This is a genomic window from Stenotrophomonas sp. yr243, assembly GCF_900184195.1.
Taxonomy (GTDB): domain Bacteria; phylum Pseudomonadota; class Gammaproteobacteria; order Xanthomonadales; family Xanthomonadaceae; genus Stenotrophomonas; species Stenotrophomonas lactitubi.
Genome location: NZ_FXWT01000003.1, coordinates 242,032 through 468,606 on the forward strand (window position 1 = coordinate 242,032; position 226,575 = coordinate 468,606).

208 protein-coding genes, 1 tRNA gene and 6 pseudogenes (1 of these 215 only partly in view) are annotated in these 226,575 nt (G+C 65.0%); 120 read left to right on the plus strand and 95 right to left on the minus strand.

All coding sequences use genetic code 11. The features are described from left to right. The 6 genes in view from QOL57_RS13865 to QOL57_RS13890 are tightly spaced (at most 4 nt apart) and all read left to right on the plus strand, a layout consistent with a single transcriptional unit that may run on beyond the window. Positions 1-419 carry the final stretch of a glucoamylase family protein gene (locus tag QOL57_RS13865; RefSeq protein ID WP_089236188.1) on the plus strand. 1,186 nt of this gene lie to the left of the window's left edge, so the window shows 419 of its 1,605 coding nt (coding positions 1,187-1,605); its start codon lies off the left edge, out of view; the stop codon is at positions 417-419. Positions 420-423: 4 nt separating this feature from the next. Beyond that, positions 424-1,764: a sugar ABC transporter substrate-binding protein gene (locus tag QOL57_RS13870; protein WP_089236187.1), complete on the plus strand. Its 1,341-nt coding sequence runs from the start codon at positions 424-426 to the stop codon at positions 1,762-1,764. Next, on the plus strand, positions 1,761-2,642 hold the full coding sequence (locus tag QOL57_RS13875; protein WP_089236186.1) for a sugar ABC transporter permease: 882 nt from the start codon (positions 1,761-1,763) through the stop codon (positions 2,640-2,642). Before QOL57_RS13870 ends, QOL57_RS13875 begins: the two co-directional genes overlap by 4 nt. After that, entirely contained in the window at positions 2,639-3,475 is an 837-nt protein-coding gene (locus tag QOL57_RS13880; RefSeq protein ID WP_089236185.1) for a carbohydrate ABC transporter permease, read from the plus strand. Before QOL57_RS13875 ends, QOL57_RS13880 begins: the two co-directional genes overlap by 4 nt. Beyond that, positions 3,472-6,639 (plus strand): discoidin domain-containing protein, encoded by a 3,168-nt coding sequence (locus tag QOL57_RS13885; RefSeq protein WP_089236184.1) that lies wholly within the window; start codon positions 3,472-3,474, stop codon positions 6,637-6,639. Before QOL57_RS13880 ends, QOL57_RS13885 begins: the two co-directional genes overlap by 4 nt. 2 nt (positions 6,640-6,641) lie before the next feature. Continuing rightward, positions 6,642-7,523: an endonuclease/exonuclease/phosphatase family protein gene (locus QOL57_RS13890; protein ID WP_089236183.1), complete on the plus strand. Its 882-nt coding sequence runs from the start codon at positions 6,642-6,644 to the stop codon at positions 7,521-7,523. A gap of 117 nt (positions 7,524-7,640) precedes the next feature. Here QOL57_RS13890 and QOL57_RS13895 read toward each other — a convergent pair whose 3' ends face one another. Further along, positions 7,641-10,922, minus strand: a complete 3,282-nt coding sequence (locus QOL57_RS13895) for an Rne/Rng family ribonuclease (RefSeq protein WP_089236182.1) — start codon at positions 10,920-10,922, stop codon at positions 7,641-7,643. A 406-nt stretch (positions 10,923-11,328) separates the two neighbouring features. Between QOL57_RS13895 and QOL57_RS13900 the strand changes: the two genes are divergently transcribed. Continuing rightward, complete coding sequence (locus tag QOL57_RS13900) at positions 11,329-12,303, plus strand: RluA family pseudouridine synthase (RefSeq protein WP_089236181.1); 975 nt, start codon at positions 11,329-11,331, stop codon at positions 12,301-12,303. A 505-nt stretch (positions 12,304-12,808) separates the two neighbouring features. On the opposite strand, the gene zupT is transcribed toward QOL57_RS13900, so the two are convergent. The 3 genes from zupT to QOL57_RS13915 form a co-directional block, all read right to left on the minus strand. Then, entirely contained in the window at positions 12,809-13,618 is an 810-nt protein-coding gene (gene zupT / locus QOL57_RS13905) for a zinc transporter ZupT (RefSeq protein ID WP_025876721.1), read from the minus strand. A 97-nt stretch (positions 13,619-13,715) separates the two neighbouring features. Beyond that, on the minus strand, positions 13,716-14,132 hold the full coding sequence (locus QOL57_RS13910) for an energy transducer TonB (protein WP_089236180.1): 417 nt from the start codon (positions 14,130-14,132) through the stop codon (positions 13,716-13,718). Continuing rightward, positions 14,129-14,479 (minus strand): 4a-hydroxytetrahydrobiopterin dehydratase, encoded by a 351-nt coding sequence (locus QOL57_RS13915; RefSeq protein WP_089236179.1) that lies wholly within the window; start codon positions 14,477-14,479, stop codon positions 14,129-14,131. The genes QOL57_RS13910 and QOL57_RS13915 overlap by 4 nt, the downstream gene beginning before the upstream one ends. Positions 14,480-14,569: 90 nt before the next feature. On the opposite strand from QOL57_RS13915, the gene QOL57_RS13920 reads away from it, so the two are divergent. Together QOL57_RS13920 and QOL57_RS13925 are read left to right on the plus strand one after the other, a co-directional pair. Next, a complete protein-coding gene (locus QOL57_RS13920) occupies positions 14,570-15,169 on the plus strand; it encodes an NfuA family Fe-S biogenesis protein (protein WP_089236178.1) in 600 nt (199 codons plus the stop codon). 10 nt (positions 15,170-15,179) lie between these two features. Further along, complete coding sequence (locus QOL57_RS13925) at positions 15,180-16,934, plus strand: hypothetical protein (protein ID WP_089236177.1); 1,755 nt, start codon at positions 15,180-15,182, stop codon at positions 16,932-16,934. Between the two features lie 123 nt (positions 16,935-17,057). Here QOL57_RS13925 and QOL57_RS13930 read toward each other — a convergent pair whose 3' ends face one another. Further along, positions 17,058-17,471 carry a barstar family protein gene (locus QOL57_RS13930; RefSeq protein WP_089236176.1) on the minus strand — a complete coding sequence of 138 codons (414 nt, stop codon included), beginning with the start codon at positions 17,469-17,471 and terminating at the stop codon, positions 17,058-17,060. Further along, the gene (locus QOL57_RS13935) at positions 17,468-17,923 is read right to left on the minus strand and encodes a ribonuclease domain-containing protein (protein ID WP_089236175.1); all 456 of its coding nucleotides are present in this window, start codon (positions 17,921-17,923) and stop codon (positions 17,468-17,470) included. The genes QOL57_RS13930 and QOL57_RS13935 overlap by 4 nt, the downstream gene beginning before the upstream one ends. 223 nt (positions 17,924-18,146) lie before the next feature. Here QOL57_RS13935 and QOL57_RS13940 point away from each other — a divergent pair, with 223 nt between their 5' ends. Then, positions 18,147-18,758 carry a superoxide dismutase gene (locus QOL57_RS13940; RefSeq protein WP_089236174.1) on the plus strand — a complete coding sequence of 204 codons (612 nt, stop codon included), beginning with the start codon at positions 18,147-18,149 and terminating at the stop codon, positions 18,756-18,758. A 171-nt stretch (positions 18,759-18,929) separates the two neighbouring features. Here the strand turns inward: QOL57_RS13940 and QOL57_RS13945 are convergent, their stop codons facing one another. After that, on the minus strand, positions 18,930-19,766 hold the full coding sequence (locus tag QOL57_RS13945; RefSeq protein ID WP_089236173.1) for an endonuclease/exonuclease/phosphatase family protein: 837 nt from the start codon (positions 19,764-19,766) through the stop codon (positions 18,930-18,932). Between the two features lie 162 nt (positions 19,767-19,928). Here QOL57_RS13945 and QOL57_RS13950 point away from each other — a divergent pair, with 162 nt between their 5' ends. Next, positions 19,929-21,494: an oligopeptide:H+ symporter gene (locus tag QOL57_RS13950; RefSeq protein WP_089236172.1), complete on the plus strand. Its 1,566-nt coding sequence runs from the start codon at positions 19,929-19,931 to the stop codon at positions 21,492-21,494. A 7-nt stretch (positions 21,495-21,501) separates the two neighbouring features. Continuing rightward, positions 21,502-22,128 (plus strand): rhomboid family intramembrane serine protease, encoded by a 627-nt coding sequence (locus QOL57_RS13955; protein WP_025876742.1) that lies wholly within the window; start codon positions 21,502-21,504, stop codon positions 22,126-22,128. A gap of 58 nt (positions 22,129-22,186) precedes the next feature. Here the strand turns inward: QOL57_RS13955 and QOL57_RS13960 are convergent, their stop codons facing one another. Further along, entirely contained in the window at positions 22,187-22,348 is a 162-nt protein-coding gene (locus tag QOL57_RS13960) for a hypothetical protein (protein ID WP_165780990.1), read from the minus strand. Positions 22,349-22,556: 208 nt separating this feature from the next. Between QOL57_RS13960 and QOL57_RS13965 the strand changes: the two genes are divergently transcribed. From QOL57_RS13965 to cfa, 3 genes are read left to right on the plus strand one after another with little or no spacing between them, the layout of a single operon-like run. Further along, positions 22,557-22,859, plus strand: a complete 303-nt coding sequence (locus QOL57_RS13965) for a GNAT family N-acetyltransferase (RefSeq protein ID WP_089236171.1) — start codon at positions 22,557-22,559, stop codon at positions 22,857-22,859. A 36-nt stretch (positions 22,860-22,895) separates the two neighbouring features. Then, positions 22,896-23,777 carry a DUF3298 and DUF4163 domain-containing protein gene (locus QOL57_RS13970; RefSeq protein ID WP_089238006.1) on the plus strand — a complete coding sequence of 294 codons (882 nt, stop codon included), beginning with the start codon at positions 22,896-22,898 and terminating at the stop codon, positions 23,775-23,777. A 19-nt stretch (positions 23,778-23,796) separates the two neighbouring features. Further along, a complete protein-coding gene (gene cfa / locus QOL57_RS13975; protein ID WP_089236170.1) occupies positions 23,797-24,915 on the plus strand; it encodes a cyclopropane fatty acyl phospholipid synthase in 1,119 nt (372 codons plus the stop codon). A 139-nt stretch (positions 24,916-25,054) separates the two neighbouring features. Here cfa and QOL57_RS13980 read toward each other — a convergent pair whose 3' ends face one another. Further along, on the minus strand, positions 25,055-27,220 hold the full coding sequence (locus tag QOL57_RS13980) for a M3 family metallopeptidase (RefSeq protein WP_089236169.1): 2,166 nt from the start codon (positions 27,218-27,220) through the stop codon (positions 25,055-25,057). 160 nt (positions 27,221-27,380) lie between these two features. Here QOL57_RS13980 and QOL57_RS13985 point away from each other — a divergent pair, with 160 nt between their 5' ends. Then, complete coding sequence (locus QOL57_RS13985; protein ID WP_089236168.1) at positions 27,381-27,860, plus strand: glutathione peroxidase; 480 nt, start codon at positions 27,381-27,383, stop codon at positions 27,858-27,860. A 111-nt stretch (positions 27,861-27,971) separates the two neighbouring features. Here QOL57_RS13985 and QOL57_RS13990 read toward each other — a convergent pair whose 3' ends face one another. Both QOL57_RS13990 and QOL57_RS13995 read right to left on the minus strand, forming a co-directional pair. Continuing rightward, complete coding sequence (locus QOL57_RS13990) at positions 27,972-28,751, minus strand: ferredoxin--NADP reductase (RefSeq protein WP_089236167.1); 780 nt, start codon at positions 28,749-28,751, stop codon at positions 27,972-27,974. A gap of 79 nt (positions 28,752-28,830) precedes the next feature. Beyond that, positions 28,831-30,687 carry an ABC transporter ATP-binding protein gene (locus tag QOL57_RS13995; RefSeq protein WP_089236166.1) on the minus strand — a complete coding sequence of 619 codons (1,857 nt, stop codon included), beginning with the start codon at positions 30,685-30,687 and terminating at the stop codon, positions 28,831-28,833. A 175-nt stretch (positions 30,688-30,862) separates the two neighbouring features. On the opposite strand from QOL57_RS13995, the gene QOL57_RS14000 reads away from it, so the two are divergent. Then, positions 30,863-32,704, plus strand: a complete 1,842-nt coding sequence (locus QOL57_RS14000; RefSeq protein ID WP_089236165.1) for a sulfatase-like hydrolase/transferase — start codon at positions 30,863-30,865, stop codon at positions 32,702-32,704. Between the two features lie 58 nt (positions 32,705-32,762). Here QOL57_RS14000 and QOL57_RS14005 read toward each other — a convergent pair whose 3' ends face one another. Together QOL57_RS14005 and QOL57_RS14010 are read right to left on the minus strand one after the other, a co-directional pair. Beyond that, positions 32,763-33,212 (minus strand): carboxymuconolactone decarboxylase family protein, encoded by a 450-nt coding sequence (locus QOL57_RS14005; RefSeq protein WP_089238004.1) that lies wholly within the window; start codon positions 33,210-33,212, stop codon positions 32,763-32,765. A 33-nt stretch (positions 33,213-33,245) separates the two neighbouring features. Then, positions 33,246-34,145 (minus strand): RNA polymerase sigma-70 factor, encoded by a 900-nt coding sequence (locus tag QOL57_RS14010; RefSeq protein WP_089236164.1) that lies wholly within the window; start codon positions 34,143-34,145, stop codon positions 33,246-33,248. Positions 34,146-34,293: 148 nt separating this feature from the next. On the opposite strand from QOL57_RS14010, the gene QOL57_RS14015 reads away from it, so the two are divergent. The 4 genes from QOL57_RS14015 (at position 34,294) to QOL57_RS14030 (ending at position 37,385) form a co-directional block, all read left to right on the plus strand. After that, the gene (locus tag QOL57_RS14015) at positions 34,294-35,811 is read left to right on the plus strand and encodes a fumarate hydratase (protein ID WP_089236163.1); all 1,518 of its coding nucleotides are present in this window, start codon (positions 34,294-34,296) and stop codon (positions 35,809-35,811) included. A gap of 109 nt (positions 35,812-35,920) precedes the next feature. Further along, positions 35,921-36,337: a hypothetical protein gene (locus tag QOL57_RS14020; protein WP_141134211.1), complete on the plus strand. Its 417-nt coding sequence runs from the start codon at positions 35,921-35,923 to the stop codon at positions 36,335-36,337. Positions 36,338-36,351: 14 nt separating this feature from the next. Further along, on the plus strand, positions 36,352-36,696 hold the full coding sequence (locus tag QOL57_RS14025) for a hypothetical protein (RefSeq protein ID WP_089236162.1): 345 nt from the start codon (positions 36,352-36,354) through the stop codon (positions 36,694-36,696). Between the two features lie 53 nt (positions 36,697-36,749). Next, positions 36,750-37,385, plus strand: coding sequence for a glutathione S-transferase family protein (locus QOL57_RS14030; RefSeq protein WP_089236161.1), 636 nt, complete (start codon positions 36,750-36,752; stop codon positions 37,383-37,385). Positions 37,386-37,479: 94 nt separating this feature from the next. Here the strand turns inward: QOL57_RS14030 and arsC are convergent, their stop codons facing one another. From arsC to QOL57_RS14045, 3 genes are all read right to left on the minus strand, one after another. After that, entirely contained in the window at positions 37,480-37,821 is a 342-nt protein-coding gene (gene arsC / locus QOL57_RS14035; protein WP_089236160.1) for an arsenate reductase (glutaredoxin), read from the minus strand. Continuing rightward, the gene (locus QOL57_RS14040; protein ID WP_089236159.1) at positions 37,821-38,975 is read right to left on the minus strand and encodes a phospholipase A; all 1,155 of its coding nucleotides are present in this window, start codon (positions 38,973-38,975) and stop codon (positions 37,821-37,823) included. The genes arsC and QOL57_RS14040 overlap by 1 nt, the downstream gene beginning before the upstream one ends. Positions 38,976-39,097: 122 nt before the next feature. Continuing rightward, entirely contained in the window at positions 39,098-39,583 is a 486-nt protein-coding gene (locus tag QOL57_RS14045; protein ID WP_089236158.1) for a DUF456 domain-containing protein, read from the minus strand. Positions 39,584-39,820: 237 nt separating this feature from the next. Between QOL57_RS14045 and QOL57_RS14050 the strand changes: the two genes are divergently transcribed. Continuing rightward, positions 39,821-40,030, plus strand: coding sequence for a cold-shock protein (locus tag QOL57_RS14050; RefSeq protein WP_025876765.1), 210 nt, complete (start codon positions 39,821-39,823; stop codon positions 40,028-40,030). Positions 40,031-40,117: 87 nt separating this feature from the next. Here the strand turns inward: QOL57_RS14050 and QOL57_RS14055 are convergent, their stop codons facing one another. Further along, positions 40,118-40,615: a glycine zipper 2TM domain-containing protein gene (locus QOL57_RS14055; protein WP_025876767.1), complete on the minus strand. Its 498-nt coding sequence runs from the start codon at positions 40,613-40,615 to the stop codon at positions 40,118-40,120. 130 nt (positions 40,616-40,745) lie between these two features. Continuing rightward, entirely contained in the window at positions 40,746-41,180 is a 435-nt protein-coding gene (locus tag QOL57_RS14060; RefSeq protein ID WP_089236157.1) for a cytochrome c, read from the minus strand. 79 nt (positions 41,181-41,259) lie between these two features. Here QOL57_RS14060 and QOL57_RS14065 point away from each other — a divergent pair, with 79 nt between their 5' ends. Next, a complete protein-coding gene (locus tag QOL57_RS14065) occupies positions 41,260-42,087 on the plus strand; it encodes a tRNA threonylcarbamoyladenosine dehydratase (protein WP_089236156.1) in 828 nt (275 codons plus the stop codon). 79 nt (positions 42,088-42,166) lie between these two features. Here QOL57_RS14065 and QOL57_RS14070 read toward each other — a convergent pair whose 3' ends face one another. Together QOL57_RS14070 and QOL57_RS14075 are read right to left on the minus strand one after the other, a co-directional pair. After that, positions 42,167-42,940, minus strand: a complete 774-nt coding sequence (locus QOL57_RS14070; protein ID WP_089236155.1) for a TatD family hydrolase — start codon at positions 42,938-42,940, stop codon at positions 42,167-42,169. Further along, positions 42,937-43,152: a DUF6116 family protein gene (locus QOL57_RS14075; RefSeq protein ID WP_089236154.1), complete on the minus strand. Its 216-nt coding sequence runs from the start codon at positions 43,150-43,152 to the stop codon at positions 42,937-42,939. The genes QOL57_RS14070 and QOL57_RS14075 overlap by 4 nt, the downstream gene beginning before the upstream one ends. Positions 43,153-43,316: 164 nt before the next feature. Here QOL57_RS14075 and QOL57_RS14080 point away from each other — a divergent pair, with 164 nt between their 5' ends. From QOL57_RS14080 to QOL57_RS14130, 11 genes are all read left to right on the plus strand, one after another. Then, the gene (locus tag QOL57_RS14080) at positions 43,317-44,156 is read left to right on the plus strand and encodes a glycine zipper 2TM domain-containing protein (RefSeq protein WP_283401535.1); all 840 of its coding nucleotides are present in this window, start codon (positions 43,317-43,319) and stop codon (positions 44,154-44,156) included. Positions 44,157-44,258: 102 nt separating this feature from the next. Further along, the gene (locus QOL57_RS14085) at positions 44,259-44,807 is read left to right on the plus strand and encodes a GNAT family N-acetyltransferase (protein WP_089236152.1); all 549 of its coding nucleotides are present in this window, start codon (positions 44,259-44,261) and stop codon (positions 44,805-44,807) included. Between the two features lie 163 nt (positions 44,808-44,970). Continuing rightward, positions 44,971-45,630 carry a glutathione S-transferase family protein gene (locus QOL57_RS14090; RefSeq protein ID WP_089236151.1) on the plus strand — a complete coding sequence of 220 codons (660 nt, stop codon included), beginning with the start codon at positions 44,971-44,973 and terminating at the stop codon, positions 45,628-45,630. Between the two features lie 89 nt (positions 45,631-45,719). After that, the gene (locus QOL57_RS14095) at positions 45,720-47,999 is read left to right on the plus strand and encodes a thiamine pyrophosphate-dependent enzyme (RefSeq protein ID WP_089236150.1); all 2,280 of its coding nucleotides are present in this window, start codon (positions 45,720-45,722) and stop codon (positions 47,997-47,999) included. A gap of 3 nt (positions 48,000-48,002) precedes the next feature. After that, positions 48,003-49,946 (plus strand): asparagine synthase (glutamine-hydrolyzing), encoded by a 1,944-nt coding sequence (asnB, locus tag QOL57_RS14100; RefSeq protein ID WP_089236149.1) that lies wholly within the window; start codon positions 48,003-48,005, stop codon positions 49,944-49,946. Between the two features lie 66 nt (positions 49,947-50,012). Next, positions 50,013-50,573 carry an NAD(P)H-dependent oxidoreductase gene (locus QOL57_RS14105; RefSeq protein WP_089236148.1) on the plus strand — a complete coding sequence of 187 codons (561 nt, stop codon included), beginning with the start codon at positions 50,013-50,015 and terminating at the stop codon, positions 50,571-50,573. A 335-nt stretch (positions 50,574-50,908) separates the two neighbouring features. Further along, entirely contained in the window at positions 50,909-52,345 is a 1,437-nt protein-coding gene (locus QOL57_RS14110) for a replicative DNA helicase (protein WP_089236147.1), read from the plus strand. Positions 52,346-52,546: 201 nt separating this feature from the next. Further along, positions 52,547-54,790, plus strand: a complete 2,244-nt coding sequence (locus tag QOL57_RS14115) for a TonB-dependent receptor (protein WP_089236146.1) — start codon at positions 52,547-52,549, stop codon at positions 54,788-54,790. Then, on the plus strand, positions 54,790-56,379 hold the full coding sequence (locus QOL57_RS14120; protein ID WP_089236145.1) for an alkaline phosphatase D family protein: 1,590 nt from the start codon (positions 54,790-54,792) through the stop codon (positions 56,377-56,379). Before QOL57_RS14115 ends, QOL57_RS14120 begins: the two co-directional genes overlap by 1 nt. 211 nt (positions 56,380-56,590) lie before the next feature. Further along, a complete protein-coding gene (locus QOL57_RS14125; RefSeq protein ID WP_089236144.1) occupies positions 56,591-56,809 on the plus strand; it encodes a hypothetical protein in 219 nt (72 codons plus the stop codon). Further along, entirely contained in the window at positions 56,806-57,066 is a 261-nt protein-coding gene (locus QOL57_RS14130) for a hypothetical protein (protein ID WP_089236143.1), read from the plus strand. Before QOL57_RS14125 ends, QOL57_RS14130 begins: the two co-directional genes overlap by 4 nt. A 38-nt stretch (positions 57,067-57,104) precedes the next feature. On the opposite strand, the gene QOL57_RS14135 is transcribed toward QOL57_RS14130, so the two are convergent. From QOL57_RS14135 to purB, 7 genes are all read right to left on the minus strand, one after another. Beyond that, entirely contained in the window at positions 57,105-57,341 is a 237-nt protein-coding gene (locus tag QOL57_RS14135; protein ID WP_089236142.1) for a hypothetical protein, read from the minus strand. A gap of 277 nt (positions 57,342-57,618) precedes the next feature. Then, complete coding sequence (gene lpdA, locus QOL57_RS14140) at positions 57,619-59,055, minus strand: dihydrolipoyl dehydrogenase (RefSeq protein ID WP_089236141.1); 1,437 nt, start codon at positions 59,053-59,055, stop codon at positions 57,619-57,621. 63 nt (positions 59,056-59,118) lie between these two features. Beyond that, positions 59,119-60,318, minus strand: coding sequence for a dihydrolipoyllysine-residue succinyltransferase (sucB, locus tag QOL57_RS14145; RefSeq protein ID WP_089236140.1), 1,200 nt, complete (start codon positions 60,316-60,318; stop codon positions 59,119-59,121). A 39-nt stretch (positions 60,319-60,357) separates the two neighbouring features. Next, entirely contained in the window at positions 60,358-63,189 is a 2,832-nt protein-coding gene (locus QOL57_RS14150; RefSeq protein ID WP_089236139.1) for a 2-oxoglutarate dehydrogenase E1 component, read from the minus strand. Between the two features lie 186 nt (positions 63,190-63,375). Next, a complete protein-coding gene (locus tag QOL57_RS14155) occupies positions 63,376-64,278 on the minus strand; it encodes a GNAT family N-acetyltransferase (protein WP_089236138.1) in 903 nt (300 codons plus the stop codon). A gap of 3 nt (positions 64,279-64,281) precedes the next feature. Beyond that, positions 64,282-65,679, minus strand: a complete 1,398-nt coding sequence (locus QOL57_RS14160) for a cupin domain-containing protein (RefSeq protein ID WP_089236137.1) — start codon at positions 65,677-65,679, stop codon at positions 64,282-64,284. Between the two features lie 736 nt (positions 65,680-66,415). Then, positions 66,416-67,783, minus strand: a complete 1,368-nt coding sequence (gene purB / locus QOL57_RS14165; protein WP_089236136.1) for an adenylosuccinate lyase — start codon at positions 67,781-67,783, stop codon at positions 66,416-66,418. Between the two features lie 294 nt (positions 67,784-68,077). On the opposite strand from purB, the gene QOL57_RS14170 reads away from it, so the two are divergent. Continuing rightward, positions 68,078-69,517, plus strand: coding sequence for a class II fumarate hydratase (locus tag QOL57_RS14170; RefSeq protein WP_089236135.1), 1,440 nt, complete (start codon positions 68,078-68,080; stop codon positions 69,515-69,517). A gap of 82 nt (positions 69,518-69,599) precedes the next feature. Here QOL57_RS14170 and QOL57_RS14175 read toward each other — a convergent pair whose 3' ends face one another. From QOL57_RS14175 to QOL57_RS14200, 6 genes are all read right to left on the minus strand, one after another. After that, positions 69,600-70,025 (minus strand): hypothetical protein, encoded by a 426-nt coding sequence (locus tag QOL57_RS14175; protein WP_089236134.1) that lies wholly within the window; start codon positions 70,023-70,025, stop codon positions 69,600-69,602. Positions 70,026-70,131: 106 nt separating this feature from the next. After that, positions 70,132-70,734 carry a DUF2884 family protein gene (locus QOL57_RS14180; protein ID WP_089236133.1) on the minus strand — a complete coding sequence of 201 codons (603 nt, stop codon included), beginning with the start codon at positions 70,732-70,734 and terminating at the stop codon, positions 70,132-70,134. Positions 70,735-70,764: 30 nt separating this feature from the next. Continuing rightward, the gene (locus tag QOL57_RS14185) at positions 70,765-71,649 is read right to left on the minus strand and encodes a DUF2807 domain-containing protein (protein ID WP_089236132.1); all 885 of its coding nucleotides are present in this window, start codon (positions 71,647-71,649) and stop codon (positions 70,765-70,767) included. 23 nt (positions 71,650-71,672) lie between these two features. Further along, positions 71,673-72,698 (minus strand): ABC-2 transporter permease, encoded by a 1,026-nt coding sequence (locus tag QOL57_RS14190; RefSeq protein WP_089236131.1) that lies wholly within the window; start codon positions 72,696-72,698, stop codon positions 71,673-71,675. After that, positions 72,695-73,585: an ABC transporter ATP-binding protein gene (locus tag QOL57_RS14195; protein ID WP_089236130.1), complete on the minus strand. Its 891-nt coding sequence runs from the start codon at positions 73,583-73,585 to the stop codon at positions 72,695-72,697. The genes QOL57_RS14190 and QOL57_RS14195 overlap by 4 nt, the downstream gene beginning before the upstream one ends. Further along, on the minus strand, positions 73,585-73,944 hold the full coding sequence (locus QOL57_RS14200) for a GntR family transcriptional regulator (protein ID WP_012511573.1): 360 nt from the start codon (positions 73,942-73,944) through the stop codon (positions 73,585-73,587). Before QOL57_RS14200 ends, QOL57_RS14195 begins: the two co-directional genes overlap by 1 nt. A gap of 624 nt (positions 73,945-74,568) precedes the next feature. On the opposite strand from QOL57_RS14200, the gene QOL57_RS14205 reads away from it, so the two are divergent. The 5 genes from QOL57_RS14205 to QOL57_RS14225 all read left to right on the plus strand — a co-directional run bounded on the left by QOL57_RS14205 (position 74,569) and on the right by QOL57_RS14225 (position 78,529). Continuing rightward, on the plus strand, positions 74,569-75,156 hold the full coding sequence (locus QOL57_RS14205) for a glutathione peroxidase (protein WP_089236128.1): 588 nt from the start codon (positions 74,569-74,571) through the stop codon (positions 75,154-75,156). Between the two features lie 96 nt (positions 75,157-75,252). Further along, positions 75,253-76,230 (plus strand): FKBP-type peptidyl-prolyl cis-trans isomerase, encoded by a 978-nt coding sequence (locus QOL57_RS14210; RefSeq protein ID WP_089236127.1) that lies wholly within the window; start codon positions 75,253-75,255, stop codon positions 76,228-76,230. A 23-nt stretch (positions 76,231-76,253) separates the two neighbouring features. After that, entirely contained in the window at positions 76,254-77,603 is a 1,350-nt protein-coding gene (locus tag QOL57_RS14215) for a UDP-glucose/GDP-mannose dehydrogenase family protein (protein ID WP_089236126.1), read from the plus strand. Continuing rightward, positions 77,596-77,835 (plus strand): SlyX family protein, encoded by a 240-nt coding sequence (locus tag QOL57_RS14220; RefSeq protein ID WP_025876828.1) that lies wholly within the window; start codon positions 77,596-77,598, stop codon positions 77,833-77,835. The genes QOL57_RS14215 and QOL57_RS14220 overlap by 8 nt, the downstream gene beginning before the upstream one ends. A 10-nt stretch (positions 77,836-77,845) precedes the next feature. Continuing rightward, positions 77,846-78,529 (plus strand): DUF2058 family protein, encoded by a 684-nt coding sequence (locus tag QOL57_RS14225; protein WP_089236125.1) that lies wholly within the window; start codon positions 77,846-77,848, stop codon positions 78,527-78,529. Positions 78,530-78,622: 93 nt separating this feature from the next. On the opposite strand, the gene QOL57_RS14230 is transcribed toward QOL57_RS14225, so the two are convergent. The 4 genes from QOL57_RS14230 to QOL57_RS14245 form a co-directional block, all read right to left on the minus strand. After that, positions 78,623-79,600 (minus strand): alpha/beta hydrolase, encoded by a 978-nt coding sequence (locus QOL57_RS14230; protein WP_089236124.1) that lies wholly within the window; start codon positions 79,598-79,600, stop codon positions 78,623-78,625. Positions 79,601-79,832: 232 nt separating this feature from the next. Continuing rightward, positions 79,833-82,517 carry a methionine synthase gene (gene metH, locus QOL57_RS14235; RefSeq protein WP_089236123.1) on the minus strand — a complete coding sequence of 895 codons (2,685 nt, stop codon included), beginning with the start codon at positions 82,515-82,517 and terminating at the stop codon, positions 79,833-79,835. 57 nt (positions 82,518-82,574) lie between these two features. Further along, on the minus strand, positions 82,575-83,669 hold the full coding sequence (locus QOL57_RS14240) for a homocysteine S-methyltransferase family protein (protein WP_089236122.1): 1,095 nt from the start codon (positions 83,667-83,669) through the stop codon (positions 82,575-82,577). A 7-nt stretch (positions 83,670-83,676) separates the two neighbouring features. Next, positions 83,677-84,606 (minus strand): metalloregulator ArsR/SmtB family transcription factor, encoded by a 930-nt coding sequence (locus tag QOL57_RS14245; protein WP_089236121.1) that lies wholly within the window; start codon positions 84,604-84,606, stop codon positions 83,677-83,679. A 163-nt stretch (positions 84,607-84,769) separates the two neighbouring features. Between QOL57_RS14245 and QOL57_RS14250 the strand changes: the two genes are divergently transcribed. Both QOL57_RS14250 and QOL57_RS14255 read left to right on the plus strand, forming a co-directional pair. After that, positions 84,770-85,918 (plus strand): acyl-CoA dehydrogenase family protein, encoded by a 1,149-nt coding sequence (locus QOL57_RS14250; protein WP_089236120.1) that lies wholly within the window; start codon positions 84,770-84,772, stop codon positions 85,916-85,918. 153 nt (positions 85,919-86,071) lie between these two features. Beyond that, complete coding sequence (locus QOL57_RS14255; RefSeq protein WP_089236119.1) at positions 86,072-86,359, plus strand: hypothetical protein; 288 nt, start codon at positions 86,072-86,074, stop codon at positions 86,357-86,359. 154 nt (positions 86,360-86,513) lie between these two features. Here QOL57_RS14255 and QOL57_RS14260 read toward each other — a convergent pair whose 3' ends face one another. The 3 genes from QOL57_RS14260 to QOL57_RS14270 are packed head-to-tail and all read right to left on the minus strand — an operon-like array spanning position 86,514 to position 91,614. Continuing rightward, the gene (locus tag QOL57_RS14260) at positions 86,514-89,687 is read right to left on the minus strand and encodes a multidrug efflux RND transporter permease subunit (protein WP_089236118.1); all 3,174 of its coding nucleotides are present in this window, start codon (positions 89,685-89,687) and stop codon (positions 86,514-86,516) included. Positions 89,688-89,701: 14 nt separating this feature from the next. Further along, positions 89,702-90,958 carry an efflux RND transporter periplasmic adaptor subunit gene (locus QOL57_RS14265; protein ID WP_089236117.1) on the minus strand — a complete coding sequence of 419 codons (1,257 nt, stop codon included), beginning with the start codon at positions 90,956-90,958 and terminating at the stop codon, positions 89,702-89,704. Beyond that, on the minus strand, positions 90,958-91,614 hold the full coding sequence (locus QOL57_RS14270) for a TetR/AcrR family transcriptional regulator (RefSeq protein WP_025876846.1): 657 nt from the start codon (positions 91,612-91,614) through the stop codon (positions 90,958-90,960). The genes QOL57_RS14265 and QOL57_RS14270 overlap by 1 nt, the downstream gene beginning before the upstream one ends. Positions 91,615-91,864: 250 nt before the next feature. Here QOL57_RS14270 and QOL57_RS14275 point away from each other — a divergent pair, with 250 nt between their 5' ends. The 3 genes from QOL57_RS14275 (at position 91,865) to QOL57_RS14285 (ending at position 98,901) form a co-directional block, all read left to right on the plus strand. Further along, the gene (locus QOL57_RS14275; RefSeq protein WP_089236116.1) at positions 91,865-96,841 is read left to right on the plus strand and encodes an NAD-glutamate dehydrogenase domain-containing protein; all 4,977 of its coding nucleotides are present in this window, start codon (positions 91,865-91,867) and stop codon (positions 96,839-96,841) included. Between the two features lie 295 nt (positions 96,842-97,136). Then, positions 97,137-97,910, plus strand: coding sequence for an NAD kinase (locus QOL57_RS14280; RefSeq protein ID WP_089236114.1), 774 nt, complete (start codon positions 97,137-97,139; stop codon positions 97,908-97,910). A 46-nt stretch (positions 97,911-97,956) separates the two neighbouring features. Beyond that, positions 97,957-98,901, plus strand: coding sequence for a 5'-nucleotidase (locus tag QOL57_RS14285; RefSeq protein ID WP_033831508.1), 945 nt, complete (start codon positions 97,957-97,959; stop codon positions 98,899-98,901). A 152-nt stretch (positions 98,902-99,053) separates the two neighbouring features. Here QOL57_RS14285 and QOL57_RS14290 read toward each other — a convergent pair whose 3' ends face one another. The 11 genes from QOL57_RS14290 to asnS form a co-directional block, all read right to left on the minus strand. After that, positions 99,054-99,605, minus strand: coding sequence for a DUF2939 domain-containing protein (locus tag QOL57_RS14290; protein ID WP_089236113.1), 552 nt, complete (start codon positions 99,603-99,605; stop codon positions 99,054-99,056). 73 nt (positions 99,606-99,678) lie between these two features. After that, positions 99,679-100,365, minus strand: coding sequence for a DUF2461 domain-containing protein (locus tag QOL57_RS14295; protein ID WP_089236112.1), 687 nt, complete (start codon positions 100,363-100,365; stop codon positions 99,679-99,681). After that, positions 100,362-101,801, minus strand: coding sequence for an exodeoxyribonuclease I (sbcB, locus tag QOL57_RS14300; RefSeq protein WP_089236111.1), 1,440 nt, complete (start codon positions 101,799-101,801; stop codon positions 100,362-100,364). The genes QOL57_RS14295 and sbcB overlap by 4 nt, the downstream gene beginning before the upstream one ends. Beyond that, on the minus strand, positions 101,801-103,168 hold the full coding sequence (locus QOL57_RS14305) for an NAD(P)/FAD-dependent oxidoreductase (RefSeq protein ID WP_089236110.1): 1,368 nt from the start codon (positions 103,166-103,168) through the stop codon (positions 101,801-101,803). The genes sbcB and QOL57_RS14305 overlap by 1 nt, the downstream gene beginning before the upstream one ends. A gap of 30 nt (positions 103,169-103,198) precedes the next feature. Beyond that, positions 103,199-104,473, minus strand: a complete 1,275-nt coding sequence (gene kynU / locus QOL57_RS14310; protein WP_089236109.1) for a kynureninase — start codon at positions 104,471-104,473, stop codon at positions 103,199-103,201. Between the two features lie 166 nt (positions 104,474-104,639). After that, entirely contained in the window at positions 104,640-105,161 is a 522-nt protein-coding gene (locus QOL57_RS14315; RefSeq protein ID WP_089236108.1) for a 3-hydroxyanthranilate 3,4-dioxygenase, read from the minus strand. A 24-nt stretch (positions 105,162-105,185) separates the two neighbouring features. After that, positions 105,186-105,848 (minus strand): carbonate dehydratase, encoded by a 663-nt coding sequence (gene can, locus QOL57_RS14320; RefSeq protein WP_089236107.1) that lies wholly within the window; start codon positions 105,846-105,848, stop codon positions 105,186-105,188. Between the two features lie 73 nt (positions 105,849-105,921). Then, on the minus strand, positions 105,922-106,560 hold the full coding sequence (locus tag QOL57_RS14325) for an FMN-binding negative transcriptional regulator (RefSeq protein WP_089236106.1): 639 nt from the start codon (positions 106,558-106,560) through the stop codon (positions 105,922-105,924). 9 nt (positions 106,561-106,569) lie between these two features. Beyond that, positions 106,570-106,884, minus strand: coding sequence for a hypothetical protein (locus QOL57_RS14330; RefSeq protein WP_089236105.1), 315 nt, complete (start codon positions 106,882-106,884; stop codon positions 106,570-106,572). 7 nt (positions 106,885-106,891) lie between these two features. Continuing rightward, positions 106,892-107,191 (minus strand): hypothetical protein, encoded by a 300-nt coding sequence (locus tag QOL57_RS14335; RefSeq protein ID WP_006376524.1) that lies wholly within the window; start codon positions 107,189-107,191, stop codon positions 106,892-106,894. 33 nt (positions 107,192-107,224) lie between these two features. Further along, positions 107,225-108,619, minus strand: coding sequence for an asparagine--tRNA ligase (gene asnS / locus QOL57_RS14340; RefSeq protein WP_089236104.1), 1,395 nt, complete (start codon positions 108,617-108,619; stop codon positions 107,225-107,227). Between the two features lie 130 nt (positions 108,620-108,749). On the opposite strand from asnS, the gene QOL57_RS14345 reads away from it, so the two are divergent. Beyond that, on the plus strand, positions 108,750-109,088 hold the full coding sequence (locus QOL57_RS14345) for an iron-sulfur cluster assembly accessory protein (RefSeq protein ID WP_033831500.1): 339 nt from the start codon (positions 108,750-108,752) through the stop codon (positions 109,086-109,088). Positions 109,089-109,165: 77 nt separating this feature from the next. Here the strand turns inward: QOL57_RS14345 and QOL57_RS14350 are convergent, their stop codons facing one another. Then, on the minus strand, positions 109,166-109,399 hold the full coding sequence (locus QOL57_RS14350; RefSeq protein ID WP_089236103.1) for a hypothetical protein: 234 nt from the start codon (positions 109,397-109,399) through the stop codon (positions 109,166-109,168). A gap of 29 nt (positions 109,400-109,428) precedes the next feature. Here QOL57_RS14350 and QOL57_RS14355 point away from each other — a divergent pair, with 29 nt between their 5' ends. The 6 genes from QOL57_RS14355 (at position 109,429) to zipA (ending at position 116,099) form a co-directional block, all read left to right on the plus strand. Then, positions 109,429-109,974, plus strand: coding sequence for a CbrC family protein (locus tag QOL57_RS14355; RefSeq protein ID WP_089236102.1), 546 nt, complete (start codon positions 109,429-109,431; stop codon positions 109,972-109,974). A 212-nt stretch (positions 109,975-110,186) separates the two neighbouring features. After that, positions 110,187-110,624: a 30S ribosomal protein S6 gene (gene rpsF / locus QOL57_RS14360; RefSeq protein WP_025876882.1), complete on the plus strand. Its 438-nt coding sequence runs from the start codon at positions 110,187-110,189 to the stop codon at positions 110,622-110,624. 11 nt (positions 110,625-110,635) lie between these two features. Continuing rightward, the gene (rpsR, locus tag QOL57_RS14365) at positions 110,636-110,866 is read left to right on the plus strand and encodes a 30S ribosomal protein S18 (RefSeq protein WP_002804494.1); all 231 of its coding nucleotides are present in this window, start codon (positions 110,636-110,638) and stop codon (positions 110,864-110,866) included. Positions 110,867-110,971: 105 nt separating this feature from the next. Further along, positions 110,972-111,424, plus strand: coding sequence for a 50S ribosomal protein L9 (gene rplI, locus QOL57_RS14370; protein ID WP_089236101.1), 453 nt, complete (start codon positions 110,972-110,974; stop codon positions 111,422-111,424). Between the two features lie 387 nt (positions 111,425-111,811). Further along, positions 111,812-115,315, plus strand: a complete 3,504-nt coding sequence (gene smc, locus QOL57_RS14375; protein WP_089236100.1) for a chromosome segregation protein SMC — start codon at positions 111,812-111,814, stop codon at positions 115,313-115,315. Positions 115,316-115,361: 46 nt separating this feature from the next. After that, positions 115,362-116,099: a cell division protein ZipA gene (gene zipA / locus QOL57_RS14380; RefSeq protein WP_089236099.1), complete on the plus strand. Its 738-nt coding sequence runs from the start codon at positions 115,362-115,364 to the stop codon at positions 116,097-116,099. A gap of 143 nt (positions 116,100-116,242) precedes the next feature. Here zipA and QOL57_RS14385 read toward each other — a convergent pair whose 3' ends face one another. Then, a complete protein-coding gene (locus QOL57_RS14385) occupies positions 116,243-117,367 on the minus strand; it encodes a pyridoxal phosphate-dependent aminotransferase (protein ID WP_089236098.1) in 1,125 nt (374 codons plus the stop codon). A gap of 182 nt (positions 117,368-117,549) precedes the next feature. Between QOL57_RS14385 and ligA the strand changes: the two genes are divergently transcribed. From ligA to QOL57_RS14425, 8 genes are all read left to right on the plus strand, one after another. Next, positions 117,550-120,021: an NAD-dependent DNA ligase LigA gene (gene ligA, locus QOL57_RS14390; RefSeq protein WP_176429846.1), complete on the plus strand. Its 2,472-nt coding sequence runs from the start codon at positions 117,550-117,552 to the stop codon at positions 120,019-120,021. A gap of 51 nt (positions 120,022-120,072) precedes the next feature. Further along, positions 120,073-120,558 (plus strand): GNAT family N-acetyltransferase, encoded by a 486-nt coding sequence (locus QOL57_RS14395; RefSeq protein ID WP_025876917.1) that lies wholly within the window; start codon positions 120,073-120,075, stop codon positions 120,556-120,558. After that, a complete protein-coding gene (epmA, locus tag QOL57_RS14400) occupies positions 120,555-121,511 on the plus strand; it encodes an EF-P lysine aminoacylase EpmA (RefSeq protein WP_089236096.1) in 957 nt (318 codons plus the stop codon). The genes QOL57_RS14395 and epmA overlap by 4 nt, the downstream gene beginning before the upstream one ends. Before the next feature lie 151 nt (positions 121,512-121,662). Further along, positions 121,663-122,394, plus strand: coding sequence for a DUF3011 domain-containing protein (locus QOL57_RS14405; RefSeq protein ID WP_089236095.1), 732 nt, complete (start codon positions 121,663-121,665; stop codon positions 122,392-122,394). A gap of 47 nt (positions 122,395-122,441) precedes the next feature. Continuing rightward, positions 122,442-123,506 carry an S-methyl-5-thioribose-1-phosphate isomerase gene (mtnA, locus tag QOL57_RS14410; protein WP_089238002.1) on the plus strand — a complete coding sequence of 355 codons (1,065 nt, stop codon included), beginning with the start codon at positions 122,442-122,444 and terminating at the stop codon, positions 123,504-123,506. A 233-nt stretch (positions 123,507-123,739) separates the two neighbouring features. Further along, a complete protein-coding gene (gene gyrA, locus QOL57_RS14415) occupies positions 123,740-126,454 on the plus strand; it encodes a DNA gyrase subunit A (protein WP_089236094.1) in 2,715 nt (904 codons plus the stop codon). A gap of 130 nt (positions 126,455-126,584) precedes the next feature. After that, positions 126,585-129,116, plus strand: coding sequence for a membrane-bound PQQ-dependent dehydrogenase, glucose/quinate/shikimate family (locus tag QOL57_RS14420; RefSeq protein ID WP_089236093.1), 2,532 nt, complete (start codon positions 126,585-126,587; stop codon positions 129,114-129,116). 87 nt (positions 129,117-129,203) lie between these two features. Continuing rightward, positions 129,204-130,634 carry a serine hydrolase domain-containing protein gene (locus QOL57_RS14425; protein WP_089236092.1) on the plus strand — a complete coding sequence of 477 codons (1,431 nt, stop codon included), beginning with the start codon at positions 129,204-129,206 and terminating at the stop codon, positions 130,632-130,634. A gap of 74 nt (positions 130,635-130,708) precedes the next feature. Here QOL57_RS14425 and QOL57_RS14430 read toward each other — a convergent pair whose 3' ends face one another. Beyond that, positions 130,709-131,698 (minus strand): zinc-dependent alcohol dehydrogenase family protein, encoded by a 990-nt coding sequence (locus tag QOL57_RS14430; protein WP_089236091.1) that lies wholly within the window; start codon positions 131,696-131,698, stop codon positions 130,709-130,711. Between the two features lie 122 nt (positions 131,699-131,820). Here QOL57_RS14430 and QOL57_RS14435 point away from each other — a divergent pair, with 122 nt between their 5' ends. The 3 genes from QOL57_RS14435 to QOL57_RS14445 all read left to right on the plus strand — a co-directional run bounded on the left by QOL57_RS14435 (position 131,821) and on the right by QOL57_RS14445 (position 133,707). Continuing rightward, a complete protein-coding gene (locus QOL57_RS14435; RefSeq protein WP_089236090.1) occupies positions 131,821-132,729 on the plus strand; it encodes a LysR family transcriptional regulator in 909 nt (302 codons plus the stop codon). 91 nt (positions 132,730-132,820) lie between these two features. Continuing rightward, positions 132,821-133,276 carry a DUF4952 domain-containing protein gene (locus QOL57_RS14440; protein ID WP_283401536.1) on the plus strand — a complete coding sequence of 152 codons (456 nt, stop codon included), beginning with the start codon at positions 132,821-132,823 and terminating at the stop codon, positions 133,274-133,276. Positions 133,277-133,323: 47 nt separating this feature from the next. After that, positions 133,324-133,707: an energy transducer TonB gene (locus QOL57_RS14445; RefSeq protein ID WP_141134210.1), complete on the plus strand. Its 384-nt coding sequence runs from the start codon at positions 133,324-133,326 to the stop codon at positions 133,705-133,707. 4 nt (positions 133,708-133,711) lie between these two features. Here the strand turns inward: QOL57_RS14445 and QOL57_RS14450 are convergent, their stop codons facing one another. From QOL57_RS14450 to QOL57_RS14465, 4 genes are all read right to left on the minus strand, one after another. Next, positions 133,712-134,104 carry a DUF3037 domain-containing protein gene (locus QOL57_RS14450; protein ID WP_089236087.1) on the minus strand — a complete coding sequence of 131 codons (393 nt, stop codon included), beginning with the start codon at positions 134,102-134,104 and terminating at the stop codon, positions 133,712-133,714. Beyond that, entirely contained in the window at positions 134,082-134,858 is a 777-nt protein-coding gene (locus QOL57_RS14455) for a HipA family kinase (RefSeq protein ID WP_089236086.1), read from the minus strand. The genes QOL57_RS14450 and QOL57_RS14455 overlap by 23 nt, the downstream gene beginning before the upstream one ends. 64 nt (positions 134,859-134,922) lie before the next feature. Further along, positions 134,923-136,353, minus strand: coding sequence for an XVIPCD domain-containing protein (locus tag QOL57_RS14460; RefSeq protein ID WP_089236085.1), 1,431 nt, complete (start codon positions 136,351-136,353; stop codon positions 134,923-134,925). A 13-nt stretch (positions 136,354-136,366) separates the two neighbouring features. Further along, positions 136,367-136,873 carry a hypothetical protein gene (locus QOL57_RS14465; RefSeq protein ID WP_244900635.1) on the minus strand — a complete coding sequence of 169 codons (507 nt, stop codon included), beginning with the start codon at positions 136,871-136,873 and terminating at the stop codon, positions 136,367-136,369. A 732-nt stretch (positions 136,874-137,605) separates the two neighbouring features. Between QOL57_RS14465 and QOL57_RS14470 the strand changes: the two genes are divergently transcribed. The 3 genes from QOL57_RS14470 to QOL57_RS14480 all read left to right on the plus strand — a co-directional run bounded on the left by QOL57_RS14470 (position 137,606) and on the right by QOL57_RS14480 (position 141,039). Continuing rightward, entirely contained in the window at positions 137,606-137,941 is a 336-nt protein-coding gene (locus QOL57_RS14470; protein WP_089236083.1) for a hypothetical protein, read from the plus strand. Positions 137,942-138,097: 156 nt separating this feature from the next. Next, positions 138,098-140,560: a prolyl oligopeptidase family serine peptidase gene (locus tag QOL57_RS14475; protein WP_089236082.1), complete on the plus strand. Its 2,463-nt coding sequence runs from the start codon at positions 138,098-138,100 to the stop codon at positions 140,558-140,560. 155 nt (positions 140,561-140,715) lie between these two features. After that, entirely contained in the window at positions 140,716-141,039 is a 324-nt protein-coding gene (locus QOL57_RS14480; RefSeq protein WP_089236081.1) for a hypothetical protein, read from the plus strand. A 13-nt stretch (positions 141,040-141,052) separates the two neighbouring features. Here the strand turns inward: QOL57_RS14480 and QOL57_RS14485 are convergent, their stop codons facing one another. Beyond that, positions 141,053-142,036: a hypothetical protein gene (locus QOL57_RS14485; protein WP_089236080.1), complete on the minus strand. Its 984-nt coding sequence runs from the start codon at positions 142,034-142,036 to the stop codon at positions 141,053-141,055. A 140-nt stretch (positions 142,037-142,176) separates the two neighbouring features. Here QOL57_RS14485 and QOL57_RS14490 point away from each other — a divergent pair, with 140 nt between their 5' ends. Both QOL57_RS14490 and QOL57_RS14495 read left to right on the plus strand, forming a co-directional pair. Continuing rightward, positions 142,177-143,145 (plus strand): DUF2268 domain-containing putative Zn-dependent protease, encoded by a 969-nt coding sequence (locus QOL57_RS14490; RefSeq protein WP_089236079.1) that lies wholly within the window; start codon positions 142,177-142,179, stop codon positions 143,143-143,145. Between the two features lie 94 nt (positions 143,146-143,239). Further along, positions 143,240-143,986, plus strand: coding sequence for an SGNH/GDSL hydrolase family protein (locus tag QOL57_RS14495; RefSeq protein ID WP_244900631.1), 747 nt, complete (start codon positions 143,240-143,242; stop codon positions 143,984-143,986). A gap of 73 nt (positions 143,987-144,059) precedes the next feature. Here the strand turns inward: QOL57_RS14495 and QOL57_RS14500 are convergent, their stop codons facing one another. Beyond that, positions 144,060-144,920, minus strand: coding sequence for a LysR family transcriptional regulator (locus QOL57_RS14500; RefSeq protein ID WP_089236077.1), 861 nt, complete (start codon positions 144,918-144,920; stop codon positions 144,060-144,062). A gap of 144 nt (positions 144,921-145,064) precedes the next feature. On the opposite strand from QOL57_RS14500, the gene QOL57_RS14505 reads away from it, so the two are divergent. Next, positions 145,065-146,192, plus strand: coding sequence for an agmatine deiminase family protein (locus tag QOL57_RS14505; RefSeq protein WP_089236076.1), 1,128 nt, complete (start codon positions 145,065-145,067; stop codon positions 146,190-146,192). Positions 146,193-146,198: 6 nt separating this feature from the next. Here QOL57_RS14505 and QOL57_RS14510 read toward each other — a convergent pair whose 3' ends face one another. Next, positions 146,199-146,744 carry a thioesterase family protein gene (locus QOL57_RS14510; protein ID WP_089236075.1) on the minus strand — a complete coding sequence of 182 codons (546 nt, stop codon included), beginning with the start codon at positions 146,742-146,744 and terminating at the stop codon, positions 146,199-146,201. 69 nt (positions 146,745-146,813) lie between these two features. On the opposite strand from QOL57_RS14510, the gene QOL57_RS14515 reads away from it, so the two are divergent. The 4 genes from QOL57_RS14515 (at position 146,814) to QOL57_RS14530 (ending at position 149,267) form a co-directional block, all read left to right on the plus strand. Beyond that, entirely contained in the window at positions 146,814-147,392 is a 579-nt protein-coding gene (locus QOL57_RS14515) for a TetR/AcrR family transcriptional regulator (protein ID WP_089236074.1), read from the plus strand. Between the two features lie 187 nt (positions 147,393-147,579). After that, a complete protein-coding gene (locus QOL57_RS14520; protein ID WP_089236073.1) occupies positions 147,580-147,957 on the plus strand; it encodes a VOC family protein in 378 nt (125 codons plus the stop codon). Then, on the plus strand, positions 147,954-148,703 hold the full coding sequence (locus QOL57_RS14525; protein WP_089236072.1) for a hypothetical protein: 750 nt from the start codon (positions 147,954-147,956) through the stop codon (positions 148,701-148,703). Before QOL57_RS14520 ends, QOL57_RS14525 begins: the two co-directional genes overlap by 4 nt. A 48-nt stretch (positions 148,704-148,751) precedes the next feature. Further along, on the plus strand, positions 148,752-149,267 hold the full coding sequence (locus tag QOL57_RS14530) for a hypothetical protein (protein ID WP_089236071.1): 516 nt from the start codon (positions 148,752-148,754) through the stop codon (positions 149,265-149,267). A gap of 41 nt (positions 149,268-149,308) precedes the next feature. Here the strand turns inward: QOL57_RS14530 and QOL57_RS14535 are convergent, their stop codons facing one another. The 6 genes from QOL57_RS14535 to hutI all read right to left on the minus strand — a co-directional run bounded on the left by QOL57_RS14535 (position 149,309) and on the right by hutI (position 158,432). Then, a complete protein-coding gene (locus QOL57_RS14535; protein ID WP_089236070.1) occupies positions 149,309-151,417 on the minus strand; it encodes a TonB-dependent receptor in 2,109 nt (702 codons plus the stop codon). A 150-nt stretch (positions 151,418-151,567) separates the two neighbouring features. After that, positions 151,568-153,004, minus strand: a complete 1,437-nt coding sequence (locus QOL57_RS14540; RefSeq protein WP_089236069.1) for a serine hydrolase domain-containing protein — start codon at positions 153,002-153,004, stop codon at positions 151,568-151,570. Positions 153,005-153,155: 151 nt separating this feature from the next. Beyond that, the gene (gene hutU, locus QOL57_RS14545; protein ID WP_089236068.1) at positions 153,156-154,823 is read right to left on the minus strand and encodes a urocanate hydratase; all 1,668 of its coding nucleotides are present in this window, start codon (positions 154,821-154,823) and stop codon (positions 153,156-153,158) included. After that, a complete protein-coding gene (gene hutG, locus QOL57_RS14550) occupies positions 154,820-155,674 on the minus strand; it encodes an N-formylglutamate deformylase (RefSeq protein ID WP_089236067.1) in 855 nt (284 codons plus the stop codon). The genes hutU and hutG overlap by 4 nt, the downstream gene beginning before the upstream one ends. Further along, positions 155,671-157,212, minus strand: a complete 1,542-nt coding sequence (gene hutH, locus QOL57_RS14555) for a histidine ammonia-lyase (protein ID WP_089236066.1) — start codon at positions 157,210-157,212, stop codon at positions 155,671-155,673. The genes hutG and hutH overlap by 4 nt, the downstream gene beginning before the upstream one ends. Then, positions 157,209-158,432, minus strand: coding sequence for an imidazolonepropionase (gene hutI, locus QOL57_RS14560; protein WP_089238000.1), 1,224 nt, complete (start codon positions 158,430-158,432; stop codon positions 157,209-157,211). Before hutI ends, hutH begins: the two co-directional genes overlap by 4 nt. A gap of 67 nt (positions 158,433-158,499) precedes the next feature. Between hutI and QOL57_RS14565 the strand changes: the two genes are divergently transcribed. From QOL57_RS14565 to QOL57_RS14580, 4 genes are all read left to right on the plus strand, one after another. Next, a complete protein-coding gene (locus tag QOL57_RS14565) occupies positions 158,500-159,870 on the plus strand; it encodes a formimidoylglutamate deiminase (protein ID WP_089236065.1) in 1,371 nt (456 codons plus the stop codon). A gap of 28 nt (positions 159,871-159,898) precedes the next feature. Further along, the gene (gene hutC / locus QOL57_RS14570) at positions 159,899-160,627 is read left to right on the plus strand and encodes a histidine utilization repressor (RefSeq protein ID WP_089236064.1); all 729 of its coding nucleotides are present in this window, start codon (positions 159,899-159,901) and stop codon (positions 160,625-160,627) included. An 86-nt stretch (positions 160,628-160,713) separates the two neighbouring features. After that, positions 160,714-160,896, plus strand: a complete 183-nt coding sequence (locus QOL57_RS14575) for a type II toxin-antitoxin system HicA family toxin (protein ID WP_089236063.1) — start codon at positions 160,714-160,716, stop codon at positions 160,894-160,896. Positions 160,897-160,905: 9 nt separating this feature from the next. Continuing rightward, a complete protein-coding gene (locus QOL57_RS14580) occupies positions 160,906-161,298 on the plus strand; it encodes a type II toxin-antitoxin system HicB family antitoxin (protein WP_089236062.1) in 393 nt (130 codons plus the stop codon). 46 nt (positions 161,299-161,344) lie between these two features. Here QOL57_RS14580 and QOL57_RS14585 read toward each other — a convergent pair whose 3' ends face one another. From QOL57_RS14585 to QOL57_RS14595, 3 genes are all read right to left on the minus strand, one after another. Continuing rightward, positions 161,345-162,367, minus strand: coding sequence for a restriction endonuclease (locus QOL57_RS14585; protein ID WP_089236061.1), 1,023 nt, complete (start codon positions 162,365-162,367; stop codon positions 161,345-161,347). 237 nt (positions 162,368-162,604) lie between these two features. Next, complete coding sequence (locus tag QOL57_RS14590; protein ID WP_089236060.1) at positions 162,605-163,096, minus strand: phasin family protein; 492 nt, start codon at positions 163,094-163,096, stop codon at positions 162,605-162,607. A gap of 81 nt (positions 163,097-163,177) precedes the next feature. Beyond that, on the minus strand, positions 163,178-163,453 hold the full coding sequence (locus QOL57_RS14595; protein ID WP_025876985.1) for a polyhydroxyalkanoic acid system family protein: 276 nt from the start codon (positions 163,451-163,453) through the stop codon (positions 163,178-163,180). Positions 163,454-163,577: 124 nt separating this feature from the next. Between QOL57_RS14595 and QOL57_RS14600 the strand changes: the two genes are divergently transcribed. The 4 genes from QOL57_RS14600 to aroA all read left to right on the plus strand — a co-directional run bounded on the left by QOL57_RS14600 (position 163,578) and on the right by aroA (position 168,350). After that, entirely contained in the window at positions 163,578-164,387 is an 810-nt protein-coding gene (locus QOL57_RS14600; RefSeq protein WP_089236059.1) for an FHA domain-containing protein, read from the plus strand. 253 nt (positions 164,388-164,640) lie between these two features. Next, positions 164,641-165,726, plus strand: coding sequence for a 3-phosphoserine/phosphohydroxythreonine transaminase (serC, locus tag QOL57_RS14605; protein WP_089236058.1), 1,086 nt, complete (start codon positions 164,641-164,643; stop codon positions 165,724-165,726). A 51-nt stretch (positions 165,727-165,777) separates the two neighbouring features. After that, positions 165,778-166,968, plus strand: a complete 1,191-nt coding sequence (gene pheA, locus QOL57_RS14610) for a prephenate dehydratase (RefSeq protein ID WP_025878757.1) — start codon at positions 165,778-165,780, stop codon at positions 166,966-166,968. A 74-nt stretch (positions 166,969-167,042) separates the two neighbouring features. Beyond that, a complete protein-coding gene (gene aroA / locus QOL57_RS14615; protein WP_089236057.1) occupies positions 167,043-168,350 on the plus strand; it encodes a 3-phosphoshikimate 1-carboxyvinyltransferase in 1,308 nt (435 codons plus the stop codon). Positions 168,351-168,482: 132 nt separating this feature from the next. On the opposite strand, the gene QOL57_RS14620 is transcribed toward aroA, so the two are convergent. Together QOL57_RS14620 and QOL57_RS14625 are read right to left on the minus strand one after the other, a co-directional pair. Further along, entirely contained in the window at positions 168,483-169,049 is a 567-nt protein-coding gene (locus QOL57_RS14620; RefSeq protein ID WP_089236056.1) for an energy transducer TonB, read from the minus strand. 118 nt (positions 169,050-169,167) lie between these two features. Next, on the minus strand, positions 169,168-169,812 hold the full coding sequence (locus QOL57_RS14625) for an energy transducer TonB (protein WP_089236055.1): 645 nt from the start codon (positions 169,810-169,812) through the stop codon (positions 169,168-169,170). Between the two features lie 113 nt (positions 169,813-169,925). Here QOL57_RS14625 and serS point away from each other — a divergent pair, with 113 nt between their 5' ends. Further along, a complete protein-coding gene (gene serS, locus QOL57_RS14630; protein ID WP_025878753.1) occupies positions 169,926-171,206 on the plus strand; it encodes a serine--tRNA ligase in 1,281 nt (426 codons plus the stop codon). A gap of 158 nt (positions 171,207-171,364) precedes the next feature. Here the strand turns inward: serS and QOL57_RS14635 are convergent, their stop codons facing one another. Then, positions 171,365-171,715 (minus strand): SH3 domain-containing protein, encoded by a 351-nt coding sequence (locus QOL57_RS14635; RefSeq protein ID WP_089236054.1) that lies wholly within the window; start codon positions 171,713-171,715, stop codon positions 171,365-171,367. Between the two features lie 134 nt (positions 171,716-171,849). Further along, positions 171,850-172,437, minus strand: coding sequence for an NAD(P)H-dependent oxidoreductase (locus tag QOL57_RS14640; RefSeq protein WP_089236053.1), 588 nt, complete (start codon positions 172,435-172,437; stop codon positions 171,850-171,852). A 122-nt stretch (positions 172,438-172,559) separates the two neighbouring features. Here QOL57_RS14640 and QOL57_RS14645 point away from each other — a divergent pair, with 122 nt between their 5' ends. Together QOL57_RS14645 and QOL57_RS14650 are read left to right on the plus strand one after the other, a co-directional pair. After that, positions 172,560-173,552, plus strand: a complete 993-nt coding sequence (locus tag QOL57_RS14645; protein ID WP_025878750.1) for a LysR family transcriptional regulator — start codon at positions 172,560-172,562, stop codon at positions 173,550-173,552. A gap of 85 nt (positions 173,553-173,637) precedes the next feature. Beyond that, a tRNA-Ser gene (locus tag QOL57_RS14650) sits at positions 173,638-173,727 on the plus strand. A gap of 59 nt (positions 173,728-173,786) precedes the next feature. Here the strand turns inward: QOL57_RS14650 and QOL57_RS14655 are convergent. From QOL57_RS14655 to QOL57_RS14670, 4 genes are all read right to left on the minus strand, one after another. Then, complete coding sequence (locus tag QOL57_RS14655; protein ID WP_141134209.1) at positions 173,787-174,257, minus strand: hypothetical protein; 471 nt, start codon at positions 174,255-174,257, stop codon at positions 173,787-173,789. Between the two features lie 220 nt (positions 174,258-174,477). Continuing rightward, entirely contained in the window at positions 174,478-175,953 is a 1,476-nt protein-coding gene (locus QOL57_RS14660; protein ID WP_089236051.1) for an XVIPCD domain-containing protein, read from the minus strand. Further along, a complete protein-coding gene (locus QOL57_RS14665) occupies positions 175,950-176,588 on the minus strand; it encodes a hypothetical protein (protein ID WP_080277620.1) in 639 nt (212 codons plus the stop codon). Before QOL57_RS14665 ends, QOL57_RS14660 begins: the two co-directional genes overlap by 4 nt. Before the next feature lie 651 nt (positions 176,589-177,239). After that, entirely contained in the window at positions 177,240-177,689 is a 450-nt protein-coding gene (locus tag QOL57_RS14670; RefSeq protein WP_100309804.1) for a hypothetical protein, read from the minus strand. Positions 177,690-178,329: 640 nt separating this feature from the next. On the opposite strand from QOL57_RS14670, the gene QOL57_RS14675 reads away from it, so the two are divergent. From QOL57_RS14675 to QOL57_RS14695, 5 genes are all read left to right on the plus strand, one after another. Next, positions 178,330-178,737, plus strand: a complete 408-nt coding sequence (locus QOL57_RS14675) for a hypothetical protein (protein WP_089236049.1) — start codon at positions 178,330-178,332, stop codon at positions 178,735-178,737. Between the two features lie 109 nt (positions 178,738-178,846). Next, positions 178,847-179,272, plus strand: a complete 426-nt coding sequence (locus QOL57_RS14680) for a hypothetical protein (protein ID WP_089236048.1) — start codon at positions 178,847-178,849, stop codon at positions 179,270-179,272. 78 nt (positions 179,273-179,350) lie between these two features. Further along, positions 179,351-179,935 carry a hypothetical protein gene (locus tag QOL57_RS14685; protein ID WP_089236047.1) on the plus strand — a complete coding sequence of 195 codons (585 nt, stop codon included), beginning with the start codon at positions 179,351-179,353 and terminating at the stop codon, positions 179,933-179,935. A 135-nt stretch (positions 179,936-180,070) separates the two neighbouring features. Beyond that, on the plus strand, positions 180,071-180,934 hold the full coding sequence (locus tag QOL57_RS14690; RefSeq protein ID WP_089236046.1) for a hypothetical protein: 864 nt from the start codon (positions 180,071-180,073) through the stop codon (positions 180,932-180,934). A gap of 19 nt (positions 180,935-180,953) precedes the next feature. Next, a complete protein-coding gene (locus tag QOL57_RS14695) occupies positions 180,954-182,279 on the plus strand; it encodes an XVIPCD domain-containing protein (protein WP_089236045.1) in 1,326 nt (441 codons plus the stop codon). A 47-nt stretch (positions 182,280-182,326) separates the two neighbouring features. Here QOL57_RS14695 and QOL57_RS14700 read toward each other — a convergent pair whose 3' ends face one another. The 8 genes from QOL57_RS14700 to QOL57_RS14735 all read right to left on the minus strand — a co-directional run bounded on the left by QOL57_RS14700 (position 182,327) and on the right by QOL57_RS14735 (position 189,294). Next, a complete protein-coding gene (locus QOL57_RS14700; protein ID WP_089236044.1) occupies positions 182,327-182,704 on the minus strand; it encodes an EF-hand domain-containing protein in 378 nt (125 codons plus the stop codon). A gap of 33 nt (positions 182,705-182,737) precedes the next feature. Then, entirely contained in the window at positions 182,738-183,148 is a 411-nt protein-coding gene (locus QOL57_RS14705) for a hypothetical protein (RefSeq protein ID WP_089236043.1), read from the minus strand. A gap of 90 nt (positions 183,149-183,238) precedes the next feature. Further along, on the minus strand, positions 183,239-185,203 hold the full coding sequence (locus QOL57_RS14710; RefSeq protein WP_089236042.1) for a MacB family efflux pump subunit: 1,965 nt from the start codon (positions 185,201-185,203) through the stop codon (positions 183,239-183,241). Next, positions 185,200-186,390, minus strand: a complete 1,191-nt coding sequence (locus QOL57_RS14715; protein WP_089236041.1) for an efflux RND transporter periplasmic adaptor subunit — start codon at positions 186,388-186,390, stop codon at positions 185,200-185,202. The genes QOL57_RS14710 and QOL57_RS14715 overlap by 4 nt, the downstream gene beginning before the upstream one ends. A gap of 136 nt (positions 186,391-186,526) precedes the next feature. Continuing rightward, positions 186,527-186,949 (minus strand): hypothetical protein, encoded by a 423-nt coding sequence (locus tag QOL57_RS14720; RefSeq protein WP_089237999.1) that lies wholly within the window; start codon positions 186,947-186,949, stop codon positions 186,527-186,529. Positions 186,950-187,022: 73 nt separating this feature from the next. Continuing rightward, entirely contained in the window at positions 187,023-187,199 is a 177-nt protein-coding gene (locus QOL57_RS14725) for a hypothetical protein (protein ID WP_157803065.1), read from the minus strand. Positions 187,200-187,270: 71 nt separating this feature from the next. After that, positions 187,271-188,620, minus strand: coding sequence for a HAMP domain-containing sensor histidine kinase (locus QOL57_RS14730; RefSeq protein WP_089236040.1), 1,350 nt, complete (start codon positions 188,618-188,620; stop codon positions 187,271-187,273). Then, a complete protein-coding gene (locus tag QOL57_RS14735) occupies positions 188,620-189,294 on the minus strand; it encodes a response regulator transcription factor (protein ID WP_033831437.1) in 675 nt (224 codons plus the stop codon). The genes QOL57_RS14730 and QOL57_RS14735 overlap by 1 nt, the downstream gene beginning before the upstream one ends. A gap of 210 nt (positions 189,295-189,504) precedes the next feature. Here QOL57_RS14735 and QOL57_RS14740 point away from each other — a divergent pair, with 210 nt between their 5' ends. Beyond that, the gene (locus QOL57_RS14740) at positions 189,505-189,786 is read left to right on the plus strand and encodes a hypothetical protein (protein ID WP_033831436.1); all 282 of its coding nucleotides are present in this window, start codon (positions 189,505-189,507) and stop codon (positions 189,784-189,786) included. A 57-nt stretch (positions 189,787-189,843) separates the two neighbouring features. Here QOL57_RS14740 and QOL57_RS14745 read toward each other — a convergent pair whose 3' ends face one another. Together QOL57_RS14745 and QOL57_RS14750 are read right to left on the minus strand one after the other, a co-directional pair. After that, positions 189,844-191,937 carry a TonB-dependent receptor gene (locus tag QOL57_RS14745; protein ID WP_342351551.1) on the minus strand — a complete coding sequence of 698 codons (2,094 nt, stop codon included), beginning with the start codon at positions 191,935-191,937 and terminating at the stop codon, positions 189,844-189,846. A gap of 121 nt (positions 191,938-192,058) precedes the next feature. Continuing rightward, a complete protein-coding gene (locus tag QOL57_RS14750; protein WP_089236038.1) occupies positions 192,059-192,703 on the minus strand; it encodes a TetR/AcrR family transcriptional regulator in 645 nt (214 codons plus the stop codon). 84 nt (positions 192,704-192,787) lie between these two features. Between QOL57_RS14750 and QOL57_RS14755 the strand changes: the two genes are divergently transcribed. After that, positions 192,788-194,323 carry an FAD-dependent monooxygenase gene (locus QOL57_RS14755; protein WP_089236037.1) on the plus strand — a complete coding sequence of 512 codons (1,536 nt, stop codon included), beginning with the start codon at positions 192,788-192,790 and terminating at the stop codon, positions 194,321-194,323. A gap of 38 nt (positions 194,324-194,361) precedes the next feature. Here the strand turns inward: QOL57_RS14755 and QOL57_RS14760 are convergent, their stop codons facing one another. The 5 genes from QOL57_RS14760 to QOL57_RS14780 form a co-directional block, all read right to left on the minus strand. Beyond that, positions 194,362-194,610: a hypothetical protein gene (locus QOL57_RS14760; protein WP_089236036.1), complete on the minus strand. Its 249-nt coding sequence runs from the start codon at positions 194,608-194,610 to the stop codon at positions 194,362-194,364. A 128-nt stretch (positions 194,611-194,738) separates the two neighbouring features. Beyond that, the gene (locus QOL57_RS14765; RefSeq protein WP_089236035.1) at positions 194,739-195,008 is read right to left on the minus strand and encodes a hypothetical protein; all 270 of its coding nucleotides are present in this window, start codon (positions 195,006-195,008) and stop codon (positions 194,739-194,741) included. A 112-nt stretch (positions 195,009-195,120) separates the two neighbouring features. Next, positions 195,121-195,594, minus strand: a complete 474-nt coding sequence (locus tag QOL57_RS14770) for a hypothetical protein (protein WP_089236034.1) — start codon at positions 195,592-195,594, stop codon at positions 195,121-195,123. Positions 195,595-195,741: 147 nt separating this feature from the next. Continuing rightward, positions 195,742-196,953, minus strand: coding sequence for an MFS transporter (locus QOL57_RS14775; RefSeq protein WP_089236033.1), 1,212 nt, complete (start codon positions 196,951-196,953; stop codon positions 195,742-195,744). Positions 196,954-197,063: 110 nt separating this feature from the next. Beyond that, the gene (locus tag QOL57_RS14780) at positions 197,064-197,483 is read right to left on the minus strand and encodes a phosphohydrolase (RefSeq protein WP_089236032.1); all 420 of its coding nucleotides are present in this window, start codon (positions 197,481-197,483) and stop codon (positions 197,064-197,066) included. Positions 197,484-197,605: 122 nt separating this feature from the next. Between QOL57_RS14780 and QOL57_RS14785 the strand changes: the two genes are divergently transcribed. From QOL57_RS14785 to QOL57_RS14920, 29 genes and pseudogenes are all read left to right on the plus strand, one after another. Beyond that, a complete protein-coding gene (locus QOL57_RS14785) occupies positions 197,606-197,863 on the plus strand; it encodes a hypothetical protein (protein WP_089236031.1) in 258 nt (85 codons plus the stop codon). Between the two features lie 37 nt (positions 197,864-197,900). Further along, positions 197,901-199,580 carry a type IV secretory system conjugative DNA transfer family protein gene (locus QOL57_RS14790; protein ID WP_089236030.1) on the plus strand — a complete coding sequence of 560 codons (1,680 nt, stop codon included), beginning with the start codon at positions 197,901-197,903 and terminating at the stop codon, positions 199,578-199,580. A gap of 416 nt (positions 199,581-199,996) precedes the next feature. Next, positions 199,997-200,443 (plus strand): hypothetical protein, encoded by a 447-nt coding sequence (locus QOL57_RS14795; RefSeq protein WP_089236029.1) that lies wholly within the window; start codon positions 199,997-199,999, stop codon positions 200,441-200,443. An 89-nt stretch (positions 200,444-200,532) separates the two neighbouring features. After that, complete coding sequence (locus QOL57_RS14800) at positions 200,533-201,579, plus strand: type IV secretion system protein (protein ID WP_089236028.1); 1,047 nt, start codon at positions 200,533-200,535, stop codon at positions 201,577-201,579. Continuing rightward, positions 201,576-202,355 carry a TrbG/VirB9 family P-type conjugative transfer protein gene (locus QOL57_RS14805; RefSeq protein ID WP_089236027.1) on the plus strand — a complete coding sequence of 260 codons (780 nt, stop codon included), beginning with the start codon at positions 201,576-201,578 and terminating at the stop codon, positions 202,353-202,355. The genes QOL57_RS14800 and QOL57_RS14805 overlap by 4 nt, the downstream gene beginning before the upstream one ends. Further along, positions 202,352-203,626 (plus strand): TrbI/VirB10 family protein, encoded by a 1,275-nt coding sequence (locus QOL57_RS14810; RefSeq protein WP_089236026.1) that lies wholly within the window; start codon positions 202,352-202,354, stop codon positions 203,624-203,626. The genes QOL57_RS14805 and QOL57_RS14810 overlap by 4 nt, the downstream gene beginning before the upstream one ends. Positions 203,627-203,638: 12 nt before the next feature. Then, a complete protein-coding gene (gene virB11 / locus QOL57_RS14815) occupies positions 203,639-204,682 on the plus strand; it encodes a P-type DNA transfer ATPase VirB11 (RefSeq protein ID WP_089236025.1) in 1,044 nt (347 codons plus the stop codon). 3 nt (positions 204,683-204,685) lie between these two features. Then, positions 204,686-205,162, plus strand: a pseudogene (locus tag QOL57_RS21445) (lytic transglycosylase domain-containing protein); the annotation flags it as partial. Positions 205,163-205,739: 577 nt separating this feature from the next. Next, complete coding sequence (locus QOL57_RS14825; RefSeq protein WP_089236023.1) at positions 205,740-206,165, plus strand: TrbC/VirB2 family protein; 426 nt, start codon at positions 205,740-205,742, stop codon at positions 206,163-206,165. Beyond that, positions 206,158-206,466 (plus strand): VirB3 family type IV secretion system protein, encoded by a 309-nt coding sequence (locus QOL57_RS14830; RefSeq protein ID WP_089236022.1) that lies wholly within the window; start codon positions 206,158-206,160, stop codon positions 206,464-206,466. The genes QOL57_RS14825 and QOL57_RS14830 overlap by 8 nt, the downstream gene beginning before the upstream one ends. A gap of 84 nt (positions 206,467-206,550) precedes the next feature. Next, positions 206,551-208,992 (plus strand): VirB4 family type IV secretion/conjugal transfer ATPase, encoded by a 2,442-nt coding sequence (locus QOL57_RS14835; RefSeq protein ID WP_089236021.1) that lies wholly within the window; start codon positions 206,551-206,553, stop codon positions 208,990-208,992. Between the two features lie 22 nt (positions 208,993-209,014). Continuing rightward, positions 209,015-209,845 carry a hypothetical protein gene (locus QOL57_RS14840; protein ID WP_141134208.1) on the plus strand — a complete coding sequence of 277 codons (831 nt, stop codon included), beginning with the start codon at positions 209,015-209,017 and terminating at the stop codon, positions 209,843-209,845. A 75-nt stretch (positions 209,846-209,920) separates the two neighbouring features. Then, positions 209,921-210,646 (plus strand): type IV secretion system protein, encoded by a 726-nt coding sequence (locus QOL57_RS21450; RefSeq protein ID WP_343238820.1) that lies wholly within the window; start codon positions 209,921-209,923, stop codon positions 210,644-210,646. After that, complete coding sequence (locus QOL57_RS21455; RefSeq protein WP_343238821.1) at positions 210,643-211,074, plus strand: conjugal transfer protein TrbL; 432 nt, start codon at positions 210,643-210,645, stop codon at positions 211,072-211,074. Before QOL57_RS21450 ends, QOL57_RS21455 begins: the two co-directional genes overlap by 4 nt. A 106-nt stretch (positions 211,075-211,180) precedes the next feature. Further along, positions 211,181-211,639 (plus strand): DUF4189 domain-containing protein, encoded by a 459-nt coding sequence (locus QOL57_RS14850; RefSeq protein WP_089242063.1) that lies wholly within the window; start codon positions 211,181-211,183, stop codon positions 211,637-211,639. Positions 211,640-211,928: 289 nt separating this feature from the next. Further along, positions 211,929-212,383: pseudogene (locus QOL57_RS14855) on the plus strand (type VI secretion protein); the annotation flags it as partial. A gap of 913 nt (positions 212,384-213,296) precedes the next feature. After that, positions 213,297-214,045 (plus strand): annotated as a pseudogene (locus tag QOL57_RS14860) (type IV secretion system protein); the annotation flags it as partial. Between the two features lie 175 nt (positions 214,046-214,220). Then, positions 214,221-214,607: a DUF4189 domain-containing protein gene (locus QOL57_RS14865; protein ID WP_157803079.1), complete on the plus strand. Its 387-nt coding sequence runs from the start codon at positions 214,221-214,223 to the stop codon at positions 214,605-214,607. Between the two features lie 355 nt (positions 214,608-214,962). Continuing rightward, entirely contained in the window at positions 214,963-215,433 is a 471-nt protein-coding gene (locus tag QOL57_RS14870; protein WP_244900875.1) for a DUF4189 domain-containing protein, read from the plus strand. A 360-nt stretch (positions 215,434-215,793) separates the two neighbouring features. After that, positions 215,794-216,402: pseudogene (locus QOL57_RS14875) on the plus strand (type IV secretion system protein); the annotation flags it as partial. Between the two features lie 224 nt (positions 216,403-216,626). After that, positions 216,627-217,103 (plus strand): DUF4189 domain-containing protein, encoded by a 477-nt coding sequence (locus QOL57_RS14880; protein WP_089236018.1) that lies wholly within the window; start codon positions 216,627-216,629, stop codon positions 217,101-217,103. 159 nt (positions 217,104-217,262) lie between these two features. Beyond that, a pseudogene (locus QOL57_RS14885) lies at positions 217,263-217,879 on the plus strand (type IV secretion system protein); the annotation flags it as partial. A 764-nt stretch (positions 217,880-218,643) separates the two neighbouring features. After that, positions 218,644-219,174, plus strand: coding sequence for a DUF4189 domain-containing protein (locus QOL57_RS14890; protein WP_089237997.1), 531 nt, complete (start codon positions 218,644-218,646; stop codon positions 219,172-219,174). A gap of 6 nt (positions 219,175-219,180) precedes the next feature. After that, positions 219,181-219,522 (plus strand): annotated as a pseudogene (locus QOL57_RS14895) (type VI secretion protein); the annotation flags it as partial. 182 nt (positions 219,523-219,704) lie between these two features. After that, entirely contained in the window at positions 219,705-220,235 is a 531-nt protein-coding gene (locus tag QOL57_RS14900) for a DUF4189 domain-containing protein (protein ID WP_089237995.1), read from the plus strand. 192 nt (positions 220,236-220,427) lie between these two features. Next, positions 220,428-220,895 carry a type IV secretion system protein gene (locus QOL57_RS21460; RefSeq protein WP_342351539.1) on the plus strand — a complete coding sequence of 156 codons (468 nt, stop codon included), beginning with the start codon at positions 220,428-220,430 and terminating at the stop codon, positions 220,893-220,895. Between the two features lie 439 nt (positions 220,896-221,334). Beyond that, positions 221,335-221,871 (plus strand): hypothetical protein, encoded by a 537-nt coding sequence (locus QOL57_RS14910; protein WP_089236016.1) that lies wholly within the window; start codon positions 221,335-221,337, stop codon positions 221,869-221,871. Between the two features lie 57 nt (positions 221,872-221,928). Continuing rightward, positions 221,929-222,945 carry an XVIPCD domain-containing protein gene (locus tag QOL57_RS14915; protein WP_089236015.1) on the plus strand — a complete coding sequence of 339 codons (1,017 nt, stop codon included), beginning with the start codon at positions 221,929-221,931 and terminating at the stop codon, positions 222,943-222,945. 566 nt (positions 222,946-223,511) lie between these two features. Beyond that, complete coding sequence (locus QOL57_RS14920; RefSeq protein ID WP_244900628.1) at positions 223,512-224,453, plus strand: hypothetical protein; 942 nt, start codon at positions 223,512-223,514, stop codon at positions 224,451-224,453. A 62-nt stretch (positions 224,454-224,515) separates the two neighbouring features. Here QOL57_RS14920 and QOL57_RS14925 read toward each other — a convergent pair whose 3' ends face one another. Together QOL57_RS14925 and QOL57_RS14930 are read right to left on the minus strand one after the other, a co-directional pair. Further along, on the minus strand, positions 224,516-225,835 hold the full coding sequence (locus QOL57_RS14925; RefSeq protein WP_089236014.1) for an XVIPCD domain-containing protein: 1,320 nt from the start codon (positions 225,833-225,835) through the stop codon (positions 224,516-224,518). Continuing rightward, positions 225,832-226,485, minus strand: coding sequence for a hypothetical protein (locus QOL57_RS14930; protein WP_089236013.1), 654 nt, complete (start codon positions 226,483-226,485; stop codon positions 225,832-225,834). The genes QOL57_RS14925 and QOL57_RS14930 overlap by 4 nt, the downstream gene beginning before the upstream one ends. Positions 226,486-226,575: the final 90 nt, after the last annotated feature.

The window sequence follows — 226,575 nt, forward strand, 5'->3', positions numbered from 1 at the left end:
TGGAGATGCACAAGCGCTACGGCGACTACATCTACTCCAGCTATGGCTTCCTGGATTCGTTCAATCCCAGTTTCAACTACGACATCCCGATCAAGACCGGGCGCGTGGTGCCTGATCGCGGCTGGGTCGCCAGCGACTACATCGCCATCGACCAGGGCCCGATCCTGACCATGATCGCCAACTACCGCAATGACTTCGTCTGGGATGTGATGAAGAAGAACCCGTACATCCGCAAGGGCCTGGAACGGGCGGGCTTCAGTGGTGGCTGGCTGGCGCCGGAAGGCTCCTTCCAGCCGCTGGAGCTGCAGAAGGATGAGAAGGCCGCGGCGGCACGTGCGGTCGGTATCGCTGAATCACGTGCGGCCGCCGCGCAGGAACAGAAAAACAATGCCAACCGCAACACCGGCCAGGGGAAGTAACAAGGTGCACGACTGGAAACACCGCCTGCGACGCTGGGCATTGCCTGCACTGGCCGCGCTGGTCATGGCTGGCTGTGCCCGCCCCGAGCAGGGCACCACCACCGTGCGCTTCTGGGCGATGGGGCGCGAGGCCGAAGTGGTCAGCGAGCTGATCCACGAATTCGAAGCGGAGAACCCCGGCATCAAGGTCGATGTGCAGAACATCCCGTGGACGGCCGCGCACGAGAAGCTGCTGACCGCGTTCGCCGCCGATGGCCTGCCCGACGTATGCCAGCTCGGCAACACCTGGGTGCCCGAATTCGCCGAACTCAACGCGCTGACGCCGTTGCAGCCGTTCGTGCAGCGCTCGACCGTGGTCGATCCGAAGGACTATTTCCAGGGCATCTGGGATACCAACGTGATCCACGACGAGCTGGTCGGCGTGCCGTGGTACGTCGATACCCGCCTGATCTACTACCGCAAGGATCTGTTGGCCAAGGCCGGCTTCGACCACCCGCCGCGCACCTGGGCGGAATGGAACGAGCAGATGGCCGCGATCAAGCGCATGCAGGGCCCGAACCGCTATGCGGTGCTGATGCCGATCAACGAGTTCGAGCAGCAGCTGTCGCTGGCGCTGCAGCAGCAGGACCCGCTGCTGCGTGACGACGACACCCGCGGCAATTTCTCCAGCCCCGGTTTCCGCCGCACGCTCGGTTTCTACGCCAACATGTTCGAGCAGGGCTGGGCGCCGAAGATGTCCGAGACCCAGATCTCCAACGTCTGGGATGAATTCTTCCGCGGCTTCAACGTGTTCTACATCTCTGGCCCCTGGAACATCCGCGAGTTCAAGAAGCTGCAGCCGAAGGAGCTGGAAGGGCAGTGGGGCACCGCCGCGCTGCCGGGTCCGGATGGTCCGGGCGCGGGCATCGCCGGCGGTACCAGCCTGGTGATCTTCCGCAAGTCGCAGCAGAAGGAAGCCTCCTGGAAGCTGATCGAATTCCTGTCGCGGCCGGCAATCCAGGCGCGCTTCCACGCGATCATCGGCGACCTGCCGCCGCGTCGCAGCACGTGGGACGCGCCGTCGCTGGCCAACGATCCGCTTGCCGCCGCGTTCCGCGACCAGCTGGAGCGGGTCAAGCCGACCCCGAAGGTGCTCGAATGGGAGCGCATCGTGCAGGAAATGCGCATCGTCACCGAACAGGTGGTGCGTGGTGGCCTGCCGCAGGACAAGGCCGTGGCCGAACTGGACCAGCGCGTGGACAAGGTGCTGGCCAAGCGTCGCTGGATGCATGAACAACAACGCCTGCAGCGCAGCGCACCCCCCTCGGGTTCGACCAGTGCAGTCGCGGCCGGGAGCCCGCAATGAAACGTTCTTCCCTTGCCGGCTGGATCTTCGCCGGCCCCTCGCTGATCGTGCTCGGTGTGTTCTTCGGCCTGCCGGTAGCCTCGGCGCTGGCGCTGAGCGTGACCGACTTCGACCTGTACGCGCTGGCCGACAGCAGCAACCTGCGCTTCGTGGGTCTCGGCAACTACATCGATCTGCTGCAGACACCGATGTTCTGGAAGTCGCTGTGGAACACCACGTATTTCGTGGTGATCGGCGTGCCGTTGTCGATCGGCGTATCGCTGGGCGCGGCGATGCTGCTCAATGCCCCGGCGGCACGCTTCAAGGCGCTGTTCCGCACGGCGCTGTTCGCCCCGGTGGTGACCACGCTGGTGGCAGTGGCGGTGATCTGGCGCTATCTGTTCCACACCAGCTACGGTCTGGTGAACTACGGTCTGGGCCACCTGGGCATCAGCCCGATCGACTGGCTGGGCGACCCCAACTGGGCCATGCCGACCATCATGCTGTTCGCGGTGTGGAAGAACTTCGGCTACAACATGGTGATCTTCCTGGCCGGCCTGCAGGCGATCCCGCATGACCTGTACGAGGCCGCGCGCATCGATGGCGCCTCGCGCTGGAAGCAGTTCCTGCACATCACCCTGCCGATGCTCGGCCCGGTGCTGCTGGTGGTCGGCGTGATCACCGTGTCCGGTTACTTCCAGCTGTTCGCCGAACCTTATGTGATGACCCGCGGCGACCCACTGCAGAGCACCGTCAGCGTGCTGTATTTCATGTTCGAGGAAGGCTTCAAGTGGTGGAACCTGGGACGCGCCTCGGCTGTGGCGTTCCTGCTGTTCCTGATCATCCTGGCGGTGACCACCGTGATGCTGCGCTTTGGCCGCAAGAGGCAGTTGGTATGAGTCGTGAAATCGGCCAGTCACGCTGGCACCCGTGGATGATCAACGGCGCGCTGCTGGTGCTGGCCCTGGTCAGCCTGGCACCGTTGCTGTGGATGCTCTCGGTCTCGTTCATGCCGCAGGGTGAGGCGACTCATTTCCCGCCGCCGCTGCTGCCGTCCAGCATCACCACGCACAACTACACGGAGCTGTTCGCGCGCACCGGCATGGGCGGCAACTTCGCCAACAGCCTGCTGGTGTCGTTGGCGATCACCCTCGGTTCGCTGCTGCTCAACACGATGGCCGGCTACGCCTTCGCCAAGCTCAACTTCGTTGGTCGTGAGCGCCTGTTCCAGGTGCTGATGGCGGCGCTGGTGATCCCGGCACAGGTGGCGATGCTGCCGCTGTTCCTGCTGATGAAGCAGCTGGGCCTGGTCAACAGTTTCGGCGGCGTGATCGTACCGGCGCTGGCCAGCGTGTTCGGCATCTTCCTGGTGCGCCAGTACGCCCGCTCGATTCCTGATGAGCTGCTGGAAGCGGCACGCATCGACGGGGCAGGGGAGCTGCGGATCTTCTTCCAGATCGTGCTGCCGATGCTGAAGCCGGTGCTGGTGACGCTGGCGATCTTCACCTTCATGGGCGCATGGAACGATTTCATGTGGCCCCTGATCGTGTTGACCGACCAGGAGCACTACACTTTGCCGGTGGCCCTGGCCACCCTCTCGCGCGAACACATCATGGACGTGGAAATGATGATGGCCGGCGCAGTGGTCACCGTGGTTCCGGTGCTGGCGCTGTTCCTGGTGCTGCAGCGGTACTACATCCAAGGATTGTTGCTGGGGAGCGTGAAGGGATGAAGCGTGCGATCGCCGTTGGACTGGGCCTGTTGTGGTCTTCCCTGGCGATCGCCGCACCACCGGCGCTGCCCGCGCCGAAGGTGCTGGATGATTTCGACGACATCAGCGCATGGAAGCTGGTGTTGTCCGACCAGGTCAGCGGCTCGCTGCGGCCGGTCAGTGGCGCCGGCGGTGGCCGCGCGCTGTGCCTGGATTACGACTTCCATGAGGTCTCCGGCTACGTCGGCATCCGTCGCCCGCTGACCATCGAATACCCGGCCAATTACCGTTTCGGTTTCCAGCTGCGCGGTGATTCGCCCGCCAACGACCTGCAGTTCAAGCTGATCGACGCCAGCGGTGACAACGTGTGGTGGGTCAACCGCCCCGGCTACGCTTTCCCCAAGGCGTGGACGCCGGTGGAGTACCGCCGCCGGCAGATCGACAAGGCCTGGGGGCCATCGCCAGAGAAGGACATGGCGCGCAGCGCGTCGATGGAATTCACGATCTACAGCAAGGTCGGCGGCCGCGGCACCGTGTGCTTCGACAAGCTGACCCTGCAGGGCCTGCCCGCGCAGGACGATTCCGCGCTGCGGCCCTCGGTGATCGCCGATACCGCAACCGCGCTGCAGGACCGGATGATCGACGGCAAGTCCGATACCTTCTGGATCAGTGGCGGGGTCAAGCAGCAGACCATCAGCCTGGACCTGCACAAGAGCCGCGAGATCGGCGGCGCGGTGATCGACTGGCTGCCGAGCCTGGAATCGAACCGCTACACCGTGCGCACCTCCGAGGACGGTCGTGACTGGCGTACCGTGCGCGAAGTGACCGCCGGTGCCGGCGGCCGTGACTGGCTGGCACTGCCCGACACCGATGCACGCTACGTCCGTTTCGACCTGCAGGGCGGACCGAACTGGCGCTACGGCATCCGTGACATCACCCTGAAGCCGCTGGCGTTCGCCGCGACTCCCAATGCCTTCCTGTCCTCGGTGGCGGCCGACCTGCCGCGTGGCACATTGCCGCGCGCCTACGTCGGCGAGCAGCCGTACTGGACCCTGTTGGGCCTGGACGGTGGCCAGGAACAGGCATTGATCAGTGAGGACGGCGCACTGGAGCCGGCCAAGGGCAGCTTCAGCATCGAGCCGTTCATCCGCCTCGACGGCAAGCTGCTGGATTGGGCCGACGTTGCCATCACCCAGTCGCTGCAGGGTCGCTACCTGCCGATCGCCACGGTCGACTGGGTGCACGAGAAAGCCGGCCTGTCGGTGACCAGCTTCGTGCAGGGCACGCCCGAACGCGCCCAGCTGATCGGGCGCTACCGGTTGAGCAATCCGGACAAGGTCGCGCACGAATACACCCTGGCACTGGCGATCCGCCCGTGGCAGGTCAATCCGCCCACCCAGTTCCTCAACACGGTGGGCGGCTTCAGCCGCATCGACAGCGTGGACGTGGGCGAGCAGCTGGTGCGCATCAATGGCGAACCGCGGCTGTATCCCCTGCAGGTGCCGGATGCGCGCTTTGCCAGCAGTTTCGACGGCAAGCTGGATGCGATGCACCTGGCCAGCGGCAAGCTGCCCGCCACCACCGCCGTGAAGGATCCGACCGGCATGGCGTCCGGCGCACTGCTGTACACGATCAAGCTCGAACCCGGGCAGAGCCGCGAGGTGGCGATCGTGCTGCCGCAGACCGGCAGCTGGGCGCCGCAGGCGCTGGACGTGGCCAAGGCACAGCAGCAGGTTGCGGCAATGTGGCGCGACAAGCTGGGTGCTGTGACCCTGCAGGTGCCGGCTGCCGGCCAACCGCTGGTGGAAACCCTGCGCACCGCGGTGGCGCACATGCTGATCTCGCGGGTCGGCCCGCGCCTGCAGCCGGGTACGCGCTCGTACGCACGCAGCTGGATCCGCGACGGCGCGATGATCTCCGAAGGCCTGCTGCGGATGGGCCGCAGCGATGCCGTGCGCGACTACGTGACCTGGTATGCGCCTTACCAGTTTGAAAACGGCAAGGTGCCGTGCTGCGTCGATGCGCGTGGCAGCGATCCGGTGCCGGAGAACGACAGCCACGGTGAGCTGATCTACAACATCGCCGAATACGGCCGTTACACCGGCGACACCGCCTTCCTCGAGCAGATGTGGCCGCACGTGCTGGGCGCCTACAGCTACATGGAGCAACTGCGCGGCAGCGAGCGCACCGAAGAGAACCGCGCACGCAATCCGGCCTTCTACGGGATGATGCCGGCCTCGATCAGCCACGAGGGCTACTCGGCCAAGCCGATGCATTCGTACTGGGACAACTTCTGGGCGCTGCGTGGATACAAGGACGCCGCGCAACTGGCGGCGCAGCTGGGTAAGGTCGAAGCGATGCAGATCAGCGAATCGCGCGATCAGTTCCGTGATGACCTGCAGGCCTCGCTGCTGGCGGCCATGCAGCAGCATCGCATCGACTATCTGCCGGGCTCGGCCGAGCTGGGTGATTTCGATGCCACGTCCACCACGATCGCGCTGGCACCGGGTGGCGAGCAGGGGCGGTTACCGCAGGAGGCGCTGGACGCGACCTTCCAGCGCTACTGGAACGAATTCGTCGCGCGCCGCGATGGCAAGCGCGAATGGAAGGACTACACGCCGTACGAATGGCGCAACGTCGCGGCGTTCGTGCGCCTGGGCTGGCGCGATCGCGCCTGGCAGGCCACCGAGTTCTTCTTCAAGGATCGCGCGCCGCAGGCCTGGAACCAGTGGGCCGAGGTGGTCTCGCGTACGCCGCGCAAGCCGTTCTTTGTGGGTGACCTGCCGCATGCCTGGGTGGCCTCGGACTTCGTCCGTTCGGCGCTGGACATGTTCGGCTACAACCGCGATGCAGATGAAGCACTGGTACTCGCTGCGGGCATCCCGGTGTCGTGGCTGCAGGGCGAGGGCATCGCCGTGCAGGGCCTGCGCACGCCGCAGGGGCAGCTCAACTATCGCCTGCAGCGCAGCGACAAGCTGCTGGTGCTGGAGGTGCAGCCCGGCCTGGTGCCGCCGGCCGGTGGCGTGGTGCTGCCATGGCCGTATGCCGGCGAGCCGGGCCAGGCGACGGTCAACGGCGAGGCGGTGGAATGGATCAACAACGAGCTGCATGTGCACCAGTTGCCGGCACGGGTCGAGATCGACGTGCCCAGCGCAGTGCGCCGCGCCGAACGCAAAGGGCAGTAACCATGCGTCAACCGATCGGGATCGGCCGCCGTCTCGGCGTGCTGGGGCTGGCGATCGCGCTGGCCCTGCCGGGGCTGGCCGCAGCCGCTGCGCCGGTCGCCGCGGCGAACGCGGCGGCCGTCAGCGAACCCGGCATGAGCATGGTGACGTTCAACCTGCACCATGACCGCGAGGACTGGCCCAGCCGCCGTCGCACGATCGTGGCTGAGCTCAAGCGCCTGCAGCCCGATGCCATCGCGCTGCAGGAGGTGATCCAGAAGCGCAACGTGCGCAACCAGGCGCAGTGGCTGGCCAGCCAGCTCGGTTACCGCTACGTATTCGTGTCCACCGATCCGGTGGGAGCGCCCAAGCGCTACGGCAATGCGCTGCTGACCCGGCGCCCGATCCTGGCCCGTGGCGAGCACCTGCTGCTGCCGCTGGATGACTACCGCACCGTGGCCCATCTGCGCATCGACGTGGACGGCAAGCCGGTCAATGTCTATGCCACCCACCTCAACGAGCGCAGTGACGACGCCGGCCAGCGCATCCGCCGCAGCCAGGTCGAAGATCTGCTGCGTTTCATTGCCGGCAGTTCTGCGGGTGCACCGGTGGTGATTGCCGGCGACTTCAATGCACTGGTTGATGCCGGCGATCTGAGCGAGCTGCGCAGCCACTACGGCGACAGCTACGGCAGCGTGCACGTCAACACCGACCTGGCCGGTGTCAGTACGCTCAACCGTCACTACTACCAGGCGCCGTCGCGGATCGACCACATCTTCTTCCAGCAGGACGAGATGGTCGCGCGCGAAGCGAAGATCCTGTTCGACCAGCCGGATGATGGCGGTCGTTGGGCGTCGGATCACTACGGGGTGTGGACCCGGCTGCAGTTCGCGCCGAAGCCCTGATATCGCGGCATGGCGCGCTGACGCGTCCGGCGTTCGCTAGGGCATTTGATACGTCACAAACAGAAACGGCGGGGATCATCGATCCCCGCCGTTTCGTTGTTGCCGATCAACGATCGATCAGGCGGCAGGCGGCGTGCGCTTGCCGGCGTCCTCGTCTTCTTCCGAAGCCTGCGCGTCGGCGGCCTGTGCGGCAGCGTCGGCATGGCCATCGGCGATCGGGTCGACCGCCGCCGGTACGACCGGGTCGGCGACCGGTGCAGCGGTTTCAACCGGTGCGGCTTCGACAGCCACTGGGGTTGCCGGCTGCTCGACGACCGGGGTGACTTCAACCTCGGCCTTCGGTTCGACTACCGGGGCAGCTTCAACCACCGGCGCAACGTCAGCCACCACCGGCTTCGGCTCGGCCACCGGTGCGGCTTCGACCACCGCAGCCGGTTCAGTGACCGCAGCAGCTTCGGCCACCAGGGTCGGTTCAGCGACCGGGGCTGCTTCGACCACGGCAGCGGTCTCGACCACAGGCGGCTTCGCCTCGATCACCGGAGCCGCTTCAGGTGCGGGCTGCACGGGCGTCGCCGCGTCGATGGCATCCAGCATGCTGGTCTGCACCGGCGACGGGGTCGGTTCGACCTTGGCGACGGCTTCCAGCGGAGCCAGGGTCTGCACCACCGCGACGACCGGAGCGGCTGCCTCGACCACGGCGCTGCTTACCGCAGCGACCGGAGCAACCGCGGCGGCTACCGCAACCGGTGCACGCGCCGGCTTGCCGGCATCAGTGGCGGCCGGCTCGACTTCGTCATCGAAATCGAATTCCGGCTGCGAACGCGACGGCTGCACGGCGGCAACCGGGGTGTTCACCGAAGTCTGTGCAGTCTGCTCGACGGAATCGCCGTCGTTGTCGTCGCCCTCGGCATCATCGCCGTCGTCCAGGTCATCACCCAGCACGTCACCGCCTGCGGCGTTCTCGGCACCACCACGACGACGACGACGACCACCGCGACGACCACGGCGACGGCGCGTTGCGCCTTCGCCGGTCTGATCGCCGGCTGCATCGGCTGCAGCCTCTTCGGTAGCGCCGGTCGCAACCACGACCTCGGCGTCGGTCGCGGCGGCGGTGGTATCCACGGCCGCGACAGGGTCGACCACGTTTTCAGTGGCAACGGCGGGTACCAGTACCTTCTCTTCCTGCACCGCGACCGTGGCCGCAACCGAGGTCGTGGTGGCCACGGCAGCAGCTGCGGTCACCACATCAGCCGGGGCTTCGGCAGCGGCACGCTGCGGCTTCTCGGCCGGCTTGTCACCGTCCTGCGGACGCGGCTGCTTCGGCTGCTTCAGCTTCGGCTGCTGCTGGCTTTGGCCCTGGCCCTGTTCGTTGCGCGGCTTGTTCTGCTGGGGCTGCTGCTGGGCATCCTTCGGCTTGCCCTGCTGCTGCGGCTGCTGCTGGCCATTGCCATTGCCATTGGCCTGGTTGCCGCCGTTGCGGCCATCCTTGCGCTGCTCACCGCGGTCCTTGCGGTTGCCGCCGTCCTTCTGCTGCTGCGCATTGCCATTGCCGCCGTTGCCACGGCTGTCCTCGCGACGGTCCTTGCGGTCCTTGTTGCGATCCTTGTTGCGGTCACGGCGGCCGCCATCCTGCTGCTGGCGCGCGGCCGGTGCCGGTGCAGGCGCGGGAGCGGGCTCGCCGCCAAAGATGCGCTTCAGCCAACCAACCACACCACCGCTGGCGGCGGCAGCTGGAGCCACTGCGGCCACCGGCGCGGGAGCCGGCGCTGCGGTCGGTTCCACTTCGTCCCGCACCGGGGCGGGGGAGTTGTGCTTGACCTGGGTCACCATCGGCGGCGGGATGTTCAGCTGGCCCTTGGTCAGCGCGTGTACCGGCAGCTTGCGCGGGGTACCGCGCTGGTAGCTTGGCTTGCCGCTTTCCTCGCCCAGTTCGTTGTCGCGCAGGCGGGTGACGGTGTAATGCGGGGTGTGCAGCTGCTCGTCGGCAACGATCACGATCGGCGCCTCGTGGCGCTTCTCGATTTCGCCCAGCGCGCCGCGCTTTTCGTTCAGCAGGTAATTGGCGATCTCCACCGGGGCCTGTACCAGCACCTGCCCGGTGTTCTCCTTCATCGCATGCTCTTCAGCGACGCGGATGATCGACAGCGACAGCGACTCGACGCTGCGCATGCGGCCATGGCCGTCGCAACGCGGGCAGACGATCTGGCTGGATTCGCCCAGGCTCGGTCGCAGGCGCTGGCGGCTCATTTCCAGCAGGCCGAAGCGCGAGATGCGACCGACCTGCACGCGTGCACGGTCGTACTTGAGCGCATTCGCCAGACGGTTCTCGACTTCGCGCTGGTGCTTGTTGGACGCCATGTCGATGAAGTCGATCACCACCAGGCCGCCGAGGTCGCGCAGGCGCAGCTGGCGGGCCACTTCTTCGGCCGCTTCCAGGTTGGTCTGGAACGCGGTGTCCTCGATGTCGCTGCCCTTGGTGGCGCGCGAGGAGTTGACGTCGACGGCCGTCAGCGCTTCGGTCTGGTCGACCACGATCGAGCCGCCCGACGGCAGGCGCACGTTGCGCTCGTAGGCGCCTTCGATCTGCGATTCGATCTGGAAGCGGTTGAACAGCGGGATGTCGTCCTTGTAATGCTTGAGCTTGCGCAGGGTCTGCGGCATCACCTGCTGCATGAACTCCTTGGCGTGCTCGTACATCTCCTCGGTGTCCACCAGGATCTCGCCGATGTCGGCGCGCAGGTAGTCACGCAGGGCGCGCACGATCAAGCGCGATTCCTGGTAGATCAGGAATGGGGCCGGCTTGCTCAGGGCGGCTTCGGCGATGGCGCGCCAGACGTTCAGCAGGTAATCCAGATCCCACTGCAGCTCTTCCGCATCGCGGCCGACGCCGGCGGTACGGATGATGACGCCCATTTCGTCGGGGATGTTCAGCTTGTCCAGGGCGTCCTTCAGGGCGGCCCGGTCTTCACCCTCGATGCGACGGGAGACACCGCCGGCGCTGGGCGAATTCGGCATCAGCACCATGTAGCGGCCGGCCAGGGAGATGAACGTGGTCAGGGCAGCGCCCTTGTTGCCACGTTCTTCCTTGTCCACCTGGACGACGATTTCCTGGCCTTCCCTCAGCAGCTCGCGGATGCCGGCCTTGTTGTGGTCGACACCGGCCTGGAAGTAATCGCGGGAGATTTCCTTCAGCGGCAGGAAGCCGTGGCGGCCGCCACCGTATTCAACGAAGGCCGCTTCCAGCGAGGGCTCGATGCGGAAGATCCGGCCCTTGTAGATGTTGGACTTCTTCTGTTCCTTGGACGGCTGCTCGATGTCGATGTCATACAACGACTGGCCATCCACGATGGCAACACGCAGCTCTTCAGCCTGCGTGGCGTTGATCAGCATTCGCTTCATTGTTGCGTTCCTCGCAAGCGGCTACCGCGCGGAACGCCATGGAGTTTCGCCTCTGGACACGGCTCGCCGCCCATTCGCGCAAGCGCGGGGAGGGCGGCTTGGGTTTCCAGCGCTACGACACCACGGCAGGCCGCGGGAGCGCTTCAATTTTCTGGTTTTGGGTGTTGCAGGGCCGGAGGCAGCTGTCAGCCAGGCTGGAGCGCCGCACGGGACATGTTCAGCGCGACTGCGTGTCAGGCAATCGGCGATGGCCGGGAACGCCGGTGAGCCGCTAACATGGCCGCCCCGCGGGCGGTGGTCGCGCACTGTGCCGGATTCGTCGGAAGCGGGGCTTCTGGCCCTGAGTAACTTCCAACGAAATCAATCCCTTATCTCGCCCCCCGAGTGTAACAGAATAAACAGGCTGATGACTGCACAAGACCCTACCAAGCCGGCCGGCGACAAGCCTTCCGTGCGCATGATCACCGTTCCGGCCGACCGTGCCGGCCAGCGCCTGGACAATTTCCTGCTCGGCCAGCTCAAGGGTGCCCCGCGCAGCCTTGTCTACAAGCTGGTCCGCAGCGGCCAGGTACGCGTCAATGGCGGCCGCGCCAAGGCAGAGCGCAAGCTGGAGGCCGGCGACGAAGTGCGGATACCGCCCGTTCGTCTCACCGCAGAAGGAGACAAGGCGGGTCCACCCGAGGCGTTCATGCGTCGGCTGGAACAGGCCATCGTTTTCGAAGACGCCCGCCTGCTGGCGCTGAACAAGCCGACCGGCGTCGCCAGCCACGGCGGCAGCGGCATCAGCTTCGGCGCCATCGAGACCCTGCGTGCCCTGCGCCCCGGGCAGACCCTGGAGCTGGTCCACCGGCTGGACCGTGACACCTCGGGCCTGCTGATCGTGGCCAAGAAGCGTTCGGCGCTGAGCGAGCTGCAGGCGCTGCTGCGTGAAGACCACGGCTCCGGCATCCGCAAGCGCTATCTGACCCTGCTTGCCGGGCGCATGCCGGACGGTGTGATGACGGTCGATGCGCCGTTGCACGTGGGCCTGCGCCAGGGCGGCGAGCGCCATGTGCAGGTCAATGCGATCGGCAAGGAATCCATCAGCCATTTCCGGGTGCTGGAGCGCAAGGGTGGCCATTCCTACTGCGAGGTGCGCATCGAAACCGGCCGCACCCACCAGATCCGCGTGCATGCCCAGCATCTGGGGCATCCGGTGGCCGGAGACGACAAATACGGCGATCCTGCAGTCAACAAGCGGCTTCGTGAGCAGATCGGGCTGAAGCGCCTGTTCCTGCATGCCGCGTCGCTGGAGTTCGCGCTGGACGACGGCAAGAGCCCGTATGTGCTGAGCGCGCCGCTGGCGGATGAGCTGGTCGAGGCGCTGGACAGGCTGAAGTAGCCCCTGCGGGGCTGGCCGGCCAACGGGCGCAGCCCCCTCGTGGCTGGCGTCCAAAGCGGGATTCCGGTTTTGGTCGGTCCGGATGGGTTGGCGGGGGACGCCGTGAACCCATCCCTGGGGGCTTGGCCGCGGCATCCATGCCGCGGACACCCCCGCCAACCCATCCGGACCGACCTTCGACAGATCGCGTGCGCGTCAGCCACGGAACATCAAAAGAAGAAAAGCAGACCCGGGCCGCGTGGCGGCCCGGGTAGAGTCGAGCGAGGCTCGACTCACGCGCGCAGCGCGGGCTTCGCTTTTAATTCTTTCATTGCGCGGCTGGCACGCACGTAGCCTGTCCGAGGCCGGGCGAGGTGGGTTTGCGGGGGTGTAAGCGCCATGGATGGCGCGCCCAAGCCCCCATGGATGGGTTTACGGCGTCCCCCGCAAACCGACCTCGCCCGGCCCAACCGCAGAATCCCGCTCTGCCAGCCGCGAGGGGCTCAGCCCGTTGGCCGGAAACCCTTTACCACTTGAACAGCACCAGGCTGATCGCCAGCGTGCCCATGCCCGCCACCAGCCCGTAGACGGTCTCATGCCCTTTGGCGTAGCGCTTCGCCGCCGGCAGCAGCTCGTCCAGCGCCAGGAACACCATCACCCCCGCGATCAGGCCGAACACCCAGCCGAATGTGGCGTGGGACAGGGAGCCGGACAGCAGTACATAGCCGATCGCTGCGCCGACCGGTTCGGCCAGGCCTGACAGCAGGCTGGCGGCGAACGCGTAGAACTTGTTCTGCGTGGCGAAGTACACCGGCACTGCAATGGCGATGCCCTCGGGAATGTTGTGGATGGCGATGGCGAAGGCCAGCGGCATGCCCACCGACGGGCTCTCCAGCGTCGCGAAGAAGGTGGCCAGCCCCTCCGGGAAGTTGTGCGCGGTGATCGCCACCGAGGTCAGCAGGGCGACCCGTTTCAGGTATTCGCGGCTGTTCTCGCGGAAGGCCGGGTCCTGCTTGTCCAGGCTGTCATGCGGGTTGGGAATGAAGTGGTCGATCAACACGATCACCACTACACCCAGCAGGAAGGCGAGGGTGCCGTAGGTGAAGCCGGTGCGCTCACCATAGGCCAGCGCGAACGAGGCGATGGATTTGTTGAGGATCTCCGACAGCGAGACATACACCATCGCGCCGCCGGCAAAGGCCAGGCCGAAGGCCAGCAGGCGCGGGTTGGGGCGGCGCGAGAACAGCACCAGCAGGCTGCCGATGGCGGTGGCAAGGCCCGCAGCGAGGGTGACCGCCAGGGCGATCCAGATGTTTTCGGGGGGGATCTGCAGCATGTTCCGACGCGTTCCTTGTCATCAAGCAATCGCCCCGGCACGGGCCGGGGCGGCAAAGGCGAGGCGGGCGTCGGCTGGCCTCGTCACCGGCAGGCGATCAGCCGCCGCGGCGCAGGTTTTCTTCGACGGCGAAGCACTGGTCCGGCTTCGGCTGCGGCGGGTTGAAGCTGACCGGCACCTGGATCGTGGCCGGCACGGCCTCGCCATTGCGGGTGGCGGCCTTGAACTGCCAGCCCTGCACGGCAGTCTTGGCCAGATCGTCCAGCTGCGGGTTGCCCGCGCCGGTCAGCAGGGTGACCTCGCTGGGCTTGCCGTCGGTGCCGATCACCACCTTGAAGGTGCTGGTGCCGCCCACGCCGGTGCAGGCCAGTTCAAGCGGGTATTGCGGCGGCGGGGTCTTCACCGCAGCCACTTCGGTGGGGGCCGCAGCCGGCGCTGCCGGCGGCTCGGAGGTGCCGCAGCCGGCCAGGGTGGTCGCGGCAAGCAGGGACAGGCTCAGCAATCGCACGTTCATTTCAGTTGCTCCGTCAGGGCCGAAGTCTTCGCTGCGCAGATGAAGTCGTTCTCGCTCAGGCCGCCCACGTCGTGGGTGGAGTAGCGGACGACGGCACGGTCGTAGTGGACGCCGAGGTCCGGGTGATGGTCCTCGCCGTGGGCGATCCAGGCCAGCGCGTTCACGAAGGCCATGGTGGCGTAGTAATCCTTGAAGCGGAACGTGCGCACCAGCGCCTGGCCGGCCTCGGCCAGCTCCCAACCGGGAACCTGCGGCAACAGTTCGGCCAGGCGGGCCTCGCCCAGCTTGTGGTCGCTGCCTTTGCGCGGCACGCAATGGGCCTGCGCCAGCGGAATCAGGTCGGCCATGGGTTCCTCCACCTCGTGTTGACTGAACAATGCGCCGGCCGGTGTATAAAACGAATGAGCGGCTGACGCTTACTTGGCTAGAATAGCCTGATGATCCAGATCTCCGACACTGCCCAGACCCATTTCCGCAAGCTGATCGAACGCGAGGGCGTGCCCGGCATGGGCGTGCGCTTGAGTGCGGTCGAACCCGGAACCCCGCGTGCCGACGCCCGGCTGGAGTTCGCCGAGCCGACCGACCTGCTCGGCGACGAGTGGGCGGTGGACTGTGATGGCTTCACGCTCTATGTCGACGCCACCAGCGTTGGCTGGCTCGACGGCGCGGAGATCGACATCGTGCCCGGTACGGCCGGCACCCAGCAGCTGACGATCAAAGCGCCGCGGATCAAGGGCGAAGCGCCCGGCGATGCCGCCTCGCTGGTCGAACGCGTGCATTGGGTGGTGGAAAACGAAGTCAATCCGCAGCTCGCCTCGCATGGCGGCAAGGTGGCCGTGCAGGAAGTCTCGGCCGAAGGCGTGGTGCTGCTGCGCTTCGGCGGTGGCTGCCAGGGTTGCGGCATGGCCGACGTCACCCTCAAGCAGGGCATCGAGAAGACCCTGATGGGCCGTGTGCCCGGAGTGACCGCCGTGCGTGACGCCACCGATCACGACAGCGGCCACGCCCCGTATATTCCGCGCGGCAACGCCGCCTGATCGCCAACGCGTGCCTCTGCCCAGAGCCGAGCAACTCATCGACCTGCTGCTGGCGCGCCAGCAGCGACCGCCCATCCTCGAGAAGAACACCGGCCTGCCGTACGGCTGGGCGATCTGGCTGCGGACGCTGACGCCGCTGCCACGTCCGTTGCACGCGCGCGAAGTGATCGCGGTGCTGCTGCCGCGACCGCTGCCAGGCCCCCCGGGGCAATTGCCGGCGCTGGGACCATGGGCGTCCCTGCGCCGCCTGTTCTGGCAGGACTGGAATCCGGCGCCTCGCGACCAGCGCTGGATGCGCTGGACCTCGGCGCTGCTCAGCGCGCTGCTGCATCTGTTGTTCTTCCTGTTGCTGCTGTGGGTAGCGGTGATCCGCACGTCTTCGCCGGACGAGCAGGGCAGCGAGGGTGAGCGCGTGCAGATTGAGTTCGTCGGCCGTGCTGCACAGGAAGGCGGCGGTGACCAGGCCGGAGCCGAGGCGGCTGCCGCTGCAGCCGCCGGTGCCGTAGCCGCAGGCCAGGACGCGGGGGGCGCAACTGCACCGCGCCCGCAACCGGCGTCGCCTGCGGCGTCTGCCGCTGCCGCTGCCACGTCTCCGACCGCAAGCGTGCCGCCGCCGGCCGAGGTCGAGCCGGCGCCGGTGGCCGCACCACCGCCCTCACCGGTGCAGGCCACCGAAGTGGCGCAGGCCACCAGCGATTTCGTGGTACCGCCGATGGCGCCGCCGCGAACCGAAGTCAGCATCGTTCCGCGAGACACCGTCCCGACCGTGCGCGAGCGCAGCGTGCAGCCGGTGCAGGCTGCGCCGACACCAACGCCAGTGCGCACGCCCGAGGTGGCAGTGCAGACGCCGCGCGTGCGCGATGTACAGGTGCAGGAACGCGAAATTGCCACCGTCGAAGCGCCGGTCGCCTCGCAGCCGATGCGCGCCACCGACATCCAGGTGCGCGTGCCGCAGCGTGAGGTGCAGGTGCGCGAACGCGAAGTGCAGGCCATGATCGATCCGCAGGTGCGCATGGCCGCCGTCGCAGGGCGCGAGCCTACCGTGCGTGCGCCTGCCGGGCGCGAGGTGCAGGTGCGCGAACGCGAGGTTGCAGCCGCCCCGCTACCGGCAGCGTCGACCTCGGCCGGCAGTGCGCCGACGTCTACGCCAGCGCCCGCAGGCAGCGCGGTCCAGAACAGCGCCAGTGTGGCGCGTCCTGCGGCGACCAGCACCACCGCCGCACAGGCGGGTGCGCGCCCGGCGCCGACCCCGGGCAACTGGGCGACACCTGCGCGGGGTGACGACTGGGGTGCCTCCAGCCGCAATCGCGAAGGCGCCAATCAGGGCGCCGCGCAGGCCAGCACCGGCAAGGGCGATGGTCTGTTCAATGCTGACGGCAGCGTGCGCGTGACCGGCCAGGACGGGGCCGGCAAGGCCGAGCGTGGCGCACCTGGTGGAGCCAACGACGGCTGGAGCAAGGAACGCATCGCCGAGTCCGGCAAATGGCTGAAGCGGCCGCCCTACGACTACACGCCCACCTCGTTCGATAAGTACTGGGTGCCGCAGGAATCGCTGCTTGCCGAATGGGTGCGAAAAGGCGTCAAGGCGATGGAGATTCCGTTGCCGGGCACCAGCACGAAGATTTCCTGCGTGATCTCGATCCTGCAGGCCGGTGGCGGCTGTGGCCTCACCGATCCGAACATGCAGGACCAGCCCGCCGTGGCGCGTCCGCCGCCGGATATTCCGTTCAAGAAAGAGCTGCAGGAAGATAACGGCAGCCGGTAGGGTGCCGCATCCACGCATGGCGTGGATCTACTGTGCATCCAGCTGCGCCGGGTAGATCCACGCCATGCGTGGATGATCCATGCGCTTACACGTGCATGCCGACCAAGGTTGGCCTCTACCCGGTCACGCGCTCTGCGACAGGAATACCCAGAACGGGACGTCGCGGCCCACCCAGTCACGGCTGGCTTCATCAAGGATGTCCAGCAGCGTGTCGAATTCCTTGCCTGCACCGGTGCGCAGGGCATCGACATCGGCCAGGAACAGCGCGTACCCGTTGGCCGGTAGCCATTGCAGGTCGCGCAGGTTGTCGGCCAGTGCATCCCAGTTGCCACCGAAGCCGGCAGGGAAATCAAGCTGGGCGGCCAGCCGCGCCAGCAGGGTGCGCTTGTCGCTCACGCCATCCAGGTCGATCCGGATCACCTTCAGGTCGGCATCGCGCATCGCTGCCGACAGTGCGCTGATATCCGAGGTGTCGATCGCGTAGACGCCGGCATTGTTGATGTCATGCAGGCCGAGGCCGAAATCATCGTGGCTCATGGACGTTCTCCGGAGGCCGGGACGGTGAAGCTGCGGAACGATTCGTAGTGGTCATCGGTGTAGTACCAGGCATCGGGCGGGTTGCCACCGGTGACGATGCGCCGCGCGCCGCGGTTGCCTGCGCCGGGCGTGTCGACGGTGTACTCGCGGTAGTAACCACGCGGACGCTGTGGCAGTTGTTGTTCGCGGTTGCCGAAGGTGCTGCCGTCCTGGCGATGCGGGAACGGGCCGCCGCGCTGGATCAGCGCGATGGTCTGGCGGGCTTCGGCCGGCAGGAAGGCGGGCAGGGCGCTGTCGCTGCCACTGCTGCGCACCGCTGGCGCACTGGCGGCTGGCGTGCTCTGCAGGTCAGGCGCGAACTGTGGCGGCGGCGGCCGCTGCAGGAAATGATTGACGACCAGGCCGAGCAGCAGCAGGGCGATGGCGGTGATCAACAGCCGGGGGTTGCGCATGGGCAGGAGCGGGCGAGGGTGGTACGCCCACTGTAGCGCCTGCGCGCTGCACCCTGCATGAGGGCACGCGCTGCGTCACTGCTGCGTAACAATTGCCGGCATGCTCACCTGCAGGACGCAATTTCCTTTACATCCCCCTTGGTAATCTTGCGGTCTGTCCCCATCATTCACCGCGCACCGCCCGACGATGCCGTCGGGTGCCCTCGCTATCAGGAGATGCATCATGGCCTACACCCTGCCCAAGCTGCCCTACGCCTACGACGCGCTGGAACCGCATATCGATGCGGCGACGATGGAAATCCATCACACCAAGCATCACCAGACCTACATCAACAACGTCAACGCTGCGCTGGAAGGCACCGAGTACGCCGACCTGCCGGTCGAAGAGCTGGTGAAGAAGCTGAAGTCGCTGCCGGAGAACCTGCAGGGCCCGGTGCGCAACAATGGTGGTGGCCACGCCAACCACTCGCTGTTCTGGACCGTGATGGCCCCGAACGCTGGCGGCAATCCGGTCGGTGATGTGGCCAAGGCGATCGACAAGGACCTGGGCGGTTTCGACAAGTTCAAGGATGCCTTCACCAAGGCCGCGCTGACCCGTTTCGGCAGCGGCTGGGCGTGGCTGAGCGTGACCCCGGACAAGAAGGTCGTGGTCGAAAGCAGCGGCAACCAGGACAGCCCGTTGATGGAAGGCAACACCCCGATCCTCGGTCTGGACGTGTGGGAACACGCGTACTACCTGAAGTATCAGAACCGCCGTCCGGAATACATCGGCGCGTTCTTCAACGTCATCGACTGGAACGAAGTCGAGCGTCGTTACCAGGAAGCGATCGCCTGATCGCAGTGCCTGCATGAACGCAGAAAGGCCGGGGGAGACCCCGGCCTTTTTGTTTGCCCGGCCTTGGGGTGGGGGTCGGCTTTTCGGTAGGTGCCGACCTTGGTCGGCACGGGAGTATGCGCGCGCGCGGCGGGGGTGAGCCGACCAAGGTCGGCACCTACCAGGAGCGGGCTATTCGGTGGTGGCGGGCACGTCCTGCAGCCGCAGCGTTGCCATCACGCCCAGGCGCAGGCCGGGCAGGTCGCCATCGGCGGGCAGCAGGATCGCCTGTTGGCGGATGCCGCCGAAGTGCTTGACCTGGAACAGGACATCCAACCCATGGCCACTGGCACCCCCGCCGCTGGCCGCCGGTGCACCAGGATTGCGCCGGGCCGGCTGGAAGCCGGGCGTGCTGCGCACCAGCTCGACGGTGCTGGCGGAGAAATCTCCGGCGATCAGGCTCGGCATGCCCTCGGCCGTGGCGCCGATCCAGGTCATCAGGTCGCTGGTCTGATGTTGCCGGGCATTGGCATCGTCGGGATCCGGGCGCAGGCGCGCGATGTAGACGTTGACGTCGTTGTCGCCCAGCCGCAGGCGCATCATGCCGGCGGCGCTGAAGGTGCCCGGCGGATGCAGCAGGGTGACCCCGTCCTCGCTGACCGGCAGCCGGCTGAGCATCGCGTTGCCGTGCCGGACCGGCTGGCTGGGCGGGTCGGCCGTGACGAAATCGCAGCTGTAGCGCAACCGGCTGGCCAACCAGCAGGCCGGGTTGCGCCCTTGCTGCTGCAGTACCTGCTGCACCGAAATCACATCCGGCTGCAGATCGGTCAGCAGCTGCAGCACCTGTTCGCGGCGCTGCTTCCATTGGCCTTCGTCACGGCTGGGCAGTTCCAGCGCGGCGACAGTCAATTGCCGCACCTCTGTGGCAAGGCCTGTGGCCGGCGGCGCCTGTGGCCGGGCCAGCGCAGGCACGGCCAGCATGAGGGCAAGGCAGCTGGGCAGAATGCGGGCAAAGGGCAGGGGGCGCATAACGATAAGTTTACGCTTTTGCCGTGCAGGTTCCGTGACTTCCGGCAGGGCCGCACAGGCCTGCCATGCTTTGGCGCGGCTGTCATGCAGCCCTGCAGCGTGCTTCGCACGCACAGGTTCCGGTACTCTTGCGCCTTTCGTTTTGCAGGAATGCCTTACAGGATGAGCCACGACGCAATCGCCCCCATCGCCGGCCAGGGAAAGATGCCGCGCCAGATCCCGTACATCATCGGCAATGAGGCCTGCGAGCGGTTCAGTTTCTACGGGATGCGCAACATCCTGGTGCAGTTCCTGATCACCTCGCTGCTTCTGCAGGAAATCACTGCGGAAGGCCGTGCCGGTGAAGCCAAGGACATCATGCACAGCTTCATGATCGGCGTGTATTTCTTCCCGCTGCTCGGTGGCTGGCTGGCCGACAAGTTCTTCGGCAAGTACCACACCATCCTGTGGTTCAGCCTGGTCTACTGCATGGGCCACCTGTGCCTTGCGTTGTTCGAGGGCAGCCGTGAGGGCTTCTTCCTCGGCCTGGGCCTGATCGCGCTGGGTGCCGGTGGCATCAAGCCGCTGGTGGCCTCGTTCATGGGCGACCAGTTCGACCAGAGCAACAAGCACCTGGCCAAGATCGTCTTCGACGCGTTCTACTGGATCATCAACTTCGGCTCGTTGTTCGCCTCGCTGCTGATCCCGCTGGTGCTGAAGAACTGGGGCCCGCAGTGGGCCTTCGGCATTCCGGGCATCCTGATGTTCATTGCCACCTTCGTGTTCTGGCTGGGCCGCAAGCGCTATGTGCTGGTGCCGCTGCCGCCGAAGGACCCGCATTCGTTCGCCAATGTGGTACGCACCGCGCTGACCGCGCGCGTCGCCGGCCAGGGCCGTCCGGGCCTGGTGATCGCCGTGGTCGGGCTGGTGCTGGCCGTGGCCTCGTTCGGTCTGGTCGGCTCGCTCGGCATCGTGATCTGCCTGTGCCTGGCGCTGGTGTCGATCCTGGCAGGCATCGGTGGTGGCACCTGGCTGCAGCTGGACCGTGCGCGCGGCCAGCACCCGGCCGAAGCCGTTGAAGGCGTGCGCTCGGTGCTGCGGGTGCTGGTGATCTTCGCGCTGACCACCCCGTTCTTCTCGCTGTTCGACCAGAAGGCCTCGACCTGGGTGCTGCAGGGCCAGCAGATGCAGATGCCGAGCTGGTTCACCGCCTCGCAGATGCAGGCGCTGAATCCGCTGCTGGTGATGATCCTGATTCCGTTCAACAACCTGGTGCTGTACCCGGCCCTGCGCCGTTTCGGATTCGAGCCGACCGCGCTGCGCCGGATGACCGCCGGCATCGCCTTCAGCGGCCTGGCCTGGATCGTGGTCGGTGGCATCCAGGTGGTGATGGACGGTGGCAACGCGATGTCGATCTTCTGGCAGATGCTGCCGTATGCGCTGCTGACCTTCGGTGAAGTGCTGGTCTCGGCCACCGGTCTGGAGTTCGCCTACAGCCAGGCACCGCAGGCCATGAAGGGCGTGGTGATGAGCTTCTGGAACCTGACCACCACCATCGGCAACCTGTGGGTGCTGCTGTCCAATGCGGCCGTGCGCAATGACACGGTCACCCACAATATCGCCAGTACGGGCCTGAGTGAGGCGGCATTCCTGATGTTCTTCTTCGCCGGTTTTGCTTTCGTCGCGGCGTTGGCCTTCGGTTGGTATGCGAAACGCTATCGTATGGTCGACAACTACCGCACCGCCTGAGCCTGACATGACCCCCGTCAATCTGCTGTTGATCGCCATCACCGCCATCCTGTCGTGGATGGCGTTCAACAACCGCAAGCTGGCCGACCGCCTGATCCTGTGGCCGCCGGCGGTGGATCGCCACCGCCAGTACGACCGCCTGATCACCTACGGCTTCATCCACGCCGACTGGTCGCACCTGATCTTCAACATGATCACCCTGTTCTTCTTCGGGGGATTCATCGAGAGCGTGATGGTGCAGCTGACCGGCAGCTACCTGGTCTATCCGGCGTTCTACGTCGGTGCGCTGCTGGTCTCGATCCTGCCCAGCTACCTGAAGAACCAGAAGAACCCGAACTACCTCAGCCTCGGTGCGTCCGGGGCGGTGTCGGCGGTGCTGTTCGCCTTCATCCTGATCAAGCCGTGGTCGATCATCCTGGTGTTCTTCATCCCGGCGCCGGCGATCGTGTATGCCGCGTTCTACGTCGGCTACAGCATCTGGATGGACAAGCGCGGTGGCGATCGCATCAACCACAGCGCGCACCTGGCCGGCGCGGCGTTCGGCGTGATCTTCATGCTGGCCATGCAGCCGAGCATCTTCAGTCACTTCCTGCGCGAGCTGTCCAACCCGACCTTCCGCCTCGGCGGCGGCTGAGGGTGGCTGGGGTCGGATCCACTGGATCCGACCCCAGGGGCTGCGGCCCCGCTCCGGGTCAGGCCCGGGTTTCCTGACCGTAGGTATCGAGCAGGCGGGAGAACACTTCCTCGCCGATGCTCTGGAACGCCTGGTCTTCGGTCTGTCCCTCCACGGCCAGTTGCAGCAGGCCCTCCAGCAGGGCGTGATCGGTATCGGAATGGGAATCGCTGGGGTGCATCGCGGGCCTCCACGGCAGATCGCTTGGTCGACTGTCGCAAGGGGCATGCCAGCCTGGCGCACCCCTGCAGAGGGGTTAGCGGCCGGCCGGGCTGCAGCTTGAGGGCAATAACTGACGCAGCAGGCACAGACTTGTCCCTGTTCAGGCTTCACGCGATCATGGCGCCCGTCTGCGCACCATCCACGCAGTCGCCGCAGGAGACAGTCCCATGGCTTCGGTCACGCCCCCCGGTCTGGCTTACGAGGTCGAACACGATCAGGTCAACCACCGGTTCACCGCCCGCGTGCGCGGGCAGGTGGCACTGCTGGACTACCAGATCAAACGCAGGCGGATGGTCATCACCCATACCGAAGTGCCCGAGCCGATCGCTGGCCGTGGCATTGCCGGTGAGCTGACCCGGGTCGCACTGCGTTTCGCCCGGGAGCAGAAGTACAAGGTGGTGCCGGCATGTGCCTATGCCGAGGCCTTCCTGCAGCGGCACGAGGAGTATCACGATCTGCTTGTCGGCTGAATCCAGCGGGCCACGCTTCAGCCAGGGCAGGCGATGATGTATGAACATGAACAGGGGATCCCGATGAAGATTGGAAACAACCGGCCACTGCACGCCAGCGTGCTGGCCGGCGCTATGGGCGTGCTGTTGCTGGCCGGTTGCCAGCGCGAGAACGAGGCGGCACCGGCCACCGACGCCGCGCCTGCCGCCGAAGCCACTGGCACCGCCGAGACACCCGCAGCGGAAGCGCCGTTGGATCTGCGCGATGTGATCGAGAACAACGAACGTGAAGTGGTGGGCATCAGCTACCCGGCGGGCATCGATCGCTATCCGGGGCTGGCGCGCGCGCTGCAGGCCTATGCCACCTCCGCCCGCAGCGATCTGCAGCAGGCGCTGGACGGGCTGGGCAACGACAAGCCGACCATGCCTTATGAGCTGTCGCTGAGCTTCGAGAAGCTGCTGGAGACGCCGCAGCTGGTGGTGGTCAGTGCCGACGGCAGCCGCTACACCGGTGGCGCCCACGGCGAACCGCTGGTTGCGCGTTTCGTGTGGCTGCCGGCGCAGCAGCAGATGCTGAGCGCCGACAAGCTGGTGACCGATGCCAAGGGCTGGAAGGCGATCAGCGATTTCGTCGCCGACCAGCTGCGCGAGCGCGTGGCCACCCGCCTCAGCGGCGAGGACATGGACCCGTCGCAGCTGCAGGAATCGCTGCGCAATGCCTCGCGGATGATCGCCGACGGCACCGGTGCGCAGGCCGACAATTTCAGCCAGTTCCAGCCGCTGACCGACGACAAGGGTCAGATCACCGCGCTGCGCTTTGTGTTCCCGCCCTACCAGGTGGGTCCATACTCGGATGGCACCCAGACCGCCGATGTACCGGCCTCGGTGTTGCTGCCGCACGTGGCCAAGGACTACGTGGAGCTGTTCGCGCGCGGGTAACCGCAGACGAGGAGGTGACGTGGATACAGGGTTGCAGGAGCGGGTCACCGGCCTGCTCCACGAAGCCGGGGTCCAGATCGATGGAACCCGGCCGCAGGATATCCAGGTGCATGACCCGCGATTCTTCGCGCGGGTCATGGCGCACGGCTCGCTCGGCCTGGGCGAGAGCTACATGGACGGCTGGTGGGATGCCAACGTCCTCGATGAATTCCTGTTCCAGCTGATGCAGGCGCACCTGGACGAGCGGGTGCACGGCTGGCGCGAGGTGGCCGACGCCCTGAAGGCGCGCCTGTTCAACCTGCAGGCCGGGCAGCGCAGCTATGAAGTCGGTCGCCGCCACTACGACCTCGGCAATGACCTGTACCAGGCCATGCTCGGCCAGCGTCTGGTCTACAGCTGTGGCTATTGGCGCAACGCCAACGATCTGGATGCGGCGCAGGAAGCCAAGCTCGATCTGGTTTGCCGCAAGCTCGGGCTGCGCCCCGGGCAACGCGTGCTGGATATCGGCTGCGGTTGGGGCGAGGCGCTGAAGTTCGCCGCCGAGCGCTACGGTGTCAGTGGTGTCGGCGTCACCATTTCGCAGGAGCAGGCCGACTACGCGCGTGAGTTGTGCGCTGGCCTGCCGATCGACATCCGGCTGCAGGACTATCGTGAGCTGGACGAGCCGTTCGATGCGATCTTCTCGATCGGCATGTTCGAGCACGTCGGCGACAAGAACTACCGCAGTTTCTTCGACGTGGCGCGGCGCTGCCTGTCGCCGCGCGGGCTGCTGCTGTTGCACACCATTGGCAGCAACATCTCGCGCCATCGCACTGACCCGTGGATCGCGCGCTACATCTTCCCCAACTCGATGCTGCCGTCGGCGGCGCAGATCAGCCGCGCGTTTGAAGGGCGTTTCGTTCTGGAGGACTGGCACAACTTCGGTACCGACTATGACCTGACGCTGCAGGCGTGGCGACGCAATGTGGAAGCGGCGTGGCCGACACTGGATGCGCGACGCTATGACGAGAGGTTCCGTCGCCTGTGGAGGTTCTACCTGGCCGGATCGATGGCGACGTTCCGCAGCCGGCATGCGCAGCTGTGGCAGCTGGTGCTGTCGCCGCAAGGCATACCCGGGGGATATGTGGCGCCGCGGTGATCTGCAAGAGCATCAACGCAAGGCGTGGATCTACTGGGATCACGCAACCCTGCGGTAGATCCACGCCATGCGTGGATGATGCATAAAAAAACCGCCCGGTCTCCCGGGCGGTTTTCATTTCACGCTACGGTGCCGGCGATCAGTTGCCGGTGCCGGTCAGGCCGCGCTTCTCAAGCAGCGGTTCGATCTGCGGCTCGTGGCCGGCGAAATCGCGGAACAGCTGCATCGCGTCCACGCTGCCACCCTTGGACAGCAGAGTCGCGCGGAAGTGGTCGCCGTTCTTGCGGCTCAGGCCACCGTTGTCGCGGAACCACTTCTGGGTGTTGGCGTCCAGCACTTCCGACCAGATGTAGGCGTAATAGCCGGCCGAGTAGCCGCCCATGATGTGACTGAAGTACGGGGTCTTGTAGCGCGGCGGAACCGGCGCGTAGTAGATGCCGTCCTTCTCCAGCGCGGCGCGCTCGAAGGCCATCACGTCCTTGGCGGCCGGCACCTGGTCCGGGCCGATCTGGTGCCAGCGCTGGTCGAGCATGGCGGCACCCAGGTACTCGGTGGTGGCAAAGCCCTGGTTGAACTTGGCCGCGGCCAGCACCTTGTCCAGCAGCGCCTGCGGCATCGCCGAACCGTTCTGGTAGTGCTTGGCGTAGTTCTTCAGGATGGCCGGGTTGTCGGCCCACATCTCGTTGACCTGCGAGGGGAACTCGACGAAGTCGCGCGGCACCGCGGTGCCCGAGAAGTACGGATACTTCACGTTCGAGAACATGCCGTGCAGGGCGTGGCCGAACTCGTGGAAGGTGGTGCTCACTTCATCCCAGGTCAGCAGGGTCGGCTGGCCGGCCGGCGGCTTGGGAATGTTGAGGTGGTTGGCCACCACCGGCTTGAAGCCGGTCAGCTTGGACTGCGAGACGTACGAGTTCATCCATGCACCACCGCGCTTGGAGGCGCGTGCGTACGGGTCGAAGATGAAGATCGCCAGCTGGCTGCCGTCGGCATCGAACACGTCGTAGACGGTGACGTCATCGTGGTACACCGGCAGGTCGGTGCGCTGCTTGAAGCTCAGGCCGAATTCCTGGCCGGCGGCGTAGAACACGCCGTTTTCCAGCACGTTCTTCATCTCGAAGTACGGCTTCAGCTGCGACTCGTCGAAGTTGTACTTCGCCTGGCGCACCTTCTCGCTGTAGAACGCCCAGTCCCACGGTTCCAGCTTGAAGGTCGGCTTGCCGGCGGCCTTCTGTTCCTGGTCGATCATCGCCTGCAGGTCGGCGGCTTCGCGCTTGGCGTTGGCCACTGCGGCCGGGGCCAGCTTGCCCAGCATCGCATTGACCGCTTCGGGGGTCTTGGCGGTCTGGTTGGTCAGGTTGTAGGCGGCGAAGTTGGCAAAGCCCATCAGCTCGGCCTTGTCGGCGCGCAGCTGCATGATGCGCGCGACCAGCGCGGTGTTGTCGAACTCACCGCCGCGGCTGCCGCGGGTGGTGGACGCTTCGTAGATCTTCTGGCGCAGGGCGCGGTTGGCCAGGTTGGTCAGCGGCGGCTGGCCGGTGGTGTTGAGCAGGGTGATCACGTACTTGCCGTCCAGGCCACGGGCCTTGGCGGCTTCGGCGGCGGCGGCGATCTGTTCCTTGGACAGGCCGTCCAGTTCCTTGACGTCGTTGACGGTGATCGCCGAAGCGTTCACTTCCGACTGCACGTTCTGGCTGAATTTGGTGCCCAGGTTGGCCAGCTCGGCGTTCATTTCCTTCAGCTTGGTCTTGTCGGCCTCGGACAGCTTGGCGCCGGCGCGCACGTAGTTGTCGTAGTACTTCTCGACCAGGCGCACGCCTTCAGCGTCCAGGCCCAGCGTGGTGCGGCTGTCATACAGCGCCTGGATGCGCGCGAACAGCTTGCCGTTCAGCGCGATCGCATCGCTGTGCGCGGCGAACTTGGCCGAATAGTCGGCCTGCAGCTTCTTGCGGGTGTCGTTGGTATCGGCGCCGACCAGGCTGAAGAACACGGTGGTCGCGCGGTCCAGGGTGTCACCGCTCTTTTCCAGGGCGATGATGGTGTTGTCGAAGGTCGGCTTGGCCTTGGTGTTGGCGATTGCCTCCACTTCCTTCAGCTGCTGTGCCATGCCGGCGTCGAAGGCCGGGGCGAAGTCGCTGTCCTTGATCTTGTCGAACTGCGGGAAGTGCAGCGGCAGCGGGCTGTCGGCGAAGAACGGATTGGCCTGCTGGGCGTTGGCAGCGGCCGGGGTGGCGGCGCTGGCGGAATAGGCGGGCAGGGCAAGGCCGAGGGTCATGGCCACGGCAAGGGCAAGGCGGGTGGTCAAGGTCGATACTCCGGTAAGGCAAACAAGGGCCCGAGGGTAACCCGGCCCGGCGCGCCCGCACTTGTGTCAAAAGGCATGTTGGCAACGCCATCGCGCAGTAGCGCCCCCCATGGCTGGCTGCCCGGGTACCATGGAGAACACCGCCCCCAGGCCAGTTGCCATGACCACCGCCTACGATTTCAGCTTCCGCGACCTCGACGGCCAGCCGCAGGCGCTGGCGCAGTACCAGGGCCGTCCGCTGCTGCTGGTCAACGTGGCCAGCCGCTGTGGCTTCACCCCGCAGTACACCGGGCTGGAACAGCTGTGGCAGGACTATCGTGATCGCGGCCTGGTGGTGATCGGCTTTCCCTGCAACCAGTTCGGCGCGCAGGAGCCGGGCGATGCCGCGCAGATCCGCCAGTTCTGTTCGATTGATTACCCGGTCAGCTTCCCGCTGTCGCAGAAGATCGAGGTCAATGGCGAGGGGGCCGACCCGCTGTGGGCGTGGCTGTCGCACGAGAAGCGCGGGCTGCTGGGCATCGCCCGCATCAAGTGGAACTTCAGCAAGTTCCTGGTTGATCGCAAAGGGCAGGTGGTGGATCGCTATGCGCCGACCACCGCGCCGGAGCAACTGCGCGGCGGCATCGAAGCGCTGCTGTAGCCGCTCTCTGTAGAGCCGAGCCCACGCTCGGCTTGCGCGCGCAGCGTGCGTGCCTGCCATGGTCGGCACGCAGAGCAGCCGAGCGTGGGCTCGGCTCTACCACAGCCCGGCTTATTTCTCGACGAACGCGCGCTCGAACACGTAGTGGCCGGGCGTACCGATTCGCGGCGAGGTCTGGAAGCCGCGGCTGTCCAGCACGGTGCGCAGGTCGGCCAGCATCTGCGGGCTGCCGCAGATCATCGCGCGGTCGTTTTCCGGGCTCAGCTCGGGAAGGCCGAGCGTGCGCTGCATCTCGCCGCTTTCCATCAGCGAGGTCAGGCGGCCCTGGTTCGCGAACGGTTCGCGGGTCACCGCCGGGTAGTACAGCAGCTTGTCACCGACCATTTCGCCCAGGAACTCATGCTCGCGCAGTTCCTTCTCGAAGTAATCGCGATAGGCCAGGTCCTTTTCGTAGCGCACACCGTGGCACAGGATCACCTTGTCGAAGCGCTCGTAGGTCTCCGGGTCCTTGATCACCGACAGCCACGGCGCCAGGCCGGTGCCGGTGCCCAGCAGGTACAAGTGCTTGCCCGGGTGCAGGTCGCTGATCAGCAGGGTGCCGGTGGGCTTCTTGCCGACCAGGACCTTGTCGCCCGGCTTGATGTGCTGCAGGCGCGAGGTCAGCGGGCCGTCCTGCACCTTGATGCTGAAGAATTCCAGCTGTTCTTCCCAGTTTGCGCTGGCGATGGAGTACGCACGCAGCAGCGGCCGCGCGTCGGTCTCCAGGCCGATCATCACGAACTGGCCGTTCTCGAAGCGGAAACCGCTGTCACGGGTAAGGGTGAAGCTGAAGTAGGCGTCGGTCCAGTGGCGGACCTCAAGCACCGTTTCGGCGCCGAAAGCGGAGGACATGGGCGTATCTATCGGAAGTCGTCGGGACAATTCTATCTCAAATGAGACAGGTTCTCATTAGGCGGAACGAGAGGCGTTCTCAGCGGTAACCTGCCGCCTGCAGTTCGAACAGTTCGGCATAGCGGCCGCCCTGTGCCATCAGCTCCTGGTGGGTGCCGCTGGCCTCGATCCGGCCATTGGCCAGTACCAGAATGCGGTCGGCCATGCGCACGGATGAGAAGCGGTGGGAAATCAGCACTGCAGTGCGATTATCCGCCAACTCCCTGAACCGCTGGAACACCTCGAACTCGGCGCGGGCATCCAGCGCCGCGGTGGGCTCATCCAGGATCATCACCTGTGCATCGCGCATCCACGCGCGGGCGATGGCGATCTTCTGCCACTGGCCACCCGACAGGTCCACGCCCTGCTTGAAGCGGCGGCCGATCTGCTGGTCGTAGCCGCCGGGCAGGGCTGCGATGACTTCCTCGGCCATGCCGCGGCGGGCGGCGTCGGTGATCCGCGCGCGGTCGTCCATCGCTTCCACCTGGCCGACACCGATGTTCTCGCCGGCACTGAGGTTGTAACGCACGAAGTCCTGGAAGATCACGCCGAGGTTGGCGCGCAGGTCGTCCAGGTCGTAGTCGCGCAGGTCGCGGCCATCCAGCAGGATGCGGCCTTCGTCGGGTTCGTACAGGCGTGCCAGCAGCTTGACAAGGGTGGTCTTGCCCGCTCCGTTCTCACCGACCAGTGCCAGCACTTCGCCCGCGCGCAGCTGGAAATCGAGGTGACGCACGGCCCATTGCTCGGCATCGGGATAGCGAAAGCCCACGTCTTCGAACACGAAGCCTTCGCAGATCGGCTGCGGCACGCGCACCGCGTCCTTGCGCGAGTGGATTTCCGGTTCGATCTGGAAGAACGAATACAGGTCGTCCAGATACAACGCCTGGCTGGCCACCTGCGAGAAGCCGATCAGCAGGCCTTCCAGCAACTGGCGCAGGCGCAGGAAGCTGCCGGCGAGGAAGGTCAGATCACCGATCGAAAAATCGCCGCGCACCGTGCGCCAGGCAATATAGGCATACGCGGTGTAGTAGCCCAGCGTACCCAGCGCGGCCAGCAGCGTGCCCCAGAACGCACGCCGCCGGGCGAGCGCGCGGTTGGCCAGGAACAGTGCCGCCGACAAGCTGCGGTAGCGGTCGACCAGGAACCGGTGAAGGTTGAAGATCTTTACTTCCTTGGCCGTTTCCACGCTGGCGCCGAGCTGGCGGAGGTAGTCCAGCTGGCGGCGTTCCGGCGTCCACAGGAAGTTGAGGCTGTAACCGGCCGCATTGAAGTGCGATTCGCCGATGAAGGCCGGCACCAGCGCCAGCGCCAGCAGCAGGATCAGCCACGGCGCATAGACCAGCAGGCCAACCGCCAGGCTGGCGACGGTGATCGCATCCTGCACCTGGCCGAACAGCTGACTCATCAGGTTCATCCGGCCCATGGTCTGGCGCCGTGCACGGTCCAGCTTGTCCTGCAGGTCCGGGTCCTCGAAGTCCTCCAGGTCGAGGGTGGCCGCGTGTTCCATCAGGCGCACGCTGGTGACGTTGGCGAACAGTTCCGACAGCAGGGCATCGGCGTAGCTGACCAGACGGCCGAGCAGGTCCGAGGCGATCGCCAGGCCCAGTTCCAGCGCCAGCAGGCCGAGCAGCGGATTGAGCAGCCCACTGGACAGGGCCTCTCCCAGCGGTGGGAAGCCGGCATCGTGCTGGCTGAGGTGCAGCGCGGTATCGATGATCAGCTTGCCGACGTACAGCATCGCCACCGGCAGCAGCGCACGGATCAGGCGCAGGCCAAGGCTGGCGATGGTCAGGGCGCGGCTGGTCTGCCACACCTGGCGCAGGAACGGCGGCAGGTTGCGCATCGCCTTGAAGCGTTGGCGCAGGCTGGGTTTCTTGGCGGCGGCAGCGGCAGGCATGGCACCATTGTGCGCTGTGGGGGCGTGAACGTCGCGATGCAGGGCATGCAGCGCTGAATGCAAGCGCAACAGGGGATGCGGACGCTGGGGGTGCCGCGTGAATTTGCAAGTTTTCCTATTAATCGCGTGAAGCGTGGCTTCTAGGGTCGAGAGCTCGTTCTTCGATCCTCACGCCATGCAGAACCGTACCGTGTTTGCGCCCCCGTCCGCCCGTGGATGGGTGCCGTTGTACGTCGTAGTGCTTACCGTGGCCACTTTGCCGCCCACTCTGTGCAATCTGCAGTGGCCGGCAACGTGGGATGGCCGCGTTTTCGTGTCACTTATGGCGATCTCGCACCTTGGGCTGGCGGCGCTGATGTGCTGTCTTCCGGGCTGGGCATGCCTGCAGCGGCGCACCCTGCGCCCAGTGGCGGTGCCACTCACGATGGCGTTGTCCAGCGCTTGGCTGTTGCTGGTATTGGTTGATTCGCGTGTGTACCAGCTGTTCGGGTTCCACTTGAACGGGTTGGTGCTGGTGCTGCTGGTGCAGGGTGGATTGTTGCAACAGCTCGGTCTGCCGGTGTCTGCCTGGCTTGCCATGGCAGTGGCCGTGACGGCCATCGTGGTGTCCCAGTGGGGAGCGGTGCGCCTGCTGCAATCATCATGGGTCCGGCGCTGGGCATTACGCCCACGCTGGTTGCTGGGAATCTTGCCCATGCTCATTGTCAGTCAGGGCATGGCGATCTGGTACGACGCCAACCAGGGGGGGGCTGTGCTGGCTGCGGTGCAGGGGGTGCCATGGGTGCACACCGCCACCGCGCGCCGGACGATGACGCAATGGGGGCTGGCCGGCCCGGCTTCGGCCGACGACCGCCTGCAGGCAGGTGCCGCAACCGCCTCGGCGCTGAACTACCCGCGCAAAACTTTGCACTGCCAGGCGCCGGCAGCGCCGAATGTAATGCTGCTGGTGGTCGACTCGCTACGCTTTGACATGTTTTCGCCGCAACAGATGCCCCACCTGTCGAGGTTTGCCGAGCAGGCCTGGCGTGCCGACCGGCACTACAGCACCGGAAACAACACCATGCATGGCATGTTCGGTCTGTTCTACGGCCTGCCAGCGCTTCACACCGATACGATGATTCACCATCGTCGCGGGCCCGTGCTGCTGGAGCAGCTTGCCCGCGCCAACTACCAGTTCCATCTGTATGGCGGTGCGTCGCTGCAGGGCGCGCGGCTGGATCGTGCGGTGTTCGTGCAGACGGATGCGCCGCTGCGCACGGCTCCGGACAATGCCCCGCAGGACCGCCGCGATCGACACGTCATCGAACAGCTGCGCGATGACCTGCGGGCGCACGATCCATCCCGCCCCTTCTTTGCCTTTGCGCTGCTGGACAGTGCTCACACGCCTTATGCCGTGCCGGACGCCGCTGAACGGCGATTCCTGCCGCAAGCGCGATCGGGCGACCATCTCAGGGTCGGGCGGCGCACCGACCCCGGCCCTCTGTTCAACCGTTACCGCAATGCCGTGCTGAAAGCCGACGCTTTGCTGGGCGATGTACTGCTGACACTGGAACACACCGGTCTGGCGGACAACACGGTCGTCATCATCACCAGCGACCATGGTGAATCGTTCCACGATCTCGGCCAGAACGACTGGGGGCACAACAGCAATTTCAGTGATTACCAGACTCGGGTTCCGCTACTGATCCGCTGGCCCGGCCGGGCGCCGATGGTCGAACCTGCTGTGACCAGTCACATGGATCTGGCACCAACGCTGATGCGGCATCTGCTGGGTTGCCCGGCGCCCTTCAGCGACTATTCGGCCGGCCTGGATCTTTTCGGGCCGCTGCCCGGGCAGCGGCCGTTGCTGGTGGAATCATGGACGTCGCGCAGCGTGCGGCTTGGATCGATGGCGATACTGCTGCGCCCTTATGGCATCGAAGTGCGTGATGGCCAGTATCGACCTGTGCACGACGCTTCCCCCCTGCGCGGCGAGGTGAATGCCGCGATCATCGGCCAGATGCAGTTGCTGCAGTAGAGGTCAGCGCGGCCGGATCAAGGCCCTTCGCAGCGGAAGGGCCGGTTTGGGCCGGGAATCAGGGCAGCGGCGGCAACAGCCCAGCCCCCAGCCGGTTCCAGGCATTGATCACTGCAATGCCCATGCTCAGGTCGCTGATGCCTTTCTCATCAAAGTGCGGTGGCAGCGCATCGAACGCCGCCTGCGACGGTGCGCCATCGGTCAACCGGGTCAGCGCCTCGGCCCAGCCCAGCGCCGCGCGCTCGCGGTCGTCGAAGAAGCGGCTTTCGTGCCAGGCGGGCAGCGTATCCAGCTTGCGCGGATCGATGCCGCCCTTGCGCAGCGCCGTGCCGTGCATGTCCATGCAGTAGCCGCAGCCATTGAGCTGCGACACGCGCAGGAACACCAGTTCCATCAACGTCGGATTGATCGAACTGTCATGCACCGCCTTGCTGGTGGCCAGCAGGCCCTTGAAGGCTTCGGCGGCCAAGCGGGTGTAGGGGACGCGGGGAGAGGCGTGGTTGGACATCTTCAGCTCCACGGCGACCACGATGGCCGCCTTTCAGTACAAGGACGCCGCAGCATCGCTGCGCGTGACAACCGCAGGCAGTTTTTCCGGATTGAGCACGCTGTAGAGATTGGCGATACGGCCATCGACCACCTCGATGGTGGTGATCGAGTGCAGGTGGTCGCCTTCGAAGCGCAGGATCGCCGGCTCGCCGTTGACGTAGCCGAGCTGTGCCGGATGCGCTGCGCCGCGACGGGCGATGGCCCAGAACAGGCGGCCGATGCGCTCAGCGCCCAGCAGCGGACGTACCGCCGCGGTGACCACGCCACCGCCATCCGAGACCAGCAGCGCATTGGCATGCAGCAGCGCCTGGATGGCCTCGCTGTCACCCCGCTGGGAGGCGTCCATGAAGCGTGCCAGCAGTTGCCGGTGCTGGCTGGCGTCGGCGTTGAATCGCGGCCGCCCCGCCTGCAGGCGTTGTCGGGCGCGATGCACCAGCTGCCGGCAGTTGGCCTCGCTGTGGTCGATCAGCTCGGCAATCTCGCGGTAGTCGTGGTCGAAGGCTTCCTTCAGCAGGAAGGCGGCGCGCTCCTCCGGGCCCAGCTGTTCGAGCAGGGTCAGGAAGGCGACCGATACGTCGTCGGCCAGCGCGTGCAGCTGGGCCGGGCCGGGCGCTGGATCTGGTTCGAGGGTGATCGCCAGCGGTTCAGCCAGCCACGGGCCGACGTAGTGCGCGCGCTCACGCTTGGCCGCGCGCAGCCGGTCCAGGCCCAGACGGGTGGTGGTGGTCACCAGCCAGGCCTCCGGGTCGGCGATGGCAGCGGTATCGGCGCCGGACCAGCGCAGCCAGGCATCCTGCACCACGTCTTCGGCGTCGGTGCGGCTGCCCAGCAGGCGGTAAGCCAGTGCCATCAGGCGCGGGCGGTGGGTATGGAAGGCGGTTTCGGCGTTCATGTTGGCAAGGACGCCGCAGCGGGCGTGGGCGTGACAGAGGGCAGGGCTCAGATCTTGCCGGCCTGCGGCCAGCACTGCCACCCCGCAGCCGAGGGAGGGGGTAAAATGGGCGGATTACCCCCGCCAGCCTTCAGCAAGCGAGCAATCCGTGACATCGATCAAGCAGGAAGACCTCATCCAGTCCGTCGCCGACGCGCTGCAGTACATCTCGTACTACCACCCGGTCGACTACATCAAGAACCTCGCCGCCGCCTACGAGCGCGAGGAGTCGCCGGCAGCGAAGGAGGCGATCGCGCAGATCCTGATCAACTCGCGGATGTGCGCCGAAGGCCACCGGCCGATCTGCCAGGATACCGGCATCGTCACCGTGTTCCTGGAAATCGGCATGGACGTGCGCTGGGATGACGCCACCATGGGTGTGGAGGACATGGCCAACGAGGGCATCCGTCGCGCCTACCTGTACCCGGATAACAAGCTGCGCGCCTCGGTGCTGGCCGATCCAGCCGGCAAGCGCATCAACACCAAGGACAACACCCCGGGCGTGGTCAACGTCAAGGTGGTGCCGGGCAACACCGTGGAAGTGATCGTCGCTGCCAAGGGCGGTGGTTCGGAAGCCAAGACCAAGTTCGCCATGCTCAACCCGTCCGACTCGATCGTCGACTGGGTGCTGAAGACCGTGCCGACCATGGGCGCAGGCTGGTGCCCGCCGGGCATGCTCGGCATCGGCATCGGTGGCACCGCCGAGAAGGCGATGCTGCTGGCCAAGGAAGCGCTGATGGAGCCGATCGACATCACCGAGCTGCAGGCCCGCGGTGCGTCCAACCGCATTGAAGAGCTGCGCCTGGAGCTGTACGAGAAGGTCAACGCGCTGGGCATCGGCGCACAGGGCCTCGGTGGCCTGACCACGGTGCTCGACATCAAGATCAACGACTACCCGACCCACGCGGCCAACCTGCCGGTGGCGATGATTCCGAACTGCGCTGCCACCCGCCACGCGCACTTCACCCTGGACGGCAGCGGCCCGGTGATGCTGGACCCGCCGTCGCTGGAGGACTGGCCGAAGCTGACCTATGACGCCTCCAAGGGCACCCGCGTGGACCTGGACACAATCACGCCGGAAGACGTGGCCAACTGGAAGCCGGGCCAGACCCTGCTGCTCAACGGCAAGCTGCTGACCGGTCGCGACGCCGCGCACAAGCGCATGGTCGACATGCTCAACAAGGGCGAGCAGCTGCCGGTCGATCTCAAGGGTCGCTTCATCTATTACGTCGGTCCGGTCGATCCGGTGCGCGACGAAGTGGTGGGCCCGGCCGGTCCGACCACCGCCACCCGCATGGACAAGTTCACCGAACAGGTGCTGAGCGAAACCGGCCTGCTGGGCATGGTCGGCAAGGCCGAGCGCGGCCCGGCCGCGATCGAAGCGATCAAGAAGCACAAGTCGGCCTACCTGATGGCCGTCGGTGGTTCTGCCTACCTGGTGTCCAAGGCGATCAAGGCGGCCAAGGTCGTCGGCTTCGCCGACCTGGGCATGGAAGCGATCTACGAGTTCACCGTGGAAGACATGCCGGTGACCGTGGCCGTCGATTCCACCGGCGAGTCGGTGCACAAGACCGGCCCGCGCGAATGGCAGGCCCGCATCGGCAAGATTCCTGTCGTGGTGGAGTGATCGGCGCGGCGTCGTCCATGCCTGTCCGATTGCAGAACGGCGCCCTGGTGGCGCCGTTCTTCGTTTAACGCATGCGCACGCGCTGCTTTGCTAGGGTGTGCGCGTTGCCATGGAAGGGAAGCTGCTTGTGCGTCAAGGAACAAGTACAGTTTTTGTTGTAGTTGCCATCCTGTTGCTGGCGGGCTGCGCGCCGCAGTACTACGTGGAGCAACCCACCAGTGAGGCCGGCCGCGTGTGTGCGGCGGGGTGTGCACAGCGGCATCTGCAATGTGCGGGTCAGGCGCGTTCGACGGCCGAAACGGCGCAGCAGAGCTGTCAGGCGGGCAAAGCGCGCGTGATCGACAAGTGCAGCGATATCGCTGACGAGAAGATGCGGCATCGTTGCGAGGGTGCACGTGGCGCCGGCACATACTGCGCCGTTGCAGCCGATACGCGCGCCTGTGATGCGACCCGGGCCCAGTGTGTGCTCGATTGCGGCGGCTCAGTGAGCGAAACCCGTTCTTCCGGCAGTCTTCCGGTCTATTGAACAAGGAGTGTCCCGTGAACCTGTTACGCAGCCTTCCCTTGGTCACTCTGCTGGTGCTTGCCGGATGCAGTACTTCGTCTTCGTCGTATGACGGTGGGGGCGGCTTCAGCGCCGGTGCGCAGTGCCAGATGCAGTGCCAGGCCAGCTATCGCAGCTGCATGGCCGAAGACCAGGGCATCGGCAGCCGCCAGTCCAGCTGCGAGCAGCAGGTGGCACCGACACCGGACAAACGCTGCAAGGACATCGAGCATCCGGAACTGCGCCGCTCCTGCGAATTGAAAGCGCACGACTGCACGCTGCGGGCGCCGATGATGGGCTGCGGCGAGCGTCGTGATACCTGCATGAGCAGCTGCGGCTGACCACGCCGGCGACAGCGCGCATAATCAGCCGTTCCCCGCACAGGACCGGTCATATGCGCACCACCTTGTATGGCTCCACCAGCACCGCCTCACTGGTGGTGCACTGGCTGCTGATCGAGCTGGGCATCGAGCACGAACTGGTGCTGCTCGATTTCGACACGCGCGAGCACAAGTCGGCCGACTACCTGGCCCTGAATCCGGCCGGCAAGGTGCCGACCCTGCTGATCGACGGCCAGGTGCTGACCGAGGCGGCCGCGATCGCGCTGTATCTGGCAGACCGTCATCCGCAGGCGGGGTTGTTGCCTGCCGTCGGCACGCCGGCACGCGGAGATGCCTATCGCTGGATGTTCTGGTGCGCCAACACCGTGCAGCCGGCGTACCGCGCCTGGTTCTACGCGCACGAAGCGGCGGGTGGCGAGTGCATGGAGGCCGTGCGTGCGATGGCGCGGCAGCAGCTGGAAGCGGCGTGGCAGCACGTTGCCACGCACCTGCAGGACGGCGGCCCCTACCTGCTCGGCGATGCGCCGAGCGTGGTCGATTTCATGCTGGTGATGTTGATGCGCTGGTCACGCAACATGCCCACGCCCAGCGACCACTGGCCGGTGTTGAAGGCGTATGCGGACCGCCTGAAGGTGCGCCCGGCGTTCGCCGAGGTCTATCGCCGCGAAGGCATCACCGACTGGCGGTAAATCGTTCTGTAGAGCCGAGCCATGCTCGGCTGCATTCACGGGTAGCACGCGAACCGCAGCCGAGCATGGCTCGGCTCTACCAACGCGGTGCGGGTTACAGGATCTCCAGCACCGTTTCCGGGGGGCGGCACAGGCGGGTGCCCTTGGCGGTGCGTACCACCGGGCGGTTGATCAGCCGTGGGTGGGTGGCCATGGCAGCCAGCAGGGCGTCGTCGTCGCTTCCCTGCAGGCCCAGTGCGGCGAACTCGGGCTCCTTGCTGCGCACCAGTCCGGTCGCTGCCAGGCCGGATTCCGCCAGCACCTGGCGCAGCGTGGCCACGTCGGGCGGGCTGCCCAGATACTCGATCACCACCGGTTCGAAACCGGCGTCGCGGATCAGCTTGAGCGCCCCGCGAGAGTTGCTGCACGCGGGGTTGTGCCAGATGGTCACATCCATCAGAACCATTCCAGCAGGGACACGCCCACGCCGACATAGGTTGCCTTGTGGTTGTAGTCGATCAGGCTTTCGCCGTAGCCGTCGAAGATCTGCACATGGCCGCGCAGCAGGTTGCTGATCGGGAAGCCGTAGTCCAGCTGCAGGGCGCCGTGCGAGCGGTCACCGGTGCGCAACGAGTGGCGCGCCATCAACGAGACCTCGTGACCCTTGCGGTTCCAGGTCAGGGTCGCGTCGCCGCGGCCCATGTAGTCCTCGATGTCCGGGTTGTTGTCGTCGCTGCGGGTCTCGGGAATGCGGTACCAGGGACGCAGCACCAGTGCCCAGTTCTCGCGGTCCAGGCCGACGTTGAGGATGACCCGGTTCCAGCTGCGCGACAGCGGATCGGCACGGCCGTTGGACTGGTGGTTGAGGCTGATGCCGGTCATCCGCCCACGCCAGCCACCGATCGAGTAGCCGTTGCGGAACACCATCATCACTTCCGGCTCGTAGTTGGTCTCGCGGAACGGGCGCGAGTCCTCGCCGTTGTAGGCCTGCCAGCGCGAACTCTGGGTGTAGCCGGCCCAGATGTCGCCGTTGTCGCCGAACAGGTTCTCGGCGATCTTGGTCTTGAAGCTGATCTGGAATTTCAGCTCGGCACTGTCCAGCACCTGCGGGGTGGTCACGCTGTTGGCCGGGTTCGGCGAGTGCGGCATGGTGTTGCGATCGCTGGTCCAGAAGGCCGGCAGCAGGTACACGGGCTTGTACGCACGCAGCTGGAACGGGCCCAGCTTGGAGTCCTCGGCCAGTTCCCAGCGGCTGTCCAGCAGCGAACCACGGCCGGCATTGGCAAGTGCGCTGTCCGGCGCTTCGGAACGGAACAGATCGCTGACACGTTCGCGCAGTTTTTCTTCACCTTGGCTTACCCGCGTGGTGTCGCGCTGCTCGCGGCGTGCCTGTGCTGCGGCTTCGGCGGCGGCATCAGCTTCGGCGGTGGCCTGCGGCGTGCGCCCGAACTGGCGGTCGTAGCAGGCCAGACGTGCCGCATCGGTAGTGATGGCTGCGCAGGCGGCCGGCGAGGCCTCGGCGCTGGGCGCGAATTCCTGCGCTGCCAGTGGCGCGCTGGCCAGGGCCAACGCCAGCGGTGCAAGGCGGGGGAACAACGGAGAGAGGGTCATTGCAGCAGGCCCTTCGGAATGAATGCGGAAAGAGGGACAGTGTGGCGGCTGCATCCGGTAACGGCCAGCCCCACGGGTTTATGCCCGGCGTGTACGTGCGCGCTGCGTGAAGGCCGCATGCCTCACAGGAACCAGGCGAAGGCGAACAGGCCCAGCATCGCGATCACCAGCGCCAGCTTCAGTGCCAGACCCAGCAGGATGCCAAGCCACGTGGCCAGCCCGACCTTGGTCGAGCGGCCGAGCTCGCGGGTATGCCAGTACTCGCCCAGCAGGGCGCCGAGCAAGGGCCCGGCGAACAAGCCGATCGGCATGAAGAACAGGCCGACGATGCTGCCGATGAAGGTGCCCCAGAGCGCCTTGCGGCTGGCACCCACGCGCTTGGCGCCAACCACGGTTGCCAGCACGTCGACCATCAGCGACAGCGCGGTCAGTGCGCCGAGGATCAGCAGGGTCGGCCAGCCGACATGGACGAAGCCGTCTGCCCACGCAGCAAGTACCAATCCGACGAAGACCAGCGGGATGCCCGGCAGGGCCGGCAGGACGATGCCTGCGATGCCGATCAGGACAAAAATGACCGCTAGCAGATACAAGATGAATGAGAGGTCCATGCTGTCCAGTATGGTTGTGTTTTTGGGGTTGACAGTGAAAGGTTTTTGCCAGTTGCTTTTTCGTTTTGGTCGGGTTAAGTTGCAGTCGCTGAGCTTGGCAAGGTCACCGTGGATCGTGGCCTGATGAAGCAAGATCGTTCCGATCCGCTGCATCGATGCACCTCGCTTCCCCCTTGCTTGTCAGCCGCCCAACAGGCGTATCCAACAACAAGTAGAGAGTCAAAGGGAGTTAGTGAGATGGCTGATCGCGAGAACGGTACCGTGAAGTGGTTCAATGATGCCAAGGGCTTCGGCTTCATCAGCCGGCAGAATGGCGAGGACGTGTTCGTGCACTTCCGTGCCATCGAGACCCAGGGCTTCAAGAGCCTGAAGGAAGGCCAGGCTGTGAGCTTTGAAGTCGTGCAGGGCCAGAAGGGTCTGCAGGCCGACAAGGTCCAGCCGGCGTAATACCTGCCGCTCGCCGGCATGAAAAAGGCCCGCGCAAGCGGGCCTTTTTTTGTTGCTCCGGTTCTGTTCGGCCGGGGCCGCTTCGGTTCAGCGCAGGATGACCTTGCCGTTGACCACGCGGACATAGGTGTTTTCGCGGATGCCGCCGAGGTCGCGCTGGTTGACCACGATGGTGCGGCCGTCATCCATGCGCACGCTGATGTCATACGTATCGCTGGTGACGTTCTTCTGGATCTGGTTGCCCGCCAGTGCACCACCCACGGCGCCGGCGGCGGCGGCGATGTTCTTGTTGCCGCGGCTGCCGCCGGTGTGGTCGGAGATCTCATGGCCGGCAACCGCGCCGACGATGCCGCCGAGGATCGCGCCGGTGGCGGAAGGCGCGGTACGGCCAGACTGCACGGCATTGATGCGGGTGACGATGCCGCAGTCGGCGCAACGGCCCTGGTTGTAACCGGAGTTGTTGCCGTAGCCGCCGTTGTTGTAGCCGCTGTTGTTGTAACCACCACCGCCATAGCCCGGCGAGGTGGCACAGCCGGCAAGGCCGACGGTTGCGATGACACTGGCGGCGATGAGCTGGATCTTCATGGGGCGTCTCCTGGCCGTGAAGGCGGGTGCGTTGGGTGGTACTGCGTCATGCAGCAGGGTGAGCGAATCCTCCTCTTTTCAACGTGAACAAGGCGCCAACCACCTCGGCCTTCGCCCACTCGAAGATGAATCAGCGGAAATCCTGGTGACAGGCCCGGCAATCGTCCTGCAGTGCCTGCACCTGCTGCGCCAACGCGGTGCAGTCGCTGGGAGGTCTGGCCAAGGCCGTATTGAGGTCGGCGCGGTACTTGCTGGCGTGCTGCTGGAACTGCCGGCTGTCCTTCAACCCGGGGAAGGCCACGTCCAGGTCGTTGGACAGCAGTCGCAGCACCTGCAGGCGCGGGACGCTGTCGGCCAGGCTGCAGCGGTTCTGCTGCTGCGCCTGCAGCAGCAGGTCCGCCTGTCGCTGCATCACCTGCATCAGGCTGTCCGGAAATGGATCGCGGCGCGCCTGCAGGGCACGGCCGACCATCACCGTGGCGATCAGGCCGATCAGCAGGCCCAGCCCGAGTACGAACAGATAGCGGTAGGCAGTGGACGGGCGGCGGGGTGGGCTGGCACTCATGGCGGGCGCTCCGAGCGTGCAACGGTGGGTTCGGTGTCGGCGTGCAGTAGTGAGGGGATCTGCACGCTAAAATAGCCCGATGAACGAACAGGTCAAACAACGCTTCGCCGGCATTGAACGGCTGTATGGCGTCGGCGCGCTCGAGCGCCTGCAGGGCAGCCGTGTCGCCGTGGTCGGCATGGGCGGCGTCGGCTCGTGGGTGGTGGAGGCGCTGGCGCGCTCGGCGGTCGGCCATCTGGCCCTGATCGATGCCGATGACATCTGCGTATCCAATACCAACCGCCAACTGCCGGCGCTGGAGGGCAACTACGGGCGCAACAAGGCCGAGGCCATGGCCGAGCGCTGCCGGGCGATCAATCCGCAGATCGAGGTCGACGCCGTGCAGGCGTTCCTGACCCCGGCCAATATGGCCGAACTGCTGGACCGTGGTTTCGACCTGGTGATCGATGCCTGCGACAGCTTCCGGGTGAAGGTGGAAACCATCGCCTGGTGCCGCCGCCGCAAGCTGCCGTTGCTGACCGTCGGCGCGGCCGGCGGCCGCACCGATCCCACTCTGGTGCGCATCCGCGATGTCTCGCGCACCGAGCATGACGCGATGCTGGCGCTGATCCGCAAGAAGCTGCGCAGCGAATTCAACTTCCCGAAGAATGCCAAGCGCTATTTCGGCGTGCCGGCGGTGTATTCGCTGGAGAACGTGAAGTATCCGCAGGCCGATGGCAGCGTCTGTGGCCTGCGGCCGAACCTGGGCGCGGATGCGGCCCTGAAGCTGGATTGTGGCGCTGGTCTGGGTGCGGCCACCCACATCACCGGCGCGTTCGCGTTCGCGGCGGTGGGCAAGGCGCTGGAAATGCTGCTGGAGCCGAAGAAGGTGAAGGCCGAAGCCGTCGAGGCAGAGGCCGGGGTGTGATCGGGTAGTGCCGGCTGCTGGCCGGCATCTGCGCTGATTCAAGCGTTCTGGGGTTGCCGGCCAGCGGCTGGCACTACCGTTACGGGGCGGGCAGGTTGAACAGCCGCCGCGCGTTGTCCGTGGTGGCCCGCGCCAGGTCTTCAATGTCCATTCCGCGCAGCGCGGCGACGTGGCCGGCGATGACCGCCAGCCGCGCCGGCTCGTTGCGCTGGCCACGGATCCCCGCGTCGGGCTGGTCCGGCGCATCGGTCTCCAGCAACAACTGCTGCAGTGGCATCTCGCGGACAAGCCGGTGCAGGCGCTGCGCGCGCTCGTAGGTCAGTGGTCCGCCCAGGCCAAGCAGGAATCCCAGCCTGTGCAGCTGCGCGGCCTGTTCCGGGCTGCCGGAAAAGCTGTGCACCACTCCGCGAAGGCCACCGATGCGGCGGATCGCCGCGATCACCGCATCCACTGCACGGCGGGCATGCACGATCACCGGCAGATCGAACTCGCGCGCCAGCGTCAGCTGGCCGAGGAAATACGCCTGCTGGGACTCGGCATCCAGGCCCTCGACGAAGAAATCCAGCCCGCATTCGCCGATCGCGCAGGGTCGCTCCTGCTCGATCCACGCACGCAGTTGCGGCAGGTGTCCGGGCTGGTGCTGGTCAAGGAACATCGGGTGCAGGCCATAGGCGGGGTAGAGCCCCGTCGCCTGCTGGCAGACCTCGCGCAGCTTGGGCCAGCTGGCCGCAGTAACGGCCGGAACCACCTGCCACTGCACGCCGGCAGCGCGTGCGCGGTCGATGACCGCCTCGCGGTCAACGTCGAATTCGCTGGCATCCAGATGGCAGTGGCTGTCGACCAGCAGGTTCAACGCTGCTCCAGCGGTGGTGGCGTGGTTGCGCTGCGGCTCTTCCAGTTGGCCAGCAGCAGCGTGCCCAGGCCCAGCATCAGTTCGTCGATGAACGGAATCGGGTCGGGGATGAGCAGGGTCAGCGCGAACAGGCCGGCGGTCAGCTTGAACAGGGTGGGGTAGCGCAGCCGGCGCGCCCATTGCAGGACCGGCAGCAGCATCGGGTTGGCCATTACGGGGTCCTCCTGGGGGGAATGTGCAAACGCTACCACGGGCCCAGCATTTCCCGATGCTGAATGGGTTACGGCGGTGAGCAGGAAATGTGGAGATTCCGTTCAGGCACCGCATGCTGCAATCTGGCCTGAGAACGTTGCGGACGGTCCGCAAGGAGCAGGTCATGAAAAGCACAACTACAACTGTCCTGGTCGCAGCGGGCGCGCTGCTGGTCGGTGGTATCGCAACCGCCGCCTTCATGAAGAGTGGCGACAAGTCGCCTGAGCAGCTGAGTGCCGGAAACCCGAGTGAATCGCGTCTGGTCGATGGCAATGCCACCGACGATGGCGCGCGTGGCGACGCAGTGGACGCCACTGCGCCGCGTGGTCTGGAATACGCCGATGTGCTGAAGGTCGAGCCGATCACCGAGAAGCAGAAGGCCTATGCCACCGTGATCGGCACCGATCCGGTACGCGAGACGTCCACCACCCAGACCCCGCATGAGGTCTGTCAGGACGTGGTGGTGCAGGAGCGCCTGCCCGAGCGTGATGGCAACGTCGGTGGCACCGTGGTCGGTGCCGTGGTCGGTGGCCTGCTGGGCAACCAGGTGGGCGGCGGCAATGGCAAGAAGGCTGCAACTGCCGCCGGTGCCGTGGCCGGTGGCTTCATCGGCAACCAGGTCGACAAGCGCCACGTGGGTGGCCGCGTGGTCAACCGCACCGAGCGCCAGTGCCACACCGAAACGGCGACGTCCGAGTCCAGCCGTGTCACCGGCTACAACGTGACCTACCGCAATGAAGACGGCACCACCGGCACCATGCGCATGGGCAGCAAGCCGGGCAACCGCATTGCCATGGGCACCAGCGATGTGGTCAAGGGCTACAACGTGACCTACCGCTACGACGGTGCAGAGAAGACCGTGCGTCTGGACAACAAGCCGGCGAGCGATCGCCTGCCGGTGGTGGATGGGCAGCTGGTCACCCAGACCGCCGCCGCCGCGGATTCGACGGCCAACCGCCAGTAATCCCAGGCTACGACGCAGCATCGAACGGGCCGGCTTTTGCCGGCCTGTTTTTTTTGCAGGGATGGGGTTCATCCACGCGCGACGTGGATCTACCATGACCCCATGAGCATCTTCGACCTGCGCATCGAAACCGAACGCCTGATCCTGCGTCCGCCGCAGCGGCAGGACTACGCGCCCTATCTGGCGTTCTGTGCCGATGAAGAGGTGATGCGCACGCTGGGTGGCGTGCAGGCACCCTCGGTGGCATGGCGCGGCTTCTGCAGCCTGGCCGGCGCATGGCAGCTGTTCGGCTTCTCGATGTTCAGCGTGATCGAGAAATCCAGCGGTGAATGGATCGGTCGCATGGGACCGTGGCAGCCGCAGGACTGGCCCGGTACCGAGGTCGGCTGGAGCATCCGCCGTGCCAGCTGGGGCAAGGGCTACGCACCGGAGGCGGCGATCGCAGCCATCGATTGGGCGTTCGATACGTTGGGCTGGGACGAGGTGATCCACACCATCGCCGAAGACAACGAGAACTCGAAAGTGGTTGCGCGCAAGCTGGGCAGCACGCTGTTGCGCATGGGGCAGTTGCCACCGCCGTATGAAGGAAAACCATTGGAAATATGGGGGCAATCGCGCGAGCAGTGGCAACAGCGCCGTTCGCCGTTGTAGAGCCGAGCCCAGGCTCGGCTGCATTTGGCGAGCCGCAGCCGAGCATGGGCTCGGCTCTACAGGATGCATCGCCCGCCATGCTGCACCCGCGCTTGGCAATCGCCAGGCTGCTTGCCAGACTGCGGGCAGCCGGCTGCAGGCCGGAACCTCACTGGAGCAGGCAATGGTGGAAGAACGCATTCCGTTGACGGTGCATGGCATGTCGGTCTCGGGCAACTGCCACAAGGTGCGCCTGCTGCTGGAACAGCTGGGCAGCCGCTACCGCTGGGTGGAAGTGGACAGTGCCCACGGCCAGACCCATAGCGCGGAATTCCTAGCTCTCAACCCCAATGCCAAGGTGCCGTTGATCGTGCGCGACGACGGCCGCGTGCTGACCGAATCCAATGCGATCCTGTTCTGGCTGGCCGAGGGTACGCCATACCTTCCAGCCGACGGTTGGCAGCGTGCGCAGGCATTGAGCTGGATGTTCTTCGAGCAGTACACGCACGAGCCCTGCGTGGCGGTGGCACGTTTCATCCGCGGTTGGACACCTTCCGACTCACCACGCCGTGCTGAACTGCCGCGCCTGCAGGAGCGCGCTGCCAGCGCGTTGGCGGTGATGGAACAGCATCTGCAACAGGCGCAGTGGTTCACCGGCGCCGACTACGGTATCGCCGATATCGCCCTGTTTGCCTATTCCGATGTCGCCGCCGACGGTGGCATCGCGCTGGATGCATTCCCGCAGGTGCGGGCCTGGTTGCAGCGGGTGCGCGCGCAGCCTCGCTTCGTGCCCATGCCCTCAGTGACCGCCGAGGTGCGCGCGCGTTTCAACGCACCGGATTGATTCCCTTGTAGCGCCGGGCGTGCGCGACCGGCGGAAGGGTCGCGCAGGCCTGGCGCCACGGTTCGCAACAACGGCACGGAGGGTGTTCGATGTTCGCTGTGGTTCCAGATCCCATTCCCGCACGCATGCGCGGCCTCAACCGCGCCGAAGTCTGTGACGTCAATTTCCTTGAGGCCGTACGCGCCTGGCGCGGCATGCCGCGACCGCGTCCCGCACCGGATGCGCCGATCCTGCCGGGCAGCACCCTGACGGCCGCCGCGTTCGACGAACTGTTCGAATCGCAGCTGCTCAGCCGCCAGCTGGATCTGATGGCGCGCGTGCTGCGCGTGCAGAACAAGGTCTTCTACACCATCGGCTCCTCCGGTCATGAAGGCAACGCGCTGCTTGCGCGCGCCTGCCGGCACACCGATCCCGCATTCCTGCACTACCGTTCCGGCGCGTTCATGGCCGAACGTGCCCGGCTGGTGCCAGGCATGGACCCCGTGCGCGACGCCGCGCTGTCCTTCGCCGCCAGTGCCGACGATCCGGCCAGTGGCGGCCGTCACAAAGTGTGGGGCAGCAAACCGCTGTGGGTGCTGCCGCAGACCTCGACCATCGCATCGCACCTGCCCAAGGCGCTCGGTACGGCGCTGGCGATCGAAAGTGGCAGGCGCCTGAGCCAGCCGCTGCCGATTCCGGCCGACAGCATCGTGATGTGCTCCTTCGGCGACGCCTCGGCCAACCATGCCACCGCGCAGACTGCGTTCAATACCGCGATGTGGTCGGCGTACCAGAAGCTGCCGGTGCCGATCCTGTTCGTGTGCGAGGACAACGGCCTCGGCATTTCGGTGAAAACCCCTGAGGGATGGATTGCAGAGCGTTTCAGCCGGCAACCGGGCCTGGACTATTTCTTCGCCGATGGCCTGGACCTGGCGGCCGGACACGCGCAGGTGCAGGCGGCGGTCGAGCATTGCCGGCGCATGCGCCGGCCCACCTTCCTGCACCTGCGTACCACGCGGTTGATGGGCCACGCCGGTACCGACTTCGAGGTGGAATGGCGTGCGCTGGCGGAGCTGTGCACGGCCGAGGCGCAGGACCCGCTGCTGCGCTCGGCGCAGATCGCACTGGAATCGGGCTGGATGGATGCGGCAGGCGTGGAGGCCGCCTATGAAACCCTGCGCGCGCGCTGCATGGCCGCTGCCATTGATGCCGATACGCGGCCGAAGCTGCAGACATTGCAGGAAGTGATCACGCCGTTGGCACCCCATACGCCGGCAGCGGTACAGGCCGAGGCCGAGCGCGTGGCGCCCGTCGAAGCCCGGCAGGCGCTGTACGGCGGCGCCGACGCGCTGCCCGAACGGCAACCGCCGCGGCACCTGGCGATACAGATCAACCACGGGCTACAGGAGCTGCTGGGCAAGTATCCGCAGGCGCTGCTGTTTGGCGAGGACGTCGCGCAGAAAGGCGGCGTCTACACGGTGACGCGCGATCTGCTGCGCCGCTTCGGCCCGCGCCGGGTATTCAACACGCTGCTGGACGAGACCATGATCCTGGGCATGGCCCAGGGTCTGGCCAACATGGGCATGTTGCCGATTCCGGAAATCCAGTACCTGGCCTACCTGCACAACGCCATCGATCAGCTGCGCGGCGAGGCCTGCTCGCTGCAGTTCTTCTCCAATGACCAGTTCCGCAACCCGATGCTGGTACGGGTGGCCGGGCTGGGTTACCAGAAGGGGTTCGGCGGCCACTTCCACAACGACAATTCGATCACGGCGCTGCGTGACATCCCGGGGCTGGTAGTGGGCTGTCCGTCGCGTGGCGATGATGCGGTGATGATGCTGCGCACATTGGCGGCATTGGCCCGCGTGGATGGCCGGGTAGCGGTGTTCCTGGAACCGATTGCCCTGTACATGACCAAGGATCTGCACGCGGCCGGCGATGGCCAGTGGTTGTTCGACTACCCCGCGCCCGGGCAGGCGCTGGTGCTGGGCGAGGGCAGGGTGTACGCGCCGGATGCCACCGATCTGGTGATCTTCACCTACGGCAACGGTGTGCCGATGGCGCTGCGTGCAGCGACCGGCATCGAGCAGCAGCTGGGCTGGCAGGTGCGGGTGGTCGACCTGCGCTGGCTGGTGCCGTTGAATGCCGCCTTCATCGGCGCCCAGGCCGCCACCGCGCAACGGGTGCTGGTGCTGGACGAGGGGCGGCAGAGCGGGGGCGTCGGCGAGGGCGTGATCACCGCGCTGGTCGAGGCCGGCCATGGCCACCTGCCGCTGCGCCGGGTCTGCGGTGCCGATACCTATACGCCGCTGGCGGGGGCAGCAATGTTCGGGCTTCCAAGCGACAATGCGGTGATTGGCGCCGCCCTCGACCTGGCGCAGGAACCCTGATGCATGTGTGGATTGGCGGGAATGTTGTTGCCGGCGGCTCAGACGCCGGCCGAGGTCCTGCAGGCGCAGGCGCTGGCCATGGGCCAGGCGCTGCACCATCGCGGGCCGGATGACGGCGGTACCTGGGTCGATGCCGCTGCCGGCGTCGCCCTGGCCCACCGGCGCCTGAGCATCCTCGATCTTTCACCGCTGGGCCACCAGCCGATGGCCTCGGCCGACGGCCGCTATGTGATGGCCTACAACGGCGAGGTCTACAACTTCGCCGCCCTGCGCGCCGAACTGGAACCGCTGGGCCATGCATTCCGTGGCCATTCCGATACCGAGGTGCTGTTGGCCGCGATCCTGCAGTGGGGCGTCGAGGACACCCTGCAGCGCGCCAACGGCATGTTCGCCATCGCCTTGTGGGACCGCCAGGAACAGTGCCTGTGGCTGGCCCGCGACCGGGTCGGCAAGAAGCCGCTGTACTACGGCTGGGCCGGTGATGCGCTGGTGTTCGGCTCCGAGCTGAAGGCGCTGTGGCAGCACCCGGATTTTGACAACGATATCGACCGTGATGCGCTGACGCTGCTGCTGCGGCTGGATTACATCCCCGCACCGCACAGCATCCACCAGCGCTGCTACAAGCTGATGCCCGGCCGCGTGCTGCGGCTGGATGCGGCGGCGGTGGCGGCAGGGGCCAGCGCACATCGCCCTGAGCAAGCACAGCGTCCGTACTGGGACGCGCGTGCGCGCATGCAGGCTGCACTGGCCGCACCGTTCCAGGGCCGCATCGAGGAGGCCGAAGAGCAGCTGGATGACCTGCTGCGGGATGCGGTGGCGCTGCGCATGGTCGCTGACGTGCCGGTGGGCGTGTTCCTGTCCGGCGGCACCGATTCGTCGCTGGTGGCGGCGCTGATGCAGGCGCAGAGCGGGCAGCCGGTGCACAGCTTCAGCATCGGCTTCAGCGGCTCCCACCACGACGAGGCGCCGTTGGCCAGGGAAGTGGCCACCCACCTTGGCTGCGATCACACCGAACTGTACGTCAGCGGCGCTGATGCGCTGGCGGTGGTGCCGCAGCTGCCGGCGATGTTCGATGAACCCTTTGCCGATGCCTCGCAGGTGCCGACCGCGCTGGTCGCCCGCCTCGCCCGGCAGGGCGTGACCGTCGCATTGTCCGGCGATGGTGGCGATGAACTATTTTTCGGCTACACCCGCTACGTGCGCGCGCTGCGCAACTGGCAGATGCTGGGACGGGTGCCCGCGCCGCTGCGGCGCTGGATGGGCGCGCGTGCGCACCAGCAGGGTGAAGCATCGCGTACTGGTGGGCTGGCCGCGTTGCTGGCCGAAACCGGCGCGCGCGGCATCGGCGATGTGTATCGCAACCGCATTTCGCGCTGGCGCGATCCGGCGGCGGCGGTGAACGGTGCGCGCGAGGCGGGCAGCTTCTACGATCTGGCCGATCCGCTGCATGGTGCCGGTACGCCGGCCGACGCGATGATGCTGGCCGACTTCGTCAGCTATCTGCCCGATGACCTGCTGTGCAAGGTCGACCGCACCTCGATGGCGGTCAGCCTGGAGGCGCGCGCGCCCTTGCTGGACTGGCGCGTGGCCGAGTTCGCGTGGTCGCTGCCGCTGGGCTTCAAGCGCAGTGAATCGACCAGCAAGGTGCTGCTCAAGCGCGTGTTGGGGCGGTATGTGCCGCAGTCGATGGTGCACCGGCCCAAGCGTGGGTTCGGCGCGCCGGTCAGTGATTGGCTGAAGGGCGATCTGAAACCCTGGGCGGACGAACTGCTGCAACCGGCGCGGCTGGAACGCGAGGGCGTGCTGTCGGCCGCGGCCGTGCAGCCGCTGTGGCAGCAGTTCCTGGGTGGCCAGCGCAAGTGGCACACGCACCTGTGGAACGTGCTGATGTTCCAGGCATGGCAGGACCATTGGCGGCAGGTGCGCGCAGGCGTAAAGCGCGGCTGATCTTCACCGGTGGGGAAGGGCGCGGCCGCTAGGCTGGCTCTCCCGCACCGTGAGGAGTATGTCCTGATGTCCGTCCCCACCATTGCCGTTTTCGTCGGCAGCCTGCGCAAAGAGTCCTGCAACCGCAAGCTGGCGCACGCGCTGGAGAAGCTGGTCGGCGACAAGGCGCGCTTCCAGTACGTGCAGATCGGCGACCTGCCGCTGTACGACCAGGATTTCGACGCCAGCTACCCGGCGCAGGGCACGCGCCTGAAGGACCAGGTACGCGCCGCCGACGCCGTGCTGTTTGTCACCCCTGAATACAACCGTTCCGTGCCGGGCGTGCTGAAGAATGCGATCGACATCGGCTCGCGCCCCTACGGCGACAGTGCCTTCGCGGGCAAGCCAGCGGCGGTGATCGGCGCCTCAATCGGCCAGATCGGCACGGCGGTGGCCCAGCAGCACCTGCGCAACAGCCTGGCCTTCCTGGACATGCACGTGCTTGGCCAGCCCGAGGCGTTCATCCACTTCAAGGATGGCCTGATCGATGCCGACGGCACGATCCACAATGAGGGCACGCAGAAATTCCTGCAGGGCTATGTGGACCGGTTCCTGGCGCTGATCGCGGTACATGCCAAGGGCGATTGAGACCTCCGGGGTCAGAGCCCTCTGCGCCGCAGAGGGATCCGACCCCAGCCACGCCCGGGGTCGGATTCTGGAGCGCAGCGACGGACTCTGACCCCACTTCCAGCTGAGTGGGCAGGCAGGAACTCCGACCCTGGCTGACTGATCTGCGATAATGCTCCGCTGCGGGCGTCGCAACGACGCCCGTCGCAGGCAATGCGACGCCCTCGCGCCAGTCTGGACAGGCTCAGGCGGATATCCCCCGTTCTTCCACGGCTTATCCACAGATTTGTCCATGGCCGCCGGGGTCGGCGCATGCCTACACTGGTCTGGCCCCTTTTTGCAGGAAACACCGCAGCATGTCCGCCCGTTCCGGCTTCCGTTCCAACCGCAGAGAGCGCGGCGATGGCTTCGATCGCGATCGCGATCGCGATGAATCGCGTATCGACCAGTTGCGCGTGCCGCCGCACTCGGTGGAAGCCGAACAGGCGGTGCTGGGTGGCCTGATGCTGGCACCGGACGCCTACGACCGGGTCAACGATCAGCTGACCGAGGGTGACTTCTACCGTCGCGACCACCAGATGATCTACCGGGCGATCCGCGAGCTGTCCGAGCGCGAGCGCCCGTTCGATGCGGTGACCCTGGGCGAGTGGTTCGAATCGCAGGGCAAGATGGAGCTGGTGGGCGATGGCGCCTATCTGATCGAACTGGCCAGCACCACGCCGTCGGCGGCCAATATCGTGGCCTATGCCGAGATCGTGCGCGACAAGGCGGTGCTGCGGCAGCTGATCCAGGTCGGCACCGACATCGTCAACGATGGTTTCCAGCCCGAGGGCCGCGACAGCAGCGAGCTGCTGTCCGCTGCGGAAAAGAGCGTGTTCGCCATTGCCGAACAGGGCGCGCGCGGCCGTACCGACTTCGTGGCCATGCCCGGTGCGTTGAAGGACGCGTTCGAAGAGCTGCGCAACCGCTTCGAGAATGGCGGCAACATCACCGGCCTGCCGACCGGCTACACCGATTTCGATGCGATGACTGCCGGCCTGCAGCCGACCGACCTGATCATCCTTGCCGCGCGTCCTGCGATGGGCAAGACCACCTTCGCCCTGAACATCGCCGAGTACGCGGCGATCAAGTCGAAGAAGGGCGTGGCGGTGTTCTCGATGGAAATGTCCGCATCGCAGCTGGCGATGCGCCTGATCTCCTCCAATGGCCGCATCAACGCGCAGCGCCTGCGTACCGGCCAGCTGGAAGACGAGGACTGGAGCCGGGTGACCGGTGCGATCAAGATGCTGAAGGAAACCAAGATCTTCATCGACGATACGCCGGGCGTGTCGCCGGAGATCCTGCGTTCCAAGTGCCGCCGCCTCAAGCGCGAGCACGACCTGGGCCTGATCGTGATCGACTACCTGCAGCTGATGAGCGTGCCGGGCAACAGCGAAAACCGCGCGACCGAAATCTCCGAGATCTCGCGTTCGTTGAAAGGCCTGGCCAAGGAACTGCACGTGCCGGTCATCGCGCTGTCCCAGCTCAACCGCTCGCTGGAAACGCGTACCGACAAGCGCCCGGTGATGGCCGACCTTCGCGAATCGGGCGCAATCGAGCAGGATGCGGACATGATCGTCTTCATCTACCGCGACGATTACTACAACAAGGAAAATTCGCCGGACAAGGGCCTGGCCGAGATCATCATCGGCAAGCACCGTGGTGGCCCCACCGGCTCGTGCAAGCTGAAGTTCTTCGGCGAGTACACCCGTTTCGACAACCTGGCCCACGACTCGGTCGGTTCGTTCGAATAACCGATGATTCCGGCGTGCCCTGTAGAGCCAAGCCCATGCTCGGCTCTTTCCGTTCGGACGCGCGACGTCATATTCTCCATCCGGATCGCCAAAAATCCGTATGTGGCGTGTAAATGACATGTAACGCAACGCTTCTACGATTCCGCCGCTGCTGCCCTTTTGACGCCGCCCTTCGGCGTCCAGCGCGCCCAAGGAATCCCCATGTCTTGCCATGCTCCGCTTCGCCGCAATCTGCTGGCCCTGCTGGTCTGTGCCTCACTGCCTTCGCTGGCCGCCGCTGAAACCGCTCCTGCCGTCGACGCACAGTCGGCCACTACCCTGGATTCGGTCTCGGTGATCGGCCGGGGCGAGGCACGCCAGGTCCAGCGCGTGACCGCCGAGGACATGAAGGTGCTGCCACCCGGCGCCAACCCGCTGAAGCTGCTGGCCAGCAAGCCGGGCGTGCATTTCGAATCGGCCGATGCCACCGGTGCCTACGAGTGGTCCACCAGCATCAGTCTGCGCGGCTTCAACCAGAACCGCCTGGGCTACACGCTCGATGGCATCCCGCTGGGCAACATGAGTTATGGCAACAGCAACGGCCTGCACATCAGCCGCGCGGTGATCAGCGAGAACCTGGGCGGTGCCGAGGTCTCCACCGGCATCGGCGCGCTGGGTACGCCGTCGACCAGCAACCTGGGCGGCGTGTTCCAGTTCTATTCGATCGATCCCTCCACCGAATACGGTGTCGTGCTGGCGCAGAGCCTGGGCAGCGACAGCGCGCGCCGCAGCTATGCACGCCTGGAGACCGGCGAGCACCAGGGCTTCGCTGCCTACCTGTCCGGTGCGTATTCGGAGAGCGACAAGTGGAAGGGCAAGGGCTCGCATGAACTCAAGCAGTTCAACGGCAAGGCGACCTACAACTTCGGCGTCGACAGCCGCATCACCGCGTTGTTCAACGCCTCGCGCCGGGTTGAAGCCGATTACCAGGACCTGTCGCTGGAGATGATCGATCGCCTGGGCTGGAACTGGGACAACTATGCGCCGGACTGGAACCGTGCCCTGGCCGCTGCGCGTGGCCAGTACAGCGGCGGCGTCAACAGCCCGTGGGATGCGTACTACTCGGGTCACGGCCTGCGCAACGATGATGTCTCCAGCATCGCCGGTGACTTCGGCCTCAACGAGACGATGCGCCTGAAGGTCAATGTCTACAACCACAGCAACCGCGGCCAGGGCCACTGGTTCAGCCCGTCCAATCCGTCCAACCCGGGCACCAGCCGCGAGATTCCGATCTCGATCCGCACCACCGAATATGCGATCGACCGCACCGGCGTGACCTCGGCGTTCACCTGGAACGTGGGCGGCCATGAGCTGGAAGCGGGCCTTTGGTACGAAGACAACGGCCACAGCGTGCAGCGCAACTTCTACTACATCGATGGCCCGATCACCGACGACTTCTTCCTGCGCAACCCGGACCAGCGCGTGTGGCACCAGCGCTACACCACCATCACCCGCCAGTTCTACGTGCAGGACCGCTTCCGCCTGTTCGATGACCGCCTGACCATCGACGTCGGCGCCAAGTCGCCCAACACCCGCACCAGCGTGCGCACGCCGCTGGGCAGCTATGCCAGCAACAGCAGCCTGACCGCGAAGAAGGGGCTGCTGCCGCAGGCCGGCTTCAACTTCAAGCTGGATGAGCGCAATGAAATCTTCGGTTCCTATGCGAAGAACATCGCGGCCTATGCGCTGGGCGTGGGCAGTCCGTTCAATGTTCCGCAGGTGGCGTTCGATGCCAGCGCCAAGGACCTGAAGCCGGAACAATCGCGCACCATCGAACTGGGCTGGCGCGGCTACGGCCAGGGGTATGAAGCCTCGGTCGCGGTCTACGACGTCAAGTTCGACAACCGCCTGCTGGCCATTGCCCAGTGCGTGGGTATCCTGGGTTGCCCGGCGCTGTATTCCAACGTCGGCTCGGTCACCAGCCGCGGTGCCGAGGCGACCCTGCAGTTGAAGCCGATGCGTGACCTGAGCTGGTCCAATGCGCTGTCGTGGAATGACAGCAGCTACGACAACGACTACGTCAACAACGGTGTGGTGCCGACCCGCGGCAAGAAGACGGTCGACACGCCGGAATGGATGTTCGCCAGTACCCTGGCGTGGACGCCGGGCCCGTGGGACCTGCGCCTGGCCGCCAACCACGTAGGCAAGCGCTACGTGACCTACACCAATGACGTCTCCGTGCCGAGCTACTGGCTGATCAATGCGTCGGTGGCCTATGACGTGGGCAAACTCGGCCCGGCGCAGAACCTGACCCTGGCGCTGAACCTGACCAACCTGGCCGACAAGCAGTATCTGGCGACCATCAACACCAACGGCACCTACGCCACTGATCCCACCCGCAGCTTGGCGACCATGCAGGTCGGTGCGCCGCGTCAGGTGATGGCCACCGCAACCGTGCGCTTCTGATGAAGCGCATCGCCGATCCGGAAACCCGTCGTCGTCTGCTGCGCCTGGCCTGGCAGGGGACCGGAGCGGCGATCGCACTGGCGGCCATGCCTGGCGTAGCCGCCACCGGTCCGCGGCCGCGACTGGGGCGCGATCCGTTCACCCTCGGTATCGCCGCGGGTGACCCGGATCCGCAGGGCGCAGTGCTGTGGACGCGTCTTGCACCGGATCCCCTCAACGGCGGTGGCATGCCGTCGCGCGCGATCCCGGTGCGCTGGTTCATTGCCGAAGATCCGGCGATGCGCCGGCTGGTGCAGCGTGGCGTGGCGGCGGCCGTGCCGGAGCTGGCCCATTCGGTGCACGTGGAAGTGACCGGCCTGCGTCCGGGGCGCGATTACTACTATCGATTCGCCTGCGACGGCGGCGAGGAGAGTCCGGTTGGGCATTTCCGCACCGCGCCGCTGCCGGATGCGCAGCTGCAGCAGCTGCGGCTGGCGTTGTGCACCTGCCAGGCCTGGAACAGCGGCTACTACCCGGTACTGGCGGATATCGCCCGCAGCGATGTCGATCTGGTGCTGCATGCCGGTGACTACCTGTACGAATACAGCCCGTTGCAGAACGCACGTGGCAGCACCCTGGATGCACAGCGCTTCAGCGGTGAAACCCTCAGCCTGGAGCGTTATCGCGACCAGTACGCGCTGTACAAGCTCGACCCGGACCTGCAGGCCGCGCACGCCGCACACGCCTTCGCGGTGATCTGGGACGACCACGAAGTGCAGAACGACTATTCCGGCATCCATCCGGAAAAGAGCGACGTACCGACCGAGGACTTCATCGTCCGTCGCGCCGCGGCGTACCGCGCGTTCTACGAACACCTGCCGATGCGCAGTACGCCCACCGGCAACGGTGGCCTGCGCGTGCACCGCCGCCTGCGCTACGGCGACCTGGCCCAGCTGACGCTGCTGGACTGCCGTCAGTTCCGTCCGGCCAATCCCTGTGGCGTCGGAGAATCGCCACGCTGCGAAGCGGCCTTGGATCCGCGCATGAGCATGCTCGGGGTGGGGCAGGAGGCCTGGTTCGCGCAGTCGATGGCGGCCGCGGCGGGAACGCGCTGGAACGTGGTGGTGCAGCAGCTGCTGATGGCGCAGTTGCGGTTGGAGCAGGGCACGCCGCGCGAACGTTTCTGGAACGATGCCTGGGATGGTTACCCGGCCGCCCGCAGGCGCCTGCTGCAGGCGATGCAGGCCGGTGGGCAGGGCAACGCCATCGTACTGGGCGGCGACTGGCACTCCACGTTCGTCAATGACCTGAAACTGGATTTCGATGCCGCGGACGCGCCGGTGATCGCCACCGAGTTCATCGCCCCGGCGATCAGCAGCGGTGGCGATGACACGCCGTATGGCCCGTACTACGGCCCGTCGATCCCGCAGAATCCGCACATCCGTTATTTCGATGGCGACCGGCGTGGCTGGTGGAAGCTGCAGTTGAACCGGCAGACCGTGGACGCGGAACTGCGCTTCGCCGACAGCGTTCTGCGGCGTGATGCCGAGGTTCGCACTGCCGCGCGCTTCCAGGTGAGCCACGGTCGTCCCGGCGCAGTGCCGGTGTAATGGCGGGTGCGGACCTCCTCGGTGGGTGCGGACCTTGGTCCGCACACTCATGCAACCCGCCGGGCATGGCCCGGCGCTACCGGGCAGAGGCAGGGCGCAGATCGACCGGTTTCATCGCCCCCAGCCGGGTTTCGTCGCAAACCGTTTGCCCGGGCCGGGGCAGGGCGCCAAGGTGACGGCAGGCGGCGGGGTGCCGCCGAGGGAGCCTGTGATGAAGACCTTGTTCGCGCTCGGTGTGTGGTGCCTGCTGTTCGCGCTGTGCTGGCCGTTGGCGATCCTGGCGTTGATGGCCTGGCCGTTCGTGTGGCTGCTGAGCCTGCCGTTCCGCCTGGTCGGCATCACGTTCTCGGCGCTGTTCGCCTTCCTGCGCGCGCTGTTCATGCTGCCGGCACGCCTGCTGGGCGGTGGCCGCGGCGCGGTGACGGCATGAGGCCGCTTGCCATCGCGACGCTGGCGCTGCTGATGGCGGCGCCGGCCTGGGCCAAGCAACCGCCGTCGGCCTACCTTGAGCGTCAGCACTCTGCAGACAAGTCGGAAATCAAAACGACCGACAAGGACGCCGGCAAGGAGAGCTGCCGGGTGGTGAAGGAATGGAAGGTGGGTGAGGTGATCGCCCAGCACCGGATCTGTGACGATCCGCCAGAGCTGGACGCCACGGACCGGAAACGGACCCCGCAGCAGCGTTGAAGCAGGAGGCCGGTCTCGGTCAAGCAGCATCAGACGAATCAGCCCGATGGCGGTCGCCCGATGGCCAACGACCGGACCAGCTCTTCGCCGGTAGCGGCGATTTCGAAATCCACGCCGTTGAAGGTTACGGAATTGCCGTTTGCCAGCGCATACCTCGGCAGGCCTTCGACCACGCTTGTGCCGGGAAGAATCGTTGCGTCGAAGTGCGGCCAGAACTTGAATACCAACACTCTTCGGCCATCTTCGCCGCGAGTCTCGATTCGTTCGTTTTCCATGGAGATCTCCACTGTCTGAGCAGCCCCACGAGCAGGTGCGGGAGCACCACCTGTCGCGCATCCGTGGCTTGGCGATGCAACGCGACCTCAGGGGTGAGCCTACCGCACTGGAGGTCGACGCCCGTGTGAGGGCGAGGGTGACACCGCTTGCCTGCCACGCGCCGAGTGCCAATGGGCTCCGCCCTTGTTCTGCAGTCATCGTGCAACAAAAAACCCCGCCGAAGCGGGGTTTTCAGCATCCGGGGACGCCGACCAGCGGCCGGCACCACCAGATGGATCAGTTCGCCTTGTGGATCGCGCGCTTGCTCACGGCCATTGCCGCGTCGTGCACCACTTCCGACAGCGACGGGTGGGCGTGGCAGATGCGCGCCAGGTCGTCGGCCGAACCGCTGAACTCCATGGTCAGCACGCCTTCGTGCACCAGCTCGGACACGTTGGCGCCGACCAGGTGCATGCCCAGGATGCGATCGGTTTCGGCGTGGGCCAGAACCTTCACGAAGCCTGCCGGCTCGATCATCGCCACGGCACGGCCGTTGGCGGCGAACGGGAAGCTGCCGGCCTTGTACGGGATGCCCTCGGCCTTCAGCTGCTGCTCGGTCTTGCCGACCCAGGCCAGCTCCGGCTCGGTGTAGATGACCCACGGAATGGTGTCGAAGTTGACGTGGCCCGGCAGGCCGGCGATCAGTTCGGCAACCGCGATGCCTTCCTCGAAGCCCTTGTGCGCCAGCATCGGGCCGCGCACGCAGTCACCGACCGCCCAGACGCCGTTGACGCCGGTGTGGCAGTGCGCGTCGACTTCGATCTGGCCACGCTCGTTGATCTTGACGCCGGTACCTTCGGCCAGCAGGCCCTTGGTGGCGGCGCGACGGCCGACGGCCACCAGCAGCTTGTCCACCACCAGCGACTTCTCGCCTTCGGCGTCGGTGTAGGTCAGGGCGACTTCCTTCTTCTTGCCCTTGCCGGTCACTTCGGCCTTGGAGACCTTGGCACCCAGACGGATGTCCAGGCCCTGCTTCTTGAATTCCTTGGCGGCGGTCTTGGCCACTTCGGCATCAGCCGCCGCCAGGAAGTCCGGCAGCGCTTCCAGGATGGTCACTTCCGAACCCAGGCGCTTCCACACGCTGCCCAGTTCCAGGCCGATCACACCGGCGCCGATCACGGCCAGGCGCGCCGGCACTTCGGTGAAGTCCAGGCCGCCGACGTTGTCGACGATGGTGTCACCGTCGAACTTGGCGAACGGCAGTTCGATCGAGTCCGAACCGGCCGCGATGATGACGTTGGTGCCCTTCAGCTCGACGACCGAACCGTCATGCTGGGTGACCTTGACCACGTTGCCCGGCTGCAGTTCGCCGAAGCCGTAATAGGCGGCGACCTTGTTGGCCTTGAACAGCATGGCGATGCCGCCGGTGAACTGCTTGACGATCTTGTCCTTGCGGCCAACCATCGCCCCGACGTCCATCTTGGCATCCTTGAAGCTGATGCCGTGGTCGCCAAAGATGTGGCCCATGTTCCAGAACTGGCGCGAGGAATCCAGCAGCGCCTTGGACGGGATGCAGCCCACGCGCAGGCAGGTGCCACCCAGGGCCGGCTTGCCGTCCTTGCCCAGCGCTGCGTCGATGCAGGCGGTCTTCAGGCCAAGCTGGGCCGCGCGGATGGCAGCGTGGTAACCGGCCGGGCCGGCACCGATGACGACGACGTCGAATTGTTCAGCCATTGAAATAGTCCTTGTTGCATTACCAGAACCCCTCCGCGCAGGCGCGGAGGGGCGGGAGGTCTCTTACAGGCCGAACAGCATGCGGCCCGGGTTTTCCAGCTGGTTCTTGATGTCCACCAGGAACTGCACCGAGTCCTTGCCGTCGATGATGCGGTGATCGTAGGACAGCGCCAGGTACATCATCGGCGCGATCACGACCTGGCCGTTCTGGGCGATCGGACGCTCCTTGATGGCATGCATGCCCAGGATGGCGCTCTGCGGCGGGTTGATGATCGGGGTCGACAGCAGCGAACCGAAGGTGCCACCGTTGGTCACGGTGAAGGTGCCGCCCTGCAGTTCTTCCAGGCTCAGCTTGCCGTCACGGGCCTTCTTGGCGTAGTCGGCGATGGTCTTTTCGATGTCGGCGAACGACATGCGTTCGACGTTGCGCAGCACCGGCGTGACCAGGCCCTTCTCGGTCGACACGGCGATCGAGATGTCCGAGTAGCCGTGGTAGATGATGTCTTCGCCGTCGATCGAGGCATTGACCAGCGGGAAGCGCTGCAGCGCGTTGGCGGCGGCCTTCACGAAGAAGCTCATGAAGCCGAGCTTGATGCCGTGTGCCTTGACGAACTCGTCCTGCAGTTCCTTGCGCGCCGCCGAAACCTTGGACAGGTCGACTTCGTTGAAGGTGGTCAGCATGGCGGTGGAGTTCTTCGACTCCATCAGGCGCTCGGCGATGCGCTTGCGGATGCGGGTCATCGGCACGCGTTCTTCCGGACGTGCACCACCGGCCTTGCCGGCGCCGCCGTTGCGGGCGAAGTTGACGATGTCTTCCTTGGTGACGGCGCCACGACGGCCGGTGCCATCGACGTCGGCCGGATTCACGCCTTCGGTGATGGCGCTGAAACGGGCGCCCGGCGGCAGTGCATCGGCAGCCGACTTGGCAGCCGGGGCCGGAGCAGCGGCTGCGGCGGGAGCGGCAGCGGCCGGAGCGGCCTCGGCCTTCTTCTCTTCGGCAGCCGGAGCCGGGGCAGCGGCCACGGCGCCTTCCTCGATGATCGCCACGACCTGGCTGGAGGTCACGGTCGCGCCTTCGGCGAACTTGATTTCCTTGATCACGCCATCGACCGGCGACGGCACTTCCAGGACGACCTTGTCGGTTTCCAGGTCAAGCAGGTTTTCGTCGCGCTTGACGGCGTCGCCCACCTTCTTGTGCCAGGTGGCGATGGTGCCGTCGGCGACGGATTCGGGCAGTACCGGGGCTTTGACTTCGGTGGCCATGCGGGAGCTTCCTGGTTTGTCTTCTAAATAGGGGGAGAGTTATTCAGCGAACGAGTCGTTGAACGGGTTGACCAGTGCATCGGCGACCAGCTGCTGCTGTTCGCGGACGTGGTCAGCCATGTGACCGGCAGCCGGCGAAGCCGAACGTGCGCGACCGGCGTAGTGCAGGCTCTGGCCATCGGCCAGGCAGAACTGCAGGTGGTGGCGGATCTGGTACCACGCCCCCTGGTTCTGCGGTTCTTCCTGCGTCCACACCACGTCGGTGGCCTTGCCGTACTTCTTCAGTTCGGCAGCCAGCAGCGCACGCGGGAACGGATACAGCTGCTCCACGCGGATGATCGCCACGTCGTCCTGGCCACGCTTGGTCTGGTCTTCCAGCAGGTCGTAGTAGACCTTGCCCGAGCACAGCACCACGCGCTTGACCTTCTTGGCATCTGCATTGGCATCGCCGATCAGGTGCTGGAACTCGCCATTGGCCAGCTCGTCCAGGGTCGACACGGCCAACTTGTGGCGCAGCAGCGACTTCGGCGACATCACCACCAGCGGCTTGCGGGTGGTGAGGTGCTGCTGGCGACGCAGCATGTGGAAGGCCTGCGCCGGGGTCGACGGCACCACCACCAGCATGTTCTCCAGCGCGCACAGCTGCAGGAAGCGCTCCAGGCGCGCCGAGCTGTGTTCCGGACCCTGACCTTCATAACCGTGCGGCAGCAGCAGGGTCAGGCCGGAAATGCGGCCCCACTTTGCTTCGCCGGCGGCGATGAACTGATCGATCACCACCTGGGCGCCGTTGGCGAAGTCGCCGAACTGGCCTTCCCAGATGCACAGGGTGTTCGGATCGGTGGTCGAGAAACCGTACTCATAGGCCATCACGGCTTCTTCGCTGAGCAGCGAATCGATGATGGTGGCCTTCTCCGGCGAATCCACCAGCTGCCGCAGCGGCAGGTAGTAGTTGTCGGTCTTCTGGTCGTGCAGGATCGCGTGGCGGTGGGTGAACGTACCGCGGCCGACGTCCTGGCCGACCAGGCGCAGGGCACTGCCTTCGTCCAGCAGGGTGGCGTAGGCCAGGTTCTCGGCAAAGCCCCAGTCGCCCGGGATCTCGCCAGCGGCCATTTTGCGGCGGTCGTCGTACACCTTGGACACGCGCGAGTGCAGCTGCACTTCTTCGGGCACGGTGTTGATCAGCTTGGCCAGTGCCAGCAGCTTGTCCTTGTCGACCTTGGTCGAGATCGGGTCGGACAGCTTGCCTTCCAGCAGCTTGGGCCAATCAACGAACAGCGGGCTGGTCGGCGGGGTCTTCTCGACCTTGGCCAGCTCGGTGGTCACTTCACCGGCATCGAGCTTCTCGCGGTACGCATCGACCATCGCCTTGCCGGCACCGGCGGCGATCACGCCCGCCTTTTCCAGCTGCTCGGCATACATTTCGCGGGTGGTGGCGTGCTTGCGGATCACCTGGTACATCAGCGGCTGGGTGATCGCCGGCTCGTCGGCCTCGTTGTGGCCCCAACGGCGGTAGCACATCAGGTCGATGACCACGTCCTTGGCGAACTTCTGGCGGAACTCGAAGGCCAGCTGCGCGGCGAACACCACCGCTTCCGGATCATCGCCGTTCACGTGCAGCACCGGTGCGGCGATCATCTTCGCCACGTCGGTGGCATAGCGCGTGGAGCGCGTATCCAGCGGATTTGAGGTGGTGAAGCCGACCTGGTTGTTGACCACGATGTGCACGGTGCCGCCAACGGCGAAGCCGCGGGCCTGCGACATCTGGAACAGCTCCATGACCACGCCCTGGCCGGAGAAGGCCGCGTCGCCGTGGATCAGGATCGGCATCACCTGCTTGCGTGCGGTGTCCTTGCGGCGCTCCTGGCGCGAACGCACGGAACCGGCAACCACCGGGTCGGCGATTTCCAGGTGCGACGGATTGAATGCCAGCGCCAGGTGGACCGGGCCACCTTCGGTGGACACGTCGGCGGAGAAGCCCATGTGGTACTTCACGTCGCCCGCCGAGGCGTGCTCGTCGTGCTCGAACTTGCCTTCGAACTCGTCAAACAGCTTGCGCGGGTTCTTGCCGAGGGTGTTGACCAGCACGTTCAGGCGGCCACGATGGGCCATGCCGACCACCACGTCCTTGACGCCATCCTTGCCGGCGCTGCGGATGATGGTGTCCATCATCGGGATCAGCGAGTCGCCGCCTTCCAGCGAGAAGCGCTTCTGGCCGACGTACTTGGTGTGCAGGTAGCGCTCGAGGCCTTCGGCGGCGGTCAGGCGCTCCAGCGTACGGCGCTGGGTGTCAGCGTCCAGCTGGTAGTTGCCACCGGCCAGTTCCAGCTTCTTGTAGATCCACTGGCGCTGCTCGACCTCGGAGATGTGCATGAACTCCGCACCGATCGAACCGGTGTAGGTCGCCTTTAGGCGCGCCAGCAGGTCACGCAGCTTCATGCGCGGCTGGCCACCCACGCCGCCGGTGCTGAACTCGCTGTTGAGGTCAGCATCGGACAGGTTGTGGAAGGGCAGGCCGAGGTCCGGGGTGTTGACCGGAGCAGCCAGGCCCAGCGGGTCCAGGCGGGCGTCCAGATGGCCACGCGAACGGTAGGCGGTGATCAGGCGACCGACATTGCGCTCGCGCTCATCGCCTGCACCGGTGCCGGTGCCCGCTTTCAGCGCATCCTTGGCCGCGTCCGCGATGTGGGAAATGACGGCCGAGTGCGGAATGTCGCCTGCTTCGCGGCCCTTGAAGCCGTCGAAGTAGGTTTTCCATTTGGGATCGACACTATCCGGGGAGACCAGGTACTGCTCGTACAGGTCCTCGACATAGGAGGCGTTGCCGCCGGCGAGTTGCGAAGATTGCGCAAACTGCTTCAGTTGATTGTCCACGATGGAGGGTGCTGATTCGCTTTGTGGGGTATGGCTTCAGAAGGACCCGGCACGAAGATGAATAGCCATGCACGGGCGCGTTCAAACGGCCAAATTGTACCCCCATCCGGACACGAAGGGGCAGCGAGGAGGGCATCGGGCGTCCCCCGGTGTCGGTCCCAGACAGGTTGAGCGCACCGGTCGCGGTCAGATGCCGAGCGCGCGCAATTCGCTGCATTCACGCGAACGGTCCCAGACACGCTGCAATTGCTGCTCGAACGGCTGCGAACGTGCCGGCAGCGCGATTGCGGATTCGCCGTCGAGGCGATGACCGATGAGACGAAAGTAGAAGTCGCCGGCATCGTTGAGCAGGCAGGCCGAGGCCAGGGCGCGATCGATCGGATCGGCCACCTCGCGGAACTGGATCACACTGGGAAGGCGCTGGAACAGCGCCAGCAGCGGCGCACCTGCGCTGGCGATGGCGGCCGCGTCATGCACGATCACCCGCAGCTGCTTGTCGTGGCGGGCGGTGACGAAGCGGCGCAGGGCCGCCTGCACCGGTGGCGCATCCAGCAGGCCGGGGTCCAGCTGCCGGCTGTGCAGCCACAGCCGGCGGCGTGCGCGATGGATGATCGCCGTGGTGATCGCCAGCGCTTCAGCGCGGCTGTCGATGGCGGAAACGGCGTGCAGCCGGCGACGCATCTGCTGGTGGCCGATGCCGGCTTCCTCGAATTCCGGGCCTTCCGGCAGGAAGCCCTGGCGGGCGTAGAAGTCGCGTGCCGGCAGCTGCGCATGCAGATGCAGCTCGGCCAGACCGAGCTGGTGCCCGGCCTGTACCAACGCCTCAAGCAGGGCCTCGCCGACGCCGTGACCGCGATACGCAGCCAGCACCGCCATGCGGCCGATACGACCATCCGGCGCCAGCCGCCCGGTGCCGACCGGTTGCCCGTGGGCATCCAGGGCCAGCACGTGGGCGCAGACCGGGTCCAGGGCATCGCGCTCCAGAGCGGCGTCGATGCCCTGTTCCTGCACGAACACCCGCTGGCGCACGTCGTGGATTGCGACGTGGGCCTCGGCATGGCGGACCTGCTGGACCCGGAGCGGGCTCATGGTTCAGCCGCGGCTGGGGTCGCTGTCGTCTTCGTCGTGGTCGTCGAAGTTGACGATCACTTCAATGCCGTCGTCGTGCACGGTCACCAGATGGACGTCATCGGACATGGCGTCAGCGTCGATGACCTCGACCTGCTCACGGCCCTCGATCACCTCACCCAGCACCTCTTCCTCCTCCTCGGCATACACCTCGTTCGGATCGATCAGCTGGAACACGCCGCCGACCAGCAGTTGCTGGACCACCGCACGACCCTTGTCGGACAGGCCGCGGTAGGCGGCTGCGTCGAGCTGCTCGGCACCGGCCAGGCGCTGCGCGTCCTTGATCGGCAGGGCGAAATCCTGGCCGCTGACGTACAGGCTGGCGCCACGCTTGGCCCGGCGCCAGGCCAGTCGCGCCCACGGGTGACGCTGCAGCAGCAGGCCCGACTGCAGGGCCTCGAGCACTTCTTCCTGCGGCGGCGCGGCCTGGTGGGCCATCACCTCGCCGGCGGCGCGGTAGGTGGTGATGAAACGGCCGAACCAGTCACCCAGCTTGTCCGGGTCGTTCATGCGGATGGCGTTGAGCGCGGTGATCACCCGCGCCATCGCCACGGTGTCGATTTCGTTCGGGTCTGCCGGTGCCTTCAGGTCGGCATCCTGGTAGCGGATGTTCTCGTCGGCGTCGGCGATCAAGGTGTCCAGATAGTCACTGATCAGCTCGGCCGAGGACGGCGCGCGCATGCCGAACGAGAACGTCAGGCAGGGGTCTTCAGCAACGCCGTGATGCGGCACGTTTGGCGGCAGGTACAGCATGTCGCCCGGCGCCAGCACCCAGTCGTGGGTCGGCTTGAACACCTGCAGCAGCTTCAGTTCCACGTCGGGGCGGAAGCCCAGCGGCGGGCGCTTGCCCTTGATCGATTCGCTGGCATCGATCTGCCAGCGGCGGTGGCCGTGGGCCTGCAGCAGGAAAACGTCGTACTGGTCGACATGGGCGCCGACCGAGCCACCGGTGGCGGCGAAGCTGATCATCACATCGTCCATGCGCCAGCGCGGCAGGAAGCTGAAGTGTTCGATCAGGGCGCGCACGTCCTTGTCCCACTTGTCCACGTCCTGCACCAGCAGGGTCCAGTCGTGGTCGGGCAGGGCCGGGAAGATGTCTTCCTGGAACGGGCCGCTGCGCACGCGCCAGCTGTCCTGGGCCTTGTCGTGCTCGATCAGGCGGGCCAGCACGCCCTCTTCGCAGGCCAGGCCCGCCAGGTCTTCCGGCTGTACGGGGGTCTGGAAGTCGGCGAACGCGTTGCGGATCAACAGCGGGCGTTTCTGCCAGAAGTCGCGCAGGAACACGGCCGGGGACATGCCCAGCGGCTGGCCACGACGGGCGTGGACTTCGATAAGGGGGGAGGTGGACTTGCGGGCGGCCATGGGGGAGTTCCTTGCAGCGGAAAGCGGGAGGGGCGGCGTGGCGGGCCGCCAAGGCCTCCATTGTCCGACGTTCGTTGGGATTGCGCACGTGTGGTGGTTTGTCGCGGGGTGCCGGCCAACGGCGGAGCCCCTCGTGGCGGTCGGGTTCAAAGCAAAAGCCGCGCTTGGCCGGGCGGGTGGGCTGCGCGGGGGACGCCGTGAACCCGTCCCTGGGGGCTTGGCCGCGGCATCCATGCCGCGGACACCCCCGCGCAGCCCACCCGCCCGGCGCCTGACAGCTTCCTGCGTGGCCCGCCACGGAATGGAAAGAAGAAAATCAAAGGCAAGAGCGGGTCGCGCGCTGCGCTTGCTCGTGCATCTGTAGAGCCGAGCCCATGCTCGGCCTGCTGTTGGAACAAGCAGCCGAGCATGGGCTCGGCTCTACAAAGACCCCAAAACCAAAGAGGGACGCGGCGAAGCCGCGTCCCTCTTTCAAATTCCGTCCCGACAACCCAATGCTCTTCGATCCGTCACCGGACAACTCTCAGAGGTGGGGCGGGATGGGCCAGCGGGACCGTTGGCGCCATGGATGGCGCCATCGAGCCCCCATGGATGGGTTCACGGCGTGTCCCGCTGGCCCATCCCGGCCCGCCCAGCTAGCAGCAATCCAGAGCCGCTTTTGACGTTGCCGTTGCTGTTGCCGTGGCCGTACAAGCCTGCCGCAGGCAGCGCCCACGGCCGCCGCCGCAGGAAAACCTCAGATCTTCTTCGCCAGCGACTCCGCCAGACCGGTATAGCTGCCCGGGGTCATGTCGAGCAGGCGCTGCTTGGCGTCGGCCGGCAGCTCAAGCCCCTGCACGAACGTGCGCATCGACTCGGCCGTGATGCCCTGGCCACGGGTCAGTGCCTTCAGCTGCTCGTACGGGTTCGGCAGGCCATGGCGGCGCATCACCGTCTGCACGGCCTCGGCCAGTACTTCCCAGGCCGCATCCAGATCGGCATCCAGGCGCTGCGGGTTCACTTCCAGCTTGCCCAGGCCCTTGGCCAGCGAATCGAGCGCCACCTGGCTGTGGCCGAACGCGGTGCCCAGCGCGCGCAGCACGGTGGAGTCGGTCAGGTCGCGCTGCCAGCGGCTGATCGGCAGCTTCGCGCTGAAGTGCTCGAACAGCGCATTGGCGATGCCGAAGTTGCCTTCGGCATTCTCGAAATCGATCGGGTTGACCTTGTGCGGCATCGTCGACGAGCCGACTTCGCCTTCCTTCAGGCGCTGCTTGAAGTAGCCCAGCGAGACGTAGCCCCAGATGTCGCGGGCCAGGTCGATCAGGATGATGTTGGCGCGACGGGCGGCATCACCGATCTCGGCGATGTTGTCGTGCGGCTCGATCTGCGTGGTGTACGGGTTGAACACCAGGCCCAGGCCGGTGACGAAGCGCTCGGCGAAGGCCGGCCAGTCCACGTCCGGGTAGCTGGCGACGTGTGCGTTGTAGTTGCCGACCGCGCCGTTGATCTTGCCGGTCAGTTCGACTGCGGCAATCTGCCGGCGCTGGCGCTCCAGGCGGGCGACCACGTTGGCCAGCTCCTTGCCCAGGGTGGTCGGCGAGGCGGTCTGGCCGTGGGTGCGCGACAGCATCGGCTGGCCGGCCTGGGCGTGGGCCAGGGTGCGCAGTGCGTCGGCGACGCCGTCCAGGGTCGGCAGCAGCACTTCGCGACGGGCCTGCTCCAGCATCAGGCCGTAGCTGAGGTTGTTGATGTCTTCGCTGGTGCAGGCGAAATGCACGAACTCCAGCGCCGGTGCCAGCTCGGCATCGTCCTTCAGCTGTTCCTTGATGAAGTACTCCACCGCCTTGACGTCATGGTTGGTGGTGCGCTCGATTTCCTTCACGCGCGCGGCCTGGGCCGGGCTGAAGCCGCTGGCCAGCGCACGCAGGCGGACGATGGCGGCGTCGGAGAACGCGGCCAGCTCGACGATGCCCGGCTCGGCGGCCAAGGCCAGCAGCCACTCCACTTCGACCGTGACGCGGGCCTTGATCAGGCCGTACTCGGAGAAGATCGGGCGCAGGGCGTCGACCTTGCCGGCATAGCGGCCATCGAGCGGGGACAGGGCGAGCAGGGCGGATTCGGACATGTCGGCAGGGAAGGGCGAGCGGCGGGGGCCACATTCTACGACGTGCCGGGCGGGAGCGCCCTGTAGAGCCGAGCCTACGCTCGGCTGCTCCTCAGACGCCAGACCGCAGATGCAGCCGAGCGTGGGCTCGGCTCTACAACACAATCGGCCCTGCGGATGAAACGATCTGGCCCGTCCTCGCCATCCCACGCTGCGGACAAGGGAGTATCGTTGTCGCAGCCGCCAGCCCGGGAAGCGACACCCTGCCAGCCGCCGCTTCCCTTTCCCCAACCGAAGTAGTGCGGAGTTGATGCAATGAGCAAAGCTGCAAGCAAGAGCGCCCCCAAGGGTTTCCGGATCGAGCACGACAGCATGGGCGAGCTGCAGGTGCCTGCCGACGCCCTGTGGGGCGCGCAGACCCAGCGCGCTGTACAGAATTTCCCGGTGTCGGGCCAGCGCATGCCGCGCGGCTTCATCCGTGCACTGGGCCTGGTCAAGGGAGCCGCCGCCGGCGTCAACGCCGAGCTGGGGCATCTGCCGAAGACCGTGGCCAAGGCCATCCAGTCTGCCGCTGCTGAAGTGGCAGACGGCACGTGGGACGCGCAGTTTCCGATCGACGTCTACCAGACCGGCTCGGGCACCTCCTCGAACATGAATGCCAACGAGGTCATCGCCACGCTGGCCAACCGCGCCGGCAAGGCAGGCAAGACCGCCGTGCACCCGAACGATCACGTCAACCAGGGGCAGAGCTCCAACGATGTGATCCCGACGGCGCTGCGCGTGTCGGCCGTGCTGGCCACCCATGAGCAGCTGCTGCCTGCGCTGGTGCACCTGCGCAGGACGTTGGACAAGAAGGGCCGCAGCCTGCGCAAGGTGGTCAAGACCGGCCGCACCCACCTGATGGATGCGATGCCGCTGACCTTCGAACAGGAATTCGGTGCGTGGTCGGCGCAGCTGGCCTCCGCACAGGAGCGCATCGAGGACAGTCTGAAGCGCGTGCGCCGCCTGCCGCTGGGCGGTACCGCCATCGGTACCGGCATCAATGCCGACCCGCGCTTCGGTGCGCAGGTGGCCAAGGCACTGAAGCAGCAGACCGGCTTCAAGTTCGACAGCGCCGAGAACAAGTTCGAAGGCCTGGCCGCGCAGGACGACGCGGTGGAACTGTCGGGCCAGCTCAATGCGCTGGCGGTGGCCCTGATCAAGATCGCCAACGACTTGCGCTGGATGAATGCCGGTCCGCTGGCGGGCCTGGGCGAGATCGAACTGCCGGCCCTGCAGCCGGGGTCCTCGATCATGCCGGGCAAGGTCAATCCGGTGATTCCGGAGGCGACGGTGATGGCCTGCGCACAGGTGATCGGCCACCACGCGGCGATTACCGTGGCCGGCCAGACCGGCAACTTCCAGCTCAATGTGACACTGCCGCTGATCGCGGTGAACCTGCTCGATGGCATCGGCCTGCTGGCCAATGTATCGACCCTGCTGGCCGACAGCGCCATTGCCGGGCTGAAGGTGCGCGAAGACCGTGTGGCCGAAGCGCTGGCACGCAATCCGATCCTGGTGACCGCGTTGAACCCGATCATCGGCTACGAGAAAGCCGCAGCCATCGCCAAGCGTGCCTACAAGGAGCAGCGCCCGGTGCTGGACGTGGCGCTGGAAGACAGTGGCCTGGCCGAAGCCGAGCTGCGCCGGTTGCTGGACCCGACGGCGTTGACCGCCGGTGGCATCCAGGCCGGCGGCGGTGGCGCCGGCGGCTGATCTGCAATCTGCACTCTGTAGAGCCGAGCCTATGCTCGGTTCTACAAACGGAAACGCCGCCCGGGAGGGCGGCGTTCTCGTTTCAACGACGGTCGGCGACGATGTTGCCGAAGGTCTCGGTGTAATCCTTGAACTCGGGAATGGTCTGCACCAGGTCCGGCGGAATCACCTGCAGGCCTTCCGGTGGCACGATCTTCACCGGCTGCATGTTGGGGTCGGCCGGTGCGGCCACCAGTGTGTTCTGGCGCAGCACCTGCAGCGTGCCGAACATCGTCTGCAGCATCTGCTTCTGCTCGGCATTGAGCGGGATCAGGATCTCGTCGATCTTCATCTGCCCGTCTGGCAGGATGATGATGTTCGGCGCCGGCTGGCGGCGCACGGTCACGATGCTCTCGCTGACCGAGATCTTCGGTTTGCCACGCTCGGCGCGGTGGTTGCGGTAATCCTGGTCACAGCCGACCAGACCCAGGCAGAGCAGGGCGGCCAGCAGCAGAAACAGCTTTTTCATGGCGGTTCAATGAAGTGCATCCGGGGCTGCCATTGTAAGCCCGCCGGGGCTCAGCGGCCGGCAACGCAGGTGCGCTGCCGGCCGGGTGCGCTGATGTGTCACAGGGTCAGCGGTTGACGACGGTGTCCTTGCCGCAGTCGTCCACATCGCTCTGGTCCATCGTGGCGTAGGGCTTGAACGCCGGCAGCGAGGCGGCCAGCGCCTGCTGGCTGGCCAGCATGGCCGGCATGCGGTCGCAGATGCGTTTGGCCTGCGCCTCGATCTTGGCGGCCTCGGCGTTGATCCGCTTCTCGATGCCCTCGCTGTCGCCGCTGAAGATGCCCTTCAGCGCTTCACCGGCAGCGTTGGCACCGAGCTTGGCGCCCGCCAGGCCCACGTCCATGCCGTCCATCGCCACCGCCACCACGTGGCCGCGGTAATCGAGCAGCTGGCGGCGCTGGCCATCGTCCAGCGTTATCTGCTTGCCGCCGATGAGCAGCTGTCCCTGTGGGGTGATCTCCGCGCGCGGCTGGTTGTCGGCGGAGATCTTGATGTTGCCTTCGGCGATTTCCTTGCGGGCGTCGTCCATCGCTTCCTTGACGGTCTGGCCGACGCCACCGGCGGTCTCGGCCACCGCCTTGCCGGCGGTCTTGTCGGGGCTGGACGTGCCGCCACAGGCGATCAGCGGCAGGCACAGCAGGGCAGCAGGCAGCAGGCGCAGCAGGTTCATGGCATTCCCCTTGAATCGGATGGTTGGGCGTTACTTGCCGCGGGGCAGGGTGACGGTGCCGGCCACGCTGCGATGCTGGATGTCGCCGCTGCCGCTGTGCTCGACGGTGAGATTGCCGCGCACGCCATCGACATCGATGTCGCCCGAGCCGTGGCTGCGTACACGGACATTGCCGCCGACCTGCTCGATCTCGACATTGCCGGAGCCGACCACGCCGATCTCGACGTTGCCCTGCACCTGCTTGAAGCCGATGTCGCCGGAGCCGACGGTATCCAGCCGCGCGTTGCCACGCACGTCGGTCACCTTCAGGTCACCGGAGCCGACGGTGCCGACGCTGGCATCGCCGCCGATGTTGCGGGCGTTGACGTCGCCAGAACCCAGCGAGAGCAGGTTGAACGATGCGGCGCCATCAACGTCCAGGTCGCCCGAGCCCACGGCGGCATGCACGCTGCCACGGGTGCCGCGGGCGATGCCATCACCGGAGCCCACGTCCATGCTCAGCGACTGCGCGTTCTCGATGCTGCCATCGCCGGAACCGATCTTGAACTGCAGCGGCAGGTTGTCCGGCACGCTGCCACGGATGTCCAGCCAGGCATAGCTGTTGCCCATCGACAGCGAGCCGCGGCTGTCGCGGCGCAGGCTTACCACCAGCTTGTCGCCCACGCGCCGCTGGTCCAGTACCAGCTGTTCCAGCCAGTCCTTGTTGGACGCGCAGGCGCGGCCGTCGAGCTGGCCGCCGCCAGCGCTGGCGACCACCTTCAAGTCGTGCTGGTTGATTTCGAACACCAGCGCCTTGGCGCCGGCGGTGTCGATCTTCAACGCGCGCGGCGCGGAGAACTTGCAGTTCGGTGCATCGGCGGCCAGCGCCGACAAGGGCAACAGCAACAGCGCACTACAGGCAATCAAGGAACGCATGGGTGGTGCCTCCGGGTTGAAGATCAGATTTCGCCAGCGCGCTTGCGCAGGCGGATGGCGATGAAGATGAAGACCACGCCGAAGGCCGCGCCGATCCACAGGTCAGGCATCGCCAGCGACTTCAGCTGCTGGGCAGGATTCATCAACGAGACGATCGAATCCAGGCTCTTGTGTTCGTCGCTGGCGCCAAGGCGGTACAGCAGATCCACGCCTGGAACGGTGCCCAGCAGCAGGCGGCCGACGATGTGCTGCCAGAACCAGCCGGTGCTCATGTCGAACAGGTGCATCAACTTGGTGGTGCTGACGATGATGCCGGCGAACAGGGGCAGCATCACCGCCCACAGGAACGGCTTGCTCTTGGCCCAGGCCGAGCAGAGCAGCAGCCAGCCGGCAGTGGGCAGCGCCCACAACGCATAGACGGGGATGGCGGCGAGCAGGCCGGCGCCCAGGGTGAGCGGGCTGGCCGGCCCCCAGATCAGGGTGGTAGGGCTGCCGCCATGGGTCAACGCGACCAGGCTGATGATCAGCAGGAAGCCGAACATGGTGACGATGGCAGCCAGAGTGGCTACCAGCGGGGCCACGATCAGTGCGCTGAGCACCTTGGACAGTACGGTCTGGGTATCTGACAGCGGCAGCGACTTCCAGAACAGGATGCTGCGGTCGCGGCGATCGTCGTACAGCGCACCCAGGCAGTAGAAGAACACCACGAAGGCCAGTACCAGGAATGGCCAGGTCGAGCTCAGGATGAGGGTCAGGTCCAGGCCGTTGCCCAGGTCAGCCATGTCCTTGGCGCTGATCTGGCGGGTCAGCAGGCCCAGATCCAGGCCGTTGATGTTCACGTCCTCGCCGTCGATGTGCAGGCCGCCGTCGCGCGCGGCCCGATGCAGGGCGAACAGGCCCAGGCCGATGCCGATGCTGCTCATCAGCAGCGAGACGATGCCGGCGATCACCGGGGCATACAGGAAACCGCCGCGGTTTTCCCAGTATTCGCGCTTGAGCAGCCAGCGCAGGGTGCCTGCAGGGCTGACAGGATGGTTGACGGCATTCATGCGTAGGTCCCCTTCATGACAGCGACGAACAGATCGGCAAGGCCGGCGTTGCGGGTTTCACCCAGGCTGGCCAGCTGGCTGCGTGGCACCCCGTCGAACAGCAGGACGGTTTTGCCGAAGGCCTGGCTGCGCTCGTCGATGGGCTTCAGTGCGCGGGCGGTTTCGAGCTGATCGGCGCCGACCAGCAGCTCGGTATAGCGCTCGCCGACCTCGTCCATTTCCGCATTGAGCACGATGCGGCCGTCGCGGATGAACATCACGTCGGTGAGGATGTGCTCGATTTCCTCCACCTGGTGGGTGGTGACGATGATGGTCTTCTGCTCGTCGAAGTAGTCTTCCAGCAGGCGCTGGTAGAACTCCTTGCGGTACAGGATGTCCAGGCCGAGCGTGGGTTCGTCCAGCACCAGCACCTTGGCGTCGATGGCCATCACCAGGGCCAGGTGCAGCTGCACGATCATGCCCTTGGACAGTTCACGCACGCGCTGCTTCGGCTGCAGCTTGGTATTGGCCAGGAAGCGTTCGCAACGGGCGCGGTCGAAGCGGGGGTGCACGCCGGCGACGAAGTCGATCGCCTCACGCACCTTCAGCCAGCGCGGCAGCACGGCGACATCGGCGATGAAGCAGATGTCGTTCATCAGGTCGTCGCGGTGCGCACGCGGGTCACGGCCGAGCACGCTCAGCTCGCCTTCCACCGAGGTCAGTCCGAGTACCGCCTTCAGCGCGGTGGTCTTGCCGGCACCATTGGGGCCGATCAGGCCGATGATGCGGCCTGCCGGGATGGAGAAGCTGGCGTTGTCGAGCGCGAGCGTGTTCTTGTAAGCCTTGCGAAGGCCACGGGCGGTAATGACAGCGTCGCTTGGTACAGCGGTAGTGGGACTGGCATTCATCAGAATTTCCCCTGGGGCAACAATTCGTCGAGACTCAGGCCCAGTCGCTGGATGCGTTCCAGCACGGCCGGCCATTCTTCATTGAGGAAGCGTTCGCGCTCGCTGCTGCGCAGCTGCGTGGCCGCCTGTTCGGTCATGAACATGCCCAGCCCGCGGCGCTTCTCGACCAGGCCTTCATCGGCCAGCTCCTGGTAGGCGCGCGAAACGGTGATGGGGTTGAGCTGGTAATCGGCGGCTACCTGGCGCACCGAAGGAAGGGCATCGCCCGGCTTGAGGATTCCGTCAAGCATCATCGCGATCACGCGTTCCTTCAGCTGGCGGTAGATGGGAGCGCCGTCGCTCCACTGGATGTCGCTCATATTCAGCTCCGTGGGGTCAGCGGCTGTGCGAACGAGAAATACGGCATGGACAGGGAGCTGTGCAGCCGACGCGGGGGGGAGGGGGAGGGAGCGGCATTCCCTGCCGGGGGCACTGCTGCATCCTGCGTACTGTCTTCGGAGAGGGCGGGGGAGGAAGCGGCCGGGGGTGCCGGCATGGCCAGCCAGACCAGGACGAACAGGGTTGATACCGTGGTGACCGCGGGGGCGGTGAGGCTGCGACGCATCCGGGTGTTCATGGTTCCCCCTGTCTCAGGTGACTGGTGTTGTATGCAACTATAACACCGGCACGCCTATGTGCAAGTCCTGCCCCTACCCAACTGATGGCAGGGGTGGTAATGGCACCGAAATAATCATTCAACCATTTGATTCTAATTGGGAAAGTGAAATCTCGGAGGGCTGCTTTTGGCCAGCCTCCCATTCAGCCATGTCCATGCTATGTCATCAGCCGAGGGCTGGGGCGCGCTGCCAGCGACTTCCGCCACGCCGTGCAAAGCGCAACAGGGTGTGTGCTCCAGAGGGGGTGCAGACCCCGGTGCTATAGTTCGGCCGATTCCCGGCCGGCTACGGCCGGACCCCTGGAACGGCTACCGCGGAACGTCTCCCATGCCCTTGTCGACTGCCTCCTCCCGCCGCCTTCGCGGCCTGTCCCTGTTGACCCTGCTGGCCGCAGGCCTGGCCACTTCGGCTGGTGCGTTTGCCGCCGATCTGCTGGATCTGTCGTATCGGCCGCTGGCGGGCAAGCAGCAGGTCAATCTGCAGCAGCGTTACCACGGCCAGGTGCTGCTGGTGGTCAATACGGCAAGCAAGTGCGGCTATACCCCACAGTACGAAGGTCTGGAAGCGCTGCAGAAGCAGTACGCCGGCAAGGGATTTGCGGTACTCGGCTTCCCCTCCAACGATTTCAAGGGGCAGGAGCCCGGTGACGAGAAGCAGATCCAGGATTTCTGCACACTTACTTATGGTGTGAAGTTCCCGATGTTCGAAAAGGTGCACGTGACCGGTGCGCAGGCCACGCCGCTGTATCAGCGCTTGACCGCCGCCACCGGTGTGGCGCCCGCCTGGAATTTCCACAAGTATCTGGTCGGGCGCGATGGCCAGGTCATTGCCCAGTTCGCCAGCAAGGTCACCCCGGATGATCCGCAGCTGAAAGCGGCCATCGACAAGGCGCTTGCGGCACCGGCTGTACATTGAATGACGGCACGGATGCCTCGACATCGACGGCATGCGTGCGACAATACGTGTTTTCGCGCCGACGTCGGCGTCCAGTCACTTCCAGGAATGCAGCGAATGAAAATGGGAATGCGCGGCGCCGCGGCGTCGGTTCTGATTCTGGCGATGGGCACCTCCGGTGTCGCCCTGTCGCAACAACCGGCCGCTTCCCCGGCCGCCAAGGAGACCGCACCCTTGAATTCCCCCAAGCAGAAGCTCGGCTACGCCATTGGTCTGGATGTGGCCAAGTCGTTCGCGCCGATCGCCGATGAAATCGATGCGGCCGCACTGCGCACTGCCGTTGAACGTTCCTTCGAAGGCCTGCAGCCGCAGATCACCCAGGAACAGGCCAAGGCGACCGATGCCGCCCTGCGCCAGGTAGTGATGGCCCGCAGCGGCCAGCAGGTACCGGGTGTCGCGCCGGGCTCGCAGCCGGCGAAGGTCGACCGGGTCAAGGTCGCACAGATGATCGGCGCCTATTCGGTGGGTCCGTCGCTGGCACAGCTGAAGGACGATATCGATACCGCCTCGCTGTTTGACGCGATCAACACTGGCCTGAGCAAGGGCCAGCCGAAGATGACCGAAGCCGACGCCACTGCCACCATCCAGGCGTTCATGGGCGCCAAGCAGGCCGAAATGCAGGCCAAGGCCGCACAGGCCGCGCAGACCAACCGTCAGGAAGGCAACGCGTTCCTGGACAAGAACAAGACCCAGCCGGGCGTGGTGACCACCCCGTCGGGCCTGCAGTACCAGGTGATCCGTCCGGGCAGCGGCGAGCGTCCGTTGCCGTCCAGCAAGGTGCGCGTGAACTACGAAGGCAAGCTGCTCAACGGCACCGTGTTCGACAGTTCCGCGGGCCGTGGTCCGACCGAGTTCGGCCTGGACCAGGTCATCAAGGGCTGGACCGAGGGCCTGGCTCTGATGCCGGTTGGCTCGAAGTACCGCTTCTGGATTCCGGGTGAACTGGCATACGGCGAGAACGGCACCCCGGGTGGTCCGATCGGTCCGAACGCCACCCTGACCTTCGACGTCGAGTTGCTGGGCGTCCTGCCGTAAGCCACCACGGAGTCAGCACGGATATGCGCGTTGCGATTTTTGGTACCGGTTATGTAGGTCTGGTGACCGGCACCTGCCTGGCCGATGTTGGCCACCAGGTGGTCTGTGTCGACATCGACCAGGCCAAGGTGGATGGCCTCAACCGGGGCATCATCCCGATCTACGAGCCCGGCCTGGAGCCGATGGTGAAGGCCAACCATGCCGCGTCGCGGCTGGTGTTCACCACCGACGCTGCGACCGCCATCGGCCATGGCCAGGTGGTGTTCATCGCCGTGGGCACGCCGCCGGACGAGGATGGCAGCGCGGACCTGCAGTACGTGCTCGCCGTGGCCCGCACCATCGGCCGGTACATCTCGGTGCCGACCTTGGTGGTCAACAAGTCGACGGTGCCGGTAGGCACCGCCGACAAGGTGCGTGCGGCCATCGCCGAGGAACTGGCAGCACGTGGCGCGGATATCGCCTTCGATGTGGTGTCCAACCCTGAATTCCTGAAGGAAGGCGACGCCGTTGCCGACTGCATGCGGCCTGACCGCATCATCATCGGTGCCACCAGCGCCGAGTCGGTCGCCGTGATGCGTCGCCTGTACGCACCGTTCAATCGCAACCACGATCGCGTGGTGGAGATGGACGTGCGTTCGGCCGAGCTGACCAAGTACGCCGCCAATGCAATGCTGGCGACCAAGATTTCGTTCATGAATGAAATCGCCAACATCGCCGAGCGTGTCGGCGCCGACGTCGAGCAGGTCCGCCAGGGCATCGGTTCGGACCCGCGCATCGGCTGGCACTTCATCTATCCGGGTGCGGGTTACGGCGGTTCCTGTTTCCCCAAGGATGTGCAGGCACTGGCCCGCACCGCGCAGCAGGCCGGCCTGGAGCCGAAGCTGCTGAGCGCGGTGGAGGCGGTCAATGAATCGCAGAAGGGGCACCTGTTCGCCCTGATCCAGCGGCACTACGACAAGGGCGAAGACGAAGGTGTGCGCGGCAGGACGTTTGCCGTGTGGGGCCTGGCGTTCAAGCCGAACACCGACGACATGCGCGAGGCTTCCAGCCGCCGCCTGCTGGCCCAGTTGTGGGAAGGCGGTGCGACAGTACGCGCGTACGATCCGGAGGCGATGCATGAATCGCAGCGGATCTTTGGCGAGCGCGACGATCTGGTGTTCTGTGACAGCGCCGACGACGCGCTGCAGGGCGCCGATGCGTTGGTCGTGGTGACCGAGTGGAAGCAGTTCCGCAGTCCCGATTTCCAGATGCTGCGCGAGCGGCTGAAGGATGCGGTGGTGTTCGATGGCCGCAATCTGTACGAGCCGGCCGAAGTCGAGGCCGCCGGCCTTGCGTATTACGGCATTGGCCGGGGGCGTTCGCTGCATGTCTGAAGTACCGACCGAACGCGAGCAGGCGCTGGAAGCGCGCCTGGTCGAGCTGGAGATGCGCGTGTCCTTCCAGGAACACGCGCTGGCCGAACTGAGCGATGCACTTGCAGACGCGCGTATGGAAGGCAGCCGCAATGCCGGCATCCTGCGCGTGCTGCTGGAGGACCTGGGCAAGGTTCGCAATGCATTGAATTCTTCTGATCCGGCGAGCGAACCGCCGCCGCCGCACTACTGATCCATATCCTATGAGCGATACCCTCCGCGACCAGCTGATGGGCCTGGGCTTCAAGCCCGCGCCCAAGCCCGAGCGCAAGAATGATGGCCCCCGCCGTGATGGCCGCCCGCAGGGCAAGGGTGGCGTTGGCAATGGAAAGCCGCAGCACGCAGGCAAGGGCGAACACAAGCCCGGCGAGCGGCGGGCGCATGGCAGTGGCGGCCCGGGCAAGCCTGGTCAGCAGCGTGGCCAAGGCCACGGGCAGGGGCCGCGCAAACCGCGTACCGCCGAGGAAATGGATCTGGCCAAGGCCTACGCGATCCGTGCCCAGCGCGAGAAGGAAGAGCGTATCGAGACCGAGCGTCTGAAGCAGGAAGAAGCACGCCAGCGCCGCGAGGCCAAGGTGAAGCTGGAAGAACTGCTGAAGGACAAGAGCCTGAATGCTGAGGCGGCCGATATCGCGCGCCACTTCCCGTACGGCGGCAAGATCAAGCGCATCTACGTCACCGCCGAGCAGCTCAAGGCACTCAACGCCGGTGAGCTGGGCGTGGTCCAGCTCAACGGTCGCTACCTGCTGGTGACAGCCGACGTTCTGGCCCAGTCTGAAGCAGTGTTTGCGGCTTCGGTGGCGTTGAAGGTCGATCCGAATGCGCCGGCCGAGGACGATCCTTATGCCGACCCGCAGTACCAGGTGCCCGACGACCTGGTCTGGTAAGGCTCTGGAAATTCACAACAGCGACGCCGGGCAATGCCCGGCGTCGCTGTTTGGTGCAGTGCTGTTCCGCACGCAGTGCAGGATGCAGCGTGCTCAGGGAGTGGAGTCCGGCGATAGTTGCCCCTGCTGCTCCAGCCGCCCGAGGAAGGCGACGATCTGCTGCCCGATCAGTACGGCGTGCTCCTCAACGGCGAAGTGTCCCGCATCGATCAGACTGATGTCGGCATCGGGGAGATCGCGGCGATACGCCAGCGCACCGGCGGCGATGAACGCAGGGTCGTGCTTGCCCCATAGCACCAGGGCAGGGGGTTGGTGCGTACGCAGGAAGGCCTGCCATTCCGGGTAGGCCTCTATGTTGGTCCAGTAGTCCTGGAAGAGTTGCACCTGCGCCAGTTGCTGGGCCTGGCTGGCCAGGCCGCTGAGATCGTGTTGCCATGCATCGGGGCTGATCTTCTCCGGGCGATCTTTCACGTCCCGCAGGTACTGCAGGTTGATCACGCCTTCAGCGGAGGTCAGGCCGTGCAGTTGCAGGAGGGTGCCGGGGGAGGCGTCACGGTGTGCCTGTTCGAAGAAGCGCAGCCGTGCTGGTGTGAGGCCGTCCAAATAGGCATTGGCGTTCTGCGCCACCAGCGCCTGCAATCGTTCGGGCTGCAACTGCATGAGGCGGAAGCCGACCGGTGCGCCGAAATCCTGCATGTAGAGGCTGTAGCGTTGCAATCCCACTGCGTCGGTGAACGCCGCGATGTGTCGTGCCAGGCGCTCGAAGGTGTAGTTTTCGTCGCTAGGGTCTGGATGGTCTGTCAGGCCGGAGCCAAGGTAGTCTGGTGCGACCACGTGGTAGTGGCCGGACAGGAGAGGGATGAGTTCGCGATACGTATGCGACGACGATGGATAGCCGTGCAGCAGAAGCAGGGTGGGCCGTGAGCGCTCGCCGGCCTCCCGGTAGAAGGTGCGATGCCCATCAACATCGACGCTGCGATAGAAGGTCTTCGATGGCCAGGCCGCTGGAGGCGGCGCGGCTGCCGCAGATGCGGACGCCAACAGTGTGAGCAGAAGCAGGAAGAGTCGCATGAGGGATCCACTCCGAGGGAGCGGGCAGGATGAAACAGCGTGCTCTCGTATGGAGCCGATCTGGCGGTGCTGAAGTAAGCGCGTTCAGGAATACTGGCTGCACACGTCAGTAATCGTCGCAAATGCCTTTCAACGAGCGATGGATGCACCTCGTCGCGATAGCGCCGCTTCGCACTGGACTAGTGGAATGCGTCAGATGGTCGCCGAGCGCGACGTATCGGACTCGGCGACATCATTCCGGATCGTAGTCGAGGTTGGACGCCAGCCAACGTTCGGCCTGGGCGCGCTCCACGCCCTTGCGGCGTGCGTAGTCAGCCACCTGCTCGCGACCGAGACGGCCGACCACGAAATACTGGCTCTGCGGGTGGCTGAAGTAATAGCCCGACACTGCCGCGGTCGGCAGCATCGCGAAGCTCTCGGTCAGCTGCATGTCGGCGTTGGTTTCTGCGCCCAGAAGGTCGAACAATCGGCGTTTTTCGCTGTGCTCGGGGCAGGCGGGGTAGCCGGGCGCGGGGCGGATGCCGCGATACTTTTCGTCGATCAGCGCTTCGTTGTCGAGTGTTTCGGCGTGGTCGTAGCCCCAGAATCCGGTGCGTACGCGCTGGTGCAGGCGTTCGGCCAGTGCTTCGGCAAGGCGGTCGGCGAGCGCCTTCAGCAGGATCGCGTTGTAGTCGTCGTGGTCGGCCTCGAAACGGGCCACGTGCGCGTCGATACCGATGCCTGCGGTGACTGCGAAAGCGCCGATCCAGTCCTGCTTGCCGCTGTCGGCCGGGGCGATGAAATCGGCAAGGCAGAAATCCGGGCGTTCGGCAGGCTTGTCCACCTGTTGCCGCAGGAAGTGCAGGGTGGCTTCACCATCGGGATGCTGCACACGGACGTCGTCGCCGATGCTGTTCGCGGGCCACAGGCCGAACACGGCCTTGGCCTGCAGCCACTTCTCGTTGACGATGCGGTCGAGCATCGCGCGCGCGTCCTGGTACAGCTCGCTGGCCTGGGTGCCGACGATCTCATCGGTGAGGATCGCCGGGTACTTGCCGGCCAGCTCCCACGCCTGGAAGAACGGCGTCCAGTCGATGTAGGGCACCAGCTCGGCCAGCGGGTAATCATCGAATACATGCAGACCCGGCTGCTTCGGTGCGGGAGGCGTGTACGCCTCCCAGTCGCCCTGGAACTTCTGGCCGCGTGCATGCTCCAGCGAGACCAGGCGCTTGGCGTCGCCGCGGTTGCGATGGCGGGTACGGATCTCGGCATAGTCCGCCTCGTTGACGGCGACGAACGCATCCCGCAGCTCGCGCGAGATCAGCGACTGCGCCACGCCGACGGCGCGCGAGGCATCCTTCACCCAGACCGTGGGCGCTTTGTAATGCGGGTCTATCTTCAACGCGGTGTGTGCACGCGAGGTGGTCGCGCCGCCGATCATCAGTGGCAGATCGAAGCCTTGTCGCTGCATTTCACGGGCGACATGGCTCATTTCTTCCAGCGACGGCGTGATCAGGCCGGACAGGCCGATGATGTCGGCCTGGTGTTCGCGGGCGGCGTCGAGGATCTTCTGCGCCGGTACCATCACGCCGAGATCGATCACCTCGAAGTTGTTGCAGGCCAGGACCACGCCGACGATGTTCTTGCCGATGTCGTGCACATCGCCCTTCACCGTGGCCATGATGATCCTGCCGTTGCTGCGGGCGGTGTCGCCGCTGCGTGCCTTTTCGGCTTCGATGTAGGGCAGCAGGTAGGCTACCGCTTTCTTCATCACCCGGGCCGACTTCACCACCTGCGGCAGGAACATCTTGCCGGCACCGAACAGGTCGCCGACCACGTTCATGCCATCCATCAGCGGGCCTTCGATCACGTCCAGCGGACGGTTGGAGCGCTGCCGGGCTTCTTCGGTATCGGCTTCCACCCACGCGTCCAGGCCGTGCACCAGCGCATGCGCCAAGCGTGCGTCCACTGGTTTCTCGCGCCAGGCCAGGTCTTCGGTCTTCGCCGCGCCCTTGCTGCCCTTGTAGCGTTCGGCGATTTCAAGCAGGCGCTCGGTGGCATCACGGCGGCGGTTGAGGATCACGTCCTCCACCCGCTCGCGCAGGTCCGGTTCCAGTTCGTCGTAGATCGGCATGGCGCCGGCGTTGACGATGCCCATGTCCATGCCCGCGGCGATCGCGTGGTACAGGAACACCGAGTGGATCGCCTGGCGCACGGTCTCGTTGCCACGGAACGAGAACGAAACGTTGGACACGCCGCCGGACACATGGCAGTGCGGCAGCGTCTGCTTGATGATGCGGGTGGCTTCGATGAAGTCGACCGCGTAGTTGTCATGCTCTTCGATGCCGGTGGCGACGGCGAAGATGTTCGGGTCGAAGATGATGTCCTGCGGCGGGAAGCCGATGTCATCGACCAGCAGGCGATAGGCGCGGGTGCAGATTTCGACCTTGCGCGCGCAGGTGTCGGCCTGCCCGGCCTCATCGAAGGCCATCACCACCGCGGCGGCGCCATAGCGCAGTACTTTGCGCGCATGCTCGCGGAACAACTCCTCGCCTTCCTTCAGCGAGATCGAATTGACCACGCTCTTGCCCTGCAGGCACTTCAGTCCCGCCTCGATCACGCTCCATTTGGAAGAGTCGACCATCACCGGAATTCGCGCGATGTCCGGCTCGGACATGATCAGGTTGAGGTAGCGGGTCATCGCCGCTTCCGAATCGATCAGGCCCTCGTCCATGTTGACGTCGAGGATCTGCGCGCCGCTGGCCACCTGCTGGCGCGCGACGTCCACCGCTTCCTCGTAACGGCCTTCCTTGATGAGCTTGCGGAACTGCGCGCTGCCGGTGACATTGGTGCGTTCGCCGACATTGACGAACAGCAGGTCCGGGGTGATGACCAGCGGTTCCAGGCCGGACAGGCGGGTAGGGCGGACAGGCGTCATGGCAGGCGGCGGCTCAACGGCAACAGGGCGGAAGGTGGATGGCGATGGCAGTGCTGCTCATGCGGCCTGGACCTGGGCGGCCGGCAGGGCGCGCGGCGGCAGCCCGGCTACCGCAAGCGCGATCGCGCGGATATGGTCCGGGGTGGAGCCGCAGCAGCCACCGACCAGGTTCAGCAGGCCATCTTCGGCAAAGCCGCGCAGGGTGGCCGCCATTTCCTCGGGTGTTTCGTCGTACTCGCCGAATGCATTGGGCAGGCCCGCATTGGGATGGGCACTGACGTAGCAGTCCGACACCTGCGACAGGGTTTCCACATGCGGGCGCATGGCATCGGCGCCGAGCGCGCAGTTCAGGCCGATCGACAACGGTCGTGCATGCGCGAGTGATGCCTGGAAAGCCTCGGCGGTCTGCCCGGACAGGGTTCGCCCGGAGGCATCGGTGATGGTGCCGGAAATCATGATCGGCAGCCGCGCGCCACGCGCATCGAAGGCCTCCTCGATGGCGTACAACGCGGCCTTGGCGTTGAGCGTATCGAAGATGGTCTCGACCATGATCGTGTCGGCGCCACCATCGATCAGGCCATCGATGGCTTCGCGGTAAGTGCCGCGCAGTTCGTCGAAACTGGTGTTGCGGAAACCGGGATCGTTGACGTCCGGGCTGATCGAGGCGGTGCGGCTGGTCGGGCCGAGTACACCGATGACGAAGCGTGGCTTGCCCGGCGTGGTCGCCGCCACCGCGTCACAACAGGCACGGGCGACGGCAGCGCCCGCCTTGTTCAGCTCGTACACCAGGTGTTCGAGGTGATAGTCGGCCTGGCTGACCGAGGTGGCGTTGAAGGTGTTGGTTTCCACCAGGTCCGCGCCCGCTTCCAGGTACGCGGTGTGGATGCCGGCGATGACCTCCGGCCGGGTCAGCAGCAACAGGTCGTTGTTGCCTTTCAGGTCGTGGCCTTCCGGTGTTGCGCCATGGTCGCAGCCAGGGCCATGGGCATGGTCGTAGCCGCCGGCGAAGCGCTCGCCCCGGTAATCGTCTTCCTGCAGGCCGTGTCGCTGGATCATCGTGCCCATCGCGCCGTCGATGATCAGGATGCGATCACGCAGCGCGGCGAGCAGCGATTCCACGCGTTCCGGGTGCAGCCAGGGCAGGGCGGACATGTCGACCTCAGGGCTTGTTGGCGATCAGCGAGATCACTTCGAAATGCGGCGGGCGCTTTTCGCGGGTGACCGTTTCCAGGTTGGAGACCTGCAGGCCGGCCTTGTCGACGAACTTCTTCAGTTCCTTGTCGCTGAAACCGAGGTTGACGTGGCCATAGGCATCGACCGCGGCCTTGTGCTCGTGGCGGGCCAAGCTGCACAGCAGCAGGCGACCGCCCGGGCGCAGCACGCGTGCGGCCTCGGTGACGGCCTGCGCAGGCTTGCTGGCGTATGTCAGCGCGTGCATCAGCACGACCAGGTCGAAGCTTCGGTCCTTGAAGGGCAGCGCATGCATGTCGCCCTCGCGCACTTCCACATTGGGCAGGCGACGCAGGCGTTCGCTGGCGGCAGCCACCACGCGTGCGCTGGTGTCGATGCACACGTAACGCCTGGCGTGCGGGGCAACCAGTTCGGCCAGCACACCGTCGCCGGAGGCGATATCCAGCACGTCGCCGGTTTCCAGCAACGGCAGCGCGGTACGCGCCAGCGCTTCCCAGGTGCGGCCCGGAGAGTAGTGGCGCTCCATGTCGCCGGCCACGCTGTCGGCCCAGTTCTGGTCGGAAGCGCGGTGGGCGAGCACCGCAGCGACCCGTTCAGCATCCTGGCGCAGCAACGGGTCGTCGCTTCCGTTGCTCAGGGCGTGCCACAATGCACGCTGCGCCGGGTCCAGCTGGGCCTCGTCGAAGCGGTAATAGGCCGACACGCCCGCGCGGCGATCGCGCACCAGGCCGGCTTCCTTCAGGCGCGCCAGATGAGTGGACACCCGCGGCTGCGCCAGCCGGGTGATGGCCGAAAGCTCGGCCACGGTCAGCTCTTCCTGCTCCAGCAGCGCCAGCAGGCGCACACGGGTGGCATCGGCGAACACCTTCAGGCGGGTCGACCAGTCTTCCAGATCCATAAATATCTACCTATCGCGATATAGAGATATATTCGCTGACCGCATCCCTTCCGGTCAAGTCGCAACTCCCCGCAAGTCAGCTGCCGATGCCCGGCCCCGGTACAATCGGGGTACCTGGGCGCGCGCTGCGCGGCCCATAACATCATGTACCCGGGAGGGTGTTGTGGATTTCAGCTTTACCGAAGAGCAGTTGATGCTGCAGGACGTGGCGCGTCGCATCGCGCAGGAGAAGATCGCCCCGAGTGCGGAGCACCATGACCGTACGGGCGAGTTCCCGCTGGACAACATCCGCCTGCTGGGCGAGAACGGCCTGATGGGCATCGAAGTGCCGGCCGAGTATGGCGGCGCAGGCATGGACCCGATCGCGTACGTGCTGGCGATGGTGGAGGTCGCCGCCGGTGATGCTGCGCATTCGACCATCATGTCGGTCAACAATTCGCTGTTCTGCAACGGCATCCTGACCCATGGCAGTGAAGCGCAGAAGCAGAAATACGTGCGTGCCATCGCCGAGGGTGAGGCCATCGGTGCATTCGCACTGACCGAGCCGCAGTCGGGCTCGGACGCCACGGCGATGCGTTGCCGTGCGATCAAACAGGCCGATGGCAGCTATGTCATCAATGGCAAGAAGAGCTGGATCACCTCCGGCCCGGTGGCCAAGTACATCGTGCTGTTCGCGATGAGCGAGCCGGACAAGGGCGCGCGTGGCATCACCGCCTTCATGGTAGACACCGACAAGGCCGGTTTCGGCCGCGGCAAGACCGAACCGAAGCTGGGCATCCGTGCCTCGGCTACCTGCGAGATCGAGTTCAACGATTATGTGGCGCAGCCGGAAGACGTGCTGGGCCTGGAAGGCGAGGGCTTCAAGATCGCCATGGGCGTGCTCGACGCCGGCCGCATCGGCATCGCCTCGCAGGCGATCGGTATCGCCCGTGCCGCCTATGAAGCGACCCTGGAGTACGTGAAGGATCGCAAGGCCTTCGGTGCGGCCATCGGTACCTTCCAGATGACCCAGGCGAAGATCGCCGACATGAAGTGCAAGCTGGACGCGGCGCTGCTGCTGACCCTGCGTGCGGCATGGGTGAAGGGCGAGGGCAAGCGCTTCAGCAACGAGGCCGCCATCGCCAAGCTGACCGCTTCGGAAGCGGCGATGTGGATCACCCACCAGGCCGTGCAGATCCATGGCGGCATGGGCTATTCCAAGGAAATGCCGCTGGAGCGCTACTTCCGTGATGCCAAGATCACCGAGATCTACGAAGGCACCTCGGAGATCCAGCGCCTGGTGATCGCCCGCAACGAGACCGGGCTGCGTTGATTTTCCTCCGCCGCGCCGCTGCAATGGCGGCGCGGCAGTAGATCCACGCCATGCGTGGATGGTGTTCTGCCCAGATGGCGTACCCGCCTCTGGCGTCCCAGAATTCCTGCTGCTCTAATGCGTATCGTTTTTTCGTTTTTCTGGAGATACCGCATGATCTACCGCGGCTGGGGCTTCATGACGTTGGTGACGCCGATCGCAGGCATCCTGTTGCTGGCGTACTTCTTCCCGCACGACGGCCCCAAGGGCAACATTCCGCTGCAGCAGGTGCTGCTGGGCGGTGGCATCGGTGCGGCAGTGAACGTGCTGCTGGGCCTGTGGCTGAACCGTGTGCCCCGGCAGAAGGGTGAGGCCGCACCCCATCATTTCTTCTTCGTGCCGATGCAGTGGGCTGCGCTGATTCTCGTGGCTGTGTGCGTGGTGACCGCCTTGCTGCGCTGACACGTCGCCTTGGAGAGCGCCAACCAAGGTTGGCGGCTACCGGGCATGCCGCTGCTTTGGTAGATGTCAACCTTGGTTGGCATGGATTCAAAAGCAGCAACGAAAAAGGCCCCGGATCGCTCCGGGGCCTTTCTTGTTTCAACTCACCGCCGGATCAACGATCCGGGCGGTGGGCGCTTTCCGCATCACGCTGGCGGCCGAGGAATTCCTTCGACGGTTCATCCAGCTTGTCGCCCAGCATGCGGCGCACGACCACGAAGAACACCGGGATCATCAGCAGGCCGAGTAGGGTGGCGAACAGCATGCCGCCGATCACGCCGGTACCGATGGCGTGACGCGAGTTGGCGCCGGCACCGCTGGAGATCGCCATCGGGATGACGCCCATGATGAACGCGAAGGACGTCATCAGGATCGGGCGGAACCGCAGGCGCGCCGCTTCGATGGTGGCATCGCGCAGGGTCTTGCCCGCCGCACGCTGCTCCACCGCGAACTCCACGATCAGGATCGCGTTCTTCGCGGCCAGGCCGATCACCGTGATCAGGCCGATCTTGAAGAACAGATCGTTCGGCAGGCCACGCATCATCGACAGGGCGAGCGCGCCCAGTACGCCCAGCGGTACCACCAGCAGCACCGCCACCGGGATCGACCAGCTTTCATACAGCGCGGCCAGGCACAGGAACACCACCACGATGGACAGCACCAGCAGCAGCGTCGCGGCGTTGCCGGCCAGGATTTCCTGGTAGGACAGGCCGGACCAGTCGTAGCCGAAGCCCGCCGGCAGGTCGTCGTTGACGATGCCTTCCATGGTCTGCATCGCTTCACCCGAGCTGGTGCCCGGTGCCTGCGAACCGACGATGTTGATCGCCGAGTAGCCGTTGTAGCGGCTCAGCGACGGCGGTGCCGAGACCCATTCGGACTTGACCACCGTGCTCAACGGGATCATCGCGTTGGTGCCATCGGCATTGGTGGTCAGGCTGGACGGGCTGTAGAAGCTCTTCAGCGATTCCTGGCCGGTGCGGTACGGACCATCGGCCTGCATGGTCACGCGCTTGATGCGGCCTTCGTAGAAGAAGTCGTTGACGTACACCGGGGCCAGCATGAGCTGGATGGTGCTGTACACGTCCGACACCGACATGCCCATCGACTGCGCCTGCACGCGGTCCACGTGCAGCTGCAGCTGCGGGGCGTTTTCCAGGCCGTTCGGGCGCACACCGACCAGATGGTCCGGCTTCTGCGCGGCCTGGCCCAGCAGGATGTTGCGGGCCTGGGTCAGCTGCTCGTAACCGGCACCACTACGGTCCTGCAGCCACATGTCGAAGCCACCGAACTGGCCAAGGCCCTGCACGGTCGGCAGGTTGACCACGAAGATCTGTGCTTCCTTGATGCCGTAGAACGCGCCGTTCATGTTCTGGATGAATTCCGGAGCAGTGAACTTGCGCTCTTCCCACGGCTTCAGGCGGATGAAGCCCATGCCCACGTTCTCGCCGGAACCGACGAAGCTGAAGCCGGCCACCTGCAGCATGCCTTCATAGCCATCCTGCTTTTCCAGGATGCCGCGCATCTGTGCGAACGCTTCGTTGGTCTGGCTCTTGGTCGAGCCCGGCGGCAACTGCACGATCGCCAGTGCATAGCCCTGGTCTTCTTCAGGCAGGAAGCTGCCCGGCATGCGGGTGAACAGGAAGCCGCACAGCGCGGTCAGCACCACGAACAGGATCATCCAGCGCGGTGCATGGCGCACCGCGGAGGTGATGTGGCCCACGTAGGTGTGGCTGATCTTGTCGTAGTACTTGTTGAAGGTGCGGTAGATGATGTTCGGGTTGTCGTTGTGCGTCGGCTTGAGGAACGTCGCGCACAGCGCCGGGGTGAAGCCCAGTGCCAGGAATGCCGAGAACGCCATCGAGATGGCGATGGTCAGGGCGAACTGTTTGTAGATCTCACCGGCCGCACCGCCCTGCAGGGCCGAGGGGATGAACACCGCCGCCAGTACGACGGTGATGGCCACCACCGCGCCGGTGATCTGGGTCATCGCCTTCTGCGTGGCCGGCTTCGGCGCCAGGCCTTCCTCGGTCATGATGCGTTCGACGTTCTCGATCACCACGATCGCGTCATCGACCACGATGCCGATCGCCAGCACCATCGCGAACAGGGTCAGCTGGTTGATCGTGAAGCCGATCATCCACATGCCCAGGAACGTACCCAGCAGCGCCACCGGGATGACCAGCGTCGGGATCAGGGTGGCGCGGAAGTTCTGCAGGAAGATCAGCATCACCAGGAACACCAGCAACACGGCTTCGAACAGGGTCTTGACCACTTCCTGGATCGAGATCTTGACGAAGGTGGTGCTGTCGTACGGCGAGAACCAGGTGACGCCGGACGGGAAGCTGGGTTGCAGCTCATCCATCTTGCCGCGCACGGCCTCGGCCACGTTCAGGGCGTTGGCGCCCGGCAGCAGCTGGATCGCGAAGGCGCCGGTGGGCTTGCCGTTGTACTGGGTATCGAAGCCGTAGTTGTTGGCACCGAAGGCAACGCGGGCGATGTCCTTCAGCAGTACGCGCGAGCCATCAGCGTTGGCCCGCAGGATGATGTTCTCGAACTCCTGCGGCGAGCTGAAGCGGCCTTCGGCCGATACCGTGGCGGTGAAGTGCTGGCCCTCTGGCGACGGGTCGGAGCCCAGCGCACCGGCGGCAAACTGCACGTTCTGCGCGCGTACCGCCGCCAGTACCTGGCTGGCCGACAGGCCATAGCCCTGCATCTTTTCCGGGTTGAGCCAGATGTTCATGGCGTACTCGGAGCCGAACTGCTGGGTGCTGCCGACGCCGGGGATGCGCGAGACCTGGTCGAGCACGCGCGAGCCGACGATGTCGTTCAGCGCGTCACGGTTGATGGTCGGCGTATCGGACTGCAGGGCCACCACCATCAGGAAGCCGGCGTTGGCCTTGGCCACCACCACGCCCTGCTGGGTGACTTCCGAAGGCAGTCGCGGCGTGGCCAACGAGACCTTGTTCTGCACCTGCACCTGGGCGATGTCCGGATCGGTACCGGTCTCGAAGGTCAGGGTGATCGAGGCGCGGCCGTTGGACGCAGACGAGGAGCTGAAGTACAGCAGGTGATCGATACCGGTCAGCTGCTGCTCGATCACCTGGGTGACCGACTTCTCCGTGGTGTCCGCGCTCGCGCCCGGGTAGGTGGCCGAGACGGTCACCTGCGGCGGGGCGATGTTGGGGTAGGACTCCACGCCGAGGTTGAGGATCGCGATCACGCCGCTGAGCGAGATCAGGATCGCCACCACCCAGGCGAAGACTGGATGTTCGATGAAAAATTTAGGCATGACGGAAGGTCCCGTTACTGCTTGTTCGATTCGGTGGCGGCCGGCTCGGCCTGGTCAGCCTTGGCCGGTGCCTTGGCGTCGGCCGGAGCCGTGGCAGCCGCGCCCGGAGCAGCAGCGCCGGCGGCGGGCTTGCCGCTGGCGTCCTGGCCCGGGGTCCACGGCTTGGCCGTGGCCGGCGTACCTTCCTTGACCTTCTGCACGCCGGCGACGACCACCTTGTCACCGGCAGCCAGGCCTTCGCTGACCAGCCAGTTGCCGTTCTGCGCGCCGTCGGTCTTGACGTTCTTGCGGACGACCTTGCCGTCGGCGCCGACCACCATCACATAGCCGCCGGTGGTGTCGCGCAGCAGCGCCTGCTGCGGCACCAGGTAGGCGTTGTTGCGCTCGCCCAGGTTGGCCTGGAAGCTGACGAAGGCACCCGGCAGCAGGATCTTCTGCGGGTTCGGCAGCACCGCGCGCAGCGACACCGCGCCGGTAGCCGGGTCGACCGTGGTCGAGGAGAAGTCCAGCGTGCCCGGCTCGCTGTAGGTGCTGCCATCGGCCAGCTTGACGTTGACCGTGGCCTTGCCGTCGCCGGACAGGGCCAGCGTGCCCTTGGCCTGCTGCGCACGCAGCTGGGTCAGTTCATCCACGCTCAGCGAGAAGTTCACGTACAGCGGGTCGAGCTGGTCCACGGTGGTCAGCAGGGTCACATCGCCCTGGCCGACCAGCGCGCCCTCGGTGACCTGCTGCTTGTTGGCCACGCCGCTGATCGGGGCGGTGACGTTGGTATAGCCCAGGCTGATGCGGCTGCTGGTCACCGAGGCTTCGGCCTGCTTGACCGCGGCCAGCGCGGTGCGCTCGGCCGACTCGGCGTTGTCCAGGTCGGCCTTGGAGACGAACTTCTGCGGTGCCAGCGAACGGGCGCGGTCAGCGGCGACCTTGGCGTTGGCGTAGGTCGCGCGTGCCGAAGCCAGCTGGGCTTCGGAGGCGCTGAGCGAGGCACGCAGCGGTGCCGGATCGATCAGGAACAGGGTCTGGCCCTGCTTGACCTCGCTGCCTTCCTGATAGACGCGCTTGAGCAGCACGCCTGGTACGCGTGCGCGCACATCGGCGCTGCGGAATGGCGACAGGCGACCGACCAGCTCGCGCTGCAGCGGCAGGGTCTGCGGCTTGGCGTCGATCACGCCCACCTCCGGCGGTGGGGGCGTCGGCTGTTCCGGCTTCTTGCAGGCAGCTACGGCGACAGCAACGGCGCACGTCAAGGCAAGGGTGCGGAGTGGGGCGGTCATCAGGAGGAACTCCGGGGTTGGTTTGAAGACGGGGCCGGCGAGGGCTGCGGCGCGAACGCGCGCAGGAAGCCATCGACGGAGAACTCTGCCCAGCGCCGACGCAACGCTGCGTCATCACGATGGGGGGTATGGAAGCGCTGTTTGTCGAAATCCTGACCGGCGATCATGCTCAGCAGCAGTTCGGCCATGAAGTGCGGGTCGTCATGCCGCAGCAGACCACGACTGCAAACGGTTTCAATCCATTCAGCAAGATGAAGCGTCAGCGCGCCGGCGCCATGCCGGTACAGCGTACGCGCCTCTTCGGGAAACTGTGCTGCATCGGCGGCGATCAGGCGGCAGGCCTGGCCGACGTGGGGCTGGTTGAAGTGCTCCAGGAAGTCGGTGGCGAACTGCAGCAGGCTGCCACGCAGGTCGTCACCGCGGAGTGCACGCAGCATGGCCCCGGTCGCGTGACCGACATGGCGCTGCATCACCCGCCGCAGCAGGGCCTGCTTGTTGCCGTAGCGCGAGTACAGGGTCTGCTTCGAGCAGCCAGCATGCTGGGCGACCGCGTCCATGCTCATCTGCATGCCCTGTTGGGCAAGCAGTTCGCGCACGGCATCGAACACGCGCTCATCACGCGCGTCGAGGGCGACAGGAAGGTAGGCCGGATTCACGCGGTGGACTATACCGTCCAGTTCAGGATTGTGGAATCGCGCCGATGTTGCCGCATGTGTCTTCCGGTAACACGTTTTGCCGATCCTGTCGGCAACGCTGTGCGAGCGCGATGCCCATACCGGTGCGAACTGAATAGGGCGTCTAAACCGCAGCAAACCCGAATCTGGTTATTCCGTCCTGCAGCAAGGCCTTTTCGTGCGGTAGGGCTACAATTTCATTTTCCCAACTGAGCAAGCGCGCCGCTCTGCCATGAAACCGCAAAAAACCGCAGCCAAGACCGTGAAAAACAAAAGCAAACCAGTTGAGTCGGAGGTCGCAGTGACCGCTGGTTTCTCCCTGGAGCCGGTGTACACGGCCTTGCGCAAGCGTTACCCCGCGGCCGCTCAGGCCGAGGCAGTGGCATTCGCAGCCGATTTCTACAAGCGCATGGAGGCGGACGAGTTCCCCCACCACAGCGCTGAGGAGTGGGCCGCGCTCGCAGCCGAAACGCTGGAATTCGCCCGTGCCCGCAAGGCCGGCAAGGCCAATGTCCGCGTGTTCAATCCGACCGCGAAGGCCAATGGTTGGGAATCGCCGCACACCGTGCTGCAGATCATCAACGATGACATGCCGTTCCTGGTCGACACCGTGACCATGTCGCTGGCCGAGCACGGCGTTGGCGTGCATGTGCTGGGCCACCCGGTGCTGCATTTCACCCGTGACAAGACCGGCAAGCTGACCAAGGTCGGCGAGGGCCAGCTGGAATCGGTGATGCTGCTGGAGATCGACCGCCAGCCGGCCGAAGCCATGGCAGACATCGAGCAGGCCATCAACAAGGCGCTTGATGAAGTGCGCGCCATCGTGCGCGACTGGCAGCCGATGCAGGACAAGGCGCTGGCGCTGGCCGACGACCTCGGCAGCCGCCAGCTGCCGGTCGACGCTGCCTCGCGCAAGGAAGCACAGGAATTCCTGCGCTGGGCCGCCGACAACCACTTCACCTTCTTCGGCTACCGCGAGTACCGCGTCGAGAAGCAGGGCAAGGAAGACGTGCTGGCGCCGCTGAATGACACCGGCCTGGGCCTGATGCGCGGCAAGGACAAGTCGGCCGCACGTCCGGTCAAGACCCTGGCCGCCCAGGGCCTGAACACCACGTCCGGGCTGAAGGACGCGTTGATCCTGACCAAGACCAATGCCCGTTCGCGCGTGCACCGCGCCGGCTACATGGACTACATCGGCGTGCTGGAATTCGACGCCAAGGGCAAGATCATCGGCGAACAGCGCTTCCTCGGCCTGTTCACCTCCAGCGCGTACAACCGTCGCCCGTGGGAAATCCCGCTGGTGCGTCAGCGCTACGAGCACGTGATGAAGCAGTCCGGCCTGGCCGGCTCCAGCCATAGCGGCAAGGCCCTGCGCCACATCCTGGAAACCCTGCCGCGCGAAGAACTGTTCCAGTCCAGCGAGGACGAACTGTTCCGCACCGCGATGGGCGTGCTGGGCCTGCAGGAGCGTGTGCGCAGCCGCCTGTTCCTGCGTCGCGACAAGTACAGCCGTTTCATTTCCGCGCTGGTCTACCTGCCGCGCGAGCGTTTCAACACCGACGTGCGCCTGCGCATCGAAGCGATGCTCAAGGAAGCACTGCACGGTGAGTACGTGGACAGCTCGGTGGTGCTGGGTGAATCGCCGTTGGCCCAGGTGCACCTGATCGTGCGTCCGAAGCCGGGCGAAATGCTCGACGTGGATACCGCCGAACTGGAGCAGAAGCTGGCCCAAGTGCTGCGCAACTGGCAGGACGATCTGCGCGAAGCGCTGGTTACCCGCCACGGCGAAGCTGAAGGCCTGCGCATCGCTGCGCGTATCGGCAAGGCGCTGCCGGCCGGTTACATCGAAGACAACAGCACCGCCGTTGCCGCCAACGATGTCAGCCAGCTCGATGCGCTGACCGGTCCGGATGACCTGCGTTTGAGCCTGCAGGCCGTGCCGCGCGAATCCGGTGATGGCCTGCGCCTGAAGCTGTACCGCCAGCTGGATGACATCCCGCTGTCGGACGCGCTGCCGATGATGGAAAACATGGGCCTGCGCGTGATCGCCGAGCGTCCGTACCGCCTGTCGGTGGATAACGCACCGGTGTACGTGCAGGACTTCGAAGTCGAATCGACCGCCGGTGCGATCGACGCGGCGAGCGTCGATGAAGCCTTCGGTGAGACCTTTGCCCGCGTCTGGCACGGCGATGCCGAGAACGATGCCTTCAACCGCCTGGTGCTGGCTGCCGGCCTGCACTGGCGCCAGGTCGCCATGCTGCGTGGCTACTGCAAGTACCTGCTGCAGACCGGCGTGCCGTTCTCGCAGGCGTACGTCGAAGGTACCTTCACCCGCTACCCGCTGCTGGCACGCCTGCTGGTCGAACTGTTCGAAGCCCGCTTCGATCCGGCGACCGGTCATGAAAGCAAGGAAGACATCGCCACCGGCCAGGCCCAGCTGAAGGCCCACCTCGATGTGCTGGCTGCCGGCGACGAGGCCACCCTGAAGGTGCTCAAGACCGTGGTCGACGCCCGCAAGGGTGACCGCAATGCGCAGATGCAGGCCGCGCGCGAAGCGCTGCTGAAGCTGATGGACCGCGTGTCGAGCCTGGACGAGGACCGCATCCTGCGTTCCTTCATGGGCGTGATCGATGCGACCCTGCGCACCAGCTACTACCAGACCGATGCCAACGGCCAGCACGGCCATGTCATCAGCTTCAAGTTCGATTCGGCCCTGGTGCCGGACTTGCCGAAGCCGCGTCCGTACCGCGAAATCTTCGTGTACGGCCCGCGCGTGGAAGGTACCCACCTGCGCTTCGGTGCCGTCGCCCGTGGCGGCCTGCGCTGGTCGGATCGTCGCGAAGACTTCCGTACTGAAGTGCTGGGCCTGGTCAAGGCACAGATGGTCAAGAACACCGTCATCGTGCCGGTCGGCGCGAAGGGTGGCTTCTTCGCCAAGATGCCGCCGGTGAATGGCGATCGCGATGCGATCTTCGCCAACGGCGTGGCCTGCTACAAGCTGTTCATCCAGGGCCTGCTGGACATCACCGACAACATCGTCAACAACAAGATCGTGCCGCCGGTGGACGTGGTTCGCCACGACATGGACGATCCGTACCTGGTGGTCGCTGCCGACAAGGGCACCGCGACCTTCTCCGACATCGCCAACGGCCTGGCCATCGCGCATGGCTTCTGGATGGGCGATGCGTTCGCCTCCGGCGGTTCGGTCGGTTACGACCACAAGGGCATGGGCATCACCGCGCGCGGCGCATGGGAGTCGGTCAAACGCCACTTCCGTGCACTGGGCCGTGACAGCCAGACCCAGGACTTCACCGCGGTCGGCGTCGGCGACATGTCCGGCGACGTGTTCGGCAACGGCATGCTGCTGTCGCGCCACATCCGCCTGCTGGCGGCGTTCGATCACCGCCACATCTTCCTGGACCCGAACCCGGATGCAGCGACCACGTTCGTCGAACGTGAGCGTCTGTTCACCGTGCCGCGTTCGAGCTGGGCGGACTACGACGCCAAGCTGATCAGCAAGGGCGGCGGCGTGTATCCGCGCAGCCTGAAGTCGATCGAGATCACCCCGCAGGTGCGTGAGGTGCTCGGCCTGGACGAGAGCGTCAAGGCGCTGTCGCCGAATGACCTGATGAGCGCGATCCTGAAGGCACCGGTCGATCTGCTGTGGAACGGCGGCATCGGTACCTACGTCAAGGCCGCCAGCGAGCAGCACAGCGATGTCGGCGACCGCGCCAACAACGCCCTGCGCGTCAACGGTGGCGAGCTGCGCTGCAAGGTGGTGGGCGAGGGCGGCAACCTGGGCATGACCCAGCTGGGCCGCATCGAAGCCGCCCAGGCTGGCGTGCTGCTCAATACCGACTTCATCGACAACTCGGCCGGTGTGGATACCTCCGACCATGAAGTCAACATCAAGATCCTGCTCAACGATGTGGTGCGGGCCAAGAAGCTGACCGTCGAGCAGCGCAACAAGCTGCTGGCATCGATGACCGACGAAGTCGCTGCGCTGGTGCTCAACGACAACTACCGCCAGAACCAGGCCCTGAGCCTGATGGAGCGGATGGCGGTCAAGCGCCTGGGTTCCAAGCAACACTTCATCCGTACGCTGGAACAGCAGGGCCTGCTGGATCGCCAGATCGAGTTCCTGCCGTCCGATGCCGAGCTGTCCCAGCGCAAGGCGCGTGGCCAGGGCCTGACCCGTCCGGAACTGTCGGTGCTGCTGTCCTATTCCAAGCTGGTGGCGTTCGCCCAGCTGCTGGATTCGGACATTCCGGAAGATCCGTACCTGTCCAAGGAACTGCAGCGCTACTTCCCGACCCCGCTGCAGAAGAAGTACGCCGACGCGATGGAGCGTCACCGCCTGAAGCGCGAAATCATCGCCACGGCCGTGACCAACCAGACCATCAACCGCATGGGCGCCACCTTCCTGATGCGCATGCAGGAAGACACCGGCCGTTCCATTGCCGAGGTCGCCAAGGCCTACACCATCAGCCGCGAAACGCTGGATGCACGCGCGCTGTGGGCGCAGATCGACGCCCTCGACGGCACCCTGCCGGAGTCGGTGCAGATCGATGCACTGGAAGTGATCTGGAAGCTGCAGCGCTCGTTCGTGCGCTGGCTGCTGTCGCGCCCGGGCCCGATGCCGGGCATCACCGAGGCGGTCAACCGCTACCAGGGTCCGTTCAACGACATCCGTGTTGCTTCGGGTGTGCTGCCGGATTCGCAGCGTCCGACCTACGAAGCCCTGGTGGCCGAGTGGAAGGAAAAGGGCCTGCCGTCGGCACTGGCACAACAGCTGGCCGAACTGCACTTCCTGGAGCCGGCGTTCGACATCATCGAACTGGCCCGTACCCGCAAGCTGAAGCCGGTGGATGTCTCCAAGATCCACTTCCGCCTGGGCGACGCCCTGCAGCTGCCGTGGCTGTTCGAGCAGATCGACGCGCTGGAGGTCAACGGCCGCTGGCACGCGGTGGCACGTGGCGTGCTGCGCGACGAACTGGCCGCACACCACCGCAGCCTGGCTGGCCAGGTGCTGGCCACCAAGGGCAGCACCGCTGAAGCCAAGGTGGCCGCGTGGATCGGCCGTGACGACAGCAGCCTGCGCTTCACCCTGGCGATGCTGGCTGAACTGGCCGAGCAGAAGACCCTGGACTACCCGACCGTCTCGGTCGCAGTGCAGCGCCTGGGTCAGCTCGCTGCCCACGGCGCGTAAGTGATGTAGTGCCAGGCCATGCCTGGCATGCGTGAACCGGAACGGCCCCGCGAAAGCGGGGCCGTTCTGTTTCTGCCCTTGACCTTTGCGACCACCTGACCCGACGCCGGCCGTGAATCTGCCAGGTGGATGACCGGCATATCCGCCGGGACCGTGAGCGCCATGGATGGCGCGATCGAGCCCCCATGGATGGGTTTACGGCGTGTCCCGGCGGATATGCCGGTCATCTGCCACGCGGGGTCCATCCCCCGGCGCTCGGTTATGCTCTCCACCACGCCTTCCCCCGGATCCACCGATGAGCGACACCCCCCGCATCGCTTTCCTGGCCAGTACCACCGAACCCGCGCAGATGGCCCGCGCAGCGATGGTCTCGCGCTATGGCGACCACGCGCCCGACCAGGCCGACGTGCTGTGTCCGCTCGGTGGCGATGGCTTCATGCTGCAGACCCTGCATCGTCACGGACACCTGGGCAAACCGGTATTCGGGATGAAGCTGGGCACGGTGGGTTTCCTGATGAACCAGTACCGTGGCGACGACGACGTGCATGCGCGTATTGCCCGCGCCGAGCCGGCCCACCTGCGGCCGCTGGAAATGGTGGCGCTGACCGAATCGGGCACCACCACCGGGTCGCTGGCCTACAACGATGTCTCGCTGCTGCGGCAGACCCGGCAGGCGGCGCATATCGGCATCGACCTCAATGGCCAGGAGCGGGTAGGCGAACTGATCGGCGATGGTGTGCTGGTGGCGACTCCGGCCGGAAGCACCGCCTACAACTACTCGGCGCATGGACCGGTGCTGCCGCTGGGTTCGCACACCATCGCCCTGACGCCGCTGGCCCCGTATCGCCCGCGGCGCTGGCGCGGCGCCATCCTCAAGGCCGACACTGAAGTGCGCTTCCGCGTGCTCGATCCCTACAAGCGTCCGGTCAGCGTCACCGCCGATTCGCACGAGACCCGTGATGTGGTCGAAGTGACGATCCGCGAGTCGCGCGAGCACCGGGTGACCCTGCTGTTCGACCCGGAGCACAACCTGGAAGACAGGATCCTGAGCGAACAGTTCGTTTTTTGACGACAATAGGCGGCCGGCACTGCCGACCGCTTGAAGGACCCCACCGATGGGCGACAACTCCCCCCGTTTGCTGACCGTCGCGGTGACCTCGCGTGCGCTGTTCGACCTGGAAGAAAGCCATGCGCTGTTCGAGAGCGATGGCGTGGCCGCCTATGCCGAGTACCAGCGCCAGCACGAGGACGACATCCTCGGGCCGGGCGTGGCCTTCCCGGTGGTGCGCAAGCTGCTGGCGCTGAACCAGGGCGCCAGCCCCGAGAACCCGCGCGTGGAAGTGATCCTGCTGTCGCGCAACTCAGCCGATACCGGCCTGCGCATCTTCAATTCCATCCAGCACTACGGGCTGGGCATCATCCGCGCGACGTTCACCGCCGGTGAGCCGACCTGGCCATACGTGAAGCCGTTCGGCACCGACCTGTTCCTGTCGGCCAACCCGGAATCGGTGCGCAGCGCGCTGCGCCATGGCATCGCCGCGGCAACCATCCTGCCCAAGCCACCCGGCGAGACCGCTGCCGCTGCCGCCGACCAGATCGACATCACTCGCCCGGCCGGGCAGCTGCGCATCGCCTTCGATGGTGATGCGGTGATCTTCGGCGATGAGAGCGAGCGCATCTCGCGCGAGCAGGGCGTGGAAGCCTTCGGCCGGCATGAACGCGAGCGTGCACGCGAGCCACTCAGTGGCGGTCCGTTCCGTGGTTTCCTCTCTGCGCTGCACACGTTGCAGGAAGTATTCCCGGCTGGCGACAGCGCGCCGATCCGCACGGCGCTGGTGACCGCGCGTTCGGCGCCGGCGCACGAGCGCGTGATCCGTACCCTGCGCGAATGGGGCGTGCGCCTGGACGAGGCACTGTTCCTCGGTGGGCGGCACAAGGGCCCGTTCCTGCAGGCGTTCGGTGCGGATATCTTCTTTGATGATTCGCAGCACAACATCGATAGTGCGCGCGAGCACGTGGCGGCCGGCCATGTGCCGCATGGTGTTGCCAACGAAGGCTGAAACCATGGCCGGTGGGTGCCAACCGTTGGTTGGCACGGCCATGCATCGGCGCCCACCAAGGTGGGCGTCTACCAGAGCGCCATGCCCCGGTAGTTGCCAACCTTGGTTGGCACTTCCTTGTATCGGCGCCCACCAAGGTGGGCATCTACCGATCAAGGCGTGGCTGACATCCCCAGCTGCAGGTCCACCACTTTCCAGCGCAGGCCCTGCGGTTCCAGCACTACCTTCAACGGTGGCTGGCCGGGGCCGCGATCAACGTCGACCACGAAGCGATCCAGTGCTTCGAAGTGGTGTTCGGCGTTCTTCAGCGGTCGCGCCGGTTCGGTCGTGCCGAAGGCATCGCCGCCCTGCAGTTCATTGCGGCCGCGCTTCCACAGCACGTGGCCCTGCAGCATCGCGCCGATGCCGGTGGGGGTGACCATCGTTTCCACCGCGGCACCGCCCAGTTGGTCGCCCAACCCGTACAGCAGGGCGCCGAAGGGGCTGGAAGCCACCTCGGGGCCGGCCTGGCGCACCAGGTAATCGTTGAGCTGGGCGCGCAGGCTGGTACGCACGCGTGGGAAATCCACGTAGCGCTCCAGGCGCTCGGTGTCGCGTTGTTCGATGGCCTTGGACAGGCCATGCACGGTCAGGTACGGGCCGCCGAACCACCAGCCCGCCACCACGACGATCAGCAGAACGAGGATGCCTATGAGCTTCTTCATGATGCACAGCCTGCCGCAAGTGAGGGTGCCGGTGGTGAACGACGGGTGATGCCGGTGATGGCCCCGGCGCCGTTCAGAACTCCAGATCCAGCGCGGCGCACAGGTAGTCGACGAACGGGCCCAATCCTGCCAGATCCTTGCCAAGCGTGGACAGCAGGCGCGGACCGGTCATCGTGGCATCGTCCAGCGAACGCCACATCACCCAGTTGCGATGCTTCAGGTCATCGATGAATTCGAAGTCGGCCGGGAAGCCGCGCGGCGGTCGCACCAGCTTCTCGGTTTCCTCGAAGTCGAAACGCTTGCGCAGCGCCGGTGCATGCGCGGCTGCCTTCCAGCTGCCCGGGTTGTCGAGGATGAAGTGGCGGACGCGGCGCTGGGTTTCCGGTTCGGGATGCCACAGCCCCGCACCGACGAAGCTCTCGCCCGGCTGCAGGTGCACGTAGAACGAGGGTGCAGCTACTTCGCGGCGGCGCTCATGGAACAGGCGCGCGCCCTGCCAGGTCTTGTACGGCGACTTGTCGTTGGAGAAACGCGCGTCGCGGTGGATGCGGAACAACGAGCCGCCCACGCCACGGGTGTCTGCGCGGAAGTGTCCGCTTACCTCGGTCAGTGCCGGCTGCAGGTCGCCCAGCAGGCGCAGGAACGGCTGCCGCACGTGGTCTTCGTACTGCTGGCGATGGTCGTTGAACCAGGTCTTGTCGTTGTGCAGCGCCAGGCTGCGCAGGAACTTGAAACTGGCATCGGAGAAATAGGTGCTCACAGGTCCTCCTGCAGGTGCTGGCCCCAGTCACGCAGCGATTGCAGCAGCGTGGCGCGGCGAACATCGTCGGGTGCTTCGGCCGCCAGCGCGTCGAGCTGCTGCTGGTACTGGGCCAGGTTGAGTTCGCCCAAGCCTTCCTCGCCGAACAGACGCTGGCGGCGATAGGCCTTCCAACGCTCGTGCTCTTCCGGTGCGAGGCTGCCGGGATGATTGCGGGCACGGTAGCGGAACAGCAGTTCGGGCAGGCGCGGATCGCGGAAGCGGCCTTCCAGCGCTGCCAGCTGCTCGGCCGGCGTGGTCCGTGCCAGTGCCAGCAGCGGTTTGTCACCGGCACCGAGGAAGCCGTCGTACAGCGAAGCGTCCACATCGGACACGCTCGCCGCGCGCGGCTGGTTGTAGACCTGGCGCGCCTTCTCGGCCAGCTGTGGAGCAAACGCGCGTAGTCGTTCGACCTTGGCTTCGATCGCCGCCACGTCCAACCCGAGTCGTGCGTGGTCATCGGCGCGCAGGTGGTTCCAGGCCACCAGCGCCGGCACCTTGTTCAGGTGTACTTCCTTCAGCGGTACCCGGGCGACGCCTTCGGGCAGCTCGCTGGCACGCAGGTACAGGCGCTGGGCGATCACCTCGGCAGGCAGTTCCAGCAGGTCATCGATATCGCCATCGAGGTCGAACACGATCACCCGGTTGTTGATGGTCGGATGTACCGCCAGCGGCAACACCGGCGCCGCGCACAGGCGGCTGGCCGGGTAACGCATCGAGATATGCAGCACCGGCTTCAGCGCCGTGATGTCGAGCAGGCTGCCGACGAAACGCTTGTCGCGCAGCTTCAACGCGTAGTCCCACAGGCGCGGCTGCGACTGCTTGAACAGGCGCGCCATGCCGATCGTCGCGCGCACGTCCGACAGTGCTTCGTGGGCATCGCCCTCGCGCACGCCGTTGGCCTCGGCCAGGTGTTCGAGTTTGAACGACGTGGCGCCGTCCTCGCGCTTGGGCCAATGGATGCCCTCCGGACGGATGGCATGCATCAGCCGCAGCATGTCCAGCAGGTCCCAGCGCGAATTGCCATTGCGCCACTCGCGTTCGTACGGGTCGTGAAAGTTGCGGAACAGACCGTAGCGAATGAACTCGTCATCGAAGCGCAGGGTGTTGTAGCCCAGCGCGCAGGTGCCGGGACGCGACAGCTGCTCGTTGATGCGATCGAATGCTTCAGCTTCGCTGATGCCTTCGGCCAGCGCCTGCTGCGGGGTGATGCCGGTGACCATCGTTGCCATCGGCGAGGGCAGCAGATCGTCGGCCGGGCGAACGAAGAAGCTGACCGGCGTGTCGATCTCGTTGAGATCGCTGTCGGTGCGGATCGCCGCGTACTGGGCGATGCGGGTACGGCGCGGATCCTGGCCGAAGGTTTCCAGGTCGTAGAACAGGAAGCTGTCGGCCATCAGTGCGCGCCCTCCAGCACCGGCAGCCGCGCATGGATCTGCGCCTCCAGTGCGTTCCAGTCGATGTTGTCCAGCGTGTCGTGGCCCGCGGTGGCGGTGATCAGCATCTCGCGCTGGATGTTGGTGCGGCGTAGTGCCTCGGCATAGGGCGTGTGCAGGAACGTCACCATCGTGTAGTGCGGTACGAAACGCGTCGGCCAGCGCCGCTGCAGCTCCTGTTCCAGCTCACGCTGCAGCAGGAAGGCCGGATCGGCCACCCGGTCGCGCATCTCCAGATAGTTCTCCAGCGCCATCTGCTGGATCGCACGCGCGTTCGGTTTGCGCTCGGCTTCGAACGCAGCAAAGGCGCTCTGCAGGTCGTCCGCCTCCATCAGATGGCGGGCCAGTGCCACGCAGTCCTCGAACGCACAGTTCATGCCCTGGCCGTGGAACGGCACCATCGCGTGCGCAGCATCACCGATCAGCACGGCGCGGTCCTGTTGGTGCCAACGTTCCAGGGTGAGCGTGCCGAGCAGGCCCGGCGGATGCTGCTCCCAGTCCGCACGCAGATTGGGAATCAGCGGCAGGGTATCGGCGAACTCGCGCGCGAACAGTGCTTCCGCCTGGACGCCGGTGTTGACCGTAGCGAAGCTCGGATCGCCCTGGTTGGGCAGGAACAGGGTCACCGTGAACGTGCCCTCGTGGTTGGGCAGGGCGATGCACATGTAGTGGCCGCGTGGCCAGATGTGCAGCGCATTGCGCTCGATGCGGAAGCCGCCGTCGTCGGTGGGTGGGATCTCCAGTTCCTTGTAGGAATGGTCGAGGAAGGCAATGTCCTCGCCCAGCGGGTCGCGACGGTTCATCGCCGCACGCAGCGCCGAGCCTGCGCCGTCGGCACCCACCAGCGTATCGAAGCGGATATCGTGCGGACTGTCGTCACGATCATCGATGAAGCGCGCGTAGCCGGCATCGAAATCGACCGTGTGCAGGCGGCGGTGGAAATGCACGGTGGCACCGGCCTGCTCGGCCAGTTCCAGCAGTGTGGTGTTGAGGTCGCTGCGATGGATCGACCAGATCACTTCGCTGTCGTCGCGGCCATAGCGCTGCAGCTGCGGCTCGCCTTCGCGCGGATGCACCATGCGCCCGCGCATCATCACCGCGCGCGCCATCACTTCATCTTCCACGCCGGCCTGGCGCAACGCGTTGCGTCCGCGCTCGGCCAGGGCCAGGTTGATCGAGCGGCCGCTTTCGTAATCGGCGATGCGCGGATCGCCACGGCGTTCGTACAGGGTGATGCGCCAGCCCTGCCGTGACAGCAGGATGGCCAGCAGGGATCCGGCCAGGCCGGCGCCGACAATGCTCAGCGAGCGGGATGCATGTGCGATCAACGAACTGTCCAGCAGTAGGGGGAGGGCGGCTTACAGGCCGGCCCAGGCTTCCACTTCCTCGACGAAGTGGTGCACGTCCAGGTAACGGTTGTAGAGCGGGGTGGGCGAGATGCGGATGACGTCCGGCTCGCGCCAGTCACCCAGCACGCCGATGGCGCGCAGATGTTCGAACAGGGCGCGTCCGCGCTCGCGGCCGCCGATCACCCGCAGCGACAGCTGGCAGCCGCGCCGCTCCGGCTCGGCCGGGGTGACGATCTCCAGCACCTGCGGCAGGCGCGCGCGGACCAGGGCGTCGAGCATGCCGGTCAGTGCCAGCGACTTGCTGCGCAGCGAGTCCATGCCGGCACGTTCGAACAGGTCCAGCGATGCACGCAGCGGCGCCAGGCCGAGGATCGGCGGATTGCTCAGCTGCCAGCCCTCGGCGCCAACCGCGGGCTGGAACTGCGGGGCCATCTGGAAGCGGGTGGCTTCGTCATGGCCCCACCAGCCGGCAAAGCGTGGCAGCGTGGTGTCGCGATGATGGCGTTCGTGCACGAAGGCACCGGCCACGGCGCCCGGGCCGCTGTTGAGGTATTTGTAGTGGCACCACACGGCGAAGTCCGGGGCGACGTCATGAAGGTGCAGCGGCAGGTTGCCGACCGAGTGCGCCAGGTCGAAGCCGATGCGCGCGCCCTGCAGGCGTGCTGCGCGGGTGATGGCATCCAGGTCGAAGGCCTGGCCGCTGCGGTACTGCACGCCAGGCCACAGCACCAGCGCCAGGCGCGGACCATGCGTGGCGATCGCGCGTTCGATCGCGGCCATCGAGATCGTGCCGTTGGCTTCATCCGGCGGCACTTCCACCAGGCAGTCGGCTGGGTCGAAGCCATGGAAACGGATCTGCGCTTCCACCGCATGGCGGTCGGTGGGGAACGCGCCGGCTTCCATCAGGATCACCGGGCGTTCGGCCGTTGGCCGGTAGAAGCTGACCATCATCAGGTGCAGGTTCACGCTCAGCGTGTTCATCGCCACCACTTCGCTGGGTAGTGCGCCGACGACGCGTGCCAGCTGCGCGCTGACCAGACGGTGGTACGACAGCCATTGGGTCGGCCCGGTGAAGTGGCCTTCCACCGCCAGTTCGCCCCACTGCTTCATCACTTCCTGCACCGCCGCCTGCGCGCCGCGCGGTTGCAGGCCCAGCGAGTTGCCGACGAAGTAGGTCTGCTCACCACCACCGTGGCGCGGAATCAGGAATTCCTGCCGCAGTGGCCGCAGCGGATCGGCGGCATCAAGGGCAATGGCGTGGGTGCGGCTGAGCAGGTCGGACATGGTCGGGCAACAGGCTGCAACGGGGCTGCCAGTGTAGCGCCTGGGCATGACCCGGTGCCTGCCAACCCAACACCCGCGCCGCATGACCTGGTAGTCGCCAACCTTGGTTGGCGCACGTGCGACCAAGCGCCCACCAAGGTGGGCATCTACCAACGCGGTGGCGCTGTCAGGCCGTTGCCGGTGCCGGCAACGGATCCACGTGGCCGCACTCGCTGCAGGTGCGCAGTTCCAGGCTGGCCTGGTAGCGCGCGAATACCTTCGGCAGGTCGGTCTCGATGTTCTGCAGGGTGAAGTACTCTTCGTACAGCTTGTGGTTGCAGCGCTCGCAATGCCAGATCACGCCGTCGCGCTCATGCGGCAGGCGCTTGCGTTCCACCACCAGGCCGACGCCGCCGGGTGGGCGCCGCGGTGAGTGCGGTACCTTGCCGGGCAGCAGGAAAATTTCGCCGGCGCGGATCGGGATATCGCGCACCGCGCCATCCTCCTGCACCTTCAGCACCATCTCGCCTTCCAGCTGATAGAACCACTCCGGGCCTTCGTCGTAGTGGAAATCGGTGCGGCTGTTCGGCCCGCCGACCACCATCACGATGAAATCGCCGTTGTCGATCATCTTGTTGCCGACCGGCGGCTTCAACAGATGCCGGTTTTCCTCGATCCAGCCCAGCAGGTTGATGGGGGAGGCAAGCATGGGAGTGTCCGTGGGGGGGGAGGGTCAGTCGCGGCGGCCGCGGCGCGGAACGTAGGACAGGGCCTTCTCATATGCAGGCTGCAGGTCTTCCGGTGCGCCCACGTCGATACCCATTTCGCGCACGCGGCCATCCTTCAGGCTGTACACCCAGCCGTGCACCATCAGCTTCTGGCCGCGTGCCCAGGCGTCCTGCACGATTGTCGAGCGGCAGGCGTTGACCACCTGCTCGATCACGTTCAGTTCGCACAGGCGTGCATGCTTCAGCTCCGGCTCCTCGATCGCATCCATGATCGCCGCGTGCTTCTGTGCCACGTCACCGACATGGCGCAGCCAGTTGTCGGCCAGGCCCACCCGCGTGTTGTTCAAGCTGGCGTGCACGCCGCCGCAGCCGTAGTGGCCGACGATCAGGATGTGCTTCACCTTCAGCTGGTCCACGGCGTACTGGATCACGCTGAGGCAGTTCAGGTCGGTGTGCACCACCACGTTGGCCACGTTGCGATGCACGAACACCTCACCCGGTGCCATGCCGATGATCTGATTGGCCGGCACGCGCGAGTCGGAACAGCCGATCCACAGGTATTCCGGATGCTGCTGCTTGGCCAGCTGATGGAAGAAGTCCGGATCTTCCTTCTCGATCCGGTCTGCCCATTCGCGGTTGTTCTGCAGCAGCTTGTGGATGTCTTTCATGTTCGGGGTCCCTGACGTCGGGTGGGGGCAAGGCGCGGCCGTTCTGGTCGCGTCGTCGCGGGAAACAGGGCGCTCAGCTGCCTGCGGCGGCTTCGTCGCGATACCGGCGCATCCACTGCGCCAGTTCGGTGGAATGGGGGTTGTCCAGGCGTTCCAGTTCGGCGATCGCCGCCTGCTGGTTGGCCTCGGGGTGGTTCTGGCTCAGCTTCAGCTTCAGCTGCACCTGTTCGACGGTGAAGCGGAAGCCGACGATGCCGCGCAGCTGGCGGCGGTGGTCGTCGCGCTCGGGCTCGAACTTCCACGCCTGGCCGACGCTGGCCTCGAAGTGGTTGCTGATATCGCTGACCAGCTGGGCGAGGGCATCGGTCTCGTCGAAGGGCTGCAGCTGGCCGCGCAGCTCGGCGGCGGCGTAGTTCCAGGTAGGTACCCGCGCGGCAGGCTCCTTGTCCGGGTACCAGCTGGCCGAAACATAACCATGCGGCCCGTCCACCAGTACCTTGGCCGCACCGCTGTGGCGTGCCTGCGGGTTGGCGCGGGCCCAGTGGCCGCGCAGCTCGATGTGGTCGCCGTCGCGCTGGTACAGCACCGGCAACCGGGTCAGCTCCGGCAAGCCATCGCCACCGGCGGTGAGCACGGTGACGAATGGATCACGCGCCAGCAGGCGATCCAGCCACTGCAGGTCGGTCTGTGCGAAAGCGCGCGGGCTGAACATCGGTTGGCCTCAGGCGCGGCTGCCGAGCGACTGCACCATGCGCCCGCGCAGGCCTTCGTCGCTGCCCGCCTGCGGTGGCTGCACTTCATGCAGCGAGAAACCGCGCACCAGTGCATCTTCTTCGTCCAGGCCTTCATACTCGACGAACTCGGCGTCGAACAGCTGCGAGCGGGCGGTGTCCTCGCTGTCGTAGCTCAGCGTATTGCCATCGCTGTCGAGCACTTCGGCAGTGCCGGCCTCGCGGATGCGCAGGCGTGCCCAGATCAGGGTGTTGCCGAGGCTGGCCAGCCACCAGCTGTCACGGACGTGGGAAAGGTCGTTCATGTGTGTCTTACCAGAGCGAGGCCAGCCAGAGCAGGGCAGCCATGCCCAGTCCAGCCAGCAGGGTCAGCAGCGATACCCAGGCGGGCGTCGCCAGCCCGGACAGCGAGCGGTCCGGCTGGGTGCGGTATTCGCGCCGCAGCAGCCAGCCCAGCGCATCGGGCTTGAGGAAGGCGCCACTGCCGAAGCGCTGCGCCAGCGCCGGATGGCGATCGCGCACATGCACCAGGGTCAGCGGCCAGAAAATCACGAAGGCACTGAACCCGGCCACTGCAACGCCGACGAAACACAGGGCGAAGAACAGGGTCATGGGGGCAGTACCTCCGTGGTCGTGCGTGTGGGCTTAGAAGTCCGCGCTGCCCGGGGCGCGCGGGTAGGGGATCGCATCGCGGATGTTGGACAGGCCGCAGACGTAGACCACCAGGCGCTCGAAGCCCAGGCCGAAACCGGCGTGCGGCACCGAGCCGTAGCGGCGGAAATCGCGGTACCAGCTGTAATGCTCGCGATCCAGGCCGAACTGCGCCATGCGTGCATCCAGCACATCCAGACGCTCTTCGCGCTGGCTGCCGCCGATGATCTCGCCGATGCCCGGGGCCAGCACGTCCATCGCGGCGACGGTCCTGCCGTCATCGTTCAGGCGCATGTAGAAGGCCTTGATGTGCTCGGGGTAGTTGGTCACCACCACCGGGCGGCCGACGTGCTCCTCGGTCAGCCAGCGCTCGTGCTCGGTCTGCAGGTCCAGGCCCCATTCGACCGGGAAGTCGAACTTCCGGCCCGACTTCTGCAGCAGGGCAACCGCATCGGTGTAATCGATGCGCTCGAACGGCGCGTTGATGAAGTCTTCCAGCTTGGTGATCGCGTTCTTGTCCACGCGCTCGGCGATGAAGGCCAGGTCGTCGCCGCGCTCGTTGAGCACCGCGCGGAACAGGTACTTCAGGAATTCTTCGGCCAGGCGTGCGTCTTCGGCCAGGTCGGCGAAGGCGATTTCCGGCTCGATCATCCAGAACTCCGCCAGGTGGCGGGTGGTGTGGCTGTTCTCGGCGCGGAAGGTCGGGCCGAAGGTGTACACCTTGCTCAGCGCCAGGCAATAAGCCTCGACGTTCAGCTGGCCGGACACGGTCAGGAAGGTTTCCTTGCCGAAGAAGTCGCGACTGAAGTCGATCCCGCCCTGTGCGTCACGCGGCAGGTTCACCATGTCCAGGGTGGACACGCGGAACATCTGGCCGGCGCCTTCGGCGTCGGAGGTGGTGATGATCGGGGTGCTGATCCAGTTGAAGCCGTTCTCGTGGAAGAAGCGGTGCACGGCCTGGGCCAGGCAGTTGCGGATGCGGGTGACCGCGCCGAACAGGTTGGTGCGCGGGCGCAGGTGCGCCACTTCACGCAGGAACTCCGGCGTCATCGGCTTGGGCTGGATCGGGTAGGTGAGCGGGTCTTCGACCCAGCCGACCACCTCGACCGCGCTGGCCTGGATCTCAAACGACTGGCCCTTGCCCTGCGACTTCACCAAGGTGCCGGTGGCCACCAGCGAGCAGCCGGTGGTCAGGCGCTTGATTTCGTCGAAGTTTGCCAGCGCGTCGCCGGCCACGACCTGGATCGGGGCGAAGCAGGATCCGTCGGTCACATTCACGAAAGCCAGATTTGCTGAACCGCGCACCGTGCGCACCCAACCGCGTACCGTGACTTCGCCACCTTCCGGGATCTTCCCGGCAAGCGCATGTTCAACGCTGACCACCGTCATGACTTGAATCCTCTGCTGATCGACTCGATCTCTGAACACGGGAGTTTACCGGTTGCAGCGTTCTGCTTGCGAGGCATTTCTGCGGTCATCGGCTCCCTATAATGTCCCGGTACCTCTGGAGTGATCCACCATGGCTGTCAGCCTGACCCCTATTGCCTTCGAGCGCGTGCAGCGCTTCGTCGCCCAGACCCCCGGCGCGCTGGGCCTGCGTTTTGGCGTCACCAAGACCGGCTGCTCGGGCTGGGGCCACATCACCGACCTGGCCCGCGACGAGCGCGCGGACGACACCGTGTTCGACCAGGACGGGGTGAAGATCTACGTCGACGCCAAGAGCCTGGCCCTGGTGGACGGCACCGTGATCGACTTCGGCAAGCACGGCCTGAGCGAGACCTTCACGTTCAGCAACCCCAATGCCACCGCCGAGTGCGGCTGCGGCGAGAGCTTCACCACCGACGCCGACAAGGCCTGAGTGCTGGCGGGGCCAGGCCCCGCTTTGGTAGCTGCCGACCTTGGTCGGCACGGACGTTGGGGCGCCCCAGGCCCTGGTCAGCGGCGGTTGCGCCAGGCATCCCAGGCCAACAACGCGGCGCCTGTCATCAGGCAGGCCGCTGCATAGGCGCCGGGCAGCCCTGTGGCGTCGTGCAGAAGATGCATCAGCAGTGCCGCCACCAAGCTCAGAAAGCCCAAGGCCGTAGCGCCGCTGATCGGGCCGTTGCCCACGCGGAACAGGCGGCCATTGTCGCGGTTGATCCAGTGTCGGATTCGTGTGAGGCGGTCCATGGCTGGACGTTAGCGCAGAGGATCCACGGATGGAACGACCGGTTTTTGCTTATTCTCCCAACGCCTACGCGATCTCCTTCGAGGAGGTGGCGGGTGTCTGCGATTGCTGTGGCGAGCCGCGGGCGCTGCGCTACCTGTGCACGTTCTATTGTGCCGGCGATGCGCCGGACTATCTGTGTCCCTGGTGCATCGCCAACGGCCGGGCGGTTGAACGTTTCCAGGGCGATTTCATCGGCTGGAGCGACATCGAGGGCGTGTCGCCGGACCCGGCCGATCCGCCACCGACCATTCCCCGCGAACAGTTGCTGGAGATCTGCGAGCGTACCCCGGGTTACCTCTCCTGGCAGCAGCCGGTCTGGCTGACCCACTGCAATACTCCTTGTGTGTTCCTGGGCTATGCCGGCCGCGATGACCTGGCGCCGATCCTGGCCGAGGTCCGGCCCGACGTGGCGGCGGTCAATCCGCGTGATGCCGACTGGGTGCTGCAGCACCTGACGCGCGAGGGGCAGATGGTCGGTTGCCTGTTCCAGTGCCTGCAGTGTGGCCAGCACCGCCTTCATGTTGATCTGGCGTAGTTCAGGCTGTTGAATTTCAAGGAAATTGGTTGGATTTCGGGGTGCTGCCCGCGGCCCCTCATTGGCCCCTGAAGGTCGGTGCCTTGTTCACGACCCCCATCTGCGCCATAATGCGCGGCTTCCTGCCTCCTTGGCAGGATCCCTTGCCCCACCGCGGTATCAACGGCGGGGGGCTGTCCGGCCGCAAGGCCACATCCGAAAGGTAGAAAAACATGAGTCGTCATTACGAAATCGTGTTCATGGTCCACCCGGACCAGAGCGAGCAGGTCCCGGCCATGATCGAGCGCTACAAGTCGCTGGTCGAGAACGGCAACGGCACCATCCACCGTCTGGAAGACTGGGGCCGCCGCCAGCTGGCGTACCCGATCCAGAACCTGGTGAAGGCGCACTACGTGCTGCTGAACATCGAAGTCGACCAGGCTGTTCTGACCGAACTGACCGAGAGCTTCCGCTTCAACGACGCCGTGCTGCGCAACCTGGTCATCAAGCGTGACGAGGCTGACACCGAGCAGTCGCTGATCATGAAGAGCAAGGACGAGAAGGGCGACAAGCCCGAGCGTGGTGAGCGTCGTCGTCGTGATGACGAAGAAGGCGAAACCACCCCCGCCGCTGACAACGATGCCGGCGACGACGCCGCTTCGGCCGCCTAAGGAGCACTGACATGTCCAAGTTCTTCCGTCGCCGCAAGTTCTGCAAGTTCACGGCCGAAGGTGTCAAGGAGATCGACTACAAGGATCTCAACACCCTGCGCCAGTACCTGACCGAGAACGGCAAGATCGTGCCGAGCCGCGTCACCGGTACCAAGTCGAAGTACCAGCGTCAGCTGGCGACCGCCGTCAAGCGCGCTCGCTTCCTGGCCCTGATTCCGTACACCGACAACCACGACGTCTGATGCCGGCGGGGCAGCTTCGCGCTGCCCCCGCTGTGCCAGCTATTCGGACAGCCTTTGTTGCGGGGCCCGCGCCTCGCTAACGAATAACTTATCTGGAGCAATACCATGCAGCTGATCCTCCTGCAGAAAGTCACCAACCTCGGCAACCTGGGCGACCTGGTCGACGTGAAGCCGGGCTACGGCCGTAACTTCCTCGTGCCGCAGGGCAAGGCCGTTCCGGCCACCGAGAGCAACAAGGCCGAGTTCGAAGCCAAGCGCGCTGATTACGAAGCCAAGGCCCAGTCCATCCACGCCGACGCTGAAGCCCGCAAGGCCAAGCTGGAAGGCGCGAGCGTGACCGTCGCCGCCAATGCTTCGACCGAAGGCAAGCTGTACGGCTCGGTCGGCGCCCGCGAAATCGCCGATGCCTTCACCGCTGCCGGCCTGCCGCTGAGCAAGAGCGAAGTCATCCTGGGCGAAGGCGCCTTCCGCAACATTGGCGAGTACGAAGTCCTGGTGCACCTGCACGCGGACGTCGAGACCACCGTCAAGGTCGTGGTTGAAGCCGAAAAGGCCTGATCCCACGCCGCAAGGCCTGGTATCACCAGAACGGGCGCCCGCAAGGGTGCCCGTTTTGTTTTGGGCGATGGCCGGGCCGGGTCGGTGCTTGGCGGGTGAAGCATGTGCCGGCGGCCCCAGGATGAATCCATGAATATCAACACGTTGCTCTCATTTTCCGGGCACGGGTCGATGTACTGGGCTGTTTGCGGCGACGCCGGAGAGCAGGAGCGGGCATGAGCGCGGAGCTTCCTCCCGCCCGTGGAACATTCGCCCCGCTATACTCATTCCATTGCGTCACCCTTGGCCTTGTTGAATTCTTTTGAAATCAAGGGCTTGAGGTGCTGGCTGACCTGACATCCACTATGGTGGCGGCCGTAAGGCCCTTGCCCGGAACCCAATCACGCCATGCGTCTTTCCACGATCAAACTGTCCGGCTTCAAGTCCTTCGTCGATCCGACCACCCTGCATCTGCCGACCAACATGACCGGCGTGGTGGGCCCCAATGGCTGCGGCAAGTCGAACATCATCGACGCCGTGCGCTGGGTCATGGGCGAAAGTTCGGCCAGCCGCCTGCGTGGTGACTCGCTCACCGACGTGATCTTCTCCGGTTCCAATGCCCGCAAGCCGGTTTCGCAGGCTACCGTCGAGCTGATCTTCGACAACTCGGATCACACGATTTCCGGCGAGTACGCCTCGTTCAACGAGATCTCGGTCAAGCGCACCGTCAGCCGCGACGGCAGCAGCAACTACTACCTAAACGGCACCAAGTGCCGCCGTCGCGACATCACCGACCTGTTCCTGGGTACCGGCCTGGGCCCGCGCAGCTACTCGATCATCGAGCAGGGCATGATCAGCCAGATCATCGAGGCGCGCCCGGAAGACCTGCGCGTGTATCTGGAGGAGGCCGCCGGCATCTCCAAGTACAAGGAGCGCCGCAAGGAAACCGAGACGCGCATCCGCCACACCCGCGAGAACCTGGACCGCCTTGGCGACCTGCGCGAGGAAATCACCAAGCAGCTCGAACACCTCAAGCGGCAGGCCAAACAGGCCGAGCAGTACCAGGCGCTGCAGGAAGAGCGCCGGGTCAAGGATGCGGAGTGGAAGGCGTTGGAGTACCGCGGCCTGGATGGTCGCCTGTCCAAGCTGCGCGAAGGCCTGTCTCAGGAAGAAACCAAGCTGCAGCAACTGATTGCCGACCAGCGTGACGCAGAGGCGCGGATCGAGACCTCGCGCGTGCGCCGCGAGGAGGCCGCCGATTCGCTCAACGCCGCGCAGGCCGAGGTCTACCAGGTGGGCAGCACGCTGGCCCGTCTCGAACAGCAGATCCAGCACCAGCGCGAACTGTCGCAGCGCCTGCACAAGGCGCGCGATGAAACCCGCCAGGCGCTGGCCGAACTGGGCCAGCACATCAGTGGTGACGAAGCCAAGCTGATGGTGCTGCGCGAAGCGGTCGATGCGGCCACCCCACAGCTGGAAGAGCTGCAGGAAGAGAACGAGATCAAGCAGGAAGGCCTGCGTGAGGCCGAAACGCGGCTGTCCGATTGGCAGCAACGTTGGGAGCAGCACACTTCGCAGAGCTCGGAAGCCTCGCGTGCGGGCGAGGTCGAGCGCACCCGCGTGGACTACCTGGACAAGCAGATCCTTGACGCCGACCGTCGCCGCGAAGCGCTGGCGGCCGAGCGCGCTGGCCTCGACGTGGATGCGTTGGATGAAGTCTTCGAACAACTGCACCTGCAGCACGACACGCAGAAGACCGCGCTTGATGAACTGACCGAACAGGTCGAGGAGCGCAAGCACGGTGTCGCCGCCGTGCAGGAGCAACAGCGCAGCGGCCAGAACGAACTGGCCGAACTGCGCAAGCAGGTCAATGGCCTGCGCGGGCGCCTGTCCTCGCTGGAAACCCTGCAGCAGGCCGCACTCGGCCAGGAGCAGGGCGCGGCGGTGGCGTGGCTGAAGTCGCGTGGCCTGGATTCGGCCGCCCGTGTGGGTGAACGCCTGGATGTCGATGCCGGCTGGGAAAACGCAGTGGAAAGCGCCCTCGGCCAGTTGATCGAAGGCGTGCTGGTCGACGACCCGGCCAGCCTGGTCGATGCGTTGGGCGAGCTGGGCGAAGGCCGCATCGCGCTGGTCGCCAATGACGGCGCGGACCTGAAGGTCGCACCGACCTCGCTGGCTGCACGTGTGCGTGGCCCGGCGCCGATCCGCCGCCTGCTTGCGCGCCTGCACGGTGCGCGCGACCTGGCCGAAGCCAATGCACTGCAGGCCAGCCTGCCCGAGGGCGATTCCATCATCACCCAGGGCGGAGAACGTCTGGGCGAGGGCTGGGTGCGCGTATCGCGCTCCGGCGCCGCCAAGCAGGGCGCGCTGCTGCGCGAACGCGAAATCAACGAGCTACGCGAGCAGATCGAGCAGCTGCAAGCGCGCGAAGCCGAACTGGAAGAACAGCTGGCCGGTTTCCGTGAGCATATGTTGGCGGCCGAACAGCAGCGCGAGGATGCGCAGCGGGCGCTGTACCTGGCGCACCGCGCGGTGTCCGAACTGGCCGGCCAGCTGCAGGGCCAGCAGGGCAAGGTCGAGGCCGCACGCACACGCATCGACCGCATCGAAGGTGAGCTCAGCCAGTTGCTGGAGACCCTGGACATCAATCGCGAGCAGGCGCGTGAAGCGCGTTCGCGGCTGGAGAACGCGGTCAACAGCATGGGCGACCTGGAGTCGAACCGGCAGGGTCTGGAGGGCGAACGCCGTCAGTTGACCGAGGCGCGTGATCTGGCCCGCGACGCCGCCCGTGCGGTACGCGAGCGTTCGCACGCGTTGGCGCTGACCCTGGAATCGCAGCGCGCCCAGGTGGCCTCGTTGAGCCAGGCGCTGGAACGCATGAGTACCCAGCGTGGCCAGCTGGATTCGCGCCTTGGCGAACTGCATTCGCAGCTGGACGAAGGCGATACACCGGTCGAGTCGCTGCAGGCAGAGCACCAGAACGCGTTGGAAGAGCGTGTGCGTGCCGATCGCGTGCTGACCGAAGCGCGCACGCTGCTGGATGGCATCGATGCCGAGCTGCGCAATTACGAGCAGACCCGCCACCAGCGCGACGAGCAGGCGTTGGCCCAGCGCGAGCGTATTTCGCAGCGCAAGCTGGACCAGCAGGCATTGGTGCTCAGTGCCGAAACCCTGCAGGGCGCAGTGGAGAAGGCCGGTTTCGTACTGCAGGATGTGATCAACACGCTGCCTGACGAGGCGCGCCTGGGCGACTGGGAACAAGCCGTGCACCAGATCGATGGCCGCATGCGCCGGCTGGAGCCGGTCAACCTGGCCGCGATCCACGAATATGGCGAAGCCTCGCAGCGCTCGGAGTATCTGGACGCCCAGCACGTGGATCTGACCACGGCGCTGGAGACCCTGGAAGATGCGATCCGCAAGATCGACCGCGAGACCCGTGGCCGTTTCAAGGACACCTTCGATCGGGTCAACGCCGGTGTGCAGGCCCTGTATCCGCGCCTGTTCGGCGGCGGCCACGCCTATCTGGAACTGACCGGCGAAGACCTTCTCGACACCGGTGTGACCATCATGGCGCGCCCCCCGGGCAAGCGGGTGTCGAGCATCTCGCTGCTGTCCGGTGGCGAAAAGGCGATGACTGCCGTGGCACTGGTGTTTGCGATCTTCCAGCTCAACCCGGCGCCGTTCTGCCTGCTGGACGAGGTGGACGCGCCGCTGGATGAAGCCAACGTCGGCCGCCTGGCCAACATGGTCAAGGAAATGAGCGAGAAGGTGCAGTTCCTGTTCGTCAGCCACAACAAGGCCACGATGGAAGCGGCGCACCAGTTGTCGGGCGTGACGATGCGCGAACCGGGCGTCAGCCGCCTGGTCAGCGTGGACCTGGAAGAAGCCGCGCGATTGGCGGGCGCGGCCTGACGTGCCATCCTAGTTACCTGAATGAACTAGCCGGAGAACCTAACGAATGTCCGACACGGCACTGTTGCGCATCGGCATCCTGGCCGCCGGCCTGCTGTTGGTCGCTGCGATCTTCCTGTTTGGCCGTCCCAAGAAGAAGCCCCAGGGCCGTCGTCTGGACAGCGCCGAGCCGACCAGCGGCGAGCGCCGCGAGCCGGTGCTGGGCGAGGATGGCGTGCCCGTGGCCGACGCCCGCGTCGAGCCTGGCATGGGCGATGCGGTCGAGCAGGCCGAACTGGGACTGCCCGACGTCGATGGCGCAGCCAGCGACCTGGGCAAGCGCGCGACCCAGGATTTCGACAAGATCGTTTCATTGTTCGTGGCCGCCCGCGCCGGCGAACAACTGCGTGGCGAAGACATCGTCGTGGCAGCGGAAAAGACCGGCCTGGTGTTTGGCCACATGAATGTCTTCCACCGGCTGGTCGAGGGTCATCCCGAACGTGGCCCGATCTTCTCGATGGCCAGCATCATGAAGCCTGGCAGCTTCGACATGGGCAACATCCGCGCCATGGAAACCCCGGCCATCGCCTTCTTCCTGACCCTGCCGGCGCCGCTGACCGCGCTGGATGCCTGGGAGAAGATGCTGCCGACCGTGCAGCGCATGGCCGAGCTGCTCGATGGCGTGGTACTGGATGACGGCCGCAACGCGCTCGGTCGCCAGCGCATCGCCCATATCCGTGATGAGCTTCGCGCCTATGACCGCCAGCACCAGGCCCCGCCGCTGACCAAGACCCCGCGCTGGTAAATCCGGGCGTGCCGACCAACGGTCGGCACCCACCAGACCAGTAGATCCACGCCATGCGTGGATGGGGGCACTCAGGTTCTGCCAGTAGCAGATCCACGCCATGCGTGGATAGGGCGAACCAAGGTTCGCCCCCACCAACAGGGTCAGGCCGGTACGCCCGCCACCTTCGCGAACGCGCTGCGGAAGCGCGCCATCTCTTCCTCGGTGCCCACGGTCACGCGCACGCGCTGCGGCCAGATCGGCCAGCTGCGGCCGATCACCACGCCGTTGTCCGCCATGGCCTTGGCGAAGGCAGCGCCGTCACGTTGCACATCCACCACGAAGCAGTTCGCTTCCGTCGGCAGGCAGTCGAAGCCACGCTTGCCCAGCCAGACGATGGTGGTCTGCCGGGCCTTGGCATTCTGCAGGCGTCGCTGCGGGATCAGTTGCGGGTCACGCAGGCTGGCCAGTGCCGCTGCAAGTGCGGGCACGGGCAGCGGGTTCTCGCCCAGGCTGGCCAGCTCGCGCAGGCGCTCGGGATGTGCCGCCGCCACGCCAAGGCGCAGGCCGGCCATGCCGTACAGCTTGGAGAACGTGCGTAGCACGATCAGGTCATCGCGCCGGGCTACCTGTGCAATCAGGCTGGGCTGTTCGCTGTACTGCAGATAGGCCTCGTCCAGCAGCACGCGGGTGCCGGCGGGCTTGTTGGCCAGCAGCCAGGCCAGTTCCTCGGTGGGACTGATCGATCCGGTGGGGTTGTTGGGATTGCACACGTACAGCAGGCCGGTCGGTCGCGCGTGCGCGGCGGCCACCATCGCGCGCAGGTCGTGTGCGCCGTCGCTGCGCAGTGGCACCTTCTGCACGTGGGCGCCTCGCGCGGCTGCCATCTCGCCCAGCGTCTCGAAGGTCGGGTCGGCCACCACCAGGCCCGCTTGTGGGCCGGTCCACAGCGTCGCCGCACGGTTCAGCGGTTCGCTGGAGCCCGGATACAGGCGCACGTGGTCGGCGGGAATTCCGGCCTGGGCGATGAAGGCATCGCGCACCTCTCCGGCCAGGGCGAAGCGGTAACGCCCGCAGCTGGCGATACTGTCGCGCGCCGCCTGCTGAGCGGCGGGCGAGGGGCCGTAGGGGCATTCGTTGAAGTTCAGCAGCACCGCGCCTTCATTGGTGTTTGGCGGGGCCACGGTCGCCGGCTGTGCCTGGGCCGACCGGGGCAGGCCGCTGCTGGCGAGCGCGAGGCCGGCGCCGGCCAGCTGCAGGAAGTGGCGACGGGAGGCAGGCAGGGTCACAGAGGCGGTTCCGGAAGGGCGACCGATGCACGCTAGCGCTGGCAGTGATTGCCGGCAAGCGGTTGCGTAGAGCCGAAGCCACGCTCGACTGCTGTTCGCCGCCCGTTGAACCTGGCTCGACGCTACAGACAGGGCCTGACGCGCAGGCGCGGTAGAATTCACGGCCATCCCAGAACCCGCGGATTCCGATGAGCCCCAGCCCCGCCGAACGTGCCGAAGACCTGCGCCGGCAGATCGCCCAGGCCAATCGTGCCTATCACGAGCTGGATGCGCCGGAGATTCCCGACGTCGACTACGACCGTCTGGTGCGTGAGCTGGAGGCGCTGGAGCGCGAGCATCCCGATCTTGCCCGTGCCGACAGCCCGACCCAGCAGGTGGGCGCCCGCCCGTCGGGACGCTTCGCCGAAGTTACCCATGCAGTGCCGATGCTGTCGCTGTCCAATGCCTTCAGCGATGAGGAAGTCGCCGACTTCGTGCGCCGCATTGATGAGCGTCTGCGCCGCGGCACCCTGCGTTTTTCCGCCGAACCGAAGATGGACGGCCTGGCGATCAGCCTGCGTTATGAGGACGGGCATTTCGTGCTGGGTGCCACCCGTGGCGATGGCAGCACCGGCGAGGACGTGACCGCCAACCTGCGCGAGATCGGCGACATCCCCAAACGCCTGAAAGGCAAGGACTGGCCGGATGTGCTGGAAGTGCGTGGCGAGGTCTACATGGCCCGCGCCGACTTCGAGGCCTACAACGAACGCGCGCGCCTGCACGGCGGCAAGGTGCTGGCCAATCCGCGCAATGCTGCGGCCGGTTCGCTGCGCCAGCTTGATCCGAAGATCAGTGCGCAGCGCAGGCTCAGTTTCTTCACCTACGGCACCGGTGACGTGCAGGGCGGTGAGTTGCCCGATACGCATTCGGGCACGCTGGCACAGCTGCGCGAATGGGGCTTCCCGGTCAGCGACCTGTGCAGGGTGGTCGAAGGCAGCGACGGCCTGTTGGCCTATTACCGGGGCATCGGCGAGCGTCGCGACAGCCTGGCATTCGATATCGATGGCGTGGTCTACAAGCTCGATGACCGCGCCGGTCAGCAGACCATGGGCTTCGTATCGCGCGCACCGCGCTGGGCCATCGCGCACAAGTTCCCGGCGCAGGAACAGAGCACTACCCTGGAGGCCATCGAAATCCAGATCGGCCGCACCGGTGCTGCCACGCCGGTGGCACGTCTTGCGCCGGTCGCGGTGGCTGGGGTGATCGTCTCCAACGCCACCCTGCACAACGCTGACCAGATCGCGCGGCTGGACGTGCGCGTGGGCGACAGTGTGATCGTGCGCCGTGCCGGCGATGTGATCCCGGAAGTGGTCAGCGTCATCCTCGACCGCCGCCCTGCGGGTACCACGCCCTGGCAGATGCCGACCAGCTGCCCGGTGTGCGGTTCGGAGATCGTGCGCGAGGAAGGTGCCGCCGCGTGGCGCTGCTCGGGCGAGCTGTCCTGCCCGGCGCAGCGCAAGGAAGCCATCGCCCACTTCGCCTCACGACGGGCGATGGATATCGACGGCCTTGGCGACAAGTACATCGAAACCCTGGTGGACGCCGGCATCGTCAAGAGCGTGGCCGATCTGTACCGCCTCACCCGCGACCAGCTGCTGCACCTGAAGCTGGTGCTGGATGCGGAAGATCCTTCCGCACTCGCGGCCAGCCTGAAACTGCATCTGCCCGCCGAAGGCAGCGGCGCGGTGCTCAACGCCGTGCTGAAGCTCGATGGCAACGATGCGGGATGGCGCGCGCAGGCATTGGCGCAGCCGGCAGCCTTCGAATGGAACACGAAGAAGATCGCCACCAAGTGGGCGGACAACCTGATTGCTGCAATCGACGCCAGCCGTGATGCGACGCTGGAGCGACTGCTGTTCGCACTGGGCATCGAACATGTCGGCGAGAGCACCGCCAAGGCACTGGCACAGTGGTTTGGCGATCTGGCGTTGATCCGCCGCCTGCCGTGGCCGCTGTTCAAGCGCGTGCCGGATATCGGTGGCGAGGTGGCGCGCTCGCTGGGCCACTTCTTCGAACAGGAGGGCAACCAGCAGGCCATCGATGCACTGCTGAAGGTGGGGCAGGTGCGCATCAGCGACGTGCACCCGCCGAGCGCAAAGCTGCGCGAAGGTCTCGACCTGGCCCAACTGCTGGTTGAAGCGGAGATTCCCGGCATCACCCGCCTGCGTGCCGAGAAGCTGGTCGCCGCACTGCCCAGCGCACAATCGGTGCTGGACGCCGAGCACGGCCAGTTCGTCAACGCAGGGCTACCCGATGACACCGCGCGCGGCGTCGCTGACTGGCTGGACAGCGAGGGCCACGGTGCGATGCTGCTGGCGGCCGAAGTGGAGATGAAACACATCCTGGCCAGTGCACCGGCCCTGGCCGAAGTGGTGGCCGGCCCGCTGGACGGGCAGACGGTGGTGCTCACCGGCACGCTGGCCCAGCTCAATCGCGATACCGCCAAGGAGCGTTTGGAGGCACTGGGCGCCAAGGTGTCCGGCAGCGTCTCGAAGAAGACCAGTTTCGTGGTGGCCGGCACCGAGGCCGGTTCCAAGCTGGACAAGGCGCAAGCGCTGGGCGTTCCGGTGTGGGATGAAGACCGCCTGCTGGCCTACCTCGCCGAACACGAATGATGAACCGGCCGGGTGCGCAGGCGCCCGGCACGCAACCGCAGAGGAACACTGATGCAGACCGCTCCGCTGGATTTCCGCCTGGCCACCCGTGCCGACGAGGAACTGCTGATCGCGCTGATGCGCGATTTCTACGCCGAAGACAAGATCGAATTCGACGATGCGCGCGTGCGCCGTGGTGTCGATGCGCTGCTGGCCGATCCGCGCAACGGCGAAGTGCTGCTGTGGCTGGACGAGGCCGCAGCCGTCGTCGGCTATGCGGTGATCGCGATGGGCTTCAGCCTGGAGCAGGGCGGCCATTTCATGCTGTTGGACGAGCTCTATCTCAGCCATCGCGCACGCGGCCGTGGCCGTGGCAAGCGGGCACTGGCCATCTGCGAACAGCGCGCGCGGGGGCGCGGGGTCAGCCGGCTGCGGCTGGAGGTCAACCATCACAACGAACTGGCGCGCCGCCTGTACCTGGCGAGTGGCTACATCGATGACACCCGCGATCTGCTGACCCTGCCGCTGGACCATCCACGCCCGGAGGGCATCCTGTGAGCGAGGCGCTGCTGCGCAGCCTGCAACAGCGCGCCACTCTCAATGCACTGGTGCGGCGCTTCTTCGCCGAGCGTGGCGTGCTGGAGGTGGAAACGCCGATCCTGTCGGTGGCGGGCAACACAGAGCCCAACATCGACAGCTTCCACACCGATTTCAGCGGCCACGTCGATGCGGGCGGCCGCCGCCGCTGGCTGCGTACCTCGCCGGAGTTCCCACTCAAGCGACTGCTCGCTGCCGGCGTGGGCGACTGCTATGAACTGGGCCGGGTGTTCCGCAATGGCGAAGCGGGCGGCCGCCACAATCCCGAGTTCACCATGCTGGAGTGGTATCGGCTTGGCTGGGACCACCATCGGCTGCTGCAGGAAACCGCGGAACTGGTGGGACAGGCACTGGCGCTGGTGGGGCGCAGCGCGACGTTGCGTGTGCTGAGCTATCGCGAACTGTTCCAGCAGCACGCAGGCGTGGACCCGTTCGATGCCGATGAGGCAACGCTGCGCGCCGCGCTGGGCGAGGTGCACATCGATCCGGTGGGCCTGACCCGCGATGACTGGCTGGATCTGCTGATGACCCACCGTATCCAACCGCATTTCGATGACGCGGTCATGACCGTCGTCCACGACTGGCCCGCCAGCCAGGCGGCATTGGCGCGCATCCGCGCCGGCACACCGCCGTTGGCCGAGCGTTTCGAGCTGTACCTGGGCGCGGTGGAGCTGGCCAACGGTTATCACGAACTGAACGATGCGGCTGAACAACGCGTGCGTTTCCAGCATGACCTGCAGCGCCGCCACGCGCGCGGACAGGTGCAGCCCGCGATGGATGAAGCGTTGCTGCATGCACTGCCTTTGATGCCCGGCTGTGCCGGTGTTGCCGTTGGCATTGATCGCCTGTTGATGGCAATGCACCGTACACCGCGCATTGCAGATGTACTTGCATTCGATTTTGCCCACGCGTGACCCGACGATTTCCCATGGACCTGTTCCCATGGACCTGGCAGGCTGAACGAAAACACGCTTTTACGCGCTTGATTCAGCAAGCACGATGATGCTCTTATCACAGTCGATACCGCACACTTGCGTCGTGGTTCATCCATTCATGGGGAAGGCTTTGGTCAAGTGGTTTGCGGTCGTAGCGGCACCGATGTACTCCGTGGCGATATGGGGTGGCCTGCTTCCGTCGACCGCATCGGCGCAGTCGCTTGGCTATGACAGCGAAGTGGTGACCTGCGAATCCCGCGACATGGGCTGGGTGCACTGTGATATCGACGTCAGCAACGGCGTCGACCTGATCCGCCAGTTGTCCAGCAACAGCTGCATCCGTGGCAGCGAGTGGGGCACCGACCGCAGTGGCGTGTGGGTGACCCTGGGCTGCCGCGCTGAGTTCCGCGCGCGCCATGCAGAGAATGGTGCTGCGCCCTCGGCCGAGGGTCGCAAGCGTCTGGTGCGACGGGTCGTGCGCTGTGAGTCCAGCGGTCGCCCGCAGAGTTGTCCGGTACGCCTGGATGGTGCGCCAGTGCGCTTGCTGCGGCAGCTGTCGGTGCTGCCGTGCCGGGAAGGGCAGGGCTGGGGCTACAAGCGCAATGAGGTATGGACCACCCGCGGTTGCCAGGGTGACTTCGAGGTGGCCGACGAGCAGGGCCGTTTCGTCGACATGCCGCGCCGGCTGACCTGCGAATCCAAGTCCAAGAAGCGCCGCTTCTGTGGCGCCAGCATCTCCACCAGCGCCACCATCTCCAACCAGCTTTCCAGCACCCCGTGCGAGGAAGGCAATACCTGGGGCTGGAACCGCAACGGCATCTGGGTCGACGGCGGCTGCCGCGCCGAATTCTCGGTGAACTGATCCGGACAGGATCCATCCGCGCGTGGCGTGGCCCTACAATGGGGCCCATGAACACTGCCACCGACCTCGACTACGCCCGCTACGACCACATCCGCCCGATCCTGTGGACCGGCGATACCCTGCAACTGCTTGACCAGCGCAAGCTGCCGTTCGTGGTCGAGCATGTGGCCTGCCATGACAGTGATGAGGTGGCCGCCGCCATCCACGCCCTGACCGTGCGCGGCGCGCCAGCCATCGGCATCGCTGCCGCCTGGGGTGTGGTGCTGGCCGCACGTGATGTTCAGGCCGCCGACGGCGCGCACGCCCTGCAGCAGCTGGAACCGGCGCTGCAGCGGCTGAATGCCTCGCGCCCGACCGCGGTGAACCTGGCCTGGGCGCTGGCACGCATGCGGCGTTGCCTGGGTGCTGCCGGTGCCGACTGGAAGGCGATGCTGGAGGCCGAGGCACAGGCCATCGCTGAAGAAGACCTGGCCGCCAACCGCCATATGGGTGCCCTCGGTGCCGGCCTGATCGAGGCTGGCAGCGGCGTGTTGACCCATTGCAATACTGGTTCGCTGGCTACCGCCGGCTTTGGAACGGCGCTGGGCGTGATCCGCGCCGGCATGGCCCAGGACCGTATCGCCCGCGTGTTTGCCGGCGAGACCCGGCCGTGGCTGCAGGGTGCGCGCCTGACCGTGTGGGAGCTGCAGCAGGACGGCATCGACGCGACGCTGATCGCCGACTCGGCCGCTTCGCACCTGATGAAGACCGGTGCCGTGCAGTGGGTGATCGTCGGCGCCGACCGGATCTGCGCCAACGGCGATACCGCCAACAAGATCGGCACCTACCAGCTGGCCATCGCGGCCCGCCACCACGGGGTGAAGTTCATGGTCGTGGCGCCTTCCTCGACGGTGGACATGGATACCGTGGACGGCAGCCAGATCGAGATCGAACAGCGCGATCCGGGCGAACTGTACGGCGTGGGCGGCACCCGCACCGTGGCCGAGGGCATCGCTGCCTGGAACCCGGTGTTCGATGTCACCCCGGGCGAGCTGATCGATGCCATCGTGACCGAGCGGGGGGTGATCCTGAACCCGACCGCAGAGAACATGCGCGCCGCCTTCGGCGGTTGATGCGGCACGGGGTCGGAGCCCTTTCCACAGGAAAGGGCTCCGACCCCAGCCCCGGTAGCGCCGGTTGCTGGCCGGCAAACCCCTAAGTTCCTGATTTGTGCCGGTAAAATCACCGCAAAAGCAGGCGGAAAACGGCCCCGTGTGGTAGAATCCAGCGGTTGAATCGAGGTTCCGGCACGACCGCCCCCGGGTGGATGCGCCGGACTGGACCGCTACCAGACAACGGAACCCGAATGGCAGAAACCGCCAAGGAAATCATCCAGGTCAACCTGGAAGACGAGATGCGCAAGAGCTACCTCGATTACGCCATGAGCGTGATCGTGGGGCGCGCGCTGCCAGATGCGCGCGATGGCCTCAAGCCGGTGCATCGTCGTGTGCTGTTTGCGATGAATGAACTCAACGCGCACAGCAACAAGCCCTACTTCAAGTCGGCACGTATCGTCGGTGACGTCATCGGTAAGTACCACCCGCATGGCGATCAGTCGGTGTACGACACGCTGGTGCGTCTGGCACAGCCGTTCTCGCTGCGTTACATGCTGGTCGATGGCCAGGGTAACTTCGGTTCGGTCGACGGCGACTCCGCTGCGGCGATGCGATACACCGAGGCGCGCATGTCGCGGCTCGCGCATGAGCTGATGGCGGACATCGACAAGGAAACCGTCGATTTCCAGCCCAACTACGACGAAAAGGAACTGGAGCCGACGGTCATGCCGACCCGGTTCCCGAACCTGCTGGTCAATGGTTCGGCCGGTATCGCGGTGGGCATGGCGACCAACATTCCGCCGCACAACCTCACCGAATCGATCAATGCCTGCATCGCGCTGATCGACAATCCGGAAATCGATATCGACGGCCTGATGGAGTTCATCCCCGGCCCGGATTTCCCGACCGCAGGCATCATCAACGGCACCGCCGGCATCATCGCCGGCTACCGCACCGGCCGTGGCCGCGTGCGCATCCGTGCCAAGGCGGATGTCGAAGTGGCCGACAACGGCCGCGAATCGATCATCGTCACTGAAATTCCTTACCAGGTGAACAAGGCGCGTCTGATCGAGAAGATCGCCGAGCTGGTCAAGGAAAAGAAGATCGAAGGCATCAGCGAGCTGCGCGATGAGTCCGACAAGGACGGCATGCGCATCTACATCGAAATCAAGCGCGGCGAGTCGGCCGAGGTTGTGCTCAACAACCTCTACCAGCAGACCCAGATGGAGTCGGTGTTCGGCATCAACATGGTGGCGCTGGTCGACGGCCGCCCGCAGTTGATGAACCTCAAGCAGATGCTGGAGGCCTTCGTCCGCCACCGTCGCGAAGTGGTCACCCGCCGCACCGTGTTCGAGCTGCGCAAGGCGCGCGCCCGTGCCCACGTGCTGGAAGGCCTGACCGTTGCGCTGGCCAACATCGACGAGATGATCGAACTGATCAAGACCTCGCCGAACCCGGGTGAAGCACGCGAACGCATGCTTGCGCGCCTGTGGGAGCCGGGCCTGGTCGGTTCGATGCTCGGCGCCGCCGGTGCCGAAGCCTCGCGTCCCGATGACCTGCCCAAGGGTGTGGGCCTGATCGAAGGCGGCTACCAGCTGACCGAGATCCAGGCGACCCAGATCCTGGAAATGCGCCTGCACCGCCTGACCGGGCTGGAGCAGGACCGCCTGACCGAGGAATACAAGCAGCTGCTGGAAGTGATCGCCGGGCTGATCCATATCCTGGAAGATCCCGACCGCCTGCTGCAGGTGATCCGCGAAGAGCTGATCAACGTGCGTGCCGAGTTCGGTGACGAGCGCCGTACCGAGATCCGCCACAGCGAAGAAGATCTGGACATCCTCGACCTGATCGCCCCGGAAGACGTGGTGGTCACCGTCTCCCACGCCGGCTACGTGAAGCGCCAACCGGTGAGCGTGTACCGCGCGCAGCGCCGTGGCGGCCGTGGCCGCAGCGCGGCGTCGACCAAGGAAGAGGATTTCATCGAACAGCTGTGGCTGGTCAACACGCACGACACGCTGTTGACCTTCACCAGTTCGGGCAAGGTGTTCTGGCTGCCGGTGTACCAGCTGCCCGAAGCCGGTTCCAACGCCCGCGGTCGTCCGATCATCAACTGGATCCCGCTGGAGCCCGGCGAACGCGTGCAGGCCGTGCTGCCGGTGCGCGAGTACGCCGATGGCCAGTTCGTGTTCTTCGCCACCAAGAACGGTACGGTCAAGAAGACCCCGCTGGGCGAGTTCGCCTTCCGTCTGGCCCGCGGCAAGATCGCGATCAACCTCGACGAGGGCGATGCCCTGGTTGGCGTCGGCCTGACCGATGGCGAGCGCGACATCCTGCTGTTCGCCTCCAACGGCAAGACCGTGCGCTTCGGTGAAGACAAGGTCCGCTCGATGGGCCGTACCGCTACGGGCGTGCGCGGCATCAGGATGCCGGCCGGCGAGGAAGTGGTCAGCCTGATCGTGGCCGAGAGTGCTGGCGGCATCGAGGATGAGAGCGAGGACGACAACGGTGTCGAGGAAGCCATCGCCACGGGCGAGACGGTGATCGAAGGTGCCGACGACGCCAACCTGCGTTACATCCTCACCGCCACCGAAAACGGCTACGGCAAGCGCACCCCGCTGCCGGACTACCCGCGCAAGGGTCGTGGCACGCAGGGCGTGATCGGCATCCAGACCACCGAGCGCAATGGCAAGCTGGTTGCCGCGGTGCTGATGGGTACCGATGATGAAGTCCTGCTGATCTCCGATGGCGGCACCCTGGTGCGTACGCGTGGTTCGGAAATCAGCCGCGTCGGCCGCAACACCCAGGGCGTGACCCTGATCCGCCTGTCCAAGGACGAGAAGCTGCAGGCGGTGGAGCGCATGGATGCCTCGATCGACGAGGACGAGGACGAGGTGGCCGCCGCCACCCCGGCCGCGACCGACGGCGCACCGGCTGCTGCCAGCAGCGAGGACGCCGCGCAGGAGTGATCCTGCCGCGACACTGAGGTACCCGACGACGCCGGCCCAGTGCCGGCGTCGTCGTGTCTGCCGTCCAAAATACGCACGCACTTCACGGTGACGGTGGCATAAGGGCGCATGCTGCCCCCGGAGATCGTCGATGTCCGCCACGCCGCAGTCCGCGTCCGCCGCAACGCCCACATCCCGCCACCCGCTCATCACCGTCCTGGCCCTGTTGCTGATCGTGCTCGGCCTGATCATCGGCGGGCTCGGTGGCTGGCTGGCCAGCCTCGGGGGCTCGTGGTACTACGCCATCGCCGGCCTCGGCCTGCTGGTGTGCGGCATCCTGTTGTGGGGCAATCGCCGCAGCGGTGCGCTGCTGTACGCACTGGTCTTCCTCGGCAGCCTGCTGTGGACCTGGTGGGAATCGGGCAGCGATTACTGGCGCTGGGTGCCACGCCTGGGCCTGGTGACCGGGCTCGGCATCGTCCTGGCGTTGCTGGCGCCGACCCTGCAGGCGCCGGTACCCAAGCGCCTTTCGCGCAGCGTGGCCGCTGTGCTGATGCTGGTGTTCGTGGCTGCCTTCGGCCTCGCGTTCGCCCCCCATGGCCTGGTTGACGGGCACCGGCCGTTCCCGGAGCCGGCGGTCAGCGCCGGGCTCGATCCGACCCGTGATACCACCGGCCTGCAGCCGGCCGACCAGCCGGTGGAGGGCGACTGGCCGGCGTGGGGGCGCAGCAATGCGGCGACCCGCTATTCGCCGCTGCAGCAGATCACCCCTGAAAACGTAGGCACCCTGCAACTGGCGTGGCAGTTCCGTACCGGCGACCTGCCCAAGAAGCGCTGGGGTGCGGAAACCACGCCACTGAAGATCGGTGACCGGGTGTACCTGTGCACCGCCCGCAATCAGCTGATCGCGCTCGATGCCGGCAACGGCAAGGAACTATGGCGGTTCGATCCAAAGGTGAAGGATGCTTCGATCCCGTACACGGCCGCCTGCCGTGGCGTGTCCTATTACGAACAGCCCAGCGCACCGACCCTCGCCGATGCCGCGCTGGCTGACGTGGCCGCCGATCTCGCGCTGCCCGCACCACCGCCGACCCGTATCAGCCGGAGCGCTGCGCCCGGCAGCCGCGCAGCGTGCAGTGCACGCATCATCGAAGGCACCCTGGATGGCCGCCTGATCGCGGTGGACGCCGACAGCGGTCGCCCCTGTGCGAATTTCGGCAACAACGGCCAGGTCGACATCACCCTGGGCATGGGCGAGGTGCCACCGGGTTACGTCTCGATCACCTCGCCACCGGCGATCGTCCGCGGTGTCGTCGTCACCGGGCATCAGGTACTGGACGGACAGCGTCGCGACGCGCCTTCCGGCGTCATCCAGGCCTACGATGCGATCAGCGGCAAGCTGCGCTGGGCGTGGGACATGGACCAGCCCGAGCGCAGCGGCCTGCCACCACGCGAGCAGACCTATACGCGTGGCACACCGAACATGTGGACCGCCGCGACCGGTGATGAAGCGCTGGGCCTGGTGTACCTGCCGATGGGCAATGCCGCGGGCGACTACTGGAGTGGCTCGCGCACGGAGAACCAGAACAGATACGCGACCTCGCTGGTCGCCATCGATGTAGCCACCGGCAAGCCGGTCTGGCATTTCCAGGCGGTGCGCAAGGACGTCTGGGATTACGACCTGGGTTCGCAGGCCAGCCTGATCGACTACCCGACGGCATCGGGCAAGGTGCCGGCGATCCTGCTGCCCACCAAGCAGGGCGACATGTACATCCTCGACCGTCGCAACGGCCAGCTGCTGACCCCGGCCGAAGAGCGCAAGGTGCCACAGGGCGGTGTTGAGCCCGAGCAGCGCGCCGCAAGCCAGCTGTTCTCGCTGTACCACACGCTGCGGCGCGACGATGCGCTGACCGAGCGCGACATGTGGGGCATCACCCCCATCGACCAGCTGGTCTGCCGCATCCAGTTCCGCAAGGCGCATTACGAAGGTTTCTACACACCGCCCAGCAGCGATCACCATTCCATCGAATACCCCGGCTACAACGGTGGTTCGGACTGGGGCAGCGTGGCCATCGATACGCGACGCGGCGTGATCGTGGCCAACTACAACGACATGCCCAACTACAACCGGCTGGTGCCGCGCGCCGAGGCCGACCGCAAAGGCTGGCTGCCGCGCGAGCAGATCCGCGCGGACAAGGGCGGTGCCGAAGGGGCAGGGGATCCGCAGGTGGGAACGCCCTATGGCATCGACGTCAATGCCGGTTGGCGGCTGCCGTTCACCGGCCTGCTGTGCAAGCAGCCACCCTATGGCGGCATCCGTGCGATTGACCTGCGCAGCGGCAAACTGCTGTGGGACCGGCCGTTCGGCAGCGCACGCGGCAACGGCCCGTTTGGCATCCGCTCCGGCCTGCCCATTGAAATCGGCACGCCGAACAATGGCGGTTCGGTGGTGACCGCCAGCGGCCTGATCTTCATCGCCGCAGCGACCGACGACCTGCTGCGTGCCATCGACCTGAAGACCGGCAAGGAGCTGTGGCATACCAAACTGCCAGCAGGTGGACAGGCCAACCCGATGGTGTATGAGCAGGGCGGGCGGCAGTACGTGGTGATCATGGCCGGCGGGCACCATTTCATGGAGACGCCGGCCGGGGATTACGTGATGGCGTATGCGTTGCCGGAATAGCGTCGGCATCTGATGCCGGCTGCAGTGCAGTGACCTGTGCGGTTGTCGTCTAGGATGGTGCTACGCCCCGTCTGCGAAGGATCCGTCATGTCCGTGCGTCGTCGACGCTTCTGTGTCTTCCCACTGATCTTCGCCTTGCTGTTGGCGGTGTCATTCAGTGCTGGTGCGGCTGCAGTGCCAGTTGAATCAACCGGCTCACGCGCACAGGACGCCGTCGATGAATGGCTGTCCGCCTTCAATGCCAACAGTCTCCAGGCGTTGCAGGCGTTCGCCGACAGGTACGCAAAGACGACCGGCAGCGGTCCGCAGGATTACCTGGAGTTCCGTGCGTCCAATGGGCCGATGAAGGTGCTCGAAGTACGCTCAAACACGCCTGAGAAGGCCGAAGTGCTGGTGCTGGGCGAAGACAGCGAACGGGCGATGCTGTTGACTGCGGAAATGGACCCTGCCGCGCCGCGCCACGTGAAGGTGTTCCAGTTGGAAGGCGTGCCGACACCGCCGCAGTTCCAGCCTGCGCGCATGGAGCTGCCGGCACTCCTGGCCCAGAGTACCGCCCGGCTCAACGCCCTGCAGGCAAGTGATTCGCTGTCTGGCGCCGTGCTGGTCGCGCACGATGGCAGGGTGCTGCTGCAGTGGCAGGGAGGGCTGGCCAACCGCGAGCAGCACGTGCCCGTCGATGCGCAGACGCAGTTCCGCCTTGCTTCGTCCAACAAGATGTTCACCGCAGTGGCCATCCTGCAACTGGCTGAAGCAGGTCGCCTGGCCTTGGATGACACCATCGGAAAACGCCTGCCGGACTATCCGAACAAAACGGTGGCAGGCACGGTCACGATCCGGCAACTGCTCAGCCATACCGGCGGCCTCGGTGATTTCTTCGGTGATGATTTCGAGCACTACGCGGCGTCGCTGAAAACCCACGACGACTATGTGCAGCGCTTCGCCAAGGATGCCCCGCAGTTTGCTGCAGGCAGCCAGGATGGGTATTCCAACTATGGTTTCATCGTGCTGGGCCGGATCATCGAGGCGGTGTCCGGGCAGACGTACTACGACTATGTCAACGAGCATGTTCTGCGCGCGGCGGACATGACGGAAACCGGTTTTGAACCGGAATCGGTGGACGTTCCACATCGTGCAAGCGGCTATACCCAAGTGAAAGGGCAGTGGATCGTCGAAACCAAATCCCTGCCATGGCGAGGGACTGCCGCTGGCGGCGGTTACAGCACCGCAGGTGACATGTTGAAGTTCGCAGAGGCCCTGCGTACCGGCAAGCTGGTCTCGCCGGTGTGGTTGCAGCAGGCCACCCGTCCACAGAACCGCAAGGGCTGGTATGGCTACGGGTTCATGGTTCAGGGCGAGGGAAGGCAGCGCCAGTTCGGCCACGAGGGCGGGGCGCCCGGTTCGAACAGTGCCATTGTGGTGATGCCTGAGCAGGGATACGTGCTGGTCGGCCTGGCCAACGTCGATCCGGATGCCGTGGGCAATGTGATCAACTACATCGCCCGCCGCGTGCCTCTGTAGCACACGGCGCTGGCAACAGCATTGACGACCCCTGCGGGTACATTCCGAACGTCACAGGGGTATCGCGCAACCGGTTAAACCGTCACCACCACCTTGCCGATCTGCTCGTTCGATTCCAGGTAGCGGTGCGCGTCCTGGATCTGCGCGAACGTAAACACCTTGGCGATCAGCGGTGCCAGCACGCCCTTGTCCAGGCCATCGACGATGAACGCCTTCGCACGCGCCAGCGCCGCATCGTCGGACACGATTTCCGAGTACAGGTAGCCCTTCAGCGTCAGCGACTTGCCCAGTACGTTGAACAGCGGGAACGGCGTAGGCTCGCTGCTCAGCGCGCCATACTCCAGCAGGATGCCGCCGCGTGCCATCGCTTCGGTGAGCGGCACGAACTGCGGGCCGCCGATGGGATCGAACACCACGCGCGCGCCAGCACCTGCGGTGATGCGGGCAACTTCGGCCACCAGGTCCTGCTCCTGGGTGGCGATGACATGGGCGGCGCCGGCATCGAGCAGCGCCTGGCGCTTGCCCGGGCCACGGGTTACCGCGATCGGCGTTGCGCCCACAGCATTGGCGATCTGGATGGCAGCCAGGCCAACGCTGCTTGACGCTGCAGTGATGATGACGAAATCGCCGGCACCCAGCTTGGCCTGCTCCAGCAGTGCCCCCCAGGCGGTGACGTACTGCATCCACACCGCAGCGGCCTGCTCGAAGCCCAGCGACGACGGGTGCTTCACCACCAGTCGCGCCGGCACGTTGGCCAGCTCGCCGTAGGTGCCCCAGCGGGCGATATCCAGCGGCGGCACGACGCTGACGGGATCGCCTGCAGCGAAGCCTGTCACCGCGCTGCCTACGGCTTCAACCAGGCCAGCCGCCTCATAGCCCAGGCGGCTCGGGAACTCTGCCTGCTGCAGATAGGCGCCGTTGCGGAACATCACCTCGGCGCGGTTCAAGCCGATGGCCTTGACCCGGATCTGGATCTCATCGGCGGCAGGAGCGGGTACGTCGATATCGTCAACGCGCAGCACATCGGCGTCGCCATAGGCGTGGATGCGGACAACCTGGGTCATGGGGGTCTCCAAAGGGAACGCCGGCTGGTGGCCGGGCAGGGGGAACAGAGCGCTACTGTGCGCGCGGCCGGCGAACGAAAGAAGGAGTAATCTGGCGTTTCATTGGAAAACAATAGTTTGCAATGGACCTTATCGCACCCCTGCGCAGCTTCGCCAAGGTGGCCGAGGTGGGCTCGTTCGCCGCCGCTGCCGAGGCATTGGACCTGTCGCCGCAACTGGTCGGCAAGCATGTGCAGACGCTGGAGCAGCATCTGGGCGTGCGCCTGCTCAACCGCACCACGCGCAAGCAGAGCCTGACCGACTTCGGGCAGGCGTACCTGGCCCGTGCCCGGGTCATCCTGGAAGAAGTGGAGAGTGCCGAGCAGCTGGCCGAGATCGCGCGCGGGCGACCGATGGGGCGGCTGCGGATCAGTGCGCCGGTCACCTTCGGCGTGCACGCGCTGGGGCCGGCGGTGGTGGCCTACATGCAGCAGTATCCCGACGTGCAGGTGGACCTGAACCTGTCCAACAGCCTGGTCAACGTAGTTGAAGACGGCTACGACCTGGTGTTCCGCACCGGTGATCTCGCCGACAGCGGGCTGGTCGCGCGGCGGCTGGGACCGTACCCGCTGGCGCTGTGCGCTGCCCCCGGCTATCTGGCTGCACGCCCCCCCATCGTTCACCCGCAGGACCTGAGCCGGCACGAATGCCTGGGCTTCGCCCACTCGGTGATCCGTACGCGGTGGAGCTTCCATGACCCACAGGGCGGGGTGTTGACCGTGCCGGTCTCCAGTCGCTTCATGGTCAACCAGGCCGAGCCGCTGCTGACCGCTGCAGTCGGTGGGCTGGGGCTGATCCTGCAGCCGTTCGAGATGATGTCTGCCGTTCTGGCCAGCGGCGCACTGGTGGAGGTGCTGCCTCGATTCGTGCCGGTATCCACCTCGATCAACCTGCTGTATCCCCGCGATCGCCAGGTCACGCCGAAGCTGCGCAGCTTCCTGGATTTCTGCGTGGCGCGCTTCACCGAACAGAGCATGGCGCGTGAGCGTTGATCGAAGTGTGCGCAGCGGGTGGTGGCGCCGCTCGCTTACGATGACGTCTCGCCACGCCTGCAGAGGACCTGCCATCACCATGTTGCATCTTTTGCTGATCGGCAGCGTCGTCACTGCCAGCGCACAGACGCCCGCCGCTGCGATCGCCGAGTGGGAGTTGCACGGCCGCGCCGAAGGCCTGGCCCGGCCCGACACCGTCTGCCAGGATTTCCTGCAGGCGATGGGGAGAAAGCCCGCTGAGCTGGAATACGTCGGCTGCACGCAGGACGATGCTTCCTACCTCCAGCCGATGGAAGCGCGGTATCGCGTCAGCGGGGCGTCGGCGGCGAGGATTGAAGCCTACCTGCATCAGACCTTCGGCATGCCGTCATTGACCTATGTCTGCTGCGGCTGGAGCAACGGCGCGCCTTATTTCTGGCGCGAGCGGCCGGGCAGCGTGAATTACCAGATCGGCATGGGCGTGGAATCGCTGCATCATCCGCGCGGGCAGTGGAGCGCGATTCCCTACTTCGCGGTCACCGTTGCGGTGAACCGGAAAGGTCCGTGATGGCGTACGCTTGGGCACCGACCACTGGCGTACAGGGAATGACAACCATGCCTCCGATGCTGCTCCGTGTTGCTGCGATCACGCTCACCCTGGCGATGAGTCCGATGGCCATCGCCGCATCTCCCGAGCCGCTGCAGCTGCAGCAGGCCGAAGCGCTGACGTACTGGAAGCCGGTGGAAGGCACCTTCCGCCCACGACTGAATGCCGATCCCGGGCGTGTGCAGTTCGCAGAGGAGGTGACCGTGGCCTATTCGGTCAACAAGCGCGGCCGCACGTATGACGTAAAGGTGGTGGATGCCAAGCCGTCGACGGCCTTCAGCGACTGGGCGTTGAACGCGGTCAAGGCGATGTGCTTCACCGCAACGGACAGCAACACCGAGCGCACGCCGATCCGCAGCGAAATGACCGCACGCTGGGGCGGCGGCAAGTAGGGCACTAGGTCGGCACCCGCACCATCTTTGCCATCAGGTGTTCGACCACGGCCGCCGGGTCCGCCGTGCGGCCCACATGGGTGCTGGACATCTGCACCACCGAGCTGCGCTTGGCGGTCAGGAAATGGAAGCGCGCGCGCGCGGGCAGCTGCGCGATCGGGCCGGCGTCGGCATCGCCCCGGCAGATCGCCACGATGGCATCCAGCCACGGCTGCAGCGCTTCAATATCCAGCGCCGGCGCGAAGGCCTGCAGGCGCGCAGCGTCGATCTCGATCGCCGCTTCGAGGTGACGTGCGCCCGGACAGGACACGATCACGCCGACGTTGATGAACTCCTCGCGCTCCACCCGCGGTACCACGCGGATGACGGCATAGTCATACGTGTGCAGCGTGGGCACGGATGGCCTCCTGCACGAACACCGCACGCACCTTCAGGCGATGCTTCAGGTAGTTGACGTAGCCCTGCCGGTAGGCGCGGGGGCTGTCGAAGGCCGGCTCATCGACCAGCCAGCTGTCCGGCACCAGGCCGACGATGCGCTCGATTTCCGCATCCGGCAGGCGCGCGGCCAGTTCGGCATCCACCTCGGCGATGCGGCTGGCGAACGACAGCAGCACGTGGTCGCGGATCAGCACGAAGGGCTTCTCGCAGGCATCGCCGGCGTTGGCCCAGTCGTGATGGAAGTACATTGCCGCGCCGTGGTCGATCAGATACAGCTTGCGATGCCACACCATCAGGTTCGGATTGCGCGTGGTGCGGTCGACGTTGCTGGTGAACGCATCGAACCAGACGATACGCGAGGCCAGGTCAGCGTCCACCGGCATCGCCGCCGGGTCGTAGTTGATCGCGCCGGGCAGGTAATCCAGGCCCAGATTCAGGCCTTCGCTGGCGCGGATCAGGTCCTGGATCTCCGGGTCGGGCTCGGTGCGGGCGAATTCGCTGTCCAGCTCCACGAACAGGATCTCCGGAATCGGCAGACCCACCGCGCGCGCCATCTCACCTGCGATCAGCTCGGCGATCAGCGCCTTCGGCCCTTGGCCGGCACCACGGAACTTGAGCACCGCCATACCGTCGTCGTCGGTCTCGACCACGGCAGGCAGTGAGCCACCTTCCCGCAAGGGGGTGATGTAGCGGAGGGCATGGACGGTACGCATGTGCGCATTCTAGCTTGGCCCATGCCTGGGTTGCGCCGGGCGATGCCCGGCGCCGTCCCTGACTTCAATGCGACAGTGCGCTGCGCTGCTGCTCCTGCACCTGCTGGCGTGTCTGTTCCTGCGAGGCGTGGTCGGCCTGGCGCTGGTTGACGATGGCGAGGCTGTCCAGGCTTTCCTGCACCGGCCGCTGTGCGGCTTCAGCCGTGGCTGCCGATGCGCGCAGCGACGCAGGATCATCCAGTGCGCCCTTCACCACGAACACGTTCTGTGCCGCAGCGACGTCGCCGGCCTGGCGGCTGAGCACCACATGATCCACGCGGTCCAGGCCGTTCTCGCGGGCCAGCACCAGCAGGCTCGCGCTCAGGCGTTCACTGGAGGCGTCAAAGCTGCGGCCGTTGGCGGCATCCAACTCTGCCACCTTGCCGCGGATCTGATCGTGCAGGGCACGGTCGTTGCCGCCCGCCAACGCAACCTGCGCCTCGGCCGAGGGAGTGGCGGTCGCCGGCGCGGTGATGGGTATGTGCGCGTAGGTGCCCTCGGTGTGGTCGAAATAATGCAGCGTGGACGGCGAGGTGCTGGTATCGAAGTAGGGCTGCCGTGGCAGACTGCCCTCACCCAGAGACAGGCCGTTCTGTTCCAGCAGGCTTTCCTGCAGGCCCAGTTGTGCCATGTTCACCGACATCCTGCTGATGCCATCGGGTGCCGGGTTTCTGGCCTCTTCCTCGCAGGCACGGCCGATCGCATAAGCACCGTAGAAATTCTGGTAGTCCGAATTGCCGTTGGGCCCCAGCCCGGACGACACACCTTCGTCGTAGTAGTGCTTGCCCATGCCCTCGATGTTGGCGGCAGTGGCGGTCATGCTCAGGTCTGCATTGAGTGTGAGGTCCGGATGCGCGGCATAGGTCATTGGCGGGCCGGGCTGCACGCGCACGAATTCCTTGGCGCGGGTACTTGCTTCGTAGACATCCTCCAGCGTGGCGTCCGGGTTGGCGGTCTTGACCATGCCTACCAGCGCATTCCAGCCCTCGATGTTCGCCGATGCCTCGTCGCGCCGGTTGGCTGCGAGCATGGAACCGATGGCTTGCGTGTAGTCGTGGGTCGAATCGCGCGCGGCAACGTCCGCAATATCGGATTCAAACTGCTTATAGGCCCGCTCTGTCGCTGCGTCATTGAACCCGTGCTGGATCTCATGGCCCATGATGAAGGTCAGCTCTGCAGCGTTGTGCCTGTCCGGGGCTGCCGGGGTGGACAGACTGGATGCCGGCAGGCGGATGGCCTTTGTGCCGCCGTCGTACTCGCCGCCCACATTGCTGTCGGCAGGCAGCAGCTCAAAGTGCTGCAGGTGGCCGGCGGCGATGGCCGCGTCGACCTGGGTTGCCAGTGCGGGAGAATTGGCGATGGCCTTGCGAAGGTTGTCGACCTGATCGGTCGTTACATCGGGTTCTCCTGCAAATTCGGTCAGCAGGCGTTCCGTATCCGCTGAAAGCGTAGGCATGGTGCGGTGCTCCTTACTGCACGGTCACAAGGCGGACACAGGCATGTGCCGGTTCGCCGGATGGGGTCGGGTTTTCTGGCAGCGTATCGACCGTGATGCTCTGGTCTGGACGATCGAAACGGTCATGGATGACCCGGCCGTGCTCGCCGCGGATGGTTTCACGCTTGAAGCCCGCGGCCTGCAGAGCCGAGGCGAACTGATTGAAGTCGACCTCGCAGATCGCCGTTGCGTTGGCTTTGCGGTCGGCGGTGGTGTCGATGAAATTGAGATCGAGACGCGCATCGGCGGCGCCAGCCTTCTTGACCTCCAGGCCGTAGCTCCACTCTGGAGTGAGCGTGCCACCGTAGCCGAAGTGCCCCGGGCCAAAACGCTGTGCGGGCGCCTGCATGGCCTGCGATACCCGTTCAATGGTCAGTTCCCGGGTGGAGGTGGTGTCCTTGATCAGATCCAGCAGACGCAACAGGAGTTGGTCTGCCCTGAGTGCAGACGGCGTTGCGGCGTCGGAGGCAGTCGATGCCATGGTAGCGGGTCCTTGAGAAGTCGACGAACGATCAGTCGCGTGTGTGCAGGCGCAAAGCGAGGCCGCACATAGGGCAATTGCCCATGGCCGTGTGAATGCGTACCCAAACATAAGCGTTCCCTGCATGTTGAGCGCTGACCCTAAAGTGGGCCAGGTGAATCACAGGTTAAATGGAATTGACGATTGCTGGAATCGGGGAGGGCGCGTTCGGCTCAGACACTTGCTGCAAGCGGAGTTGCCCGGCCGTGCATGCCATGGAATTTTCTTCACTTCGCCATTCCGTGAGCGGTGGCAGCATCCAACCGTGTAGACGATCAAGCGCAGGCGAGGCCTTACGTAGAGGGCGTCCCTGCAGCTTTCCCGCGACCGACACTCGCCCGCCAGCTCGTTTCCGGCACATTTGCGCAGCGTTGAACGTGGTCCTGCGAGGCCACTCCCCCGGCAAGGAGGCCCGCGATGCACAGTCCTGTTCACGCGTACACCTACCGCATCAGCAACCGGCCTGTCGCCCAGGCAGCGTGTGCTGGTGTTGGCGAACATGCTGAAACCGCTGCTGCGGTTCATGCAGCCTCAGACAGAATTCTTCCGTGAGTTGAGCACCGATGGTTGGCTCTGCATCCCGCAGTGCGCAGAGCCACTACATGCATGCGAGACGCCCCACGAAGCTGCTTTGTTCGCAGCACTTGGCGCGCATCTCGTCCACGATGTCCACGCAGGCTTCCGAGGTGCACGATGAGCAACGAATCGAGAGGAGCCCTGCCGCCCCTGGATCTGGATGATGCCAAGGCCGAGCAGATGATTGGCAAGCTTGTGCTGGTGGGCGTTACCCGTTTTGGTGGTGATGGCCAGGTACAGGGGCTGGAACAGTTTGCCGGCACCGTGCTGAGGGTCAGTGCCGAAGAGGGGCTGGTGCTGGCCGATGGCGATGACGGACATGAGCGCTATCTGCCGCCGATGCTGGACCAGTACCTGCCGGCCGCGCCGGGTGAGTACCAGTTGCGGTCCAGTGGCGTGACGGTGATTGATCCCGATTATCTGTCCACCTGGGAGCTGCACGCGCGGCAGTAGAGTGAGGGGCATCCCGGGAGGGGGCCGGGCCAGGCAGGGCCACGCTTTGCAGGATGGGGCGACTAGCCCTTCCGGCCCATTTCCCGGTGGGCCGGGGGTGTTAGATTCGGCCCATGCCCGCGGTGCGGGTACCCAACTCACTCCCAGGGGAAAAGGATGCTCATCCGTCGTACCTCTCTGGCGGCGGCCGTTGCCGTTGCCACGCTCGGCCTGCTGGCCGCCGGCCCGGCCTTCGCCGACTACGCCAAGCCGCCGGAACACCTGCTCAAGGTACTCAAGGCGCCGCCGCCGCCGGCACCGAACATCGACCCCAGCGGCCAGCGCCTGCTGCTGACCACCGCGCAGACCTATCCGTCCATTACCCGCGTGGCCCAGCCGTACCTGAAGCTGGCCGGCGTGCGCCTGGAACCGAAGAACCGCAGCCGCCACGACACCCCCGGCGGCTATGGCATTCCGGCCTGCGTGGCCGACTTCACCCTGGTCGAGATCGCCAGCGGCAAGAGCAACAAGGTCAACCTGCCACAGGGCTGCGCCACTGGCGCGCTGTGGTCGGCCGACGGCAACCATTTCGCCTTCCAGAACGCGGTTGATACCAGCGTGCAGCTGTGGGTGGGCGACGCCGCTACCGGCCAGGTGAAGCAGGTGCCGAATGTGCAGCTGAACCCGATCTTCGGGTACACCGTGCAGTGGCTGGGTGGCAGCCAGAGCCTGCTGGTGAAGCTGGTACCTGCCAACCAAGGGCCGGCGCCGTCCAACGGCGGCGTACCGACCGGTCCGGATGCGCAGGAATCGCTGGGCAGCAGCGGCGAGAGCAGCACCTATGAAGCGCGCGACACGCTGACCAGCGTGCATGACGAAAAGCTGTTCGCCTATTACGGTGCCTCGCAGCTGGCGGTGGTCGATGCCGCAGCCGGCAGCGTGCGCCCGGTCGGGCAGCCGGCACTGTTCAACGAAGTCAGTGCCGCCCCCGATGGCGTGCACGTGCTGACCGAAACGATCAAGGCGCCGTACTCGCATGCGGTGACCTACCAGCGCTTCGCCAATGACGTGGCGGTGCTGGACGCCAGCAATGGCCGCAGCACGCCGATTGCCAGCCTGCCGCTGGCCGACCGCGTGCCGGTGCACGGCGTACCTGAAGGTCCGCGTGGCTTCGACTGGCGCGCCACCGACCCGGCCACCCTGATCTATGCCGAAGCGCTGGACAAGGGCGACTGGAAGGTCAGCGTGCCGCACCGCGACCGCGTGCTGACGCTGAAGGCGCCGTTTACCGGCAAGCCGGTCGAGATCACCCGCACCGCGCAGCGCTTCGAAGGTTTCGCGTGGACCGCCGACCCGGCCGTGGCGTTCCAGTACGAGAACGACGAGAACCGGCACTGGGTGCAGACCCGCATCGTTGATGTGGACCAGCCGAAGAAGGAGGGCCGTCTGCTGTGGGACATGTCCAGTGACGAGCTGTACGGCAACCCCGGCAACCTGGTTTACAGGCGTCTTCCCAATGGTGCACAGGTCGTGCGCCAGGAAGGCAGCTTCGTGTTCCTCAGCGGCCGTGGCGCATCGCCACAGGGCGACCGTCCGTTCCTGGACCGCCTGGACCTTGGTTCGCTTAAGAGCGAGCGCCTGTTCCGCAGCAGTGCCGACGCCTACGAGCAGTTCCTCGGCTTCAGCAGCGCGCCGGGTCGCTACCTGACGTGGCACCAGTCGGTGATCGATCCGCCGAATGCCTTCATCCGCCAGCAGGGTGAGGCGGTGGCCGATGCGAAGACCGGTGAGGCGCAGTTCGCGTCCACCGCGACCGCGTTGACCAAGCTGGTCGACCCGACCCCGGAAGTGCGGAAGATCCAGAAACGCCTGGTGACCTACAAGCGTGCCGATGGCGTGGACCTGTCGTTCACCCTGTACACGCCGCCGGGCTACAAGGAAGGCCAGCGCGTGCCGGCGATCCTGTACGCGTACCCGGCCGACTTCGCCAACGCCGCACAGGCCGGCCAGGTATCCGGTTCGCAGCAGACCTTCACCCGTCTGCAGCCATACCGCCTGATGCTGCTGGCCGGCTACGCGATCATCGACAACGCCTCGTTCCCGATCGTGGGTGACCCGAAGAACGCCTACGACACCTATCTGGAACAGCTGGAAGCCGACGCCAAGGCGGCGGTGGACAAGGCGGTGGAGCTGGGCGTGGTCGACCGCAACCGCATCGGCGTGACCGGCCACAGCCATGGTGGCCTGATGACCGCCAACCTGATCGCCCACACCAACCTGTTCAAGGCCGGCGTGGCAACCAGTGGCTCGTACAACAAGACCTTCACTCCGTTCGGCTTCCAGAACGAACGCCGTTCGGTGTGGCAGGCGCAGGACGTGTACCTGAAGGCCTCGCCGTTCTTCTACGCCGACAAGATCAAGCTGCCGCTGCTGCTGGTCCATGGCGAGGACGATGCCAACCCGGGCACCGAGCCGTTCCAGTCGCGCAAGCTGTACCAGGCGATCCGTGGCAATGGTGGCACCACCCGCCTGGTGATGCTGCCGAACGAGCCGCACTGGTACACCGCGCTGGAATCGAACGAGCAGCTGGTCTATGAAATGCTCAACTGGTTCGACACTTACGTGAAGAACGCGAAGTAATCCGGCAAGGCCGCCCTCCAGGGCGGCCTTTCTGTTTCAGCCGTCGTCTCCAGGTATCCCACTGTGGGTGTTGCGTAACCATCTGTGATGCAGGCATGGACCGGCCACAAAGCTGCGGTACGCTTCGCGTCTGATGTCCGCTACGGGTTCGCTCCATGAAGGCCTTCATCCTCGCCGTATCGCTGTCGATGTCCGTTGTTCCGGTCGCTGCATTCGCCCAGCCGCTGCCGGCTGAGCTGACAGCGTTGGGCATCACCCCCGGGATGCCCTATACCAAGGCCAAGCGACTGCTTGATGCTGCAGGGTGGCAGGCGAGCCCGCCACGCGATGCGCCCGAAGCACTGGAGGGTTTCCCGGAAGTGGGCTGCCAGAAGGGCGGCAGCAACTGCAGCACTACCTTCGCCAAGGATGGGCAGCAGGTCGCTCTGCAGGTGGGAACCACATTGGCGGGTCAGCCCTTCGTGCAGGGCGGCCGCTGAGCGCGACGCGCGCTCATCCCAGCGGCAGGTTATCCAGTGCACGCGACATCCGATCATGCAGGTCGCGCACGCGTTCGGCCTTGGCATCCACGCGTCGCTCATCGCCGAAGCTGCGCACATAGGCGCATGCAGCAAAGCCGGCGCTTTTCCTTTCGTATTCGGCGATCCAGGCCAGACGGTCGGGGTTGCTGGCCTGCTCGGACGACCAGGCCGCCACCGGTGGACGGATGCGCGCGATGATGCCAAGCCGCCACGGTTTAGGTGTCAGCCGCGCACGGAAGCAATGCTGCAGCGTGCACATGCGTGCATACAACGTGTCGGTGCCCAATGCCTTGAAGAAGGCATGCACCTGCGCATCCTGTGGTTCGAACGTGGCATGCATCGCCAGCACGCGCAGCCCGGCCGGGGTGCGGTAGGCACGCAGATGCCAGTCGGGATGGTGTTCGACGAACGCCTGTACGCGCTGCAGCGCGAGGCCTTCGACGCCACCGGACCGGGCCAGCCGGCGCTTGCGCCGCCCCGACATGATCTGGTTGACCACCACCATCGCGATGCCGCCGGCCGCCAGGCCGATGTTGAAGTTGCCCAATGCAACGCCGATCAGTGCGCCGGCTGCCAGCAGCCCGAGTGCGCCGAACAGCGGCAATGCGCAGCCTGATGGAGTGGGCACGTGGTCGATGTCCGCAAACAGGACGTCGGGGGTGTTCAGGCACAACGCGCCGTAGCTGTTGCGGGTGACGATGACATCATCCCTGCGCTGCACGATCTGCTCGCGGATCGGGATGCCTTCGACACCGTAGTTGGTCCGTCGCTCGCGACGCGGCAGGGCCTGGCCGCTGAGGATGTCATCAAGCGCTTCGCGTGCACGCGCATCGGCGTGGGCCTGCGCGGCATCCTGGTCTTCGTCGGACCAGCCAAACCGGCGAACCACCACCGGCCGGCCCCTGTACCTGTCCTGCATACGGGCTTCGGCCCAGAACGCTGGAACGATCATCATCCTGTCTTCCCCTTGCTTCCATGGCGGCCGCTCGCCGCGAGTCTGGCACAGCAGGGGAGGGCGTTGCACGATACGGCAGCGCATGCGCCGGCACGGTGATAGATTGCGCGCTTCGCGTGCACTCCACCAAGGACGGAGCCATGTTCGTGTCGTTGCGTCGCCTGCTTGCCCTGGCCCTCGGCGGGGTGGTCGGCACTGCCCAGGCGGCTGCGCCGGGACCTGAAATCCTGATCACCGATGCCACCCGCTTCTACGCGCTGTACGAGGTTGCCCGTGGCAAGCCCAGCGTGGCCCAGCTGGAGCAGTATCTGGCACAGGGCACGCCGAGCCTGGCCCAGTTCGCGAAGCTGCGCCGGGTGACTGCCGAGCGCATGGCCGAAGCAATGGCGCGTGAGCCTGCGGTGTATGCGAATGGGCGGGCCTGCCTGGCGGAGTTGCCGGCGGTGCGGCAGCGACTGGTGCAGGTGTTCGCCAACCTGCAGGCGATCTATCCGCAGGCGAAGTTCCCGCCGGTAGCGATCGTGGTGGGGCGCGGCAAACCGGTGGGCATGACGTACCCGAACGGGGTGGTGATCGGCCTGGAAGCGCTGTGTGCGGCCGATTTCATGAATGCCAACGCGCAGGACCGCTTCGTACACGTGATCGCGCATGAGTATGTGCATATCCAGCAGACCGGCGTGAGCGAGTACGAAGCAGGCGACCCGCGCGCGACGGTACTGCGCGAGTCGTTGGGCGAAGGTATCGCCGAGTTCATCGCCGAGCTGATCTCCGGCAACGTCGGCAACGGCCGGCATGCCGGGTGGACACGGGGCAAGGAAGTGCATATCGAAAGCGCGTTCGCGCTGGATATGGACAGCACCGATCTGAAGCCCTGGTTGTACAACCACACGCCGGGTTCGCAGGAGCCCTACGACCTCGGTTACTGGGTGGGCTATCGCATCGCCAAGGCGTATTACCTGCAGGCCGACAACAAGCGCGATGCTGTGCGCGCGCTGATCCAGCAGGACAACCCGAAGGCGATCCTGGAGGCCAGTGGCTGGACGCCGGGGATGTGGATGCCGGCCAAGGTGACCGGTGTAGCGGCAAGGGCGGCTGCATCGGCAAAATGACCATTCGCAGGCCGCGCTAGACTGCCCAGGTCGACAGCGGAGGATGCGCATGCACAGGATGACTTCAACGGCTTGGCTAGCGGCTGGTCTGCTCATGGCAGTGCTGGCCACGCCAGCGATGGCGCAGGCGGCCAGCAATCCGCTGCTGACCAGGCCGGTCGAACAGCTGCAACCGGACGAGGTGCGTTTCATGCAGCAGCGCCTGTCCGACTGGCCGCAACTGCAGAAGTACCGCGCGGCCAATGCCGTGTTGCCAGCGCCACTGGCCGGCCAGCCACGCGTGGTGTTTTTTGGCGATTCGATCACCGAAGGCTGGGGCGCGGAAGGTAGCAGTACCTTCTTCCCCGGCAAGGGATACATCAATCGTGGCATCAGCGGGCAGACCACCGCGCAGATGCTGGTGCGCTTTTCGCAGGATGTGCTGGCGCTGCGCCCGAATGTGGTGGTGATACTGGCCGGCACCAATGACATCGCCGGCAACACCGGTCCGGCCACGCAGGCGATGATCGAGGACAACCTGCAGGCCATGCTGGATCTGGCGAAGGCGCATGGCATCGCGGTGGTGCTGGCGTCGGTGTTGCCGGTCAGCGAGTACCCGTGGATGCCGGGCATCACGCCTGCGCCCAAGGTGCGTGCATTGAATGCTGCGCTGAAGCGCCATGCCGATGCACGGGGTCTGGTCTATCTCGACTACTACGCAGCGATGGCCAATCGTGCCGGTGGATTGGATGCGCAGTTGGCAACCGATGGCGTGCACCCGACGGCAAAGGGCTATGCGCTGATGGCACCGCTGGCCGAGGCAGCGATCAAGCGCGCGCAGGCAAACGCGCCCAAGCGCTGAGACAGGGTCGTGCCGGCCGCTGGCCGGCAACCTCAATCTGCATGGCGAACAGATTGCCGGCCAGCGGCCGGCACTACCCTATCGCCAGTTCCGCCAGCAGCCACTCACAGAACCGCATCACCAGCGGATCGCGGGCGCTGTCCTCGTGCAGCAACCAGCTCCAGCGCGGTCCGCGCACATAGGCCTCATCCAGCGGCTGCAGCAGGCCCTGCGCGCGCGCCGGTGCGGCCAGCAGTTCGCTGACCAGTGCGATGCCCAGGCCCTGGCACGCGGCATCCAACAGTTGTCCTGGCTCGGAGAAATTCAGGCCTTCGCGTTGCTGGCCGACATCCACGCCGCCCTGCACCTGCCACTGGCTCCAGTCCATTTCGCGCTCGCCGTGCAGGGTGCTGCGCTCGGCAACAGGTAGCGCCAGCACGCTGGGGTGGCAGGCCGGATACAGCCGGTCCTGCAGCAGCACGCGATGCTCGCAATGGGCCTGTGCCTGCAGATCATCGCGAACGCTGATGTCCAGCGCCTGCGCGGTCATGTCCGGCGCCTCTTCGCTGGTCAGCAACCACAGATCGGTCTGTGGATGCTGGCGGCGGAAGTCGCCCAGCCGCGGTACCAGCCAGTGGCGCGCGAAGGCGGGGCTGGTGTTGACGATCAGTTGATTCGGCTTGCGATACTGATCGAGCCGACGGATGCCACTGGCCAGCTGCCGCAGCAGCGACTGCGTGGTTTCCAGCAGGTCGATGCCCGCATCAGTGAGCGTCACGCTGCGTCCCTGGCGGAAGAACAGCGGCTGTTCCAGGGAGTCCTCCAGCCCGCGGATCTGCTGGCTGATGGCAGACTGGCTTAGGTGCAGTTCTTCGGCCGCACGATGGAAGCTGCTGAGCCGGGCGGCAGCCTCGAAGCCGCGCAGGGCATTCAACGGGGGCCAATGCTTGAGCATGATTGATAAGTCTGGCTGATCGTATTGTCGCTGAATCTATCGTTTGTTCTCGTCCATCCGCAAGGGCAACATGGATCTGTCGCGCATCAGTCGGTGCGCTTGAATTGATCAGCTGGACTTCACGGTCCGCCTCTGGAGCCTGTCATGTCTACCCGACGCCATTTCATCACCCAACTCGCCGCAACCGCCGGCCTGGGCGGCCTGGCCGCGCTGGGTCTGACCGGACTGCCCGCCCGCGCCCGTGCCGCTGCACCGGCCGGGTGGCAGATGCCCGACGAGCACGGTCCGCAGGAACGCGTGTTCCTGGCCTTCGCTGCACAGTCGCGGGTATGGGGCGCGCAGGCCGATGCAGTGAACAATGCCGTCGCCCGGCTGGCGCGCACCATCGCCCGCCATCAGCCGGTCAGCGTGCTGTGCCGTCCTGCGCAGCGCCGGCAGGCGCAGGAGCGCTGCGGCAGTGACAACATCGAATTCCTCGACGTGGCGCTGGACGATATCTGGGTGCGCGACTACGGCGGCTGTTTCGTTACCGATGGCAAGGGTGGGCTCGGCCTGGTCGACTTCAACTTCAATGGCTGGGGCGGCAAGCAGAGTGCACGCAACGATGGCGCAGTAGCACCGTGGCTGGCGCAGATGACCGGCGCGACGCTGCTGGAAAGCGATCTGGTGGGCGAGGGCGGTGGCATCGAAGTCGATGGCCACGGCACCGCGATCCTGACCGAAAGCTGCTGGGTGAACCGCAACCGCAATCCGGGTTGGTCACGCGCGGATATCGAAGCGGAATTGAAACACCACCTGGGCCTGCGCAAGGTGATCTGGTTGCCCGGCATCGCTGGCGAAGACATCACCGATGCGCATGTGGATTTCTACGCCCGCTTCGTGCGCCCGGGTGTGGTGATCGCCAACTTGGACAACGACCCGGAGTCCTACGATTACGACCTGACCCGCGAGCATCTGCAGATCCTGCGCGAGGCCACCGACGCCGACGGTCGCAGGTTGCAGGTGCATACGCTGCCGCCGCCGCTGGGCGGGCGCGACAATGTGCATACCCGTGACAATGATGATCTTGCCCGGGGCTACATCAATTACCTGCCGATCAACGGTGCGGTGATCGCACCGCAGTTTGGTGACGCGAAGGCGGATGGCTACTGCCGCGAACTGCTGGAAGACCTGTATCCCGGCCGCACCATCGAGCAGGTGGATATCGATGCGATCGCCGGCGGTGGTGGCGGCATCCATTGCGTGACCAAGAACATGCCGCGGGTCGGATAACGCGGCTCAGGCATCTTCCAGCTTCAATGCAGCGTCGGCAGCCAGCAGTGCCTCGGCTGCCGCACTCAGGGCCGGCGAGGGCGGAGCAACCACGCCGATCGATTCCATCATCTGCGGCATGCCGACGAACTGCCGCGCGCGGCGGTCGTAGATGCCGGTGATCAGCAGTGCACGCGTGGCGGTTTTCTGCTCCGGGCCGATCAGTACGCGCTGCTCCATGATGCCGCGTGTGCCGACCCAGCCGACCAGCCGCGTTTCCAGGGTGAAACGCTGGAACGGCTTCAGCTCGCGGCGGAACTGGATGGTGCCGGCGCCAACGATCGGCGCCCATTTCTCACGCAGCGCGACCTTGCCCAGCCCCATGCGCAGGATCAGGTCCAGCCGGCCCAGATCGAAGATGTTCCAGTAGCGGCCGTTGGTCATGTGTAGGTTGCTGTCCAGGTCGTTGGGCAGCACCCGGAAGGAGAGGCGCGAGACCCCGAATGGTGCGTCCAGCTTCGGTCGGAACAGGCTGCACAGCAGCAGGTGGAGCAGGCGGAACCAGAGATTCATGACTATGACGACTGTTATAGAACGGTCGATACGCTAGTCTATGACGACTGTCTTAGCAAGGATCCTGCCGTGAGCCCGCGATCTTCCGATGCCCCCCAGCGTGTGATCGATGCCGCGGCGCAGATGCTGGCGCGGGTGGGCCTCAATGCCACCAGCATCCGCGAAGTGACCAAGCTGGCCGAAGCGCCGTTGGGGTCCACGTATCACCACTTCCCGGGCGGCAAGCAGGAGCTGCTGGCGCGGGCCACCACGATGGCAGGCGACAAGGTGGAGGCGCTGCTGATCGAGCTGCTGAAGGGCGGTGCAGTGCCGGGGTTGCAGCAGTTCCTGGCGCTGTGGCGCGAGCGCCTGCTGCGCACCGGTTTTCGCGCAGGCTGCCCGGTGCTGGCGGCGGCCGTCGAGGAGCCGGTAGAGGCCACGCCCAGCCAGCCGCGTGCGGCGGCCGCCGAAGTGTTCGTGCGCTGGCAGGGCCACCTGGTCACTGCCTTCATCGCCGACGGCCACGAACCTGCGGCGGCGAACGGGCTGGCCAGCCTGGTGATCGCCAGCGTAGAAGGAGCGGTGGCGATGAGCCGCGCGCTGCAGGACATTGCCCCGTTCGATCAGGTGGCGGCGCAGTTGTTGAAGGCGGCTGCACCACCCGCTTGAATCACCCGCGTCGGGAGACGCATCGCGAGTCCTGATTGGTTGCCACGATGGACTGGTTGCAATGTCGCCGCCTCCATCGTCGCCCTGCATTGCAGCATCCGGCACGCATGTGAGTTGGCAGGCAGCGGCCTCGATTCGTGGTTACAATCCGCCAACCATCACCCGCGTGCCAGGCAAGGATGTCCGCATGCTGCATCATCTCTCTTTAGGGGTTCGAGATCTGGAGGCTGCTGGTCGCTTCTATGACGCAGTGCTCGCAGCGCTTGGGTATCGGCGTGTCTTCGAAGACGACACCGCGATCGGCTATGGCCTGGTCGATGATGAGGACCTGCTCTGCCTGAAGCTGCGCGACGATGCGGCGGCGCCGGGACCTGGCTTCCATCTGGCGTTGGCGGCAACCACGCGCGCGGCTGTTGATGCCTTCCATCGTGCTGCGTTGGCAACCGGAGGCCAGGACAACGGACCTGCTGGCCTGCGCCCGGATTACGGCGACCGTTACTACGCCGCGTTCGTGATCGATCCTGACGGCCATCGCATCGAGGCGGTGACCAAGGCGGCGATATGAGCAACGGACGCCCGCCCGTTTCCATGCCGAGCAGCCGCAGCACTGAAGCGATGCACGCACGCCGGCAGCTGCAGCATCGTGGCTGGCCGCGGCTGCAGATGGCCGTGATTGTCGTGCTGACCGGTGCCGCCGGGTTCCTCGCCTCGCACGTGCTGCGCCTGGCGGGCATGGACGCGATGCTGCTGCGCTATCCACTGGCCGTGCTGATGGCCTATGGCGTGTTCCTGCTGCTGATGTGGATCTGGATCCGGTGGCGCTGGGATGCGGTGGCCGATGGGTTGGGTTCCGGGCCCGGCGGCGGTGGCAGCCAGGGATCGCCGTGGAGCGGCAGCGGCGGACATTCCGGCGGTGGTGGCGCGTCCGCCTCGTGGGGTGAATCCGCAGCGTCCTCCAGCACGAGTGCCGACAGCACGTCGTTGCTGGACGTAGCCGACGGCGAGGCCGGTCTGCCGCTGCTGGCCATTCTCGGGATCATCGCGCTGGTGGCTACGGTGCTCCTGGCCAGTGTCTGGGTGGTGTGGTCGGCGCCGGTGCTGATGGCCGAGCTGCTGGTGGATGCGGCCATCGCCGGCGGTCTGTACAAGCGGATGCAGGGCATGCAGGCGCAGGGGTGGTGGCGGCTGTGCCTGTCCCATACGATCTGGCCGCTGCTCGGCCTGCTGGTGTTCTTCGCCGCGCTGGGCTGGCTTGCGCAGGAGCTGGCGCCGGATGCGGTCAGCCTGATGCAGGTGTTCAAGGCGTTGTAGCAGGATCTGCCACGACGTTGAATTTCAATCAAACGCAAGGAGAAGCGCATGGATGTCGCTGCACGCAGTAACAGGAAGTTCGTTCGTTGGTTGATGGTGGCGATGCTCGCGCTGTTGATGCCCTTTGCGGTGATGGCCCAGTCGGGACCCACAGCGGCCCCGCCCACAACGGAGGCGGCCGCAGAAGAAGCCCAATGCCGCGCCTGCACCTATGAACGCATCGGGCACAAGGTCGACATCGGCCTGGTGGCCTTGGTGTCGCTGCTGGTGGTTGGCCTGCTGGTGGCCATTTCCCGCGAGTGGGGCACCACCTCACAGCGCTGGACCTGCCGCACGATGACGCTGCTGTTGGTGGGGCTGGGGCTGGCTCTTCTGTGGTGGGCAGGCAGCATCATCTACCTCGGCTACAACCCCTGGCAGGAGGACGCCGCTTCGCTGGATGCTGCGTTGACCTCTACGCTGCTCAGCACGTCGCCTAAGTGGCTGGCAGGGCTGTTGATGATGGGCTTCGCGCCCACGGTGTGGCGGCGCAGCGAGCGCCTGCCGTCCTGGCGCATTGCGTGATCTCGGGAGCGCCGGGCCATGCCCGGCGCTCCTGTACCGAGTCAGTCAAAGCGCCAGCGCACGCCCGCATACACGCCGCGGCCTTCGCCGGGCGTGGAGCGCGCCACGTCCTTGCCGGCATCGTTGTAACCGGGGGTGACGGTGGCGGCGTAATCGCGGTCACCGATGTTGCGCATTTCCGCCCACAGCTGCCAGCGGCCGCCCGGTGCGTCGTAACCGATGCGGCTGCCGAAGATGACGTGGCTGTCGGCCCAGTAGCTGTTGGCATAGTCCACTGCGATGCGCGAGGAATACTCGGTGTTCAGTGCTGCATACAGGCCCGAGGCGTGGTCGAAGCGGAGCTCGGCCTGGTACGCATGGCGCGGCAGACCTGGCAGGCGGTTGCTGCCGAAGCGCGTGTCATGCCGATAGCGGAAATCGCTGAAGGTATAGGCCTGGCGTAACGACAAACGGCCTGGTGCGGCCTGCCACAAGGTGCTGTCCAGTCCGGCCTCGATGCCACGGTGCACGGTGGGGCTGGCGTTGTTCTCGGCGATGAACAGGTTCGGCACTGGTTGCAGTTCCACACTCAGCAGTTCGTGGTTCACCTGCGCGTAGTAACCGGTCAGTTCCCAGCGGCCCAGCGCGGCGTCGCCGCGTGCACCCAGTTCCAGCGTGGTGGCGGTCTGGTTCTGCATCGGCACCGGCGCGCGCTGGCGGCCGCTGGACGGGCCATTGCCCGCGCCGAAGTACTGGTTGGAGCCCCAGATCATCGACCACGGATGAGGCGCTTCTACCGAACGACTGAGGTTGCCGAACCACTGCGTCTGTGGCGTCTGCTGCCAGGTGAAGCCCAGGCGCGGCGCGTAGTCCCAGTCGTGTTCGCGCAGGCGGCCACCATTGCTCGGCCAGGTGACCTGCACATCGCGGCGGGTGTTGATCAGCGCAAAACCGGTCTGCACGCGCAGGCGCTCATTCACGGCCAGGTTGTTGCCGATATGAAGCGTGCTGTCGGTGCCATGGTGGCGGAAATCGCGCGTGCGGGTGCCGGCGGCATAACCGTTGTTGGCAAAGCGCAGCGACTCGCGCACATCGGCATCCAGGTCATGGGTAACGCGCAGGCCGATGGTGGTTTCGCTGTCCAGGCCGAACAGCGTGTGCCGGCGGCGGTAGTCCAGCGTGGCGTTGAGGTTGGCGTAGTCCAGCTGCTGGCGGTACAGGCTTTCGTTCAAGTCCATCGGATACTTGTGATAGACCAGCCCCGCCTGCAGCGACGAATCCTCATCGATCTGCAGCGTGGTGACATTGCCTACCCAGGTGCTGCCCGGTTGCGGGCGGCGCGCATCGATGGCCAGGTTGGCCGGGTTCGCCGCGCGCGGATCGTTGCGGATCTGCTCGCGGGTCAGGCGCCCGGGTGTTTCGTGGTTGGTTTCGCGGTAGCGCACGAAGAAGCGGGTCTGCAGATCGGGGGTGATCTGCCAGCCGATGTTGGCCATCGCGCCCTTGCCATCGCCAGAGGCATGCCGCTGATAGCCGTCGAATTCGGTATCGGTATAGGCCAGGAAGTAATCGACGTCGCCGCTGACGCCGCCCCAGCTGAGGCCGCGCTTCTGGTAGCCACGGCTGCCGGCTTCGTAGTGCAACTGCACGCCGGCCGAGTCGCGGCCACTGCGGCTGATGTAGTCGATGGCGCCGCCCAGCGCCAGCGCGCCGCGTTCGAAGCCGTTCGCCCCGCGCAGGACCTCAACGCGCGACAGCCACAGCGGTTCCAGCAGTTCGTAAGGCGTGCCGCCTGGGCCGGTCAGCGGCAGGCCGTCGATCGATACCGCGATGCCGGAAGCATGCGCGCCCGGGCCGCGGTTGATACCCGAGCCACGGATCGACACCTTGGTGCCTTCGTTGCCCGGCGACTGCGCGCTGATGCCCGGCTGGTAGGCCAGCACATCGGCGCTGCTGGCCAGGCGGCTGTCCGCCTTGGCCACGTCGATGACGTTGCTGGCGCCCGGGACGCGCTTCAGCGTCTCGCGCGCCTGGGCGCTGGCATCGGCGGCAGTGACCTGCACGGCATCGAGGGTGGTGGCCTGTGGGGCGGCGTGGGCGGTGGTGGCGAGGCCAAGCATGACGGCCAGCGACAGCGGCGAGAGGGTGGGGCGATACGGCAGGAAGGGCATGCGGACAGTCTGTAAACCAAAAAATAGTCGCGAAAGTTAACAGGTCGAGTGCAGTACGTCACCCACCGGGTGCGTATGGGCCGCGCGATACGTGTAGAGCCGAGCCCATGCTCGGCTGCTCTTGGCACCGGAGACGAGCGTGGCTCGGCGCTACAGCGGCTGTTTCGCCAATCTCTTCGACTTCTTGTACAGGGCCTCGGCGATCTCTTTTTCGCCCAGCGCTGCATGGCATTCGGCCAGGCTGTCCCAGGCATTGGGCGAGGTGGGATACAGCGCGGTATTGAGGGTGAAGACCTTCAGTGCGGGTCGATCACCCAGATTGTTGCGGATCGCGTAGCCGGTTGCGTTGATGGCCCGTTCCAGCTCATTGGAAGGAATGCCACTGCTCTCGCGCAGCCATGCACGCAGGGTGCCTTCACTGCCGCTGTCGCTGCTCAAGGCGTAGCCGATCAAGCGTTCGGACAGTGCCGCGTGTGGAAACTCGCCCGGCGCAGCCACCGCCATCGTGCTTTCCACCAGCGTGCTCGACCAGACATTGCGGGCGCTGCCGTTGGTCAGGTACACGAACACCCAGTAACCGCTGGCCAGCGTGCCCTTGTAGGCCAGCCGTGCACGCACGCGGGTGCCGCCATCGTGGCCGACCTGGGTGTAGCCGTCGCTGCGGATGGTGTCCCAGCCGGCGGAGAAGAAATTGCTGCCGCCACCGGTCAGCTTCTGCGGCTGCCAGAGTCTTTCCAGCGTTGCCGTGCGCAGCAGCTTGCCGGTCGCCAGCGCCTGCAGGAAGCGGTTCATGTCACCCACGGTGGTCTGCAGGTCGGCATGGCCCCAGCCGTAGTTCGGCCAGGGATCTTCATTGGCCGGCTGCAGTTGGCCGTCCTTGCCGATGTAAGGCACGGCTGCGCGCTGCGCCGGCAGGCTGGCCGTGCCCCACGAGGTACTGGGCATCTTCAGCGGCTGCAGGATGCGTTCGCGCGCGATGGCCGGATAGGGCTGGCCGTAATGGGTTTCCAACAACGCGGTCAGTACCAGGTAGTTGGTCTGGGTGTACTGCACACGGCTGCCGGGTGCGAACTGCATTGGCGCCGCAGCGGCGACCTTCAGTGCGGCGGCAAGATCGGGTGCGAGGCCGTTGTAGCCCTTGCTCACCCAGTGTTCGCCCTTGCGGTCGTAGTACTCGGCGATGCCGGAACTGTGATTGAGGAAATCGCGCAGGCGTATCTCCTGCCACGCGATGGGCAGGCCTGGAACATAGCGGCTGGCCGGTGCATCAAGATCCACCTTGTCCTGGTCCACCAGCTGCATTACCAGCGTGCTGGTGAGCAGTTTCGCTACCGACTGCGCGGCGAAGATGGAATCGATGGTGGCGGGCGCATGCGTGGACGGGTCGCGTTCGCCGCTGGTGCCCTGGTAGAGCACCGAGCCGTTGTGCGCGACCAGCACTGCCTGCCCGGCGATGCCGTAGCGCTCGCGGTTGGCCTGCAGTTGTGCGTCGAGCTGCGTGGTGAGCTCGCCTGGAACGTCACGCGCCGAAGCGGGCAGGGCGATGGCCAGGGCACAGAGCAATAGGGCAGCAAGCGTGCGGTACATCGCGGTGTTCCGTCAGCGGCGATGGCGCATCTTGGTCACGGTGGGGGATAGGGTCAAGCGGGGAGGGCTGTGCCGACCAAGGTCGGCATCTACCAAAGTCATAGCGCATCAGGCGGTGCCGGCCAGCGGCCGGCACTACCCCAGGATTGGATCAGCCCAGAATTCCCGGCAGATCCAGCCCCTTCTCCTTCGCGCACTCAATCGCGATCTCATACCCCGCATCGGCATGGCGCATCACGCCCGTCGCCGGGTCGTTCCACAGCACGCGTGCAATCCGCTTGGCCGCCGCTTCGGTGCCATCGCAGACGATCACCATGCCGGCGTGCTGCGAGAAACCCATGCCGACGCCGCCGCCATGGTGCAGCGACACCCAGGTCGCACCGCTCGCGGTGTTGAGCAGGGCGTTCAGCAGCGGCCAGTCGGACACTGCATCGGAACCGTCGGCCATCGCTTCGGTTTCGCGGTTCGGCGAGGCCACGCTGCCGCTGTCCAGATGGTCGCGGCCGATCACCACCGGTGCCTTCAGCTCACCGTTGGCCACCATTTCGTTGAAGGCCAGACCCAGTCGATCGCGATCACCCAGGCCGACCCAGCAGATACGCGCCGGCAGGCCCTGGAACTTGATCTTCTCGGCGGCCATGTCCAGCCAGCGGTGCAGGTGCGGGTTGTCCGGAATCAGCTCCTTCACCTTGGCATCGGTCTTGGCGATGTCTTCCGGGTCGCCGCTCAGCGCCGCCCAACGGAACGGGCCGATACCACGGCAGAACAGCGGGCGGATGTAGGCCGGCACGAAACCCGGGAAATCAAACGCGTCCTCGACACCTTCTTCCAGCGCCATCTGCCGCAGGTTGTTGCCGTAGTCCACGGTCGGCACGCCCAGTGAGTGGAAGCCGAGCATGGCGCGGATGTGGTTGGCCATCGACGCACGCGCGGCCTTTTCCACTTCCTTCGGCGCGGTTACGCGCTTGGCATCCCACTCTTCCACCGTCCAGTCCTGCGGCAGGTAGCCGTTGACCGGGTCGTGCGCGGAGGTCTGGTCGGTCAGCAGGTCCGGCTTCACGCCGCGGATCAGCAGTTCGTCCAGCACGTCGGCGACATTGCCGAGCAGGCCGACCGACAGCGGTTTCTTGGCCGTGCACGATTCCTCGATCAGGCGCAGTGCCTCGTCCAGGTTGTCGGTCCAGGTGTCCAGGTAGCCGGTGCGCAGGCGCATTTCGATGCTGCTCTTGCGGCATTCCACCGCCAGGCACGAGGCGCCGGCCATCACTGCGGCCAGCGGCTGCGCGCCACCCATGCCACCCAGCCCGCCGGTGAACAGCCACTTGCCGGCCAGGCTGCCGTTGTAGTGCTGGCGGCCCATTTCCACGAAGGTTTCGTAGGTGCCCTGCACGATGCCCTGCGCGCCGATGTAGATCCAGCTGCCGGCCGTCATCTGGCCATACATCGCCAGGCCCTTCTTATCCAGTTCGTTGAAGTGGTCCCAGTTGGCCCAGCGCGGCACCAGGTTGGAATTGGCGATGAGCACGCGCGGTGCATCGGCATGGGTGCGGAACACGCCCACCGGCTTGCCAGACTGCACCAGCAGGGTCTGGTCGTCGTCCAGGCGCTTGAGGGTTTCGACGATGGCGTCGAAGCTCTCCCAATCGCGTGCAGCACGGCCGATGCCGCCGTACACCACCAGCTCCTGCGGGCGCTCGGCCACGTCCGGGTGCAGGTTGTTCATCAGCATGCGCAGCGGCGCTTCGGTCAGCCAGCTCTTGGCGGTGAGCGTGGTGCCGGTCGGTGCGGCGATGGTGCGGGACGGGTCGTTGCGGGTCATGCGGCGCTCCGGTTCGTAGCGAATTCAAGGCAGGCATTGAGCACCTGCGCCAGGGTGTGGCGCAGCGGTGCGGCGTGTTCAGGGTCGAGCGGGGTGGGCCAGCTGTGCTCGTCCACCTGGTCGGGTAGTGGCTCGTGCATGTAGCCGCGGCAAGCCAGTTCCATCTGCAGGCTGTGCACGCCACCGGCGATGCTGCTGTAGTGGCGGGTGATCCAGCCGCCCTTGAAGCGGCCATTGCGCACCTGGCTCATGCCGCTGATCTTCAGCAGGTTTTCCACCACATCGCTCAGCGCGTTGTCGCAGGAGGTGTCTGGTGCGCCGGACGGCCCGGCGGTGCCGAGGTTGAACTGCGGCAGCTCGCCATCGAACAGGTGTGGGATGTGCGAGCGGATCGAATGCGCGTCGTACACCACCACGGTGCCGTGGCGTGCACGCAGGCGTGCGATCTGCTTGGCCAGTGCATCGTGGTAGGGCGCGAAATACGTGTCGCGGCGGCGGGCGATCTCGGCGTCGTCCGGTTCGCGACCCGCGTGGTACAGCGGCTGGTTGTCGAAGGTGGTCAGCGGACACAGGCCGGTGGTGTTCTGGCCCGGGTACAGCGAGACACCGCTGGGGTCGCGGTTGAGGTCGATCACCGAGCGCGAGATCGCCGAACGCACGGTGGTAGCGCCCATGCCGCGCGCGAAGTCGTACAGCTCGTGCACCCACCAGTCGGCATCGCGCCGCGCCAGCCACGGCGAGTGGTAGTCGCCCATCAGTTCGTGCGGCAGTTCGCTGCCGGTATGCGGGAAGCTGACGATCAGCGGGGCATCGCCCTCGTGCACGGTCAGCCATTCGGGATGGGCATTCATGCCTGCGGTTCCACGGTCGGCAGCAGCTCGCCCAGACCATTGGCCAGTGCACCGCTGCGAACCAGATCGGTCGCGATCACCATGTCCGGATGGAAGTAGCGATCTTCTTCCAGCGTCGGCACCTGTGCACGCAGGGTGGCGCGCACGGATTCCAGCGCGGCGCTGGAGCGCAGCGGCGCATGGAAGTCGCAGCCCTGCGCGGCGGCCAGCAGCTCGATGCCGATCACGTTGGCCGCGTTCTCGGCCATCTGCATCAGCCGGCGTGCGCCGTGCGCGGCCATCGACACATGGTCTTCCTGGTTGGCCGACGTTGGGATCGAATCGACGCTGGCCGGGTAGGCGCGCTGCTTGTTTTCCGACACCAGCGCAGCGGCGGTCACCTGCGGAATCATGAAGCCGGAATTCAAACCAGGGCGCGGGGTCAGGAACGCCGGCAGGCCGGACAGCGCCGGGTCGACCAGCATCGCCAGGCGACGTTCGCTGATCGAGCCGATCTCGCACACCGCCATCGCCAGCATGTCAGCGGCAAAGGCCACCGGTTCGGCGTGGAAGTTGCCGCCGGACAGCGCCTCACCTGTATCGGTGAACACCAGCGGGTTGTCGGACACGCCATTGGCTTCGATTTCCAGCGTGGTCGCGGCCTGGCGCAGGATGTCCAGCGCCGCACCCATCACCTGCGGCTGGCAGCGCAGGCAGTACGGGTCCTGCACGCGCACGTCGTTGTCGCGGTGCGATTCGCGGATACCCGAGTCCTGCATCAGCGTGCGCAGCGTGGCGGCGGTGGCGATCTGCCCGCGCTGTCCGCGAAGGGCATGGATGCGCGGATCGAACGGCGTGTCCGAGCCCTTGGCCGCTTCCACCGACAGCGCGCCGGTGACCAGTGCGGCCTGGAACACGGTTTCGATCTCGAACAGGCCGGCCAGTGCGTACGCGGTGGAGAACTGGGTGCCGTTGAGCAGGGCCAGGCCTTCCTTCGCGCCCAGTTCCACCGGCTGCAGGCCGGCGCGTGCCAGTGCGTCCACGGCGGGCAGGCGCTCATCGCCAACGAAGGCCTCGCCGACGCCGATCATCACGCTGGCCAGGTGCGAGAGCGGCGCCAGGTCGCCCGAAGCACCGACCGAGCCCTGCGCCGGCACCACCGGCAGCACGCCCTTCACCAGCATGGCTTCCAGCAGCAGCAGCGTTTCCTCGCGCACGCCGGAAGCACCCTGGGCCAGGCTGACCAGCTTCAACGCCATCATCAGCCGCACCACATTCGCCGGCATCGGCTCGCCCACGCCCGCGGCATGCGAAAGCACGATGTTCCGCTGCAGGGTGGCCAGGTCCTCGCGTTCGATGCGCACGCTGGCCAGCTTGCCGAAACCGGTGTTGATGCCATACACCGGAGCGCCCTTGGCGACGATGGCAGCCACCGTTGCAGCGCTGGCGCGCACCGCCGGCAATGCGGCCGGGTCGAGCGACAGCGGCGCACCGCGATACGCCTGCCGCCACTGGGCGAGGGTGACATGGCCGGGGCGAAGAACCAGGGTGTTGCTCATGTGTTGCTCCAGGAGGCAGGCAGGTCGGGCTGTCCGCGCACCACGCGCGCGTGCAGCGGGTTGAATCCAATGCGATAGACCAGGTCAGCGGGGGCGTCGATGTCCCAGATGGCCAGGTCGCAGTCCATGCCGACGGCGAGGCGGCCGATGCGCTCGCCATGGCCCAGCGCGCGCGCCGCTTCACGGGTGAAGCCGGCGATGCATTCGTCCACGGTCAGGCGGAACAGGGTGGCGCCCATGTTCATCGCCAGCAGCGGGCTAGTCAGCGGCGAGGTGCCCGGGTTGCTGTCGGTGGCCAGTGCCAGCGGTACGCCGGCCGCGCGCAGCGCAGCGATCGGCGGCAGGGTGGTGTCGCGGGTGAAATAGAACGCGCCAGGCAGCAGCACGGCGACGGTGCCGGCGGCGGCCATCGCGGCAATGCCGGCGTCGTCCAGGTGTTCGATATGGTCGGCCGACAGCGCACCAAAACCGGCCGCCAGTTCGGCGCCATGCTGGTTGCTCAGCTGTTCGGCGTGGATCTTGATCGCCAGCCCGTGCGCGCGCGCGGCTTCGAAGACCTGGCGTGCCTGTGCCGGCGAGAACGCGATGTTCTCGCAGAAGATGTCCACGGCTTCGGCCAGGCCTTCGGCAGCGATGGCGGGGATCATCACCTCGCACACCTCGTCGGTGTATTCCTGTGCCTCGCGGCCCGGCGGCACCGCGTGCGCACCCAGGAAGGTCGGCACCACGTTCACCCGGCATTCTTCGCCCAGCGCGCGGGCCACCTGCAGCTGCTTGCGCTCGTCCTGCAGGGTCAGGCCGTAGCCGGACTTGATCTCGATGGTGGTCACGCCTTCGGCGCGCATCGCCAGCAGGCGAGGGCGGCTCTCGTGTGCCAACTGCTCTGGTGAGGCGGCGCGGGTGGCGCGTACCGTGGAAACAATGCCGCCGCCGGCACGGGCGATCTCGGCATAGCTCACACCCTGCAGGCGCTGCTCGAATTCGTTGGCACGGTTGCCGGCGTAGACCAGGTGGGTGTGGCAGTCGATCAGGCCCGGTGAGATCCAGCGGCCTTCGCCGTCGATGCGGGTGGTCGGCTGCAGGTGGGCATCGCTGCCGGCGTGGCCCACATGGACGATGCGGCCATCGGTGGTGGCCAGCACTGCATCGCGAAGGACACCCAACCCCTCGCCATCGAGGGTCATCAGGTGGACGTTGGACCAGAGGGTATCGACGTGCATGGCATCCACAACGCTGCTGTGCTTATATGTCTATACAATATAGGCGTCCAATTCGGGTTGTCCAGCCATGTCCGATTCGCGTTCCCCGCACTCCTTCCATGCCGCCCACGCCCTGCTGGCCGACGGCTGGGCCGCCGATGTCCGCCTGCAGGTGCAGGAAGGGCGCATCGCGGCGGTCACGCGCGGGCAGGCAGCGCAGGACGGCGATACCTGCGTGGACATCCTGGTGCCGGGCCTGCCGAACCTGCACAGCCACGCCTTCCAACGCGGCATGGCTGGGCTGACCGAGATCGGCGGCGGCGACGGCGACAGCTTCTGGAGCTGGCGCGAACTGATGTACCGCTTCCTGGCCCATCTGCGCCCGGACGCAGTGCAGGCCATCGCCGCCCAGGCCTATATGGAGATGCTGGAAAGCGGCTTCACCCGCGTCGGCGAATTCCACTACCTGCACCACGACGCCGACGGTCGCCCCTACGCCAACCGCGCCGAGATGAGCGTGCAGATTGCCGCGGCGGCCGAGCAGACCGGCATCGGCCTGACCCTGCTGCCGGTGTTCTATGCACACGCCGATTTCGGTGGGGCGCCGCCGAACCCGGCACAGCGCCGCCTCATCCATGACGTAGACGGATTCGCGCAGCTGCTCGATGGCGCCCGCACTGCGCTGGCCACGCTACCCGATGCGGTGCTCGGCATCGCACCGCACAGCCTGCGCGCGGTGACCGGCGACGAGCTGAGCGCGTTGCTGCCGCTGACCGACGGCCCTGTACACATCCATATCGCCGAGCAGGTGCGCGAGGTCGAGGCCTGCCTGGCATGGAGTGGGCAGCGACCGGTGCAGTGGCTGTACAACCATGCGCCGGTCGACGCGCGCTGGTGCCTGGTGCACGCCACCCACATCACCAACGACGAGCGTGCGCAGATGGTCGCCAGCAAGGCCGTGGCCGGCCTGTGCCCGATCACCGAGGCCAACCTGGGTGACGGCCTGTTCCCGATGCAGGCCTTCGCGCGCGAGGGCGGGCGCTTCGGCGTCGGCTCCGATTCCAACGTGCTGATCGATGCCGCAGAAGAGCTGCGCCTGCTGGAATACGGCCAGCGCCTGACGCTGCGGGGCCGCAACGTGTTGGCCCCGGATGCCGGCCGCAGCACCGGGCGCTTCCTGTTTGAAGGGGCACTGCAGGGCGGTGCACAGGCGCTGGGCGTGGCTGCCGGCCTGCAGGTAGGTGCCAGCGCAGACATGGTTGAACTGGATGCCGCGCACCCCGCGCTGCAGGCGCGACACGGTGACGCATGGCTTGACAGCTGGGTGTTCGCCGCACGTAATGGCGCGCTGCGATCGGTCTGGCGCCATGGCCGCCAGTGCGTGGCCGAGGGCCGACACCTGCAGCGCGAGGCCATCACCACCGCCTTCGCCGCTGCCCTGCGTGGCGTGCTGGGCTGATCGCCTCCCACCATCGAGACCCCACTACGTGAAGGCCAGCAAGTCCGCCACGCTCAACCAGCGCATCCGCAGCGACCTGGAAAGCCGCATCCTCAGCGGGGAGTGGGCGCCGGGCTTCCGTATTCCGTACGAGCACGAACTGATGGAGCAGTACGGTTGCTCGCGGATGACGGTGAACAAGGTACTGACGGCGCTGGCCGAGAGCGGCATGATCGAGCGCCGCCGCCGGGCGGGTTCTTTCGTGGCTCGGCAGCCACCACACCTGGAGCAGGTGGCGCTGGAGATCCCGGACATCGCCATGGAGGTTGGTTCGCGCGGGCATCAGTACGGCTACCGCCTGCTGCAGCGCGAACTGCGCTTGGCCGAGGCAGCAAATGCCGGTGAAGTTGAACTGGCGGGCAGTGAACAGCTGCTGGCGATGCGCTGCCTGCATCTGGCCGATGGCCGGCCGCTGGCGCTGGAGCATCGCCTGATCAGCCCGGTCGGCGTGCCCGAGGTGCTGGAGGTGGACTTCAGCACCACCGCGCCGGGCAGCTGGCTGCTGCAGAACGTGTCGTGGACGCGCGCCCAGCATCGCATCAGCGCCTGGGGCGCCGACGCGCCCACCGCCAAGCTGCTGGACGTGAAGCCCGGTACCGCCTGCCTGGTGATCGAGCGCCTGACCTGGCGCGGCGAACAGCCGATCACCCGCGTGCGTCAGATGTTCCTGGGGGATGCCTGGGACCTGGTCGCCCGCTTCTCGCCCGGGGCGCGATAGGGGCGAAGACACCGTTTTCCGTGGTGGTGCAGGTGCTATCGTCTTGCGCTCTGTCGTCGCGTGTGTACGATGTGTATGGTTCCTGCATGAAGAGCGGGGACCTTATCCGGGAGCTGGAAGCGGCGGGCTGGTCCTGCCGCCGGATCCGCGGATCCCATCATGTATTCGTGCATCCGCACCGGCCTCACATCATCACCGTTCCGCATCCCAAAAAGGATCTGGGAAAAGGGTTGGTACAGGCATTGCGGAAGCTTGCGGGACTGACGTAGGAAGCCCTCATGCGATATCCAGTCTTGATCGAGGCCGGCGATGAACGTACCGCGTGGAGCGTGATCGTGCCGGATCTGCCCGGCTGCTTCTCTGCTGCCGATACGCTCGACGATGCGTTGACGTCTGCTGAGGAAGCTGCACTGGGATGGATCGATGCCGCGCTGGATGCAGGCCGCCCGATTCCGCGCCCTTCATCGCCGCAGAAGATTGTTGCCGAGGCCGATGAAGCAACAGCGTGGATCCTCGCTTACATCTGCGTCGATCCTTCCTTGCTGGACGACACCATCGAGCGGGTCAATATAAGCCTGCCGCGCCGCATTCTTGCGCGCCTGGATGCGCAGGCCAAGGCGGCCGGCGAGTCGCGCTCAAGTTACATCGCGCATCTGGCGGCACAGGGCTGACGACGCAGCGGCCGAGCCTGGGTCCAGCGCCATACCCCTCAGCCCATCAATATGTCGCGCACTGCCGCCAGCGCACCGGCTCATCCACGCCGGGGCGGGCGTTGAGCTGCACGCGCACGTTGCGCAGGGCGGGGTAGCGCAGCACTTCCTGGCACACGCGTGGCCACACCGTTTCCAGTTCGCCGGTGCGGTTGATCGCCAGCGTCTGCCGGGTCAGCCAGACGCCGCTGGCGATGCCGGATTGCCCAGCCAGCGCGCGGGCCAGTTCAGCCTGGTAGCGGTCCAGCGTGGCAGTGTCGGGGTTGGGATTGCTACGCGCGTCGTCGGTGTTCTGCGGCGCGGTTGCGGGTGCGGCAGCCGCCTGAGCAGGTGCATCCGCGGCCTTGTTCGGCGCGGCGGACGTCGGCAACGGCTGTGCGGCCGGGGTAGCGACAGGCGCGACGGCGGGTGCCGGAGTCGGATCCGCTTGTTCGGTGCGCAGGCCCTGCAGGCCAAGCCCGACCAGCAAGCCCAGCGTCACTGAAGCCAGCGCAGCGATGGCGATGCGGCGCAACGCTTCATGACGGGCGATCGCGCGCACGCGGGTGTCAACATCGGTCGGCAGGTAGGGCTGCAGCAGCGGCCACAGACGCGGACCGTCGATCACTTCCACCGCCTGCTTCTCTGCGGCGGTCAGACCATCGCGCTCAACCCGGCCTTCGGTGATCAGCATGCCGCCCTTGGCGCCCGCCAGTCGCGCGGCAGCGCCCAGTTCGTTCACCGCAGCGGTGCCGATGCGATAGGCCAGGCCGTGCTTGCACGACACCCGCCAGTTGTTCGGGCCATCGCTGAGCAGGAAATCGCTGCTCGGCTCGCGGCTTTCCTCGCTCGGGTCCTGCAGTTCACGCAGGCCGCGCTGCTCGCGCAGCATGCGCTTGATCAGGGTGGAAAACTCGCGCCAGTGCATGCCCGCCAGGGCCTGCAGGCCCAGTTGCATTTCGGTACGTCGACGCTTGAACCACCACAGGTACACGGTGGCCAGGGTGCAGGTAAGCAGGGCCGACAGCAGGGCCAGAATCCAGGGAAGCATGCAGGGCGACGACGGAAGGGGCGAAAACGGAAGCCCACAGTGTAAAGGGCCGACCGGGCGATTGCGTCAGGGTGCTCCCGGCAGCAAGCGTGATGCAGCCCGCAGATCTGCACGCGCCAGACACGAAAAACCCGCCAATCCTGAAGCCGTGAGGGGAGGGAACAAACGGCAGCCGAAGCGATTGGCGGGTTCTACGCGATTGTCAACGAAAATTTATTGCGTTGCAACAAAGGCGGTTCAGGGCGTGCTGCCTGGCGACTGGTGGCTGCCCGGCGAGGGGGCATCGACGTCGGTGGAGGCGCGATGTTCCAGCTTGGCCAGGCGTGCGGTCAGCGCGTCGATACGTGCTTCCAGCGCGGTCACTTCATCGGCGGTCGGCACGTGCAGACGCTTGAGCACACCCTGCACCTGGTCATCGAACGCCTTGTTGACCTTGCCCCACGTTCCGGAGGCCTTCTCGCGCGCTTCGTCCAGCGAGTGCTCGACGTTGTCGCGCCAGCCCGGTTCCTGCTCGCCGCTACGCTCACGGCGGCGGGCCTCCCAGGCTTCGCCTTCCTTCACCAGGCCATCGAAGAATCGGCCTCCTTCTGCCTGCGCGCGCCCCAAGGCGCCAAGTCCGGCCAGCCAGACCTGCTGTGCCGAATCGCTCAGCTTGCGCGAAAAGCGTTCGGCCTGGTCGCCGAAGCCGGCATCGTCGTCGCGGCGGTCGTCATTCTCGTAACGGTTCATCGCACTTCCCGGGGGAGTTGGGCCTTCCCCCGAGAGTAGCGCGCGCCGACGTTGCTGGGCCGTGATGGCCGCAGCGCAGGTTCAGCCCAGCTTTTCCTTCAACACACGCTGGATCTCGCTTTCGACCATGCCCTTCATCGCCGACAGCAGGAAGCCCAGCTTGGCCGTCACCCGCACCGCGCCCGGCTGCAGCTCGATCGCACCGTCCACGCCGCTGCCGGAGAAGTTCAACACGTCGGCGGCCCACGACGACTTCAGGCCGAAGCGTTCGCCCAGCTTGGCGGCAACCTGTTCGATCGCTTCACGTGCCTGGGTGTCGGGCAGGGTATGGGCGTGGCGGACATCGATGGTGGACATGCAGGCTCCTGGCGCAGGGCGGGGATCAGTGAGAGGGCGAGCATTGTGCGCATCGACAGCGCCCACGCCAAGCGCTCATCGCAGGTTCTTCTTCGTGGGCGGCCAACCTGCTAGTCTGCGCCGCGTGCAGAACCTGCTAGTTCACTTCAGTCAACAACAACAGCCCGACCAGCCGCTACGGCCCGGGGTGCAGCGCATCGTGCGCCAGGCAAACGGCAGCGTGCGTCTGGGCGATGCCGGCAACGGCGCGCTGCTGCTCGCGCAGTTCTGCATGGACGACCGCGGCCTCTGGCTGCAGGTCGGCAACGGTATCCGCGGCATCCATGTGAACGGCCGTCCGGTTCGGCGCATGGCCCTGCTGCGGGCCGGTGACGCGGTATATGTGGACGGCGTGGAAATGGTCCTGCAGGGCGAGGTCGACACCCTGCTGCAGGCACCGGCGCCGGCTGCCAGCATCGAAGGCAACGGTGACGAGCAGCGCCTGCTGCGCGGTGTCGGTGGCCTGCATCACGGCCGCAGCTACCCCCTGTCGCGCACGCGGGTGATCGGCCGTGGCAGCGATGTCGACATCGAGATCGATGAGCCTGCCTTCGCCGAACAGCACGCGCGGGTGGAAGTACACGGCGAGCGGGTATTGCTGCGTGACCTGGGCAGTGCCGATGGCACCCGGGTCAACGGCGTAGCCGTGCGCCACTGCTGGCTGCAGGCTGGCGACCAGGTGGTTTTCGATGGCCAGCACCGGTTCGTGCTGGAAGTGCCGCACGACCCGCGCAGACGCCCGCCGCTGGCCGATGACGAAGGCAGCGACGAAGCCGAACAGGCGCCCGTGGTGCCGGTTGCTCCGCGTCGGGTGCGTCGCTGGCCCTGGCTGCTGGGCAGTGCGTTGCTGCTGGCAGCCGTGCTGAGCCTGCTGCTGTGGTTCGGCGCGCGCTGAGCCGCATCCGCCGGGCATGGCCCGGCGCTACCGGCCTTCGCTCTGGTAGATGCCAACCTTGGTTGGCACGTTCCCTCCGCACCCATGACGCCTGCCGGCGTACGCCAACCAAGGTTGGCGGCTACCAAGACCATGCACGGCCCCGCACCGCGCGCGCCCAATGGATACGGATGCAACCAAATTTCCCTTGCGACACTAGGCCGCAAGGCTGGTGCAGTGCGGCATACTAGGGGTCTTGCCCCACAGGTGTGCCATGACGCGCGCGTTCAACTTCAGTGCCGGCCCTGCAACGTTGCCGGAATCGGTCCTGCGCCAGGCGCAGGCGGAAATGCTGGACTGGCACGGTAGCGGTGCCTCCATCGTGGAAATGAGCCATCGCGGACCGGAATTCATGTCCGTGGCCGCCGAGGCCGAGGCCGACCTGCGCCGCCTGCTCGATATCCCCGAAGACTATGCGGTGCTGTTCCTGCCCGGTGGTGCCACCACCCAGCAGGCGTTGATTCCGCTCAACTTCGCCAGCCCCGGCCAGCGTGCCGACTACGTGGTCACCGGCCACTGGGGCAAGACCGCGGTCAAGCAGGCCAACCCCTATGTGAACGTCAACATCGCCGCCAGCAGCGAGGCCGAAGGCTATCGCCAGCTGCCCGAGCGCGCCGGCTGGCAGCTGGCGCCCGATGCTGCCTACGTGCACATCACCGCCAACGAGACCATCCACGGCGTCGAGTTCCGTGACGTACCCGAGACCGGCAACGTGCCGCTGGTGGCCGATTTCAGCTCGTCCATCGCCAGCGAGCCGCTGGATGTACGCCGCTACGGCGTCATCTATGCGGGTGCGCAGAAGAACCTGGGTCCGGTCGGCATCGCGGTGATGATCATCCGACGCGACCTGCTGGAGCGCAGTGGCCAGCCGCGTGCGGACATCTTCGATTACCGCTCGCACGTCGCCCGCGATTCCATGCTCAACACGCCGCCGACCTGGAACTGGTATCTGGCCGGCCTGGTGTTCAAGTGGATGCTCGCCGAAGGCGGCGTGGTCGAGTTCGCCAAGCGCAACGCCGCCAAGGCCGCGCTGGTGTACGGCGCCATCGATGCTTCCGGCGGTTTCTATCGCAATGAGGTCGCGCATTCGGCGCGCTCGCGGATGAACATCCCGTTCTTCCTGCCCAACACCGATCTCGATGCCCGTTTCGTCGCCGATGCCAAGGCCGCCGGCCTGCTCGCGCTGAAGGGCCACAAGGTGGTCGGTGGCATCCGTGCTTCGCTCTACAACGCCATGCCGCTGGCCGGGGCCGAGGCGCTGGTCGCCTTCATGGCCGATTTCCAGCAGCGTCACGGCTGAGCAATGAACGGCGCGCATCGTCGGGTGCGCGCCCCGCAACAAGGAATTCCGATGGCAAGCAAACCCAGCAAGAAGGCGTCGAAGAAGGCCGAACCGGCCAAGGACAGCGCCACCTCCAAGCCCAAGGGCAAGTCGAAGGCAACCGCGGTGCCGACCTTGGCGCCACTGGCGCTGGCCGATGTGCGTTCGAAGATCGACCAGATCGACCGTGACATCCAGAGCCTGATCGCCGAGCGCGCACAGTTCGCCCACCAGGTCGGCAAGGCCAAGGGCAAGCTCGCCGCGGCCGTCGATTACTACCGCCCCGAACGCGAAGCGCAGGTGCTGCGCATGGTGGTGGACCGAAACGAAGGCCCGCTCAGCGATGAGCTGCTGGTGCACGTCTACCGCGAAATCATGTCGGCCTGCCTGGCCCAGCAGGAGCCGTTGAAGATCGGCTACCTCGGCCCGGAAGGCACCTTCAGCCAGCAGGCCGTGCTCAAGCACTTCGGCCGCTCGGCGCTGGGCCTGCCGATGGCCAGCATCGAAGAAGTGTTCCAGGAAGTGGAAGCGGGCAACGCCGATTTCGGCGTGGTGCCGGTGGAAAACTCGGGGCAGGGCACCATCCAGATAACCCTGGACATGTTCCTCACCTCCAACCTGAAGATCTGCGGCGAAGTGGAGCTGCGCGTGCAGCAGTACCTGATGTCGCGCAGCGGCCGCATCGAAGACATCGAACGCGTCTACGGCCATCCGCAGTCGTTCATGCAGACCTCGGCATGGATGCGCGCCAACCTGCCCAAGGCCGAGAAGATCCCGGTGGCCAGCAATGCCGAAGGCGCGCGCCGTGCGCGCAATGCCGACGACGCTGCAGCCATCGGCGGCGAGAGTGCCGGCCACGTGTACGGCCTGAAGAAGGTCGTCACCAAGCCGATCCAGAACGATGCCGACAACACCACCCGATTCCTGGTGGTGGGCCGCAACATCTTCCCTACCTCCGGCCATGACCGCACCTCGGTGCTGGTGTTCATCCATGACAAACCCGGCGCGCTGTTCGATGTGCTCAGCCCGTTCGCGCGCCATGGCATCAGCATGAACCGCATCGAGTCGCGGCCCTCGCACCACGGCAAGTGGGAATACGGCTTCTTCATCGACCTCGCCGGCCATATCGACGACGCGCCGATGCAGGCCGCACTGGCCGAACTGGAAGCGCACTCGGCGCAGATCAAGGTGCTTGGCTCCTATCCGGTGGCCGTGCCCTGATCCCTGCTGCGGCGGCTGCGGCCGCCGCCCCTGATGCACCGCCGGCGACCCGGCGTTTACGGAACAATTCAACGATGAGCAACGCGCAGCACTGGATCGCCCGCAAGGGCCAGCCCCTGCAGGGCAGCCTGACCATTCCCGGCGACAAGTCGGTCTCGCACCGCTCGGTGATGTTCGCCGCGCTGGCCGACGGCACCTCGCATATCGAAGGCTTCCTGGAAGGCGAAGACACCCGCGCCACCGCGCGCATCTTCAGCCAGTTGGGCGTGCGCATCGAAACCCCCAGCGCGTCGCAGCGCATCGTGCATGGCGTCGGCATCGATGGCCTGGAGGCGCCCAGCGCGCCGCTGGACTGCGGCAATGCCGGCACCGGCATGCGTCTGCTGGCCGGCCTGCTGGCCGGTCAGGCATTCGACTGCACGCTGGTCGGCGACGAATCGCTGTCCGGCCGTCCGATGCGCCGCGTCACCGGCCCGCTGTCGCAGATGGGCGCGAAGATCGACACCGAGGCAGACGGCACGCCGCCGCTGCACGTGCATGGCGGGCAGACGCTGAACGGCATCGACTTTGCCTCGCCGGTGGCCAGCGCGCAGATCAAGTCCGCCGTGCTGCTGGCAGGCCTGTACGCGCATGGCGAAACCAGCGTCACCGAGCCACACCCGACCCGCGACTACACCGAGCGCATGTTGTCCGCGTTCGGCGTGGACATCGCGTTCTCGCCGGGCAAGGCGCGCCTGCGCGGCGGCCAGCGTCTGCGCGCGACCGACATCGTGGTGCCGGCCGACTTCTCCTCGGCGGCATTCTTTCTGGTCGCCGCCAGCATCATTCCCGGCTCCGAGCTGCGCCTGAAGCAGGTCGGCCTCAATCCGCGCCGTACCGGCCTGTTGCACGCGCTGCGCCTGATGGGCGCGGATATCACCGAAGAGAACCCGGCAGAGCAGGGCGGGGAACCGGTGGCCGACCTGATGGTGCGCTACGCGCCGCTGAAGGGCGCGCGCATTCCCGAGGAGCTGGTGCCGGACATGATCGATGAATTCCCGGCGTTGTTCGTGGCCGCTGCCGCCGCTGAAGGGCAGACCGTCGTGACCGGCGCCGCCGAACTGCGGGTGAAGGAATCCGATCGTCTGGCGGCGATGGCGACCGGCCTGCGCGCGCTGGGCATGCAGGTGGACGAAACCGAAGATGGCGCCACCCTGCACGGCGGCGTATCGCTGGGCAGTGGCACCATTGAAAGCCACGGCGATCATCGGATCGCGATGGCCTTCGCCATTGCCGGCCAGATCAGTCACGGCGAAGTGCGCATCAACGACATCGCCAACGTCGCAACGTCCTTCCCGGACTTCGATGGCCTGGCGCGCAGCGCCGGCTTCAACCTGTCCTGACCGGCACCGCATCCGCCGGGCGTGGCCTGGCGGATCACATGGCCTGGTAGGTGCCAACTTTGGTTGGCACGCTTCTGCGCATAAAAAAACGGAGGCCGAGGCCTCCGTTTTCATTTCGGGCGTTACCGACGATCAACGCTGGGTGCGGAAATCCACCGGAACCCGCACCACGCTGGCCACGGCACGGCCCTGCTGCACGGCCGGCTCGAACTTCCAGCCCTGCACGGTGTTCAACACGGCACGGTCCAGGTCGCGGCTGCGTTCACCGCTGCGCGACACGATCGCCGCATCGGTCACGTTGCCACGGGTATCCACGTTCAAGCTGGCAACCACGCTGCCCTGCACGCCACTACGCAGCGCGGCGGCCGGATAGCTGGGCTTGCTGTTGCTGGCCAGCGGGCGCGCCTCACGGTTGCGTACGGCCGGGGCCGCCTTGCGGTGGCTCTGCGCAGGCGCGGCCTGGCGCGTGGCCGGGGCCGGTGCGATGGCAACCGGCGTTTCAGTAGCCGGCAGCATGCGCTCGCTCACCGGCGCAGGCGCAACGTCGTCATGGTTGGCAAAGCGCAGCCAGACCAGTGCCGCAGCGAACATCGCGACGATCAGTGCCAGCCACAGCCAAGGAGACGCCGAGCGGGGCTCAAGCGTGCCATCCTGCTGCAGTTGCGGGGAATGAAGGTTTTCGTGGGTGGTGGCAGTCATCGCAAACTCCTCGCGTCAGTAACGACGCCCAGAGTGTTGCCCGAGGCGGCGTCGCAGCGTGTCAGCATTGCGTCAACGCGACCTGCAAGGTTCAGCTTTTCTGCGGGGAAACGTTCAGTTATTGCGGCTTGAAATCGAACGGCACTTCAATGCTGCCGGGCACCGGCTGGCCATTGCTCACTGCCGGGCTGAAGCGCCAGCGACGCACCGCGTCCGTTGCCGCACGGTCCAGTTCACGCGAACCGCTGCGCTGGATCACCGTCACGTTGTTTGGATAACCGGTGGCGTCCACTTCCACCCGCACCACCACGCTGCCCGCTTCACCGCGTCGCAGGGCGGCGGCCGGGTAGGCCGGCGGCGGCGACTGGCCGGCAATCGGCATCGGTTGCGCATTGGCGGTTGCCGGTGCCGCAGTGCCCGGCGCCGCCGGGGTTGGTTCAACCGTGGCCGGTGGCGGCGGCGGGGCGGTTTCCACCAGCTTCGGCGCATCTTCTTCGTCCGGCACCGGGGCCGGCTTGGCATCGGGCATGTCGCTGGAACCTGCCGCTGCGGCCAGCGGCTCGGGCAGCGGTTCCACCTGCGCGGTTTCCTGCGGCGTCTGTGCGGCCGGGTCGGCTCGGAAGAATTCCTTGTCGCGACCGGTCAGCCAGACCAGCACGAACAGCAGGATGCCCACGCCGAAGGCGATGCCGGCGATCTTCAGGGCGTTGCGCGGGATATGCACGGTGAACGACTTGGCAGGCGACGGACGGGGAGCAGACATGGACCAGACCAGTACGGAATGCCTCGATTCTGCCACGGCCGGAATGAACCGGGCGGCAGAATTCCGTATAACAGGCGATAATCCCGTTCCTGTTCCCCACCACGACGCCTGCCATGCTTGATCCAGCCCTGCTCCGCCACCAGCCCGCCGACCTCGCCGAACGCCTGCGCACCAGCCGCGGCTTCGAGCTCGACGTGTCTGCCCTGGAGTCACTGGAGGCGGATCGCAAGCGCATCCAGGTGCGGACCCAGGAACTGCAGAGCCTGCGCAACAGCCGCTCCAAGGCTATCGGCCAGGCCAAGGCCAAGGGCGAGGACGTTTCGGCCATCATGGCCGAGGTTGCCGCCTTCGCCGATGAGCTGAAGGCCTCGGAAGTGGCCCTGGACGAGCTGCGCGAGAAGATCGACACGATCTCGATGGGCATTCCGAACATTCCCGCCGATGACGTACCGGCCGGTGCCGATGAGAGCGAGAACGTCGAGCAGTCGCGCTGGGGCACCCCGCGCCAGTTCGATTTCAAGGTGCTCGACCACGTTGAACTGGGCGCGCGCAACAAGTGGCTGGACGGCGAGACCGCGGCCAAGCTGTCCGGCTCGCGCTTCACCGTGTTGCGTGGCCCGATCGCGCGCCTGCATCGTGCCCTGGCCCAGTTCATGCTCGACCTGCACAGCGGCGAGCACGAGTACCAGGAAACCAACGTGCCGGTGATCGTCAACGCCGACAGCCTGTACGGCACCGGCCAGCTGCCCAAGTTCGAAGAAGACATGTTCATCACCCAGCTGGGTGAGCAGAAGCGTTACCTGATCTCGACCTCGGAAATCTCGCTGACCAACATCGCCCGCGACGAAATCCTCGACGCCGAGCGCTTGCCGCTGCGCATGACCGCCCACTCGCTGTGCTTCCGTTCCGAAGCCGGCAGCGGTGGCCGCGACGTGCGCGGCATGATCCGCCAGCACCAGTTCGAGAAGGTTGAGCTTGTCTCGATCTGCCGCCCGGAAGACAGCGACGCTGAGCACCAGCGCATGACCCGCTGCGCCGAAGTGGTGCTGGAAAAGCTGGGCCTGCCGTACCGCAAGGTGCTGCTGTGCACCGGCGACATGGGCTTCTCGGCCATCAAGACCTATGACCTGGAAGTCTGGCTGCCGTCGCAGGAGACCTACCGCGAGATTTCCTCCTGCTCGAACTGTGGCGACTTCCAGGCCCGCCGCATGCAGGCCCGCTGGCGCAACCCGGCCACCGGCAAGCCGGAGCTGGCACATACGCTGAACGGCTCGGGCGTGGCCGTCGGCCGCGCCATGATCGCGGTGATGGAGAACTACCAGAACGCCGACGGCAGCATCACCGTGCCTGAAGCCCTGCGCCCGTACATGGGCGGTATCGAAACCATCGGCTGATCAGCCGGTAGCGCCGGGCCATGCCCGGCGGCGTTCTGATGGGGGCCGGCCATGTCGGCACCTCATCCACGCATGGCGTGGATCTACTGATGCGGTACCACGCCCCGGGGCCTGGAGCTTTGCAGTAGATCCACGCCATGCGTGGATAGCGCAATCCATCAACCCGCTGCGCGCAGCTTCTCCAGCGGCACCCAACCCGCCTCCGCACTCTCCGGCACACACCACGCCCACCCATTGAGCGTGCGCACACCCCGCAGCTGCTGCCCCGGGTCCACATCCAGCTCCCGCGCGCAGTAGTCCTCCGTGGCAAACGCGCCACCCTGCGCATCGCGACCGATCACCGGCGCCGGAACGAACCCCGGCTGCTGCCCCTCGGCCTCGCACAGATACCAGTCTTCCCAACCCTCGGGCCCCTCATAACGCTCGCCCACCACCAGTGCCTGCCCACGGTGCAGGGTGATCGGATGCGGAAATTCGCTGCGGTGCGCAGCCGTCACGATGTAGTTCATCGGACCATGGTGGCAAAAAAAGCGGCCCCGCAAAAGCAGGGCCGCCAGGGTAGGGTGGGCCGGGATGGGGGAGGGAATCCCGGCCCGCGTTCAGCGCCCAGACGAGGGAGAGAGACGCCGAACGCTGGAACGCGTTACGCTGCTGCCACTTCCACCGCCTCATGCGACGGCAGCGCTGCCAACGCACCGGCAATCGCGTCTTCGCGGTGCTGCGGCGAGTAGGCGATGCCCTCGGCACGCACGAACTCGATGTCGTTGATGCCCCAGAAGGCGAACGTCTGGCGCAGGAAGGGCTCCTGGAAGTCCGCCGGCGAATCGGTGTAGATGCCGCCACGGCTGCTGACCACGATCACCCGCTTGCCACCGGCCAGGCCCACCGGGCCGTTTTCGGTGTACTTGAAGGTGCGCCCGGCCACCGCCACGCGGTCGATCCAGGCCTTCAGGGTGGAGGGCACGCTGAAGTTGTACATCGGCGCACCGATCACCACGATGTCGGCGGCCAGGAACTGCTCGAGCACCTGTTCAGCATCGGCGGCTTCGGCCGGATCGGTCTTGGCCAGCGAACCGCTGCGCAGATGCGGTACCGGATTGGCGTCAAGATCGCGATAATCAACCTGCAGGCCGTCGATCTGTTGCTTGAACTGGGCCACCACGGCGGCGGTCAGGTGGCGGGAGACGGAGTTGTCGCCAAGCACGCTGGCGTCGATGTGCAGAAGCTTCATGGCAGTACCTATGTTCGGGAGAGGTGGCGGGCTTGCCGCCGACGGAGAGAACAATAGGTTGTTGCAAGGGCAGGATAAAGGTGGTTGAATGCCACGTATTGTTCTACTAATGGAACTCGGGTATGCATGACCTGAATGATCTGTACTACTTCGCGATGGTGGTCGACCACGGCGGTTTCGCCGCCGCCGAGCGCGCACTGGGCATCCCCAAGTCGCGCCTGAGCCGCCGTATCAGCCAGCTGGAAACCGACCTGGGCGTGCGCCTGCTGCAGCGCTCCACGCGCCGCTTTGCCGTCACCGACGTCGGCACCAGCGTGCACCGCCACGCCCAGACCATGCTGGCCGAAGCGCAGGCCGCGCGCGAGGTGGTGGATCGCCTCAGCGCCGAGCCGCGCGGCCTGGTACGCGCCAGCGTGCCGGTATCGCTGGCGCAGATGCAGCTGCCCAAGCTGCTGCCCAAGTTCCTCGAGCAGTACCCGAAGGTGCGGCTGCAGCTGAACATCAGCAACCGCCGCGTGGACATCATCAACGAAGGCTACGACGTCGCCCTGCGCGTGCGTTCGCGCCTTGATGACGATGGCAGCCTGGTGATGCGCAGCTTCGGCCAGGTGCAGGAACTGCTGGTGGCCAGCCCGAAGTACCTGGACCGCGCCGGTCGCCCGAAGGATCCGGAAGAGCTGGCGAACCACGTCACCCTGAGCATCAGCGAAGACGAGGCGCGTCAGCGCTGGGAACTGCACGGACCGGAAGGCGCGGTGCGCCGGGTGGATCTGCAGCCGCGCGTGGCCGGTTTTGACTTCCCGCTGCTGCAGAGCATGGTGAAGGACGGCTTCGGCATCACCATGCTGCCGGAAACCGTCTGCGCCGATGCCGTGCGCAATGGCGAGCTGGAAGTGGTGCTGCCGGACTGGTCGCTGCCGCAGGGCGTGTGCCATGCCGTGTTCGCCTCGCGCCGCGGCCTGCTGCCGGCGGTGCGGGTGTTCATCGACTTCCTGGCCGAGCACCTGCCGCCGCAGCTGGAGGCCTCGCGCCTGGATTGCGGTGGCGCCTGTGAAAAGGCCAAGGAACGGATCAAGGCCAGTGCGCTGGGCGCATTGGCAGTGGACGCAGGCTGAGGCCTGCCTCCGATGGAACAACGGTCTTGGGCAAATCGCCCGGCCGTGCGAGAATGCGTGCCCGGCCAGCAGGCTGGGCCGATACGGAGAGATGGCCGAGCGGTTTAAGGCACCGGTCTTGAAAACCGGCGAAGGGTTAAACCTTCCGTGGGTTCGAATCCCACTCTCTCCGCCAAGAATGCAAAAACGCCCCGACAGGGGCGTTTGCATTTGTGCAGGACCGAGGCTCCTTCGTCAGAATGCAGGCTCGATCACCGGAGAAGAATCAACCGTCGGGTAGGAAAGCCGATACTTCCGCGTGGTGTCCACATCCACCAGGATCTCGATGGAGCGTCGCCTGGCGATCGCAGCCTTGGTCACGCCCAGCGCGCACAGGCCGGAGGCCTCAAGCACCGTTGCGGTCATCAGATGCCGACCTGGCTTCAAGGCAAACGTCACCGTTTCAGCAGTGTTGAGGTGCGCGGCCATCTTTTCGTCAACCATGACGCCCACGGCGCACTTTCCGTTGATCACACCTATATCGCGTGTCACCACGACATTGCCGGTTGAAGGCCCCTGATCGGCAAGTGCGAATACCCGTTCAGTGGGCACTGGCCTGACGTTCGCTGTTTCGGGTTGCCGGGTGGGTAAGGCACAACTCGCGGCCAGTAGTGGAACGGCGCACATCGTGATGCGCATGATGATCTTGGCGGTTCTGCGATACATGCTTCCCTCCCTGTAGAAAAGACCTGCCCCAGCGCGAAAGCTCGCCCTGTTGGCGCGACTTTACAGGAAGCCGAGGTACCCTCGTCCATGGCTCTGCAGGAACGTCGGTTCTCGCAAGCAGGTCGCCATAAGTACCTCTGAGTTTGACTATCAGATGGGCGCTTCGCTGATGAATTCTGCAGGTGGACTACCGATCCACATCGCCTCTGATTGACTGCGTTCAGCCCATGCGCATCGCTGCTCGCGTCTGCTCTTGGGCATGATCCTGCTGCGCGACCTGTTGCGCCTGTGAAACTTGTTCGACCTTGGCAAGCGAATGCTCTACGGGCGTGTTGACCGCCTCGCTGACCGCCACCGACGCCCGCAGGTGTGCCGGGTTGTCGAGCTCGCCCTGTACAACGAACATGCGTGGGCTCGAGCCGTTGGTAGGCGGGTTGCCCAGTACCACATGATCCACGCGCTCCAAGCCATTGCTCTTGGCCGTTGCCAGCAAGCTGGCTGTTACCCGCTCACTGGTTTCATCGAAGCTGCGCCCGTGCTTGGCATCCACGGCGGATACGCCGTCGCGAATCTGCCGGTAGAGCGAATGGTCAGGGTGGCCTTCCTTCCTGGGATCCAAGCCTGCCTTGTCCAAGGTGGATTCGATGCTTTGCTGCAACGGGCTCTTGGGAGAGAAGCCCGGATTGCTGAGAGAGGGAGAGCCCTTGTCAGTTGCGTCCTGTGCCATTCGCTCACCGGGTTTGAGCGCAATGCGGGGCTGCTGCTCCGCTTCGGCCTCGCGGCGAGCGTATGCACCGGCTTCCTCGGTGCCGCGCAGATAGTTGACGCCATCACGCAGGAGTCCGGGTCCGCCGCCGACAAGCACCGTCGCTCCCAGACGCAGTTGATGGATATCGTTGCGGTACTCGGTGATCCTGCGCAGGTCTTCGGGGTTTGTGACCCGGGCAGCGGGGTCGTCCAGCACAGACTGCACCGGCCCCTTGTCGGTCATACGGTCGAGGAAATGAACCAGTCGATGGGAGTCACCCAACTGCACCGCTACGGCAGCGGACATGACATGGCCGCTTTTCATCCCAAGTGATCCGAGTGACGCGACGCGCTGGCCCTGCTCGGCAGTGCGCAGAGCCTCCAGTTCCTTGGGAAGCGCGTACATCTCCACCTTGCCGTAGTGCGGGCCACCTGCACTGACCAGATCGCCCGCCATCACGTGGTTGGTGAAGGGCGCCGCATTGGCAGGTTGTCCTTCGGGCATGCGGTACGCCAACCCGGCAGCGCCGTACGGATTAAAGGCGTCGCCGGGGAGGTTGTAATGGTGCGCAGTGATCTGCGCGAGTGCACCGCCCAGGGAGTGGCCGGTGACGGATACCGGGCCATATCCGTTTTCGTCAGCCAGCTTGATGGCTTGCTTGGTCAGCGCGAGGGCATCGCCGAGTTGTGCGTTGAGTTTGGCGGTGACCATCGCTGCATCGATGCCGCCGTCAATCAGAGGCTGGCGATCGAATTCGGTGCCGCGATGGGCGACGATTACTTCTTTGGATTCTGGGTTCTGATAGACGACCCCTTGGTAGCCTGTGTCGGAGTTTAGGCTGGCCAATACGCGATATTCCGTCCCGGCAATGCTAACGATGGCCTTGGGTTCCGGGAGCGGGTCCTTGTAGACATGATTTGAGAGGGTTGCACTTGCTCCAGGGTTCATGGGGCTACTCCTTCAGTCCGTGTGGAGATTTCGATTGGAAAGTATTCCTTTCGTTTAGCTTGAGGCATCTTCTCGTACGAAACCGAAGGCTCGGTAGGCGTCCACTCTGGCGATTGCCCTGAAGTCATGGGGCGCAATGCGCGATCTACGTAGGCGGTAGAGGATTTTTCGGTTTCAAGCTTTGTGAATGAGGTCCAGGCGGTTGCTTGGATTGAGCGATTATCGATGATGAAGTCGAATGAAGCTTCCACGAGAACGGGTGTCCATGTGCACGGGCCACGACCGTAATAGTTGGCGACTTCCATTCCGTCCTTAAACAAGGCGCTGCTGAAATCAGTAGTACTGAGGCGCTGTGCTTGAAGCTCAACCTTGTGCTGGTTAGGTTCGTACTGCACACCCTCGTAGTTGTTGACCGGGGGGAGGCAAAGTGGGTCTATCTCGTACGTGACGAAGATCTTAGGAGTTGGGATCTCCACAGGCGCATCGTGGACCCGGATGACAATTGGTAGCGGATCCTTGGGGGCGGGATTTTCGCGGTAGACGGGGTATGAGCGTTCCTTGCTGCAGCCTGGAACGGTCAGGGCAATCAATGCGATCAATGCCATGTGAGGAAAGGCAGGGAGAGATTTCAGCATGATCGGTCCATGTCGCTGATTGAGGTGCTGCGGGGGCGCGCCTGTACAGGGCTATTACGGAGCATCGTTGTCGATGCGTGAAACAGCAGATACGACTGTCCTGATCGTTGACCAGCTGGACATTGAATTCGGTCATGGGAGGCCGTGTCATGTCTGGCATTTCGGGGTAAATGCGACAGCGTGCGCCCTGTCGGACGCACGATCCCATAGTCTCTATCCTTGCGGTCCCGTGATACGGGGCCTTGCGAGGTGACGTTCACCGGCGCTCCATTGCTCTGCGTCATCTGACTATACGGCCCGCATCGGTTGGGCTCCAAGGTCTTGACCCTCCATGCCAAGGTATGCGCGCTGGATCACGCATTCAGAATGCCTCACCCCATGGCTGTTTTCCGATGGCGGCGCAGATGATTGAGGCGGGAGAGCCTGCGGGGCCATTCGGATGTCTACGGCAATGCGTACCTGCAGAAGTTGGCCCACCCCGTCATCATGCGGCGCCTCTTCCCCAGCACTGTGCCTCGCTTGAAGGCGGCCTGGCCTTGTCGTAGATCTGGCGTGCTTGACGGTCTCGGACAGGACGTCCGGGAGGGGCGGGGTAGAACCCACCTGTCGCAGCGACCTACGAGCGGTCGCTGACGATTCAAGAGCGTTGGGTCAGGCGGCTTGAACTTTCCGCGCCTTGAGGAGCCGCGCCGCAACCAGGCCCAGCGCGACCAGTCCTGAGGCAATGGCCAGCCACAGCATCAGCAGTGAATTGTCAGAATCTCCAGCGGCTACCGCCACAGACGGATCGTGGAGGTAGTAGCGGATATCAATCTCCTCGGCTTCGTCGGAAGCACGCATCTGATTGCCCAGGCCGTTGGATACCGCAATCCTCTCCATCCGCTCCTGGCCGTCTTCAGTTTCGAACTCGACATTCAGGACGAAATTGTTTTCTCGACCCTTTCGCTCGTCCCAGGTGACTTCAGTCACCAGGCCCACGGCATCCCGCCCGTCGAGTCCGTCGGTGAGGGCATGGCGATGATGGTCTTTGTAGGCCACCACAGAGAGTGCGATAGCCACACCAGCGGCGACGAGAGTGCTGCGCCAAGAAGTGAAATTCACGGTCAGCTTCCGAATCGATTGAAGCAGGCGACCTTACTGACCCGCGCGGTATCGGACTTGATGGGCACGGAGTAGGTACGTCACTTGGCGGCCTTTGAGCCCTTGCGGTGGAAGCGTTTTCGGCAAGCGCCCACGACACCTTGGCGGGTCGAGACACCGAGCGCGGACAGGGCAGATTGCGACGTTCTGCGCGTTGACGGCAGGTGTGTCCGGATCTCGCTGCGCCTCGCGTAGCGCGTGTCGCTTCTGACACCACGCTGCGTATGGACGGTCCAGATTCTCAGCGGTATCCGGCATGGAAAGTGCGCCATTCAATGCGCAAATCGGCATCCCATGACGCAACATCCGCAACTACGCACCGATGCGAGCTTTCCCTGCTTTTCATCGCCGCCGCAACGAGGCAACCATGTCCTCGCCAAGGCATCTGCCTAGGCCGGGATTGGCGTCCCGAACTTACGTATCACTACGGATCGTGTTGCAGCCACAACTGCAATCACGACAATGCACCGTCTGCCAGTCCATGGCGGACGGTGCGTGGGGATCTCTCGATCCGCCGGCTTTAGTGGTACGTATCCGGCACGCCAACCCGCACCGTCCGCCACCTCGCACTTGCAGGTGGCCACACCGTGAGTTTGCCGCCATGCCTGACCTGCTTCCCGACTATCCCCGTCTGCACGCGCTGCTCGGCGATGCCGTGCGCGATCTTCCCAATGCTCTCGCCGAAAAAATGGAGGATGCGCTCAGTGATGCCGCCGAGTCCGTACCTCCATCGGCGTTCTTCACTTTCCTGCAAGGCCATGGCAAAGGCCACTGTGCTGATGGCAAGCCTTGGGCCGATACTCGCCTAACACCCGGCCGCGCATTCGATCTGGCCTTGGCCACCCGCAGCGCATCGGGCATCGCCGCGCTCATCGCCATGCTGCACGCCGCACACATAGCGCGGGAGAACGACGATCCGGGCTTCTATCCGTCGGCGGCCCTGGTCGATGGTCTGTTCGACGCCTGCGAGGCACTGTCACTACAGGTAGAGCGCTGCCTTGTCCCTTGACCTGCCGGCGCATTGCCACGGACAGGATGAGGGCGGTGAACCCGTGCTTCCCGCCCTCTGATCCGCTGAACTCTCAGGTAGACTCCGGAAAAACGATCTGGGGAAATGGATGAAGAACGTCGTAGCGCTGACCCTTGCAGCCGGTCTTTTCTCGCTGGCCGGATGCTCTACGCTCCCAGTGACGGAGGCACAGGCCAAGCCGGTCCCTTCCGAGCGGGTCTACCTGCCGCAGTACTTGCAGAAGTCTGCTGAGCGCTCGGCGACGATCTATATCAGCCGTGACAAGGGTTACTTTGGCTCCGGTTGCTCGCATGACATCTATCTCAACAACGAGAAGGTGATGGCGATCAGGCAGGCCGAGGCGGCCACGCTCCATGTTGTTCCGGGGGCCTACTTCCTCAAACTGGAAACGGGCGGTGGTCTCTGCCCGAACATTTCCACCTCGCAGAATCTGACGCTGGGCGCGGGCGAGCGTCAGGTGTACCGCGTGCTGCTTCCCTCCGATGGTAATCTTCGCCTGACCCGAGACCAGTAAGCTGCGGGGCATTTGCCCGGCAAAGCCGACGCGCTGCTTCTTGTACACCTTGCACGGATCGCAGAGGAACATTCGCCGATGGAGTTCGAGCACTGGATAACCTGGTCACCTGGATGTTTCGAAGCCACTGCCCTTAGACAGGGATGGCGTTTCGATGCCAGTCAAGGACTTTGGCGGATCGACATCAACCGGGTAGAAGCACACCTGCAGCAGGATCTGGCCGCTCAGCAGTTCGGTACCGCCGTTACCCGTTTCATTTTCGGATTTGAGATGCATCGCATGGGCGGCGTGCTGGACGATGAAACGGTTCTGCAGTCCATGGCGGCGACACGCGATCTGACGCGCTATTACCGATCCAGACACGCGTTCCTGGCGGTTGGTCAGCTTGAATGGATGCAGGTCCGCCATCTCGATGCAGCCGCCCAATGGGCCGCTTACACCTCCACTCTGCTGCATGCGGTCGACAACTGGAGTCGCCAGTCACGCAAGCCGAAGGACTTTGATGTCTCCTCATTCCGTACAGCGATTCAGCAGAGCCTGCAGGCGCTGACGGAGGATCAATACGCTGTCGATCCGGAATCAATGGACCTTTCACCGCCCGAGTGGGATGAAGCTGGTCGCTTCATTCATCGGAACCTGGATCCCGGTTCGCTCATTGATTGAACTGTCCTTGGCGCAGGGACCAAGGCCGCGGCGACCTCGGAAGTGTTCGAAATGCCTGAAGCGATATTCCCGGGGCCTGTTCCACCGACCTCAATCTTCCTATAGTGGCTCCAGACCCCGCAATGGAATGGCCCGATGCACCCGATGTCCTCCGGGCGGTGCCTGGCACTCGCAATCGCAATCGCCGTTAGTGCCAGTGCCTGCGCACGTGCGCCGTCCACCGAAAACGAAAGGAATCCTGCCATGTCTGGCGCAACGCAGACCGGTCGCACCCTCAATGGCCACACTTACACCGACGCGCCCGTGGATGTGAAGCTGGGGCCGAATACCTTCCGAATTCCCGCCCACTATCTGGATAGCCAGATTGCGCCTTGGCCCGGTGAAGGAGTTTCGCTGGTCATTGAATGGCCGGACATGACGCCGACGCTACCCGGGGCCCGGGCCAATCCAAGGACCAATGATTTCCGCAAGGAAATTTCCGTTCGGATCAATTACGTTGATCGCGTTCCCACCGAAGCCTTGATGGAGCGCTATGCGTCCAACGAGGCCCTTACCGAGCCGGATTCGGTGGAACGCGGAGATCCCAGGGATAGGCTCGATCTTCGAATCCCGCAATCTGAGACGTTGGGATTGACGTCGTACGCCATCGACGAGGCGGCGATGAAGGAGTTCGCAAAGCGCTATGAGGCGCAATACGGGAAGCCGCCGGTCCGGAATCCGGCTTACGAAAGGGACTGGTACGTCGCACGGCAGGCCGATGGCCGGATCAACACATTCATCAAGTGTGATGCCAAGGGATTTCGTCAGGACGGCGTGCGGCTGGAGGGCGATCAGGTGATCAGCGTGCAAGATGAGGTGGCCGCTGGCTGTGTTCACTACTTCGTAGATGGTGACAACAAGCTCTCCGTGGTCCTCGACTATAAGAGAGCATTCCTGAAGGACTGGAAGCGCATGGAAGACGCTGTCAAGGATGTCATCACGCGCACCCGATCCAAGTGATCCAAGGAAGGAATCAGGCATGAGTGGATTGACCGAGCATGACCTCAGGATCCTTGGCAGCTATGCCAAGGAGGGCAACCGCGAGCTGTATTGGAACTACCTGTCGCAGCTGCCGGGCGCCGACGGTTACGGAACGCTGGCACTGGGTGTCGTCAGGAATGACAGCCTGCCAGGAAGGGTTGCGAACAGCTATGCGCAAAGCGTCGCCAGGACGCAGCACGATGAAGGTTCCCGGTTTCCAAACGCCGTATTGACCGAGCGACAGTGGGAATCGTTCGGGCAGACACTGCTCGATAGAGATCTGGAACTACGGCAGCAGCGGATGGCCGAAGGCCGCCCGGACCTGGCGCTGAACCTGCCTGGGGCTGACGTGATGTTGGCTCATGATCGCGCTTTCGATCAGCATCACCTCGATCCCAACTGCTGGACACCCCGGGTGCTTCTTCAGGCCGCATTGGAAAAGAGTGGCCCGCAGAAGCTGGAGCAGATCTGGAGCAACATGCTCGACAACGATGGCGTAGGGCTTCCGCGGGTGGGAAGTACCAGCCGCGATGCGTTCACCCAGATGGGGTTGAGCAAGGGAAGCCAGTACATCGGCACGCTGGCGTTCCATGAAGTCACCCAGGCACTGGGCGGCCGCTCTTCGGTCGATCCCAACGTCATCGGCGGCCTCAACGACTACGCGCTGTACTTTGAAAAGGACGGCAAGTGGGCCAGTGTCACCTCCGGCGGCGGCCACAGTTCGCTGCGTGAGATCACCAATCCGACCCGCATCGCCGAACTCAACGATGCCCGCGAAGTCCGCTTGGAGCGCCAGCAGAAGGCCACCCAGTTCCACCCGGAAGACCCGTACCGAACCATCACACGCAGCCCGCTCACTGCATCGGTTGACGGCGTGCCCGACCTCCAGCGCGGCGCGACGCGTCTGGCGGATATCGGACCGGGCCACGCCGAGTACGGACTGTTGCAACAGGTCAGCGGACATGTCGCCGGCATCGACGCGAGAGCGGGGCGCACGCCGGATGAAAGCAGTGAACGACTGACCGCCAGCGTGATGGCCCTTGCTCGTCAGAACAACCTGGACCGTGCCGACCATGTGCTGCTCAGCGCGCAGACGGCGGACAACCCTGCGGGCCGCAACGTGTTCGTGGTGCAGGGTGATATCAACGACCCGGCGCATCTGAGGGCGTCCATGCCCACCGATGTGGCCGTGCAGACGCCGGTGGAGCAGTCGTTGCAGCGCCTGGAATTGGCCAGCGCGGAACGGCAGCAGGCCGTGGCGCAACGCCAGCAGCAGGAACTGGACAACCAGGTGCGCGAGCATCCGCAGATGCGCATGGCGTAGTGCGCAGCAGGGCGGAGCAATGGAGTGTTCCCATTGCCCCACACCGGTCACTTGCCCGGCGCATCCGCCGTCTGCGCAGCCACCATCGCCTGCTGCATTTCCTTCAGCGACAGGTAGCCATCGCCGTCTGTATCCAGCCCCGTGAAGTACTTCGCGATCTCCGGCACCACGGTCGCTTCTTCCTTGCTGATCTTCCCGTCCTTGTTCTTGTCCATCGCAGCGAACGCGGCATCGATCGAGTCGGCCTGCTTGCTGAAGCGCGCCTGCTGATACGCCGTGAATTCGGCCTTGTCGACGCGACCATCCTTGTTGCTGTCCATCGCGGTGAACGTGGAATCGATATAAGCCTGGTTCGGGTCGGCGGGCGCGGCCTGTGCAATCAGCGGGATGGCGCACAGCGCAATCAGCAGGGCGGTCTTGTTCATACGCATTGCGTGTAATCCTTCAATGAGGGGAGATCAGCGGCAGGGGTAGGTGTAGCCATCGCGGTCGCGATAGCTGTCAGTACGGCGGTCGTAGTTGCCGTAGCGGTTCATGCAGTAGTCGGCACGCTCGCGGGTTTCGCGTTCGCGCTTTGCCGCCGCCGCGATCACGCCAGCCACCACGGCCGCACCCACTACGCCCACCACCACGCCTGTGGTCTTGGCGTCGTGTCGGCGCTCCCGTTCGCGGTCACGCTCCCGCTCCCGCTCCCGCTCCCGTTCGCGGCGCTGCCAGTCATCGCGTTCCCGTTCGCGATAGTCCTGGTTCCACTGCGGGTTGTAGCGATCGCCACGCTGCGCATGGGCGTCGCCGGAGTAGGGCATCAGCACCAGCAGTTGTGCGGCTGCTGCCAGCAGCAGCGCAGTTCTTCCTGTTTTCAGAAACATCGTCCAGCTCCTGTGCGGACATCGTCGGTAGCTGCAGTACACACCGCGGACATTGCGCGAACCTGCCGTCACCGCAGGCAATTGCAACGACTACCGGATCAGTGCTTCCACCGGGTCCAGCTGCGCCGCGCGACGTGCAGGCAGGAAACCAAAGCCGATACCGATCAGACTGGAACACGCGAACGCCGCAATGATCGAACTCGCCGAGAACACCAGGCTGAAGCCCACGTCGGCCAGTGCCAGCACCGCGCCCAGCAGCAAGGCCACAGCAATGCCCAGCATGCCGCCGAGCAGGCACACCAGCACCGATTCGATCAGGAACTGCTGCAGGATGTCGCTGCGGCGCGCGCCCACGGCCATGCGTACGCCAATCTCACGGGTGCGCTCGGTCACTGATACCAGCATGATGTTCATCACTCCGATGCCGCCCACCACCAGTGCGATGGCGGCAATGGAGCTGATCATCATGGTGAGGATGCCGGTAGTCTGTTCGATGGACTGGCGGATCTGCGCGTTGTTGCTCATGTAGAAGTCGGTGCTGCCATGGCGGCGTGTCAGCAGCCGTGCAATGGCCTGCTCGGCCGCTTCCATGCTGATCGCATCGGACACGCGCACGGTGATGTTGGACACATGGCTCTGGCCCAGCATCCGCGCCATGGTCGTGGTGTAAGGCATCCACACTCGTAGCAGCGAGGTGTCGCCGGTGGCGCCGGCATCTTTCTTCACTACACCCACCACGCGCACCGGCACGTTGCCCAGCAGCAGGGTCTGCCCGATGGGGTTCTCGGCTGCGGCGAAGAAGCGCGCGCGGGTGTTGGCATCAATGATCGCCACCTGCTGGTAGCCAGCCACAGCTGGTGCGCCGAAGAAGGCGCCTTCCCCCAGCTTCAGCCCATGCACGCGGAAGTACTGCTCGCTGACACCCTGTACCTGGACGCTGGCCGAGCGGTTCCCGCGCAGGGCGGTACCCGTGGTGGCTACGCCAGGGGTGGCGCTGTCCACGAACGGTTGCCCGGCCAGGGCCGCGCTGTCGCCCGGGGTGAGGGTCTCTACCCGCGCCGCGTGCAGGTCGCCAAAGCCGGAGCCGGGGTAGATCTCGATGGTGCTGGTGCCCAGCGAGGAGATGTTGGACAGGATGGCCTGCCGGGCACCGGTACCCAGCGCGACCACCGACACCACCGAGGCGATGCCGATGATGATGCCGAGCATGGTCAGGAAGGTGCGCATGCGGTGTGCATTCATGGCGCGCAGGGCCATGCGGAAGGCCTCGGCGAAGCGATCGCGCACGGCCTGCCAGCCGCTGCCATCGCCGCGTTGCGGCAGAGCGGTCGGCGCCACGGCCGTTGCCGACGCAGTAGCCGTGGCACGATCATCGACAATCCGCCCATCGCGGATCTCGATGATGCGCTGGGCGTGTTCGGCCACGGCCATGTCATGGGTCACCAGCACCACCGTGTGGCCTTCGGCATGCAGCTCGCCGAGGATCTTCATCACTTCCTTGCCCGACTGTGTATCCAGCGCGCCGGTAGGTTCGTCAGCGAAGATCACCGCACCACCATTCATCAGTGCGCGGGCAATCGACACGCGCTGCTGCTGGCCACCCGACAGCTCGCCGGGCAGATGCTGCATGCGTTCACCCAGGCCAAGCCGCGCCAGCAGTTCAGCAGCCCGTGCGTGGCGCTCAGCGGCGGGCATGCCGGCGTAGATCGCTGGCACTTCCACATTGCTCAACGCGGTCAGGTCAGTCAGCAGGTGGTAGCGCTGGAAGATGAAGCCAAAGTGCTCGCGGCGAAGTTCGGCCAGCTCATCGGGCGACATCTGCGCGGTCTGGCGGCCCGCAATCTCGTACGCGCCCGCAGAGGGCCGATCAAGGCAGCCGAGGATGTTCATCAGCGTGGACTTGCCCGAGCCCGACTGGCCGACGATGGCCACCAGTTCACCGGCGCGGATGTCCAGGTCCACGCCGTCCAGTACCACCAGGGTCTGTTCACCGGCGGCGAATTCACGGCGCACCCCACGCACGCTCAGCAATGGCTCGCTCATGGCTGCGTTCATCGGGGCTGCGTGGGAGCGGTGGCGGCTTCGTCGCTGGCCTGCGTTAGCACCACCTGATCGCCTTCCTTCAAGCCGCCGCGCACTTCCACCTGGATCTGGTCATCCAGTCCGATGGTGATACGCCGCGCCACGGCGCGCCCATCTGCGCCACGCACCTGCACGGTGTAGCTGCCGTCACCAGCCCGCGCACCCAAGGCAGCGGAGGGAATGGTCAGCACGTTGTGGGCACGGCCGAGTACGATGCGTACCTGCGCGGTCATGTAGCTGCGCAGGCGGCCGTCGGTGTTGTCCACGTCGAACTGGCCGTTGTAGTACATGGCGGTACGGCTGCCAGCTGACAGTGCGGGCGACGCGAGGCTGGACGTATCTTCGTTGGTGATCGATTCGGGCGCTGGCGCAATGTCGCGCAGGGTGCTGCTGTAGCGGCGGCCTGCATCGCCCAGGATGGTGAAGAAAGCCTCCTGGCCGACCGTGGTGTGCACAACATCGGCCTCGGAGATCTCGGCATAGACGGTCATCACGTCCTGGTTGCCCAGCATGACGATGGTCGGTGCGCTCTGCACCGCGTTCACCGTCTGCCCCTGGCGGGCGACGACCGCCAGCACTGTGCCATCCGTGGGGGCGGTGATGCGGGTGTACTCCAGGTTGGTCTGCGCGATGTCCACGTCGGTCTGCCGCTGCACGATCTCGCCGTCCAGCGCGGTGATCTGTTCGCGGGTCGCGTCCACCTTGGCCTTGGCAGCATCGAAGTCGGCACGTGCCACCAGCTGTGATGCCACCAGTTGCTGCTGCCGCCGCAGGGTCAGTTCGTACTGGCGCAGATCGGTGGCCAGTGCATCGCGGTTGGCGCGTGCGGTGCGCTGTGCCGCCTGCGCACTCAGCAGTGCATTGCGTTGGGTACGTGAATCGATGTCGGCAATCGGATCGCCTGCCTTCACCTTGTCGCCCAGTTTCACGTGCAGTGTTTCGATGCGACCGGAGACCTGCGCGCCCACGCTCACCAGTCGCGATGGTTTCAGGGTGCCGGTGGCTTCCACCACCTGTTCGATGTTCCCACGCACCACGGATGCGAGCTGCAGCGGTGGCGGTGGCGTAGGTCGCAGCCACAGCCCGGCGGCAATGGCGGCGCACGATACGGCGCCAGCGATCAACAGCAGTCGGCGGTGCTTGCGCGGTGCGGTGCTCATCGGCACAGCATCCAGAGGGGGCAGGTCATCGGTGGTCCTCGCGGCAGTAGAGATGCACGCGCCGGGTGCCGGGCGTGGATGGCCGTCGAGTCTCGAGGTGCTGGGTTGCGTGAACCTTGCGGTGCTGCCGTGGTTGTCAGCCCGCGGCCATGCTGCTGAGAAGCGCTACTGCAATGAACTGCAAGGCGCTACCCAGCACCAACAGCACGTTGCGCAGGCGGTCGGCAGCCACGCGTACGCTGCAGAGCTGACACAGCGCGCCGATCACCAGCCCCACGACAGAAAGCGTGCTGGTCGACTGCGTGTGTACGCCTTGTATCGCCAAGGGCACCCACGCACTGCCCAGCATCGTCCATGCCGCGTGCCTATCGATGTAGCGCAGAGGTGCGGGGAGCAGCCGCGATGTGGTTGATCGCCATGCCGACAGCGCATGCAGCGCGGCATGCGCGACGACGAAGAACAGCACGGCGCTGGCCATGGCTGCATGGGCATGGCGTTGCGTCGAGATCACCAGCGCACCGCCCGGCAGCAGCAGGAACAGCACGGCAAACAGACGCATCATCACGTCCGGGCGATTCGTTGCGGGTATCACGCGTAGCCACCGCGGCCAATGCGGCAGTGCGTGCATTCGATCAGCGCGCGAACGTCGATTCCAGGCGGCCGCTGTCAAGCCGGATGTAGCCGGCGTCGCGCGGAATCGGGCAGAAGAGGAGGAGGGAGGAACTCCTTCGGTCACGTGCAGGCTTCCTGTCAGGACGGAACGCGATGGCATCACAGATGCCATCGGCCCGATGCTGCGCAGCGAACATTGCCGCAACCTTGCCTGCCTTCGCTGTCTGCTGCGCATGGACAGGCGGCAGTCACGGATGTGTGGGCGCCATCAGTGCTCTACCGGTGGCGTTGAGGCAACGCCCGGATGTAGTGGGAACTCGACGCGGATCAGCGCGCCACCACCGGTGGCATCCAGAATCGTGACGTGGCCACCGTGACGGTCGATCACCTGCCGCACCAGGTTCAGTCCCAGGCCCGCGCCGGTCTGGCGCGGCCGCAGCCGCTGGAACGGCTCGAACACGCGTTCGCGCTGGTCCAACGGAATGCCGGGGCCGTCGTCTTCCACTTCCAGGCAGCTGCCCTGTACCCGCACGATGATATGGCGGCCACCGTGCTCGGCGGCATTCAGCACCAGGTTGGAGATCACCCGCTCGACCGCGCCGGCTTCGCCCAGCACCGGGAAGTGTGGCTCCACCGCCACTGCCACGGACTTGTCCGACTGGATCAGCAGCGGCGCCAGATCGGCGGCAACCCGCTTGGCCACCCGGGCAAGGTTGAGGGTTTCCTTCGGGCCGTCCTCTTCCATGCGATGCAGGTCCAGCAGCTGCTCGGCCAGCGTCGCCAGACGCGCGACTTCCACGGCCAGGCTGCGCGAAGTCGAATCATCAGCGGCATCGATCTTTACCCGCAGGATCGCGATCGGCGTGCGCAGCTCATGCGCGGCTGCGGCGATGAAACGACGTTGCCGTTCGTGCCCTTCATCCAGCCGGCCCAACGCATCGTTGACGGCGGTCACCAGCGGCGCGATCTCCACCGGCACGGCGGTCTCGGTCAGGCGGATGCCGCGACGGCTGGCGGAAATGTTGCGGGCTTCCTGTGCGATTCGCTCGACACCGGCCAGTGCCCGACGCACGATGATCGGGGTCAGGATGATGGTGGCGAGGCCCAGCAGCAGGAAGATCGGCAGGGTGATGATGTGCGCGGCCAACGCCATCTGCATGGTCAGCGAATCGGTTTCGCCATGGGCCATGATGGTCAGCTTGCCGGCCGGGCCACTGTGCTGGCGTACCACCACCGCCAGGCCATCGCTGCGATCACGCCCGCGCAGGTCGCCATAGGGGATGCCATCGAGGGCGCCTACCATCGAGGCATAGACCGGTGGCACATGGCCGAAGGTGACGTGGTGCCCATGCTCGTCCTCGGCGATGAACCACGCACCGGGGACGATCTTCAGCAGTTCGGCCAGCTCCGGCGTGTGCACTACGTACAGTTCGCCATTGTGGTCGCGGTGCACCGCCTCGGCGGCCACCGGCGCGAAGGTCTGGATGGTGTAGTAGCCGCCGCTGTCGGCACGAACCAGCACCATCAGCAGGGCGAAGAATGCCACCAGCAGGGCCAGCAACTGGTAGATCAGCGTCTTGACGATCAGTGGGCGCTTCAACGACGGGCGACGCGCCATCACTTGCTTTCCCGCATCAGATAGCCAACCCCGCGAATGGCGTGGATCTCCACGCCGGCATCGGCGTCAGCCAGTTTTCGGCGCAGGCGCGAGACGTGCGAATCCAGCGTGTTGGAATGGATGCCGTCGTCGAAGCCATACACCGCCATCTCGATGGATTCGCGCAGAACGGTGCGGCCCAGGCGCCGTGCGAGGGCGGCCAGCACCCGGATCTCGCGCCGCGGCAGCTCCAGCCGCTGGCCGCCCACACTGGCCTCGCCCGAGGCGGGGTCGAACACCAGTCGGCCGATGCTGATGGACTCCACCTGCAATCCGCTTGGGCGACGGCCCGCAGCACGGATCCGTGCGAACAGTTCCTCCAGCGCGAAGGGTTTGGCAAGGTAGTCATCGGCCCCTTCATCCAGACCGGCAATCCGATCCGGCAACTGGCCCAGCGCGCTCAGCACGATGATCGGCACCCCGGGATTGTGCTCGCGCAGCAGGGAAATCAACGCCAGGCCATCGCCATCGGGCAGGGTCCGGTCCAGCAGCACCAGATCGTGCAGGCCGCACAGGGCTGCCTCCCGGGCCAGTGCCAGCGTATTGGCCAGGTCCACCACATAGCGCTCGCGCTGCAGGGCGGACTTGAGGGTGGCGGCCAGTTCGGCTTCGTCTTCGATCAGCAGGATGTGCATCAGCAGGGCTTGGGCAGGGAGGGGCCGCAGAGGAGCGGTTCGGCACGCGCCGGCACCGTATTACAGGAACATTGCGTGAACATGGCGTGCCTCCGCATCTGCCGGAAGGCCATGGATGGAGGCGATGAAGCCGAAGGTCCGGCGCAAGGTTCGCGCAATCCTGGCGCTGCAGCCTTGGCGCCCTTCGCAGTTTCCATCCCTGGAGTCGCCATGAAGTTGTTCGTTCCGCTGCTGTTCCTCGCCACGCTGACCGGCTGCACCACTGCCAAGATGACCGTCACTCCCGACGGCCGCCGTGGCGTTTCCATCGACTGCAGTGGCTCCAGTTCCTGGAGCGGTTGCTACGAGAAGGCCGGGCAGATGTGTCCGGGCGGCTACGTGGTCTTCAGCAAGGATGGCGATGAGGGTAATGCCATCGCGGTGGGCAACAAGAACGGCTTCACCTCCACCCAGATGGCCACCCGCTCGATGCTGGTGTCCTGCTCGGGCTGATGCTGGCCTGGGAGGTGGCCATTCCACCTCCCTGAGGCGTTGCTCAATAGCGCTGGCCTAGAAGCTGTAACCGGCCTGCACATAGATCCGGCGCGGCTCACCCGGGAAATGGCCATTGCGCTCGATGAACCCGCTGGCCGCATACACCTTGTCGAACAGGTTCTTGACGTTGGCCTGGAACTGCCACTGCTTCCATGTGGTTTTCCAGCTCACGTCGAACACCGCGTATGGCTTGACCCGTTGGCCATCCAGACTGACGCGCTCATCCACGTAGTCGGCACCAAAGCCGATGGCTGAACGGATCGCGGGCAGGTCGAGGCGCGTCCACAGCCCCAGCTTGTTGCGGGGCGCATTGGCGAAGCGGTCGCCGGAGGCGTTGGTGATGCCATTGGGGCCTGCGTCTTTCACCCGGGCATCGTTGTAGGCGTAGGTGAGGTTCAACACCCAGTGCTCGGTCACGTCGGCCAACAGATCCACCTCCATGCCGGTGCTGCGTACCAGGCCCAGCGCCGCCAGCTGGTTCACCCCATTGATGGCCTCGCCAGTGGTCTGCACGATGTTGCTGCGGTCGATGCGGTAGGCCGCCAGGTTCAGGCTCACGCGTTCGGCCAGCAGCGATTTCATGCCAACTTCCCATTGCCTGCTGCGCTCTGCATCGAACGGACCGCCTGCGGCGGAATTCTGGTTTGCGGCCGACTGCGGCACGAAGCCGCTGGCCACGTTGGCATACAGATTCAGACCATCGCGCACGGTGAACGTACTACCCAGGCGCCAGCTGATGTCGTTGCCATCCACGCTGCTGCCGGCAAGGCGGTCATCGTCCTTGAAACCGTCCCAGCGCAGCCCGGCCAGCACGTGCCAGCGTGGGGTCAAGGCAAGCTCGTCCTGCAGGTAGCCGCCATAGCGCTTGCTGCGTGTGCTGGTGCTGCGCCAGGGCAGGGCAGACAGGTTGTAGTCGTGCCAGGTACTGGCACCGTACACCGGATTGAACAGATCGATACCGCGCACCGGGCCGGCGCCGCGGGCGAGGTCGGCGCTGTTGGCGGTCTGCGCGGCGAAATCCGCATCCAGCTGGTACACGTCCGCGCCGAACAGCACCTTGTGTTCGACGGCACCGGTGCTTATCCGCCACACCGCATTGGCGTTGGCGGTGAACGCCTCGTTGTCGCGTATCTGGTTGCGCAGCTGGCGTGTCATCCATTCGGCCACGCCATCACGGTCGCGGTCGATCAGGCCCATCGGCTCGTGGTACATCTGGTGTTCGTTGTTGCTGAACCAGCGTGCGGCGACATCCACGTCCAGGTTGTCGCGCGGCGCGAAGCGGTACTGCGCCAGCACCACCTTGGCACGCATGTCCAGGAAATCGCTGGCTTCGTTGTGGTTCCAGCGGCGGTCAGTCAGGAAATTGCCGTTGTCGTCGACCGGCACACCGCGCAGGCGGTTGCCGCCAAGGTTCTGGGTGATGTCGGTGAACTGCAGCGTCAACTCGCCGGTGTCGCCCACGTCGAAAGCCAACGAGGCATCGCCGATCACGCTTTCACTGTCGGTGTTCCAGCGCACGCCCTGTTCACTGTCGCCATACAGGCCGGCGCGGTAGCGCACCGTGCCGGCGGCATTCAACGGCCCGGTACCTTCGATCGAACCAGCGCGGAAATCGCGGTTCCCGACCTGCAGTTCGATGCGGCGTTCGGCAGTGGCCTTCGGCTTGCGCGTCACATAGTTGATGACGCCGCCAGCGTCGCCACCCCCGTACAACGCGCCGGCCGGCCCCTTCAGCACCTCCACCCGCTCGATGTTGAACAACTGCGGTACCGAGAAGCCCGCATAGGGATCGCCGCGCAGGCCGTCATACAGCACGTTCTCCTGACGGAAGCCACGCAGTGTCACCCCGGCATAGCTGAAGTAGCTGATGCCGCTGATGCTGCGATAGAGATCGGTCACCTGGCGCGCGGCCTGGTCGTCGATCAGCTCGCGCGGCAGCACCTGGATGGACTGCGGCACCAGTTCCAGCGGCGTATCGGTACGGGTGCCGACAGCGGCATCATCTACCCGGTACAGCGTCTGAGCGCGGCCACGCACCTCCACCTTGTCCAGCTCCTGCACGCCACTGGGCGGGGCGTCGGCGGCGTAGCCTGGGACAGCAAAAATCAAGGTCGTGGTGAGGCACAGAATGCTCTGGTGGGGCAGGAAGCGGGGCATGGGCGCTATTGTGCTGGTTGCAAATGAGAAAGATTAGCATTTGCAGCGGATAGAAACCCATCCCCCGATTGCGCTATGGACGCGTCGACGGATCCGTATACGGCGTACCGGCCAATGCCACCAAGGTCCCTGTCGCGCCGCGCACGATCAGCGGCAGCATCGCCTGCCGCGGATCGCCTCCGCAGGACAGCACGCGCAGCCCCTGTTCGTAGGCGGCCACCATCGACGCCATCAGCATCGACGCACCCAGTCGCGCGTCGGCGTCGGCGACCGGTCGTCCCGCAGACTCAGCCATCGACTGCGCCAGGTCATCGGTCAGCAGCGCCTGCAGCTGCCGCGCATGGGCCACCAGCACCGCGCTCTGGGCCACGGTTTTCCAGAAGGATGCTGCGTCGGCATTGATCCGCAGCAACGGATGGCTGGTATCCAGCAGTTCCCGCACCAGCGCCTGGAAGGCGGCCAGCGGCGTCATCGATGCGCGCGCGCCCATACCCTCGCGCAGCAGCTGCCGCGCTTCCTCATCACGGTCGAACACCAGCTGTTCCTTGCTGGCGAAGTAGTTGAACACCGTCTTGCGTGACACCCCGGCGGCGTCGGCGATCTCGCTCATCGACACCGCCTCGAAACCGCGCTCGATGATCAGCCGGGTGGCGACGTCGGAAATCGCCTGTCGGGTCTCGGCTTTGCGTTGCTCGCGGCGGCCGGGTGGCGGGGCCATGGGGGGGGCTCACTTGCGGAAATGTACACCGAGTGTAACATTGTCGCCGCCAGAGCGCCGACCGGATGCTCACGAGGATTTCCAATGCTGTACGACGTCGTCATTGCCGGGGCTGGCCCGGTTGGGCTGTTGCTGGCCTGCGAACTGGGCCAGGCGGGATGCTCGGTGCTGGTGCTGGAGCAGGCGGCCTCGCCGGATTCGCCGTTGAAGCGCCTGCCGTTCGGGCTGCGCGGCTTGAATGCCCCCACGCTGGAGGCGCTCGACCGGCGCGGTCTGCTGGAGTCCGTGGCTGCCGGCCAGGTGCTGAAACCAGAGAAAGGCCCGCCGCCGCCGGGCACCGCGCATTGGTTGTCGCAGCCGCGCAGGCTGGGCGGGCACTTCGCGGGCATCCCGTTCGCGCTGGACAACGTCGACAGCGATCGCTGGCCCTGGCGCCTGCCCAGCCCGGTCGGCACGCAGATGGCGGTGGAACTGCAGGCGCTGGAGGCCGTGCTGGCCGAGCGCGCGCAGGCGCTGGGCGTGGTGATACTGCGTGGTGCGGGCGTGCAGGAAGTGCGTTTGGGTGCCGACGAGGTTCAGGTCGAGGCGGGTGGGCAATCCTTCCGCGGGCGCTGGCTGGTCGGTTGCGACGGAGGCCGCAGCACCGTGCGCAAGCAATGCGGTTTCAGCTTTGCCGGTACCGATCCCGAGTTCACCGGCCACTCGCTCAGCGTTGAGCTGGAAGATCCGACGCTGCTCAGCCCCGGGCGTCACACCACCGTGCAGGGCATGTGCAACTTCAATCCGCCGGGCACGATCGCCCTGGCCGATTTCGACGGCGGCGCCGGCCATCGCCAGCCACTCGACCGCGATACGGCACAGGCACTGCTGCGGCGTATCTGCGGCCGTGAAGCAACGATCACCACACTACACCTGGCCACGACCTGGACCGATGGCGCACGGCAGGCCACCTCCTATCGTCGTGGCCGGGTGCTGTTGGCAGGCGATGCCGCGCATGTGCATTCACCGCTGGGCGGGCAGGGGTTGAACCTGGGCCTGGGGGATGCGATGAATCTGGGCTGGAAGCTCGCCGCCGTCGTGCGCGGCGAGGCAGCTGATGCGTTGTTGGACACCTATCAGGTCGAACGCCATCCTATCGGCGCGCGAGTGCTGGAGTGGTCGCGCGCGCAGGTCGCATTGATGCGACCAAGCGCGGGCTCACGTGCATTGGCTGCGATCGTGGCCGATCTGGCAGAAACACATGATGGCGCCACGTATCTCGCCGAGCGCGTGTGGGGTGTGGGCCAGCAGCTGGATCCGGGTCAGGCCCATCCGCTGGTGGGCCGCAGCACGCCGGATTTCCTGCTGGTCGATGGTCGCCGCATGGGTGAACTGCTGCGCGCAGGGCAGGCGGTGCTGCTGGTGTTCGATGCCGCTGCCTCGTCGTGCGCGGCGGTTGAAGCCGAGCGATCGCGCATCCTGTGTATCGCGCAGCCGGTTGTGGATTCGCTGGGCCTGTCCGCGCTGCTGGTTCGTCCGGACGGCATTGTCGCCTGGACCAGTGATGGCGCCGATGCGACGGGACTGGCGCAGGCCGTACGGGAATGGGTGTGCCCCGTCGGCAAGGAGGCGATTGCCTGAGTTCCGGCGCAGCCCGCACAGGGCTGCGCCGCCTACTTTCAGAGGTCCTTCTTCTTCCCGCTCAGGTCCAGCGGCTGGTCACTGCCTTTGCGCTCGCTCGACCAGACCTCAACGCTCTTGCTGCATCGGCTTTCGCGGGCGGCAACCTCGGGCGGCAGGTCCTTCACATGCGGCGACTCCTGGCAGGCGGCATGCATGGCCGAATCATCATAGGTGGCACAGGCGCTGATCGACGCGAGTGCAAGAACACCGAGGGCGGAGCGGAACAGGGGCTGCAGGAGGCGCATGGGGATCTCGGAAAGGGGCCGGTCTGGCCATCGAATTCAATCCGTGACCCGGCGCACGCGCAATCCGACTGGCAGCACTTGTTATTGAATAACAATTGTGGAAATGCTCGGAAGCTGCCGACTGCCGATCAGGCAATGCAGATCAGGAACACCGTCGACAGCGCAAGCATCAATACGAACACGCGCCGACTCAGGGCCAGACAGGTCAGGCAGGCTGCCAACGCCCAGGCCGCCAGCAGCACGCATCCCAGCAACCACAGCCCGACCGTCATCATCGAGCCGGCCGCTGCGGCGGACAGCGCAAAGGCCTTGAACAGCGCCACACCCAGCACGCTGCCCAGCGCGCCGGCCCGCAGGGCAATCGCATCGTGGCAGGTGGGGGAAATCTGGCGATGCATGAGGGTTGTGTCGCGCTTGGGGAGCTGGCGTGCGCAACTCTGCAGCAAGGCGGATCTACGCCGCGTGTTCGTCAACCTGCAGTGTGGTTACCGCATGCGAAGCGCGGTCGCCTCAGTCGAACTCGCCGTCCGCCGCTTCCAGGCGGCGACGGTATTCGGCCCGGTGCTTGAACAGCCGCTGGCACTCTTCCGAGCGGTAGATGCGGCTGCCAGGCTCGTTCGCCACGGAGTCGCACATCTTGGCGATATGGTTGTTCCCGGCCAGCTGCATCACGAAGAACACCGCCGCAATGCCAGCACCCAGCAGCACCACATACAGCAGGCGGCTGAGCCAGCGTGAGCGCTTGCGTTCGACGTGCTGTTGCAGTGTCAGGTCGAAGCGGATGATGCTCAGCACGATCCAGACCACGCTGACGAGGAAGCAGAGCGTGGGCAGCAGCCCGCGCCAGAGTCCAGCCTCGTAGACCGATTCGCTGTAGTGCACCGCCGCGCCGGCACCGGCGATGGCGATCGCCAAGGCCCAGTTGCGGCCCAGCGAGAGCAGGTCATCGAGCAGCTTCTCGCGTCTATGGGGAGTGACTGCCACGGAGCATCCTTGAGCAAGATCCTCGGCCGCCGATTGCGGCCGATCTGCGCAGATGGTGGGGCATCATCGAGGCGATGAGAAGCTGGAGAGTGCTGCGACCGGATCGTCGCCGTCGCTCCGGCGACGGCAAACGACCCGTCGCGGGATTCAGCGGCTGCCGGCGACAGCGGCCTTGCGGTTCTTCTCCAGCATCACCGACACGCACCACAGCAGCAGGCCGCCGACCGCAGTCGCCGCACCTACGTAACCGGTGGTGGCCGGGCTGAAGCCAGCGCTGATCGCCATGCCGCCCAGCCACGGGCCGAGCGCATTGGCGGTGTTGAACGCCGCATGGTTGGAGGCGGCGGCCAGGGTCTGCGCTTCGCCGGCCACGTCCATCAGGCGGGTCTGCAGCACCGCAGCGAGGGCGCCCATCGTACCCACGGTGATGATCATCGGGCCGATGGTCCACACCGACTCAGCGGCCAGCGGGTACAGCAGCAGCATCACGATCGACCACGCCAGCACCACGGCGGCTGCCTTGAAGTGGAACTTGTCGACCAGCCAGCCACCGGCGATGTTGCCGATGATCGCGCCGATGCCGAACACGCCCACCGCCAGCGGCATCCACGACTCGGCCACGCCGGTCACCTGCACCAGGGTCGGTGCCAGGTAGGTGAAGACGCAGAACATGCCGGCAAAGCCCACCGCGCCGATCGACAGCGCCAGCCATACCTGGGTGGTGTTGAACGCGCGCAGCTCGCGCATCGGCGAGGTCCGCACCTCATCCGGGTCGGGCAGCAGGAAGCGCGCGATCATCGCCACCGTGGCGATGGCCAGCACGCTGACCAGGGCGAAGGCGGTGCGCCAGCTCAGCTGCTGGCCCAGCCAGGTGGTCAGCGGATTGCCGATCAGGATCGCCACCGACAGCCCCAGCAGTACGCGTGACATCGCTTGCCCGCGCTGGCCGGCTGGGCTGATCGCCGCGGCCACCAGCATCGCCACGCCGAAGTAGGCACCATGTGGCAGGCCCGCGACGAAGCGCGCCACCAGCATCGTGCCGTAGTTCGGTGCCAGTGCACTGGCCAGATTGCCGACGGCATAGAAGCCCATCAGCGCCAGCAGCAGCTTGCGGCGCGGGAAGCTGGCGCCGACGAAGGCCAGGATCGGTGCACCCACCACCACGCCGACGGCGTAAGCGCTGATCAGGTGGCCGACCTGTGTTTCGCTGATGGAAAGGCCGCGGCTGATCTCCAGCATCAGGCCCATGCTGGCGAATTCGCTGGTGCCGATGGCGAAGCCGCCCAACGACAGGGCAAGGATGATGAGGGTGCGCTGGCGCGGCGTCAGCCGAGCAGCCAGAGGGGAATTGGGGCTCATGCGGGGGCGCAAAGGGGCGGGGAAGCGCCACATTGTACTGCTGCACCGCAACAGGCATCAGCCGGGCTGGGGGTAAATCAGTGTTCGATGGGTGGTGCTGCCAGCGTGGCCTACTGGCCAAGCGCGGCCAGGGCCTGCCGGTATTTGTCGCGCAGGCGCTCGGCGGTGGCAGCATCCAGTGATGCCAACCGCGCTTCATCCACGTTGTCGGCGATATCGGCCAGCTTGACTTTCAGCGCCAGCGGATCTGCCGCTATCCGCGTGTAGTACGTGGCGGCATCCGCCGCAGACGTCCGGCTGAGCAACCGAACCGCGTCCTGCAATGGGGCCGGGAAGGTCTGCACCTGTTCAGCGAAGGCGGGGCAGTCCTCCAGCACATCATGCAGCCAGGCCACCACCTCGGCTTCATCATCGCCGCGCACTGCAGCGGCCACCCGGCCAACGTGGCCGATGTAGGGATGTCCTGCCTTGTCGGTCTGGCCTGCGTGGGCCTCCATCGCCAGCGTTCGTGCGTGTGCTACCCAGTCCATTGCGATCTCCCCGGTCCAAGCGTGTATTGTCGTACGGGTCGTCTACATGCCGCCACCACGGCCGTGCAGGCATCATCGGACGCTGCAGGAATGGCATCTGGATTCCATCAGGGAGATGAGACATGCAGGAATACACCCATCAGCTGGAACTACGCGGCCGCTTCCGTCTGGTAGCGGTGACCCACGAGCCGGTGTACGCTCCCGGCGATGTGGTCGGCCATGCGGTCATCGTCGACGACGGGGAGCGTCTGACCGACCTGATGTCGTTGGCCGATGCGCGCCGGTACCTTGAGGAACTGGTGCGGGAAGAGGGCGTGGAGCCCGGGCTGGAGAATGAAGTCAACCTGCGGAAGAAGGCGTCGCAGCGACGCCACCGCTAAGCCGTCGCGCCCATGAGGCGCATCATGGAGGATTCGGGTGTTGTCCAGTAAGAAGTATCTGCTCATCGCCATCGTCACGCTGGCGACCCTGCTGCTCGGGTTCGTGCTTTCCGGTTATCTGACGCTGCTGCTGCTTGGTCTGGATGCCAAGCTGCTCACCTGGAATACCTATTACCAGTATTTCCACGCCATCGGCCAGCCGCAGGTTGCCCCGTTCGTGGGCAAGATCAAATGGGCCGGTTACCTCGGCTTTGGCTTGCCGCTGCTGGTGCTGGCCGTCGTCGGCCTGGTCTTGCTGTTGAAGAAGGACAAGCGCTCGCTGCACGGTGACGCGCGCTTTGCCACCAGTGCCGATCTGGCCAAGCATGGCATGTTCAAGAAGAGCGGCCAGAGCATCGTGGTCGGCAGCCATGGCGGCAAGCTGGTGCGGCTGGACGGCCAGCAGTTCGTCATCCTGGCCGCCCCGACCCGCTCGGGCAAGGGCGTCGGCGTGGTCATCCCGAACCTGCTGGAATACGGCGAATCGCTGGTGGTGCTGGACATCAAGCAGGAAAACTTCGACCTGACCAGCGGCTGGCGCGCCAGCCAGGGCCAGGAAATCTACCTGTTCAATCCGTTCGCCGAAGATCGCCGTACCCATCGCTGGAACCCGCTCAGCTACGTCTCCGACGACCCGGCGTTCCGCGTCTCGGACCTGATGAGCATCGGTGCGATGCTGTATCCGGATGGTTCGGAAGACCAGAAGTTCTGGATCAGCCAGGCGCGCAATGCCTTCATTGCCTTCACCCTGTATCTGTTCGAGAACTGGGATGACGAGCGCAGCAGTGGTTTCCCGGGCGGGCAGGGCACGCCGACCCTGGGCGCGGTCTACCGACTGTCCTCCGGTGATGGCAGCGACCTGAAGAAGTTCCTGAAGAGCCTGTCCGAGCGTCCATTCCTGAGCAGCAACGCGCGCTCGGCGTTCGCCAACATGCTGTCCCAGGCCGACGAGACCTTCGCCTCGATCCTGGGCACCTTCAAGGAACCGTTGAATCCCTGGATCAACCCGGTGCTGGACAAGGCCACCAGCACCAACGACTTCCTGCTCACCGACGTGCGCAAGAAGAAGATGACCATCTACATCGGCATCCAGCCCAACAAGCTGGCCGAAAGCCGGTTGATCATCAACCTGTTCTTCAGCCAGCTGATCAACCTCAATACCAAGGAACTGCCCAAGTCCAATCCGGACCTGAAATACCAGTGCCTGTTGTTGATGGACGAATTCACCTCGATCGGCAAGGTCGAAATCATTGCCTCGGCGGTGTCCTACATGGCTGGTTACAACGTGCGCCTGCTGCCGATCATCCAGAGCATGTCGCAGCTCGATGCCACCTATGGCCGTGAAGTCTCGCGCACGATCATTACCAATCATGCGCTGCAGATTCTGTACGCACCGCGCGAACAGCAGGATGCCAACGACTATTCGGACATGCTGGGCTACACCACCATCCGCAAGAAGAACGTCACCCACGCGCGTGAAAAGACCCATAGCTTCACCGAGGAGCGCCGCGCGCTGATGCTGCCGCAGGAACTCAAGGCGATGGGGCCGGACCAGGAGGTCTTCCTGTACGAAGGCATTCCACATCCCGTCAAATGCGACAAGATTCGCTATTACAAGGACCGCTATTTCACGTCACGACTACTGCCAAAGGTTGACGTGCCGATGCTTGATGTCTAAGTTGCAGACTTGAAAGTGTGACGGATGCACGCATTCATGGAAGTGAATAAGTGAAGTGCGTCAAAGAAGCGCCATACGTTGGTCAAAATTCAGATTTGTCTGACATCGAATTGACGCGTAGTTGTGCGATTCTATGCGTGGCCTGCGAATCTGTGTGATTCGTCATGCTTTCAGAGTGGCCAGGAGTTTCAGCCATGGGAACAGGGATGGTTCCGACGTTGGTGAGGGTGCGTGAAAGGGGCCTCGGATGAGGTTGCTTCACGCGACTTGGTTGGCAGCTTTCGAGCTGCAGGGGAACCGTGCCCGTGTGCTGTTAAGCAGTGCATTTGCTACGTTTCCGGCGTGCATCGCGCAGTGCCGGACGACCAAGGGACCAACATCGGGACTGCTTTTTCGTACGTCAAAGTGAAGCCCGTATGAATCAGGCGTTTATTGCAAAAATGTCCATCGCCGCAGTGGCGGCGTTGATGGTGGCAGGTTGTGCTACCAAGCCCGCACCCGACTTCGGAGGGCGCTGGAAGCCGGTCAACCGTTTTGCGACGGCTCCGACCGAGATTCCGCTGTACTCCAGCTACGTCTATCAGGCGTCGCCGATGGATCGCACGCTGAAGGCCATGCTCGAGCGCTGGGCCAAGGATTCCGGCCGCACGCTGGACTATCGCCTCAGTTCGGATTTCACCCTGTATGGCGCGGTGTCGGAGATCGACACCACCAACGCACAGCAGGCCGTGATCGATCTTACGGCGGCCTATGCAGCGCAGGGCGTTTCCGTCTCCATCGTCGGCAACCAGATCGTCGTGCAGAGCGCTGGATCGACGCCGACCGCGTCGGCCCAGGATCCTGAAGTCAGCAGCGGCACCTGAGACCGCGTCGAAATCATCGAACGTGCCGCACCCCGCGCCTGGCGCAGGGGCGTCACGCCCATTGATGTTTCAGCAGTACGGAAGAACCCATGTTCCGCAAGAAGGATGCAGGCAACAGCCCCAAGGTTGAGCAGTCGGTCGCCAAGGCGGTCAGCTACGAGATCACCGTGGCCGACATGGCCCGGCGCAGCGAGCGTCGTGCCTGGTGGGTCGCCACCGGTTCGTTGCTGATGTCGTTGGCGTTGGCCGGCGGCTATTACTACATGCTGCCGCTGAAGGAGAAGGTGCCGTTCCTGGTGATGGCTGATGCCTATACGGGTACGGCGACGGTTGCGCGCCTGCGCGGCACGTTCCAGGGCGAGACGATCACCAGCAACGAAGCGGTCAATCGCAGCAACGTTGCCCAGTACGTGCTGGCGCGTGAGTCGTATGACTCGGCGGTGATGGGTCTGCGCGACTGGGAGCTGGTGTTTGTGATGTCCAGCGATCCGGTGGCGCAGAGCATGAAGTTGCGCTATGCCGGCAACAATCCGCAGAACCCGTTCGTAATGTACGGGCGCGGCAAGGCGATCCGGGTCAAGATCCTCAGCATCACCCCGCTCGGTGCACAGGCGAATGGCAGCTTCCGTGGCGCCTCTGTGCGTATCCAGCGCAGTCTGCTCGACAAGCGCACCGGTGCGGCGACCTATCTGGACAACCAGCTGGTGACGATGCGCTTCGAGTACAACCAGAACCTCGCGCTGTCCGAGCAGGATCGCGTGCTCAATCCGTTGGCTTTCCAGGTCACCGAGTATCGCGTCGACAACGATTACGCCCGTGGCGTGCCGGTGCCGGACGACAGCGCCATGCAGGACCAGGCACAGCAGGCCGCACAGCAGGCGCAGTTGGCCGCGCAGCAGGCACAAGGGATCTACGACCCGAACAACCCCGCCGCTGCGACCATGATCGATCCGACTACCGGGCAGCCCGTGGCGGCACCGGTCAATGGCCAGATGCAACAGATGCAGGGGCAGCCGGTGCAAGGCCAGCCGATGCAGGGTCAAGCGATGCCAGGGCAGGCTATGCCCGGGCAGCCGGCGATGCCGCCGGCACCGAACAATTCCACCGGAAATGCTGATGGAGCAAGCAACCGATGAGTAGTCGAAAAGTCAGGGGAAGCGCATTGGCGCTGCTGTCGTTGCTGTCGCTGGTGTTTTCCACCGCAGCGATGGCACAGGCGGTAGACCATTACGAGTATGAGAAGGATCGCATCTATCCGGTTCGCACCGGCCTGGGTCTGACCACCCAGATCGAACTGAGCCCGAACGAAAAGATCCTCGACTACAGCACCGGTTTCAGCAGTGGCTGGGAGCTGACCCGTCGCGAGAACGTGTTCTACATCAAGCCGAAGAACGTCGACGTCGACACCAACATGATGGTGCGCACTGCGACCCACTCGTACATCTTCGAGTTGAAGGTTGTTGCCACCGACTGGCGTCAGCTCGAACAGGCCCGCCGTTCTGGCGTGCAGTACAAGATCGCCTTCGTCTATCCGAACGACACCGTGTTTGGTGTTGCGCAGGAAGCAGTGGAGGAAGAAGCGCAGCCGTTGCTCAGCACCGAACTGGCCAAGGATCGCCAGTACAACTTCAACTACTCCTATTCGACCAGCAAGGCGAAGAAGATGGGGTGGCTGATTCCGGTCAACGCCTACGACGATGGCAGCTTCACCTACCTGAAACTGCCGAATGCTCCCGAATACAAGACGGGAATCTTCCCGGCCGTGTTCGGTCGTGAGAAGGAGTACGGTGAGGACTTCGTGGTCAATACCACCGTTGAAGGCAATACCTTGATCGTCCACGGGACCTACCCGTACCTGGTCATCCGCCACGGCGATTACGTCGTTGGTCTGCGAAGGAACGTGAAGAAATGAGCCAGCAGAACACTCCCGGAAACGATCCGAACAACGGTCCTGACCAGAGCCCGTACGGCAGTGCTCCCGGCGCCGCCCCCGAGACCCCGGCGAACCCTTACTTCGGCAATACCCAGGCTGGGCCCGCGCCGGATCTGGACGCCAGTGCTCCGCAGCTACGGTCGGCTGAAGAGCAGCGCCTGAACCGTAAGGCGTTGCTGTTCCTTGGCGGTATCGTGGTGTTGCTGGTGGCGATGGGCCTTCTGCTGTTCCGCAAGGGGCAGGACAACAAGGAAGATGTGTCAAAGCCCAAGGAAGTGGCGCGCGCAAGCACTCCGCAGTTGCCGAACGTTGCTCCCGCACCGCCGTCCGATGCGGTGGCCGCTGCCGAGCCGATCCCGATGCTGCCGGCACTGCCGCCTCCTCCCGCCGCCTCCCGCAATTCGAGCTTCATGCCGCCGCGTGATGATCGTGAGGAACGGCCAATCGAGCGTGGCCCGTCGCTGCTGGATCGTCGCATCGGTTCATCGGGTGGTGCCGGTGCGGGTGACGCACAGGGGCAGGGCCCCGCTGGTGGCGGCATGAGCGAATATCAGCGCGCGATGATCGCCAATCTGCAGGGGCAGAACGGCACCGGCGCACCTTCCAAGGTCCGTAGAGGCCCGGATGTCGATGACATTTCCAGCGCAACGTACATCCAGAGTCCTGACGCGCTGCTGGTGCGTGGCACCTATCTGCGCTGCGTGCTGGAAACCCGCATCATCACCGACCTGGCCGGATATACGTCCTGCCTGCTGACCGAGCCCGTTTATTCGATCAATGGCCGTAGCCTGCTGCTGCCGAAGGGCTCGAAGATCTACGGTGCCTACGGCGGTGGTCCAGCGGGCAAGCGCGTTGAGGTCATCTGGGATCGCATCACCACCCCGAATGGCATTGACGTGGCGATGTCCAGCCCAGGTGTCGACGGCTTGGGTGGCGCCGGTCACCCGGGTCAGTACAGCGCGCACTGGGGCAGTCGCATTGCTTCGGCGCTGATGATCAGCCTGATCGCGGATGCCTTCAAGTACGCTGCGGCCGAGCACGGACCTGAGACAACCACCGTTGCCAACAACGGCATGACGATCCAGTCGCCCTATGAAAGCTCGACCGCACGCACCATGGAGCGGCTGGCCAACGAAGCGCTCAGCAGCGGCCGTCGACCGCCGACGGTCACCATCAACCAAGGCACGATCATCAATGTCTACGTCGCAAAAGACGTGGATTTCACCAACGTACTGAACCCCCGCCGGTAACCAAGAACGATCATGGACGCCGAAGTGTCACCTCTCGCCCTCGTCTCCAGCGACTTCCTGCGCTATCAGTACGAAGTGCTGGGCATCGCCGAGTACATGACTTCACCCGAAGTGACGGAAATCTGCATCAACCGTCCGGGTGAGCTGTATCTGGAGACGCGGGCAGGGTGGCAGTGCGTGGATGTGCCGGGCCTGACGTTCGAACGGGCCCGGCAGTTCTGCACCGCGGTGGTCAACGAGAGCAACACCGGTCAGCGCATTACCGATGCCGATCCGGTGGTGTCCCTGACGTTCCCGACCGGGCAGCGCGCGCAGTTCGTGATTCCGCCTGCCTGCGATGCTGGCAAGGTATCAATCACGATCCGTCTGCCGTCCAAGCACACCAAGTCGCTCACCCAGTACCACGAGGATGGTTTCTTCAACCAGATTCTCGAGCAGGATGGTGGGGTCAGCGAGCAGGATCGCGAGCTGCTGGAATTGCGGCATTCCCGCGAATACGCTGAATTCTTCAGGCGCGCGGTGATGTACCGCAAGAACATCGTCGTCTCCGGTGCCACCGGCAGCGGCAAGACCACCTTCATGAAGGCACTGGTCAACCACATTCCGGACAGCGAGCGTTTGGTCACCATCGAAGACGCGCGCGAGCTGTTTCTGACCCAGCCCAACGTAGTGCATCTGCTGTATTCCAAGGGCGGCCAGAGCGCGAGCAACGTGACGGCCAAGAGCTGCATGGAAGCTTGTCTGCGCATGAAGCCGGAGCGAATCATCCTGGCCGAGCTGCGTGGTGATGAAGCGTTCTATTTCATCCGCAACTGCGCCTCGGGTCACCCGGGTTCAATCACCAGCTGCCACGCCGGCAGCCCGGAGCAGACCTGGGACCAGTTGGCTCTGATGGTAAAGGCGTCCAACGAAGGTTCGGGTCTCGAATTCAACGTCATCAAGCGTCTGCTGATGATGACCATCGATATCGTCGTGCATATCAAGGCGCATGCAGGCTCGCGCTATATCACGGGTATCGATTTCAATCCTGGGCGCGCCCAGGGGCAGGAGGGCTGATCGATGTTGCCAGGACTCGAAATGATGGCGTGCCCCGAGATGGCCATCTCGATGGACGTGATGCAGCACGTCATCAACGTGGAATCGTCCAGCAATCCTTATGCGATCGGCGTAGTCGGTGGCGCGCTCGTGCGCCAGCCCAAGACACTCGACGAGGCTTTGGCCACCGTGCGCATGCTCGAGGAAAAGGGTTACAACTTCTCCATCGGGCTGGCTCAGGTCAATCGCTACAACCTTGGCAAGTACGGCCTGGACTCGTACGAAAAAGCATTTCAGCAGTGCCCGAACCTCCAGGCTGGCTCACGCATCCTTGCCGAGTGCTACAAGCGTTCGGGCAAAGACTGGGGCAAGTCATTCAGCTGCTACTACTCGGGCAACTTCGAAACGGGCTTCCGCCACGGTTATGTGCAGAAGATCTACGATTCGATGCGGCGTGGACAGCAGGTGGCCAGCAACGGCGCATTGCCCATCGATGTGGTGAGCCGTGGCGAGCGTCGCACAGTCAAGGTTGAACACCATCCTCAGTCGGCATCGCCCGCCGAGGCGCGAATCGTTGCCCAAGCCAGCGCGCCGGTGTATGTGCCGTCCAACGATCCTGCACGCGCTTACACCGTCTATCCGTCCACGGGAGCGATGGCGCGTGGCAGCCTGGTGAATCTTGCCGACCAGGCATTGTCGCGGGTCGTGCTGGGCTCAGTCGACCGCATGATGCAGCCGCAGGCGCAGCCAAACGGCGGCTATGCGCAACAGGCGCCGCAGGGCTTGCCGCAACAGTTGCCGAATGGCGTTTCAGGGCAGGGCGGACAACCTGTGATGCCGCCGCAGTTGCCAGGTGCCGCTGCAGGTGGTGGCGAGAGCCCAGTGATGTTGCAGCCCTGGGGACAGCAGGGCGCATCGTCAGACCCCAACAACATGTACAACGCGCCGGCGCAACAGATGCCAGTGCAACAGATTCCCGCAGGGGATGCGGCCTTCGTGTTCTGACGAAGTCGTGGTACGACCGGTCCCCCGGCTGGTCGATTCAGTTGTGTTAGTCCATCAACAAGGAAATCAATCCATGAAGCGATTCAATCTCGACCTCGTCCAGGCCCAGCGTACGCTGAAGACCATGCTGATGGCCGTCGCATTCGCTGGCGCTGTATTTGCTCCGCAGGCTTTGGCAGGCGGCCCTGACTTCGGTGGTACCGACGGCAAGGTCTGCGGCTTCTTTACCAACATCAATGGCCTGCTGAACATGGCTTCGATCGCAGTCGTGACGATCGCAGTTATCTTTGCCGGCTACCAGATCGCCTTTGCCCACAAGCGCATTGGTGATGTCGCCCCGATCCTGATCGGCGGCGTGTTGATTGGTGCCGCGGGCCAGATCGCACGCATGCTGCTCGGCAAGGAAGCGGGTAACTGCGACAACGTGAGCGGTGGCAGCGATGGTGCTGGTATGGCGTTTGAGATGATCAAGCACGCCGTTCAGTACTACAGTGCATAAGAACGTTCTGTTCCGGGGTTGTACCCGGCCAGCGATGTTCCTGGGTGTGCCTTACCTGCCATTTTTCATGGTGGCAGGTGGGTTGTTGCTCCTCAGCATGTACACCAACTTCTGGTTCCTGCTGAGCATCCCAGTGGCCATCTTCTTCATGCGCCAGATGGCCAAGCGTGACGAGATGATCTTCCGGCTGTTGGGGCTGCGCCTGCTGTTCAAGCTCAGGGTCCGCAACGTGCGCGAGCACGACGGAATGTGGGTGTTCAATCCGAATCATTACCGCAGCAAGCCGGCCCGAATGGATTGAGGGCTGGATCCGGCCAGGTGGGCGTCTGACGCCCGCTTGGCCCACTCCGAATTTTCGTCGGCAGTACCTTTTGGAAGCAGTCGTATGTTCAACCCAGATACGTCCATCAGCGAATTCATTCCCTTGTCGTCGCATGTAGCCCCGAACGTGGTGAAGACCACCGGCGGAGATTACCTGTTGACGTGGCACCTGGAAGGGTTGCCGTTTGTTGGACGTGAAGAGTGGGAGCTTGAACATCGACACAACACGTTCAATCGGCTGCTGCAGACTCTTCGAGCGCCGGATTTCGTCAATGTGGCCTTCTGGGTTCATGACATCCGTCGTCGCCGCACGCTGAAAGGCAAGAGTCACTACAAGCAGCGTTTCAACCAGGACGTATCCGATCAGTACATGGGTATGTTGTCCTCGCAGCGCATCATGCAAAACGAACTCTACTTGACGATGATCTATCGTCCGGTGGTGGCCGGTAAGCGCTTCGTGGAAAAATCCGCCAACGTCGACAAGCTGCGCGCCGAACAGGAGCAGGCAGTAGAGAAGCTGATGGAGCTGGCCGGGAATGTCGAAGCTGTTATCCGTGACTACGCGCCGTACCGCCTCGGCATGTACGAGGCAAAGAACGGCGTGGTGTTTTCGGAAACACTTGAGTTGTTCGGCTACCTGATCAATCGTATCGATGAGCCGGTGCCGGTGCTGTCGGCCCCTGTGAAGGACTATCTGCCGGTCAGCCGGCACATGTTCTCGGCTAAGACCGGCGACTTCGTGATCAACACGCCGAATGGTGCCAATCACTTTGGTGCCATCCTGAACATCAAGGAGTATGCCGAGGGCACATACCCAGGCATCCTCAATGGCCTGAAGTATCTCGACTTCGAGTACGTCATCACCCACTCATTCAGTCCGATGGGCCGTCAGGATGCACTGAAGGTGCTCGATCGCACCAAGGGCATGATGATCTCCTCCGGCGACAAGGCCGTAAGTCAGATCGTCGAGCTGGACCAAGCGATGGATCACCTGTCATCGGGTAATTTCGTGCTGGGCGAGTACCACTTCCTTATGGCGGTGTACGGCGACAGCCAGGCCAGACTGTCTCAGAACGTTGCTTCGACTCGCGCCGAGCTCTCTAACGCCGGCTTCGTGACGACGAAGGAAGACCTGGCCGTAACCTCGTCGTTCTACTCGCAGCTTCCCGCCAACTGGCGTTTCCGTACTCGTCTGGCCAACGTCAGCTCACTGAACTTCCTCGGCTTGTCGCCGCTGCACAACTTCGCCACCGGCAAGCAGCACAACAACCCTTGGGGCGATTGCGTTACTACGCTGCAGACCACCAATGGCCAGCCGTATTACTTCAACTTCCACGCGACCCATCCGTCCGAAAACTCCCTGGGTGAGAAGGCGATCGCCAACACCATGGTGATCGGTAAATCGGGTACCGGTAAGACCGCGCTGATCAACTTCCTGCTCAGTCAGGTGCAAAAGTACGAGCCGTCTCCGACTATCTTCTTCTTCGACAAAGACCGCGGTGCCGAGATTTTCGTGCGCGCGTGCGGCGGCAACTACCTGGCCCTCGAGAACGGCGCGCCGACTGGGTTCAACCCGTTCCAGTGCGAGAACAACGAAGGCAATGTGCAGTTCCTGGCAGACCTGATCAAGGTGCTGGCAGGCAAGCGTGAGTACAGCTCCCGCGAAGAAGAGGATATCTATCGCGCGGTGGAGAGCATGCTCGATACGCCGATGCATCTGCGCAGCATGACCAATTTCCAGAAGAGCCTGCCCAACATGGGTGATGACGGCTTGTACGCACGCATGCGTCGCTGGACATCAGGCAACTCATTGGGCTGGGTGTTCGACAACCCAGTCGATACCGTGGACCTGAGCAAGGCCAATATCATCGGTTTCGATTACACCGACATCATCGACAACCCTGAAGTGCGCGTGCCGGTCATCAATTACCTGCTGCATCGACTGGAGTCGCTGATCGACGGTCGCCCGTTGATCTACGTGATGGACGAGTTCTGGAAGATCCTGGACGGTGAGGGTGGTCTGAAGGAGTTCGCCAAGAACAAGCAGAAGACCATCCGTAAGCAGAACGGCATGGGCATCTTTGCGACGCAGAGCCCGGAGGATGCGCTGAAGAGCGATATCTCCGCCGCGCTGATCGAACAGACTGCCACCTTGATCCTGCTGCCGAACCCGAATGCCAGCAAGAGCGACTACATGGAGGGCCTGAAGCTGACCGAGGCCGAGTTCAAGGTGGTCACCGCCCTGGACGAGCGTTCGCGCTGCTTCCTGGTCAAACAGGGTCACGCTTCGAGCGTGTGTCAGCTCAACCTGCGCGGCATGGATGACATCCTGTCGGTGATCTCGGCGTCGACCGACAACATCGACATCATGCACCGCGTGCTCCAGAGCGCAGCGGTTCGTGCGCGGATTACCGTGGACGAGCTGACACCGGAGCAGTGGCTGGAAGATTTCTACAAGAATCGAAAGGGATCGGGCAAGGCTGCCGCCCAATCCGATGCGGCCTGAGCGCCAACGAACAGGGATGACGATGAAGACTTCCATTTCCGTGGAGAACGACATGAACAAGGCAAACGACAATCGCAAGTCTGGCCGCGGCCCGCGCCGCTCGCGTTTCGCTGCCCTGGTGCTGGGGTGCGCAGCGGTGCTTTCGACCAATCCTGTGTCGGCAAGTGGTTGGCCGGTCTTCGACTTCGCGGGTCTGATGCAAGCCATCATGGACTACGAAATTGGTGAGGGCATGAGCGCAGCAGACGTGGCAGAGTACAAGAAGCAGTACGACCGCTGGCAAGAAACAATGAAACAGTATCAGCAGGCATTGGTGCAGATCCAGGCGCAGTTTCGCGCAATCGGGCTGCCTGAGGGGCAGCCGCTGGTCAAGGTTGATCCGAAATACATGGTTGCTGAAACCTGTGGTGGCCAAGGCATGGATTTCTCGCTGACAGGGCTGCTTGGTGCGGTCGGTTTGACCGGCGACCAGGATCTGAAGAAGCGCCAGCAGCAGATCTGCGTGAACATCCGCATGATGGAAAACCGCAAGTACAACGAGTCGATTGATTTCCTCAACGAAACCGTGCCGACCATGGAGCACGCACTGGCTGACATCCTCGAGGAGCGTCAGCAGAACAACAATCAAGGCACGGTTCAGGGCGCTGACAGCGAATCGCTGCGCACCGCCAACGACTTGGCTGTTGCTACCCAGAAGTGGGAAGGCCAGATGCGGTCGTACGATGCCTATATTGAGGTTCTGAAGGTCAACCAGAAGCTGATCGGCAAGACCGCCTTGAAGGGTGATCCGGCAACGCGTTTCGTTCGCGACGTTGCCAAGACGGCCATCCTGGCCGGTGCACTGGACCAGTAAGGAAATGTGCTGCTCCGGCTTCCGCCGGGGCAGTCATCGGGTAGGAGCGGGCTGTATGCCCAAGGAATGTGGACAATGATGAGATCGGTCGCCAACTTTGAGTTTTCCGGTGGTCTGCACGAACTGCTTGGAATCGCCACACGCGTCGATTCCCTTGGCGATTTCGTGTTTTTCCGTCTGATCCTCAATTTCCTGCGGAAGCGAATCAGTGAATTCGGCCTGGAGTTGATGGGGAACATGATGGAGTGGGTGCTTGGCATCTCACTCGTCCTGATGACGCTCTGGGTGCTGATCCAGGGTTTCCGCATCGTGACCGGCCGAAGCCGGGACTCGATGATGATTCTGGTCACCAACATGGCACGTGCCGCACTGATCGTCAGCGTGGCGTCGAGCATGGGCATGTTCGGGACGAACCTGCACTCGTTCCTGACCAAGGACGTGCGTGACGAGATCACGTACGTGGTGACCGGTTCCCATGACTCGCCGGAAGAGCAGATCGATGACAACTTGGCCTATCTGCAGGTGGCGCTGGCCAGTATTGACGCGATCGACGTCATGGCCGATCCCGAGATGATTGAAGAGAAGTCGCGGGCCATGCTGTATGTCGGTCTTGGCACGGCTGGGCCTGCAATTACTGCAGGCTCGATGCTGCTTCTGTACGAGGTGGCCATTGCCCTCTTCATTGGCCTGGGTCCGCTGTTCATCCTTTGCTTGTTGTTCGAGAGACCAAATCCCTGTTCCAACGGTGGCTGTTCTACGGCATCGGAACGCTATTCTCGATGGCGGTACTGGCCGCCATGACCGGCATCGCATTGGATATGGTGCTGCGCGTGTCCAAGGCATTCTGGCTTGAGTCCATCGGCGCAAAACTGATTCTCGGCCCTGCTTTCGAGAACGGCCTGTCCAGCCAAGCGATGCAGCAGGGCGGCATGGGGCTTATCCTGACGACCCTGATCCTGACTGCGCCCCCAATGGCCGCCGTGTTCTTCCAGGGCACCTTGGGCACCTTCATGGCATATTCGCAGATAGGCGGCGGCGCGGCGGCTACCCCGAGCTCTGATGGGCGTCCCGCAGGTAGCTACACCCCTGCGGCTCCCAGCTCTAACACGTCCCAAAGCACAACGACTCAGTCCGAAGTGTCCACGAGAGTTGCCGGTCAAGGTGTTGGTAGTACTGTTGTAACGCCAGATACCGGTCGACTGGGCGCGGCCAATAACAATCTTCGTTGAGGTAGGTAGTATGGTCGTGGAGAGCAGGTGTAGCGCGATGCTGGCAAGTATCTCGATCCCGATTATTGGGGTCCTTCTGCTGGTCCTGGCGCTTGTAGCGCCATCAATGGCCTTCGCCGAGGGCGGGTGCCCCCCTGGCTCCTATCCCGTTGGGGGGCAGGGCGTTCAGGGTTGCGCTCCCATTCCGGGCGGTGGGGCCGCGAAAGCAGAAGAGGCACGGCCCAGCGGACGATGGGTCAAGACCTGGGGAGCTATTGCAACGGCCTCAACTGGTGAAGTCGGCGTAGCGGTAGAGAAGCGCTCGAAGGGAGAGGCTACTAAAGAGGCAATCCTTCAGTGTAGTCAATTGGGTGGCGCGAGTTGCAAAATTGCTGAAAGCTATAGGAATCAGTGCATCGCATTGATATCGCCTTCCAGTGCTGAGAAGGGTGGCACGACGATTTCAAGGGCAGGTACCGTGGAGCAAGCCAAAGAGCTTGCGATGACTACCTGTGTTTCTCGAGGGAGTGTTGGTTGTAAAGTTCTTTATTCGGCTTGTTCGGGGCCAATTTTTGATGCGTTCTGAGTTGCCATGTCTACGCTACGGTGAGCGATGAATGTTGCGTCCGATGACGTTGGCTGGTGCACAGAAGAGCGTAGGGAAGTCTGGCGTGGCTTTTCGGGTTTAGTAAAAAGCTCCACACTTTGCCGCCTAATTGATCAGGCTATCGGTGCGGAGAGGCCATAGCGATCAGCAGTTGTGCTTGATCCTGTGTTGGGTCGGCGCTTCATATAAGCGCAGCGTAATGACGCTCCTGCCGTTGATGCCAAGTTTTCAAATCGTGACTGGGCATAGCAGCGATTCCATTCGGCCGTCAGCAGGCTCGATGTTGCTGTGGTACGAAATATCCATGGCATTATTCATTGGCCTTGGTCCATTGTTCATCCTCTGATTATTGTTCTAGGCGAAGTCGCTGTTCCAGCGATGGCGGTTCAATGGCAGCTGTTCTATGGGTTTGGTGCACTGTCTTCCATGGCAGTGCTGGCTGCAATGACGGGTATCGCCTTGGACATGGTGCTCCGCGTGGCCAAAGCCTTCTGCCTGGAATCGGCAGGAGCGGGGCTGATTTTTGGCCCGGCGTTCGAGAACGGCCTATTCATCCAGGCGATGCAGCAGGGCGGCATGGGGCTGATCCTTACAACTCTAATCCTGACTGCGCCACCAATGGCCGCTGTGTTCTTCCAGGGCACCCTAGACACCTTCATGGCATATTCGCAGATAGGTGGCGGCGCGGCGGCTACACCTAGCTCGGATGGGCGTCCGCCGGGTCAGCATACGCCGGAGCAGCCTTCGAATAGTTCGCGGTCTGAAATGGGCGGTGGTGGTGCGGTTGGAAGTTCGAACTACGCAGTAATGGGTAGTCAGGCCAATGGCGTGAACCCTCAAGGTTCGGGTAAGTACGGGAATGCTTCATAGTTGACGATCCCGGGAAAGTGGAGACTTTTGAAGTGAAAAGAACTTTCTGCGTGATCCTCTTCTTGTTCGTATCGACTGAGGCATTTTCCGAAGGGGGATGCCCTCCAGGACAGTATCCTGTAGGCGGTCAGGGCGTGCAGGGGTGTGCCCCGATTCCTCAGAGTGGCTCTGCAATTCCCGCTTCGCGGCCTACGGGAAAGTGGGAGACGCGTTGGGGTGCGATCGCTCGCGACTTCAGCCCGACTCCGGGCGCGCGTTTGGCGATCGGTGTCGCAGAATCACAGCGAACCAAGAGGGACGCGAGTGCGGTCGCGCTTGCCCAGTGCGCCGAAGGCGGCGGCAATGATTGTCGCGTTCTCTTGGCGTACAACAATCAATGCGCCGCCCTCTCTGGTCCTGTTGTGAGTGACTTGGCCGCAAAAGGTGGGATTACGTACGCAGCCGGCGCACCGGGAATCGAGGAGGCAAAGGCGAATTCAATGCGCAGTTGTCAAAGCGCGGCGGGCGGTCAGCGTTGCACGGTTGTTTACTCCGCCTGCAGCATGGCTGAGTTTAAGTCCTTCAGGTGATCGTTCCCATCTAATTTCTGCTCGGTTGCTAGTTGCTCTTTGATTGGTTCGTCGTATTGATGGGGTCTTCACACTTTTCGGACGGCTGGATGCTGATTTTGAGTGCGCCTGCCCGGACATTGAAGAGGGGCAATGCGATTTTCTAGATCACCAGCAGGATGCTGGTGTAAGGCTGCGGTCCGGGTCATTACTGCTGTGACAAGTCCCCGGAAGAGCAGAACGATGGCAACCTGGCCTATCTGCAGGTGGCGCTGGCCAGTATTGACGCGATCGACGTCATGGCCGATCCCGAGATGATTGAAGAGAAGTCGCGGGCCATGCTGTATGTCGGTCTTGACACGGCTGGGCCTGCAATTACTGCAGGCTCGATGCTGCTTCTGTACGAGGTGGCCATTGCCCTCTTCATTGGCCTGGGTCCGCTGTTCATCCTTTGCTTGTTGTTCGAGAGACCAAATCCCTGTTCCAACGGTGGCTGTTCTACGGCATCGGAACGCTATTCTCGATGGCGGTACTGGCCGCCATGACCGGCATCGCATTGGATATGGTGCTGCGCGTGTCCAAGGCATTCTGGCTTGAGTCCATCGGCGCAAAACTGATTCTCGGCCCAGCTTTCGAGAACGGCCTGTCCAGCCAAGCGATGCAGCAGGGCGGCATGGGGCTTATCCTGACGACCCTGATCCTGACTGCGCCCCCAATGGCCGCCGTGTTCTTCCAGGGCACCTTGGGCACCTTCATGGCATATTCGCAGATAGGCGGCGGCGCGGCGGCTACCCCGAGCTCTGATGGGCGCCCGCCGGGTCAGCATACGCCGGAGCAGACTGTCAATGGTGGAAGCCACGCCGCGGCCACGAACAATAGTGTGAGTAGCTATACGGTGACGAGTAACCAAAACCGGGGCTTGTCTGAACAGAATTCCGGAAAGTATGGGCAGGCAAATAACAGTTGAGGCTTCAATGAGAGGTGATGTCGTGATGTACGTGCGGGTGTGCCTCGTAGCGTTGTCGTGTCTTGTAGCGGGTTCCGCTTTTGCGGAAGGCGGTTGCCCGCCTGGACAGTATCCTGTGGGCGGTCAAGGCGTAGGAGGCTGTGCGCCGATTCCGTCGTCTGGTCCTGCAATTCCTGTGTCCAAGCCAACGGGAAAGTGGGAGACGCGTTGGGGCGCGATTGCGATCGATTCTCAGCCGCTGCCAGCCGGAAACATGGCGGTGGGCGTTGCCGAATCTGAAAAGTCAAAGAGCGAAGCAGGTGCTACGAGCTTGGATCTCTGTCGCAGCGGTGGTGGGCACAATTGTGAGGTGTTCTTGACCTACTACAATCAATGCGCCGCACTGGCAGGTTCCGTGGTAAGTGGTAGTGGATCCGCTGGAGGAGCGACCTATGCGGTCGCAGCGCGCACCATCGACGAAGCAAAATCAAAAGCCTTTGAGGGGTGTCAAGCGCGTGGAGGTAAGCAATGCACAATCATCTACTCCGCATGCAGCATGTCTGAATTCAAACCCTTCCGTTGACGTTGAACGAAATGTCGAATCGACTCCGTGTCGAAATCGCTAGCCACGCGCTTTTCGCTTCATGGTGCGTTTTGAGGCTGGCGGCGCCGCAGCGACGCCGCTGGGCTGATGATGGTCATCGGCCCGGGAGCCATCGTGGTCCTGCCCCTGCAATGACGGAGAGGGGGCGGTTGCCTTTGCAAGGATGACAGGGGCTAGTATTTCTTCTCCCTCGTATACAACAGCGGCATGATTACTGGTAAGTATGGGGTCGAGAGTTGAAATTCAGCCTTCGCGCTAGTTGTCTTATTGACCCTGAGGCAAAAGAATGTCCAAGCTCTCTTTGAGGTGTTCAGTTCTTTGCGCAATGTTAGCGATGGGGACTCTGTCGTGCCCGACATTGGTAAAGGCAGAGGGAGGATGTCCTCAGGGGCAGTACCCGATAGGCGGTCAAGGTGTTCAGGGGTGCGCCCCGATCCCGGGAGCCACGAATTCGGGGGCTAGTACGTCTTCGGCTCCAGTTGGACGATGGGTCAAAACTTGGGGGGCCTTGGCTTCCGCTCCCAATGGTGCTTCAGGAGCATCCGTTGGAGGTCGATCCAAGCGCGGTGCTGCGGCAGAGGCGGTTAGGCTGTGTGGAGCCGCCGGTTGTAAGGTTGATTTTACCTACTACAACCAATGTGCAGCTGTTTACGTTCCAAAAACTGGCCGAGGCGGAACGAGTTTTGGCAGTTCGGTGACCATTGAGAAGGCTGAGGAGATCGCTTCAAATCGATGCGTGACTGATGGAGGTATCGGATGCTACAAGGTCTACTCGGCTTGCACTGAGCCAGAGTTTATTCCCTAGGGTTGCAGAGCATAGGGGCTTAGATCGGCAGCTTGCGCCAGGCACCTCGACACTTGACGAGGCCAAATGGGAATCACCCCGACGTTGCGAGGCTTCTGCAGGCGGTCGGAGTTCTAGCGCAGTTTACTCCGCATGCAGCATCTCTGAATCCAAGTCCTTCAGGTGATCATTCGCATCCAATTTTTGCTCGGATGATAGTTGTTCTTTGATTGGTTAGTCGTCTTCATGCGGTCTTCCCACCTTTGACGGCTGGATGCTGATTTTGAGTGCGCCTGCTCGGACATTGAAGAGGGCAATGCGACTTTCTAGATCACCAGCAGGATGCTGGTGTAAGGCTGCGGTCCGGGTCATTACTGCTGTGACAAGTTCCCGGAAGAGCAGATCGATGACAACCTGGCCTATCTGCAGATGGCGCCGGCCAGTATTGACGCGATCGACGTCATGGCCGATCCCGAGATGATTGAAGAGAAGTCGCGGGCCATGCTGTATGTCGGTCTTGGCACGGCTGGGCCTGCAATTACTGCAGGTTCGATGCTGCTTCTGTACGAGGTGGCCATTGCCCTCTTCATTGGCCTGGGCCCGCTGTTCATCCTTTGCTTGTTGTTCGAGCAGACCAAATCCCTGTTCCAACGGTGGCTGTTCTACGGCATCGGAACGCTATTCTCGATGGCGGTACTGGCCGCCATGACCGGCATCGCATTGGACATGGTGCTGCGCGTGTCCAAGGCATTCTGGCTTGAGTCCATCGGCGCAAAACTGATTCTCGGCCCTGCTTTCGAGAACGGCCTGTCCAGCCAAGCGATGCAGCAGGGCGGCATGGGGCTTATCCTGACGAACCTGATCCTGACTGCGCCCCCAATGGCCGCCGTGTTCTTCCAGGGCACCTTGGGCACCTTCATGGCATATTCGCAGATAGGTGGTGGTGCGGCGGCTACGCCGAGCTCTGATGGCCGTCCGCCGGGTAGTCATCCAGCACCTGCGCCCGCGATGACAGGGAGCAGTAGCCAAGATGCTTCGACCAGAGTGGCAGGGACTAGTATTCCCTCTGCCCCCCATCCAACAACGGTCTGACCACGGGCAAGTATGGGTCCGCGAGTTGAAGCTCAGCTTTCATGCTAGCCGCTATGTTGACCTTGAGGTAAAGAATGTCCAAGCTTTCTCTGCGGTGCCCAGTTCTTTATGCAGTATTGGCGATGGTGACTTTGTCGTGCCCAGCATTGGTAAAGGCAGAAGGCGGTTGTCCCCAGGGGCAGTACCCGATAGGCGGTCAAGGTGTTCAGGGCTGCGCGCCAATTCCAAGTAGTAGTGGGGTGGCCGCTCCGGCTCGCCCCAGTGGTAAATGGATAAAAACCTGGGGGGCCATCTCGCTTTCTCCTGATGGCGCTTCCGGTGCAGCCGCAGGGAGGTTGAGCAAGTCCGAAGCGGTACGGGACGCTATAGCAGTTTGCGCAAACAGTGGCGGCCGAGCTTGTGCAGCCTCCTTTACCTATAAGCACCAATGCGCGGCAGCGGCTGTACCAGGTGCCGGCGAAGGTGGGACGAGCTTCGCAGGTTCTCCGACAATTGAGCAGTCGAAGAAGATGGTATTGGAACGGTGTGAAGCTAAAGGTGGGCTCGACTGTCGGGTGGTTTATTCCGAATGTAGCGAACCCATTTATCAGTCTTATTGAAGGTGGGTCAATGACGCAATGCATTTTTGCGAGGTTGGCCGTTACCGTGTAGGCGCTGGTTTCGTGTTGCCTCCCTCATGGAGTTGGCATCTAAGCTGGAATTCCTTTGAAGCGTCACCGTGGCCGGTATCGACGGGGCAGAAGGCGCGCGGCATGTGATATGTGGGGCTGGGTGCCGTAGGTCCGGCCGTCACAGCAGGCTCGATGCTGCTGTTGTATGAGATAGCAATCGCACTGTTCATTGGCCTTGGCCCATTGTTCATCCTCGGTTTGTTGTTCAAGCAGACGAAGTCACTGTTCCAGCGACGACTGTTCTATGGCAAAGGTGCGCTGTTCTCCATGGCAGTCTTGGCTGCAATGACAGGCATCGCCTTGGACATGGTATTCCGTGTGGCCAAAGCCTTCTGGCTGGAATCGGCGGGTGCGAAGCTGAGTCTCGGCCCTGCGTTCGAGAACGGCCTGTCCAGCCAAGCGATGCAGCAGGGCGGCATGGGGCTTATCCTGACGACCCTGATCCTGACTGCGCCCCAATGGCCGCCGTGTTCTTCCAGGGCAGCTTGGGCACCTTCATGGCATATCCGCAGATAGGCGGCGGCGCGGCGGCTATACCTAGCTCGGATGGGTGTCCGCCGGGTCAGCACAGACCTGCGCAGGCGACCAATTCCAGCAGCGCTCCTTCTGCCGACCCTTGTCAGGGCGCGATTTCGAGCTATGGTATTGGCCGCTCGGCCGAAACCAGGCAGGACACCGGGAAGTATGGGCAGGCTAGTGCCTGACCAAGCAATAGCGATTTCGTTTGATGAGGTATGCGTATGAAAATTCTTGCAATGCTTCTGCTTCTGATCATCTCCAACGTGGCGTTGGCAGAGGGCGGGTGTCCGCCAGGGCAATACCCGATTGGAGGGCAGGGTGTGGGCGGTTGTGCGCCAATACCAAGCGGGCAATCTGGTGCTGGTAGCAGTAGCTCGGTTCCCACAGGTAAATGGGAAACCCGATGGGGCGCATTGGCTAAGGATGCAGCTACTCAGACAGGTGGGCGCTTGGCGATTGGTGTGGCAGAGGCAAAGAAATCAAAGAACGAAGCAAGATCCCTCGCGCTCTCTGAATGCCAGAGGATGGGTGGGCAGGAATGTAAGATCATTCTTGAGTACTACAATCAGTGCGCTGCACTGGCTGGACCAGTGATTGGCTCTGCCCCTCTGACGAATGTAACGACTGTGGCATATCGTTCGCCGAGTGAAGACGAGGCGAAGGAAGAATCAGTGCGACTTTGTGAGTCCGAGGGGAAAGGGCGCAGTTGTACAGTTATCTACTCGGCATGCAGCATGTCGGAGTTCAAGCCGTATCGATGAAACGCTGCCGCAGTGCTGTGATAGAGCAATAGCACTCCAGGCGGGGCATTTGTCGTAATCTGACTCCGAGGCTATTCCAGTCTTCGCTGTTGGTTCCCAGAGTCGGTCGGGCAGCTGCGCCGCTGGACTCTTGCAGTTCACTGAGTGTTAGGCGAATGAAGAAGCACAAGATTCAGCTGGATGATGCAATGGCAAAGAGGTCTGTGTGCAAGAGGAACGTGATAGTGGTTTTTACACTTGCACTCGCCGCATTCTCCGGACACGCATTTGCAGAGGGGGGCTGCCCGGCGGGGCAGTACCCGATCGGTGGGCAAGGGGTGCAAGGCTGCGCGCCGATTCCCGGGGCCGGTGGGGCGCGTGGCGAGTCTAACGCCCCGCAAGGCCGCTGGATCAAGACATGGGGGGCTATATCGTTGTCCCCTGAGGGCGGAGTCGCTGGCGTATCTATCGGGAAATTCAGCAAATCCGAGGCCGTAAGTGAAGCCATCTCTCGTTGCCGTTCGAATGGCGGCCATGCCTGCCGAGAGTCCTTTTCCTATAAGAACCAGTGCGCTGCTGCCGCAGTGCCTACTGCTGGCTTCGGTGGTACCAGTTTCGGGGGCCATGGCACTGTGGAGAAGGCGGGGGAACTGGCTATGAGCACCTGTGCCAAGGAAGGCGGCGAGGGCTGTCATGTTGTGTATAGCGCATGCACGGTGCCCGAGTACGTACTCAAGTGAAATCTTGAAGTAAAGTCACTGTTCCAGCGATGCCTGTTCTATCGCATTGGTACGCTGTTCTCCATGGCAGTGCTGGCTGCAATGTATCGCATTGGACATGGTGTTCCGCGTGGCCAAAGCCTTGTGGCTGGAATCGGCAGGTGCGAAGCTGATTCTTGGCCAGGCGTTCGAGAACGGCCTGTCCAGTCAAGCGATGCAGCAGGGCGGCATGGGGCTTATCCTGGCGACCCTGATCCTGACTGCGCCCCAATGGCCGCCGTGTTCTTCCAGGGTACCTTGGGCACCTTCTATTCGCAGATAGGCGGTGGCGCTGCGGCAACGCCGAGTGCTGATGGGCGTCCGCCGGGGCAATATACGCCTGCGCAGCCTTCGTATTCGAGCGCTTCTCCTAACGGCAGTGACCCCGGTCGGATGAGTAGCTTCGGAAGTTCCGGAGGCCCCACTAGTCCGCAGGTCGATGCTGGTAGGCTCGGCGCTGCAAGATGAACTTAATGGTAGTTGGTGCTAAAATTCTGGGATGGGAGGGCGTAATGTTGAGACGGTATACAAGACGATTGTGCGCTTGTTTGGTTCTTGGAGGGATATCCCTCGGTGCATTTCAGGCAACTGCTTTCGCTGAAGGCGGTTGCCCTGCCGGCCAGTATCCGATTGGTGGGCAGGGGGTGCAGGGATGTGCGCCCATTCCTGGTGCAGGCGGAGGTGATTCGACTGCTCCTCGTGCTACAGGCCGGTGGATCAAGACTTGGGGGGCAATATCTGTGTCCCCCGATGGTAAGTCGGGTGTCGCTGTCGGCAAGCGCAGCAAATCTGAAGCTGAGGGCGAGGCAATGGGTCAGTGTGTCGAGTCCGGCGGCCAGGGGTGCCGAGCCTCATTCGCCTATAAGAATCAGTGTGTCGCTGCTGTAGTCCCGAGCTCTGGCAGGGGAGGGACGAGTTTTGGTGGCGGCGAGACCGTTGAGAAGGCTGCTGAGTTGGCGAACAGTGTTTGCAGGAAGGGAGGGGGAGAAGGATGCCACTCGGTGTACACGGCGTGCACTGCCCCTGAGTACGTTAAGTACTGAATATTCTGCATTGGGCGACTTCATTCCGGTTCGCGAGGTTCAACCGGATAGCGTGATTGCCGGATAGGGTCATCATTACGTTCGTGGTGACCACCTCTCATGACTCGCCGGAAGACCAGATCGACGAGAACCCGGCCTATCTGTAGGTAGCGCTCGCAAGTATTGACGCGAGCGACGTCATCGCTGGCCCCGATGATTGAAGTGAAGTCGCGGGTTATGTTCTATGTCGGTTTTGGCACGGCCGGGCCCGCAATTACTGCCGGCTCGATGCTGCTTCTGTACGCGGTGGCCATTGCCCTCTTCATTGGCCTGGGTCCGCTGTTCATCCTTTGCTTGTTGTTCGAGCAGACCAAATCCCTGTTCCAACGGTGGCTGTTCTACGGCATCGGAACGCTATTCTCGATGGCGGTACTGGCCGCCATGACCGGCATCGCATTGGATATGGTGCTGCGCGTGTCCAAGGCATTCTGGCTTGAGTCCATCGGCGCAAAACTGATTCTCGGCCCTAGCAGCCTGCATCGTCATACTCGGCAGCTACGTCCAATACATCTGGCCGGGCAACAGAATTCGATGGTGGCGGTAGTTCACTGGCTCAGCAAAGTGAGAATGGAGCGTTTAGTTCTTTGGCGGACGACTCACTCTCAGTTCAAGAAGTATTGAGGGCGACGAGCGGCTACGGCAGCCTCTTTGTCAGGTGGAGACTTGCTTGCAGTGCCAGCCACTACACCTGAGCATTCCAGTCGCTTGCCGCACGCACACTCGACCCAGGTGCAGCAGGAAGTCGTGCGTTCACGTTGAGCCAACTTTTTTGTGATCAAGAGCGCTTTTCCAAATATGCCCGCTTCGACGCGCTGAACTCCACGCGGTAAGCTCACTGCGCGTCAGAAAAATGACGCGCTGGCGCTGCCGATTGCAGGAGTTTTGCCGTCCATGAGGACCCTGTCCCCCCGTTCAACGGGTGACGCTTGCCACCATCGCTGCCAAGGTGCTCCCGGGGCTATCATCCGCATCTGCAGGGTGACCGGCGCGGCCGGGCAACGCCAGCATGCCCGTCATCGACGCGAGCATCGGCAAGACGACATTGAAGGAGTGGGAGGGGATGGAAGACAGGTTTGGCGCACATATGGACGATGCCCTGGCATTTGTTCCATCCGGTGCGAACCTGCTCGAAGCCGTCAGGGGCGAGCTCAACGGCGATGGCATCGAGTACCAGTTGCTGGTCATCGATCAGCCGACGCCGGAAGGGCTGGTGCCCGGCCAGCACGGACCGAACCGGGTGCTGCTGTTGCTGCGCGGTGACGGGCGCGGGCGCTGGCAGCTGGCTGCGCGCAACGACAAGCTGGTGCCGTGTTCTACCCGTGGTGGCCTGGCCGGCGACCCTTTTGCGTATGCAATGGTTGAGGAAGACACCTTCAGCGTGATCACCAACGGCGGCAGTCGCGAGCGCTGGAGCAGCACGTACCGGTTCCGCTATGCCTCGGCGGACAAGGCCTGCTGGGTGGATGGGGTGAGACGCAAGGTCGTGGATATCGAGACCGAAGCGACCAACATCCGGGATTTCTCGGTGGCGGAACTGGGCAGGGTGCGGTTCGAGGACTTCGATCCCTCCAGTGTCGCCGAGGTGTCGCTTCCATGAGCCAAGCTCCAACCGGCGGAAAGGAATCCGCGCTGATGAACATTCAGGAGTTGCACTGTGTCGACCGATAGAGAGTCGCAACTGCTGCGGCAGGCGACCAACGCCGGCATCGACTCCCCCCTTGAACTGGCCAATTTCATGGCCCAGGCAGGGCATGAGTCGCGCGGCTTGAGCCGGCTCAACGAGAGCTTCAACTACACCCGGGGCATCTCGCAGATCCCGGTCGAGGCGGCGTGGCGCAATGGCACCGAGGCGCTGGAGTCCGCGCGCCAGGAAGCCCTGCGAGGGCGTCCGGATGACCTGGCCGAGCTGATGTATGGCGGCCGGATGGGCAACGATGCGCCCGGTGATGCGCTGAAATACCACGGGCGCGGTTATCTGCCGCTGACCGGCAAGGAAAGCTACGAGCGTGCCGGCAGTGCGCTGGATCTGGACCTGGTCAATCAGCCAGAGCTGGCGTCGCAGCCCGAACACGCTGGGCGCATCGCCGTGTGGCAATGGCAGAACCGTGTGCCGGAACAGGCGCGCGAGGACGTGCGTGAGGCGACCTACGCCATCAACGGAGCCGTCAACGGGGTGGAAGACCGGCTCAAGCGTTTCGAAGCGTGGCAGCAGAAGCTGACCCCGGACGTGATGGACCGGCTTGCCCGCGGCGAAGTGGGTGAGCGCGCACAGCTGCCGGAGCCCGCGCGTGATATGTCCGATCCGGCCCATGCTGGCAACCGGCTGTTCAGCGACGCTCGCGGCCATCTGCAGCAGATGGGGCCGCAGAGCGGCCTGCGCAGCCAGCAGGAACTGGACAATGCGGCCGGCGCCCTGGCGCTGAGCGCGCAGAAGGCCGGCATGAGCCGCATCGACCACGTGGTGGCGGGCACCGATGGCAGGGCACTGTTTGCGGTGCAGGGCGCGATGGGGGACCCGGCGATGCAGCGCTCGATGGTGGAGCGTGAGGCCGCCGCCCAGCTGCCGTTGGAGCAGAGCAGTCAGCAGTTGGCGGCCGAAGCCCCTTCCCGCCAGGAACAAGCAGCTTCGGTTACCCGCGAGCAGGAGCAGAACCGCCCGCGATCGCTGTAATCTGGGCACCGCCTGCGGGTCGGAGACCGGCGGGCCCATCGCACGACACCGAGCACCCTCGGGTGCCTACATGGATCTCTTTGTAAGGACACAACATGCGAAACACTTTCCTGCGTTCCAACGTGGCCCAGCGTGGTCGCGCTTCGGCATTGTGGTTGCTGCCGCTGGGACTGGCTGCCGCCATGGCCCACGCACAGCAGGCACCGGACGCCCCGGCGGCTCCCGCCGTCGAGGAGGCTGTGCCAGCACCGGTAGTGGCCGCGGCGGACTCGCAGACGCCCGCTGACACCGCAACGGATGCTGTTCCTGCACCGGCACCCGTCGCCGCGCCCGAGCCGGCGCCAGCCGTGGTTGCTGCACCTGCACCTGCACCTGCGGGGGAGCCGTCCCCACCGCCCGCACCCGCACCGCAGCCGGCATCGACGACGGACGCTGCTCCAGAAGCCGTCGCCGCCGAACCCGCAGTTGCGCCAGCGCCAGCGCCCGCGGCAGCACCAGCGGCCGACATTACCTCCGCCAATGCTGCGCCAGCTACGCCTGTCGCAGCCCCACCGGCTCCCACGCAGGTGCCGGCCCCCTTTGCCGCCGCTGCACAGGTGCCCGACACCGCACAGGCCCCGGCACCAGTCCCGCCGTCAGCCCCAGCCCCTGTCGCACCACCGATCATCCCGCTCGCACCGGACCAGGCCGCCGAGCGCAAGCTCGGTGCGCGCTGCCCGGTCGATCTGGCCGGTCGGCTGGCACCGCAGGGCGATCTGATGATCGGCGCCTGCCAGGGCATGCTGCCGCCGCATCTGGCGGCGCTGCTGGTTGCGTTGCCCGAGCAGGACATCCACCTGCCGCGCAGCTGGCGCGAGCGTGACGTGCGCCAGAAGGCATGGTTCAAGGCCGTGGCAGGCATGGGCCAGCGCCCGGACTTCATCGCGCGTCTGGGCGATATCTGGGTGCGCTCGTTTGAAGGCGCCGATGCTTCCACCACCACCTACCTGGTGTCGGCGCCGTTTGACTGTGCCGACGGCGCACTGCCCAACGAGAACACCGCAGAACCGGTCCGCCTTGCGGCCGGCGGTTGCGGGCAGGCCTACGTCCGCCAGCGCGTGTATCAGGTCGGCAGCGACGGCGTGCCGCAGGACATCACCGCAAAGGCAATGCCGGCGGCACCGTCGATCGCCGAGGCTGATCGTGCCCGTCACCGCGCCCGCGAAGGCAAGGTTATTTTGGATCACAGCAAGTTGCAGTACGGACCGGCGATGCGCTGGTTCGTGCAGTACCCGGAGTCACCGCAGAAGACCGGTCCGCATAGCTTCAGCGATTGGAACCGTGAGCACCTGTCCTTCGTGGTCTGGAATGGTACGAGCTTCGAGCTGCGCGATACCGTGACGCGCGCGCAGTGGCCGTGCGATCCGGTCGCGCCGGGCGACAAGGCCTGTGGTGGTTTCCCGGATTCGGGTCCAGATGCGTACGTGCTGGCAGGGCCGGCGGCGAACTCGGCGGTTTCCAGCCCCTGATCGACCGCAGAAAACGACAGGAGCCGGCAGCGCCGGCTCCCGTTTTCATTCCCGCGACCGTGTCAGGCGTGCAGGCTGCGCTGGGTTGCCTGGGTCTGTTCCAGCTGCTGCTCGCGCGCCAGGGCCTGGCCGGCAACCTGCTGGTCGATACGCAGGCTGCTCTGCTCAAGCGGCGTATTCATCGCCCGGGTTGTATCGACCGACACGCGCAGATGGCCGGGGTCGCCGCCCTGGCCCTGCAGGGCGAAGCTGCGTGACGCGTCGGCACTCATCAACACCTCGTCGATCTGCTGTCCGCCGGCGGCATGCATCTCCGCAGCCAGGGAGCCTGCCAGTTGCGCGCTCATTCCATCGGGCATGCGGCCGACGCGGGCGTCCTGTGCGTGCACGCCACGCAGGGCGTCGTTGAACAAGGGGTTGCCAGCGTGACCGGTGTCGTCGATGCGCAGCATGCCGACGGGACGCCCCAGCCGTTCGGCTTCGCGGCGCGCGGGTTCGCCCGGCTCCAGCGGGCCGCGCAGATGGTCGAAGAGATCCTTGACGCCGCCCGGCAGGCCTCGCGCACCGGTGGTGACGCCACTGCGCAGCAGCTCCATCTTGTCCCGGTACTCGTCGATCATCTTGACGTTGTCGCGCGCCAAGGCCTGCGTCTCCGGCCTGCCCAGCACCGAGTCGTCGCCAAGGAAATTGACCAGCTTGTGCGAACCGAAGGAATTGGCGGCCGCGCCGAGTGCGCTGTCGGGTATCAGGATTCGCAGACGACTGTTGCTGAAGCCCCAATCACCCAGCGTGTCGATTTCCCGGGGCGTGGCGTACACGCGCACCTGGCCGAAGTGCGGCGAGGCAGCGCTGACCGGGTCGGCCGCCATGACGTGATTGATCACGCTGGTGCCGCCCTCCGGGATGCGGTAGCCAAGGCTGACCGCGCCATACGCGTTGAAGGTCTCGCCTTTCAGGTTGTAGTGGTGCGCGCTGATCTGGGCCAGCGCCCCGCCCAGCGAATGGCCGGTGACGGTCACCTCAGGTGCCTGGCCGAGGTCGCGTCCTTCCTTGGCAGCGTAGGCGAGGGCGCGTTGGGTCAGTGCAAGCGCGTCTGTGGCCTGCACGTTGTAGCGGGCGACCACCATGCCGCCATCGGCAAGCAAGCCATCGCGCGCGATCTGCTCGGTGCCGCGATGTGAGACCACGATCTCCTGCGTGTCCACGCGCTGGTAGATCGTGCCTTGATAGCCATTGAAGCGGTTGCTGACGTGCTCGAGTACTTTGTAGTCATGCCCGTTGAGGGGGACATGCTCTTCTTGCCCGGGGGCGCGGCGACCAACTTTCAGGTCGCGGTAGGCGTCGTTGGACAGCGCGGCGTAGTCCTGGCTGTCGAGGGTCACGGCTGCACCTCATCGGCCGTCAACGTGGCAGAGAACAGCGTGTCCTGCAGTTCCGGGCGGAAGCGGCTGGCGTCCTTCTGGCCGGTAGCGCCGTAGTCGGGCAGGTCCGCCACGCGCGGGTAATCGCCCTGCGGATAATGGCGCGTCTCGCTCTGACCCTTGACGAACGGATCGGCCTCGATGAAGGACAGGAAGCGGGTCTCGCCATCGGCGCCGGTCGCCTTCAACATCGCACCGGCACCACTGAAGGCCCAATGGCACACGCCGCGGCCGTAGTAGTCCTCGTCGAGCATGCGGTCCAGGTAGACGGTGCCGCGGTACTCGTTGTCGGTGACCCTGCGCAGCGTCACCGGCTCCTGGCTGGTGATGCGTGCCGGAGCGCCGGTGGCAGGCTCGATGTAGCCGCACTGCGCTTCGTTGCTGACGTCGTACTGGGCAACGCCTTCGACCACCGCAAAGCTGCCCGGCGGGTTCTGCAGGCGCAGTACCAGTTCATAGGCTTTGCGCGGTGAAGGATTGAGCTTGGCCAGGCCACGTCCTCCCTGGGCGACGTCGGACTCGGCGGAAGCAAGTTCCTGGTTCATGGCGGTCTCCGGGCTGCAGGCAATCAGTAGAAGCAATACAAGACACGGGAGGGACGCGCGGCGCACGGTCAGCCTCCGGTCGGACGAGTGGGCGTGTTCGCGATCGGGCACGCTGCAGGCGACGAGGGTGCGCGCCGCGCTGGCGAGGAAAGACGG

Bases quoted from the DNA above. Each gene is read 5' to 3' on its own strand.
- QOL57_RS13875 (WP_089236186.1), top strand. From the start codon at position 1,761: ATGAAACGTTCTTCCCTTGCCGGCTGGATCTTCGCCGGCCCCTCGCTG.
- QOL57_RS13880 (WP_089236185.1), top strand. From the start codon at position 2,639: ATGAGTCGTGAAATCGGCCAGTCACGCTGGCACCCGTGGATGATCAAC.
- QOL57_RS13885 (WP_089236184.1), top strand. From the start codon at position 3,472: ATGAAGCGTGCGATCGCCGTTGGACTGGGCCTGTTGTGGTCTTCCCTG.
- QOL57_RS13890 (WP_089236183.1), top strand. From the start codon at position 6,642: ATGCGTCAACCGATCGGGATCGGCCGCCGTCTCGGCGTGCTGGGGCTG.
- QOL57_RS13895 (WP_089236182.1), bottom strand. From the start codon at position 10,922: ATGAAGCGAATGCTGATCAACGCCACGCAGGCTGAAGAGCTGCGTGTT.
- QOL57_RS13900 (WP_089236181.1), top strand. From the start codon at position 11,329: ATGACTGCACAAGACCCTACCAAGCCGGCCGGCGACAAGCCTTCCGTG.
- zupT (WP_025876721.1), bottom strand. From the start codon at position 13,618: ATGCTGCAGATCCCCCCCGAAAACATCTGGATCGCCCTGGCGGTCACC.
- QOL57_RS13910 (WP_089236180.1), bottom strand. From the start codon at position 14,132: ATGAACGTGCGATTGCTGAGCCTGTCCCTGCTTGCCGCGACCACCCTG.
- QOL57_RS13915 (WP_089236179.1), bottom strand. From the start codon at position 14,479: ATGGCCGACCTGATTCCGCTGGCGCAGGCCCATTGCGTGCCGCGCAAA.
- QOL57_RS13920 (WP_089236178.1), top strand. From the start codon at position 14,570: ATGATCCAGATCTCCGACACTGCCCAGACCCATTTCCGCAAGCTGATC.
- QOL57_RS13930 (WP_089236176.1), bottom strand. From the start codon at position 17,471: ATGAGCCACGATGATTTCGGCCTCGGCCTGCATGACATCAACAATGCC.
- QOL57_RS13935 (WP_089236175.1), bottom strand. From the start codon at position 17,923: ATGCGCAACCCCCGGCTGTTGATCACCGCCATCGCCCTGCTGCTGCTC.
- QOL57_RS13940 (WP_089236174.1), top strand. From the start codon at position 18,147: ATGGCCTACACCCTGCCCAAGCTGCCCTACGCCTACGACGCGCTGGAA.
- QOL57_RS13945 (WP_089236173.1), bottom strand. From the start codon at position 19,766: ATGCGCCCCCTGCCCTTTGCCCGCATTCTGCCCAGCTGCCTTGCCCTC.
- QOL57_RS13950 (WP_089236172.1), top strand. From the start codon at position 19,929: ATGAGCCACGACGCAATCGCCCCCATCGCCGGCCAGGGAAAGATGCCG.
- QOL57_RS13955 (WP_025876742.1), top strand. From the start codon at position 21,502: ATGACCCCCGTCAATCTGCTGTTGATCGCCATCACCGCCATCCTGTCG.
- QOL57_RS13960 (WP_165780990.1), bottom strand. From the start codon at position 22,348: ATGCACCCCAGCGATTCCCATTCCGATACCGATCACGCCCTGCTGGAG.
- QOL57_RS13965 (WP_089236171.1), top strand. From the start codon at position 22,557: ATGGCTTCGGTCACGCCCCCCGGTCTGGCTTACGAGGTCGAACACGAT.
- QOL57_RS13970 (WP_089238006.1), top strand. From the start codon at position 22,896: ATGTATGAACATGAACAGGGGATCCCGATGAAGATTGGAAACAACCGG.
- QOL57_RS13985 (WP_089236168.1), top strand. From the start codon at position 27,381: ATGACCACCGCCTACGATTTCAGCTTCCGCGACCTCGACGGCCAGCCG.
- QOL57_RS13990 (WP_089236167.1), bottom strand. From the start codon at position 28,751: ATGTCCTCCGCTTTCGGCGCCGAAACGGTGCTTGAGGTCCGCCACTGG.
- QOL57_RS13995 (WP_089236166.1), bottom strand. From the start codon at position 30,687: ATGCCTGCCGCTGCCGCCGCCAAGAAACCCAGCCTGCGCCAACGCTTC.
- QOL57_RS14000 (WP_089236165.1), top strand. From the start codon at position 30,863: ATGCAGAACCGTACCGTGTTTGCGCCCCCGTCCGCCCGTGGATGGGTG.
- QOL57_RS14005 (WP_089238004.1), bottom strand. From the start codon at position 33,212: ATGTCCAACCACGCCTCTCCCCGCGTCCCCTACACCCGCTTGGCCGCC.
- QOL57_RS14010 (WP_089236164.1), bottom strand. From the start codon at position 34,145: ATGAACGCCGAAACCGCCTTCCATACCCACCGCCCGCGCCTGATGGCA.
- QOL57_RS14020 (WP_141134211.1), top strand. From the start codon at position 35,921: ATGGAAGGGAAGCTGCTTGTGCGTCAAGGAACAAGTACAGTTTTTGTT.
- QOL57_RS14030 (WP_089236161.1), top strand. From the start codon at position 36,750: ATGCGCACCACCTTGTATGGCTCCACCAGCACCGCCTCACTGGTGGTG.
- arsC (WP_089236160.1), bottom strand. From the start codon at position 37,821: ATGGATGTGACCATCTGGCACAACCCCGCGTGCAGCAACTCTCGCGGG.
- QOL57_RS14040 (WP_089236159.1), bottom strand. From the start codon at position 38,975: ATGACCCTCTCTCCGTTGTTCCCCCGCCTTGCACCGCTGGCGTTGGCC.
- QOL57_RS14045 (WP_089236158.1), bottom strand. From the start codon at position 39,583: ATGGACCTCTCATTCATCTTGTATCTGCTAGCGGTCATTTTTGTCCTG.
- QOL57_RS14050 (WP_025876765.1), top strand. From the start codon at position 39,821: ATGGCTGATCGCGAGAACGGTACCGTGAAGTGGTTCAATGATGCCAAG.
- QOL57_RS14055 (WP_025876767.1), bottom strand. From the start codon at position 40,615: ATGAAGATCCAGCTCATCGCCGCCAGTGTCATCGCAACCGTCGGCCTT.
- QOL57_RS14060 (WP_089236157.1), bottom strand. From the start codon at position 41,180: ATGAGTGCCAGCCCACCCCGCCGCCCGTCCACTGCCTACCGCTATCTG.
- QOL57_RS14065 (WP_089236156.1), top strand. From the start codon at position 41,260: ATGAACGAACAGGTCAAACAACGCTTCGCCGGCATTGAACGGCTGTAT.
- QOL57_RS14075 (WP_089236154.1), bottom strand. From the start codon at position 43,152: ATGGCCAACCCGATGCTGCTGCCGGTCCTGCAATGGGCGCGCCGGCTG.
- QOL57_RS14080 (WP_283401535.1), top strand. From the start codon at position 43,317: ATGAAAAGCACAACTACAACTGTCCTGGTCGCAGCGGGCGCGCTGCTG.
- QOL57_RS14085 (WP_089236152.1), top strand. From the start codon at position 44,259: ATGAGCATCTTCGACCTGCGCATCGAAACCGAACGCCTGATCCTGCGT.
- QOL57_RS14090 (WP_089236151.1), top strand. From the start codon at position 44,971: ATGGTGGAAGAACGCATTCCGTTGACGGTGCATGGCATGTCGGTCTCG.
- QOL57_RS14095 (WP_089236150.1), top strand. From the start codon at position 45,720: ATGTTCGCTGTGGTTCCAGATCCCATTCCCGCACGCATGCGCGGCCTC.
- asnB (WP_089236149.1), top strand. From the start codon at position 48,003: ATGTGTGGATTGGCGGGAATGTTGTTGCCGGCGGCTCAGACGCCGGCC.
- QOL57_RS14105 (WP_089236148.1), top strand. From the start codon at position 50,013: ATGTCCGTCCCCACCATTGCCGTTTTCGTCGGCAGCCTGCGCAAAGAG.
- QOL57_RS14110 (WP_089236147.1), top strand. From the start codon at position 50,909: ATGTCCGCCCGTTCCGGCTTCCGTTCCAACCGCAGAGAGCGCGGCGAT.
- QOL57_RS14115 (WP_089236146.1), top strand. From the start codon at position 52,547: ATGTCTTGCCATGCTCCGCTTCGCCGCAATCTGCTGGCCCTGCTGGTC.
- QOL57_RS14120 (WP_089236145.1), top strand. From the start codon at position 54,790: ATGAAGCGCATCGCCGATCCGGAAACCCGTCGTCGTCTGCTGCGCCTG.
- QOL57_RS14125 (WP_089236144.1), top strand. From the start codon at position 56,591: ATGAAGACCTTGTTCGCGCTCGGTGTGTGGTGCCTGCTGTTCGCGCTG.
- QOL57_RS14130 (WP_089236143.1), top strand. From the start codon at position 56,806: ATGAGGCCGCTTGCCATCGCGACGCTGGCGCTGCTGATGGCGGCGCCG.
- QOL57_RS14135 (WP_089236142.1), bottom strand. From the start codon at position 57,341: ATGGAAAACGAACGAATCGAGACTCGCGGCGAAGATGGCCGAAGAGTG.
- lpdA (WP_089236141.1), bottom strand. From the start codon at position 59,055: ATGGCTGAACAATTCGACGTCGTCGTCATCGGTGCCGGCCCGGCCGGT.
- sucB (WP_089236140.1), bottom strand. From the start codon at position 60,318: ATGGCCACCGAAGTCAAAGCCCCGGTACTGCCCGAATCCGTCGCCGAC.
- QOL57_RS14155 (WP_089236138.1), bottom strand. From the start codon at position 64,278: ATGAGCCCGCTCCGGGTCCAGCAGGTCCGCCATGCCGAGGCCCACGTC.
- QOL57_RS14160 (WP_089236137.1), bottom strand. From the start codon at position 65,679: ATGGCCGCCCGCAAGTCCACCTCCCCCCTTATCGAAGTCCACGCCCGT.
- purB (WP_089236136.1), bottom strand. From the start codon at position 67,783: ATGTCCGAATCCGCCCTGCTCGCCCTGTCCCCGCTCGATGGCCGCTAT.
- QOL57_RS14170 (WP_089236135.1), top strand. From the start codon at position 68,078: ATGAGCAAAGCTGCAAGCAAGAGCGCCCCCAAGGGTTTCCGGATCGAG.
- QOL57_RS14175 (WP_089236134.1), bottom strand. From the start codon at position 70,025: ATGAAAAAGCTGTTTCTGCTGCTGGCCGCCCTGCTCTGCCTGGGTCTG.
- QOL57_RS14180 (WP_089236133.1), bottom strand. From the start codon at position 70,734: ATGAACCTGCTGCGCCTGCTGCCTGCTGCCCTGCTGTGCCTGCCGCTG.
- QOL57_RS14185 (WP_089236132.1), bottom strand. From the start codon at position 71,649: ATGCGTTCCTTGATTGCCTGTAGTGCGCTGTTGCTGTTGCCCTTGTCG.
- QOL57_RS14190 (WP_089236131.1), bottom strand. From the start codon at position 72,698: ATGAATGCCGTCAACCATCCTGTCAGCCCTGCAGGCACCCTGCGCTGG.
- QOL57_RS14195 (WP_089236130.1), bottom strand. From the start codon at position 73,585: ATGAATGCCAGTCCCACTACCGCTGTACCAAGCGACGCTGTCATTACC.
- QOL57_RS14200 (WP_012511573.1), bottom strand. From the start codon at position 73,944: ATGAGCGACATCCAGTGGAGCGACGGCGCTCCCATCTACCGCCAGCTG.
- QOL57_RS14205 (WP_089236128.1), top strand. From the start codon at position 74,569: ATGCCCTTGTCGACTGCCTCCTCCCGCCGCCTTCGCGGCCTGTCCCTG.
- QOL57_RS14210 (WP_089236127.1), top strand. From the start codon at position 75,253: ATGAAAATGGGAATGCGCGGCGCCGCGGCGTCGGTTCTGATTCTGGCG.
- QOL57_RS14215 (WP_089236126.1), top strand. From the start codon at position 76,254: ATGCGCGTTGCGATTTTTGGTACCGGTTATGTAGGTCTGGTGACCGGC.
- QOL57_RS14220 (WP_025876828.1), top strand. From the start codon at position 77,596: ATGTCTGAAGTACCGACCGAACGCGAGCAGGCGCTGGAAGCGCGCCTG.
- QOL57_RS14225 (WP_089236125.1), top strand. From the start codon at position 77,846: ATGAGCGATACCCTCCGCGACCAGCTGATGGGCCTGGGCTTCAAGCCC.
- QOL57_RS14230 (WP_089236124.1), bottom strand. From the start codon at position 79,600: ATGCGACTCTTCCTGCTTCTGCTCACACTGTTGGCGTCCGCATCTGCG.
- metH (WP_089236123.1), bottom strand. From the start codon at position 82,517: ATGACGCCTGTCCGCCCTACCCGCCTGTCCGGCCTGGAACCGCTGGTC.
- QOL57_RS14240 (WP_089236122.1), bottom strand. From the start codon at position 83,669: ATGTCCGCCCTGCCCTGGCTGCACCCGGAACGCGTGGAATCGCTGCTC.
- QOL57_RS14245 (WP_089236121.1), bottom strand. From the start codon at position 84,606: ATGGATCTGGAAGACTGGTCGACCCGCCTGAAGGTGTTCGCCGATGCC.
- QOL57_RS14255 (WP_089236119.1), top strand. From the start codon at position 86,072: ATGATCTACCGCGGCTGGGGCTTCATGACGTTGGTGACGCCGATCGCA.
- QOL57_RS14260 (WP_089236118.1), bottom strand. From the start codon at position 89,687: ATGCCTAAATTTTTCATCGAACATCCAGTCTTCGCCTGGGTGGTGGCG.
- QOL57_RS14265 (WP_089236117.1), bottom strand. From the start codon at position 90,958: ATGACCGCCCCACTCCGCACCCTTGCCTTGACGTGCGCCGTTGCTGTC.
- QOL57_RS14275 (WP_089236116.1), top strand. From the start codon at position 91,865: ATGAAACCGCAAAAAACCGCAGCCAAGACCGTGAAAAACAAAAGCAAA.
- QOL57_RS14280 (WP_089236114.1), top strand. From the start codon at position 97,137: ATGAGCGACACCCCCCGCATCGCTTTCCTGGCCAGTACCACCGAACCC.
- QOL57_RS14285 (WP_033831508.1), top strand. From the start codon at position 97,957: ATGGGCGACAACTCCCCCCGTTTGCTGACCGTCGCGGTGACCTCGCGT.
- QOL57_RS14290 (WP_089236113.1), bottom strand. From the start codon at position 99,605: ATGAAGAAGCTCATAGGCATCCTCGTTCTGCTGATCGTCGTGGTGGCG.
- sbcB (WP_089236111.1), bottom strand. From the start codon at position 101,801: ATGGCCGACAGCTTCCTGTTCTACGACCTGGAAACCTTCGGCCAGGAT.
- kynU (WP_089236109.1), bottom strand. From the start codon at position 104,473: ATGTCCGACCTGCTCAGCCGCACCCACGCCATTGCCCTTGATGCCGCC.
- QOL57_RS14315 (WP_089236108.1), bottom strand. From the start codon at position 105,161: ATGCTTGCCTCCCCCATCAACCTGCTGGGCTGGATCGAGGAAAACCGG.
- can (WP_089236107.1), bottom strand. From the start codon at position 105,848: ATGAAAGACATCCACAAGCTGCTGCAGAACAACCGCGAATGGGCAGAC.
- QOL57_RS14325 (WP_089236106.1), bottom strand. From the start codon at position 106,560: ATGTTCAGCCCGCGCGCTTTCGCACAGACCGACCTGCAGTGGCTGGAT.
- QOL57_RS14330 (WP_089236105.1), bottom strand. From the start codon at position 106,884: ATGAACGACCTTTCCCACGTCCGTGACAGCTGGTGGCTGGCCAGCCTC.
- QOL57_RS14335 (WP_006376524.1), bottom strand. From the start codon at position 107,191: ATGACCCTGTTCTTCGCCCTGTGTTTCGTCGGCGTTGCAGTGGCCGGG.
- asnS (WP_089236104.1), bottom strand. From the start codon at position 108,619: ATGACGGTGGTCAGCGTTGAACATGCGCTTGCCGGGAAGATCCCGGAA.
- QOL57_RS14345 (WP_033831500.1), top strand. From the start codon at position 108,750: ATGGCTGTCAGCCTGACCCCTATTGCCTTCGAGCGCGTGCAGCGCTTC.
- QOL57_RS14350 (WP_089236103.1), bottom strand. From the start codon at position 109,399: ATGGACCGCCTCACACGAATCCGACACTGGATCAACCGCGACAATGGC.
- QOL57_RS14355 (WP_089236102.1), top strand. From the start codon at position 109,429: ATGGAACGACCGGTTTTTGCTTATTCTCCCAACGCCTACGCGATCTCC.
- rpsF (WP_025876882.1), top strand. From the start codon at position 110,187: ATGAGTCGTCATTACGAAATCGTGTTCATGGTCCACCCGGACCAGAGC.
- rpsR (WP_002804494.1), top strand. From the start codon at position 110,636: ATGTCCAAGTTCTTCCGTCGCCGCAAGTTCTGCAAGTTCACGGCCGAA.
- rplI (WP_089236101.1), top strand. From the start codon at position 110,972: ATGCAGCTGATCCTCCTGCAGAAAGTCACCAACCTCGGCAACCTGGGC.
- smc (WP_089236100.1), top strand. From the start codon at position 111,812: ATGCGTCTTTCCACGATCAAACTGTCCGGCTTCAAGTCCTTCGTCGAT.
- zipA (WP_089236099.1), top strand. From the start codon at position 115,362: ATGTCCGACACGGCACTGTTGCGCATCGGCATCCTGGCCGCCGGCCTG.
- QOL57_RS14395 (WP_025876917.1), top strand. From the start codon at position 120,073: ATGCAGACCGCTCCGCTGGATTTCCGCCTGGCCACCCGTGCCGACGAG.
- mtnA (WP_089238002.1), top strand. From the start codon at position 122,442: ATGAACACTGCCACCGACCTCGACTACGCCCGCTACGACCACATCCGC.
- gyrA (WP_089236094.1), top strand. From the start codon at position 123,740: ATGGCAGAAACCGCCAAGGAAATCATCCAGGTCAACCTGGAAGACGAG.
- QOL57_RS14420 (WP_089236093.1), top strand. From the start codon at position 126,585: ATGTCCGCCACGCCGCAGTCCGCGTCCGCCGCAACGCCCACATCCCGC.
- QOL57_RS14425 (WP_089236092.1), top strand. From the start codon at position 129,204: ATGTCCGTGCGTCGTCGACGCTTCTGTGTCTTCCCACTGATCTTCGCC.
- QOL57_RS14430 (WP_089236091.1), bottom strand. From the start codon at position 131,698: ATGACCCAGGTTGTCCGCATCCACGCCTATGGCGACGCCGATGTGCTG.
- QOL57_RS14435 (WP_089236090.1), top strand. From the start codon at position 131,821: ATGGACCTTATCGCACCCCTGCGCAGCTTCGCCAAGGTGGCCGAGGTG.
- QOL57_RS14445 (WP_141134210.1), top strand. From the start codon at position 133,324: ATGCCTCCGATGCTGCTCCGTGTTGCTGCGATCACGCTCACCCTGGCG.
- QOL57_RS14455 (WP_089236086.1), bottom strand. From the start codon at position 134,858: ATGCGTACCGTCCATGCCCTCCGCTACATCACCCCCTTGCGGGAAGGT.
- QOL57_RS14460 (WP_089236085.1), bottom strand. From the start codon at position 136,353: ATGCCTACGCTTTCAGCGGATACGGAACGCCTGCTGACCGAATTTGCA.
- QOL57_RS14465 (WP_244900635.1), bottom strand. From the start codon at position 136,873: ATGGCATCGACTGCCTCCGACGCCGCAACGCCGTCTGCACTCAGGGCA.
- QOL57_RS14470 (WP_089236083.1), top strand. From the start codon at position 137,606: ATGAGCAACGAATCGAGAGGAGCCCTGCCGCCCCTGGATCTGGATGAT.
- QOL57_RS14475 (WP_089236082.1), top strand. From the start codon at position 138,098: ATGCTCATCCGTCGTACCTCTCTGGCGGCGGCCGTTGCCGTTGCCACG.
- QOL57_RS14480 (WP_089236081.1), top strand. From the start codon at position 140,716: ATGAAGGCCTTCATCCTCGCCGTATCGCTGTCGATGTCCGTTGTTCCG.
- QOL57_RS14485 (WP_089236080.1), bottom strand. From the start codon at position 142,036: ATGATGATCGTTCCAGCGTTCTGGGCCGAAGCCCGTATGCAGGACAGG.
- QOL57_RS14490 (WP_089236079.1), top strand. From the start codon at position 142,177: ATGTTCGTGTCGTTGCGTCGCCTGCTTGCCCTGGCCCTCGGCGGGGTG.
- QOL57_RS14495 (WP_244900631.1), top strand. From the start codon at position 143,240: ATGGCAGTGCTGGCCACGCCAGCGATGGCGCAGGCGGCCAGCAATCCG.
- QOL57_RS14500 (WP_089236077.1), bottom strand. From the start codon at position 144,920: ATGCTCAAGCATTGGCCCCCGTTGAATGCCCTGCGCGGCTTCGAGGCT.
- QOL57_RS14505 (WP_089236076.1), top strand. From the start codon at position 145,065: ATGTCTACCCGACGCCATTTCATCACCCAACTCGCCGCAACCGCCGGC.
- QOL57_RS14510 (WP_089236075.1), bottom strand. From the start codon at position 146,744: ATGAATCTCTGGTTCCGCCTGCTCCACCTGCTGCTGTGCAGCCTGTTC.
- QOL57_RS14520 (WP_089236073.1), top strand. From the start codon at position 147,580: ATGCTGCATCATCTCTCTTTAGGGGTTCGAGATCTGGAGGCTGCTGGT.
- QOL57_RS14525 (WP_089236072.1), top strand. From the start codon at position 147,954: ATGAGCAACGGACGCCCGCCCGTTTCCATGCCGAGCAGCCGCAGCACT.
- QOL57_RS14530 (WP_089236071.1), top strand. From the start codon at position 148,752: ATGGATGTCGCTGCACGCAGTAACAGGAAGTTCGTTCGTTGGTTGATG.
- QOL57_RS14535 (WP_089236070.1), bottom strand. From the start codon at position 151,417: ATGCCCTTCCTGCCGTATCGCCCCACCCTCTCGCCGCTGTCGCTGGCC.
- QOL57_RS14540 (WP_089236069.1), bottom strand. From the start codon at position 153,004: ATGTACCGCACGCTTGCTGCCCTATTGCTCTGTGCCCTGGCCATCGCC.
- hutU (WP_089236068.1), bottom strand. From the start codon at position 154,823: ATGACCCGCAACGACCCGTCCCGCACCATCGCCGCACCGACCGGCACC.
- hutG (WP_089236067.1), bottom strand. From the start codon at position 155,674: ATGAATGCCCATCCCGAATGGCTGACCGTGCACGAGGGCGATGCCCCG.
- hutH (WP_089236066.1), bottom strand. From the start codon at position 157,212: ATGAGCAACACCCTGGTTCTTCGCCCCGGCCATGTCACCCTCGCCCAG.
- hutI (WP_089238000.1), bottom strand. From the start codon at position 158,432: ATGCACGTCGATACCCTCTGGTCCAACGTCCACCTGATGACCCTCGAT.
- QOL57_RS14565 (WP_089236065.1), top strand. From the start codon at position 158,500: ATGTCCGATTCGCGTTCCCCGCACTCCTTCCATGCCGCCCACGCCCTG.
- QOL57_RS14575 (WP_089236063.1), top strand. From the start codon at position 160,714: ATGAAGAGCGGGGACCTTATCCGGGAGCTGGAAGCGGCGGGCTGGTCC.
- QOL57_RS14580 (WP_089236062.1), top strand. From the start codon at position 160,906: ATGCGATATCCAGTCTTGATCGAGGCCGGCGATGAACGTACCGCGTGG.
- QOL57_RS14585 (WP_089236061.1), bottom strand. From the start codon at position 162,367: ATGCTTCCCTGGATTCTGGCCCTGCTGTCGGCCCTGCTTACCTGCACC.
- QOL57_RS14590 (WP_089236060.1), bottom strand. From the start codon at position 163,096: ATGAACCGTTACGAGAATGACGACCGCCGCGACGACGATGCCGGCTTC.
- QOL57_RS14595 (WP_025876985.1), bottom strand. From the start codon at position 163,453: ATGTCCACCATCGATGTCCGCCACGCCCATACCCTGCCCGACACCCAG.
- serC (WP_089236058.1), top strand. From the start codon at position 164,641: ATGACGCGCGCGTTCAACTTCAGTGCCGGCCCTGCAACGTTGCCGGAA.
- pheA (WP_025878757.1), top strand. From the start codon at position 165,778: ATGGCAAGCAAACCCAGCAAGAAGGCGTCGAAGAAGGCCGAACCGGCC.
- aroA (WP_089236057.1), top strand. From the start codon at position 167,043: ATGAGCAACGCGCAGCACTGGATCGCCCGCAAGGGCCAGCCCCTGCAG.
- QOL57_RS14620 (WP_089236056.1), bottom strand. From the start codon at position 169,049: ATGACTGCCACCACCCACGAAAACCTTCATTCCCCGCAACTGCAGCAG.
- QOL57_RS14625 (WP_089236055.1), bottom strand. From the start codon at position 169,812: ATGTCTGCTCCCCGTCCGTCGCCTGCCAAGTCGTTCACCGTGCATATC.
- serS (WP_025878753.1), top strand. From the start codon at position 169,926: ATGCTTGATCCAGCCCTGCTCCGCCACCAGCCCGCCGACCTCGCCGAA.
- QOL57_RS14635 (WP_089236054.1), bottom strand. From the start codon at position 171,715: ATGAACTACATCGTGACGGCTGCGCACCGCAGCGAATTTCCGCATCCG.
- QOL57_RS14640 (WP_089236053.1), bottom strand. From the start codon at position 172,437: ATGAAGCTTCTGCACATCGACGCCAGCGTGCTTGGCGACAACTCCGTC.
- QOL57_RS14645 (WP_025878750.1), top strand. From the start codon at position 172,560: ATGCATGACCTGAATGATCTGTACTACTTCGCGATGGTGGTCGACCAC.
- QOL57_RS14655 (WP_141134209.1), bottom strand. From the start codon at position 174,257: ATGTATCGCAGAACCGCCAAGATCATCATGCGCATCACGATGTGCGCC.
- QOL57_RS14660 (WP_089236051.1), bottom strand. From the start codon at position 175,953: ATGAACCCTGGAGCAAGTGCAACCCTCTCAAATCATGTCTACAAGGAC.
- QOL57_RS14665 (WP_080277620.1), bottom strand. From the start codon at position 176,588: ATGCTGAAATCTCTCCCTGCCTTTCCTCACATGGCATTGATCGCATTG.
- QOL57_RS14675 (WP_089236049.1), top strand. From the start codon at position 178,330: ATGCCTGACCTGCTTCCCGACTATCCCCGTCTGCACGCGCTGCTCGGC.
- QOL57_RS14680 (WP_089236048.1), top strand. From the start codon at position 178,847: ATGAAGAACGTCGTAGCGCTGACCCTTGCAGCCGGTCTTTTCTCGCTG.
- QOL57_RS14685 (WP_089236047.1), top strand. From the start codon at position 179,351: ATGGAGTTCGAGCACTGGATAACCTGGTCACCTGGATGTTTCGAAGCC.
- QOL57_RS14690 (WP_089236046.1), top strand. From the start codon at position 180,071: ATGCACCCGATGTCCTCCGGGCGGTGCCTGGCACTCGCAATCGCAATC.
- QOL57_RS14695 (WP_089236045.1), top strand. From the start codon at position 180,954: ATGAGTGGATTGACCGAGCATGACCTCAGGATCCTTGGCAGCTATGCC.
- QOL57_RS14700 (WP_089236044.1), bottom strand. From the start codon at position 182,704: ATGAACAAGACCGCCCTGCTGATTGCGCTGTGCGCCATCCCGCTGATT.
- QOL57_RS14705 (WP_089236043.1), bottom strand. From the start codon at position 183,148: ATGTTTCTGAAAACAGGAAGAACTGCGCTGCTGCTGGCAGCAGCCGCA.
- QOL57_RS14710 (WP_089236042.1), bottom strand. From the start codon at position 185,203: ATGAACGCAGCCATGAGCGAGCCATTGCTGAGCGTGCGTGGGGTGCGC.
- QOL57_RS14715 (WP_089236041.1), bottom strand. From the start codon at position 186,390: ATGAGCACCGCACCGCGCAAGCACCGCCGACTGCTGTTGATCGCTGGC.
- QOL57_RS14720 (WP_089237999.1), bottom strand. From the start codon at position 186,949: ATGCGTCTGTTTGCCGTGCTGTTCCTGCTGCTGCCGGGCGGTGCGCTG.
- QOL57_RS14725 (WP_157803065.1), bottom strand. From the start codon at position 187,199: ATGTTCGCTGCGCAGCATCGGGCCGATGGCATCTGTGATGCCATCGCG.
- QOL57_RS14730 (WP_089236040.1), bottom strand. From the start codon at position 188,620: ATGGCGCGTCGCCCGTCGTTGAAGCGCCCACTGATCGTCAAGACGCTG.
- QOL57_RS14735 (WP_033831437.1), bottom strand. From the start codon at position 189,294: ATGCACATCCTGCTGATCGAAGACGAAGCCGAACTGGCCGCCACCCTC.
- QOL57_RS14740 (WP_033831436.1), top strand. From the start codon at position 189,505: ATGAAGTTGTTCGTTCCGCTGCTGTTCCTCGCCACGCTGACCGGCTGC.
- QOL57_RS14750 (WP_089236038.1), bottom strand. From the start codon at position 192,703: ATGGCCCCGCCACCCGGCCGCCGCGAGCAACGCAAAGCCGAGACCCGA.
- QOL57_RS14755 (WP_089236037.1), top strand. From the start codon at position 192,788: ATGCTGTACGACGTCGTCATTGCCGGGGCTGGCCCGGTTGGGCTGTTG.
- QOL57_RS14760 (WP_089236036.1), bottom strand. From the start codon at position 194,610: ATGCGCCTCCTGCAGCCCCTGTTCCGCTCCGCCCTCGGTGTTCTTGCA.
- QOL57_RS14765 (WP_089236035.1), bottom strand. From the start codon at position 195,008: ATGCATCGCCAGATTTCCCCCACCTGCCACGATGCGATTGCCCTGCGG.
- QOL57_RS14775 (WP_089236033.1), bottom strand. From the start codon at position 196,953: ATGAGCCCCAATTCCCCTCTGGCTGCTCGGCTGACGCCGCGCCAGCGC.
- QOL57_RS14780 (WP_089236032.1), bottom strand. From the start codon at position 197,483: ATGGACTGGGTAGCACACGCACGAACGCTGGCGATGGAGGCCCACGCA.
- QOL57_RS14785 (WP_089236031.1), top strand. From the start codon at position 197,606: ATGCAGGAATACACCCATCAGCTGGAACTACGCGGCCGCTTCCGTCTG.
- QOL57_RS14795 (WP_089236029.1), top strand. From the start codon at position 199,997: ATGAATCAGGCGTTTATTGCAAAAATGTCCATCGCCGCAGTGGCGGCG.
- QOL57_RS14800 (WP_089236028.1), top strand. From the start codon at position 200,533: ATGTTCCGCAAGAAGGATGCAGGCAACAGCCCCAAGGTTGAGCAGTCG.
- QOL57_RS14805 (WP_089236027.1), top strand. From the start codon at position 201,576: ATGAGTAGTCGAAAAGTCAGGGGAAGCGCATTGGCGCTGCTGTCGTTG.
- QOL57_RS14810 (WP_089236026.1), top strand. From the start codon at position 202,352: ATGAGCCAGCAGAACACTCCCGGAAACGATCCGAACAACGGTCCTGAC.
- virB11 (WP_089236025.1), top strand. From the start codon at position 203,639: ATGGACGCCGAAGTGTCACCTCTCGCCCTCGTCTCCAGCGACTTCCTG.
- QOL57_RS14825 (WP_089236023.1), top strand. From the start codon at position 205,740: ATGAAGCGATTCAATCTCGACCTCGTCCAGGCCCAGCGTACGCTGAAG.
- QOL57_RS14835 (WP_089236021.1), top strand. From the start codon at position 206,551: ATGTTCAACCCAGATACGTCCATCAGCGAATTCATTCCCTTGTCGTCG.
- QOL57_RS14840 (WP_141134208.1), top strand. From the start codon at position 209,015: ATGAAGACTTCCATTTCCGTGGAGAACGACATGAACAAGGCAAACGAC.
- QOL57_RS21450 (WP_343238820.1), top strand. From the start codon at position 209,921: ATGATGAGATCGGTCGCCAACTTTGAGTTTTCCGGTGGTCTGCACGAA.
- QOL57_RS21455 (WP_343238821.1), top strand. From the start codon at position 210,643: ATGACCGGCATCGCATTGGATATGGTGCTGCGCGTGTCCAAGGCATTC.
- QOL57_RS14850 (WP_089242063.1), top strand. From the start codon at position 211,181: ATGGCCTTCGCCGAGGGCGGGTGCCCCCCTGGCTCCTATCCCGTTGGG.
- QOL57_RS14870 (WP_244900875.1), top strand. From the start codon at position 214,963: ATGGGGACTCTGTCGTGCCCGACATTGGTAAAGGCAGAGGGAGGATGT.
- QOL57_RS14880 (WP_089236018.1), top strand. From the start codon at position 216,627: ATGGTGACTTTGTCGTGCCCAGCATTGGTAAAGGCAGAAGGCGGTTGT.
- QOL57_RS14890 (WP_089237997.1), top strand. From the start codon at position 218,644: ATGGCAAAGAGGTCTGTGTGCAAGAGGAACGTGATAGTGGTTTTTACA.
- QOL57_RS14900 (WP_089237995.1), top strand. From the start codon at position 219,705: ATGTTGAGACGGTATACAAGACGATTGTGCGCTTGTTTGGTTCTTGGA.
- QOL57_RS21460 (WP_342351539.1), top strand. From the start codon at position 220,428: ATGATTGAAGTGAAGTCGCGGGTTATGTTCTATGTCGGTTTTGGCACG.
- QOL57_RS14910 (WP_089236016.1), top strand. From the start codon at position 221,335: ATGGAAGACAGGTTTGGCGCACATATGGACGATGCCCTGGCATTTGTT.